The following is a 230,686-nucleotide window of genomic DNA, read 5'->3' on the forward strand; positions in this document are numbered from 1 at the left end:
AAACATTGCCTGTTTGGACACAAAAGAAAACTGGCTGCCCCCATCCGACGCCGCATATGCAATAGAGGCCGAATAAATCATTACCAAGCTGAAGGTCGTCATCAAAACGACCATCCACAAGAGAGAAACATCAAACTTCCGACCATCGCGCGCAATCGGCCGGTCAAGCATTTTGGAAAGACTAATCATGAAAACATCCGTAACGGCTTGAATAAAATATTCAGACGGCCTGCAAATGGGCAAGAGGCCGTCTGAAAAAATGAATTAACGTTATTTTAAAGGTTTATTTCCAAACCAACAATTCAGAATCTTTAAAGATGCCGGATTCCGACGTTCTTTGCGCCCTCCCCTACCCTTTGATACCGGCAAAAGGCCGTCTGAAAACGCTTTTATGTTCTCAGACAGCCTTGTATAAATTTTTTCTTCAGAAAAATAGGCTACTTTTTATCCAATACAAACCCTAAGCCAACTGCGGTATTTCCACCCACGGCTGTATCTGTTCCAACTGCGCTGCAAGGCGGAGCAGCGTGTCTTCGCGTCCGTGTGCGGCGGCAAACTGAGTACCGACGGGCAGCCCGTTATGCCGGTAAAGCGGCACGCTCATGGCGGGGTTGCCGCTCATGTTCAGCGGCGACGTATAACCGACGTATTGCAGCGCGGCGGCGGCTTCTTTTTCTAAAAACGGGTTGTTTTTCAACAGAAAACCCAAGCGCAGCGTGCCAAACAGCAGGCGCATGGCTTTTTGTGCGGCGGGCGGCGGCATCATCTCGCCGATTTTCGGCGTGGTGCGCGGGCAGACGGGCGTCATTAACACGTCGTAGCGTGTGAAAAATGCTTTGGCGGCACGTTCCTGCGCCAGCATCACGTCGCGCGCCCATGCCATTTCGCCCGCACTGATTTGCCGCCCCTGCACAATCATTGCCCACGTTGTCGGCTCAAGCAGGCGGTGCGGCAGTTTTTGCCCGGTTTCGTATTGATATTGGTAGAACAGTTTTGCCGTTTCGCCCATGACGATGATGCGGGCGGCTCGGTTTAATTGTTCGGGCGGCGCGAAATCGGGCGTGGCTTCTTCCAATTCGTGTCCCGCATCTTGCATCAGTTTCAAACTATGGGCAAACGCGGCTTCCGTGCCTTCGTCGTTACCGCCGCCAAACCATGCCTGTTCCCAAAAAGCGATTTTCAGACGACCTGTTTCTAGTTTCAGGCTGTCTGCAAAACCGTTTTCGGGCGGCGGCGGGCAGGCATACAGGGCGCGGGCTTGGGTTTGGGCGGCGATGTCCAGCAAAACCGCGCTGTCGCGCACGCTGCGGGTCAACACATGGTCGCATACCAAACCCTGCCACGCCTCCGATGCGTTTGGCGCGTAACTGCTGCGGCCGCGCGTGGGTTTCAGCCCGAACACGCCGCAGTTGTGCGCGGGTAAGCGGATGGAACCGCCGCCGTCGCTACCGTGCGCTGCGGGGACGACGCCTGAAGCCACTGCCGCAGCCGCGCCGCCGCTACTGCCGCCTGCGGTGTAATCTAAATTCCACGGATTGCGCGTGATGCCGTAAATTTCGGTTTCGGTAACGGGATACGCGCCCCATTCGGGCGTGGTGGTTTTGCCGAACACGCGCAGCCCCGCATCGAGATAGGCTTGGGTCAAATCGCTGTTTTGCTTGGCAATGTAATGCTGCATCATGCGCGAACCCGACCATGTCGGCGCGCCTTCCCAATCCGCCAGCAGGTCTTTGAGCAAAAACGGCACGCCCGCCAGCGGCGTATCGGCATTTTCAGACGACCCCTGCCACGCCGCCGCGCGTTCGCGCAAATCGTGCGCCAACAGATTGAGCTTGGGATTGACTTCATCCAAGCGGTTTAAAGCAGCCTGCAACACTTCATCGGCACACACTTCTTTTTTGCGGATCAGCTCTGCCAAACCGACGGCATCGTAACGGATGTAGTCTTGAAAATTCATGGGTTTTCCTTTCGGATTGATGAACACACGTTTTTTCGGTCAGGCATGGCTGCCCGCCGCCTCGCCGTTTGCCTGCATAGGCAATTTTTAAGAAACAGTAACACCGTATAAAGGAAAGAAACAAGCTTATCGTTGCTGCAAAAAGGTCGTCTGAAACTGCCTTGACGTTTGCAGACGACCTTTTTGCCAATAGTGCTCAAGGTTTACGGTAAAACCAACCCTCTTTTCATGTTTCAGACGACCTTACAAAGCCTTAAACGCCTCGATAAAGACTTCCGAACGGTGCGCATAGCCTTTGAACATATCGAAGCTCGCGCAGGCGGGACTGAGCAACACAATATCGCCCGCTTCGGCTTGGGCGTATGCCGTCTGAACCGCTTCTTCCAAAGTGGCGCAGTCGGTCATATTCAGACCGCAGCCGTCCAAATCGCGGCGGATTTGCGGCGCATCGACGCCGATCAGGAACACGCCTTTTGCCTTGCCGGCAAGCGCATCGCGCAATGGCGTGAAGTCCTGCCCTTTACCCATGCCGCCCAAAATTACGAAGAGCGGATTTTGCAAACCAGCAATCGCGGCGGCGGTCGCGCCGACGTTCGTGCCTTTGCTGTCGTCGATGAATACCACGCCGTTTTTCTTGCCGATTTTTTCCACGCGGTGCGGCAGGCCTTGGAAGGTTTTAACGTGTTCGAACAATGCTTCGCGCGGCAAACCGATGGCCTCACACAAAGCCACGGCAGCCATAACATTGGCGGCATTGTGCAAGCCTTGTAGCGGGATGTCTTGCGTAGAAATCAAATCTTCATCGCCTTGTTTCAGTTGGCCTGTCTCGCGTTCCAACCAAAAATCGGCTTCGTGTTCCAACGAAAACCATTTCACCTCGCGCCCGGCGCGCTTCATCGCGCGGCAGAACACATCGTCCGCATTCAAAACCTGCACGCCATCGCCACGGAAAATCTTGTCCTTGGTATGCGCATAGTCGAGCAAGTCGTCGTAGCGGTCGAGATGGTCTTCGGAAATGTTCAGCACCGTCGCCGCAGTCGGGCGCAGGCTTTCGGTGTTTTCCAGTTGGAAGCTGGAAAGCTCCAACACCCACACGTCTGCCTTTTTGCCTTCGCGCTGCAATTCCGCCTCCAAAACCGGCGTACCTATATTGCCCGCGATAACGGTATCCAGCCCGCACTTGATGCAGAGATAGCCGACCAGGCTCGTTACCGTGGTTTTGCCGTTGCTGCCGGTAATCGCAATCACCTTGTCGCCGCGGCGGTTCACAATGTCCGCCAGCAATTCGATGTCGCCCAACACGCGCCCGCCGTTTTGCTTGAACACCTCGATATCAGGCTGCCGCTCGCTGATGCCGGGGCTAAGCGCCAGAATATCGAAACCGTTATCCAACGCATCTTTCAGACGACCCGTGTAAAACACCAGCCCGTCAAACATCTTACCGATTTGCGACACGCGTTCCGGCTTCAACTCCGCATCATAAGCAGCCACCTCCGCGCCGTTTTTGCGCAGATAGGCAATCATGGAAATACCCGTACCGCCAAGTCCGGCGACGAGGATTTTTTTATTTTGAAAAGTCATTTTGGTTTTATCCTAAGCTTTTTCAGACAGCCTTTGAATAAGGATTCAATATCCTGCCTGATTAAATACACGATAAACATCACAACTTTGTTGTAGTCCGTTATTACAAGCCTTACCAAACCACTCGTTGGCAATCTTATAGTTCTTACGAACACCTTCTCCTTTGGCATACATCACACCCAAATTGTATTGAGCTTCTGCAAACCCTTGTTCTGCCGCCTTGCGATACCACTGCTCTGCCTGTACAAGGTCTTGACGGACTCCTTGCCCATTAGCATACGCCACACCCAAATTATATTGGGCATTAGCCAATCCTTGTTCTGCCGCCTTGCGACACCACTGCACTGCCTGTGCATAGTCCTGGCGGACTCCTTGCCCATTGGCATACATATTACCCAAATTAAATTGGGCTTGAGCATACCCTTGTTCTGCCGCCTTGCGATACCACTGCACTGCCTGTGCATAGTCCTGATGGACTCCTTGCCCATTGGCATACATATTACCCAAATTAAATTGGGCATTGGCCAATCCTTGTTCTGCCGCCTTGCGATACCATTTGACCGCTTCAACATAGTCTTTGCGGACACTTTGTCCTTTTTCATACATCACACCCAAATTAAATTGGGCTTGAGCATGCCCTTGTTCTGCCGCCTTGCCAAACCACTGCACTGCCTGTGCATCGTCTTGACGGACTCCTTGCCCGTTGGCATACATCACACCCAAATTAAATTGGGCTTGAGCAATCCCTTGTTCTGCCGCCTTGCCAAACCACTGCACTGCCTGTGTATAGTCCTGACGAACTCCTCGCCCATCGTCGTACATCACACCCAAATTATATTGGGCTTGAGCATACCCTTGTTCTGCCGCCTTCCGATACCACTGCTCTGCCTGTACAGGGTCTTGACGGACTCCTTGCCCCTTGGTATACGCCACACCCAAATTATTTTGAGCTACAGGATCCCCTTGTTCTGCTGCCTTGAGATACCATCGCGCTGCCTCTGCATAATCTTGACGAACTCCTTGCCCTTCGTAATACATCTTACCCAAACTAAATTGGGCTTCTGCAATCCCTTGTTCTGCTGCCTTGCCAAACCACTGCACTGCCTGTGTATAGTCCTGACGAACTCCTTGCCCATTGTGGTACATCACACCCAAATTATATTGGGCATTGGCCAATCCTTGTTCTGCCGCCTTCCGATACCACTGCTCTGCCTGTACAGGGTCTTGACGGACTCCTTGCCCTTTAGCATACATCGTACCCAAATTATTTTGAGCTACAGGATACCCTTGTTCTGCTGCCTTGAGATACCATCGTGCCGCCTCTACATAATCTTGACGAACTCCTTGCCCTTCGTAATACATCTTACCCAAACTAAATTGGGCTTTAGCATTTCCTTGCTCCGCAAATTGAAGCGTTTCCTTAAAATCCGGCACATTATTAGCCCAAACAGCCTGTGCTAAGCCTAAAGACAGCAGGGCTACCATCATTTTTTTTAATAATTTATTCATTCTAAAATCCATTTCTTTCAAATTATTGTTTCTGTTTTATCCTAGGGTTTCAGATGGCCTTTGATTCAAAATTCTGTACCATCCAAGTGACGATACGCCTCGCAGCCTTGCTGCAATCCATTCTGACATGCCTTACCAAACCACTCCTTGGCAATCTTATAGTTCTGACGAACACCTTCTCCGTTGGTATACATCACACCAAAATTATATTGGGCTTCTGCATATCCTTGCTCTGCCGCCTTACGATACCAATGCACTGCCTGTGCATCATCTTGGCGAACTCCTTTCCCTTGGTCATACATTATACCCAAATTGAATTGCGCTTGAGCGACACCTTGTTCTGCAGCCTTGTGATACCACCTCACCGCCTGTACATCATCTTGACGAATTCCTTGCCCATTGGCATACATTACACCCAAATTATATTGGGCTTTAGCATTTCCTTGCTCTGCTGCTTTACGAAGCCACTGCGCTGCCTGTACATAATCTTGACGAACTCCTTGTCCTTGAAGGTACATCACGCCCAAATTAAATTGAGCTTTAGCATCTCCCTGCTCTGCTGCCTTTCTGTACCACTCAATCGCCTCTAAATAATCTTGACGTACACCTTCTCCACTCGCATACATATCGCCTAAATTATATTGTGCATCTACATTCCCTTGTTCCGCAGCTTTACGATACCATCCTATAGCCTGTATGTAATCCTGATGCACTCCTTCCCCGTTAGCATATGCCACACCTAAATTATACTGACCTATGGCATCTCCATGACCAGCCGCTCTACGAAACCATTTCAACGCCTGCTCATAGTCTTTGCTAACACCTTGCCCATTAGCATACAGCATACCCAAATTTAACTGAGCATCTGTATTTTCCTGATTCGCAGCCCTATAAAACCATTCTGCAGCCTGAGCATAGTCTTGACTAACACCTTGCCCATTTTGATACAGCATACCCAAATTATTTTGGGCTCCAGTATCACCCTGTTCGGCAGCCTTACGATACCATTCTGCCGCCTGTACATAATCTTGACCAACACCCTGCCCTAGCTGATACATTACACCCAAGTTAAATTGAGCTTGAGCATTCTCTTGCTCTGCTGCCTTACGAAACCACTGCACTGCTAGCCTGTTGTCTTGACTAATACCCTGTCCATTCGCATACATTGCTCCAATACTTAATTGAGCTTCTGGATCTCCTTGCTCCGCAGCTCTCAACATATTCTTAAAATCCGGAATACTTTCAGCTAAAGCTGCCTGTCCTAACCCAAAGCAAGCCATCACACCCATTATTATTTTTTTCACCGAAACCTTCATTTTAAAATCCATTACATTCAAATTATTATTTCTGTTTTATCCTAGTTTTTCAGACGGCCCTTAGCAAAATTTAATATCCTGCCTAATCCAATTTTTGATAAGCATCACAACTTTGCTTGTCTCCATTAGCACAAGCCTTCTTAAACCATTCTTTAGCAACTATTTTACTTTGACGTACACCTTGCCCTTTTTCATACATCAAACCCAAATTATATTGAGCATCTGCATACCCCTGCTCTGCTGCCTTGAGATACCATTGCACCGCCTGTGCATAGTCCTGACGAACTCCTTGCCCATTGTCGTACATCACACCCAAATTATTTTGAGCTTGGGCATGTCCTTGTTCAGCCGCCTTGTGATACCACTCCACTGCCTTTGCATAGTTTTGGTGCACGCCTTGCCCTTTTTCATACATCATACCCAAATTAATTTGAGCACCTGCATGTCCCTGTTCCGCAGCCTTGCGATACCACTGCACCGCATTTGTATAGTCTTGACGAACTCCTTTTCCATTATCATACATCACACCCAAATTATTTTGCGCATCTGCATGTCCCTGTTCCGCAGCCTTGCGATACCATCTCACCGCCTGAACATAGTCTTGGCTCACACCTTGTCCTTGTGCATAGGACAGGCCTAGATTATATTGGGCTTTTGCAAGCCCTTGCTCTGCCATTTTGCGAAACCATCGCACTGCCTCTGCATAGTCTTGACGAACTCCTTGCCCATTTGCATACATCATACCCAAATTATATTGGGCATCGGCCAATCCTTGTTCTGCCGCCTTGCGATACCACTGCACTGCCTGTGTATAGTCCTGACGAACTCCTCGCCCATTGTCGTACCTCACACCCAAATTATATTGAGCTTGAGCATACCCTTGTTCTGCCGCCTTGCGATACCACCGCACCGCCTGTGCATCGTCTTGATGGACTCCTTGCCCATTGGCATACATCAGACCCAAATTATATTGGGCAGCTGCAAATCCTTGTTCTGCAGCTTGAAACGTTTCCTTAAAATCCGGCACATTATCAGCCCAAACCGCCTGCGCCAAACCCAAAGATAACAGGGCTACCATCATTTCTTTTAATAATTTATTCATTTTAAAATCCATTTCTTTCAGATTATTGTTTCTGTTTTATCCTAGTTTTTCAGACGGCCTTAACTAGTGAATTCCTTAAAAAAGCTATTCACACCGTAGCTACTCAAAATCTGCTGCAATTCCGGTGCACGTACCCATGGGTCAACCGCCATCGGCGGCATAGGCGGTTCGATACCGTCTTCGTTTTGGTTACGGCACCAATCTGCCATGGCAAAAACTTGGATTAACACCGGTTCGGCAAGTGCTTTGTCGATGTCCAGTTCGCTCATGGCTTGGGCAAAACAAGCCATCCATTCGTTGCGGACTTGTACGTTGACGGCAAAAGGCATATGGCGGGCACGCAGTTGGGGATGGCCGTATTTTTCAACAAAGAGTTGCGGTCCGCCAAGCCAGCCGCTGAAAAATTCGTAGAGCTTTTCGCGTATCAGGGTCATGTCTTCGCCGTGCATTTGGCGCAAGGCTTGGTATTTCGGCTCAAGTTCCATTAAGTCGTAGAAACGGTCGGTCAGGGTGCGGATGCCGGTTGCGCCGCCGAAAGATTGGTACATGTTTGGGGACTTTCTGTGTGGATTATTGCGGGATTTATTTTTGAAATAGAGGATTCAGACAAGCATGCTTATCCTACATAATGGCCGTCTGAAACTTTCAGACGGCCTTTGGAGATTTAGCGGATTTTGAGGGTACTCAAACCGATCAGCACTAAGACGATGGTGATAATCCAAAAACGGACGACGACTTGGGTTTCTTTCCAGCCTTTTTGTTCGTAATGGTGATGAATCGGCGCCATCAGGAAAATGCGTTTTTTGGTGCGTTTGTACCAACCAACCTGCAACATAACGGAAATGGCTTCAACGACAAACAGGCCGCCCATGATGACGAGGACAAATTCTTGGCGGATGATGACGGCAACGGTACCGAGCGCCGCACCGAGCGCGAGTGCACCGACGTCGCCCATAAAGACTTGTGCCGGATAAGCGTTAAACCACAAAAAGCCGAGACACGCGCCACACATGGCGGTACAGAAAATCACCACTTCGTTTGCGCCGGCAACGTAAGGCAATTGCAGGTATTGGGCAAATTGTGAGTGGCCGCTGGCATAAGCAAAAATGGCAAGGCCGGCTGCGACAAGTACAACGGGGAATGCGGCCAAGCCGTCCAAACCGTCGGTCAGGTTAACGGCATTGGATGTGCCGACGATGGTCAGGTAGGACAATACCAAGAAGCCGACTACGCCAAGCGGCAAGGCAACTTGTTTGAAGAAGGGAACAATCAGGATATTGTTGGCGGAATTTGTCGCAAGGTAGAACAACGCCAAGCCGGCAATGATGGCGACGCTCGACTGCCACACCATTTTGAATTTGGCGGAAACACCGTTGGGGTCTTTATAGACGACTTTGCGCCAGTCGTCGTAAAAACCGAGTGCGCCCGTGGCAAGCAATACGCCCAAGAGAATCCAAATATACGGGTTTGCCCAGTTGCCCCACAAGATTGTGGATACGGTAATGGCGGTCAAAATCAACGAGCCGCCCATGGTTGGCGTACCGTTTTTGACGAGGTGGGTTTGCGGGCCGTCGGTGCGCACTGCCTGGCCGACTTTAAGCGCAGTCAGTTTGCGGATGGTCCACGGACCAAGCAATAGGGAAAACGCCAAAGCAGTCAAAGCCGCCATGACGGCGCGGAATGTGGTGTATTGAAAAATATTCAGACCGGTTAACCAGTTACTGAAATGTGCGAGCCATAAAAACATGGAACTTCCTTTTTTGTTTTTGTTGTTACATCGGGCTTATGCCCAATTAAAAATCAATCGGTATGCCGTCTGAAATTGCAGACGGCCTTATTGAGTAAGATTATTTCTCTACCACGCAAATCGGATAGTTTCCGGGATTCTTTCCGCCTCCCAAGTCCAAGCAGGTATCTTCATAGATAAATGCCTGTACTTTCATTCCGGCATAAAACGCGGCAAACAGCAAACCAGCCAATAGAAAAATCTTTTTCATATTTCAGACGGCCTTTTACGCGGTTGTTGCTACCAATGCCTCAACCACTTCTTCCATTTTCATAAAGCGCGAGCCTTTGACCAATACAGTAGCGCGTTCAGGCAAGTCGTGGCTCAACACTTGAATCAGCGGATCTTTGTCAGCAAACCACAAACCTTCCGCGCCAAACGTTTCCGCTGCTTCAACGCTGTTGTCGCCGACAAAATACGCGGCCTCGATGCCTTTATCCCGCGCATACGCGCCAACTTCGGCGTGCATGGCGACGGCTTCATCCTCACCCAATTCACCCATATCACCCATCACAAAAATACGCGGCGCAGGCATAGCGGCGAGCACGTCAATGGCGGCTTTCATGCTGTCAGGGTTGGCATTATAAGTATCGTCAATCAAAGTTGCATCTTTAATGCCTTGCTTGATATTCAGACGACCTTTGATGTTGCTGAAATTTTTCAGGCCGTCTGAAACTTCGGCAAGGCTCAAACCTGCCGCCAAAGCCAGAGCCGCCGCCGCTACGGCATTATGTACATTGTGGCGGCCTGGAACCGGCAAGACCACGGCAACACGTTCATTACCTCGCACCAAATCAAACGCACAAGACAACGGTTTCAATTCAATATTTTCTGCATGGACATCGCCACTGGCAACGCCGAAAGTCTGAGCGTTTAATTGCGCAGTAGCCGCCTCAAATGTAGCGATATTGGCATCTTCGCACGGAATCAGCGCAATGCCGTCTGAAAGCAAACCTTCGTAGATTTCACTTTTGGCTTTGGCAATATCGCCGACACCATCAAAACCGCAACCGACATGCGCGCGCAAGGCGTTATTGACCAGAGCAACATTCGGACCGGCGATTCGGGTCAGCAAAGACAATTCGCCAAAATGGTTCATACCCATTTCAATGACGGCATAGAGGTGTTTTTCATTCAGTTTCAACAAAGTCAGCGGCAGGCCGATATGATTGTTGAAATTGCCGGCAGTCGCCAACACAGCTTCATCACCGAATCGATGACGCAATACGCCGGCCAACATCTCTTTAACCGTCGTTTTACCGGAAGAGCCGGTAATGCCAAAGACAAACGGATTCACATTTTCACGCCACGCCTTCGCCAGTTTTTGCAAAGCCGCAAGCGTATCGTCAACCTTCAACGCGCCTTTCAAAGCCGCACAATCTTCGCGCGAAACCACAACTGCCGTTGCCCCCGTTGCCAACACATCTTCAACAAAGTCATGCGCGTCAAAGCGTTCGCCGGCAAGCGCGAAAAATACATCGCCTTCCTGAATATCACGGCTGTCTGTAACAATACGCGAAACGGGTTGATTTTCAGACGGCATCGGAAGGCCAAGGGTTTGGCAGATGAAATTTAGGTCTAGTGGTTTCATGGTTGTATTACATATTCAAAATATTGCTGATTAAAATTTATAGCTTGCCTGTCAGAGGCTTATTAGGTATCATTAAGCCCGACGTGACCGCTGCCTCTGCACTTTTTGTGTACGCGGCGGTTTTTATTTTCTCCACAAATCCCATTCTCGGTAATTTTCAAACCAGCCAAATCTCGTCAAGCTTACCTTGCTGCTCTTCACATCCGCAGGAAATTCTTGCAAAACGGCATCAAATCTATCTGCCCATTGAGAATTAGGGCAAAGAACCCTCAGCATTTCCTGCATGATGCAAAAATAGAAAAACGGACGTTTGGCATCCAATTGCCTCCAGTAACTGTCCTTTTGTATCGGTGGGGCAGACCGTTCTATGTTCGCATTCCACAATCTGTCGTGATGGGCAGATATATTGCGTATTTCGTTCAATCCGTTAAGCCATCCCAAAAAGACATCTCCATTTACTGCTCCGTACTTTTGGGCAATCAGGTTTTTATCTGGATATTTCATACCTGAAAAAAGCCATGACATTGTACCGAAATCCCACAAACATCCCGCAGCCCAGATTGGCAGGCATCCGTATTTCTGTATATTGTGATGATACAAAGACAAGTTTCTCTTTTTGGCTCTTGCTTCCAATTCGTCAAACCGCTCCGACCAGGCTTGATATTCGGTTTTACCTGTCTTTTGGTTAATCTTCTTCGTAAAATTGCCATGCAAACAGGCAGGTTTTCTATGGGCCATAGGATCAGCCTCACCCAAACAATGGACAATATCGACCCTTACCGCTGTTTCTATTCTTTCCAAAGCATCCAAAGCCGACAACCTCAGCTTTTTATCAAACAGATAAAGCGACAATACACTCTCGAAATTGCTCCCCTCCATAAAACGATCCGATAAAATTTTGTGCGTATCATCCCATTGTCGGAAAGCATGGAAATAACCGCTCAATCGGTAATAGCCGATGCGGCGGAGATATTTTTCAGCCCGAACCGAATCATTCACTTTCATTCCCCTGCTTTGCAGCAGTCTGACTTGATCGGGGAAATCAAGCCATGGCTTCAATGGCTGGAAACTTTGTCCATTCATTTCACAACAATCCAATTCAACATTCAAATGATTTTTTCACACTCAGCTACCGATTTTTCCGTACTCCTGATAATCGGAGAAACACAATACGATGGTTTTACCGTTTTTACGGTAAGGGTGGCAGAGGCTGTAATTGCCGTCTTTTACCTCATAACGTATTTCATTTGTTTGTCCGGCAAATATTCTTTGCAAGTATTCACGCTCGCTCAAATGCGGAGCATAAAGATATTGCGTTTTGCTGATTGTTTCTTTATTGCCATTCCGAGTAACGACAAAACCATTATCATCGCCTACTCCCTGAGCATTGGGTGCCTGCTCATCAATCCCACTTAACTGGGAATCGGCTGAGAAAGCCAAATAAACCTGTTTATTACCTATCGTATCCGGCACAATCACCGTAGCGGCTTTAAAGGCAGAATCTTCCTTCGACATCAGCTCAAGGATTAACGCCGCTTTTTTGATGTACGCCAAGTCAAAACGATAATCTGCCAACGCGTTGATTTGCGATGGGTTATCCTTAACGATACGCTCTAGCGATTGAGTCAAAATCTGACGTTTTTTCTGGACAGTCAGATAATTTCCGCCAAATAGCAAAGCGGCCAAAACGGGAAATACGGCCAACAACAAATATAAGGTTTTCCGACCGCCTTTGCTTTCTTCCTCTTGTCCTCGCTCGGCAATACGGGTCAAATTCAGCATGATATTCAATATCAAGGCACCCGCCATCACGGCAAAAATCCCCAAAATACTCATCAGGAAAATTTCCGTAATGTATTCGCGGAATACCTTAAGCCCGAAAACATTGGATAGAATCAGAACAAATACCCAGTACACCAGCAGCACGACTGCCACCATGCCGACGATATTCGTTGCCTTAACCAATTTCTTTGCGTTCATACTCTCAAATCTTGTTCAGACGGCCTATCTGCTCTGATTAATCAGCGGATACGGATTCACCGCACCGCTCGGCAGATACACGCCGTAATGCAGGTGGGCCGGTGTAGTCCTGGCATTGCCGGTTTTACCGACATAGCCGATGACCTGCCCTTCTTTTACTCGCTCATACAGGCGGATACGGGCAAATTTATTCAGGTGGGCATAGTAATGCCACGCACCCGGCCCTTGGATACCGATAACTTTACCGCCCAATCGGTTGCGCCCGATTTTGGTGACGATACCGGGCGTGGTACTGCGTATCGGCGTATTTTTCTTGGCAAAAATATCCACACCTTCATGCCTGCGCCCCTGACTGCGCGCCGCGCCCCAAGTGTCGTCAAACCGTTTGCCTTTAACGGGATTAGGCAGGCTTTGCTCGGCCGGAGGCTGTTGCGCCCTCAATTGTTCGATTTCGGCACTGGGGCGCGGAAGTTGTTTGGTGGCACAGCCTGCGAATAAAACTACGGCTGCACTGATTAATAAGGTTTTTGTCGGCATTTTCAGCATCAAATCGGTCTCCTTGTTGTTCAGACGGCCTTGTTAAAAAGTCTTCTGGAACAAACAACTGTGATGGGTTTAATGGCTGACGTGCCGTAATGCGTGTGTCGTTTTGCTTTTGTTTTGTATGGTTAAATCTTTTTCAGACGGCCTTAAGGTTTCGGGCCGTCTGAACATTTGTGATATGGTCTATCCGCGCTCTGCCAATGCTTTTTCTGCGATTTCAAAATCGGAGAAATGGTGTTTCACGCCTTGTACATCCTGATAGTTTTCATGCCCTTTACCGGCAATCAGAATGATGTCGTTCGCGGCAGCCTGCTCAACCGCATAACGGATGGCAACGGCACGATCAACTTCGACGCGTTCAGGGTTAGGGACGGCAGGCAAAATATCGTTGATGATGTCTTGTGGATTTTCCAAGCGTGGGTTGTCGCTGGTTACGACAACTCTATCTGCGCCCTGCACGGCTGCTGCGCCCATCAATGGGCGTTTGCCACGGTCTCGGTTGCCGCCACAACCGAATACGCACCACAAAGCCGCACCCTGCGGTTTGATTTCCTGCAAGGTGGAGAGTGCTTTTTCCAATGCGTCAGGTGTGTGGGCGTAATCGACGACGACTAGGGGCTTGCCGCTGTTCATGATGCAGTCCATGCGGCCTGAGGCGGGACGGATTTTTGCCAGCACATCCAATACTTTATCAAGCGGATAACCGTTGGCACACAGCAAGGCGATGCAGGCGGCGAGGTTTTGCGCGTTGAACCGTCCGAGCAGACGGGTGCGGCATTTTCCTTCGCCCCATGGGGTTTGGAATACGGCTTCCATGCCGTCTGAAGAAGCGGTGAAATCGGTAATGCGGATATCGGCGTGTTCACTGAAACCATAGCCGTAAACGGCTAAATCGGGACAGTCTTTTTTCAGACGGCCTGCAAGTTCTGCGCCGTATTCATCATCGACATTGATGATGGCGTGTTGCAGACCATGCCAGTAAAACAGACGCGACTTGATGGCGCCGTAGGCCTCCATCGTGCCGTGGTAATCGAGGTGGTCGCGGGTGAGGTTGGTGAAGATTGCACTGCGGAATGGCACGCCGTTGACACGCGATTGGTCAAGGCCGTGGCTGGAGACTTCCATCGCGGCGGCTGTTGCGCCTTGTTGACGGAAGCGGTAGAGCAGGGTTTGGACATCGACGGGGGCGGGGGTGGTATGTGTGGTCTCTTCCAATGCGCCCCAAAAACCGTTGCCGACCGTACCGATAATGGTGGTTTTTTCGCCCAATAGATCGGCAGCTTGCGCCAGCCATTGTGTGATAGAGGTTTTGCCGTTGGTACCGGTTACACCCCAGACTTTGAGGCCGTCTGAAACGTTGCCGTAAACTTGTGCCGCCAACATACCGGCGCGATGTTTCAGATCTTTGATGCCTTGATTGGGCACTTTCCATTCGGGATTCCATGTGAACTTGCCGTCGTCGTCCCAAAAAACAAAAGCCGCGCCGTTGGCAATGGCAGCGGGGATATAACTGCGGCCGTCTGAATATTCGCCCTGACAGGCAACGAAAATGTCACCTTGCTTAATTTGTCGGCTGTCTGAATGCAACAAACGCCCTGCTGCGTTTTCACACAGCAGAGGCGGAAAGTTGGTTTCAGCCAAGGGGGTTAACTTGCTGAACATAAACAATATCTCTTTGATTGTTTGGATTATGACGGTACTTTGACAGTAGCGGCATTACTTAAAGGCTTGGTTGGAGAAACGCCCAAGATGTTCAAGCTTCCGCTCATGATTTCTTTGAATACAGGACCGGCAACCACGCCGCCGTAATAGCCGTTTGCAGTCGGCTCGTCGATGGTAACGGCCACAATCACGCGTGGATTCTTAGCCGGAGCAAAACCGATGAACGTACCGACGTGTTTGTTATCCACATAGCGGCCATTGACCAGTTTGCGCGCCGTACCGGTTTTCGCACCTACGTCGAAACCATCCACCGCACCTGCAGTACCGGTACCGCCGGCTTCAGTAACGGAAACCATCAACTCGCGCACTTTTTTTGCGGTAGAAGCTTTGATGACGCGCTTGCCTTTAGGGGCAACCGCTTGTTTCTCAAAGCTGACCGGCAACAATTCGCCGTCATGGGTCAAGACAGTATAGGCACGCGCCAATTGCAACAGGCTCAATTGCAGGCCATAACCGAAAGACATGGTTGCCTGTTCGATTTTTTGCCATCTGCGCCAGCTTCTCAACAAACCTGCCGTTTCACCCGGGAAGCCTGAATGCATACGCACGCCCACACCCAAATCATGATAAAAATCGTACATTTCTTTAGGCGTAAACATGGCAGAAAGCTTACTGGTGCCGACGTTGGAAGATTTTTGCATGATGCCGCGTACATCCAAAGTAGGATAAACGTGGGTGTCTTGTACGGTGGCCGGGCCAATTTTGTAAGGCAGGGTATTGAATGTATCGGTCGTATCCACTTTGCCGGAATCCAGCGCTTTGGCAATGGTAAACGGCTTCATGGCAGAACCGGGTTCGATCATATCGGTTACGGCGCGGTTGCGGCGCTGTTCGCTATTGGCTTGACCCGGTTGATTCGGATCGTAAGCCGGGCTGTTGACCAAAGCCAAAATTTCGCCGGTTTGCGCATCCAATACCACAACCGTACCCGCTTTGGCCTTGTGATAAGCCACAGCTTTGTTCAACTCCTCATAAGCCAGCGTCTGAATGCGCTGATCCAAAGACAAAATCATGTCTTGGCCGTTTTTAGGCACGCTGTTGCGCGGAGAGTCGAGGCTGTCTACGATGTTGCCTTTATTGTCGCGCAATACGACTTTCGCACCATCTTCGCCGCGCAGGCTGTCTTCGCGGGAAAGCTCCAAGCCTTCCTGACCTTTGCCGTCGATATTGGTAAAACCGATAACGTGCGCAAACAGATTGCCCATCGGGTAATGGCGTTTCAATTCTTTTTGGAATGCGATGCCTTTAATGCCCAATGCCTTGATTTCTTCAGCTTTTTCGTAGCTGAGTTGACGCTTCAGATAGATAAAGCCTTTGTCTTTTTTAGACAATTTATTTTTTAACACTTCAACAGGCACATCGGCAATGGCCGACAGTTTCTCCAACTGCTCGTCAGTCGGCATTTCCTCCATACCGGAAGGCATGGCATACAATGATTCGGTAGGCGCGCTCAACGCCAATGTAGCACCATTACGGTCGGTAATCATACCGCGTGATGCAGGCAGCGGAAGCGTGCGCACAAAACGTTGGTCGCCCTGATTTTTCAAAAACTCATGCTGACTGGTTTGCAGATAAACCCCGCGCACCAACAGACCGGTAAATGCCAGCGCAACGGCACCCAGCACCAAACCGATACGTCCGTTACTTGTCAACGGTTTTTTTGTTTTTGTGGTTCCAGACAGCATTTGAGGTTTATATTCGTTCTTAATTAACATGTTGGACTTCTCATGACTTAGCTGCTCAGTGAGCTATTAATTCCCGTAAACACCTTGAAAACAAGGCTATATTCTTATTTTTTGCGTTCCAGCATAGCCGTATTATGCGCACCCGGCGGAAGCAGATGTTGCTTTTCGGCCGCCACTTTAATCAGTTTGTGGTTGGCCAATCTTGCCTGCTCCAGCTTCAAGCGCGCGTAATCCTGTTCCAACTGAATTTCCCGCTTTTGCGCCTTATCCAACTCGATAAAGTGCAAGCGCGACTGGTTTTGCTTAAACACTACGGCAAAGGCCGAAACCGTCACCAAAACCAGTAATAAAATATTCAACTTACCCATTTCAAACTTTCAGACGGCCTGTCAACAGAAACATCCCTTGCGACAATGCCGAAACGCTTCCCTAGTCAACAACCGAAAATTCGCCGCTACTGCGCTCCGCCACACGCAAAACCGCACTGCGCGCACGCGGATTGGCTTCAGTCTCTGCCGAACCCGGTTTGATTGCTTTGCCCACAGCCTTCAAAGGCGGCTGAGGCAAATCCGCTTCCTTGACCACTGCCCAACGGGGCAAAGGCGCATGTTGCGAATATTTTTTAATAAACTGCTTCACAATTCTATCTTCCAAAGAATGGAACGCAATGACAGCCAAGCGTCCACCCTCTTTCAGACGGCCTGCAACCTGCGGCAAAACTGCCTCTACCTCTTCGAGCTCGCGGTTAATAAAGATGCGAACTGCTTGGAAGGTGCGCGTTGCAGGGTCTTGTCCGCGCTCACGAGTACGGACGTTTTGCGCCACAAGCTGCGCCAGCTTGCGGGTTGTATCGATGGGACTTTCCTCCCGTTGCGCAACAATGGCACGCGCAATCTGGCGACTAAACCGCTCTTCACCATAATTCTTAATAACCTCGTGTAAATCCTGTTCGGATGCGGTTGCAATCCATTCCGCCGCAGACATCCCGCGGGTCGGATCCATCCGCATATCCAACGGCGCATCAAAGCGGAAACTAAATCCGCGTCTGCCATCGTCAATTTGTGGCGACGAAATCCCCAAATCAAAAAGCGCACCGTCAATCTTATCGATGCCCAATTCATCCAAGGCCGTCTGAAATGTCTCAAAACCATTGTGTATGACACGGACACGTTTATCTTGCGCCGCCAGCTCATTGGCTACCGCAATCGCCTCGGGGTCTTTATCAAAAACAACCAAACGACCCTGCTCGCCCAAACGCGACAAAATCAGCCGGGAATGCCCTCCCCTACCGAACGTACCGTCCACATAAATCCCGTCTTCACGGATTGCCAACGCATCCACCGCCTCATGCAACAAGACAGTAACATGCTGATAATTTTCAACTTTACTCACAATTGCAAATCCGTTTGACTCAATTGGAAAGCCAATTCGTCAGGATCGATATCCAAAGCCTGATTCATTTCCTCTTCCCAATGTTCGCGGCCCCACAACTCCATACGGTTTGCACGGCCAACCAAAGTAACTTCTTTTTCAAAATCCACACGTTTGCGCAGATTGGCCGGGATCAAAACGCGTCCGGCGCTGTCCCACTCCAAAATCTCCGCATTGTGCAGCAGCAGATTTTGATACCGTTGCAAAGATTCATTGCCAGCTACTTTCAACTTCAGAATCTGCTCGGCTTTTTCCTCCCAAACGGGCTCCGGGTACATCAATAATTTTTTTCGGGAATCCAGGGTAACCACAATTGCAGGCGTATAACGGCGCAGCAAAATATCACGGAATTTGGCAGGAATCGCCAACCGCCCTTTACTGTCCATACTCAATTCATGAGCGCCGCCAAACACATCACACCCCAAATTCGATTAAAATAAAACAGAGTGAGATTAAAAATCCCACCTCCCTAAAATATTTCGTTTTCGCTTCAACAGGACACTTTTCAGGAAAAAGTAACCACTTTCACCCACTATACCCCACTAACCGACACTATAAGAAATTTTGGCAATCAGGTCAAATCCGTTTCTTATCTGAAATGAAACACTAAATGCTTAAAATTCAATAGTTTATATACGCAATAATGAATGACATATGGATTTATTAAGCATTTTGTTTAGCATAAAATACTAGATATAGTATGATTTATATTATAGAAATACTACATATAGTATTTTTATACTCAATTACCACCCATTCCGTAAGCAGCTATAATATACAAACAAATTCAAATTTTTTACATTATCTAACAGTCATGAAGCCACAACTCCCCCTCCCCTCCCCTGACGCACAAGCCTCTTCAGCACACCTGACTAAGCTCATCAAAAACGAAATTGAACAACATCGAAACTGGATACCTTTCTCCCGATTTATGGAGCTTGCCCTTTACACACCCAAATACGGCTATTACAGCGGAGGCAGCCATAAAATCGGCACGGACGGCGACTTCATCACTGCACCCACCCTATCTCCCTTATTCGGGCAAACCCTTGCCAGACAACTTACCGAATTACTGCCGCAAACAGCAGGCAATATCTACGAATTTGGTGCAGGCACAGGCCATCTTGCCGCTACTTTGTTACAAAATCTTTCAGACGACCTAAATCATTACTACATTATTGAGCTGTCGGCAGAGCTTGCAGAAAGACAACGTCAACATATTCTTGAGCACACATCTCCCGAAGCAGCCGCAAAAGTCATCCACCTCACCGCATTACCCGAACACTTTGACGGCATCATCATCGGCAACGAAGTATTGGATGCCATGCCGGTGGAACGCTTGATTTATCAAGATGAAGGGTTTCAACAAATTGGCGTCAGCTTAGAGAATGACAAGCTAATCGAAGCCATCAGACCATTGGCCCAAGCCGAACTGATACGAACAGCCGCCTTGTATTTCCCTCCCCTCCCTTCATACACAAGCGAGCTGCATCCGGCACAATATGCCTTTATCCAAACCCTGGCCGCCAAATTGCAGCGCGGCGGCATGATATTTATCGATTACGGCTTCGATGCCGCCCAGTATTACCATCCGCAACGCAAAGAAGGCACATTTATCGGCCACTATCGCCACCACACCATCCACGACCCATTTTTCAACATCGGCCTGACCGATCTGACTGCACATGTCAACTTCACCGATATTGCACGCGCCGGCACAGAATCAGGTTTGGATTTAATCGGCTACCTGCCCCAATCTTATTTCCTGCTCAATCTCGGCATCACTGATCTGCTGGCGCAAATCGGCAGTCCGGATTCAATTGAATACATCCAAGCCGCCGCCGCAGTACAAAAACTGATCCATCAGCACGAAATGGGCGAGCTTTTTAAAGTGATCGCTTTTGGCAAAGACATCGATATCGATTGGACAGGCTTCGTTCACGGCGATATTTGCCATAAACTATAACTCGACCATCTACTTTTTATTTTTTAAAAACAATAAGAAATAAAAAAAACCAAAATTAGCGCTTGCCAAATATTCAAAAAAAACTATAATAGCGACTTCACGAAACGGCGAATTAGCTCAGTCGGTTAGAGCAGAGGAATCATAATCCTTGTGTCCGGGGTTCGAATCCCTGATTCGCCACCAAATTTCGGGGGTATAGCTCAGTTGGTAGAGCGCTTGCATGGCATGCAAGAGGTCAGCGGTTCGATCCCGCTTACCTCCACCACTAAACAAAAAAGCTCTTGTTAAACACAAGAGCTTTTTTGTTTGGCTTAATTAATAACCAGATAAGGCATCAGAGCTTCCCTTCAATACCTAATCAATAAAGGCCGTCTGAAACATTTCAGACGGCCTTTTGTCTTTGATTACTTCACAAGCTTCAATACTTTTTTCGGTTTTTCTTCCGCAGATTCAGCTTTTTTATCTTCCGTTGCAGCAGGACTGGTAGAAGCAGGCTGATATGGTTCCACCTCGAAACCCATACCCTCTCCACTTTCACGGCCAAATATACTGACGATATGACCGACCGGAATCCAAATCTCATGCGCTACGCCGGAAAAACGCGCAGAGAAATTGACCCACTCATTGTCGATATTTAAATTATGGCTGGCTGTAGGGCCAATATTTAAAACAATCTCATTGTCGCGCACATACTGCATCGGAACGCGGGTATGTTCGTTTACCCAAGCGACGATGTGCGGCGTTTGGTTATTATCCAAGCACCATTCATACAAAGCGCGCAACAAATACGGTTTGGTTGAAGTCGCCATAAACCCATCCTTTAGCGGCGCATGGCTTTTTCAGCCGGAGTCAATGCCTCAATGAAGGCTTCGCGTTGGAAAATACGTTCCGCGTACTTCAGCAAAGGCGCGGCAGATTTGCCCAGTTTGATGTCGTAATAGTCCAAACGCCACAGCAGCGGGGACAAGGCAACATCGATCATAGAGAAGTCATCGCCCAAAATATATTTGTTTTTAGCAAAAGACGGTGCCAGCAGGGTCAAGCCATTGCCAATGGCTTCACGCGCTTTAGCCTGTTCTTTATTGGTGGACTCAGGGTTTTCCAACACTTGCACCAAGCTGAACAGTTCTTTTTCCATACGGTACAGCACCAAACGGCCGCGACCGCGCATAACAGGATCACCCGGCATCAATTGAGGATGAGGGAAACGCTCGTCAATGTATTCGTTAATGATGTTTGATTCGTGCAAAATCAGATCACGCTCAACCAAGACCGGTACTTGGTTATACGGATTCATCAAAGCCAAGTCTTCAGGTTTATTGAACACGTCCACATCTTTGATTTCAAAATCCATGCCTTTTTCGTACAGCACAAAACGGCAACGTTGGCTGAATGGACAAGTAATACCCGAATACAAAGTCATCATAATCTTCTACTCCTGATCAATCTTTTCAGACGGCCTTAGGCCTTATAAAAATTCAGAAAGAATTATACATAATTTCAAATACTTAATCCAGAAATTTAAAATAACATACTGTTTACATTAAGCAATTTTTAGATTTTCATTAATTCAACATAAATTAATCAAGCAAACAAAAAAGGCAAACCTGAAACAGGTTTGCCTTTTTGATTCAAAAGAATTAATGAACGTCTTTCCAAAATTCTTTTTTCAGGAAGTACGCCAACGGCAACATTACGGCGAACAGGAATGTCAAAACCATGTAACCGATACGGTGGCGTTGCAATTGAGCAGGCTCACCCATGTATACCAAGTAGTTCACCAAATCGCGCACATAAGCATCGTACTCTTTTTGGATTACTTTACCGTTAGGCAGACGACGGCTGTGCAGACCGGTAGATTCCCAATACAGTTTAGGAGTCAGGTTGCCATGCTCGTCTTTAATCATAACGGGCTGACCTTTGGCATCCAACTCAACGGCTTGAACACCTTGTTGCTCCCACAATGGGTGAGGCATACTCGCGCCGGCCAAAACGGTATTATTCCAACCGGTCGGACGAGTTGGGTCTTTATAGAAGCCGCGCATATAAGCGTACAGGTAGTCTGCACCTTTAGAACGGGCGATCAGGGTCAAATCCGGTGGAGGCGCACCCAACCATTTGGAAGCATCTTTCGGATCCATTGCCGCTACCATGACATCGCCAACATTGTCTGTTGTAAACATCAGGTTTTTCTTGATTTCATCTTCAGTCAAACCGATGTCTTTCAGACGGTTGAAGCGCATACCGCTTGCAGAGTGGCAAGACAAACAGTAGTTTGTAAAGATTTGCGCACCGTGCTGCAGGCTGACTTGGTCACGCAGGTCGATGTCGACTTTTTCATAGTTTGCATGGCCGCCGCTGGCGACGGCTGCACTCATAGGCACTGCCAGCAATAAGGCAGCAAACCAGTTTTTCAGAGTTTGTTTCATTTTCGCTGCCCTCATCAGATATTGGTTGCAAACAAGTAAGCACCAACAACGGTAATACCGACGTAAACAAAGAACATAATTTTTTGTTTAGTAGTGCTCATGGTTACGCGTTCAGGCGTAGCTTTTTCGCTATTAAACGCATTCAGGAATGGAATAGCTGCAAAGAAAACAGTGTAAGCCAGAACGAACGCCTTAACGATGTAATTTGGCAAGACTGCAACTAAATACAGGTTATAAATAATTAAAGCTGCATAAACAAACAGGCTAATTAAATATTTAATACCACCAGCTTTTTCAGCCAACCATTTAGGGTTTGTATGCAAAGGCATACCGATGAAGAACAAGAAATAGAATGCACTGAATGCACGAGCAAAAGCTGTACGAGTATCATCTGCTACCAATGCACCCAGAATGCCTAAGCCGATAAAAGATACAACAAACAACGCCAACATTACTTTGAAAGAGTTGTTGCGGTAACGAACAGATTTTACAGGTGACTTATCCAGCCAAGGCAACAAGGCAATCAATACAACTGCTGCACCCATGCCGATTACACCCCATACCTGAGTACCTGCCATCGAAGGAATCGCACGCAGAATTGCATAGAACGGAGTGAAGTACCATACCGGCGCAATGTGTGGAGGTGTTTTCAGCGCATTCGCTGCATCGAAGTTTGGCGCTTCGAGGAAGTAGCCGCCGCCTTCAGGTGCAAAGAACAACACAGAACAGAAGACAATCAGGAATACAACGACACCCAAGATGTCTTTAACGGTGTAGTAAGGATGGAATGGGATACCATCGCGTGGAATACCGTTTTCGTCTTTGTTTTTCTTGATTTCAACGCCGTCAGGGTTGTTAGAACCCACTTCATGCAAGGCAATGATGTGAGCCACAACCAAGCCGAGCAACACCAGAGGTACAGCGATAACGTGCAGGGCGAAGAAGCGGTTCAGAGTAACGTCGGAAACGTTGAAGTCACCACGAATCCAAGTGGACAAATCAGGACCGATAACAGGGATGGCGGAGAACAGGTTAATAATTACCTGCGCACCCCAGAAGGACATTTGACCCCAAGGCAACAGGTAACCCATAAAGGCTTCTGCCATCAATGCCAAGAAAATCAGGGAGCCGAAAATCCACACCAATTCACGGGGTTTTTTGTACGAACCGTAAATCAGGCCACGGAACATGTGCAGATAAACGACGATAAAGAAGAAAGATGCGCCGGTGGAATGCATATAGCGGATAATCCAACCGCCGGACACGTCGCGCATGATGTACTCTACTGCGGTAAAGGCAGCAGGCAGATGGTAGGCGTTCAGGTTGCCGTCCGGTTTGTAGTTCATGGTCAGGAAAATACCGCTGACAATTTGAATCACAAGGACAAGCAGGGCCAAAGAGCCGAAGTAATACCAGAAGTTGAAGTTCTTTGGCGCATAGTATTGAGCCAAATGCTCATTCCACATTTTAGACAGAGGGAAGCGAGCGTCCATCCAGCCTAACAATGCTTTTGCTTTGCTATTGGTTTGGTTTGCCATAATTATCGTTCCTTATTTTTAGTCTTCGCCCACCAAAACAGTTGTATCGCTCAGATATTTGTAAGGCGGTACAACCAAGTTGGTCGGTGCAGGAACACCTTTGTATACGCGGCCTGCCATGTCGAATTTCGAACCGTGGCACGGGCAGAAGAAGCCGCCTTTCCAGTCTGCGCCCAAATCCGCAGGGGCAACGTCGGGACGGTAAGTCGGAGAGCAACCCAGGTGGGTACAGATACCGATAGCGACGAGGAGGTTCGGCTTGATCGAACGGTGCTCGTTTTTAGCATATTCCGGTTGCTGATCCACTTCGGAATTAGGATCGACAACTGCGCCATCCAAACTTTTCAAGTCTTTGAGCTGTTGATCTGTACGATTGACCAGCCAAATCGGTTTACCCTGCCATTCGGCAGTCAGCATTTGGCCTGCTTCGATTTTGCTGACATCTACTTCGACAGCAGCACCGGCAGCCTTAGCTTTCTCCGATGGGAAGAAGCTGGCCACGAAGGGCGTAGCTACGCCCAGAGCCGCCACACCGCCTGCACCGCAAGTAGCCAGTGTCAGGAAACGGCGGCGGCCGTTGTTGATTTCTTGATTATCCATTATTCAGTCGTCCTAAATTTTTGGGAATACCGAGCCATTAAACAGCGTAATTCTACCTAGTTTGTTGTAATACTCAAAGCATTATTTAAAATAAGGTAAAGTTTTTATGATATTGCTCAATACTCAGGCAGGGTTGTTTTCATCAAAGTGAACCACTTCGATACCGAATTTTTCTGCCACGGCATCGCCTAAGGCGCGGACGCCGTAACGTTCTGTCGCATGGTGTCCGGCGCTGATAAATGCCACACCCGTTTCGTTGGCAAGATGATATTGCGCTTCGGAAATTTCACCGGTCAGATACGCATCAACACCTTCGTCTGCGGCTGTCTGAAAAAATCCCTGCGCACCGCCGCTGCACCAGGCAATGCGTTTGATTTCGCGTTCAACATCGCCGATAACGGTCGGCTTGCGGTCAAATACCGCCTCAATGCGTTCAGACAATTGCGCCAGCGTTTGCGTGGTTTTCAGACGGCCTGTATTCAACAGGTTTTGCTCGCCGAATTGTTTTTCGAGTACCCAATCGAGTTTCTCGGCCAACTGTGCGTTATTGCCTAATTGTGGGTGCGCGTCCAGCGGCAGGTGGTAGCCCGCCATATTGATTTGGTGTTGCAGCAAGGTTTCAATGCGTGCTTTTTTCCAACCGGTAATCGTGACAGGCTCGCTTTTCCAAAACATACCGTGATGAACCAAAAGCAGATCCGCCCCCTGCTCTACGGCAAAATCAATTGCTGCTTTGCTGGCGGTAACCGAAGTGGCGATTTTGGCAATTTCTTCTTTGCCTTCAACCTGCAAACCGTTGGGCGCATAGTCCTTAAACAGCCCGACCTGCAATGTCTCATCGCACCAAGCCAGAATTTCACGGCGTAAAGCCATATTCCGCTCCTTATATCTATCTTCAAAAACAGCTTCGCATTCTAACCGCAAAATCTGTTTATGCCTCAAATTCTTACATTCCGATTTCAGCAATCATTCCCAACATTAATCATTTGCACATCATCATGAATTATTTTAATATACGCCACCTTACCCACAGGCCGTCTGAAAACACATGGACTCTATTATCGAATTGCGTCATCTCAAAACCTTGCTGGCTTTAGAAGAAACCGGCAGCGTTTCCCTTGCCGCCAAACGGGTTTTCCTGACCCAATCCGCCCTGTCGCACCAAATCCGTGCCTTGGAAAATTATTACGAAACGCCTTTGTTTGAACGCAAATCCACGCCTTTGCGCTTCACTCCGGCCGGTATGCGCCTGTTGCAACTGGCGCGCGAGCTGTTACCGCAGGTTGCCGCCGCCGAACGTGATTTGGTGCGGATTATTGAAGGCGAAGCCGGCGAACTCAGGCTTGCCGTCGAATGCCACACCTGCTTTGACTGGCTGATGCCTGCCATGGGCGAGTTCCGTCCCTTATGGCCGCAAGTCGAATTGGACATCGTTTCCGGTTTCCAAGCCGATCCGGTCGGGCTGCTGCTGCAACACCGCGCCGACCTTGCCATCGTTTCCGAAGCTGAGCCGCTCAACGGCATCAGCTACCGCCCTCTGTTTGCCTATGAAATGGTCGGCATCTGCGCAGAAGACCATCCGCTTGCCGAGAAAGACGTTTGGGAAGCGGAAGACTTTATCGACGAAACCCTGATTACTTATCCCGTCCCCGACGAAATGCTGGATTTGCCCAAAAAAGTGCTACTACCCAAAGGCATTAATCCGCCGCGCCGCCACAGCGAGCTGACCATTGCCATTATTCAGCTGGTTGCCAGCAAACGCGGCATCGCCGCCCTGCCCTACTGGACGGTCATGCCGTATTTGGAAAAAGGCTACGTCGTTCATCGCAAAATCACTTCAGACGGCCTGCAAAGCAAACTTTATGCCGCCATTCGCACGGAAGACGCCAACAAAGGCTATCTGGACAACTTCTGCCAAATCACGCATGACCGCTGTTTTGCCGATTTGCCGGGTTTGAGCGAATTGGAAATGTAAACTTGAAACAATCAAAAGGCCGTCTGAACAATTTTCAGACGGCCTTTTTTAATATATACAAAAATTTCACTGCTTCTCTTCGGATTCATCCGAACCCAAACACGCCGGCAAATCGATTTCAGACGGCCATGTCTTATCAGGTGCAACCCGAATATCGAAATGCTCGCCGCGATAGTCGAAAACCAAACGCCAAGCGTGCAGAAACAGATGTTCCGCCTTATCGCCGCCATACAGCGTATCGCCCAAAATCGGACTGCCTATGCTTTTCATGGCCACGCGCAGCTGATGGGTTTTGCCGGTAAACGGTTGCAACACAAACAGGCGCAAACCGGGCTTCAGGCTTTGGCTGCTGAAACGGGTAACGGCAAAATTATCCTCATCACGCGTCAGCTTCCATGTACCGCGCCGCGAACGCGCCATACCGCCTTTCACCCAACCCTGCTTTTTCGCCGGCTTGTGCGTACCGAGTGCCAAATAAGTTTTACGCATGGTTTTCTCGGCAAACTGCGCCGACAAAGCCGCCGCGCTGTCTCGGTTGAGCGCAAGCAGCAACAGGCCGCTGGTGGCTTTGTCCAAACGGTGAACCAGCCACACGCGCTCAACGCCGAGCTGCTGCGCCAGCGATACGGTCAGGCAAACCTCCCCTTCCGATTCGCTGTGCACCGATACGCCACAAGGCTTATTAATGACCACAAAGTCTTTGTGTTCAAAAACAATGTCCCACATTTCAGACGGCCTTCAACACGATACCGTCGCCAAGCAGGGTCAAAATACCCAGCAAGCAGAACAAGATACATGCGGCAATGCGCACTGCTTTGGCCGGAATTTTGCGCATCAGCATTTCGCCCAAATACACGGCAGGCACAGAAGCAATCATCAAACCGGCAATACTGCCGACCACGACGAGCAGGATAGATTGGTATTTGGCCGCCAAAAGAACCGTTGCAATTTGCGTTTTGTCGCCGATTTCCGCCAAGAAAAACAGGACAACCGTCGCCGTAAATGCGCCGTATTTCAGCCATTTGCTGTCAGGGTCTTCATCTTTGTCCGGCAGCAGCAGCCATAATCCGACCGCAATAAAGCTGCCACCGACCACCCATTTCATGACTTCGGGCGAAATAGTGGATGCCAGCCAGACACCGATTGCGGCTGAAACGAGATGGTTCAATAGGGTTGCAACAAAGATACCGGCAACAATCGCGTTTTTGTGGGCAAAACGTGCTGCCAAAAAGAGCGCCAGTAATTGCGTTTTATCGCCGATTTCGGCAATGGCAACGCCCAGCGTCGAGGAGAAAAAAGCTTCCATGATTTAAGATACTCAACCGAAAAGCGGGCAAACAAAAAGCGCTGTGCATACCGCCCGCAAGGGTATGGACAACGCTTACGTCTTGCCTGTCTTCCGATAAAGCAGAGAAGATACCGCTGCCACGGCCGCACAAGCCGATTATGTTGACAACGGTTTCGGCATTGCGCCGAATGGCTACTCCCGTAAGAGTGAAGCGCGGATTTTACGGCAAACCATAGCCTGAAGCAACAAAAAGAAAAACAAAAGGCCGTCTGAAACCTCATTCAAGCAGGTTTCAGACGGCCTTTTTCACAGCGATTAATTATCGGAGAACAAATCGCCTACTTTTTCGCCTACTTTTTCCCAAAACGATTTTTTGCGCGGGGTTTGGCTGAGATTGAGGCCGGAGGAGATTTTTTCAAATTCTTCCAGCAACTCTTTCTGACGGTCGGTCAGGTTAACCGGTGTTTCAACCAAAATGTGGCAGTACAAATCGCCGGTCGAGCTGGAACGCAAAGACTTGATGCCTTTGCCTTTCACGCGCATACGGCGGCCGGTCTGCGTTTCTTTCGGAATGTGCAGTTTGACTTTGCCGTCCAAAGTCGGCACTTCGACTTCACCGCCCAATGCGGCAATGGCAAAGCTGATCGGCAGTTCGCAATGCAGGTCCAAGCCGTTGCGCTCGAAGATTTTGTGCTGTCTCACGCGGACATTGACGTACAAATCGCCTGCCGGCGCGCCGTGTTGACCCGGCTCGCCCTCGCCACTCAAGCGGATGCGTTGACCGTCGTCGATGCCTGCCGGAATATTGACTTCAACCGTTTTGCTGGTTTTGGTGCGGCCTTCGCCACGGCATTTGACGCAAGGATCTTTGATTTCTTTGCCCGTACCGTGACAAGTCGGACAAGTCTGCTGCATTTGGAAAATGGCTTGGCGGACGTGCACCGTGCCTGAGCCGTGACAGGTCGAACAAGTCGATGCGGATGTACCCGGTTTGGCACCTGAGCCGTGGCAGACATCACATTCTTCGTAAGTCGGAATATTGATGCGTTTTTTCACGCCTTTGGCGGCTTCTTCAAGCGAAATTTCTATGCCGACCTGCAAGTCCGCGCCGCTGTAATCCGGCTGGCGGCCGCCGGCACCGCCGCCGAACATTTGGCTGAAAATATCGGAAAAATCGAAGCCTTGCGCGCCGCCGAACCCGCCAAAACCGCCGAATCCGCCCGCGCCGCCGCCCATGCCCTGCTCAAACGCGGCATGGCCGTATTGGTCGTACATGGCGCGTTTTTCCTTGTCTGACAAGGTATCGTAAGCTTTTTGGACTTCTTTAAATTTTTCTTCCGCTTCTTTGTTGTCAGGGTTGCGGTCGGGATGGTATTTCATTGCCAGCTTGCGGTAGGCTTTTTTGATTTCATCGTCGCTAGCGCTGCGGGCAACACCAAGTGTTTCGTAAAAATCTTTATTGCTCATAATTTTGATAGTGTTAAGAATGAATTCAAACTGGGTGGGATATGTGGGCGAGTATCAAAAACTCAAGTCAGTATTTTCAAGGCCGTCTGAAATTGTGCTTTTCCGACATCCAAACATTCAGACGGCCTTTGTCAAACCGACAGGCCCGACAACCTGCTATAATCCCATCTTTATTTTTTCCAACGTTTTCAAGCGAAAAACAGAATGACCATGCAAGAACATTACCAGCCCGCCGCCATCGAGCCTGCGGCGCAGAAAAAATGGGACGACGAGCGTATTTTTAACGTCTCCGAAGACGCCTCCAAACCCAAATACTACTGCCTCTCCATGTTCCCCTACCCCAGCGGCAAGCTGCATATGGGGCATGTGCGCAACTACACCATCGGCGACGTATTGAGCCGCTTCAAACGCTTAAACGGCTTCAACGTCATGCAGCCTATGGGGTGGGACGCGTTCGGCATGCCGGCGGAAAACGCGGCGATGAAAAACAATGTCGCCCCCGCCGCTTGGACGTACGACAACATCGAATACATGAAAACCCAGCTCAAAAGCCTGGGTTTTGCGATTGACTGGGAGCGCGAAGTCGCCACCTGCAAACCCGAATACTACCGCTGGGAACAATGGCTGTTTACCAAGCTGTTTGAAAAAGGCATCGTCTATCGCAAAAACGGCACGGTGAACTGGGACCCGGTCGACCAAACCGTCCTTGCCAACGAGCAAGTTATCGACGGGCGCGGCTGGCGTTCGGGCGCGTTGATCGAAAAACGCGAAATCCCGATGTATTACTTCAAAATCACGGATTACGCCGAAGAGCTGCTCAACGATTTGGACAAGCTGGAACACTGGCCGGAACAAGTCAAAACCATGCAGCGCAACTGGATCGGCAAATCTCGCGGTATGACTGTGCGCTTCGCCGTTTCAGACGACAGCAAACAAGGCTTGGAAGGCGATTACGCGAAATTCCTGCAAGTTTATACCACCCGTCCCGACACGCTGATGGGCGCGACTTATGTTGCCGTTGCCGCCGAGCATCCGCTGGCAACCGCCGCAGCCGCCGACAAACCCGAATTGCAGGCATTTATCGCCGAATGCAAAGCCGGCTCGGTTGCCGAAGCCGATATGGCGACAATGGAGAAAAAAGGCGTGCCGACAGGCCGCTACGTCGTCAACCCGCTCAACGGTGACAAACTGGAAGTGTGGATTGCCAACTATGTATTGTGGGGCTACGGCGACGGCGCGGTGATGGCGGTTCCGGCACACGACGAACGCGATTTCGAGTTCGCCACCAAATACAATCTGCCTAAAAAACAAGTGATTGCCGTCGGCGACAACGCATTCGACGCAAACCAATGGCAAGAATGGTATGGCGACAAAGAAAACGGCGTATTGGTCAACAGCGGCGACTTGGACGGCATGAATTTTCAGACGGCCTTCGACGCCATCGCCGCCAAGCTGCAAAGCCAAGACGCGGGCGAACCGAAAACCCAATACCGCCTGCGCGACTGGGGCATTTCGCGCCAACGCTACTGGGGCTGCCCGATTCCCATCGTCCATTGCGAAAAATGCGGTGACGTCCCCGTCCCCGCCGACCAACTGCCCGTCGTTTTGCCTGAAAACGTCGTACCTGACGGCATGGGTTCGCCACTGGCAAAAATGCCCGAGTTTTACGAAACCACCTGCCCATGCTGCGGTGGCGCGGCGAAACGCGAAACCGACACCATGGACACCTTCATGGAATCAAGCTGGTATTTCTTCCGCTACATGTCGCCCAAGTTCGCAGAAGGCATGGTATCGGCTGAAGCCGCGAAATACTGGGGCTCGGTCGACCAATACATCGGCGGTATCGAACACGCGATTTTGCACCTCCTGTACGCGCGTTTCTTCACCAAACTGATGCGCGACGAAGGTTTGGTCAATGTTGACGAACCGTTTGAACGCCTGCTCACGCAAGGCATGGTCGTCTGCGAAACCTACTACCGCGAAAACGACAAAGGCGGTAAAGACTGGATCAACCCTGCCGATGTCGAGCTGACTTTCGACGATAAAGGCCGCCCCGTTTCCGCCGTCCTCAAAGCCGACGGCCTGCCTGTCGTCATCAGCGGCACGGAAAAAATGTCCAAGTCCAAAAACAACGGCGTCGATCCGCAAGAATTGATTAACGCCTACGGCGCGGACACCGCCCGCCTGTTTATGATGTTCGCCGCACCGCCCGAACAGTCCCTCGAGTGGAGCGACAGCGGCGTCGAAGGTGCGCACCGCTTCCTGCGCCGCCTGTGGCGCACCGTTTACGAATACCTGAAACAAGGCGAAGCAGTCAAAGCGTTCGCAGGCAGCCAAGACGGTTTGTCTAAAGAACTCAAAGACCTGCGCCACAAACTGCATTCCACCATCGCCAAAGTCAGCGACGACTACGGCCGCCGCCAGCAGTTCAACACCGCCATTGCCGCCGTGATGGAACTGCTCAACCAATACGACAAAACCGACACCAACGGCGAACAAGGCCGCGCCGTCGCCCAAGAAGTATTGGAAGCCGTCGTACGCCTGCTGTGGCCGATTGTGCCGCACATCTGCGAAACCCTGTGGAGCGAATTAAACGGCGCGAAACTGTGGGAAGCAGGCTGGCCGACAGTCGATGAAGCCGCCTTGGTTAAATCCGAAATCGAAGTCATGGTTCAAGTCAACGGCAAACTGCGCGGCAAAATCACCGTCGCCGCCGACGCCTCCAAAGCCGACCTCGAAGCCGCCGCCCTCGCCAACGAAGGCGCAGTGAAATTCATGGAAGGCAAGCCTGCGAAGAAAATCATCGTCGTACCAGGCAGACTGGTGAACATCGTGGTGTAAAGCCAGATTCGACATTGATTGCTGTAATTAAAAAAGGTCGTCTGAAAACTTGGAAACAGGGTTTTCAGACGACCTTTTTAAGGTAGATTGAGTTGTCTACATTACAAACCTCAAATAACTTAAATCTCAAAATCCAAAACATGAATTTATTTTTCGATACCGAATTGGGAAAGCAACAAAATAAAGCAACCCACAAAATCCGTGTAATGAGCGAGGCTTGGCTAGAAAAAAACGGCTACTGCCCCTGTTGCGGAAGCAAGCCGATGCAGAGATTTACCAATAACAAACCTGTTGCAGACCTCTTTTGTCCAAACTGTCACGAGCAATATGAATTAAAGAGTAAAAATCAAAAAACTATAGGTAACAGTGTACCTGACGGTGCATATCACACCATGCTGGAGCGCATCCAGTCAGATACCAACCCAAACTTTTTCTTTCTTGCATATAAAAAAGCGGATTACTCCATACAGCAATTGGTGCTTGTACCTAAACATTTCATAACACCGGACATGATTATTCCCAGAAATAAAGGTATTAAAAACCGACCGCACCACATCATGTGTTCCATTAATCTTGTACCTTTACCTGAAAGCGGCAAAATATTCTTAATAGACAATTCCCGCATTATCGAACCCGAAATCGTTCTGAAGAAATGGCAATCCAATCTATTTTTACGCAACCAAAATGCGGAGCGCAAAGGCTGGCTTTTGGCTATTATGAAATGTATCGATCAACTCCCCGAAGAATTCACATTGTCGCAAATGTATGAATTTGAAAACAAACTATCCATCCAATTCCCCCAAAACAACCATATCAAAGACAAAATCCGCCAACAGTTGCAAATTTTGCGTGATCAAAATATGATCGAATTCATTGGTCGCGGACTTTACAAAAAATCAATAAATTGTGCCTAACTCCCAAGGCGTTTTGATTTCAAATCATGATACTGAATTCACAAGGGATATTTATTCTTCTGCCATTCTGAAAACGGTTGAAGTACAACGCAATATTGCCGCAAAGGGCAGCAGTCGTAAAAAAGTCGGAGAATTATTGGCAATTTATGCGTGATTTCGACAAACCCGCTGAAGAAGCCGCCATTTATCAAAGTCGTTTGAAAAAAATCGTTTCAGACGACCTTGTCCTCTACAACGAAAATTCCTTTAACGTTATGCGGAAGATATTGGAAAAATATCCAAACGGCTGTTTGATATGATTTTTGCAGACCCGCCTTACTTTCTTTCCAATAACGGCTTCAAAAGCCAAACATACGTTTCATTCTGAAACCATGAAAACACAAAAGGATGGTAAACAGGTGAAATGTGTTTGGACATTCCCTCCTCCAAATAAAGCTGAAAAAACATTCGGCAAACATCCGACACAAAAACCACTCCCCTTGCTTGAACGCTGCATGCTATCGGCTTCAAACATCGGTGATTGGATTTTTGACCCTTTCATGGGCAGCGGCACAACAGGAGGCGCTGCCTTAAAACATGGTCGGAAATTTTGTGGTTGCGAACTAGCAGAAGATTTTTTTGAACTAGCAAAGAAAAGGCTACAACAAAAGCTGTAGCCCCATCTTATTTTAAATTATTCGAACAATACCAGCTCTACCCTGTCTGGTCATTTCATGAACTTCCGGCATGAATTCTTTTTTAAAATAAAATGCTTGATTCTTATTTGAAGTATTCCGATTATATTGCGCAGAAAATATAGGATGGTATGGCTTAGAATCTTTTGATCTGATTGGTATAGAACTACCGTTTGATGTATGAATGTATCCGTCGCCGGAATTAATATCAGCTAACAGCTTATTTTTAATTTGCGTGAAATCATCAGCTAACTGTCTGAAAAGTTCACCCCTTCATTTATTTGCACATGATAGGCTGACTGTATGTACCATTGGTCAGGATCGTTGCCGACTTTACAAATAGGAACATATAGCAAATTCTTAATTTTTTGGTATATCCAACTATCTTCAAAGCTTATCTGATCGCTGATTAACTGATCAAAGTTACTGGAAATCTGCGAGATAAACATAGTCTCTAGTGGTGCACCATCTGTATCTGCTTTATTGGTTTTCAGCTCGCCATCAGCAAAATCTGTCAAAGCATTTGTATTGTTAAGCCCTATCAATTTTTCGATAAACTGTCCTACCCCGCCTTTATTTATCCTCATTTCAGAGGTAAAACCAGGAAATCTGGTTTGATATTCAAGTTTTAGTTCTCCTAGCGTCTTTCCGGCGTTTTCTTCAAAAAAATCATACGAATCAGTTAAATTCATTATCACAGTTTCCTTCATTAACATAGTCTTTAAAAGTCAAAAGTTCAGGTAAAGAAATATTTAATGCATTAGCCAAACGAACAAGATTTAATAGGGCGGGGTTACGCTCTCCACGTTCTATCATCCCGATATAAGTCCGGTGCATATTCGCTTTTTCAGCCAATGCTTCCTGACTTAAATCCTGCAGTTGTCTTAAATGACGAACATGTTTGCCAAATTGTTTTAAAATTTCTGATTTCATGATGACTATTCTTAATGTTTGCAAATTAAATTCCACATACAATAAGTATCAACTTTAGTTCTAATACAAAAGGCCGTCTGAAACCCTATATTCAGGTTTCAGACGGCCTTTTTATCTCCCCGATTTTATTCGCCGTAATAGGCTTTGGTCAGGATTTCTTCCATGTCGGCGACCAGTGCCAGACGCGGGTTGGCCGGGGTGCATTGGTCTTCAAAAGACATCATGGCCAGCTCTTTTCTGCCGTCGAGGAAGGTTTTCTCATCGATGCCCTGCTCTTTAAACGACATTTTGATGCCGACGTTGACCGCCAGTTCATGACAGGCGCGGGCGAAGGATTCTACGCCTTCTGCCGGTGTGCTGCATGGCAAACCTAAAGTACGGGCGATTTCCTGATATTTCAGGTCGGCTTTGTAGTAGTTGTACTTCGGCCAAGTGGCGGTTTTCTGCGGGCGTGTGCCGTTGTAGCGAATGACGTGTGGCAGCAGGATGGCGTTGGCGCGGCCGTGCGGAACGTGATATTTGCCGCCGATTTTGTGTGCCATCGAGTGGTTGATACCCAAGAACGCATTGGCAAACGCCATGCCTGCGATGGTGGAGGCGTTGTGCATATGCTCGCGCGCTTCCGGATCGGCCGCACCGTGTTTGTAGGAGCGTTCGAGGTATTGGAACACGAGCTTGATAGCTTGCAGGGCGAGGCCGTCTGTAAAGTCGTTCGCCAGTACGGAAACGTACGCTTCTACCGCGTGGGTCAATACGTCCAAACCGGTATCAGCGGTTACGCTTGCCGGTACGGTCATGGTAAACGCAGGGTCGACAATCGAAATGGTCGGTGTCAGTGAGTAGTCGGCAATCGGATATTTTTTATCGCCGTCGCTGATGACGGTAAACGGCGTGACTTCAGAGCCGGTTCCCGATGTGGTAGGGATGCCGATAAATTTGGCTTTGCGGCCCAATTCGGGGAAGCGGAACGCGCGTTTGCGGATGTCCATGAATTTTTGTACCAAGTCTTCAAAATCGACTTGCGGCTGTTCGTAGAAGAGCCACATGGCTTTGGCCGCGTCCATCGGCGAGCCGCCGCCCAGCGCAATGATGGTGTCGGGCTGGAAGCTGCGCATCAAATCCGTGCCTTTATAGACGGTTTGGACGCTCGGATCGGCTTCGACATCGGTAAACAGCTGGATGGTCACTTTGTTTTTGCGTTGGTGCAGTTGGTAGGTGATTTTATCGACAAAGCCCAGATCAACCATCGAACGATCGGTCACAATCATGACTTTTTCGCAGTCTTTCATGTCTTGCAGATATTGGATGGAATCGCGTTCAAAATAGATTTTTGCGGGCACTTTGAACCATTGCATGTTGTTTCTCCGACGGCCTACTTTTTTGATGTTTAACAGATTGACTGCGCTGACGTTGCCGCCGACGGCGTTTTTACCGTAAGAGCCGCAACCGAGGGTCAGAGAAGGCAGGAAAGCGTTGTACACGTCGCCGATGCCGCCGAAGGTGGAAGGCGAATTCCAAATCACGCGCAGGGCTTTGACGCGGGAGCCGAACGTTTTGACCAATTCTTCGTCAGCAGTATGGATGGCGGCGGAGTGTCCCAAGCCGTCAAAGGCGACCATTTCTTCGGCGAACTTCAAGCCTTGTTCGGTCGAATCCGCCTTAATCATGGCCAAAACGGGCGAAAGTTTTTCTCGGGTCAGCGGCTCGTTGGGGCCGACTTCGCGGCATTCGGCGATGATGATATTGGTTTTTTCAGGTACTTTAAACCCGGCCTGTTCGGCAATCCATGTCGCCGGTTTGCCCACAACGGCGGAATTGAGTTTCGCGCCGCCGCAGCTGGCGCAATTCGCCGTTACGCCGAAGATAAACTCTTCGAGCATGGCTTTTTCTTTTTTGTTGGCAAAGTACACGCCGTAGGATTTGAACTCTTCGGCCAACTCTTTGTAAATCTCTTTATCGGCAATCACCGCCTGCTCGCTGGCGCACACCATGCCGTTGTCAAAAGATTTCGACATCACAATATCGTGCGCCACCTGTTTGATGTCCGCCGTTTTTTCAACATAAGCAGGTACGTTGCCCGCCCCAACGCCGAGCGCAGGTTTGCCACAAGAATACGCGGCTTCCACCATCGCATTGCCGCCGGTCGCCAAAATCGTTGCCACGCCCGGATGTTTCATCAGCGCGGAAGTGCCTTCCATAGACGGCTTTTCAATCCACTGGATACAGTTTTCCGGCGCACCGGCCGCAATCGCCGCATCGCGCACGATACGCGCGGCATGGGCGGAACACTGCTGGGCGGACGGGTGGAACGAGAAAATAATCGGATTGCGGGTTTTCAGTGCAATCAGGGATTTGAAAATGGTGGTGGAAGTCGGATTGGTCGTCGGCACGATACCGCAAACCACGCCGACCGGATCGGCAATTTCCGTAATGCCGGTTACATCGTCTTCGCTGATGACGCCCACAGTTTTCAAATCACGCAGGCGGCGCACGACGTTTTCGCAGGCAAACAGGTTTTTCGTCGCCTTATCCTCAAACACGCCGCGTCCCGTTTCTTCAACCGCGTGCATGGCGAGTACACCATGTTTGTCCAGCGCGGCAATAGAGGCTTTGGCAACAATAAAGTCAATCTGCTCCTGATCGAGCTTAAGAAACTCGTCCAATGCCCGTAAACCCTTGTCAACCAGGCTGTTTACCTCGGCTACGGCTGGGCTGACGACGTTGTCGGCTGATGCGTTCATGGTGTATCTCCTTAATAAAAGGTGGCAATAAGGTCAATAAATTTTCACTACGATAACTATAGGTAATTTAGTTACATTTTGCTTTGACCTACATCACAAACCATGATTGAACTTTTCAGACGGCCATTTTATCGTTTATTCATTTTAATTCTTTGAAGTATAATATTTTTATCCACACGAAAACAAAAACGGTCATTCTTCGTCGCTTTCCTCGATAATTAAGATAAAAACAGAAAAACGATGTATTAAAATTACAAGCGTAAATAAACAAAGGCCGTCTGAAAATCTTTTTCAGACGGCCTTTTCATATCTATCTTTTATTGGCTGATGTCTTCCAGCGTACGGCCTTTGGTTTCTTCACCCAATACCAAGATTACCGCCACAATCAGCAGCATGACCAGCGCAAACATCATAAAGATATTGCCGAAGTCGCCGCTGTTGCCCACCATCGCCGCCACCACCATAGGCGCGAGTATGCCGCCGACGCGGCCGATGGCACCTGCCCAGCCGGATGCGAAGGCACGGAAGCGCAAGGGGTAGAGTTCGGGGGTGTAGGTGTACAAAACGCCCCATGCGCCCAAGTTGAAGAAGGACATCAGGCTGCCCCAAATCATGACTTCGGCCGCAGTCGTGCTTTGCCCGAAAAACCATGCGCACGCGGCGCAAGCGGCCAGAAAGCCTGCCAGCGTTGCTTTGCGGCCGATTTTTTCCACCAAGGCCGCGGCGGCTATATAGCCGGGCAGTTGCGCAACAATCATCACCAACACATATTCAAAGGTTTTAACCACGGTATTGCCCTGCTCGACCAGCAGTTTGGGCAACCAAGTGAAAATGCCGTAATACGAAAACACGATGCCGAACCAAACCAGCCACAGCATCAGCGTGCGCCGTGCAAACGGATGTTGCCAAAGTTGGAAGAAGCGGATGCGTTCGCGCGGGGCGGCCGGTGCGGCAACTGCTTGTGTCGGCGGCGTGATGCCCGATTGAATTTCCAGCGCGGATACCAAACGGTGTGCTTCGTTGGTTTTGCCGCGGGAAAGCAGGTAAGGCACGGATTCGGGAACGAATTTCAACACCAACGGCACATAAAACAGGGGCAAGGCGCCGAATAAAAACGCACTGTGCCAGCCGGTTTGCGGAATAAAGAAATAAGACACCAGCGCGGCCGAAAGCCAGCCCAAACCCCAAAAGCTTTCCAGCAACACAATAAAACGGCCGCGTACTTTCGGCGGCGCATATTCGCTGACCAGCGACACGGCAACGGGCAGTTGGCCGCCCAAACCGACGCCGACAAAAAAGCGGCACACCAGCAAAACCGTCAAATCAGGCGCAAGCGCGCACAAACCTGTGGCAATACTGTACACCACCATCGTGCCGGCAAAAACGGTTTTCCGTCCGAACCTGTCCGCCAGCCAGCCGCTGAATACCGCACCTAGAGCCATGCCGACAAAGGCAATGCTGACAATCCAGCCCAACTGCGCCGGAGCCAACGCCCAATCTTTTCCCAAAGCCGGCAATACAAACGACACCAAGCCTGTATCCATGGCATCAAACAGCCAACCTATGCCGACCAAAACCAGAAGTTTGTAATGAAAGCGGGAGGGCGGCAGATTGTGCAGCCGCGTCAGAATATCCATCACTTCTTTCCTTTGTTTGTGTATGATTGAATTGGGTTTTATCAATAAATGTTTTAATTTCAGTGACAAACCTGAAACCGAGACATTGTGTCAATTTTAACATTGGTACCCTATGCAAAGAATAGGAAGCGCGCGTTTTTTGGCTATTATTATCGCCAGAACGCACGCCCTACTAAAACGCTGAATAAGCGTTCACGGCAGGCCGTCTGAAACCGATACTCCGGGTTTCAGACGGCCTGCCGTTTTTTGCAAAGGCTTCATGCTTGGGTTATGATGTTTATTTGTAATATGTAAACAGATGATTGCCTGTTTTTACATAACAGGTCGTCTGAAACAACGGAGAACGATATGAATGCGGTTGTAATTGCGGTCATCATCATGCTGGCGCTGTCTTTATCGCGCGTGCATGTGGTGCTCAGCTTGGCTGTCGGCGCGTTTGTCGGCGGATTGGTGGCCGGTATGCCTTTGGAGAATGTAACCAACGCAGCCGGCGATGTGGTGCAGCAAGGGATTATTCCCGTTTTTAACGAAGGCTTGAAAGGCGGGGCGCAAATCGCGCTGTCTTATGCCATGCTCGGTGCGTTTGCCATGGCCATCACGCATTCCGGCCTGCCGCAACAGCTCGCCGGCGTGATTATCCGCAAGCTCAACGGTGGTGAAGGCAATGCGAAAGGCGAAGGCACGGTCAAATGGCTGCTGCTGGCGATTATTTTGTGCATGGGCGTGATGAGCCAAAACGTTGTGCCGATTCATATTGCGTTTATCCCGATGATTATTCCGCCGCTGCTGTTGGTGTTCAACCGTTTGAAACTCGACCGCCGCCTGGTGGCCTGCGTGATTACGTTTGGCTTGGTAACGACTTATATGTTCCTGCCTTACGGTTTCGGCGCCATCTTCTTGAACGACATCATGTTGGGCAATATCCGCTCGGCAGGCATGGACACCGGTGGCATCAATGTGATGCACGCAATGGCGATTCCGGCTTTGGGCATGGTGTCCGGCTTGCTGCTGGCCTTCTTGCACTACCGCAAGCCGCGCATTTATCAAAACAACGCCGCCGATACGGAAGACAACCGTGAAGCGGTGCAGCAGCAAGAGCCGTCAACCTATCGCAGCTTGGTGGCGGCCGTGGCGATTGCCGTGTGCTTTGTCATTCAGCTTTTGTATGAAAACTCATTGGTATTGGGCGCGATGTTGGGCTTTGCCGTGTTTATGATGCTGGGCGTGATGAACCGTTCCGCCGCCAGCGATGTGTTCGGCGAAGGCATCAAAATGATGGCGATGGTCGGCTTTATTATGATTGCGGCACAAGGTTTTGCGGCAGTCATGACCGCGACAGGCGAAATCAAACCGCTGGTCGAACACAGTATGCAACTTTTCGGCGGCAATAAAGGCATGGCCGCCTTTGCCATGTTGTTTGTCGGATTGTTGGTCACCATGGGTATCGGCTCTTCTTTCTCCACCTTGCCGATTATTACCGCGATTTATGTGCCGTTGTGTATCAGCCTCGGCTTCTCGCCGCTGGCAACCGTCGCCATCGTCGGCACGGCAGGCGCGCTGGGCGATGCCGGCTCCCCCGCTTCCGACTCAACGCTCGGCCCGACCATGGGCTTGAATGCCGACGGTCAACACGACCACATCCGCGATTCGGTTATCCCGACTTTTATCCACTACAATATCCCGCTGATGGTTGCCGGCTGGATTGCCGCGATGGTGCTGTAATATGAGCGATATTCAGGAATTGGAACACCGCGTCACAGAGCTGGAAATTCAGACGGCCTTGCAGGAAGATTTAATCGGCAGCCTGAACGACACCATCGCCAAGATGCAGCAGGCTTTGGATTTGCAGCAAGGCCAGCTGCGGCTGCTGTACCAACGGATGCAGGACAAAGGCGCAAATGGCGAACGCGAACCGTACAGCCTGCGCGACGAGATTCCGCCGCATTATTGATAAACTGAAAAAGGGCGTGTTGGATACATGCCCTTTTCTTTTATAGCAAAGGCCGTCTGAAAGTCAATCAAGCTTTCAGACGGCCTTTTAAACAATCCAGCCTTACAAACAAGCCAATTCGTTGGCCATTTGCTGCTCGACGGTTTCACGTTGGCGGATAAGTTTGTATCCGCTTCCGTCAACCAATACTTCCGCCGCACGGTTGCGCGTGTTGTAGTTGCTCGCCATGCTTGAACCATACGCACCGGCGCTGCGGATAAGCAGTAAATCCCCTTCTTCGCAGGCGATGGTGCGGTCTTTGCCGAGGAAGTCGCCGGTTTCGCAAATCGGGCCGACGATATTGGCCGTCAGAGGCTCAATGTTTTTGGTTTCGACCGCTTCGATGTGATGATAGGCGTCATAAAGCGCCGGACGCATCAAATCGTTCATCGCCGCATCGACCATCACAAAGTTTTTCTCTTCTCCATGTTTGACGAACTCGACGCGCGTCAACAACGCTCCGGCATTACCAACCAAGCTGCGGCCGGGCTCGAGAACCAGTTTCAGACGGCGTGTACCGATCAGTTTTTGAACTTCTTTGGCATACGCGCCCAAATCAGGCACATTTTCGTCTTGGTAAACAATGCCGACACCGCCGCCCAAGTCCAAGTGTTCCAACACAATGCCTTCGTCTGCCAGTTGGTCAACCAAGGCCAAAATACGTTCGCAGGCTTCGATGAGCGGGCTGAGGTCGGTCAGTTGCGAGCCGATATGGCAGTCGATACCGATGATTTTCAAATGGCTTTGTCGGGAAGCATGACGATAGGCCTCAAGCGCATCGGCATAGGCAATACCGAATTTGTTGGCTTTCAAACCGGTGGAGATATAAGGGTGGGTTTTGGCATCGACATCAGGATTGACGCGTAGGGAAACCGGAGCGACTTTACCCAAACGCGCGGCAACTTTCTGAATGCGGTCGATTTCGGGAATGCTTTCCATGTTGAAACATTTCACGCCTGCATTCAGCGCAAATTCAATTTCTGCCTCACTCTTGCCCACACCGGAAAAAATCGTTCTCGCCGCATCGCCGCCGGCCGCCAAAACACGCGCCAACTCTCCGCCGGAAACAATGTCAAAACCGCTCCCCAAAGAAGCAAAGTGTTTGATGATGCTCAGGTTGCCATTGGCTTTAACCGCGTAGCAGACAAGCGGATTTAAAGCGGTAAACGCGGTTTGGTAGTTTTCAAACGCCTCGGTCAGCGCAGATTTGCTGTACACATAAAGCGGCGTGCCGAATTCCTCGGCAAGGTGGGAATAAGGGATTTGTTCGCAGGATAAGGTCATATTTGTGAAGTCTTTTTTAATCGTTGGTTTGAGTGGTCGGCTCTTTGGCCGTATCGAATTTCAAGCCGGTTTGAATCACGCCGAAGCGCGCCTTGTCGCCTTCTTTGGGCAGGTAGAGGTCGCCTTTGTAGCCGCAGGCAGAGAGCAGCAGAGCCGTTGCCGCTGCAAAAAATACGCCGTATTTCATCAGTAAAACTTTCTTCATCATTACGAATGTGGCAAGATTCGGTATCTTAAACAAAAAACACACAAAAAGCCATGATGACCGAAAGCGAATTCATCCGCCTGAGCGAAGAATTGTTTGAACACATTGAAGACCAAATCGATGAAAACGGCTGGGATTTCGACTGCCAGTTTGCCGGAAACGTGCTGACCATCGAAGCCGAGGACGGCACGCAAATCATCGTCAACCGCCACACGCCCAACCAAGAATTGTGGATTGCCGCCAAAAGCGGCGGCTACCATTTCGCCGAGCAAAACGGTAAATGGCTGGCAACACGCGACGGACGGGATTTCTACGATGTTTTGAACGAAGCACTGAGTGCGGCTTCGGGCGAAGCAGTCAATATTGCCGAATTGTGATTGAATCTTTAAATCTCACCCGCTAAAAATCTATTTACCTCAAAGGATACCCAAATGCCCCTACTAGACAGTTTCAAAGTCGACCACACCCGTATGCACGCCCCTGCCGTACGCGTGGCCAAAACCATGACCACGCCCAAAGGCGACACCATTACCGTATTTGACCTGCGTTTTTGCATTCCCAACAAAGAAATCCTGCCCGAAAAAGGCATTCACACGCTGGAGCATTTGTTCGCCGGCTTTATGCGTGACCACTTAAACGGCAACGGCGTTGAAATCATCGACATTTCCCCGATGGGCTGCCGCACCGGTTTCTACATGAGCCTCATCGGTACGCCCGACGAGCAAAAAGTAGCCGACGCATGGCTCGCTTCAATGCAGGATGTTTTGACCGTTCAAGACCAAAGCAAAATCCCCGAGTTGAACGAATACCAATGCGGTACTTACCTGATGCACTCGCTTGCCGAAGCGCACAAAATCGCCCAAAACGTTTTGGCACGCAAAGTAGCCGTCAATAAAAACGAAGAGCTGACATTGGACGAAAGCCTGTTGAACGTTTAATACGCGATGACAACGAAGGCCATCTGAAACTTTAAGAGAAAGAAAATTTCAGACGGCCTAAGACCTTTTATTTCGATTTTCAACCTTTCAGCCGCAGTTTTACACCGCCTAAAAATAAGTTGGCGGTTGCTGACAATGTACATAGTATAATTGCACTTTAAACAAACAACCTGATTCTATTGCTTTTATGAAACCGTTTTTCTGCAAAACCGCTATTGCCCTCAGCCTGACCCTCCCCGCCGCCGCCAACGCTGCCGAGTATGTCTGCAATGTTGAAGGCATCTCTGTTTATGCTTCATACCCACTCAACAATACCTGCCGCGCAGTTGACACAAACAACACCGTGGAAAGCAGCGTTGCTGCAGAACCAAACGTATTCACCGAATCTGAAACAGCAAGCGGTAAAACCGTTACAATTCCAAGCGACACGCCGGTTTTAAAAACAGTACAGACAACGGAATTCAAAGCCACCGCCGCTGACTACATCAATACCCCCCGTGCAACACCTGCCGTACAAACCCCTGTTATAGCTGTTCGAAATAAAAACGGTATTCCTGCACCTATTTCCATTCCGATGGCACAAGCACGTCTAACTTCTCAAATTGATAAAAATGTTGCTGATGGCCTTGCCATTCTCGGTGATACAACCCCATCTACAATAAAACCTGAAATTGACACTACTGACGTTCTCAACGTCATACCTGATACCACACAACCTCAAACTGTGGCTGATCAAACTCCAAACAATATACCCGACTCCATTACCATTCCTATTACGCAAACCCACCCGACAGCATCTGCGATTCAAGCCCCCCAAACAATTATTCAGAATCCTGTTGTTTTACCGAAAACACCTGATCGCACTACGGCCAAACAAAATAACCAAACCGTAACTGCCTCAGATGAAATACTTGACAAAACACCTATCAAAGTTGAAACCAAGCGTAAAGGCAAAGCCCAAACTCCGACCCGACGTAATGCAAAAAACACCAAAACTGTAAAAACAGCCGTCACAAACACGGCTAACGAACAAACGATTAAAACCGTTGTTACGCCAACAGTAGAATCAAATGTACCAAATAAACCGGCTGCAACGGTTTCCCCGGTAGATCAAAGCAAAACCTCTGCGCAAACGCCTTTCCCTAAGGCATATAAGCCGGCTGCCGATATTCCGTTCGATCCGAGCAATGTTTACAACGATATCAAAATTCTGCCCCATATTCCGATTACCAGCGTAACCAACACAGCCGAAGCCGCCAATCCGCGTCTGAATATTATCTTGCGCAACCGTCCGGGCAAATCACGCGCTTCTTCATACAGCAAATACAAAGCCCCTGTTATCCGTACTGCACCTGTGGTTACGCCGGCTCCTAAGCCAAGCCCTAAAGAAACCCGCAAACAGATATTGCAGACTGAAGTACGCAATGAACAGGCCGCTATTACCCGCCTTCAAACACAGCTGAATGCAGCCAAACAAAAAGGCGATCAAATTAAAATCCAACAACTGACCCGTACCATCAACGCCCGTAAAGCGAATATCCGCGCTATTCAAGGCGAGATGTCTCGTTGATTGGTTTTTGATACAAAAAGGCCGTCTGAAAATATTTTCAGACGGCCTTTTTAATGGTGCAAACCTTATTTATTCAACAGACAAATACTTTCTCTAAAATCATTTGTCGATCACACCAAAGTACATTTTTTTACATCCCTACCCTCGTGCGCCATTACTGCTTCTATCCAATCAGCGATACTTTGCCAATAATATCGCGGCTTTTCAGACGGCCTATCAGCCTGCATCACTTCATCATTCAACACAACGGGAACACCCTGCTCTGTACCGGCTTCAAGCACAATCCAAATACTGCCTTCATGAGTATCGGCATGAGCTGCTTGATGCTCATATGCCCAACCAACCGCAGCTTGTCCGCCATTTTGCAAAGATTGCATCGCCAGCAACAATGGATGAAAGCAAGTATCTATATTGTTGTCGACAGCTACGACCAAAGTTGCACCATGCGTTCCTAACGCTTGCGCAGCATGAAAAACGGGAGCGTTGTGCAGGTTGGCAATAAAGTCAAACGGCATTGCGGCGTGATGGTTCAGCACATTGTCTGCCATTTTTTCAAACACGGATGGCGAAGAAAACGGCGTACCGAGAAAAACAGCGCAATCAGAGCGGATTTCGCTTTGTTCATTCAGTTGCCCTGCACCAAGCGCGGCAATCAAACTCAAACGGCTGAGGCGGCGGGTATCTATACCGCTTTGCTGCTTTAAGGTTTGTTTGAGGATTTTACTGCCGGTGCCGGCGTCCGTATCAAAACGCACGGCGGCGATAATGCGGATATTAGGATTTACAGTTGCCATTGCCATACCAAAGATGTGTTGCTGCCGCCAAAACCAAACTGATTGGCCAAACAGAAAAAGCCGCCTTTTTGTGAAGCCGCGCATTCGGAAAAACGAATTTTCCGCCCCTGATAATCGCTGCTTCCACCTTGTTTTAAAGCAGATAAAAGCAGAGCTGTTTCAAGGGCTGCCGTTGCGCCAAGCGTGTGTCCGATTTGCGGTTTGAACGCCATTAAAGGCGGCAGTGTACCGAATATATTTTCCAGTGCGGCCAATTCGGCGGCATCGCTGTCAGTCGTGCCGATGCCGTGTGTTTTAACGGCTGCAATGCTTTCAGGAGCGATGCCTGCAATATCTAACGCACGGCGCATAACCTGCTCTTGCGCTTGGCCATCGCTTTGAATCAGGTCATTGCCTGTATTGGCGGCGTGTCCGATAAGTTTCAGACGGCCTGAAGAAGATTCGGGAGCAGCGGAAGATAAGGCAAGCGCGGCAACACCTTCGCCTAAAATCAAACCGTTTCCGCCAAAAGGCTGATACTGTTCGGACAGCAAACCCAAGCTGTGAAAATGCAGCAAAGTCAACCGGTTGAGGTTTTCAATACCAAGCACAAAGGCGCGCTCCGCCCCGCCGCGCAAACAGTTATCTGCCTGAATCAGCGCATGGGCGGATGAAGTGCAGGCAGTAGCGAAACTGAAAATCTGCCGATTGCCGCTGCGACGGCGCAAATCTTCGGCAAGATAAAGCAGACTGTGTTCTTCTGCCGCCCTATTGCCCGCAAGATAGTCATTTTCATATTCGGAGATGGAATAGGAACTGGAACCGATAAACACCGGCGCATCATGCCAACTTTCAGACGGCCAGCCTGCATGTTCGGCGGCTCGACGCAAATGTTGTTCGGCAATATCCGCAAGTTCCTTCCGCCCCAAGTGATTGCCGGCAAATGCACGGAAATAAGCAGCCTGCTGCGGTTGGTTTAAAAACGTATAAGACACCGCATCAGGCCGTCTGAAATCCGTTTGCGGATTCAAGGCAGACGTGGCCGCCGTACCGCAAACCCAACTCACGCGCCATGCTCCGCGCGGATAAACGCTGCCAAATCGCGTACGCACATCATATGTTTGCGCACCATACGGTCGCCCTGCAGGCGCACTTGGAAATACTGTTGCAAAGCAACGCTGATTTGCAGCGCATCAAGCGAATCCAAACCGACCGGACTGTCATCGCCAAACAAAAGCGCATCGTCGGTGAAATCATCCATATCCACATCGTCGGCCTTATCGGCTTCTTGCACGATTAACTTTTTCAATTCCGCTTCCAGCTCGTGCTCGGCCAGCGTAAAGGTGTAAGACATTTTTTAAACTCCCATTTTTATCTCATGAAGCAACAGCTTGTTTTAGCGAAACTCGCTACGCTCGTTTTCAGACGGCCCGAACTTTATGCAAAATCGCCCCAAAGCGTCTGCATGGCGACAATGGCCGCAAGTGAGGCGGTTTCGGTACGCAACACCCGTTTGCCGAGCGTAACGGATTGAAAACCGGCATCAAACGCCTGTTGCTCTTCCTTCTCCGTCCAGCCGCCTTCCGGGCCGACCATAAACACGACTTTGCCGGATTGCGGCCGAACATCGCTCAGTTTGTGAGCGCGGTTCAAGCTCATTAACAGTTTGGCCGTTTCCTGCGGCAACTGCCGCAATGCCTGTGCATAAGTCGTCAGCGGCAAAACCTTCGGCACAATATTGCGGCCGCTTTGTTCACACGCCGAAACGACGATTTCCTGCCAACGCGCCACCCGCTTTTCAGCGCGTTCACCGCTTAAGCGCACGACACAGCGTTCACTGATGACCGGGCGAATTTCCGCCACGCCCAATTCCACGCTTTTTTGCAAAGTGAAATCCATACGTTCGGCGGCGGATACCGCCTGCACCAAAGTAATGTTCAGCGGCGATTCGTTGTCCGTTGACTCTTCACGCAAAATCCGCACGCTGGCGCGGCGTTTTTCCAAAACTTCGGGCAAAGCCGGATATGACTTGCCATTGCCGTTGAACAACACGATTTCTTCCGTATTTTTCACGCGCAATACATTCAGATGGCGCACCACATTATCGGGCAATTCGACCACGCTGTCGGGGCTTAAGGCAAAATCAACATAAAATCGGGGCATGGTTTCCTGCTTTATTCATGTATATAATTTAAATTTAAAATTTCATGAATGAAGTAGAAACGCGGCGACATGCTCCTGCCTGCTTTCGCTTTCATCCACTATAATTTGAAAACTTCCCGAATTTTAATCCACTGTCGCGCAAAACTGCAAAAAACAAGGATATGCCGTGCTATACCGTTTACAGAAAGTCGTCCGCCACATCGCCCAAACCGAAGTCATGCCGCGTTTTCTGAATACGCCGTCACGACGCAAGGAAGACGGCTCGGTTTTGAGTGAAGCAGATTTGGCCGCACAAACCGCTTTTGCCGCCGCCCTGCCCTTATTGGAAGATTGTCCGATGTTGGGCGAGGAGATGAGCGTTCAGGAGCAAACCCGATTGTGGAACGAACATTCAGACGGCCTGTGGATTGTCGACCCCATCGACGGCACAAACAACTTCGTCAACGGTTTGCCGCATTTTGCCGTATCCGTCGCACTGGTTAAAAACGGGCGCACCGAGTTGGGCGTGATTTACAATCCGGTCAGCGGCGAATGTTTCTATGCCGAACACGGCAAAGGCGCATTTCTCAACGGTACGCCGCTGCCGCTGCGTTCGGTAGAAAAAAAACTCAGCGAATCCATTGCCGGCGTGGAAATCAAATACCTGCGCTCGGGCAAACTCGCCAGCCGCATGAACACCCTCGCCCCATTCGGCACAATCCGCAGCATGGGCAGCAGCACGCTCGACTGGTGCTATCTTGCCAGTGGCCGCTACGATATTTACATCCACGGCGGACAAAAACTGTGGGACTACGCTGCCGGCGCATTGATTTTTGAAGAAGCCGGCGGCTGCCTGACCACTTTGGAAGGCGATGATTTCTGGAGCGGCGAGCATGTTTTCAAGCGTTCCGTCATCGCCGCTTTGCAACCCGAGCTGTTCAAACAATGGGTGAAATGGATTCGCGAAAATCAGTGAAAATACCGTTTATCTTCAAAATATCACGATTATCTTGCAATTTATTGAAATAATTTCACTTCTTAACAGCATTTAATACTAAAAACGGTAGAATACCAATTGCTGACACAACACCGCTCTTTCATCCCTTTTGGGCGGTGCAGCAAGTAAGACGTTTTCCCGCAATGTATTGGCCATTCATACTTCTCCCTTAGTATGAATGGTTTTTTTTATCTGCAAAAACAGCTCAGGCCGTCTGAATGTTCAGACGGCCTGTTCACATCACTACTTGAAAAACTGTCCGCAACACGCCTTAAACTTTTTGCCCGAACCGCACAAACAAGGCTGTTTCATCGTCGGCAAAGCAACGGTCGGATCAATAAAATACCAACGTCCGTCTATTTTCACGAACGCCGACAACTCATGATGGCACTCGGTTTGCCCGTTCTCTTCAAAATACGCCTCAAACTCGACCAAAGCATGCAGTTTGCCAAACGGCACATGACGGATAACCTTCAATCCCGACCACTGCGTCTGCTGACTCCATGCCGCTAAATCCTGCTTGTCCAACAAATTCTGCTGTGCAGGGACGGTCGTGTCTACGATATAGTCGATTTCCTGCAAAACATACGCACTGTAACGCGAGCGCATCAACTCTTCCGCCGTCGAAGCCGCCGCCTCACGCGCATGAAACGGTGCGCAACATTCCGCATAAACGCGCCCCGACTGACAAGGGCAAAGTGTAGCCGTCATTCCTAATTACCCAAATAAATCTATTTCAAAATTATAACGCAAACCCGACTCAGGCCGTCTGAAAACGAGCGCAGCGAGTTTCGCTAAAACGAGCGTGGTAAATTTCACTAAAATAAGCGTAGAGAGTTTCGCCAAAATAAACGCAACAATCTGATATAATGCGCCTTTTCGATTTTGATTATCCATATGACCATTCCCATCCAAAGCATCAGCCGCCTGTTGCCGCAAACCCAATGCCGCGAGTGCGGCTATGAAGGCTGCTTACCCTATGCACGCGCCCTGTCGGCAGGAGAAGCACCGGTAAACCTGTGCGCGCCGGGTGGAGAAACCGTCATGAAAGATCTGGCCGACCTGTTGGGCAAACCCTACCTCGCGCCGGCAAAAACACAAATCAAAGCCGTGGCTCTGATTGACGAATCCGCCTGCATCGGCTGTACCGCCTGCATCCGCGCCTGCCCTGTCGATGCCATTATGGGCGCGTCCAAACTGATGCACACCGTCATCAGCGACGAATGCACCGGCTGCGGCTTGTGCGTTACCCCCTGCCCCGTCGACTGCATCGACATGGTTCCCGTATCGCAGCCCTTCCTGCCGTCCGCACGCCGTTTCAGTACCTCTGCCGAACCGCGCTTTGCCGCCGCCGAACACGCGCAAAGCCGTTTTGAACGCCATACCGCGCGCAAACAGCGCGACGATGCCGAACGCAAAGCCCTGTTGGCGCAACGCGAAGCCGCCGTCAAAGCCAAACAGGCCGCACAGGCACAAACCCAAACAGCCGCACCAAGCGTCGCATTCAACCCCATGGATTTGATTGCCAAAGCCATGGCCAAAGCGCAATCGCAACAAGACAAGCTCGTATCCTCCGACAACCGCGAAGACTTCAAAGCGCGCCAAATCGAAGAAGCCAAAGAACGCGCCGAACTGCGCCGCGCCCAACGCGATGCCAAATACGGCAACGAAGCCGAAAAAGCCGCAGCCATCGAATTTCTGCGCCGCTATAAAGCCGAACAGGAAGCGGCCAAAGAAGCGCGCTGATTTCCAAAACAACAAACCTATTCCGACCACTTCAGGCCGTCTGAAAACATTGTACGAAAACCAATAACTTTATGACCACACAAGAATTTCCACACCAGCATACCGCCCATTGCGAAAGCGGTGTGATGTCCACCCTGCTCAAATACCATGGCCACAATTTAGACGAAGCCATGATTTTCGGCATTGCCCACGCACTGACATTTGTCTGGATGCCGCTGATCAAATTAAACGGTATGCCGCTGGTTTCCTACCGTACCGCGCCGCGCAGCATCATCAAAGATACCTGCAAAGCATTGGGGCTGAAATTATCCGTCCGCAAATTTTCCGACGCACAAAGCGGACAAGCCGCATTGGATGCCGCGCTGTCTTCAGGCAAACTGGCCGGTTTGCAAACCTCCGTCTTCTGGCTGCCCTACTTCCCGCCGCAAATGCGCTTTCATTTCAACGCACACAACCTTTTGGTGTACGGCAAAGACGGCAACGACTACCTCATCAGCGACCCCGTATTTGAAACCGTACAACGCTGCGCCGCCGAAGATTTGCAGCGGGCGCGATTTGCCAAAGGCGTATTGGCGGCAAAAGGCTTGATGTACACCTTAGAAGACAACAGGCCGTCTGAACAAATCATGGCAGACTTGCCCGCCATTATCCGCAAAGCCATACGCAAAAACGCCAAACATATGCTCGCGCCGGTCTTTTTCATCGGCGTCAAAGGCATCCGCACGCTGGCCAAAAAAATCGAGTCCCTGCCTGCCAAACAAAACGACAAATACCAAAAACTGTTTCTCGGCCATTTGGTGCGGATGCAGGAAGAAATCGGTACCGGCGGCGCAGGTTTCCGCTACATCTACGCCTACTTCCTCGAACAAGCCGCCCATATCTGCAACGAACCTGCGTTTCAGACGGCCTCAGAACAAATGACCGCCATCGGCGACCAATGGCGTCAATTCGCAGCCATGTGCGTGAAGCAATGCAAAAAACCGTCTGAAAACGGCTGCCGCAACATTGCCGCGTTTTTGCGCAAGATTGCGGATGATGAAGAAGCGTTGTGGCGGGGATTGTTGAAATAATCAGGATTTATTCGATCCCGATTAATCTACCGTGAATTATTTTGACATTCAGGCCGTCTGAAAACTAAAAGAAATAAAAAATGCGTTACCTAGCTACTGTCTTATTCTTGTGTTCCGCCTTAACCCATACCGCGCCGCAGAACGGCTTTGCCTTGGTTCATGATGCCGACGGACACACCAACTTACGTAAAAGCCCTAATTTACGTTCCAAACCACTGGCGAAAATCCCTAACGGCACACCGTTGGAATGTATAGAAGAACTCAGCGAAAACAAATCGGACTTCTGTTTTGTTCAGCTACAACAGGCAAACGCCGATGATTTCGGCTTTATCCATTACAGCCGTCTGATATTTCCCGCCTCCGACAAAAACTTCGTCCGTCTGCACGAACAATCCGGTCATGACGATACACTGACTTTGTCCGGCAATGGACAAAAGGTACACATCGTAGCTCGCCGCATTCACCCAAAACGCAGCAACTTCTCGGGCATCAGCAAAGACAAATACACCGCGCGTCTCTATCAAGGCAAACCGTATTATGGTATCGACTCTATGATTCCCCAAAGCGTGTTCGCGCTTGAACGCATCACGCTAAACGGTCAAGCGGTTCCCGCTGCCGAACTGCAAGGACTGTTCTCGCCTGATTTTGCTGCTACTGCACGCGGCAGCAATGTATATCAAGGCTGGGAAGCTTATTACCGCGGCAATGATAAGACGCTTTACCTGTTCGGCAGACAAGGTTCGGACGGCGATCCTTTTGGCGTCTGCTTTATATTTAAGGACGGCAAATTCCAGCGCCGTTATTTATGGGGTGCTGCGATTTAAATATCGCTCGAAAGGCCGTCTGAAACCATGATTCAAATCCAATCCCTCTCCCACCGTTATCCCAAAGCCGAAACCGCTGCGCTGGATAATGTGTCGTTCGATATTGCCGACGGCGAATGTTTGGGGCTGCTCGGCCACAACGGTGCGGGGAAAACGACGCTGATGTCGCTTTTGGCCGGCTTGCAGGAAGTACGGCAGGGCGAAATTTTGTTTGACGGCAAGCCGTTGCACCTGTTGAGCCGCAGCGAGCGGCAGAAAATCGGTTTGGTGCCGCAGGATTTCGCGTTTTATCCGCAGCTTTCGGTGTGGGACAACCTGCTATTTTTCGCCTCGCTTTACAAAGTGCGCGACAAAAGCCGTCTGAATGCGCTTCTAGAACAGACCGACCTGACCGCCCACAAAAACAAGGCGGCAAAGCATCTTTCGGGCGGGCTTAAACGTCGTCTGAATTTTGCCATCGGCCTGATTAACACGCCGCAATTGGTGTTTCTTGACGAAATCACGGTCGGCATCGACCCGCAGTCGCGCCGCTTTATCCTCGACAGCGTGGCGGATTTGACGCGGCAGGGGGTAACGGTGGTTTACACCTCGCACTATCTGTCGGAAATCGAACAGCTTTGCGGCAAAATTGCACTGCTGCAACACGGCAAGCTGGTGTACCACGGCAGTTTGAACGAGCTTTTAAGCATGCAAACCGGTGTCGTGCGCTTTACCGTCGAACCGCCGCTACCACCTCAAACGCTGGCCGCTTTGGGTGCAAAGCAAGTGGACAGCCGCGGCATGATGGAAACGGCGCACGATGCCGCCGCCGTTTACGCTGCCCTGCAACAAAGCGGTGCGCAAATCCGCTACTTCCAGCAGGGACACGGTTCGCTGGAAACGTTTTACCTTGATTTCCTGCGCAAAGACGAGCCAGCAACAGACAAGCAAAATCCACAATGACGACTTCCTCCCTCCTCAAAGAACTCAAACTGCTCTGCCGCGACCTGCACGGTTTGGCCGTGTTGTTTGTGATGCCCATCGCCTTCATGCTGATTATGTCGTTGGCGCTGAGCCGCGACCAAGACCCGCACACCGACAGCCGCATCGCGTTGGTCGGCGCGACAGACGACAGCGTCAATACCGCGCTGGCCGCTGCGCTGGAAAAGGAGCAAATCCATGTCACACTGATGCCATCTGAAAAACTGACCGACGCACAAAACGGCCTGCACGACAAGCGTTTCCAACTAGTGCTGTACAACCCGAACCCCGCTTCCGGCAAAATCGCCGACGACAAAGCCCTGCAAATCTATGTACCGCCCGATACCGAGCCTTCATGGCTGGCGGCGGTTAAAGGCATTTTGCAGCAGCACTACACCCAAACGCGGCTGGACGCTTATTTCGACAACAACGACGGCATCAAAATCGACAATAAAAAACTGCCCCATTCCATCCGCAAAGACATCCAGAAAAAAGTCGATGAAAAAAACGACGAACAATTCACCGCCGTGCGCAGCTTTTTAGATAAAAAAATGCTGGAAGAACACTATCTGAGCGCAGGCAGCGGCACGGTGGAAAAACCCAACGCCGTACAGCACAGCGTACCCGCATGGCTGATTTTCGGTATGTTTTTCATCATGATACCGCTGTCGAACGTCATGGCGCTGGAACGCCAGACCAACACCATCACCCGCCTTCGTCTCGCCCGCGCCTCCGCGTCCGGCCTGATTGCCGCCAAACTCGTCCCCTATTTCCTGATTAACCAGCTCCAATTTGTCGGAATGCTGCTGCTCGGCCGCTACCTGCTGCCCGAAATCGGCGTGCCCGCCCTCATACTCAACGGCAGCCTTGTTCCCTACGCGCTGTTGTCCGCCGCCGTCAGCGCCGCCGCACTCGGCTACGCGCTATTAATCAGCGTCTGCGCCAAATCCACCGAACACGCCGTCGTCCTCGGCGGCGGCGGCATTATCCTGATGGCGGCAATCGGCGGCATTATGGTGCCTGCACACGTCATGCCCGAAACCATGCAACAACTCACTTGGATTTCCCCAATGGCTTGGGGCTTGAAAGCTTTTCAAGAACTGCTGCTCAACCGCAGCGGACTGGACGGAATCGGCCGCTACCTCATCCTGCTGTCAGCGTTCTCTTTTGCCACACTGACTGCTGCCGTATTGGTTTATCGTAGGCAGTTGCAAACGCAGGTTAGGTTTTAAACGTTTGTCTGCCCTAAGTAGAAAACTTATTTCTCAAAACCATTCCTATAAAACTTCAGGCCGTCTGAAAATATCTTTCAGACGGCCTGATGCTTGATGTGCTATGGATTGTTTCAATAACAAAATATCCTCAACAAAATACTAAAACCCAAACGCAAAAAAACCTACTTTTTTCAAAGTAGGTTTTTTTATATTTGGTGGGTCGTGAGCGATTCGAACGCTCGACCAACGGATTAAAAGTCCGCTGCTCTACCGACTGAGCTAACGACCCGATGAGCTGTGCATTATAGAGACGGGGCGCACAGCTGTCAACACCTTTTTTAAACTTTTTTATTCGACGACGATTTTCGGGAAGCGGCTGCTGAAGTCTTTGCCTTTATCGGTAATGGCCAGAGCGATTTGGAAGGCGGCTTCGGTGTAGATGTCGGCGATGGTTTGGTTGTTTTCAAACAAAGCCGAAGACGTGCCGCTGTCCATGGCTTCGCGCACAGGCAGGCTCAAGGGAAGTTGGCCGAGCAACGGTACATTCAAACGCTCTGCCAAGTTTTTGCCGCCTTCTGCGCCGAAGATTGCTTCGGCATGGCCGCAGTTGGTGCAAATATGGACAGACATGTTTTCCAAAACGCCCAAAATTGGAATATTGACTTTGTTGAACATATCCACGGCTTTGCGTGCATCAATCAGGGCGATGTCTTGCGGCGTGGTGACGACAACGGAGCCGGTTACGGGGATTTTTTGCGACAGGGTCAATTGGATATCGCCGGTACCGGGCGGCAGGTCGATGAAGAGATAATCGACATTGTCCCATTCGCTTTGGAACATAAGTTGTTGCAAGGCTTGGCTGACCATCGGGCCGCGCCAAACGACGGCTTGGTCGGTATCGACCAGGAAACCGATGGACATCACTTGAATGCCGCTTTCGGCTTCAACGGGAATGAGTTTTTTGTTTTGTTGGTCGGGTTTTCGGTCTTGTACGCCGAGCATGGTGGGCTGGCTTGGGCCGTACAGGTCGGCATCGAGTACGCCGACGCGCGCGCCCATTCTGGCCATTGCGGTGGCAAGGTTGGCAGTGGTCGTTGATTTGCCGACACCGCCTTTGCCCGATGCTACGGCGATGATGTTTTTCACGCCTTTGATGGTTGCTACGCCGGGTTGGACTTTATGCGTACCGATTTCGGTATCGATACTCAAGTGAATGTGGGTCTCGCCGGTATGCGAAATGACGGCTTCTTGAACGGCGTTGGCAATGTCTGCGGCAATATGGGCAACCGGGAACGCGAATTTCAGGCCGATATGCAGGCCGTCTGAACGCTCTTCCAGAAGCGAAACGGCTTTTTCGCTGCCCAAAGTGCGTATTGTGGTGGGAATCAACACGGCATCGAGTGCGGTTCGGATGGCTGGAATATTCATAATCTGCCTCTTGAATGTGGGAAATTGTTTGATGTGCGCGATTTGCCTGCCTGACAAATCTGCTGAATTATACCCTTGAACGCCATGTAAGGGATACGCCAGAAAAACTTCAGGCTGCCTGAATCATCGGGCAGCCTGAAAAGCGGGTCAACTGAAACGCAGCCTTATTCGCTCAAGAGCGCAATGTCGGCAACTGCGTTCATTTGTTCTGCCAAGCGGTTCAGCAGGTTCAAGCGGTTTTGTTTCACGGCGGAGTCTTCCGCCATCACCATCACGCCGTCAAAGAAGGCATCGACTTGCGGTTTGACGGAAGCCAGCTCAGACAAAGCAGTTTGGAAATTGCCTTCGGCAACGGCGGCGGAGATTTTCGGCTGCAAGCCTTGCGCGGCGGCATACAGGGCTTTTTCTTCGTCTTGTTGCAACAGGCTTTCGTTAACCGCGCCCAACTCGGCATCGGCTTTTTTCAGCAGGTTTTGCACGCGTTTGTTGGCGGCGGCGAGCGCTGCGGCTTCGGGAAGCTGTTTGAACGCGGCAACGGCTTGCAGTTTGGCGGTCAAATCATCCAAACGGCGCGGCTGTTTGGCGAGTACGGCGGCAACGATGTCTTGCGGATAATCGTTTTGCAGCAACACGGCCAAACGTGCCTGCATGAAGTCGGCGGTTTCAGACGGCGTTTTTTCGTTGAGCAAACCTTTGGGGAAGCTGTCGAAGGCCGTCTGAATCAGTTCGTTTACATCTAAACCGTACTGCATCAGCATACGCAAAATACCCAAGGCGGCGCGGCGCAGGGCGTAGGGGTCTTTGTCGCCGGTCGGAATCAGGCCGATGCCCCAAATGCCGACCAAGGTTTCCAGTTTGTCGGCCAGCGCAACGGCAGTGGCCACTTTGCCGTTCGGCAGGTTGTCGCCGGCAAAACGCGGTTGGTAGTGTTGCTCGACGGCTTCGGCGATTTCTTCGGTTTCACCGTCCAAGCGGGCGTAGTATTTGCCCATCGTGCCTTGCAATTCGGGGAACTCGCCGACCATTTCGGTGACCAAGTCGGCTTTGGCCAAACGTGCGGCGCGCTCGGCCGCGGCGGCATCCGCGCCCAATGCTTTGGCGATGTGGGCGGCAATGCTTTGCAGACGCTCGATGCGTTCGGCCTGAGAACCGATTTTGTTGTGGTAAACCACGTTTGCCAGCTTGGGCAGGCGGCTTTCCAAGGTCGCTTTTTGGTCTTGTTTGTAGAAGAACTCGGCATCAGACAGGCGCGCGCGCAATACGCGTTCGTTGCCTTGGATGATGTGTGACGGATCTTCGGTTTGCAGGTTGGAAACCAGCAGGAAGCGGTTCATCAATTTGCCGTTTTGGTCGAGCAGCGGGAAGTATTTTTGGTTTTGCTGCATGGTCAGAATCAGGCATTCCTGCGGCACGGCGAGGAAGTGTTCTTCAAAACCGGCTTCCAATACCACAGGCCATTCGACCAATGCAGTCACTTCGTCCAACAATGCTTCATCGGCGGCAACGGTGGCTTTCAGACGGCCTGCCTGCTCGTTCAAGGCCGTCTGAATGGCGGCTTTGCGCTCGGCAAACGAAGCGACGACTTTGCCTTGCTCGCGCATTTGTGCGGCGTAGCTGTCGGCGTTTTCAATGGCGATTTCGCCGCTGGAGAGGAAGCGGTGACCCAGTGTTTTGTTGCCGCTTTGCAGACCCAAAACGCTGACGTTGACGATGTCGCCGCCGTGCAGCACGATCAGGCTATGTACGGGGCGCACGAAGGTGAATGTGCTGCTGCCCCAACGCATGACTTTCGGAATCGGCAATTTTTTCACTGCGGCATTGATGATGTCTTCCAAAAGCTCGCCCAGCGGTTTGCCGGTTTGGACGTATTCGTAGGCGTACACGTCTTGCTTGCCGTCGTTGATGATGGTCAAGTCTTCGATTTTCGCACCCGCACCGCGCGCAAAACCTTCCAAAGCCTTAGTCGGCGCACCGTCTTTCATGGCATTGGCCACGGCCGGGCCTTTTTTCACGATTTTTTGGTCGGCTTGTACGGCCTTCACGTTTTTTACTTGAACGGCCAAGCGGCGCGGAGAAGCGTAGGCAGTGTATTCGGCTGCGCCGTCAATCAGTTGCGCTTTTTCCAAGCCTTCGGCAACGGAAGCGGCAAAATGGTTGCCCAAATTATTGAGGGCCTTTGGCGGGAGCTCTTCAGTGAGAAGTTCGATTAAGAGGGTTTGGGTTGTCATGTGCTTATCGTTAAATAGGAAATTGGTTTGGCGTCTGAAAACGGTATCATGCGGTTTTCAGACGCAAGGTTGATTGAATTGACGGCGATTTTATCATTTTCAGACGGCCTGTGGCTGTCTTTCACAAACAATTTGCCCGATTTTCAAGCAACTTCGTCCGCAAAGGCTTCAATTCGCAGCGCGGATATACGGCAAACCGCTGGTTTCGTCGCTTTCGGGAATGTCGCTTTCGGCAAACAGCGCGCCGGCCAAACGCACGGCTGCGCCGGTCACGGCCGGCGAAATCATAAAGCCGTGGCGGAACAGGCCGTTGACTTCAATCAGGCGGCGTTCGCGGTTGAAGCGGATTTCGGGATTGTGGTGGTTTAACGTCGGGCGCAGGCCGGTGGCCAGTTCCAAAAGGTTCGCCTCGCCAAATGCCGGATGCACGGCATACAGCGCGGACAAAAGTTCCAAACCGGAACGCACGCTGGCCGGAGCTTGGCTTTCGCTTTCGATTTGGGTCGCACCAATCACAAAAATATGGTTTTCCTTCGGCGCGATATACAAAGGATAGCGCGGATGCAGCAGGCGCACTGGGCGGGACAACTCGACTTCGGGTGCGTAAACGCGCGCCACTTCGCCGCGTATACCGCGCAATTGGCTTTCAGACGGCCTGTTCCACGCTGCTTTTGCACCATAACCGCGGCAGTCGATGACCCAATCGTATTGCGCCGCCAAATCTTCGACTTCGCGTTCGCACAACCAATGGCAAGGCACATTCATTGATTCCAAAGCATCGGCAAGCGCATTCAATACCTGCCGTCCGTCCAACTGCCCTTCCGCCGGCAGATACAGGCCGTCTGAAAACCGTCCTGCCAGTTGCGGCTCGTTGGCCGCGATTTCGCCCGCGTTCCAGCGTATGGTTTCGTGTTCCGGCACGCCGCCGCGCTTCAAATGCCGGGCGAACTCGGCAGAAAGCGGCTTGTCCTGCGTATGCCAAACAATCAGGCTGCCTTTTTCCTGCATCATCACCGGCGTGTTCAAACGGCCTAAAATACCGCGCCACAGCGCGAAACTCTGCCGGCCCAAACGGATGACTTCAGGCGTTGCCTCCACCGCCTCGGAAGAAGGCGCCAGCATGGCGGCGGCAACATAGGCTGCGGCTTGTGCGCCATTACGTTCGCCTTTCTCAAACAACTCTACCGCCACACCCTGCTCTGCCAATTGGAATGCAATAAGGCGACCGGAAAGGCCGCCGCCGAGTACCGCAATCTTAGACATTAGTTTCTCCTTGTTTTTAATATGAAAATGAACTGCATATTTTAGAACTTGTTTTGCTTTATCACAATATCGACACAAAATGAGAACAGTTTTTGCATATTATGACTGCCCAGGCCAAGCCGATAACTTATAAACAAACAGACGGAATCCCTCTCTCTGCAAGCAGTTCCCCATCGCCTCAGACTGCCAATCAGCTTTGATAAAAATATCTTCTTTACATAAAACCGAATATAATGGCATTTCTTGACACATTCATTCACTCGGCATCACTGCATTTATTGAATTGTTTTGATGCATATATTTGATTTTATAAGGAATAACAATGAAAAACTTGGGCAGTACTTTATTTATCCTCGGCGTATTGGCATTCGGTTTGAATTATATGAAGCCGTACCCAAAGTCTTGGCCTGGATTTACGAATGGGGCGAAGATACCGCCATGTGGATTAAAGCAGGCATTACAGGCGGCGGCGCTTTACTGTGGTTGGCAGGCAATTTCCTTGAAAAACCTGCAGAGGCAGAAGCAGAACCGGAAGAGGAAGAAGAATAAATACCATAAAAGGCCATCTGAAAAGTTTCAGACGGCCTTTTTTATATCTTCGCAAAACAGTACCTACTTTAATGTCCGAAAGTATGCCTTTTAAAGCGCGTTTGTTGTGGCGGTAAATTGTGTTGCCGTGCAGGCTTTGACGCTGAATACGCCCGCCTGCTTATCCGAATTTCACTTCTGCCCCGAATACTTCCTGCCACAGTTTTCGCACATTGCCGTAGTGGGTCAGCAATTCGTCCGTCACTTCGGTTTTTTTGGCATCGCGCAGTTTGGTGTTGTGTTGCTGCTGGCGGTAGAAGCGGTAGGCGGTGCGGCTTTGTTCGGCGAGGGTTTTGTCAATGAGGCCGCAATCGGCGGCGATGTTTAAGAGGGCAATGTTGCCGTAGTTGTCGAGGAGTTGCGGATATTTTCGGGCATGGGCAAGGATGAGGTATTGGACGATAAATTCGACGTCGACCACGCCGCCGCGCGCGTATTTGACGTTGCTGTCAACCGGCGGATGGGTGGGGAACATTTTTTCGCGCATTTCGATGATTTCGCCTGCCAAGGCGGTTTGGTCGCGTTCGGCGGTGAGGATTTCGGTGCGGATGCGGTCGAAGGCCGTCTGAATTTCGGGTGTGCCGCAGATGAAGCGGGCGCGGGTGAGGGACTGGTGTTCCCACGTCCATGCGTTTTCACGCTGGTATTTTTCGAAGGCGGCGATGCTGTGGGCGAGGAAGCCGGCGTCGCCGTTGGGGCGCAGGCGCAGGTCGGTTTCGTAGAGGCTGCCTGCGCCGGTGGCGGCGGAAAGCCAGTTGGTCAGGCGGCGGGCGAGGCGGCTGTACACGTCGCCTGCATCGGGATGCGGGTCGTCATAAAGATAGACCAAGTCGAGGTCGGAGGAATAGCTGAGCTCTTTGCCGCCCAGTTTGCCGTAGCCGATGATGGCAAATTGCGGCGTATCGCGGTGTTTTTTGGGCATATCCGCCCACGCGCATGACATGGCGGCGGCGAGGATGGTGTCGGCGAGGGCGGAGAGTTGGTCGGAGAGGGATTCTACCGTCCACAGTCCGGCGAGGTCTTGGACGGCGAGGCGGAAGACTTGGGCGTGCTGGAAGCGGCGCAGGGTGTCCATTTGCGCTTCGGTGTCGCCGCCGCAGGCTTTGAGGTCGTCTGAAAGGGCGGCGGCGAGGGCTTGCCAGTCGAACGCGGTATCCAAAAGCTGCGCGCTGATGAGTTCGTCCAGCAGAATCGGATATTTGCTCAGATACGCCGCCACCCATGAGCTTTGGCTCATAATCTGCGCCAGCTGCGCCAGGGTTTGCGGATGTTCGTTAAGGAAGGCGAGATAGGCGGAGCGGCGGCTGATGTTTTCGAGGAAATCAAACAGCCGCATTAATGTATCGGTCGGGTTGTTCTGCTCTGCCGCCGCCTGTACGAACAGCGGCACGATGGCGTCAAAACGCGGCTGGGCGTGTGCGGAGAGGTGGCGGTATTTATGGCCGTGCCGGATTTGGTCGAGCCTTGCGGCGACGGTTTCGGCATCAAACCCGTATTCTTTCAGACGGCCTTGCCGCTCTTCTTCGTCGGGCTTTTCCTGCCATACCCACTGCCATTCGCTGTTGCTTTGCGTTTGTTCTTCGGGTTCGCTCAAAATTTCGTTGAACAACTGATTGACCTTGGCTCGGTGGGCGTTGAGGTCGTCTGAAAAGGCGGCGTAGCTGTCGAAACCCATGCTTTCGGCGAGCAGTTGCTGCTGTTCGGGCGAGGAGGGCAGGGTTTGGGTTTGTTGGTCGTCCCAGTATTGCAGGCGGTGTTCGACGTCGCGCAGGAAGCGGTAGGCGGCAAGCAGGGTTTCGACGTTTTCAGACGGCATGATGCCCAGCTCGGCAAGTTTCTTCAGCGTTTCCTGCGTGCCTTTCAGTTGCAGCGCGCGCATTTGTCCGCCGCGTATCATTTGGAAAATCTGGGCGATAAATTCGACTTCACGGATGCCGCCCGCGCCGAGTTTGATGTTGTCCGCCATGCCTTTTTTGCTGACTTCGCTGCGGATTTGGCGGTGCAGGTTGCGCATTGCCTCATACGCGCTGTAATCCAGATATTTGCGGAACACGAAGGGGCGCACCAGCGATTTGATGTCGTTCGGATACGGCGTAACCACGCGGCCTTTGCACCACGCATAGCGTTCCCATTCGCGCCCCTGCGTAATCAGGTATTGCTCCAGCGCGGTTTCGCTCAATACCAGCGCGCCCGAATCGCCGTCCGGCCGCAGCCGCATATCGACGCGGAACACTTGCCCGTCGGCAGTAATGTCGTTCAACAATGCAATCAGTTTCTGCCCGACTTTGGTGAAAAACTCTTGATTGCCGCGTTCGCGCCTGCCGTCGGTATCGCCCGATTCGGGGTAGATAAAAATCAAATCGATGTCGGAAGACACGTTCAGCTCATAGCCGCCCGCCTTGCCCATCGCCACCACGCTCAAATGCTGCGGCGATTTGGTATAACGCCCGATCGGCGTGCCGTACATGTCCTGATAATAGGCGTAGGCGAAATCCAGCGCGGTATTGACGGCAAAATCGGCAAACAGCGTAATCGTGCGGGTAACTTCGTTCAAATCGCTGATGCGGTTGATATCGCGCACGATAATCTGCGACACCACATAACGGCGCAACTCACGCAACTGCCGCGCCAATTCTTCCTCGTTTTCTTCCGCGCGGATTTTGTCCCAGTCGGCAAAGGCTTGGAAATCCGCTTCGGTCAACACCTTGTCCAGCATAGGCAGGAAAATTTCGGGCTTGAGTTTGCCTGAATCAAGGTTGCGGGCGAGAAAAAGGGAATAACGGCGGGCAGTATCGAGGCGGTTCATAATCTTTGCCTGAATAAACAGAAAAGACCATCATAGCAAGGTTTCAGGCCGTCTGAAAGCCACGCTTTCCCCTATCCGTGCAATCGGCTAAAATACCAACTTTGCAACCCATCATAAGGAAACCGCCATGACCCGTATGGTTCACTGCGTCAAACTCGGCAAAGAAGCCGAAGGCATGAAATTTCCGCCGCTGCCCAACGAATTGGGCAAACGCATCTTCGAAAACGTTTCCCAAGAAGCATGGATGGCATGGACCCGCCACCAAACCATGCTCATCAACGAAAACCGCTTAAGCCTTGCCGATCCACGCGCGCGCGAATACCTCGCCCAGCAGATGGAACAATACTTCTTCGGCGACGGCGCAGATGCCGTACAAGGCTACGTTCCGCAAGAGCCTAAATAAGCATTAAACGCCGAGGCCGTCTGAAACCCGATTTTCAGACGGCCTTTAAAATTCCCGATTGCCCCGCATATTAGACAAATAGAACGGATAAATCATACAAACCCATGATTCTCTGTTAAAATCCAAATTTCATTCATTTCAATCCACACTGGAGCAAACGCCATGCAAAACGACGTTTACGACTATACCTCGCAAGGCTCGGTTGCCAAAAATACCGTCCTGCAAAAAACCTACCGCCTGCTCGGCCTGTCTTTCATTCCTGCCATTGCCGGCGCGTTCTTTTCCGCCAAAACAGGCTTTAACATTTTCGCCATATTCGGTTCATACTATGTTGCCCTGGCCGCCTTCTTCGGCTTCTTCTACGGCATGACCTTCCTGATCGAGAAAAACCGTTACAGCAACGTCGGCGTCGCCCTGTTGATGATCTTCACTTTCGGCATGGGCCTTGCCATCAGCCCTATGCTGCAATACTCCCTGGCGATTAACAACGGCGCACAAATCGTCGGTACGGCCGCCGCCATGACCGCCGGTGTATTCTTCACCATGTCCGCCATGGCACGCCGCACCACAATGAACATGAACAAACTTGGCAGTTTCCTCGGTGCCGGTGCCATCGTGCTCATGATTGCCGTTGTAGCCAACATCTTCCTCAACATCCCTGCCCTGAGCCTGACCATCGCGGCCGGCTTCGTTGTCTTCAGTTCCCTGATGATTATGTGGCAGGTGCGTACCGTTATCGACGGCGGCGAAGACAGCCACATCAGCGCAGCGCTGACCATCTTCATCTCCATCTACAACATTTTCAGCAGCCTCTTGAGAATCCTCATCTCTCTCAGCGGTGACGACTGATCAAGCCGCAAAGGCCGTCTGAAATTTCAGACGGCCTTTTTGATTTTTGACATCACCGGCAAACTCCCCTATCCTGAACGCACACAAACCCCATTCCCAACCCAAAATGACCACGACCACTCCGCGCCGTGCCGTGTACGCAGGCAGCTTCGACCCACCCACCCTCGGCCACCTGTGGATGATACAGGAAGCCCAGTCCCTCTTTGACGAACTCATCGTCGCCATCGGCACCAATCCCGAAAAGCGCAGCACCTACAGCATAGAAGAACGCCGCGCCATGCTCGATGCCATTACCCACTCCTTCCCCAACGTCCGCATCAGCGTGTTTGAAAACCGCTTTTTGGTCGATTACGCCCGCGAAGCTAACGCCAATTTCATCGTCCGCGGCATCCGTTCCGCCGCCGACTACGAATACGAACGCTCGATGCGCTACATCAACAGCGACATCGCCCCCGAAATCTCCACCGTCTTCCTGATGCCGCCGCGCGAAATCGCCGAAGTATCCTCCACCATGGTCAAAGGCCTGGTCGGCCCCCAAGGCTGGCGCGACATGATAGGCCGCTACCTCCCCGACCCCGTCTATCAAAAAATCCTGCAAGACCACGAAACAAACACATAAAACAAAGGCCGTCCGAACATTTCAGACGGCCTTCCAAATTTCATTGATTATTGACGGGCAGACATCACCGCCTGCAGGTTTTGTTTTAACGTTTCCATATCCAACCAACCGGCGTTAATAAACAACATCAAAATCACCGTACCCACGCACAACATGCCGATACCATACAACACATAACCCACTAAAACACGGCCTACCGTCGCATTCCCCATCCACATCAAACCGCGTACCTGCACCACAAACACCCAAGCCTGCCACAACAGCGCAAACACAGCCAACGCCGGCACATACAACACCAGCAACAGCGGCAAGAGCAAAGCCTCGGACACCAAAATAAAGCCCCACAAAGGCAGCCGGGGCGCACCGTAATAATGCAGCACCTTGCGCATCGAGCGGCTCAACACCAACCATTTCACCATCACCAAAATCACTGACAGGCACACCGCCGCCGCACCGCTGCCAAACAAAGGCGACATGTTGGCCGCGTTCACCACGCCCAACAACAGCAGCACCGCCGCCATTACCAAAGGCGAATACAAATACGTCTCCGGCGAACGATAGCGCAAACGCAAAACATCCCACATATCACGAACAAACACATACAGCATGGCATAAATCCAAAGCAAAAAAGCCGATTGTATCTTAGGCCGTCTGAAAATCAAACCGGCAAACTTAAAAACCGCTAATTAAAACGAAAAAATAATTCAATACAAAACAAAATCTTAATTTACCGCCTCAAAAATAAAGCCTGCAAACGCTTGCACAAGGCAACGAAATTTGGTTTAATTCACATCTCGCAACGAAACACGCGAAGGCCAGATAGCTCAGTTGGTAGAGCAACGGATTGAAAATCCGTGTGTCGGCGGTTCGATTCCGCCTCTGGCCACCACCAACCGCCTTGAAGCGGTTATTTTTTTATCTATACGATTTGCACGCCATACTTAGCGCAAATCCCATTCCAGACCATGCGTCCCGATTTCCACACAAGGCCGTCTGAAAATTTTCAGACGGCCGTTGTTCATGTTGGCATGGCATAAAAATCCGCTTTACCGCCCCATTCCGACAGAATACGGCGCTTCCATCCAAATCGGATGAAACCTTCGCGAACATACTGAATATGAATAAAGTTCAAGGCCGGTCGGTTTACTATATAATACCGTCCAAACCAACCATAACTTACTCATTGCAGGGAAGATAATGAAAAAAGTGCTGATCGTGCATTACTCGCAAACGGGGCAGCTCTCCAGCCTGGCGCGAAATTTTGCCGCGCCGTTGCAAACAGCCGGCATACAGGTCGATTGCGTCAATATCGTACCGGAGCAGGCGTTTCCGTTTCCGTGGCCGTTTTGGCGTTTTTTCGATACCTTTCCGGAAACCGTCCATTTAAAACCCGCCCCGATTCTGCCGCCGCACATTCCATCTGAAGATTACGATGTGGTGGTTATTGCCTACACTGTTTGGTTCCTCTCCCCTTCGCAACCGATGACCGCCTTTTTACAACGCGAAGAAACGCGCCGGCTGCTGGACGGCAAACCGGTCATCACGCTTATCGGCTGCCGCAATATGTGGCTGGGCGCGCAGGAAAAAATGAAATCTTTGCTGAAACAAAACGGCGCAAAACTCATTGGCAACATCGTAAAAATCGATGCCTGCAACAGCGCGGCCAGTTTCATTACCACTCCTGCCTGGATGCTGACCGGTGACAAACGCTATTTCCGCTCCCTGCCCTCCGCCGGCATTGCGGAAGAAGAATTGGCGGATGCGGCGCGGTTTGGTGCGAAATTGCGCGATGCACTGTTAAACCAACAGCCTTTGGACGAAACCCTGTTTCAAAATATGGGCGCGGTGACAGTCAATGAAAAACTGATTTTCAGCGAACGCGCCGCCGGCCGCAGCTTCTTCGTCTGGGGCAGGCTTTTGATGGCGGCAGGCCATATTTCTCCGCTTTTGCGCCGTGCCTTGCTGTGCTTTTACATCGTCTTTTTATTGACGATGATTTTGGTAGTTTTACCCGTCAGCGTAATTTTGAAAAAGCTGCTGCATCCGCTGCTCAAAGGCCGTCTGAAAAAGCTGGCGAACTATTATGCGCAACCGTCAGGCAGATAATCCGTTTCAGACGGCCTCAAACCAGGAATCCATCATGCCCGAAGTGATCCACTACCCCGAACGCCATCGCTTTCAAATCGATATTGACGGTTTGGAAGCAGGCTATATCAGCTATACCGAACACAACGGCGGCTGGGACGTAAACCATACCGAGGTTTCGCCCAACTTCCGTCATCGCGGCATTGCCAAACTGCTGGTGGACGCGCTGATGGAATACGCCGAAACACACCATATCCCGTTGACTGCAAGCTGCGACTACGCGGCGCGGTTTATCGGTTGATTATTTTGACAAACACATCATGACATCGAATAACACACTCAAAGACGTTTATCTCAACCGCGTTTCTGCCTTCTTGCCCAATGCTCCCGTCGGCAATGACGAAATGGAAGCCGTCCTCGGCATGGCAGGCGATGTGCCGTCACGCGTGCGCCGTATGATTTTGCGTTCCAACGGCATTTTGTCGCGCCATTACGCCATCGATCCCGAAAGCCGCCGCACGACGCACACCAATGCCGAATTGGCCGCCGAAGCAGTCAACGGCCTGTTTGCCCAAGGCGTTCCTTCAAAAGCCATCGGCAGCCTGGCTTGCGCCACTTCCTATCCCGACCAAACCATGCCCGGACACGGCGTGATGGTGCATGGCTTGCTGGATATGCCGCCTTGCGAAGTGTTCAGCATGGCAGGCGTATGCGCGGCTGGTATGGCGGCGATGAAACACGCCTACAACGCCGTGCGCACCGGTGAACACGCACATGCGGTTTCCGTTGCTTCCGAAAACGCCTCGGCAGTCATGCGCGGCGAAGTGTTCCAGAGTGAAACCGATCATAAAAAACTGGAAAACGCTTCCCCCGAAATCGGGTTTGAAAAAGACTTTTTGCGCTGGATGCTGTCTGACGGCGCAGGCGCGGTGTATCTGTCCGACCGTCCCAATTCAGACGGCCTCAGCCTGAAAATCCATTGGATAGACCTGCTTTCCTACGCCAACGAAATGCCGCCCTGCATGTATGCCGGCGCAGAATTCCGCGACGGCGTATTTGAAGGCTGGAAACACGCCGATGCCGATTACGGCCGCCGCCACAGCCTGATGGCGGTCAAGCAGGACGTCAAACTGCTGAACGAAAACATCGTCCGCTATACGGTGGAAAAACCCCTCTCCCAAATCGCCACCAAACACGGCATCCGCGCCGAAGAAATCGATTGGTTCCTGCCCCACTACTCTTCCGGCTTTTTCCGCGACCGCCTTTCAGACGGCCTGAAAAATATCGGCTTCGATATTCCGCAGGAAAAATGGTTTACCAATCTGCACAGCAAGGGCAACACGGGTTCGGCCTCGATTTACATCATCCTTGAAGAATTTATGCGCACCTTCCCCATCGAACACGGCCAAAAAATCCTGTGTTATGTTCCGGAAAGCGGACGCTTTTCAACATGTTTCATGCTTTTGGAAGCAGTAAAGGCCGTCTGAATGAAGATTGACGACATCCCTCAAGACAACAGCGCCAGCTACCACGGCCACCGCAAAGTCATCTACGGCACCCGCAACGGCCACTACGAAGCGGCTACCAGCAACGGTTGGCAGGACGAAGCCTACGCCACCGAAATGGCGGTGTGCGAACTCGATGCCCAAACTCAGGCCGCGCGCGAAGCCGTCGAAAAAGGCGAATATTCGCCGCTGTACTACCATATGTTCCGCTGCCGTTATGATGAAACCGGCTTGGCCATGGCGGCAGGCGTATGGAAATGGCAGCTTCGTCGGCATTTCCGCCCCGAAGTATTCGCCAAACTACCGGCCAAAACCCTGCAAAAATACGCCGATGCCTGCCAAACCGACATCGAAGGCCTGAAAAAGCCCGAATAAAAATAGGCCGTCTGAATGTTCAGACGGCCTGAACACTTTGTTCCCCCCTCGCCGTTCCACTATAATGGCAACCCATATCCTTCTAAAAAAATAACACCATGCCAACCGACAACCGCCCGACTCTTGCCATCGACACCAGCACATCCTTTCTGTCCATCGCATTGGAACATCAAGGCGAAATCCGCCTGTTTCACGAAAACGTCGGCACCAAGCAATCCGAACAAATCCTGCCGCAAATCGAACGCCTCTTTAAAGAAGCAGGCATCACGGCCGCCGATTTGGGCTGCATCGTTTATGCACAAGGTCCCGGCGCATTTACCGGCCTGCGTATCGGCGCGGCGGTTGCACAAGGTTTGGCCACGCCGTTTGACACGCCCATGATCGGTATTCCCTGCCTCGATGCCGCCGCTTCGCTGCCGCCGCCATCAAGCTGTGTACTGGCGGCCACCGATGCGCGTATGGGCGAAGTGTTCTACGCATGGTTTGATACGCAAAACCACGTCCGCTTGAGCGATTACACGGTTGGCAAAGCCGCCGCCATTACTGCGCCCGAAGGCAAAACGCCTACCGGCGGCATCGGCAATGCCTTTGCCCTCGCCGACAAACCGCCTTTTGACGGTCAATCCGATATGCCGACCGCCGCCGACTATCTCAAACTTGCCCGCAGCGGCCGCTATCTTGCTACTGACGCGGCGCACGCCGAGCTGCTCTACGTCCGCAACAAAATTGCCCTGACCGCGCAAGAGCAAGCCCAACAAAAGGCCAAACCGTGAACCTGCGCCCAGCCGTACTTGCCGACTGTCCCACCCTTGCCGCCATCGACGCACAAGGCAATCCTTCGTCGTGGACGGCGCAGCAGTTTGAATCGGCGGTTCAACACCATCCCGACAGCGTTTGGCTCAGTCAGGCCGACCACCAAATTACCGGCTTTATCGTGTGGCAAACCGTGTTTGACGAATCCGAACTGCACCTGATTGCCGTCGCGCCCGAATACCGCCGCCAAGGCATTGCATCCGCCCTACTGCAACACTGGCAAAACACAGTTCAACAGCAAGGCGCAACCCGATTGCTGCTGGAAGTCCGCGCAAGCAATGAAACCGCGCAACAGCTCTACCGCAAACACGGCTTCCAAACCTGCGGCCGCCGCAAAAACTACTACGCCCTGCCCGACGGTGGCAGCGAAGATGCCGTATTGATGGAGAAATCATGTTAAGCAGCCGCTACCTGCACCTGCACGAAGCCTTAGGCCTGGGCCCGATGTGGCTGAACCGAAACGCCAAAATCATCCATGCCGCGCCTCAAGCCGTAGCCGCACCCGTCCGCCCCAAAACCATTGCCGCCGATACCGCGCAAGCCGTGCGCACTTTATCCGCAGGCGCCCATCAGGCACGCACTGCCGCCATTGCCACTGCGCAAACGGCCAAACCGGCTGTCCGCGTCCCCGAAGCGGCACCCAAAACCATTACCGAAACACCGGCAAAAACAGAAAAAGCCGCGCATTCAGACAATCTGCCCCGTCTTGACGTAACCATCAGGCCGTCTGAAATCATGGTGGTCAGCATTTGCCCGTCCACCGAAGACAGCCTGCACGGTACGCTGTTTAGCGGCGACGTCGGCACGCTTCTCGACAACATCCTCGCCGCCATCGGCCTCAAGCCCGAGCAGGCGCACAAAACCGCATGGGTCAAAACCGCGCCAGTATTCACCGCCCTCCCCGATGCCGAACACATCCGCACCGAGCTTGCCGAAATGCAAAACGAGCTGACCGCTTCGCAAGCGCGCGCAGTCTTGTTTCTCGGCAAAATCTTCGACAGCCCCGACATGATCGGACTGATGAACGAATTGTGCGGGAAGCGGCCGCATTTCGTCATTCCCCACCCCGCCCGCCTGCTGATGCAGCCGCAACTCAAAACGCAGGCATGGCAAATCTTAAAGCCATTGAAACAGCTTTTGGCCAAGGCCGTCTGAACATTCTGTTCAATCTGAAATCAGGTTTTCCACCAATAAAAAAGGGCGTGTTCGACACGCCCTGATGTTTTTCAATATTCCGCCGAATGCCAGAAAGGCTGGCCCACCGTCGGCGTACTGGCGCGCGCTTTCTCACGCGCCTCCACAGGTTCCGCCTCATAAGCCAGACGGCCTGACTCGACCGCAAGCGCAAAAGCGCGTGCCATATTGACCGGATCGCCGCTGCGGGAAACGGCGGTATTCAGCAGCACGCCGTCAAAACCCCATTCCATCACTTGTGCCGCCTGCGAAGGCAAACCCAAACCCGCGTCGATAATCAACGGCGTATCGGGCAGGCGTTCGCGCAAGACTTTCAGCGCATAAGCATGAACCGCACCCAAACCTGTGCCAATCGGCGCTGCCCACGGCATCAACGCCTGACAGCCTGCGTCGAACAGTCGGCGGCAGGCAATCAAATCCTCGGTGCAATAAGGCAGCACTTTAAATCCATCTTTAATCAGGATTTCCGCCGCTTCGACAAGCTGGAACACATCGGGCTGCAACGTGTCATCATCGCCGATAAGTTCGAGCTTGATCCAATCGGTATCAAACACTTCGCGCGCCATTTGCGCAGTAGTTACAGCTTCCTGAACGCTTTGACAGCCTGCGGTATTGGGCAACACAGACACGCCCATTTCTTCCAGCAACGACCAAAAACCCTGCCCGTGCGCTTCGCCGCCGCTGCCGGCACGGCGCAACGAAACGGTAATCATTGCCGGTTGCGCGATTTGGACAGACTGCTTGAGGATTTCCGGCGTCGGATAAGCAGCCGTACCAAGCAGCAGCCGTGAAGGGAAAGTTTCTCCATATAGGGTAAACATGATGGATTCCTTTGTAATATTATTTTTGGGGCAATAGCCTTCTGAAAAATCGGTTCAGATAGTTTCCAAATAGTTTTCAAGTCCTTCCGCGACCTTAGTCGGAATAAACTCGGTAATTGTGTATTTCGCTACGCCTTCTCGGTGAAATGGGTCTTCTGCAATTAACTTTTCCACCTGTTCCCTGCCTGATGCTTTCATCAGGATAACGCCGCCTGTCCGCGGCTGTTTGCGTCCAGACATCACAAATACACCTGCTTGATAATACCGTTCAAGATACGCAATATGCTCGGACAGATAGGTTTCAACCGCAGCCAAGTCTTTAATATATTCCAACGATACGATAAACATCTCTTTTCCTTTTCTCAGCATTAAACCAATAGCGCAGATATACGCACAGTAAAACCGCTTATCCGCCGACTACGGGGCGTACAATGTCCACTTTGTCGTTTTCGTTCAACAGCGTTTCCGCATACGCACCTTTGGCGACAAACTGGGTATTGACGGCAACGGCAAACGGTTTCTGCGGCGCGGTTTGGGCGATAAGGTCGGCAACGGTTGTGCCGTTTAATGTGATGGCTTCATTGTTTAATATAATCTTCATGATGTTTGCTCCTCTTGTCAGACTTCTTATTTTCAGACGGCCTTATTCATCCCACAAAGCCTGAAACGCTTTAACCACGGCTTCGGGATTTTCCGCTTCGGTAACGGCGCGGACGACGGCGAGTGAGGAAACGCCGGTGGCGAGTACGGCTTCGGCGTTGTTCAAATCGATGCCTCCGATGGCGACGACGGGCGTGCCGCGTGCCTGTCTGACATATTCGCGCAGTTTGTCCAAACCTTGCGGGGCGGTGGGCATTTGCTTGGTCGTGGTCGGGAAAATCGCGCCGCTAGCAACGTAGCTGGGGTGTACGGACAAAGCGCGGTCGAGTTCGGCAACGGAGTGCGTACTCAAGCCCAAGCGCAAACCGGCAGCTTTAATCGCGGCTAGGTCGGCAGTGTCCATGTCTTCCTGCCCGAGATGCACGCCGTATGCACCTGCGGCAATCGCTTCGCGCCAGTGGTCGTTGATGAAAAGCTGGGTTGCGCTGTTTTGGCAGGCTGCGACGCAACGTTCGATTTCGCGTTTCAACTCGTCGCCGTGCAGGGTTTTGCAGCGTAGTTGCACCGTGTCGGCACCTGCTTCGACCATGCGCTCGACCCAATCGGCAGTGGGAACAACAGCGTAAAATTTTAGCGGGGATTTGAGTGGCGGAAAGGTCATGACAGCTCCGAAAGGAATAATTCGTTGTTATATTATCAGAAAAGGCCGTCTGAATAATATTTGTTTTCAGACGGCCTGATTGAAAAAATGAATATTGCCCTATTCGGCTTTGGCTTTATAAAAATATGAACATACTGATGGGTTATCAAAATGAGTGCCATATTGGCGCCCCACATTCGGAGACCCAACCCATGAAAAAAATTTCTCTTGTTAGCCGCCCTTCCCTTACTGTTTACCACTTATTCAAATGCCGCCACGCCTAAAGCGGAAGCTTCAAAACCAGCTTCGGCACACAAACAAACCAAGCAGCGTTTTTCCGGCAAAATCACCGGCTATCAAACCGCCGAGCATTTGTTCTCCGTACGCAAGGGCGACCGCCTGCGCATCAGTAAAACCGGCAGCCCTAACGCCTATTTCAACGTATGGGCACCCAAAGACGATGAAGCCGTATTTAACGGTTCGGCACAAGGCGATAAATTTGACGGTATCGCTACCCAATCGGGCAAATATAAAGTGCAGGTCTATATGATGCGCGCCCAAGCCCGCCGTAACACTACTGCCCATTACGCCGTAAACGTCATCAAAAACTAAGGGGCTGACGTAGATTAGCCCTAAATTCCACACCAATCTCGCAGGATTTTAAGCTGTTGAGACGGTGTGCCGAAGTTAAATCGAAATTCGCATTCTTTCAAGAACAGCGGGAAAGATTTGCGATCGATTCCGTTGTATTTTCGCAAGAAACGTTTTGCCTGATTCCAAAAATTCTCAATGCCGTTAATGTGGTTCTGACGGTCGACAAATTCCTTGGAATGGTTGATGCGGTAATGGATAAAACCGCTCACGTCCAACTTATCATAGCTGCTCAGGCTATCCGTGTAAACAATGCTGTCCGGCATGATTTTCTTTTTGATGACAGGGAATAACGTTTCAGACTTGGCATTATCCACCACAACGGTATAGACCCGTCCGTTGCGTTTCAGAATGCCGAAGACAACCACTTTTCCTGCCGCACCTCGACCACGTCTGCCTTTACGCTGTCCGCCGAAATAGCTTTCGTCCAGCTCGACAGAGCCCTCGAAAACCTCATCGGCAGCCAAGGCCAAATGATGGATGATGACATACATATTTTGCGGTAGAATAGAGTTATTTATCCTGCGACTAGGTAGAAGGCGCGGAAAGTCCGGCAGAACTGGTCAGCCTGATTGAAAGCGGCGACTACGAAGCCCTGCTTGCCGAAGATTCGGACGAACATGGCCAAGGCCACGAACATCATTGCGGCTGCGGCTGTTCCCTCGGCTGAGTCAGCCTGCCCATATTATCTACCGCCTCGATTTTCATATTAAAAGGAGACTTACCAGCATGATAAGCAAAGCAAAATTCAATACCGTTGTCGGCAGCATAGGAGCGGCAATAGGTATTTTCGTATTTGTCGCCTATATCCCCCAAATTATCGCCAATATGCAAGGGGCAAAGGCGCAGCCGTGGCAACCCCTGTTTGCAGCAGTATCCTGTCTGATTTGGGTTTTGTACGGTTGGAGCAAAGAACCCCGGAAAGACTGGATTCTGATTATACCCAACGCAGTCGGCGTGATATTGGGATTTCTGACTTTTCTGACTTCGCTTTAAACAAGGGGCTAATCTACGTCAGCCCCAAAACTAAACGCCCTCATGATGTAAAGCTTTAAAAAACAGCAAAGGCCGTCTGAAAATTGAAATTTCAGACGGCCTTTTAAACGGTTTGAAAAGGACGTATCGAACACGTCCTTTTTTTCCTATTACAACAGGAACATGGTTGCTAATCCCAAGAAAATCAGGAAGCCGCCGGAGTCGGTAACCGCGGTAATCAGCACCGAGCTGCCCAATGCCGGGTCGCGTCCGGCTTTGTCCATCATGACGGGAATGAGGACGCCGACAGTCGCGGCAAGCAAAAGGTTCAAGGTCATTGCGGCCACCATGACCAAACCGATGCCGATGTTGCCGTAGAGCAGCCATGAAATCACGCCCATTACCGTGCCCCAAATAATGCCGTTGACGAGGGCGACGCCGACTTCTTTTTTCAGCAGGCGGCCTGCCTGCGTGCTGGTCATTTGTCCCATTGCCATGGCGCGGACAATCATGGTGATGGTTTGATTGCCGGAGTTGCCGCCGATGCCGGCGACGATGGGCATCAACGCGGCCAGTGCGACGATTTTCTCGATACTGCCTTCAAATGCGCCAATTACGCGGCTGGCGATAAAGGCGGTACACAGGTTGATGGCAAGCCACATCCAGCGGTTTTTCACCGAGTCCCAAATCGGGGCGAACAAGTCCTCTTCTTCTTGCAAACCGGCCATGTTAAACATGTCGGCTTCGGATTCTTCACGGATCACGTCCACCATTTCGTCAATGGTGATCCTGCCGATCAACTTTTTGTTTTCATCGACAACCGGCGCGGTCACCAAGTCATAACGTTCAAACGCCTGCGCCGCTTCTTCCACGTCGTCTTCGGGACGGAAGCGCACGACATCGGTGGCCATCACGTCCGCCACCATGTCTTCGGGGTCGGCGACCAAGAGTTTGCGGATGGGCAGAACGCCTTGCAACACGTCGTTTTCATCGACCACGAAAATCTTGTCGGTATGGTCGGGCAGGCTGTCGAAACGGCGCAAGTAGCGCAATACGACTTCACACGCCACATCGGCGCGGATGCTGACCAATTCAAAGTCCATAATCGCGCCGACTTGGTTGTCTTCGTAAGACATCGCCGCTTTGACCTGCTCGCGTTCTTCTTCATCACGCGTTTGCAGCGCTTCGTACACCACTTGGTGCGGCAGGTCGTCTGCCAGCTCTGCCAATTCGTCTGCGTCCAAATCATCGACGGCGGCCAACAGCTCGTCTTTGTCCATGGACTCGATCAGCGTTTCGCGTACGGCGTCGGATACTTCCAGCAACACTTCGCCGTCGTCTTCCGGGGCAACCAAAAGCCAGACGATGTTACGCTCGCGCGGCGGCAGGGATTCCAAGACGGCGGCCACGTCGGCAGGGTGCAGCTCGGCCAAGAGGACGGTCAGCTCGGTGAACTTGTCGCGCAGGCTTTCGTCTTCAATCGGCACGCCTGCTTCGATTTGTTCAAAGGACGGCTCGAGAATTTCGCATAAGGCGTGGATGCGGTCGATATCGTCAGAGATGCGATCGTCAGAAATGCGGTCTTCCACCGCTTCATTGTCGGGGGTATGGTCGAGATTCGGAGGGGTTTGTTCGATGCTCATAAATGCTCCGCCCGCCGGACGCGGGAAGGCATTTCGGCGGGATGATTATGGTTGTTGTGTATCAGATGGGAAGTTCAAAGGCGAACTGGGAAGGTCCATAATTCTAGCCTGCTGAGAGGCGCAGAGTTGTAAACGGTGCATATTCTACTCTTTTTTAGGCTGTTTTACCATTTTTAACGGGAAAGGCCGTCTGAAACCGGGTGATAACGACACCCTTTTTTTCAGACGGCCTGATGATTTGATTTTATTTGTTTCGCCTGCCGAACGCTTCCCTGACCACGTCCAACCAAGCCCTTAAGGCCGGCGTCGGGCGCTGGTGTTTTTTCCATGCCATGGTGAGCTGCCAGCGGATTTCGGGTTCGACCAAAGGAATGGCGGCAAAGACATCGGGATTGATTTTTCGGGCATAGTATTCGGGCAGCAGGGCAATGCCCATATTGTGCGCCACCATGTCGGCAACCAAATTCCATTGCCCGGTACGGCAGACAACGTTGGGCGTAAAACCTTGATTGCGGCAGGCCGTCTGAATGGTTTCGTTGAGGGAAAAGCCGGCGCCGAACAGAATGAAGGGCTCGTGTTGCAGGCTTTTTAGAGTCAGCGCATCGTGTCTCGCCCGATTTTTCGGCATCAAGACCACCAGCGGATAGTCGCACAACGTGATGCTGTCGAAGTCTTCGTGAACCGGCGCGAGCAGCTGTCCGGCATCGAGTTCGTTGTTGCGCAAGGATTGCTCGATGGCGAGCGAGCCTTGTTCCAAAAACGACAATTCAATGTCCGGCCATTTTTGGTGGAAATCAAACAGCGCATGACTGAGCAAATCGCTGCCAAACAAAGCCAAGCCCAAACGCAGCGTCCCGCTTTTGACATGGCGGTAATCGTCAATGCGGGCCAGCAGCAAATCGCGTTCGTGTAAAAGGTTTAACGCGTGGCGATAGACTTCTTCGCCGATTGAGGTCGGCTGCACCTGCCGCTTTTTGCGTCCGTTTTCTTTGCACAAAAGCGGCACGCCCAATTCTTCTTCCAAAGCCTGAATGATTTTGCTGACCGTCGGCTGCGTCAAATTCAACGCGGAAGCCGTGGCCGAAAAACTTTGCAGGCGGATGAGTTCGGTAAAACAATACAGGCTTTTGAAGTCCATTATTCCTCTAAGGCATGATTATTCGTTTAATAATTCATATTATGCAGAAACCAGGTTTCTATAATCAAGCCTTTCATTCAACACACACCCATATCATGGATTCCCTCACCAGATTTTTTCAGACGGCCTTGCAGCTTGCCATCATCGGCGCAGTATGGGGCATCTCCGACCTTATCGTCCGCTTCACGCATCTGCCTATTTCTTCAGGCGTATTGGGCTTGTTCCTCATGCTCGCCCTTTTGGGGCTCGGCATCATCCGCCCGGGCATGGTTGACCGCGGCGCAAAATGGGCATTGGGCGAACTCGTCTTTTTCTTCATCCCCATCATGGTTTCCGTCTTGCAATATCAAGACCTGCTGATGTCCGAAGGTTGGCAGCTGATTTTGACCATCGCCGTCGGCACCGCGCTCGTGATGATCAGCACCGCCCTGACCCTCGATTTCTGCTACCGCTGGAAACGCCGCCTCTACAAAAAACTCCACTCCTAAAAATAGAGAATAAAAATGGACTACACCGCCCTTGCCTGCTTCATCTGGACTTGCTTTGCCTATGTCGTTGCCAAAAAAATCCACCGCAAAAAACCCTTAATGATTTTCTCCCCCGTCGTTACCGTCTCCGTCAGCACCATCCTTCTGCTGCTGGCATTCGGCGTCAATTACGACACCTACCACAAATATACCCAAGGCATCGTCTTCCTGCTCACTCCGGTTACCGTTGCCTTTGCCGTCCCCATTTATGAAAACCGCGAAGTCATCCGCCGCCAGCTGCCCATCCTCTCCATTGCCATTATGGTGGGTATGTTTGTCGGCGTAGTCAGCGCATTCCTCATGAGCCATATGTTCCACTTCAACAACGAAGTGACCAACAGCCTGATGGCGCGTTCCATCTCCACGCCGTTTGCCGTCGTCCTCGCCAGCGAAATCCACGGTTCCGCCTCGCTCGTTTCCCTGTTCACCATCATCACCGGCTTTGTCGGCATGATATTCGGCGACCTGTTTTTGGCCTTTACCCGCATCCGTTTCCACACCGCCAACGGCGTGGCATTCGGCAATGCCGCCCACGGCTTCGGCACATCGCGCGCCGGACAACGCCACGAAACCGAAGGCGTGATGGCCAGCCTGACCATGATTTTGGCCGGACTGTTTATGGTATTGTTTGGCCCGACCATGGTACATTTGGTAATTTGGATGATGAGTTAGGTCCCGTCCTGATGACCATACACAAAAAGGCCGTCTGAAACACATATCGGTTTCAGACGGCCTTTTATATTATGGAACGATTACAGTTTGAAAATAGAAGCTTCTGCTAAATCATGAATGGTATCCAACGCAGATGAACCTGTACCATTGCTTGAATAGGTCGCATTGTCTGAGGAAAGACCGGCAGAAGAATCAAGAGGATCAGCCTCACCAAACGCACGGCTCAAAAGTTCATCGCCATCGAAAGCTTTGGATTCCAATATCGGCTTCGCGGCCGGCTGCGCAGGCTCGAAACCTTCCCACTCACGCGGATCAAGGCGGATGATATGGTCATCATCATAACCGTCATTAGGACCTTTGCCTTCTCCTGAAAAAGTACCGTCCCATTCGCGCGGATCGAGGCGGATGGTATGGTCATCATCATAGCCGTCATTAGGACCTTTGCCTTCTCCTGAAAAAGTACCGTCCCATTCACGCGGATCGAGGCGGATAACAAAATCTTCAGAATCACCTTCTTTACTTGGTTGATGTACTTTAGCCATGAAATTCTCCTTAACAAATAAACGGATACTGTACCTAATGCCTCATAAAAGGCATTGCGGACTCTATTCTAGAACAAAGAAAACAGCGGGCAAAGATAGAAGGGAACAACGGTTTATTAACACGATAATTGGATTTAAATCTTTTTAAAACAAATAGATATGATTTATACACCATACCCGGTCATCCATAATTAAAAATCTCACCCATGCCGTCCACCAAGATGATTTCCCCTCTTCCGTCCCCTTGCTATGTAACAAAAAGGCCGTCTGAAAAATGACTTTCAGACGGCCCTTTCATTTGCTCAAACCTTATTCTTTAGGCAGGCGCAGGACGGAGACGATGAATCCGCCCCAAATGACGATCAATGCGACAAGCATCATAATAATGGCTGAAGTACTCATTATTCGTCTCCTTCACGTTCGTGTTCATGTTCGTCTTTGACATTGAAGCCCTGACCGTGTTTCCACGGCAAGAATGACAGCAAGACCGACAATACGAGGATGGCGCCCACCATGCCCCAACCAAAGATATTGAGGAAGCTGTCAGGATAGCCGCTGTAATTCTCTTTTAGGAGGCCGGCAGTATCCTGATAAAGCATATAGCCGAGCATGGCGACGGTAACCACCACGCTGGCTGTCCACACTTTGCCGACACGGATGGAAGACAGCGCGTTCAAGTGGTTACGCAGTTCCGGCAGCTTGTTCAACAAGACAATCGCCAAAACGTAAACAAAACCGGAAGCCACAATGCCATAAGTATTGATGAATTTGTCCAATACGTCCAACACAGGCAGGCCGGTGGTCGTACCGAACAGCAAGGTGGAAATAATCGCCATGGGAACGCCAGCAATCAACGTTGCGCTGACACGGCCGATGTTCATTTTGTCTTGAATTGCGGCCACAATTACTTCAACGATGGAAATCATAGAAGTTACACCGGCAAACACCAGCGAGCCGAAGAACAACACGCCGATCAATGCGCCCATAGGGGCTTGGTTGATGATGGTCGGGAACGCGATAAACGCCAAACCGATACCGTTGGATGCCACTTCGCTGACTTCTTTACCTGCGGCTTGAGCCATAAAGCCCAATGCGGCAAATACGCCGATACCGGCGAGCAACTCAAAGCTGCTGTTGGCAAAGCCGACAACCAAGCCTGTGCCGCCCAAGTCGGTTTTTTTCTTCAGGTAAGAAGAATAAGTAATCATGATGCCGAAGCAGATGGAGAGCGAGAAGAAAATTTGACCATATGCGGCTACCCAGACTTTCGGATCGGACAATCGGCTCCAATCAGGCGTAAACAAAGCGTCCAAACCTTTTGCCGCGCCCGGCAAGGTCAGTGCGATGCCCACCATGATGACAAACATCACCACCAACAACGGCATGAAGAATGTGGACGCACCGGCCACGCCTTTTTGCACGCCCAAAGCCATAATCGCCAGCGTAAACACCCAAACGGCAATCAGCGGACCGGCCACTTTGCCGACAAAATCCAAGCCCAAGTCTTTGGCATCGGCCATTTGCAGGAAGTCTTTGAAGAAGAATGCCTGCGGATCCGTACCCCATGCCGAAGTAAACGAATAATAGGCATAGCTTGCCGCCCAGCCGACAATCACGGCGTAGTAGATACAGATGATGACGTTGGTCAGGAAGTTCCACCAACCCACCGGCTCAAACCAACGGCCGAGGCGGCGGAAGGCCAAAGGAGGCGAACCGCGGTAACGGTGGCCGATGGCATAGTCGAGCAGCAACAGCGGAATACCTGCCGTCAACAGCGCAACCAAATAAGGGAGGACGAAAGCACCGCCGCCGTTGTCGAAGGCGATGTAAGGGAAACGCCAAATGTTGCCTAAGCCCACGGCCGAGCCGATGGCGGCAAACATAAAGGCACGGCGACTGCTAAACGTCGCGCGTTCGCTGGATTGAGAATTTGACACAATGAACCTCTTAAAAATCGAGTGTCGTCAAGGCCTCCCGGCCTTGCGCGTATATATTTAGAAATCAGGCCGGACAAACCGGCCGGTTAAAATAGATATTCGGACAAGGATAATATCCGGTATTTAAAGAATGCACCGCTTATGGCCATGCAAACATAATCTGACCTTATCGTAAAAAAATTTAACACTGTTGGCAAGTCAGTATTGCATTAAAATCGCAAGGAAAATCTTCATGCACTACGACTAAAATCTTCATACACTTCTTTATATACAAGCCAAACGCAACACCCAAGCCCCGTTTTTCCCTCCCCTTCCCACTGACAGCCGCCCTCGCCGCAAACCGCCTTTTCCTTATCCAGTAAGGAAAAGCGGCAACCCAACGCATTCAAATCCCCCGTCATCAAAATGTTTCAGACGGCCTGTTTTCCTTCCGTCCAATCCGGGCCGTCTGAAAATTACACTGTTGTATGTTGTAATCAAAAGCCACACTCACATTCCGTTTAATATAAACAAAAACAATCCACCTTTTCCCGTTTCCTTCATTACCGTGATTTAAAACGGACACAAAACATCAAAAAATGGAATTAATAAAAATAAAATTTCAAAAAATATTAAATAACATTAAATTTAAACCTGCATTTCTACTCTAATCATCTACAATTAAAAATAATCAAACCAAAAAATTTCAATAAAACATTAATTACACAGCACTACATTTTTGCTATAATTGCCGCCATTCACTCCACAACCCAAACCCAAAAGAAGAGGAAAAGCCATGGGTATCAAAGTTGCCATCAACGGTTACGGCCGCATCGGCCGCCAAGTAGTGCGCGCTATTTTTGACTACAAACTGCAAGACCAACTCGACATCGTTGCCATCAATGCCAGCGGCAGCATCGAGACCAATGCTCACCTGACCAAATTCGACACTGTTCACGGCCGCTTCAACTCTGAAGTTTCCCACGATGAGAAACACCTCATCATCGACGGTAAAAAAATCCCTTACTTCTCTACTCGCAACCCAGCCGAATTGCCATGGGGCGAATTGGGCGTTGACCTGGTCATGGAATGTACCGGCGCGTTCACCAGTAAAGAGAAAGCCAAAATCCACTTGGAAAGCGGCGCGAAAAAAGTGCTGATTTCCGCTCCCGGCGGCGATGACGTTGACGCAACCATCGTTTACGGCGTAAACGACGACGTGATTACCAACAACATGACCGTTATCTCCAACGCATCTTGTACCACCAACTGCCTGGCGCCTGTTGCCAAAGTATTGAACGAAAACATCGGTATCGTAAACGGCGTAATGACCACCATCCACGCGCTGACCAACGACCAGACCGTAACCGACGTACGCCACAAAGACCTGCGCCGTGCGCGTAGCGGCGTGGAAAACATGATTCCGACCAAAACCGGCGCAGCAAAAGCCGTCGGTTTGGTATTGCCAGACCTGAAAGGCAAACTCGACGGCCTCGCCATCCGCGTACCGACCGTCAACGTTTCCCTGGTTGACCTGAGCTTCCAAGCAGGCCGCGACACTTCCGCCGAAGAAATCAACGCGCTGATGAAAGCCGCTTCCGAAGAAGGCCGTCTGAAAGGCGTATTGGCCTACAATACCCTACCGCTGGTTTCCATGGACTTCAACCACACTACCCAAGCCAGCACATTTGACTCTACGCTGACCAAAGTCACCGCAGGCAAAATGGTTAAAGTGTTCGCATGGTACGACAACGAGTGGGGCTTCAGCTGCCAAATGCTGAACACCGCGCGCCGTATGTTCGGTTTGGAAGTACGTCCGTTCTAATCGGCTTCCAACACAAAGGCCGTCTGAAACATCTTTTCAGACGGCCTTTTGTATTTCCTTTAAAATATCGCATTCCCATTTCTTTTCAGACGGCCTCTTCATGTTTCCCAACGAATCTGCCCCCAATCTGCTGCAAGGCTTAAACCCCGAACAACTCTCCGCCGTAACCTGGCCGCCGCAATCCGCCCTCGTTCTGGCAGGCGCAGGCAGCGGCAAAACGCGCGTGCTGACCACGCGCATCGCCTGGCTTTTGCAAAGCGGACAAGCCAGCGTGCACAGCATTATGGCGGTAACGTTTACCAACAAAGCCGCCAAAGAAATGCAGACCCGTTTGGACGCGATGATTCCCGTCAACGTCCGCGCCATGTGGCTCGGCACGTTCCACGGCCTCTGCCACCGCTTTTTGCGCCTGCACCACCGCGACGCCAGCCTGCCCTCTTCCTTCCAAATCCTCGACAGCGGCGACCAGCTTTCCCTGATCAAACGCCTGCTCAAAAGCCTCAACATCGCCGAAGAAATCATCGCGCCGCGTTCGCTGCAAGGCTTTATCAACGCGCAAAAAGAATCCGGTTTGCGCGCTTCCGTGTTGAGCGCGCCCGACCCGCACACAAGCCGCATGATTGAATGCTACGCCGAATACGACAAAATCTGCCAACGCGAAGGCGTGGTCGATTTTGCCGAACTCATGCTCCGCAGCTACGAAATGCTGCAAAACAACGAAATCCTGCGCCAACACTACCAAAACCGCTTCAACCATATTTTGGTCGACGAGTTTCAAGACACCAACAAGCTGCAATACGCCTGGCTGAAACTGATTGCCGGCAACCACGCCGCCGTCTTTGCCGTCGGCGACGACGACCAAAGTATTTACCGATTCCGCGGCGCAAACGTCGGCAACATGACCGCGCTGATGGAAGAATTCCACATCGACGCGCCCGTCAAACTCGAACAAAACTACCGCTCCGTCGGCAACATCCTCGCCGCCGCCAACGCCGTCATCGAAAACAACGACGAACGCCTCGGCAAAAACCTGCGCACCGATGCCGAAGCAGGCGACAAAATCCGCTACTACTCCGCCTTTACCGATCTCGAAGAAGCCCAATTCATCGTAGACGAAACCAAAGCCCTCGAACGCGAAGGCTGGGATTTGGACGAAATCGCCGTCCTCTACCGCAGCAACGCCCAATCGCGCGTCATCGAACAAAGCCTGTTCCGCAGCGGCATCCCCTACAAAATCTACGGCGGCCTGCGCTTTTACGAACGCCAAGAAATCAAACACGCACTCGCCTACCTGCGCCTCGCCGTCAATCCCGACGACGACAACGCCCTATTGCGCGTGATTAACTTCCCACCGCGCGGCATTGGCGCACGCACCATCGAAAACCTTCAGACGGCCTCAAACGAACAAGGCATCACCCTCTGGCAGGCAGCCTGCAATGCCGGCGCAAAAGCCACCAAAATCGCCGCCTTCGTCCGCCTCATTGAAGCCCTGCGCAATCAAGTCGGACAAATGCCCCTGTCCGAAATTATCGTCGGCATCCTCAAAGACAGCGGCCTGACCGAACACTACCGAACCCAAAAAGGCGACAACCAAGACCGCCTCGACAACCTCGACGAACTCGTCAACGCCGCCATCGAGTTCAAACCCGAAGACAGCAACTTTGAAACCCTGCCTGAAAACATTTCAGACGACCCCGCCTTCCCCATCCTCGCCTTCCTCAGCAACGCCGCCCTCGAATCCGGCGAAAACCAAGCAGGCGCAGGCGAAAAAGCCGTCCAACTCATGACCGTCCACGCCTCCAAAGGCTTGGAATTTAACGCCGTCTTCCTCACCGGCATGGAAGAAGGCCGCTTCCCCAGCGAAATGAGCCTCGCCGAACGCGGCGGCCTCGAAGAAGAACGCCGCCTCATGTACGTCGCCATCACCCGCGCCCGCAAACGCCTCTACATCACCATGGCGCAGCAAAGAATGCTGCACGGACAAACCCAATTCGGCATCGTCTCCCGCTTCGTCGAAGAAATCCCGCCCGAAGTATTGCACTACCTGTCCGTCAAAAAACCCGCCTACGACAGCTACGGCAACACACGCCAAACCGCCACGTTCAAAGACAAAATCATCGAAGACTTCAAACAGCCGCAAACCTACGCAGGCTTCCGCATCGGCCAAAACGTCCGCCACGCCAAATTCGGCACCGGCATCATCATCGATGCCGTGGACAAAGGCGAATCCGCCCGACTGACCATCAACTTCGGCAAACAGGGCGTGAAAGAGTTGGACACCAAGTTTGCGAAATTGGAAGAGATGTAAAAGGGAGATGGCAGGGGTCGTCTGAAACCCACGCTACGATGTACACCGACGGCGCAAAAGGCCGTCTGAAAACGGGAACAACAATTTTTGCCGAAACCTCCGCCGTCATTCCCGCGCAGGCGGGAATGACGGCATTAAAGAATCAGAAGTTTGTAAATTAAGTCATTCAAACAAGTGACTGAATTCTTGTCTTTGAATCTAAAAAGATTAATCAGCAAAAATAGGAAAGGGAAAAAATGGGATTTTTTAGTGAATTGTGCAATGATTTGATCCGTGTAAGAGAAAGTTTGAAACAAGTAGATTCGTCAAGATTGTCAGACTCAAAACGTGAAGAGCATAATTTAATTTTTATGACAATTTTGTCTATGTTGGAACAGCCTGATTTATGGGAGGAGAGCTGTAAGTTCAACATTCAGAGTCAAGGAAAATGGTTTCGAATTTCTTTGAGAAATCAAAATTTTGCTTCAGAGTCAACGCAGGATTCGGGGATATATGCACGCTTTATCGCGTTTCTGGTTGAGCTGGATTTATCATTAGGTTTCAATGGACTTACAGATTCAGTCAAAAACAATGAACTTCGTGAGGCGTGGGAAAAGGTAAAACAGAAGGTTTTTTCTAAAGATGATGGTGTTTATTATGCTTTCTATCAGCAACCAATAAGCATATTAAATTTTTATATGAACAACACCGGTTTCAAAACTTTTTTTGATTTTGAAAAGAAAAGCACTGAATTAAAACATACAATTACGACACAAAAGTTGGATATAAATCAATCTATTAGTTTTTATTGGAAAGAACTTAAGAGCAAAGAAAGTGAAGTAACAAAATTAAAAGATAAATTAGACGAATACAAAACAGCATTCAACTTTGTCGGCTTGTCCCAAGGATTTGAAAATCTATTGAACCAAAAAAAATCGGGCAAAATGGCTGACGTTTGCTGTGTTGATTCTTTTATCGATTATCACGCTTGCTCCATTATGTTTCAGTTTCTATAAAAAATTCATGGTAAACGTAAATGACGTAAATATTTCTTGGCAATCCATGCTGCCTGTCATTGGCTTGGAGTTTGTTTTAATCTATTTCTTCAGAGTGGTTTTAACTCATTACCATTCGATACAGACTCAAATCATGCAGTTAGAACTGCGGCAGTCGTTGTGCCAATTTATCCAAAGCTATGCCGAGTACGCAAAAACAATCAAAAGTGATGACAAAGATGCGTTGGAAAAATTTGAAAATCTGATTTTCAGCAGTATTTTATCTAATCCTGATAAAGTGCCGGGTACATTCGATGGTGTGGAAGGTTTAACGTCTTTACTGAAAGAATTGAAGAAATAAAATTAATTAAAGGCCGTCTGAAAACTAAATGGTTTTTCAGACGGCCTAAAATCTTTATTTTCTCACGTCCCAAATCATGTGTATATGTAAAACTTACAGTCCCATGGATTAGATTCTCAACCGATATATTGGGAACAATCAGTCAAATAAAGATCGTTAACTGCTCAATACATCGCCCTTCTTCGTCAAAACATATTGATAAACTTCTTCTACCGTAGCCTCGTCATAGCTTTTGCCAAAGCGTTTTTTGTAGCCCAGTTCGTATAGTTTCACATGATGCCCTTCCGGGATTTCAACGCCCACATTTTCCAAACACGATTTGGCACAATGCAGATGACAGCCGTCAATAACCAACATCGGCCGTCCGGACTGCGCTTTGCGCACCAACGGCGCGACTTTGCCGCCCACGCCGGAAATGCACGACATTTCAAATTCTCCGGCATGGTCGAGCGCTACGGCAGTGTTGTTGGCCAGCTGCGCCACATCGGAACATCCGGAACAAGAATAAATTAAGGGAAGCTCATTGCGGTTAGGCATTTTCTATTTCCTTCGGTAGCGGTTTTTATCTTTATATGTCCGCCCATAGTCAGTCTGTCGGGCGCATCATGCGTGGTATGCGAATATTCGGGTTGCACCCGTTTTCGTTTTTTCAGACGGCCTACGGCTTATCCATTTATATATTAAAAGGCATCATAACTCAATACGATTAGACATTCTAGAACAAAGCAGATTGCACCTTCTAAAAAATCAAGGCCGTCTGAAACTAAATTGTTTTTCAGACGGCCTTTATTTGAGATTAATGATTAGGCTTTAGGTTCGCCATCATTCTCTGCTTTGGGTGGAACGGGTGCAAACCAGCCGACCAGAAGCAGCAGCAGGCCGACGATGATGAAGGAGGCGATGCGTTCGATGCCGCCGCTGTTGGAAAGCTCGATCAGGAAGAGTTTGACAACCACAATGCCCATCAGCGTCGCGCCTGTCATCCAGTAGGAGCGCTGTTTGCGGCGGTTGCCGAGTACCATCAAGATGATGGCGGTTACTGCCCAAACGACGGAGAGGCTGGCTTGCAGGCCGAAGGATTGGAGCATGATGTCAAGACGCCAAGTGATGCCGTCGTAGAAATGCCATACGCGCATCACGCCCGCGCTGATCAGCATAAATGCCAAGGCGGCGACTGCGGTTGCCGTGGTACGGCGCAGTTCGGGCGGTAAGGCTTCGGGCAGGGATTTCAGTGCAAACCAAAGCATACCGGCGCTGGCAAGTTCCACCGGATTGAGCACGGGAATATACGGCAACGGCGAAGGTTGGAACGGTATGGAGAAGTTGGTCCACAGCATCCAACAGGCAGCGGCAAGGGCGCACAACGGCATAGCAAAATGTTGATAAATGGTTTGATGCCGTCTGAAAAATCCACGTTGGCGCTGCGTATGGAAAACAATCCACATCGCCAAAGGTACAACCAGCCATGAGAGCTGAGTCCAAACGCCGGAGAGGAGGCCGCCGACATACAGCGCCGTCCAAAGCGTCCAAAGTATGCCGAGTATTGTGATATTGAGTTTGTGCAACCAAAGCAGATCAGGGCGCGGATAATTGTTCAGAATGATGAAGTTCAACACGGTAGCGGCGGCAAGCGGCAAGGCTGCGGCGGCTGTCCATGCGTGTTCGGTATGGTAGAAGACAAAATGCAGGGCAAACACGGGCAGGAATGCTAAGTTTGCCTGCAGAAGCTCTTCCCATTTCAAACGTTTGGCAAACAGCAGCAGGCCGGCAAATATCGGCCACATCCACAACTCGATAAACAGGGTTTCCTCGCCTGTCCATTGCATATAGAGGGCGTAGCTGCCTGTCGCCAACGCAGTAAGCAGGATAATCCAGCCTGAAACCTGCGCAAAGTAAACCTCGTTTCCTTCCGGCTTTTCGCTTGCAACCGGCACGCGCGGATATTGCAGCGCGTAGGCAGCCGCAAACAGTAAAGGCGTAGCGGCAATAAGGTACAGATGACTCAGGAAGCCTTGGGATTCATAAATGATGCCGGATTGCAGCAACAGGGCGAACAATACATTGCCCAAGGCAAATGTGATGAACACATTCGGCTCATGTTTGCGCCGGCAGAATGCCCACGCCGCTGCCAAAGCAGAGAGAGCGACAATGCTGCCTTGGTCGGCCAAGAAAAGCAAAGGCAAAATAGAGATGTACAGCAAGGCGGCAGACAACACGGCCGTCTGAACGGATTTTTCCCATTGCGCCGAACCTTCGCGACGCGAGAAATTCCACAATAAATAAATCGCCGCTCCGCCAAGCAACACCACAACCGTCGTAAACCACTGCCCTTCCAGAACAGTATCGGTGCCGAAGCCCTGATAATTGCCCAGCTGAATCAGTGCCGCCAAGAGATAAACCATCAGCGCACCCAAACGGATATGCGGACGCTGTTGGCGCAAACCGAAGAAATAAACCAGTGCAGATTCGGCACTCCACAAGATAACCGTATTGCTCGGTTCAAAATAAAGCGGAACGGCAATCGTGAGGAACAACACCGCCAACGCAAAAAACGCCTGACGCAAAATATACAAACCCTGCTGACGTTTCAGCAGCAGCGCGGCCAATCCGTAAACAGAGGCAAAACCCAATGCGGAAAGCGCATCCGCAGACGGCCAATGCTCCACCATGCGGTATTGCAGTCCGAATGCCGCCGCCATCGTGCCGAACAATAAAGTATGGTCGAGGACATGCACGCGCAGGCCGTGTGTATAAATACTCTTGCCGATTTCTTCCAAAGTCGCATTGTCGGCAAGCGGCGTAACGCTGTCTTCGCTGTTTTCCGTCAGCTTACGGCGTGCGAACAGATACGCGATAAAGGTATAGAGCAGCCAGTGGTAAATCAAGAAAGGCTCGGTAGTGGCGAAATGTTGCGGCGTATAACTTCGCATGCCCCACAGCGCGGCAATGGCAAAAGTAGCGACAAAACCCGTCAGGTTCAGCGGACGCCATGCCTTAAACCAAGCAATCGCGGCCACACCGCCGTTGAGCAGGGCAAGATAAGAAAACAGCACCAAATAATTGCCGCTGCCGTCTGAAGTCAGCAAAGGCGCGGCCATACCGCCGATTAAAGCAACCTGCGCCATAATCTGCGCATTCTGCCTTACCGCCAGCCACGCCATCAGCACAACCATCGCCACCATCAGCCCGAACACGACCGACACAGGCAGCAGCGGATGCAGTTTCAACGCCGCCAAGGCCGTCAAATACATCACCGCCACGCCGAAACCCTGCAACACCAAACCATACTCACGCTTACGGCTTTGCAGTTTCCAACCGCCGACCACCGCCGCCAAACCCGCGCCTGCCACCGTCAGATAACGCAGCTCGACAGGCACATGGACACGCTCGGAGGCATAGCGTAACAAAAACGCCAAACCGAGGAACAACACCACAATGCCGGTTTTCAACAACGGATTGCCGCGCAAGAACCAAGCAATAATCGGATTGTCGGAAAACTTGTACCCACCATCCTCCGCTTGATTTTTATGGATAACGAATTGACGCGATGGCGCTTCTTCGCTTTCAGACGGCATCGAAGCAACAACAGCCTCTTCCTTAGACTGCTCTTCTTGTTCAGCAGCAACAGCAGATACCGCCTCAAGCCCTTCTGATTCCACAACAGGTTCAGATGAAGCAGAAGCCTTAGCAGAAACAGGATCAATAGGTATAGAAAAAGAAGGAGCAAACGCCTCTTCAATCTTCTGCTTAACAGGCGCAGCTTCCGCCCTTGGCTCAACCTTAGCATGAAGCGGCTCAGAGGCCGTCTGAACATCGGCAACAGGCCGAGCCTCAAGCCCCTGCCCTACCTTCACCTCATCACGGACAGCCTCATGCTCCAATATAGACAAACGCTGTTTCAGCAGCTCGATTTCCTGCTCCAGCTTTTGCATCCTGTCACCTGCCGTAGCAGATTCAGCCAGTCGCTCTTCTTGGCGTTGTTTGGCGATTGACCAAGCAACCAGCCAAAACAACGACCCAATAATGACGCCGGTGAACATTTCATCAGCAAAATAGCCGATAATAATAGGAATAAGCAGGCCGAAAAACTGCATAAAACACCTGTTTGATAACAATTAAGAATATGCCGATTGTAACACCGGCAACATTATTCATGAAAAAAAGAGACAAAAGGCCGAGAATAAAAGCATACTGCGAATAGAATGTAGAGAATCGGAATAGAAAAAGGCCGTCTGAAAATATTTAGGGATTTTCAGACGGCCTAATATTATTGTCAGGTTAATTGAGCAACTATTTATTGAACCTTAAGACTCTTCACGAGGATACCCGTTGCTATAAGCCTTCTCAAACCATTCCTGAGCCAGCGTGTCATCCTGTTGAAAACCTTGGCCAAGTTTATACTTAATGCCTAAACAAAACTGAGCTGATGCAACTCCCTGCTCTGCCGCTTTACGATACCAATAAATCGCTAATACATCATTTTGCGTCACGCCTACCCCATCATTGTACATCTGAGCTAATTGAAACTGAGCATCGGCATGTCCTTGTTCCGCCGATTTACGAAACAAAGACAGTGCCCGCTTATAATCAATACCAAAAGAAGGATCCCATTGATCTACACTTCCACCGTATCGATACTGAAAACCCAATTTGTATTGAGCCTCTATATCTCCTTCATTTGCCATATGCTCATACATCGTCAACAGATACCACTGAGCATCGCCATATGGCCCATCTTTAAGAAACCATTCTTCTGCCTGTTTATAGTCTTGCGCAACACCCGTTCCATTCTCATACATCTGACCCAATCGGCACATAGCAGGACCATATCTCTGATTACCAGCCAAACGATACCAGTACAATGCCTGCTCATAATCTGACAATTGAAAATACAGCTCACCCAAATAAAATTTAGCTTGGACAATACCCTCCTCTGCCTTCACATGCAGCCACTGTTTCAACTGCTCATAGTCCCTGTTAGTCAAAAAACTAGAATACTCCTTTATCAAAAGGTATTGCGCATCAAGATGTCCCTGCTCTGCTGCCTTCATATACCAATGCACTGCCTTTCGATAATCTTTAGGCTCTTTATTACAACATAACCCAGCTAATTCATATTGAGCCTGGACATTTCCTTCTTCTGCCAACTGAGTAACAGCTTGAATAGGATCAGGCGCAGTTTTTTTACCTACACTCCATCGCATAAGTTTGGAAAAAACAATAACGACAGCTATTAAAAAACAAGCAAGTAACAATTTCATCTTATATTCCCAGTCTTATTCATTTTTTATTTTCGATACCATAACTATTTTTTAATTACACCCATAAATCAAATTCTTAAAATCTGGTAATGCTGAATATAACATCGTCTGAAAACCTTGAAAGGTTTTCAGACGACCTTGGATAGGTTTTGGGGTTTCAGTAGGTCGAATTCTCGAATCCGACGGCTATTTAAGATGGCAGGCTTTTGTTAGATACAAATATTCAGTCTGTAGATTGCTGTTGATATATTTATTTCAGGTTAGCATTTCTACATTAACAACTTGATTTGCAAATAGTTGGTTTATTAAATTTATGGCTTGTGCATTTAGAACTTGTACAATTTTTAGTCTTAATTTTCTTTCTAGCAGAAACAAAGTGAGCCACACCGTCTATATTATAGGTATCTATAATATTTTTAATTACTCTCTCAACTTCCTTTTTCTCAACATCTGAATAACTATTAAGGATAAAACGGGCATTTCTAATATAAAAACGATTTGCAAGATTTGGAGCTAACTTTCTAAAATAAGGACCATCCTCATCTAAAAGGACAAATTGTTTGAACTTGAGTGTATCCCCACGCCCATTTTTTCCAATTCTGATCGGATTTATACCAATCCAAGTTACCTTACCCGAAATTCCTTTATCTCCTTTCCAAGGATGTATAGATCCTATACCGATAACAGCATCATAGTGCCAGTTTCTTATAGCCCCCATACAATCACTCTCCCCAAATACTCCATTTTCACTAGGATCCCCTGTATGAGTACGTTTATATACCAATACCTTCATTTATTAGTCTCCTTTTAAGACTTGAAACCATCTTAGGAATAGCATAGAGATACTTTATTTATGGGCTCTCAATGCGCCTCTTCCCAATTCATCCCCACGCCCACTTCTGCCACCAGCGGCACGTTCAACATCCCTTCGTCCACTTTCGCCATAATCTGCGGCAGTTTTTCTTTGACTAAATCCAGCTCGGCTTCGGGTACTTCCAGCACCAGTTCGTCATGCACCTGCATAATCAGTTTGCTTTGTAAGAGGTCGTCCCACGGGGAGGTTTCGCACTCTGAAAGCCAGCGGGATACGTCTATCATGGCGCGTTTTATGAGGTCGGACGCGGTACCTTGCATGGGGGCGTTGATGGCGGCGCGTTCGGCTCCGGCGCGGGCGTTAGCGTTTTTGTTGTGGATGTCGGGCAGATAGAGGCGGCGGCCGAACAGGGTTTCGACAAAGCCTTGCGCGGCGGCTTGTTCTTTGGTGCGCTGCATATATTCGGCAACGCCGGGATAGCGGGCAAAGTAGCGATCAATAAAGTTTTTGGCGGAGATGTTGTCGATGCCCAATGATTTGGCAAGGCCGTATTGGCCCATGCCGTAAATGAGGCCGAAGTTGATGGTTTTGGCGTAGCGGCGTTGTTCGGACGAGACATTTTCAGGGGCGATGCCGAACACTTCGGCGGCGGTGCGGCGGTGTACGTCTTCGCCGTTTTGGAACGCGGCGATGAGGGTTTTGTCGCCGGAGAGGTGCGCCATGATGCGCAGCTCGATTTGGGAATAGTCGGCGGAAACGATGACGCTGCCTTGCGGTGCGGTGAAGGCGCGGCGCACGCGGCGGCCTTCTGCGGTGCGGATGGGGATGTTTTGCAGGTTGGGGTTGTTGCTGGCGAGGCGGCCGGTGATGGCGACGGCTTGGGCGTAGGTGGTATGCACGCGGCCGTCTTTGGGGGAAATCATTTCGGGCAGTTTGTCGGTGTAGGTGGATTTGAGTTTCGCTAGGCTGCGGTTTTGCAGGATGATTTTGGGCAGGGGGTAGTCGGGTGCGAGCTGTTCGAGCACGGCTTCGTTGGTGGAAATGCCGCCTTTGGCGGTTTTTTTCAGGCCTTTGGTGGGGATGCCCATTTTGTCGAACAGGATTTCTTGAAGCTGTTTGGGCGAGTTGAGGTTGAACGGCTGGCCTGCGGCGGCGTAGGCTTCTTGTTCGAGCTTCATCAGCTCAGCGCCGAGCTCTGCGCTTTGACGGGCGAGTTCGGCGCGGTCGATTTGTACGCCGTTGCGCTCCATTTCAAACAATACCTGCGCGACGGGCAGCTCCATTTTTTCATACATTTCAAGCTGTTTGGCGTCCATCTGCGCGCGCAGGTGAGCTTCGAGGCGCAGGGCGAAATCGGCGTCTTGGGCGGCGTATTCGGTCGCCTGCCCGATGGCGACATCGGCAAAACTGATTTGCTTCGCGCCTTTACCGCACAGCGATTCGTAGGTAATGGTTTCCAAGCCCAGCCAGCGTTCGGACAACTCGTCCAAGCCGTGTCCGAGATGGCTCTCAATGATGTAGGAAGCGAGCATGGAATCGCCGGCAATGCCGTTCAGGGCGATGTCGTAGTTGGCGAAAACGTGTTGGTCGTATTTGAGGTTTTGCCCGATTTTTTTCAGGGCGGGGGTTTCCAAATGCGGTTTCAGACGGCCTAATACGTCTTGCAAATCAAGCTGTTCTGGTGCAGCGGTCAGGCTGTGTCCTACGGGGATGTAAACCGCTTCGCCTGCTTGGAACGCGATGCTGATACCGACCAGCGCGGCATTCATCGCGTCTAGGGAAGTGGTTTCCGTATCGATGCCGATTGTGTCCGCCTGCGACAGTTTATCTAACAAAGCGGCAAACTGCGCTTCGGTGGTAACGGCTTGATAATCCAGCTTTTCTGGGGCGGGGGCAAGTTCAGGTTGTTTTTCAGGCTGTGTTTCCATCGCCAATGCGGCCTGTTCGCCGATATGCTCGCTACCGAATAAATCTGTGTTTTGCGCTTCGTGCATACGGCTCTCTGCCTCTTTCAACCAAGTGCGGAAGCCCCAGCGTTTGAAATCGACAACCAGCTGCGCCCATTTAGGCGTAGTGCGGCGCAGGCTTTCGAGGCCGTCTGAAAGCTCGGTGTGCAAGTCCACATCGGTTTTAATCGTTACCAAGTCATATGACAGCGGCAGTTGTTCCAAAGCGGCTTGCAGGTTTTCGCCGACCTTACCTTTGACTTCGCCAGCGTGTTCCATCACACCAGCCAGCGAGCCGTAGGCTTCCAGCCATTTCACCGCCGTTTTCGGGCCGCACTTCTCCACGCCCGGCACGTTGTCCACCTTGTCGCCCATCAGCGCGAGATAATCGCGGATTTGGTCGGGGCGCACGCCGAATTTTTCTTTCACGCCTTCAATGTCCAGCGTTTCGCCGCTCATCGTGTTCACCAGCGTCACGCGCTCGTTCACCAACTGAGCCATGTCCTTATCGCCGGTGGACACCACCACGTTCCACCCTGCTTCGCCGGCCATCGCCGCCAACGTGCCGATAACGTCGTCCGCTTCCACCTGCGGAATAACCAACACCGGCCAGCCCATCAGGCGCACCAAATCCGGCAAGGCTTCCGCCTGCGGGCGCAAATCGTCCGGCATCGGCGGACGCGTCGCCTTATAGTCGGGGAACATCTCGTGGCGGAAATTCTTGCCCTTCGCGTCAAACACCACCGCGCAATAGTCGTGCACATAATCCGCACGCAGTCGGCGCAGCATGTTCAATACGCCATACATCGCCCCCGTCGGCGCACCATCGGGCGCAGACAAATTCTGCCCCATAGCATGATAAGCGCGGTAAAGATAAGAAGAGCCGTCAACGAGAAGGAGTGTGGGTTTGTTGGACATGGAGAACCTGCTGTGTGTATGAAAATAATGTACGGATTATAAAGGAAAAGGCCGTCTGAAAACCGAAAATCAAGTTTCAGACGGCCTGATGTTTACATAAATATACGGTTTCAGGTATTGCGCCGCAGAATCCCATCTTGTATATTTGTATTCAAATGAATACAAACTAAAACAAACGAATATGAATGCAACGAACCGTATCCCAATCAGCGTGCGCATCACTCAGGAAGATGCTGATTTTATTGCCGAACTCAAAATCGAAGGTGCGAATACGCCGTCTGAAAAAATCCGCGAACTGCTCAAACTGGCTCGCTTGGCGCATACGCAGACACGCGATTACAGCTCCGCACTGACGGCGCAGGAGCAATTTTTCCAAGCGGCAAAACACGAAATCTTGCACGCTGAAAAACAGGCCGGAGTGCATTCGCATATCGTGGCGAGGTTGTTTGAACAATTGCCCGACTTGGGTGCGACGCTCGCCGCCGACCTGCCCGAAGAAGCCGACCTCGACGATTTGAAAAAATACGAACGCGAACTGATGTGGCGCATCGTCCGCCTCACCGACAGCATCTTGCAACTCGCCGTAACCGGCAAAGGCGCGGCATACGACGACAGCGTGCTGCAACAGCTTGAAAACACTTTGAAACTGGCAAAGATTGTGCAGCAGGCAAATGAAGTTTAAGACTGCCTCCATACCAAATGAAACAAACACATTTTAGTGAAAGGAAATCCAAATGAGCGAAACCCTATCCCGCCGAGTAGGCCGTCTGGTAAGCGGCGGTTTTCATGCCCTGATTGATGCGGCGGAAAACCTTGCACCTGAAGCGGTCATGAGCGAGAGCATCCGCGAAATCGAGCGGGCGGTGGACGAAGTACGCGCCGAGTTGGGCAAAGTGTTGGCGCAGAAACACCTTGCCGCCAAGAAAATGGCGGACGAGAGCAACCGCCACGAAGCCATCGATGCCAACCTGCAAGCCGCCGTGGATGCCGGTCGCGACGACCTTGCCGAGGCAGGCATCGCCGAACAAATGGACATCGAAGCGCGTCTGCCTGTTTTGGAAAACACCATTGCCGATTGTGCCGCACAAGAAAAAGAGCTCGAAGGCTTTATCGCCGCCCTGCAGGCAAAAAAACGCGAGATGCAGCAGCAGTTGCAAGACTGGCGCGCCGCACAGCAGAACGCGGGCGCAGGCAAAGCAGCAGGCGGCAGCGACCTCAACCGCATCGCCCGTGATGCCGAAAAAAGCGGCAACGCTTTCGACCGAGTGATGGGTCGTCAGAACGCGGTACACAGCAGCACCGATGCGGCGCAGTTGGCCAAGCTGAAAGAACTGGAAGACTTAAGCCGCAACAACCGTATTGCCGAACGATTGGCGGCGTTGAAGGCGAAATCATAAGCCATATTGAGAAAATCGCGGTTTCAGACGGCCTTTATCTTCATGGGGCCGTCTGAAAAAAGAAAACCATACACACCTCAATAACAAAAAGATGCCGGATTGGGAAAATCCAGTTGGTTACAACAAATTAATAAAAATATCCATATCCAATCGGCTTAACTTTAAAATAAAATATATGCCGTCTGAAAATTAAAAAGAATAAGGAAATGCAATATGTGGAATTTAATCAACGCCCCCGAAACTGAAATCTTCGGCATTGCCATTGCGCTGATGGTTTTGCTCGGTGTGTTTGAAGTCATTTCCATGCTGGCAGGCGGTATTAGCGACTGGTTGGACAACCTGTTGCCCGACAGCCTGACCGAAACCGCGCACGCCGAGGTCGGATTAGATGTGGCGGATGCAGGCATATTCGTGCGTTTCCTGAGCTGGCTGTATGTCGGACGTATCCCGGTATTGATGTTGATGGTGGTGTTCCTTGCCGTATACGGACTGACGGGTTATCTGTTTCAGACGGCCTTTGCCACTGTATTCGGCAGTTATCTGAATGGCACGCTGGCAGCAGCCATCGTTTGGTTTCTTTCCCTGCCCTTGGTGCGCGTAACGGCTGGCGGTTTGTACAAAATTATGCCGAAAGATGAAACCACTGCCGTTTCGCAGGAAAGTTTAATCGGCCGCGTCGGCACGGTGGTGTTGGGCGAAGCTCGGGTAGGCAATGCGGCGCAGGTGCGCGTGAAAGATGCTTACGGCCAACAGCATTATGTGATGGTAGAGCCTGACTCTAATGATGTATTGAAACAAGGCGATGCGGTATTGCTGGTGTCGTTGGACGGAAATACATTTAAGGCGATTTTAAATCCGAGCGGAAGCTTGGTGGATTGAGGCCGTCTGAAACCGCTGATTCATCGATACGGGAAAAAATAGATACTTTACCGCCCTATCCTTACCATCTAGAAATTTGAAATAACAATTAGAAAAACAACCGCCCTATTATTTCAACCCATATTTTTAACCCTTTCAGACGGCCTCTTTCCCTCAAAGCCTTCTGAATCCACCGCCCTCAAAGGCATATTAACAAGAAGAAAGGAAAAACCATGAACTTGGTCTCCATCGGCACCATCGCCGGCGTCATACTCGTCGCGCTAATTGTACTCGGCCTCATCCTGACCCGTCTGTACCGCCGCGCCAGCAAAGAAGTCTCATTTGTCCGTACCGGTTTCGGTGGCGAAAAAGTCATCATGAACGGCGGCGCGATGGTGCTGCCCGTGCTGCACGAAATCATCCCCGTCAACATGAATACACTGCGCCTCGAAGTACGCCGCGCTGCCCAACAAGCTCTGATTACCCGCGACCGGATGCGCGTCGATGTGATGGCTGAATTTTACGTCCGCGTCAAACCCAGCGCCGAGAGCATTGCGACCGCCGCACAAACGCTGGGTATGAAAACCATGTCCCCCGATGAGCTGAAAGACCTCGTCGAAGGTAAATTCGTTGACGCCCTGCGTGCTGTTGCCGCCGAAATGGCCATGGAAGAACTGCATGAAAAACGTGTTGATTTCGTTCAGAAAGTGCAACAAGTCGTGAGCGAAGACTTGTTTAAAAACGGCCTCGAACTCGAAACCGTCTCCCTGACCGGCCTCGACCAAACCAGCTTTGAGTTCTTCAACCCGCAAAATGCGTTTGACGCGGAAGGTTTGACCAAACTGACTGAAACCATCGAAGGCCGCCGCAAAAAACGTAACGAAATCGAACAAGACACTGACTTGGCGATTAAAACCAAAAACCTCGAAGCCGAGCAGCAACGCCTGAAAATCTCGCGCGAAGAAGAATACGCCAAACTCGAACAAGAGCGTGAGATTGCCGTACGCCGCGCCGAACAAGAGGCCAGCATTGCCGAACAAGAATCTCAGAAAAAACGCGAGGCGGAAGAAGCCAAAATTGCCGCAGAACGCGAAGTGGATTTGAAACGCATTGCCGCCGAACGCGACATTAAAAACGAAGACATCCGAAAAGCCCAAGCCGTTGAACAGGCAGAGGTTGAACGCCGCAAAGCCATCGAGTTGGCCGAGCAAGACCGCGCCATCGCCGTTGCCGAGAAATCGCGTGCCGAATCCGAAGCCAAGGCCGAAGCCGACAAAGCCCGCGCCGCCGCCGTTCGCGAAGAAGAGAGCGTGATTACCGTACGCGAAACCGAACGCGCCGAGCGTGCCAAAGCGGTCGAGTTGATTGCCGCCGAAGAAGCCGCACAAAAAGACGCGATTTCGCTCACCGTCGCCGCTGAAGCCGAAAAACAGGCTGCGCAAGACCGAGCTGAAGCCGTGCGCATCGCCGCCGAAGCCGAAGCCGAGAAACAACGCCTGCAAGCCAAAGGTGAAGCCGATGCCAAAATTCTGTTGGCTCAAGCGCAAGAGCAACAATATAAAGTTGACGCCGAAGGTACCCGCGCCGTCAACGAAGCTGCCAACGTCCTGAGCGTTGAGCAGGTTGAAATGCAAGTCCGCCTTGCCCTCTTGAAACACCTGCCCGACATCATCCGCGAATCCGTCCGCCCAATGGAAAAAATCGAAGACATCAAGATTTTGCAAGTCAATGGTCTGGGTGGCTTTGCCGGTGGTGCAAACGGCGCGGAAGGTGCTTCAGACGGCCAAACCACACAAGCCAACCTTGCCGACCAAATGGTCAACAGCGCCCTGCGCTACCGCAGCCAAGCCCCGCTGGTTGACGGCCTCTTGAAAGAGTTGGGACTGAATGGTGGCGACATCAACGGTCTGACCCAAGGGTTGGATAAAAGCATCGACCAATCATAAACAAATGCCATCATAATGGTTTAAAGGCCGTCTGAAACAGGTTTTCAGACGGCCTTTTGTTTATACAAGAGCTTCCACAAATTCTAATATTTTCAATACTGATCAATTCAGATCTGTTGCGGTTGCAATAAATTAGGAATTATCCAACCTGCTTTTTATGGTTAAAAAAGATTGAGTGGGCTATTCTTAGCCAAATAACAAGACTAACTGCTTTGACAATGATCCACCAACAATTGAGTCATAAAAACTGATTCTAGCGTTTCGATTTCAAACTTGCCATCTACTCGTCTATCGACATTTCAATATCAAGCCGCTTATCTTCAGGCAAATAAAAAAGCACAACATTTCGTTGTGCTTTTTCTTGATGAACCCACATTACTTGTTTTTTTGCGAACGAAGGTAGTCCAAAGTTTTCAGCTGGGCAATGGCTGCTGCCAATGCTTTGTGCGCTTCGGCCAGAGATTTATCATCTTTGGCTGCAGAAACACCTGCCTCGGCTGCTTTCTTAGCTTCTTCAGCACGCGCCTGATCCATTTCGGTACTGCGGACGGCAACGTCTGCCAATACGGTAATCTTGTCAGGCTGTACTTCTAAAACACCGCCGGAAACAGCAACCAACACTTCTTCAGCTTCACCCGGAACAGTCAAACGCAATGCGCCGGGGCGTACCAAACTCATAATCGGCTCGTGTCGTGGATAAATACCAAGCTCACCTTGAACGGTCGGAACCACCACAAAGCTGGCTTCGCCCGAATAGATGTTTTGCTCGCTACTGACCACTTCAACTTGCATGACGCTCATGCCGACCTCCTTAGTTTAAGGTTTTCGCTTTCTCAACTGCTTCTTCGATGCCGCCTACCATGTAGAACGCTTGTTCAGGCAGATGGTCGTATTCGCCGTTCAAGATGGCTTTAAAGCCGGCAATGGTATCGCGCAGGGCGACATATTTGCCTGGAGAACCTGTAAACACTTCTGCAACGTGGAACGGTTGAGACAGGAAGCGTTGGATTTTACGGGCACGCATTACAGTCAGTTTGTCTTCGTCAGACAATTCGTCCATACCCAAAATGGCGATAATGTCGCGCAATTCTTTGTATTTTTGCAGAGTGGACTGTACACCGCGCGCTACGTCGTAGTGCTCTTGACCCAATACCATCGGATCCAATTGGCGTGAAGTAGAATCAAGCGGGTCAACTGCCGGGTAAATACCCAAAGAGGCAATATCACGGCTCAATACGACTGTGGCGTCCAAGTGGGCGAAAGTTGTCGCTGGAGACGGGTCAGTCAAGTCATCCGCAGGTACATATACGGCTTGGATGGAAGTAATGGAACCGGTTTGGGTAGAGGTAATACGCTCTTGCAAACGACCCATTTCTTCAGCCAATGTCGGTTGGTAACCCACTGCAGAAGGCATACGGCCCAACAGTGCGGATACTTCGGTACCGGCCAGAGTGTAACGGTAGATGTTGTCAACGAAGAACAATACGTCGCGGCCTTTACCGTTTTCGTCTTTTTCGTCACGGAAGTATTCGGCCATGGTCAAACCGGTCAAAGCAACACGCAGACGGTTGCCCGGAGGTTCGTTCATCTGGCCATACACCATGGCTACTTTATCCAATACGTTGGAATCTTTCATCTCGTGGTAGAAGTCGTTACCTTCACGGGTACGCTCACCCACACCTGCGAACACGGACAGACCGCTGTGCGCTTTGGCGATGTTGTTGATCAATTCCATCATGTTTACGGTTTTGCCCACACCGGCACCACCGAACAGACCTACTTTACCGCCCTTAGCAAACGGACACAGCAAGTCGATCACTTTAATACCGGTTTCCAGCAATTCGGTAGTTGAAGACAACTCGTCGAATTTCGGAGCAGTTTGGTGAATGGCACGGCTCTTGTCGGTATCGATAGGACCTGCTTCATCAACAGGCGTACCCAATACGTCGACAATACGACCCAATGTACCTTTACCTACCGGTACAGTGATTGGCGCACCAGTATTGCTTACAGACATGCCGCGTTTCAGGCCGTCTGAACTACCCATTGCAATAGTACGGACAACGCCGTCACCCAGAAGCTGTTGAACTTCCAAAGTCAGACCGTTCTCGTCCAATTTCAGGGCATCGTAAACATGCGGGATAGCGTCGCGTGGAAATTCCACGTCAACCACCGCACCAATAACTTGTACGATTTTGCCTTGGCTCATTATCGTATCCTAATTTCCTGTTCAGGCTTCAGACGGCATTAAACTGCCGCTGCACCTGCTACAATTTCTGACAATTCTGTGGTAATCGCGGCTTGACGCGATTTGTTGTACACCAAGCGCAATTCTTTGATGGCATTGCCTGCGTTGTCGGTTGCGGCTTTCATCGCTACCATACGCGCGGCTTGTTCAGATGCCATGTTGTCGCTCAATGCCTGATAAACCACAGACTCTAAATAGCGGCGAACCAAATATTCCAATACGGCGATAGGACTCGGCTCGTAGAGGTATTCCCAAGTAAATGAAGAATGACCTGTTCCGTCGTCAATAACGTTTTCACCGATAGGCAGCAAAACTTCCATACGCGGCTCTTGGCGCATTGTGTTGATAAAACGTGAGTAAACCATATGGATACGGTCTAATTCATGTTTCTCATAACGTTGGAAGATTTCGGTCAAAGGGCCAAGCAACGCTTCCATTTTCGGGGTATCGCCCAAATTAGTTGCACTGGCAATAACGTTCAAACCGATGCTTTGGCATGCAGCCAAACCTTTACTACCCAGGCACACGACTTCGACTTCGATGCCTTGTTCCTGATACTCTTGAACTTGCGCCAAAAACTTTTTCAGTACGTTTGCGTTCAAGCCGCCGCACAAACCTTTATCCGAGGTAATCAAGATGAAACCGGCACGACGCACTTCGCGGTGCGGCTCCAACAATTTGATACCATGATCGGCATTGGTCTGTGCAAGATGGCTCATCACTGTACGCACTTTTTCGGCGTACGGACGCGCTAAGCGCATCCGGTCTTGAGTCTTCCGCATTTTAGAGGTCGACACCATTTGCATCGCTTTAGTGATCTTTTGGGTATTTTGAACACTACGGATTTTGGTGAGAATCTCTTTTCCGACTGCCATTTCAGACTCCTTTCATCTCAATACTTATGCTTGGTAAGCGTAAGAAGATTTGAAAGATTTCATGGCTTCGGTCAATGCTTTTTCGCTTTCTTCAGACATTGCGCCTGATGCATTAATCGCATCCAGAACTTCAGGATGTTGCGTACGTACGAAACTCAGGAATTCTGCTTCGAAAGCCAAGGCTTTGGATACAGGAACATCTGCGTAAGAACCGTTGTTGATCGCCCACAAAGTCAATGCCATTTCGGCAGTGTTCAATGTGCTGAATTGTTTTTGTTTCATCAATTCAGTAACCACTTCACCGTGTTGCAGCTGTTTGCGTGTTGCTTCGTCCAAATCGGAAGCAAATTGTGAGAACGCCGCCAATTCACGGTACTGCGCCAACGCCAAACGGATACCGCCACCCAGTTTTTTGATGACTTTGGTTTGTGCTGCACCACCTACGCGCGATACGGAAATACCGGCATTGATTGCAGGACGGATACCGGCGTTAAACAAGTCGGTTTCCAAGAAGATTTGGCCGTCTGTAATCGAAATTACGTTGGTTGGTACGAATGCTGATACGTCACCGGCTTGGGTTTCAATAATCGGCAACGCAGTCAGAGAACCGGTTTTGCCTTTTACTTCGCCATTGGTCAGTTTTTCAACTTCGTTTTCGCTGACGCGGGCTGCACGTTCCAACAGACGGGAGTGCAGGTAGAATACGTCGCCAGGATAGGCTTCACGGCCAGGAGGACGGCGCAGCAGCAGGGAAATTTGACGGTATGCAACGGCTTGTTTAGACAAGTCATCGTATACGATCAATGCATCTTCACCGCGGTCACGGAAGAATTCACCCATGGTACAACCGGAGTAAGGAGCAATGTATTGCAGCGCAGCGGCTTCAGAAGCAGTCGCAGCAACCACGATGGTATGTTCCATCGCGCCATGCTCTTCCAATTTGCGCACTACGTTGGCAATAGAAGATGCTTTTTGACCGATAGCCACATAGATACAGATAACGCCTGTACCTTTTTGGTTAACGATGGCATCCAGTGCTACGGCAGTTTTACCGGTTTGACGGTCACCAATGATCAGCTCACGTTGGCCACGACCAACCGGAACCATAGAGTCAATGGCTTTCAGGCCGGTTTGCATGGGTTGGTCAACCGATTTACGCGCAATCACACCCGGTGCGATTTTTTCGATTGGAGCAGTCAAAGTTGTATTGATTGGACCTTTACCGTCGATAGGACGACCCAATGCATCAACTACGCGGCCAACCAATTCGCGACCGATCGGCACTTCCAAAATACGGCCGGTACAGGTAACTGTATCGCCTTCTTTAATGTGTTCGTACTCACCCAACACTACGGCACCGACGGAGTCGCGCTCCAAGTTCATGGCCAGACCGAAAGTGTTACCGGGGAATTCGAGCATCTCACCTTGCATCGCGTCTGACAAGCCATGAATGCGCACAATGCCGTCTGTAACAGAAACAACAGTACCACGGGTACGCACTTCTGTATTGACGGACAGATTTTCGATTTTGGCTTTAATCAAATCGCTAATTTCAGCAGGATTAAGCTGCATGAAAACTCTCCTAATTTGTCATAGTCGCATACAAAGCATTCAGTTTGCCTTGTACGGACAAATCCAAGACCTGATCACCCACTTCTACTTTGATGCCGCCGATTAATTCAGGGGCAACTTTAGTTACCACATCCAATTTGCTGTTGAAGCGTTTTGTCAGGATATCGGTAACATCGGCCAGCTGCTGAGAACTGAGCTCATACGCGCTGTAAATTACTGCCGATTTCGTATTGTTGTGTATCAAGGTCAAATCTTGATATTGGGCATAAATTTCCGGCAATACCAGCAAACGCTTTTGCTCGGCCAAAACGGTAATAAAATTTGCCAATTCGACATTTTTGATACCGACAAGACCTTTGAGCGTTTCTGCCTTTTCGGAAGCTCCCGTTTCCGGCTGCTCGATGAAAGCAATGACTTTCTCATCCTGAACAACCGCTGCGAGTTCTTTCAGTTCGCCCAACCAAGACTCGATTTGGTTTTTTTCCTGAGCCAGACTAAACAATGCTTTCGCATAAGGTCTGGCAATCGTTGCGAACTCTGCCATAAGATTACAGCTCCTGTTTTAAGGCACTGAGCAGATCTGCATGTTTGGAAGCATCGACTTCTTTACGCAGGATAGATTCCGCACCTTTAACAGCCAATGAAGCGACCTGTTCGCGCAACACTTCGCGTGCACGGTTAACTTCTTGCTCTACATCAGCTTTTGCTTGGGCTGCAATGCGTGCTGCTTCATGAGAAGCTTGCTCTTTGGCTTCTTCTACAATTTTCGCAGCACGTTTTTCGGCGTTGGCAACCATTTCGGTTACCTGATTACGCCCTTCGGCCATAAGTTCTGCAACTTTTTTCTCTGCCTGCTCAAAATCGCTCTTACCGCGCTCGGCGGCAGCCAAGCCCTCGGCGATTTTTGCGGCACGCTCATCCAATGCTTTGGCAATCGGAGGCCATACGAATTTCATCGTAAACCAAACCAAGCCAAAGAAAACTAGGATTTGCGCAAATAAGGTTGCATTAATATTCACGTTACTTAACCTTCGTATCTGGGTTAATCAAACAGACGGCAAGCCTGTATCTGAACGGATCGCTCCGTCTTGATTACGCACCACCAAACGGGTTAACGAAGGCGAACAACAGGGCAATAGCCACACCGATCAAGAAAGCCGCGTCGATCAGACCAGCGATCAAGAACAGTTTGGTTTGCAGAGGACCGATCAGCTCAGGTTGGCGAGCAGAAGATTCCAAGTATTTAGAACCAACCATTGCGATACCGATAGAGGCACCCAATGCGCCCAAGGCAACGATCAAACCACATGCGATAGCAATCAAACCCATTTTTAAACTCCTTAAAATAGTAAAGGTTAAACTACAAAAAATAAACTACGAAAAAACTACTTGATTAGTGTGCATCATGCGCCTGTCCGATATATACGAACGCCAACGCCATGAAAATAAATGCCTGCAAGGTGATGACCAAAATGTGGAAAATCGCCCAAGCCAAACCGGCAATCAGGTGGAACACAAATAAAATCGGATCCAAAGTTTCGACACTGCCGGTTGACGCCCATGCACCGCCCAACAGAGCGATCAACAGGAACACCAGCTCGCCAGCATACATATTACCAAACAACCGCATACCGTGGGATACGGTTTTGGACAAAAACTCTACCAAGTTCAGCAGGAAGTTGGCCGGAGCAAGCCACGGACCGAAAGGCGCGCAGAACAACTCGTGAATCCAACCGCCAAGGCCTTTGATTTTGACATTGTAGTAAATACAGATCAGCAATACGCCAATCGCCAGAGCCAAAGTCGTATTCAAGTCAGCAGTCGGCACGACGCGCAACAGGGCATGATGATTACCGGTAATGCCTTGCCATGCCATCGGCAGCAAATCAACCGGCAGCATATCCATGGCGTTCATCAAGAGAATCCAGACAAACAAGGTCAGACCCAATGGGGCAACGGCTTTACGCGATTGTTCGTTATGGATAATGCTTTTACACATGTCATCCACGAATTCGAACAGAATTTCAACAGCCGCTTGGAAACGACCGGGAACACCAGCCGTCGCTTTTTTAGCGCCGCGCCACAAAAGGAAGCTGCCGATTACGCCCAACAGAACGGCAAAAAAGATTGCATCAAGGTTAATGAACGAAAAATCAGCAATGTTTTTCAGTCCTTGACCCTGAGTAACATCCGACATACTGGTCAAGCTTTGCAAGTGGTGCTTGATGTAGTCGGCAGCGGTCATAGTTTCACCTGCCATAGTGTTTTACTCTCAACAATACTAAAAAAACCAAATGACTGACGCCAAGAAACGCCAATAAAAATGGGTAAAATACCAGTGATCGATGCCATATCGCGAAAACGACCGACATGGATACCAGCGACAGCACTACTTTTAAAACCTCTCCGCCGACAAACATCGAGCTTTGCAACTCGGGATTTCGTCGGGAAAACTTTAAAAGTAAAACTGCAACCAGGGTAGGCACAATGTACGAAAATCCTCCCGCCAAAGCAGAGAGGAAGCCGGGCAATCCGGAAAATAATGCACAAACAACTGAAATTATTAATAATACAATCACTTGCAATGGGACTATCTGATTCATTGTACTTTGTACCCCAAAAAGCAAGGCAGGCTAATATAATCAAGAAGTTTGTTAACGTCAAGCAATATGTTAATCTTTGTGAACTTTTCACAAATAAATGATTAACACATATAAAACAAATCTTTGCTGGAACGGAGTTTAACACAAATTACATGTTGTTACATAGATTTTACAGAAGATTTTGATTTGTATTGTAAACATTTATACGCTCTACGCTTTTTCAAAAATTGAGGCCGTCTGAAAAGCTTTTTTCAGACGGCCTGTTCTGCTTATAAAGCCGTTAGAACGCTTGATTGATGCCTAACTGCTTCAGCAAATATTCGAATGTTTCCGGTGTATCAAAATGCAGCACGATTTTGCCTTTTTTCTGATTGCTGGTTTTGACTTCGGCATTAACGCCCAAATGCTCGGTCAATGCATCATTGATGCGGCGGATATCCGGGCTGATGGTTTTGGCTGCTTCGGGCTTGGCTTTTTGATGCGCCAATTGGCTGCGGCGTTCTACTTCGCGCACCGACCAGCCGTTTTTGACGGCTTTTTGCGCCAACTCCAATTGATCGACCACATGCAAGGTCAGCAACGCACGGGCATGACCCATTTCCAGACGGCGTTGGTAAAGCATTTCTTGAACCGGCTCAGGCAGACTCAACAGGCGCAGGCTGTTGGAAATGGCGCTGCGGCTTTTACCGACGGCTTTTGCGATGGTTTCATGAGTCAGGCCGAATTCGTCGGCAAGGCGTTTCAAACCTTGCGCTTCTTCAATCGGATTGAGGTTTTCACGTTGCAGGTTTTCAATCAAACCCATGGCCAACGCGGTTTCGTCACTGATGGTTTTGATGACGACGGGAATTTCAGTCAAACCGGCCAACTGGGAAGCGCGCCAACGGCGTTCGCCGGCAATCAATTCATATTGAGACAAACCACGTTCACGTACGATAACCGGCTGGATAATGCCTTGCGCTTTAATGGAGTCGGCCAATTCCTGCAAGGCTTCGTCATCCATTTGCACACGCGCCTGATAGCGGCCGGGCTGAATATCGGCGATGGCAACCGTTGTCAGGCGGTCGCTACTGCTGCTGTCCACTGCATTGGAAATCAGCGAATCCAAACCGCGTCCCAATCCACCTTTTGCTTTTGCCATATTGTTTTCCCTTTCAGACGGCCTCATTGTTGAAATGACGTATTCTATCGGATATTGCCGCTTTACGACAATTTGAATCACGATGATTTGACCCTTGCCATTTATTTACGGAGCGAAACTGCAAACACGCCCCTTAAAGCATTACTTAAGCGGATTTCTTCCGCATTTTCCAACATAGAACGCGTGATGCGGGTTTCTTTGATTGTATCCGCACCTAAAAGCTGAGGCTGCTTCAATACCGCTTGGCGCATCACTCCGTTCAAAATATCCAAATCCAAAGACGGCGTAAGCCATTGTCCCTGATATTTGATAAACACATTGCTTCTTCCGCCCTCCAACAACAGGCCGTCTGAATTGAAAAACAAGGTGTCAAATGCGCCCTGCCCTTCTGCCGTTTTCCACGCCTGGTCAAAAATTTCACGGCGCGTGGTTTTGAAACGGCGCAGATAATCGCGTTGGCTTAATGTGTGCTCACTCAAGATGACGTATTGTTGTTCACTCAATTCAGAAACAGCCGCATGGCTCAATGCAAGGCCATCTGAAAACAAGGCGGCTTTGACTCTAAACAACCCTTTTGGCAACGCATCTATATAATGTTGGATTTGCTCTATTGCATTTTGAGGCCAAGGCAGGTTAAGCGCTTGCGCCGAGCTGTTCAGACGGCCCAAATGCAAATCAAGCAAACGGCATTGTTTGTCTTCCACGCGCATGGTTTCAAAAATACCAAAATCAGGCCGTAATTCATTGAGAAAACGCGCCTTCCAACCGCACTCGCGATATTCGGCCTCCGGATCGCTATCAATCACAATCCCCGAACCCACACCATAAACACCTTGATAAAGGCCGTCTGAAACCGGCTTCAGAGATAAAGTGCGGATCACGACATTAAACACGCCTTCAAACCCCAAACCCGTATCACACGGATGCAAAAAGCCGATGCTGCCTGTGTACAAACCGCGCGGTTCGGATTCAAGGGACTCAATAATCTGCATACTCATGCGTTTGGGTGCGCCGGTGATACTGCCGCACGGGAAGGCTGCGCGGAGAATATCGGCAACCGAAACATCAGCCAGCGCCTGCGCTTCGATGGCACTGGTCATCTGCCAAACACTGCCGAAACGGGAAACTTTAAACGGTTCAGGTACACGTACTTTGCCCGTTTGCGCGATTTTGCCGAGGTCATTGCGCAACAAATCGACAATCATCACATTTTCGGCGCGGTTTTTCGGGTCGTTTTGCAACTCAACCGCACGGCGTTCATCTTGTCCATCGTAAAGAATCGGCGCAGTGCCCTTCATCGGCTCAGTTGTAATCAGGCCGTCTGAATCAATTTTGAGGAAAAGTTCGGGAGAGAAACACAAAGTCCACGCTTCCTGCCCTGCCCCGTCGGGCAGACAAGACAAAACGGCATACGGCACAGGCTGGCGCAAGCGGCTGTAAAGTTGAATCGGATTGCCGTAAGTTTGCAGGTGCAGACGTGCGGTGTAATTGATTTGATAGGTGTCGCCGCGGCGGATGGCTTCGTGGATTTGACGGATATGCTCGAGATAATCGGCTTCGGATACGGAGAATCGGGGAGTGGAAATACCTGCCTCAAGGCCGTCTGAATGATTGGCCAGCCAGTTTTCGGCATCGATTTCGGAATAATCGGCAAACCAATGCAAACGCAGACTGCCACTGCGGCCAGACGGAATATCCATCAGCGGCAACCCGAATTCGTAGTCTGCAAACAACACTGCATGCAAACCCTTTTTCCAGCCGGCTTGCAAAATACTTGTTAACGAATCCAGTTCGTTATGATAAAACCGATGGCTTTCTACATGATTTTGATAGAGTTTTGCTCGGCCGCTCACGGCATCGTCAAACAGGGCGAAATAAGGCATGATTGCTGTACAAATAGGCTGATTATACGCTGCTTTTACATAAGTTAGCAGACAAATTCAAAAAAAGCACTCAAATGTAATTTTATGTAGTCGAACGAGGCATAAAAGGGTAGAATCAAACCATACCACACTATATCATTTAAAACTTAATCGATAAGGAGACTTTATGGCAGACCACCAATTAGAACCATTCGAGAATGTTGAACTGGGCGAGAAACAAGACCAGCTGCAAGTATTCGAAAAGGCTGTTTTGGAACACGAAGGACGCGGCACTGACGAGGATTCCAGCAGCGCACCGCTTCCTGCCAATTACCCGTACAAACAACGTATGCGCCGTTCTGTTTACGAAAAAGAAAAACAGAAGCTGCAAATCGAATTATTGAAAGTACAAAGCTGGGTTAAAGATTCCGGTCAGCGTATCGTCAGCCTGTTTGAAGGCCGCGATGCAGCCGGTAAAGGCGGTACCATCAAACGCTTTATGGAACATTTGAACCCGCGCGGCGCACGCGTTGTCGCACTGGAAAAACCGACCACGACCGAACGCGGCCAATGGTATTTCCAACGCTACATCCAAAACCTGCCGACCGCAGGCGAAATGGTATTCTTCGACCGCTCATGGTACAACCGTGCCGGCGTAGAACGCGTCATGGGCTTCTGCGAACCTAACGAATACCTGCTCTTCATGCGTCAAACCCCTGAATTGGAACGTATGCTTGTTGCCAGCGGCATCCACCTGTTCAAATTCTGGTTCTCCGTATCCCGTGAAGAACAACTCCGCCGCTTCATCTCCCGTCGTGACGACCCCCTGAAACACTGGAAACTGTCCCCTGTGGACATCCAGTCGCTTGACCGCTGGGACGACTACACCGAAGCCAAAAACGCCATGTTCTTCCACACCCACACCGGTGACGCGCCTTGGGTCATCATCCGCTCCGACGACAAAAAACGCGCACGTTTGAACTGTATCCGCTACTTCCTGCACCAGCTGGACTATCCGGGCAAAGACGTGAAAGCCATCGGCAAAGTGGACGATAAAATTGTTTTAATTCCCGACACACGTTACAAAGAAAAAACCGTAGACATCGGACACGATTAATTCTTAAAGCATCAAAGGCCGTCTGAAATTTCATCTTTCAGACGGCCTTTTCTTAATCCTCACGATTCCAATACGTTTTTTGTGCAAATACCAATTTATTGTCAGTGAATTTCACATTGTCCAAATTCAACGCCCAAACATCACTTTTCATCACCCTAGCAGCAGGATGCGCTTTGTAAAATAAAGACTGCGCCGCTTTCAAATCCGCTTCATCTTCAATCAAAGCGGCAGTCGCCGCAAACTGAACACCGCTGATTTTCGTGATACTGTCGGGCTGACCGGCGATGGTGCCGGCTACTTTGGCAGAACGGCTCATCAGTCCGCCATGCTTTGTTTTCAAAGAAGTCAGCACAATCAGGCGGGCATTGGCTTCATCAAACACATAAAAACAACAAGCCGCCCAAACTTCGCCGTCTGCCGCAGTGGCAATACTGACGACATGATGATTGCTCAAGAATTTAACGATATTGGCAGGAATCGCTTGCATGATTTTTATCCTTTTTCTCAGTGTATTAAATTTATTTTCAGGCCGTCTGAAACATCAGCCCTGCCAGCGCGGCGCATCGGTTTGAACAATACCGAACAAGTCCAAAGCATGAGACACGCTGTGCGTAATCATATCATCAATGGATTCAGGCTTCTGATACAGAGCCGGAACGGGAGGAAACACAATACCGCCCATCTCTGTTACACGGCGCATATTGTCGATGTGTGCCAAGTTTAACGGCGCTTCACGCACCATCAACACCAACCTGCGCCGCTCTTTCAACGTTACATCCGCCGCACGGCTGAGCAAATTATCGGCAAACCCGTGAGCAACCGAAGCCAAAGTTTTCATTGAACACGGTGCAATCAACATTCCGTCCGTCAAAAACGAACCGCTGGCAATACTTGCCCCGACATTACGGACAGAATGCACAACATCCGCCAAAGCATAAACGTCTTCTTTGGTGTAATCCGTTTCCAAAGCGCGGGTCATCTCCGCCCCTTGCGAAACCACCAAATGCGTTTCTACCTGATGCTCACGCAAAAGCTGCAAAGCCTTCACGCCATACTGAAAACCGCTGGCACCGCTGATGCCGACAACCAAACGCTTCATTGTATTTCCCTGTCTCGGCCTAAAAATAAAGGAAAAGCAGATTCTCAAGACGAAAAAATAACCGCTAAAAAGCGGTTAGATTTTCTAATGTGGTGCCGACAGCGAGATTTGAACTCGCACAGCCTACGGCCACTACCCCCTCAAGATAGCGTGTCTACCAATTCCACCATGTCGGCATAAATCAAATTGTCTTACTGCTGCTGAGGATTCGGAGCAACAGGAGTTGTATTGTTTTGTGCAGGCGTTGCAGGCTTAGGAGCCTGTTGGGTCTGCTTCACATCGCTGAAGTCTAAACCGTGCTTATTGGAGTGGGTGTGAATATACACCATTGCCATGCAGGTCGCAAAGAAAAATGTTGCAGCAACGGCAGTCGAGCGGCTGAGGAAGTTGGCATTACCGGCAGAACCGAATACGCCTTGCGCACTACCGCTGCCGGAACCGAATGTTGCGCCGGCATCCGCACCTTTACCGTGTTGCAGCAATACTAACACGATTACGAATAGAGCGGAAATAATATTAATAATCCAGATAAGGGTTTTAAAGGCTTCCATATGTTTTCTACGAGGCTTGTGCTGCGTTGATGATGGCGGTAAAGGAGTCATAGGATAATGACGCGCCACCAACCAATGCGCCGTCTACATGAGGTACTGCGAAGATGTCGGCTGCGTTATCCGCTTTCACACTTCCGCCGTAAAGAACGCGGATTTTAACATCGCTTCCGCACAAAGACAAGATTTCTTTGTAGATAAATGCGTGCATGTCGGCGATTTGTTCGACGGTGGCGACTTTGCCTGTACCGATCGCCCAAACCGGCTCGTAGGCAACGGCGATGTTTTTGGTGTTCAAACCTTGCAGGATGGAAAGCTGATGGGCAATGACTTCGTGTTCTTTACCGGCCTCGCGCTCTTCCAGGCTTTCGCCGACGCACAACAATGGAATCAGGCCGACGTTGAGGACGTTTTCCATTTTGCGGCGTTGGATTTCGTTTTTCTCGCCGAAATAAAGGCTGCGCTCGGAGTGGCCGATGAGGACGATGTCTGTACCGATGTCGGCAAGCATTTCGGCGGACACTTCGCCTGTGTACGCGCCGTTATTCGGAAAACGGCTCACGTCTTGCGCACAAGTCAAGATGCGGTTGTTCAAAACGATTTGCATGGCGTTGTGCAGTTGCAACAGATACACGGTCGGGGCGGCCAGGCCGATTAATACGCGTTCGGCGGTTGGCATGACGCGGAAGCGGTGCATAAGTGCATTGTTGTTTTGGAGTCGGCCGTTCATTTTCCAGTTGCCGATAACCCATTTTTGATCCCACATTCCGATTTGGTGATACATCTTTATTGCTCCGTGTGTTGGTTGTTGCTTGTTGTAGCGTGGTGTAATGTGAAAGTTTAGTGGATATATGTGCGCTTGGCAATTATTAACAAGCCTCGAGGCCGTCTGAAAGATGGCACACTCTCCGACAAGGATTTATAATGTATGTTTCGATAAAATTAAGAATTGAACGGAGCACAAATATGGACTTTGAAAAAGCGCGTTTCAATATGGTTGAACAGCAGATTCGTCCGTGGGATGTCTTGGATTTCGACATTTTGGATGCTTTGGAGGAGATCGGGCGCGAGCATTTCGTTGGCGAGGCTTTTCAAGGCTTGGCCTATGCGGATATGGAGCTGCCGCTGGCCAACGGCCATAAGATGTTGGAACCCAAAGTCGTTGCCCGCCTGGCTCAAGGTTTGAAACTGAAAAAAGACGAAACCGTCTTAGAAATCGGTACAGGCTCAGGCTATGCAACCGCCCTGCTGTCCAAACTGGCCGGCAAAGTCATTACCGACGACATCGATGCCGAGCAGCAGCAACGCGCCAAAAAAGTCTTGGACGAATTGGGCTTTGCCAACGTCGATTATGTGCAAAACAACGGCCTGACCGAAGCATCGCAAGGCGCGCCTTTTGATGCGATTTATGTAGGCGGCGCAGTAGACCGAGTGCCTGAAATCTTAAAAGAGCAATTGAAAGACGGCGGCCGCATGGTCATCATTGTCGGCCGCAAACCGGTACAACACGCGCTTTTGCTGACACGCAACGGCAATGAGTTTTCCGAAAAAGTATTGTTCGACACCGTCGTGGCCCACTTGGAAGACAAATCGGCCAATCCGTTCGGCGATTTCGATTTTTAAACAACAGGCCGTCTGAAAGTTCAGACGGCCTCATGCTTTTATCCCCACCTTTATGACCGACATCATCCAACTCCCGCCCACCGAATTGAAGCAATGGCAGGAAGAAGGCCGCGCATTTCATCTGCTCGACGTCCGTACCGATGAAGAACGCGCCATCTGCACCCTGCCCGCTGCCATTCATATTCCGATGAACCTCATCCCCCTGCGCCAAAACGAGCTGCCCGACGATGATTTACCCATTGTTGTCTATTGCCACCACGGCATCCGCAGCCTGCACACGGCAATGTATTTGGAAGACGCCGGATTTGAAAACCTCTACAACCTGCAAGGCGGTATTGATGCTTGGGCGGAGCAAATCGATGCCAAGATGATGCGGTATTAAATTGCTTTTATGAATAAAAGGCCGTCTGAAACTGGATTTCAGACGGCCTTTGCGATTATTTCACAAACCGTGCATCTGCCATAAACGGCCGTGTGGCAGCTGGTTTAGCGGAATAGAAGCGGGAGAAAGTGCTGTCGATTTTAGTCTGTATCGGTTTACCGTCCAATGTTGCCGATGCTTCCAATTTCACACCACCGCCACTGGTCTCGCCCAATTTCATATTTGGCAACGTCAGTTTGGCAATATTGAGTTTCACATTTTCCACTTTGGTATCGGGAGACATCAGCTGTTTGCCGACGGGGCGGATTTTTTCACCCTCATCATGAGGCGCGGCACCACCGTTATCGTCAACCACGCCGATATTAATCAATCGTGCAGACGCCAAATCCATCTTGCCGTTTTTAACCGGAATACCGACAAACAGTTTTACGCCGCGATGAATGAACGTATTGTCCCGCCACTGAGTTTGGCCCTCTTTCGGCGGTTTGGTTTCTGCCGCCACCGAATAAGTGCGGCCCATAATCATCAATTTATAACCTGGAATTTTTTTCGAACCGAATCCATCGGTAATGTCTTCGACCAGTTGTGGCGCAGTCAGGGTTTCGTTTGCCAAAATACGGGCTGAAGTTTCTGCCAGATGGGCAGGCTTGCCGTCTATGGTCAATGCCTGTTCATGGCCGAAATCAGACGCAAATGCAGGCACGGCGGCCAGTGCGGCGGCCAATGCCAGAATACGGATAGTTTTCATTGCAGACTCCTGATAAAAATGTAATTGGGTTGATTACCCGATAAAATCCGGGCGATATTGATAGGAATCGGTATTTTTATACAAATGATACAGATTATCAAGAGTATTTGGCTTTTAAAATAAAAAGGCCGTCTGAAAACCAGTTTCAGACGGCCTTTTCAATTTGGCTTAAAACCTTCTATCAGTCTTTGAAGCGTTTGAATACCAATGTGCCGTTGGTACCGCCAAAGCCAAAGGAATTGGAGATGGCAACGTCGATTTTCGCATCACGCGCTTCGTTGGCACAGTAGTCCAGATCACAACCGGCTTCAACGTCTTGTTCAAAGATGTTGATGGTCGGTGGAGATTTTTGCTCGTGTACCGCCAACACGCTGTACAACGCTTCCACACCGCCAGCCGCACCGAGCAAGTGGCCGGTCATGGATTTGGTGGAGTTAACGATGACTTTGCGCGCATGATCGCCCAAAGCGCGTTTGATGGCTTTGGTTTCGTTGGCATCGCCCAAAGGAGTCGATGTACCGTGTGCGTTGACGTAATCAACGTCTTCAGGATTCAGGCCGGCATCTTTCAGGGCGCGGGTAACGGCCAATGCAGGGCCCTCTTCGTTAGGCGCGGTAATGTGGTAGGCATCGGAGCTCATGCCGAAGCCGACGATTTCGGCGTAAATTTTCGCACCGCGTTTTTTCGCGTGTTCCAATTCTTCCAACACCAGCACGCCAGCGCCTTCGCCGATAACGAAACCGTCGCGGCCTTTGTCCCACGGACGGGAAGCGGTAGCAGGGTCATCGTTGCGGGTGGAAAGTGCCTTCATGGCGGCAAAACCGCCAACGCCCAAAGTGCTGATCGCACCTTCTGCACCACCGGCAATCATAACGTCTGCGTCGCCGTATTTAATCAGTCGTGCAGAGTCGCCTATGGAGTGTGCGCCGGTTGTACAGGCCGAAACCATGCCGTAGCTCGGGCCGCGGTAGCCTTTGAGGATGGTTACGTGGCCGGAAATCAGGTTAATCAGCGAGCCTGGGATAAAGAAAGGATTAATTTTGCGCGCACCGCCTTCGATAACGGCTTTACCGGTCGCTTCAATGCTCGGCAGACCGCCGATACCGGAGCCGATGTTGACACCGACGCGGTCTTTGTCGAGGGTTTCCAAATCGTCCAAGCCTGAATCATTGATGGCTTGCAGGGCAGCGGCGATACCGTAGTGGATGAACACGTCCATACGGCGCGCTTCTTTCGCGCTGATGTATTGGCCAATGTCGAAATCGCGCACTTCGCCGGCGATTTGGCTGTTGATGTCGGATGCGTCAAAGCGGGTAATCCGTCCGATGCCGCTTTTGCCTGCGAGCAGATTGCTCCATGCGGTGGCGACGTCGTTGCCGACCGGTGATACTTGGCCAAGACCTGTGATGACTACTCTTCTCTGACTCATGATAATCTCGCTGTTGGTTGTCGGGATTTTCGCGGCAGACTTGCTCTTTTTCTTCGAGAAAACGGGCAAAACTCATGCCGTCTGAAATTTCAGGGGTTTGATAAATAAGGTAAAAGCCTCTATTGCGATGGCGCAGCAGAGGCTGGGTGTTTGAGGCGACCGATTAGCCTTGGTGGTCGTTGATGTAGTCGATAGCCAATTGTACGGTAGTGATTTTTTCAGCGTCTTCGTCAGGGATTTCGCAGCCGAAAGCTTCTTCCAAAGCCATCACCAGTTCTACGGTGTCCAGAGAGTCAGCACCCAAATCGTCTTGGAAAGAAGATTCGTTTTTCACTTCGGCTTCGTTTACGCCCAGTTGTTCAGCAACAATTTTTTTAACTTGTTGTTCGATGTTTGACATAATTAGTCGTTCCTTTTCGCCTTGCGGCAGGTTGTTTAAGAGAAATAATTCGTCGGTATTGTACCGAATTCGGATAGAGTTTTCCATCTAATCCTGCATTTTAGCACAGATTATTCAGTAAAAACCTGTTGTTGCGCATATTAGCATAGGCTGATTTTAACCTACAAGCAGGAAATTGTTTTCATTTGATATCATAGGGTTAAGTTTGATTATCGTGAATTGCGGCCGTCTGAAAAGCAGGTTTTCGCCGTTTTTTCTTTCCATTTTCGCGCGCCTGCCGGGAGTATAAGACGAATCAAAAATGCCTTAAATAAGGTCTCGCAACGCCATTAAACTCACTTTATTGCCCGCCCTTTCAGACGGCCTGACATAAGCGGGCAAATCAAACAAGGTTCTTTTTACCCCAAAAACTCTTTCAAAAACAGCAACACGCAGGCGAGTTCGTCGGCGGATTCGCGTTGGGTGCCGTTGCCGGTATGGCCGCCGCCGTCAGGCGAGTAGAGCCAAGATTGCGCCGAGGTTTCGCGCAGTTTGGCGTAGAACTTGAGCGCGTGGGCGGGATGGACGCGGTCGTCGCTGAGGCTGGTAGTAATGAGCGCAGGCGGATAATCGATGCCGTCTGAAAGATTGTGATACGGTGACAATTCGCCCAGCCAGCGTTTGCAGACTTCGTATTTTTGCGGATTGCCGTATTCGTCCGTCCAGCTTGAACCGGCGGACAGTAACGGATAACGGATCATGTCGGTCAGCGGCACTTCGCACACCAGCGCACCGATGCTTTGCGGTTCGCGCACGAAGGCGGCGGCGGTAATCAAACCGCCGTTGCTGCCGCCCTGCAAACCGATGTATTTGGGCGAACTCATGCCGCGTTCGGACAAATCGCGCACGACTGCCAGCAAATCGTCAACGCTTTTATGTTTGCTTACGCCTTGCGCCGCCTGATGCCAGCGCGGGCCGAATTCGCCGCCGCCGCGTATGTTCGCCAACACGAAGGCATTGCCCTCTTCCAGCCAATATTTGCCGACGCTGCCCAGATAATGCGGCAATTCGGGAATACCGAAACCGCCGTAGGCATAGACTAAGGTCGGCGTGTCGGGGGCGGCGTTTTTGCCGACGTGGAAATAAGGAATGCGCTCGCCGTCAGCCGAAGTCGTCCAAAACTGCTGCACGTTGATGCCGTCTGAATCGAACTGCTGCGGCTGACGGCGCATGACGGTCAGTTCCATCACGTTCAAATCCAATGCAAACAGCGTCAGCGGCGTGGTGAAATCGCTGGCGGCAAGGTAAACCACGTCGCCGCCCCACGGTTGGTCGGTCATTTCCAACGCACCCGAAGGCAGGCGCGGCAATTCGACTTCCTGCCATTTGCCGTCGCTAAAGCGCCATGCTTTCAGACGGCCTTGTACGTTCTCCAGCAGGCTCGCCACCACAAAACGCTTGGTCGTTTCCACGCTTTCCAATGCCTGTGTTTCATCGGGCGCAAACAAAAGCTGCGCCGCCCCGAGTTCGCCCCGATTCAGCTTCACCGCCACCAGCGCGCCGCTCGGATAGCTTTGGTTCGCACGGTTCCAGTCTTTGCGCAACGTCAGCAAAAGATGCCCCGCCAGATAGCCGACCACATCGCAATCATTGGGCAGGTTCAACGGTTTCGCCTCGCCTTCAGACGACACCTGCAAATAGGTTTTGGTGTAAAAACCGTCCGACGCTTCAATCAAATCAATCGGCGAACCCTGCGGATCGAGGTAACGCCACGCGTTCACCATCATGCCGTCTTCGCCGATTTGGTACACCGGCAGGCTTTCCTCAAAACTTTTGCCGCGCTCCACCAGCCACACCTCGCGTGGATAGCCCGATTCGGTCAACTGCCGCTCGTCCCAGGCCGGACACACCCACACGCTGTTTTCATCGCGCCACGACACATGGTTTTTGCCTGCCGGAAAGTGAAAACCGCCTTCTACCAATTCCCCTGCTTCCAAGTCCACTTCCAGCGTATAAGCCGTATCGCCGCCCGATTTACTCAAGGTCAACAGCGCACGGTTGGGCTTTTCCACCAAGTGCGACACGCCGCCCAAATATACATCGTCGCCGAGCAATTCGTCGAAATCCGCCACTGAAAACAGGATTTTCCACTCAGGATAGCCGGAACGGTACGTCGCCGCTGTACACACGCGGTACACGCCCTTCGGATATTCCGCGTCCTGATGGAAGTGGTACATCCGTGCGCGGTGTTCCTGACAAAACGGAATCTGCCGCGTATCCTGCATCTGCGCCAAAATGCCGTCAGACAATTCGCGTGCTTTGTCGTTTTCTAAAAAACGCGCACGCGTTTCAACATGCGCCGCGGCGGCGAAATTTTGCGTTTCGGGAGATTCGAGGTTTTCAAAATGGAGATAGGAATCGGGGTAGGATTTCATAGAAAAGGCCGTCTGAAAGATTGGGAAATGGGATTATAACGGCAAAATCAAAAAAGGCCGTCTGAAACCTGCGTTTCAGACGGCCTGAACATTCTTCAACTCAACGCCCGTATATTTTCCACAAACCTTCCTGCAAACCAAACGCAGGCTCGCCGTCTTGCGGTTGGGTGCGGACATAGCTGCCGTCAGGCTGCATCAGCCAAGCCTGGGTATTGTCTTCCAAAGCCATTTCCAAGCCTTCTCGGATCACGCGTTCTTTGAGTTCGGGCGTGGTAATCGGCGTGGCGACTTCAATGCGGCGGAAGAAGTTGCGCCCCATCCAGTCGGCGCTGGAGATAAAGGTATCATCTGCGCCGTTGTTATGGAAGCAATACACGCGCGAGTGTTCGAGTTGGCGGCCGATGATGGAGCGGACGCGGATGTTTTCGGACAAGCCTTTGACACCCGGGCGCAAAGTACACATACCGCGCACAATCAGGTCGATTTGCACGCCTGCCGCGCTGGCTTGATACAGCGCATCAATCACGCTCGGCTCGATGAGGGAGTTCATCTTGGCGGTAATCCGCGCCGGTTTGCCTGCTTTGGCGTGTTCGGTTTCCTGCTTGATGCGGTCGATAACCATTTTGTGCAGGGTAAACGGGCTTTGATAGAGCTTGTTCAGACGACCTGGCTTGCCCAAGCCTGTGATTTCCATAAACAAAGTATTCACATCGGCAGTGATTTGTTCGTCGGCGGTGATGATGCCGAAGTCGGTGTAGATGCGCGATGTGCCTTGGTGGTAGTTACCGGTACCGAGGTGGGCATAACGCTTGAGCACGCCGTCTTCGCGACGGATAACCAAAGCCATTTTGGCGTGGACTTTGTAGCCGAATACGCCGTACACGACGTGCGCGCCCGCCTCTTCGAGCTGTTTCGCCCAGTTGACGTTGTTGGCCTCGTCAAAACGCGCCATCAGTTCGACCACGACGGTAACTTGCTTACCCGCCAGCGCGGCCTTCATCAATGCGCGCACAAGCTCGGAATTGCTGCCGGTACGATAAATGGTCATTTTGACGGCCAACACATCCGGATCGGCTGCGGCCTCGCGTATCATTTGGACAACCGGATCAAACGACTGATACGGATGATGCAACAAAATCGGCGACTGTTTAACCAGTTTGAACACGGAACCGTTTTTGCGCAAGGCTTTCAGACGGCCTGCATTGCGCGGCGGAAACTTCAAATCCGGCCTGTCCACCAAATCGGGGACGGCATTGAGGCGCACCAAATTGACCGGCCCTTTGACCTGATACAGCTCGGCAGAGGTCAGCTTGAACTGGGCAAGCAGGAAGTCGTGAATATGCGCCGGACAAGTGTCTGCTACTTCCAAGCGCACACCGTCGCCGTATTCGCGGTCATGCAACTCGTTTTGAATCGCGGCACGCAGGTTTTTCAAATCTTCTTCATCGACCGTCAAATCACTGTCGCGCGTGAGGCGGAACTGATGGCAATCTTTAACCTTCATGCCGGGAAAGAGTTTGCCGACATGGGCGTGCAAAATCGAAGACAAGAACACAAAGCCTGCATCGCCGCCGCAAATTTCAGACGGCATGGGGACGACGCGCGGCAAAATGCGCGGAGCCTGCACAATCGCCATTCCTGACGGACGGCCGAACGCATCCGTGCCTTCAAGTTCGACGGCGAAGTTGAGCGATTTGTTTAACGGGCGCGGAAACGGGTGTGACGGATCAAGTCCAATGGGTGTGAGAATGGGCAACAGCTCGTTGTCGAAATAGTTCTCGATCCATTTTTTCTGCGCGGCCGTCCATTTGTGGCGGCGATAGAAATGAATGCCGGCGCGGCTGAGTGCAGGCTGCAATACTTTGTTAAACAGATCGTACTGCTCGCGGATCAAGGCCTGCGCCTCTTTCGCCACCGCTTCGATGGTTTCGGCCGCGGTTTTGCCGTTGTCGAGCAGCTGATGCGGACGCAATTTGTTTTCGCGTTTCAACCACGCCATGCGCACTTCAAAAAATTCGTCCAAATTGGAAGACACGATGCACAGGAAACGCAAACGTTCCAACAAAGGAACTTTCGTATCCTGCGCCTGAGCCAGTACACGGCGGTTAAACGCCAACAGGCTGAGTTCTCGGCAAAGAATGCGGTTTTGCTCGGGCATGGTTCACTCCTGAAACATCGGTCATTAAGACTATCAAGTATAACGTTTTGCCGCCGTTCCGTCAGGTTTCAGACGGCCTCGGCAGACAACCTCATCCCTATTTGAGGCAAGTCAAAGGGTTATCCGTTATTTTCTATGCCGAAACAGCGGTTTTTGCTATAATGCGCAGTTTAATGCAACCGCAATACCACTGCTAAAGGATAAGAAAATGGGCTTTTTGCAAGGCAAAAAAATTCTGATTACCGGCATGATCTCCGAGCGTTCCATCGCTTACGGCATCGCCAAAGCCTGCCGCGAACAAGGCGCGGAATTGGCATTTACTTATGTTGTCGACAAACTGGAAGAGCGCGTCCGTAAAATGGCGGCCGAACTCGGCTCCGAACTCGTGTTCCGCTGCGACGTTGCCAGCGACGACGAAATCAACCAAGTTTTCATTGACTTGGGCAAACATTGGGACGGCTTGGACGGCCTCGTTCACTCCATCGGTTTCGCCCCTAAAGAAGCTTTGAGCGGCGACTTCCTCGACAGCATCAGCCGCGAAGCGTTCAACACCGCTCACGAAATCTCCGCATACAGCCTGCCTGCGCTGGCCAAAGCCGCCCGTCCGATGATGCAGGGCCGCAACGCTGCCATCGTTGCCCTGAGCTACTTGGGCGCCGTTCGTGCCATTCCTAACTACAACGTTATGGGCATGGCCAAAGCCAGCCTCGAAGCTGGCATCCGCTTCACTGCCGCCTGTCTGGGTAAAGAAGGCATCCGCTGCAACGGCATCTCCGCAGGCCCGATCAAAACCCTGGCCGCTTCCGGCATCGCCGATTTAAGCAAACTCTTGGGCCACGTCGCTTCCCACAACCCATTGGGTCGCAACGTTACCACCGAAGAAGTCGGCAACACAGCCGCCTTCCTGCTGTCCGACCTCGCTTCCGGCATCACCGGCGAGATTACATACGTTGACGGCGGTTACAGCATCAACGCGCTGAACGACGAAGAGAACTAAACAGTTTTCACTCCAAACGCACTTTCATGATGAAAGTGCGTTTTTTATGGCCGTTACATTATGGTTTGAATAACTGCATGACAAAAAAGGCCGTCTGAAAGTCAAATACGAATTCGAAACATTATCTTTACAGGCTTTCAATGATTATGTTTTCAGCATTATTATATTATCATTCTACCTCAATTTGAAATTCCGATAGAGCATTGATTCTAAAGATAACATTCATGTTATCTGATACTTAGCTACTGATAAAAAGTGGTGTAAAAAAGTAACAGAAAAAATTCAGACGGCCTGTTTTTCATACAGAAGGCATAGAAGCAGGGCATTTTTGGCATAAAATACAAAATTTAACATTATTGAATTTTTCTTAACTAATAAAGCGTTAAGATGCCTGCCGATTAATTGAATCACATCTGATTTTGACTCAAACACATACAGGAGATTAATTATGTCAATCGCTTCAGAATTTAAAGAATTTATTATGCGTGGCAACGTTGTCGACCTCGCAGTCGGTATGGTTGTCGGTACAGCATTCAGCGGCATCGTCAAATCATTGGTTGACGATGTAATCATGCCTCCTATCGGTCTACTAATCGGCGGCGTTGATTTCTCCAACCTGTTCATCACCCTGAAAAACGGCGCACAAGCCGCTCCTGCAGAAGGTTACGCCAACCTGGCAGCCGCCCAAGCAGCCGGTGCCGTTACCCTGAACATCGGTCTGTTCATCAACACCGTGATCAGCTTCCTGATCATCGCCGCTGCCATCTTCTGCGTGGTTAAAGCCATCAACTCTGTGAAAAAAGCCGAAGCTCCTGCTGAAGAAGCACCGGCAGAGCCTAGCGAAGAAGTTCTGTTATTGCGCGAAATCCGTGATTCTCTGAACAAAAAATAATCACAATACCCAAACATACACACAAACTAAGGCCGTCTGAAACCATTTCAGACGGCCTTTTTTCATACCGATCTATTTATCGTCAAGCCCTTCCCATTGAAAGAATCACACCCCTCCCTTTCTCAGCAAGCTATCCTGCTTTTTAACCATGAAGCAACCACTCATGGCAAATATAGTGGATTAAATTTAAATCAGGACAAGGCGACAAAGCCGCAGACAGTACAGATAGTACGGCAAGGCGAGGCAACGCCGTACTGGTTTAAAGTTAATCCACTATACAAAAAATAAGTGGCTCACTCCCTCTCAACCAATAAAAAAGCCCGATGCGTTCAACATCGGGCTTTTAACTGGAAAACCAATCTTAGTCTTTGCGTGTTTCCACCAAAATCATTTCGACTGCTATGTCTTCCACTTCTACTTTAGGCACATCCGAACGGCGTGTTTTGGCAACCGGTTCGGGTTGCGGCTGCGCGGCAAAAGCGGCAACGGCTTGCGGATCGGTTTCAACAAAGATCAAATCGCCCAAACCTTCCGGCAAAACAGCGGCAACAGGAGCTGCTTCAGCTACGGCCTCAGTTTGCGTTGCCACAGTTTCAGTTGCCGCTTCAACCGGTTCTGCGACTTCTGCAACGGCTGTTTCATTCGGAGGCAATACTGCGGAAATGGCTTCTTTGACGTTGCTGACCGCAGAAGCCAACAAGGCTTGCTCGGCATCGGCGCTTTCGGTTTTCGCGACGGCAGGCTCGTCTTCGCTTTCAATGGCAAATACGAATGGCTCTGCGCTGGCAACTTCAGGCTCGGATACCACAATCACCAGCGGCTCGGCATGATCATCTTCCTGCGGCAAAGGCACATTTTCAGCTTCAACCGTTTCGTTCAAACCCAAAACATGCGCCACGGCAAAGAGGACTTTGTCGGCGGTGTCGGTAATGTTCAGGTATTGCTCGATTTTTGCTGAAGACGGAATATTGCGTTTTTTGCTGTTAGAACGGCGGTCGTTGCGGTTGTTGCGCTGACGGTTGTTGCGCTGACGGTTGTTGCAGTCGCGTCCTTGACGGCCGTTGTTTTTCACACCCTCTTCGCTGCGGGCGTTGTCGTCCGCTTCGACTTGCGCCTGTTCGCCATCGGCTTGAACGTTCACGTCCTCAACACGGTTTTCCGCAGGTTGATGACGGTTGCGCTCGTTGCGACTGTTGTTGCGGCGGCGTTTATTGCCGTTTTGTTCCGCTTGGTTTTCAGACGGCATCTCAGCCAGTGCAGCCACTTCTTGAACGTTTACGTCCTCAACCACTTCCTCAACACGGTTGCGCTCGTTATTGCGATCATCACGGCGGTTGTTACGGTTGCGGTTGCGGCGGGTGTCTTTACGCTCGTCGTTGCGGCTTTCGTTTGATTTGCTTTCTTCAAACTTGCTGTCGGCAGCTTCGGCATTCACTTCGCGCACTTCGACTTTGCTGCCGTCGTGTTTGTTGTTGCGGCGTGGATTTTGACGGCGGCTGTTTGAACGGCGGTTACTGTTTTGGCTGCGGTTGTTTGTAGTGCGTTTTTCAGCAGACTCTTGAGCAACTGCGGCAGGTGCAGGTGCAGGCTCACCGCCGAAAATGCGTTTCAACCAAGCTTTGAAGCTGTCCCACCAAGAGGCTTTTTTCTCAGGGGCGACAGTCGGTGCAGGCTGGGTATGGCGCACGCCTTTGACAGCTGGCTCAGGACGGGAAGCTTTGGCTTTTTCGCTGCCAAAAGGTTTGGCGGACTCGTCTTCTTCCGGCTCGGCGACGCGTTTGTAGCTCGGTTCGCCGTCTTCTTCTACGTCATCAATGCGGATGCGGTTGATTTCGTAGTGCGGATTTTCCAAGTGGATGTTTGGAATCAGGACGACGTTCACATCCAAGCGCTCTTCCATCGCAAACAGCTCGGCGCGTTTTTCGTTCAACAGGAAGGTAGCAACATCGACAGGCACTTGTGCGTGTACTTCACCGGTGTTGTCTTTCATTGCTTCTTCTTGAATGATGCGCAAAACGTGCAGGGCGGTGGATTCGATGCCGCGGATGACGCCGGTACCGGCACAGCGCGGACACGCAACATGGCTGCTTTCGCCCAAAGCCGGTTTCAAACGTTGACGGCTCAATTCCAAAAGGCCGAAACGCGAAAGTTTGCCCATTTGCACGCGGGCGCGGTCTTTTTTGAGCGCGTCGCGCAGGACGTTTTCAACATCGCGCTGGTGCTTGGGGTTTTCCATGTCGATGAAATCGATGACGACCAAACCGCCCAAGTCGCGCAGGCGCATTTGGCGGGCAACCTCTTCGGCGGCTTCCATATTGGTTTTGAACGCGGTGTCTTCGATGTCCGAGCCGCGTGTGGCGCGCGCAGAGTTGACGTCGATGGAAACCAGGGCTTCGGTGTGATCGATCACAATCGCGCCACCGGAAGGCAGGCTGACGCTGCGTGAGAACGCGCTTTCGATTTGGTGTTCAATTTGGAAGCGGGAGAACAGCGGCGTGTGGTCTTGATAGAGTTTCAGACGGCCTACATTGCTCGGCATGACATAGCTCATGAACTCGGCAACTTGGTCGTAAACTTCTTGATTGTCCACCAGAATTTCGCCGATGTCGGGACGGAAATAGTCGCGAATCGCACGAATCAGCAGCGAGCTTTCCATAAAGAGCAGGTAAGGGTCATGATGCGCTTTGCCTGCTTCTTCAATGGCTTGCCAGAGTTGCTTGAGGTAGTTCAAATCCCATTCCAACTCTTCCGCGCTGCGGCCGATGCCGGCAGTACGGGCAATGATGCTCATGCCGTTTGGAATATCGAGTTCGGCCATGGCGGCTTTCAACTCTTGACGCTCTTCGCCTTCGATACGGCGGGATACGCCGCCGCCGCGCGGGTTGTTCGGCATCAATACCAAATAGCGGCCGGCCAGGCTGATGAAGGTGGTCAGCGCCGCGCCTTTGTTGCCGCGTTCGTCTTTTTCGACTTGGACGATAACTTCCATGCCTTCTTTGAGCACGTCCTGAATACGCGCCCTGCCGCCTTCGTAGTCGCGGAAATATGAACGCGATACTTCCTTAAACGGCAAAAAGCCGTGGCGGTCGGTTCCGTAATCGACGAAACACGCTTCCAGCGACGGCTCGATGCGGGTAATGATACCTTTGTAGATATTGCCTTTACGCTGTTCTTTGCCCAGCGTTTCGATGTCCAAGTCCAAAAGGTTTTGGCCATCGACAATGGCAACGCGCAGCTCTTCGGCCTGCGTTGCGTTGAATAACATTCTTTTCATAGTCACCTCGTGAACAGCGGCCGTTTGATTTGTGAATATCTTTTTCAGACGGCCTGTCTGTCCGGTTGGCACTCTTCAAAGGCAAGATGGGAAAATCCCCGTGTAACCAGTATTTGATTTGAAATCCGCAAGGTTGCATGCTTGAACTCAAGCCATGTGCGGACGGATTCGGATAAAGAAGGAAATAAAGAACAATGCGGCGGAAAGGTTGATGGTTCCGCTGCCGTCCGAATGCTGATGCTTCGGACAAAATTAAGGCAGCCTACATCTTCTTATTATCGTAGCGCCGGTAATTTCGGACGGTGCTGCGCGGACTGCGTCTTACGCCCGGCCGGACGGCAGGTTCAATTCAAACTTAATTACGGGATTGCGTTTGCCGGCTTTGAACAAACACAAGGAAATGCTTTGCGGAGTGCGTTTTTAATATAAAATCTCGTTTTAACAATAAATCCGTTTCAGACGGCCTGCGACGGCAGGTTCGAGTCCCGAAACGGACGTTTGGGATTATAGAGAAAATGCACGCAATACGCAAAGATTCAGTCAGCCTGATTGCCGTTGCCGAACACGAGGAAGGCCAACGCCTTGATAACTATCTGATAAAAATCCTCAAAGGCGTCCCGAAAAGCCATATCCACCGCATTATCCGCGCCGGCGAAGTGCGGCTGAACAAAAAACGCTGCAAACCCGACAACCGTATTCAGGCAGGCGATACCGTCCGCATTCCGCCGATACGCATCGCCGAAAAACAAAGGCCGTCTGAAAGCCAGGCCGCGCCTGCGCGCGAATTTGACATCGTTTATGAAGACGATGCGCTTTTGGTCATCAACAAACCGTCCGGCGTTGCCGTCCACGGCGGCAGCGGCGTGAGCTTCGGCGTCATCGAACAAATTCGCCGCGCCCGTCCCGAAGCACGTTATCTCGAACTCGTCCACCGCCTCGACAAAGACACCAGCGGCCTCTTGATGATTGCCAAAAAACGCAGCGCCTTGGTGAAACTGCACGAAGCCATCCGCAACGACCATCCGAAAAAAATCTATCTCGCGCTGGGTGTCGGCAGGCTGCCGAACGACCGCTTCCACGTCAAGCTCCCCCTGTTCAAATACACCGGCGCACAAGGCGAAAAAATGGTACGCGTCAGCGAAGACGGCCAATCCGCCCACACCATCTTCCGCGTGTTAAACCGTTTTTCAGACGGCCTTTTGCACCAAGTCGGCCTATCCGACCTGACCTTTGTCGAAGCCACCCTGAAAACCGGCCGCACCCACCAAATCCGCGTCCACCTGCAATCGCAAGACTGCCCCATTGCCGGCGACGAACGCTACGGCGACTATCAAGCCAACAAACGCCTGCAGAAACTCGGTTTGAAAAGAATGTTCCTGCACGCCTCCGAGCTGCACCTCGCCCATCCACTGACTGGCGAAAAACTGATTCTGAAAGCCCCCCTGCCGCAAGAATTGGCGCAATTTGTTTTAATGTTGGAAAATCAGGAAAAGGCCGTCTGAAAGGAAACCCATGAAACCCAAACTCATCATTTTCGACTGGGACGGCACGCTTGCCGACACCACCAACCCCATCATCCACACCTTTCAACAAAGCTTTGCCGATTGCGGCCTGCCTGTTCCCGAAGCCGACCAAATCCGCCCACTCATCGGATACAGCCTCTCCGGCATCATCCGCCGCCTTGCCCACAACGTCAGCGAACACGTTCAGGAAACCCTGATTGAGACCTATGCCGCGCACTACCTCAATCCCAACAATCACAACATGACCCTGTTCCCCGAAGCCCTGCCCTGCCTGCACCGCTTGGAGCAACAAGGCTATTGGCTTGCAGTAGCGACCGGCAAGGGTCGGAGCGGCTTGGACAAAGCCATCGCACAAACCGACACCCAAGCCTTTTGGCTAGAAACCGCCTGCGCTAGCGAATATCCGTCCAAACCCGCGCCCGACATGGTACTTGCCCTCTGCGACCGACTGGGTGTTGAGCCGGAAGAGGCCGTCGTCGTCGGCGACACCACCCACGACCTAGAAATGGCCGCCAATGCCAAAATCCGCGCCATCGCCGTCACTACCGGTGCACATACCTCCAAACAGCTTTCCTCCATGCCCCATGTCGCCATGCTCAACAGCTTGGCCGAATTGCCTGATGTATTGGAAACCTTATAAAAGGCTATGCAACATCTATATTAAAGGCCGTCTGAAACCTACTTTCAGACGGCCTTTAATTTGTTTTATCGATCTGAGCGCACCCTGACAAATGTTGCAAATTTCGGCGTTCCCTTTTGCGTAAAACCACGATAACGGTAAGTAATCAGCGCACCGATTTTCGGGGGATGGTCGCGGTCCTTATCCTTAAAACCGCTGCCGATACGAAACTCGCCATATTGGTTTTTACACCCGACCGCACCCAAACGCCCGACATTGCGCCCTTTGCCCTCATAATGACGCGTTACCGTACATTCATCATCATATTCACTTTTCAGCTTCAACAGCTGCCCATTTCTACCGCTTGCATAACGGGCTTCAGGTTGACGCAGCATCACCCCTTCCCCACCCAGCGCTTCAACTTGTTTCAAAAAATCCAAAGCATGCTGTTTGTCGCGCACCTTGACTTGCGGAATAACCGTAAACCGTGCCGACGGGTGTGATTTCAGCCATTTCGAAGCCATTTCCAGCCGCTGATACAGATTACCCTGCGCCTGCGGCACATCAAAAACATGCAAACGGATACCGTCCCAATTTCCCGAGGCAGAACGCACCGTCGCGGAAATTTGCTCAAACCGCCCTCGTCCGCTGTACAACTCGCCATCCATCGGAAACGGCGGAAAACCTGCTGTAAAACCTTTGGGCGGTGTAAACGCATAGCCCTGACGACTGACCAGCTGCCTGCCGTCCCAATACGCGCGCACGCCATCCAACTTTTCACTCATGGCCCAACCGGCAATATCTTGATTTTTATATTCCTGCGCCAACAACAAATCTGCACCAAACGCCGCAGAGATGAAAGAAGCCGCAAAAATCGGTATCTCTGTAAACCTTTATACCCATTCATAGCTCGTATTTAAGATATAAAGGTGTTATACGGTATTCTATAGAACTGTGTCAACAGGATGGACATGTGAGTTTTGTGAAAACACAGTTTTATCGTTACAATTTGACATCCCCCATGATTTCATGAATACTGTAAATAAGCAGTACCAAAGATTGGAGGAATTATTATGAGTGGTTCAAGCAAATTTTTCTTTATTTTATCGGGTATTTTAAGCATTATCCTGGGGATATTCTTACTCTTAAATCCCGTTATTAATCTCATGGCTTTTGCCTGGCTATTTTCTATTATCTTTTTTGTCAGTGCAGTCAGCTCCATTATAAATTATTTTATGTTACCCCCTGAATTGCGTAGCGGCTGGTATCTCATCAGCGGTATTATCAATGCTCTATTCGGTATCTTTCTCGTATGCGGCGGATTTGCATTCCTACCGTTAGTATTCCCGATCACAATCGGCATCTGGATGGTAATCGATGCTATCATCATTTTCATTAAATCAAGAAAGTCCGACAGCATGGTATCACTCATGGGACGTAATGCAAAATGGCTTGCACTAATTCTTTTACTATTAGGCCTATTACTCATATTCCAGCCGATTGCTTCCGGTGAGGTATTTATCTACTTTATCGCTTTCGGTTTCTTATTTGACGGAATTTATTCCATCGGTGAGGCTTTTAAAAAATAGAATATAACTAAATAATTACACTATAAGATCGACCAGGTACTGCCAAATAGCTGTCATAAATTACGATGTCTATTTCGTATTTGTGGCAGCTATTTTATTTGTTTTGGCTAGCCGTCATGGTAAATGTATTCGCCTACTACATTTGCAAGCGGTTAGACGCTTTTCTAGCTCTTTTATTTAGCAACTAGCCCAAAACGCTCTAACATTAGCGTAATATGGTTCGCATTACATTATTCATAAGACACTTTTCCAGACTTGCTTTTTTATTATATATGCATAATAACAAAAGGCCGTCTGAAATGTAAACAACATTAAATAAGCATTCCCTAGGAACACCCATGGCACTCCAATTTGAAATCAATGCCGTTACCCCCTTCCGTCAAAACTGCACGTTGATTTGGGATGATGAAACCAAAGAAGCCGTGTTGGCCGATGTCGGCGGCGACGTCCCTTATTTATTGCAACAAATCCAAAGCAAAGGCCTCAAGCTGACCGCCATTTGGCTGACCCACGGCCATCTTGACCACGCAGGCGGCGTGGTTGAACTTTTGAAAACCTGCGACGTACCCGTTCTCGGTCCGCACAAAGACGACGAATTCCTGCTCCAAGCCCTTCCGCAAACAACGGCGCAATACGGCTTCCCTGTTTCTCCGTCATTCACGCCGACACGCTGGCTGGAAGAAGGGGAAACGCTCAAAGTCGGCAACCATAGCTTCCAAGTCCTCCACATTCCCGGCCACACCCCCGGCCAAGTCGTTTTTTATAATGCTGAAAACGGACTTTTAGTCGCAGGCGATGTTTTATTTTATGAGACCGTTGGTCGCACAGATTTTCCGCGCGGCAATCATGATGACCTCATAAACAATATCTGCGCTAAACTATTAACCCTGCCCGAAACCACGCAAGTTATCGCCGGACACGGCCGCATGACCACTATCGGGCATGAGAAAAGGTACAATCCGTTTCTGGTTCGTTAATATGAATGTTGTATAAAGCCAACATTCTGACATACTCAAATTATGCGTATAAAGGAAAACTGGCATACAATTTGCAGGGATAACACCCGAAAGATTAAGTACCTAATCTCCGGCAAATGCCAAAAAGAACTAAAGCACAAAGATAACAAGGTATTACGCAATACAACCTGATTTATCGAAAACCGGACATCTCTAAACCCCAAGCCTGACTCGCAGTGAAATTGTTACAAAGTGACAATAAATGTCAGTCAGGCCGTCTGAACGGTTCTGCCGACTCAGGCGGATACAACGGAGATGAGGCGCAATGCCCTGCCGGAATGTGCCGATGTTCTGTTTGTCAAACCGTCGGGTACATCTTTAAGAAGCACAACATTATTTGGGTAAACCGGCAAACTCGCTGCCGGCACTAACAGGCCGTCTGAAAAGTTCGGCTGGTAAAATCAATAAAAGGATTATCAAATGAAAAAAATCGCAAAAGTGGGCTTCGTCCTGCTGGCTACCGGCCTGCTGGCCGCCTGTGCTACTAAGAGCAAAATCACTCCTGAAGGCACTACCGACGAGCCACGCTTCCCTAAACCTTACTCTCTGACCTTCAACAAAGACCGTGGTACATTCCCGACTTTTGACGAGTTGGATCAAATGCGTCCTGGTCTGACCAAAGACGACATCTACAAAATCCTCGGCCGTCCTCACTACGACGAAGGCATGGTTGGCGTGCGTGAATGGGACTACCTGTTCCACTTCTACACCCCAGGCGTAGGAGTTGACCCTGAAAACACTTCCGGCGTTGAAGGCATCACTACTTGTCAATACAAAGTGATCTTCGACAAAGACAAATTTGCACGCAGCTTCTTCTGGAATCCAGTATTCCCTAAAGATGCCGTATGTCCTCCTCCAGCACCTAAACAAGAGCCTCAAGTGATCATCCGCGAGATCATTAAAGAAGCTCCTAAACGCATCCGTCAATAAGGACAAATTTGAAACGGATCCTATTGGGTATAGCCTTGGCAGCAGGTCTGAATTCTTTGGCCGCTGCCGATGCTGTCAGCGACTATATCCAACGCAAAAAAGTTGTGGTCAATACAGCCAAGGCGGAGCTTTGCTTTGCCGATGACGGTCAGTGCCATCCGGTATTGATCGGCAAGACCACGCCGAAAGGCAAATTCAATATGACGCCGATGATGACCAGCAAACCGGGTTACGGTGGCGAGGTTATCGGCTTCAAAGAAGAAAATGACTTTTTGTTTGCGTTACACCGGGTATGGACGCTCAAGCCGCAGGAAAGGCGCATGGAACGCATCGCCTCTCCCAATGTGGCCGACCGCATCATAACCAATGGTTGTATCAACGTACAAAATAATGTGTACGAAAAACTGCGTCAGTATTTCATTCTGGAAATCATCTGATGTAAGTCAGTCAAACAAAGGCCGTCTGAAACTTTTCAGACGGCCTTTCTTCTCAAACGAAAACTCAACAGCATTTGCTTGCTCCGTCAGTACCAAACGAAGAATATTTGACCGCTTCCTCCTCAATTCATCCTCAAGCCATATCACTTTTTACCATATCCAAAGAACCAACGGTTATTTATGCCGTTTTCCGCCCAATGCTAGAATCGCGCGTTTATATATCGGCCCGCCGAGAAATCAAATAAATAATATAGCGGCAGAAATAGCTTTTATTCCCTGCCCCTTACACACACAAACATCATGACCGATTCTTCTGCCAAATTACCCAATTTGTGGCTGCTGATTGCCGCTGCCGCCTCCATCCTGCTGATTACCATCGGCATGAGGATGACTTTAGGGCTTTTTGTCCTGCCCGTTGTCAACTCGACCGAATTGAGCATGACCCAGTTCAGCCTGATTATTGCCGTTTTCCAATTGATGTGGGGCATATCGCAACCCTTGTCCGGCGCGTTGGCCGACCGTTTCGGCGCGTTTAAAGTTTTAGCCGGCGGTACGGTTCTATTGATTGCCGCGTGTCTGATGGTGCCGCAAATGCCGACTTATTGGGGACTGATGCTGGGTATCGGTTTATTGTTGGCATTCGGTACGGGTTCGGGCGGATTTTCCATCATTATGGGACAGGTCGCCGCCAAAACGCCGCCTCATCGGCGCGGCTTGGCTTCCGGCCTGGTCAATGCAGGCGGGTCCGCAGGGCAATTTTTGTTCGCGCCGCTGGTTCAAGGTTTGATTGCCCTGCCCCACGTCGGCTGGACGGGGACATTTTATGTCTGGGCAGTCATTGCCATCTTGATTTTGCCGATTTCTTGGTGGTTGGCCGGCGGCAAACATGCTGCTCATACCGTCCATACCGATGACGGCAGCCAAACCCTGAAGCAGGCCGTCTGCAAGGCTTTCGCCAACCGCAGCTATATCTTGCTGCATTTGGGTTTCTTTACCTGCGGTTTCCACATCGCCTTTTTGGTTACCCACCTGCCGACCGAAATTTCACTTTGCGGCCTCCCTGCTACGGTCGCTTCGACCTCCATTGCCATTATTGGTTTGGCAAACATCGCCGGCTGTATTTTTTCAGGCTGGTGTACCGGCAGATTTTTGGGCAAATACGTCCTCTTCGGTTTATATGCTTCGCGTGTCGCCATGATATTGATTTATCTGGCCGCACCTAAAACCGATTTGAACTTCTATCTTTTCGCCGCCGGACTCGGTTTCACTTGGCTGGCAACCGTCGCCCCCACCGCCGCCATTACCGGCAAACTTTTCGGCACGCGCTACTTGGCCACCCTCTTCGGGTTGACCATGTTGAGCCACCAAATCGGCGGCTTTTTAGGTTCGTACATCGGCGGCATCGTCATCACGCGTTTCAACGATTACGGCTGGATGTGGTACGCCGACGCAGTCTTGGCCGGTGCGGCCGCCCTGTTGAATTTACTGATTCATGAACGGAAAGTGGCTGCCGCCTGACACGGAAACTTTGATATTTTAAGGCCGTCTGAAACGTTTCAGACGGCCTTTGCCTTATTCCATTTTTTGTGTTTTATCCACAATCGATATTCCTATCCATTATTTAACACTCCCTTACAAACCCGTTAAAATACTGCCTTTATTATGCTGATTGTCTGACTCTGATGAACTGGTCTTATCTGATCGATGCCATCCCCAAATTCGTCGATGCGGCAAAGCTGACGCTGGAATTGTCGGTATATGGCGTCGTTTTGTCGTTGCTGTTCGGCCTGCCCGTTGCCGTGGTTACGGCATACCGCATCCGCCCCTTCTACGCATTGGCACGCGCCTATATCGAGCTGTCGCGCAATACGCCCCTGCTGATCCAATTGTTTTTCCTGTATTACGGCCTGCCGAAAATGGGCATTAAATGGGACGGTTTCACCTGCGGCGTAATCGCACTGGTTTTCTTGGGCGCAAGCTACATGGCGGAAGCCATCCGTGCCGGTATTCTGGCCGTCCCCAAAGGGCAGATCGAAGCGGGCAAGGCCATCGGTTTGAGCCGCTTTCAAGTGTTCCGCTATGTCGAATTGCCCCAGGCATGGGCGGTCGCCGTTCCCGCCATTGGCGCAAACGTATTGTTTTTGATGAAAGAAACATCTATCGTCAGCGCGGTCGGCATTGCGGAATTGTTGTTCGTTACCAAAGACATCATCGGCATGGACTACAAAACCAACGAAGCCTTGTTCCTGCTGTTTGCCAGCTACCTGATCATCCTTCTGCCCGTTTCGCTTCTGGCGCGCTGGGCCGAAAACCGCGTACGGAGTGCAAAATATGGTGTTTGACTGGCTGTTTGAAGGACAAAACGCGGCACGCTTGGGCGAAGGCCTGTTGCTGACGGCGCAGATTTCCCTGGCCTCCGTTGCCGCCTCCTGCGTATTGGGTACGCTGTTCGGCTTGGTTTTGCGTTCGCGCAACCGGCTCATCCGCTTTATCGGACGGTTTTATCTCGAAACCATCCGAATCGTGCCGATTTTGGTGTGGCTGTTCGGCCTGTATTTCGGCCTATCTGTCTGGACAGGCATCCACATCGACGGATTTTGGGTTTGTGTCTGGGTATTTACCATGTGGGGCATCGCCGAAATGGGCGATTTGGTCCGCGGCGCATTGGAATCGATTGAAAAACACCAGGTCGAATCAGGCCTGGCACTCGGCTTGAGCCGCGGGCAGGTATTCCGCTACATCGAGCTGCCGCAAAGCATCCGCCGCGTATTGCCCGGCGCCGTCAATCTGTTTACGCGCATGATCAAAACCAGCTCGCTCGCCTCCCTTATCGGCGTCATCGAAGTCGTCAAAGTCGGCCAGCAAATCATCGAAAACTCGCTGCTGACGCAACCCAATGCTTCATTTTGGGTTTACGGCCTGATTTTTATGCTGTATTTCTTCTGTTGCTGGCCGCTGTCGCTGCTGGCGGCAAAACTTGAACAAAAATGGGAACACTGACATGGCTTTACTGAGCATCCGCAACCTGCACAAACAATACGGCAACGTAACCGCCATTCAATCCTTAGACTTGGACTTGGAAAAAGGCGAAGTCATCGTACTGCTGGGCCCGTCCGGCTGCGGCAAATCCACCCTCCTGCGCTGCGTCAACGGTTTGGAACCGCACAAAGGCGGCAGCATCGTGATGGACGGTATCGGTGAATTCGGCAAAGACGTTTCCTGGCAAACCGCCCGGCAAAAAGTCGGCATGGTCTTTCAAAGCTATGAACTGTTTGCCCACATGACCGTCATCGAAAACATCCTCTTAGGCCCGGTGAAAGTACAAAACCGCAACCGTGCCGAAGCAGAGGCACAAGCCGACAAACTGTTGGAACGCGTCGGCCTGCTCGACCGCAAAAACGCCTATCCGCGCGAACTCTCCGGCGGCCAGAAACAACGCATCGCCATTGTCCGCGCCCTGTGCCTGAATCCGGAAGTCATCCTGCTGGACGAAATCACCGCCGCACTCGACCCCGAAATGGTGCGCGAAGTCTTGGAAGTGGTTTTAGAACTCGCCCGCGAAGGCATGAGCATGCTCATCGTAACCCATGAAATGGGGTTTGCCCACAAAGTTGCCGACCGCATCGTCTTCATGGACAAAGGCGGCATCGTCGAATCGACCGACCCCGAAACCTTCTTCTCCGCCCCCAAAAGCGAACGCGCCCGCCAATTCTTGGCAGGCATGGACTACTGATTTTATTTTCAGGTCGTCCGAACCCTTTTTCAGACAGCCTCCACTTTCAACCAAACATTTGAAAAGGAAACACTCATGCAATTGAATGCCAAATTCAAAACCCTCCTCGCCTCCGCCGCCATCGCCGTCGGCCTGACTGCTTGCGGAGGTGGCTCCGGTGATGCCCAATCTTCACAAAGCAGCGGCGCGGCAACCGTTGCTGCCATCAAAGAAAAAGGCGTTATCCGTATCGGCGTATTCGGCGACAAACCTCCGTTCGGCTATGTTGACGCCAACGGCAAAAACCAAGGCTTTGACGTTGAAATCGCCAAAGACCTGGCCAAAGACCTGCTCGGCAGCCCCGACAAAGTCGAATTCGTCCTGACCGAGGCCGCAAACCGTGTCGAATACGTCCGTTCCGGCAAAGTCGACCTCATCCTCGCCAACTTCACCAAAACACCCGAACGCGCCGAAGCCGTCGATTTCGCCGATCCTTACATGAAAGTGGCCTTGGGCGTGGTTTCCCCCAAAGACAAACCGATTACCGACGTTGCGCAATTGAAAGACCAAACCCTGCTGGTCAACAAAGGCACCACCGCCGACGCCTTCTTCACCAAAAGCCATCCTGAAGTCAAACTGCTGAAATTCGACCAAAATACCGAAACCTTCGACGCACTGAAAGACGGCCGCGGCGTAGCACTCGCCCACGACAACGCCCTGCTGTGGGCATGGGCAAAAGAAAACCCGAATTTTGAAGTCGCCATCGGCAACCTCGGCCCTGCCGAATTCATCGCCCCAGCTGTTCAAAAAGGCAACACCGACCTCCTGAACTGGGTCAACGGCGAAATCGCCGCCATGAAAAAAGACGGCCGTCTGAAAGCCGCCTATGAAAAAACCCTCTTGCCCGTGTATGGCGAGAAAGTCAAACCGGAAGAATTGTTGGCGGAATAAACTGACTATTTTCTCGGCAAAAAGTCACTTTGCCGTATTTCAGCCATCCGATTTGTGATTGATTTAAACAAATATCATATCCAACGACAGGCCATCTGAACGTGCTATCGATACCTTCAGACGGCCCGTTGTTTAAAAACGAATAACATGATAACCTTTTAATAACGGATGAAATAATTCGTCCGATATTTCTACAAAGCAAAAAGGACTCTATCTTATGAACCGTCGTCAATTTATCGGCAGCGCTGCTGCTGTTTCCCTCACCGCCGCCGCTTCTTTCGCCCGTGCACACGACCACGCAGGCCATGCGCACCATGCCGGCCACGGCGAACACGCACATTCCGCACCACGCGCCTACGAAGCCGCGCGTAAAGCCGCCGCACATTGCGTTGACGCCGGCCAAATCTGCCTGGCGCACTGCATCGCCCTGTTGAGCGCAGGCGATACCTCCATGAAAGACTGCGCAGCCGGCGTCAATCAAATGTTGGCACTGTGCGGCACATTGCAAAACCTCGCCGCCCAAAATTCACGCCTGACTCCGTCTTTGGCAAAAGTGTGCATCGAAGCCTGCAAACAATGTTCCGCCGCCTGCAAAGAACACGCCGGCCACCACGCCGAGTGCAAAGCCTGCTACGAATCTTGCTTGGCCTGCATTAAAGAATGCGAAAAAATTGCCGTTTAAGCACTATTGAAAAAGGCCGTCTGAAATCTTTCAGACGGCCTTTTGTTTATGGTTTCGTTCACGCTATTCAGCTGCAAGCTCTTGCTCATCCAACAGCTTTTTCTTCACAACCGCAGGATTACCCGCGGCCACGCAATAAGGCGGCACATCTTTGGTAACCACCGAACCTGCGCCGATTACCGCGCCCTTGCCGATGGTAACGCCACCCATAATAATCACACGCCGGCCGATCCAAACATCGTCTTCAATCACAATCGGGCGAATGTCCGTATAGCCTTCAAAGCGGCGGGTTTCAGGGTTGAATTTGTGGTTGGTCGAATAAAACAGGCATTCCGGCCCCATCATCACGTTCTTGCCGAGGGTCAGGCCGTGGCAGATTTCGCAATTGACGCCGATACCCGAATTGTCGCCGATTACCGTATCCGGAAAAACATATCCGCCTTTTTCGATATTGACGTTTTTGCCGATGTTTGGGGAAATGCACGCAGCCAAAGCGGCGCGGAATTTTTGCGCAATCCGGCCGAAGGGTTTGCAATAAGACGGAGGCAACATTCCTCCCCAGACACGCAAAATACGCGTCAATATCCTTTTTTGCATGGATTCCGTCTCCTGTTCGTAAAAGCGTAATTATTAATCAGACTATTATTTTTCTTAAAGTTTCACATCTAGAAGAGGTTTTACATCCTCTTTTCAGTTGAATTACAGCCCGATTACACAATATTTGGTTTGAAACTCTATTCTAAACTGTTCTCGCCTGTTGCGAAACTGCCCGCTACGCAAAATATCCGCTTGACGAAACAGCCAAAAATAGCGAAAATCCCACGCTTAACTGAAGTACAGGCAAAACCCCTGTGCCCGCTTAATCGAAAGGAAATCAAATGAAACAAGGTATTCACCCGAACTACCACGAAATCAACGTTACCTGCTCTTGCGGCAACAAATTCGTAACCAAATCCGCAATGGAAAAAGACAGCTTCAACGTTGAGGTTTGCTCTCTGTGCCACCCTTTCTACACCGGTACTCAAAAAATCGTCGACACTACCGGTCGCGTGGACAAATTCAACAACAAATTCGGCAACCTGTTCAAACGCTAATTGCCGCTTTGTCAAAAAGACTGCTTCGTGCAGTCTTTTTTGCATTCAGGCCGTCTGAAACCTTTCTTTCAGACGGCCTCGCCATATCGGATAAACATCCTTTCCAATACCCGAAAAAAACCAGCGGTAAACATGATTTTTACAAAGCGCCCCGGTCCGGCATATCGCGCAAACCCGTCAAACCCTGTACCATTGCCATTCAAACCAACCGTTTTTTGACCTTCCATGCTGACTTACACACCGCCCGATCCGCGCCGCCCCCAAAAAACCCATGAAAAACCGTGGCTCTTACTGCTGATGGCCTTTGCCTGGCTGTGGCCGGGCGTGTTCTCGCATGACTTGTGGAACCCTGCCGAACCCTCCCTCTTTACCGCCTCCGAATCCATGAAAAACGGCGGCAGCCTGCTGGTTGCACAAATCTTCGGCCAACCCGACTTCACCATCTCCCCGGCTTTTTTGTGGGCGGCAACCGCATTCCAAACCCTGTTTTCGCCTTGGGCGGCCGATGCCTATGATGCCGCACGTTTTGCCGGCGTGGTATTCACCGCCATCGGACTGACCGCCTGCGGTTTTGCCGGTTTCAACTTTCTCGGCAGACACCACGGCCGCAGCGTTGTCTTAATCCTCATCGGCAGCATCGGTTTGCTGCCCATCGCCCACTTCCTCAATCCCATGTCGGCTGCTTTTGCCACATTTGGATTGATTCTGTGCGGCTTTTCACTGGCACGCCGCCGCGTCATTATTGCCATTTTGCTGTTGTGCGGCGGCTGGGTTTTACTCTCCCTTTCTTCAGGCTATCTGCTGACCGTGGCCATGATATTTTTAGCATTTGCCCTGTCGTTCCATCCCACTTGGCAGAGCAAACGCTATCTGCTGACCCTGATTGGCGCCATCGTCGTTTCCCTGCCCCTGCTGATTCTGTATCCGCTGGTTTTATCCAGAACCCATCCCGAATGGTTTGATATTTGGTTCAACCATTATTCCTTGGGCGTATTCGGCGGTTTCCATCATATTCAGACGGCCTTCAACCTGCCTTATTATCTGAAAAACCTGCTGTGGTTTACCCTGCCTGCTTGGCCGCTGGCAGCATGGACGCTCAGCCGCACGCGTATCCACGATAAAAACTGGGGCATTCTGAGCCTGTCGTGGCTGGTTATCATGACAGCCCTGCTCGCCATCAATCCGCAACGCCTGCAAGACAACCTCGTTTGGCTGCTGCCGCCGCTTGCCCTGCTCGGCGCGGCACAACTGGACGGCCTGCGTCGCGGCGCAGCGGCATTTATCAACTGGTTCGGCATCATGGCATTCGGTCTGATTGCCGTCTTCCTGTGGCTGGGCTTCTTCGCCATGAACTACGGCTGGCCCGCCAAACTGGCCGAACGCGCTGCCTATTTCAGCCCGTATTACATCCCCGACATCGACCCGATTCCGATGGCCGTCGCCCTGCTGTTTACCCCGTTATGGCTTTGGGCGATTACGCGTAAAAACATCCGTGGCCGCCAAGCCGTGACCAACTGGGCAGCCGGCGTTACCTTGGCCTGGGCTTTGCTGATGACCCTGTTTTTACCGTGGCTCAACGCCGCCAAAAGCCATGCGCCGGTAGTACACCAAATGGAAGCCGCGCTTTCTTCCGAATTGAAACAGAAACTTTCAGACGGCCTCGAATGTATCAGCATCGACGGTCAAGACCAGCGCACACGCATTGCGTGGACACAATACAGCCATATTAAAACCACGACCGACAACCCGTCCTGCCGCTACCGCCTCATCCGCCAAGCCGCCAACATCGGCGCACCTTCGGGCTGGCAAACCTTGTGGCAAGGCGCAAGACCGCGCAACAAAGCCGAGACTTTCCTATTGCTGGAAAAAACTGCGGCGCAGTAAATCACACCAGCCTCAAAACCGGAAATTCTCCGTTTAACAAAGGCCGTCTGAAAGAACTTTTATCCTTTCAGACGGCCTTTGACTTACTTTAACACCGCTTCCCGTACAATGGCCCTTTTCCCTTATCTGCCTAAAAACATGAAACCCAACCGCCTTTTGCCCCTCGTCCTCTTATTGGCCGCCCTCTCCGCCCATGCCAAAGATTTCATCATCTACGACCGCATGGACTACGTTGGCAAACCCGACCTGACCGCCGACAAACTCTCTAAAGTGTTCTTGGTTTACGAAAGCGAGCTGGTCAAACCCGATCCGACAGGCAAACGCAAACACGGCGTACTCAACGAAGCGCGTATCCGCGAATTGGCCAAACAATCGCGCCGCGAAGGCTACCGCATCATTTCCACCGACATCGAAAGCTGGTTTGCCGAAAAAGACGGCCAGCTGCTGACACCCGACGAATTGAGAACCGACTTCGCCCGGATGTACCAAATCTTCAGAGAAGAAAACCCGCGCGCCGTCATCAGCAACTACGGCATGCCTTCCGAACACCTGCACGGCATCCGCCACTACCGCCCCAACGTTGACAACGAAGCCATCTTGGCCAAATGGCGGCAAGTCAGCAAACGCCGTGCGCCCACCGCCGCCATCAGCGACTATGCCAATCCTGTGTTCTACATCACTTCCCCCGATTTGGTACAATGGGAAAAAGACGTGAAAACCGCCGTTGACGACATCCATCAACGCTTTCCCAACAAAAAAATCATCGGCTACATCTGGCCGCAATATTATTCGGCCACCAACAGCCCTTATTTCAAGCAGTTCATCGACCCCGTCCGCTGGCGCAAAATGCTCGAAATCAGCAAAAAATACACCGACGGCGTGATTATCTGGTCGGACAAACGCGATGAAAACAACCAAATCGTGCGTTGGAACGATCCGCGCATTCAAGCCACAATGAAAGCGACTCAAGCCTTCATCCATGCCAATGCCAAAGAAATCAAGGTAGAAGGTTTGCAGAAATATTAACAACAAGGCGGGCATGTTTGCCCGCCTCTTTATTTACCTACACAGCTGTCTGTATGTTTGACACAACATACAACAAACGACCGTGGCACCAACGCTTCTGCGTTCTTTCACACGTTTTTACCCGTTATTCCTAAGCGCAGGCCGTCTGAAAATTGCCCGAATATCCAATACCCTTTACAATACCCGTAATTAAAATACATTTTTCGACACTCCCCTCCTGCATGAGTTCCACACCCTTCATCGAAATGAAAGACGTTGCCTTCGCATATGGCGACCGTCCGATTCTGAACAACATCAACTTCAGCATTCCACAAGGCAATTTCGCCGCCGTAATGGGTGGTTCGGGCAGCGGTAAAACCACGCTGATGCGCCTGATTACGGGTCAAATCCGCCCGCAATCGGGTAAAGTGCTGATTGAAGGGCGTGACTTGGCCGCATTTTCGGCGCAGGAGCTGTACGAACACCGCCGCCGCATGGGCGTTTTGTTCCAACACGGTGCATTGTTTACCGACTTATCCGTCTTCGACAACATCGCCTTCCCCATGCGCGAGCTGACGGACTTACCCGAAGCGGTCATTCGCGATTTAGTATTGCTGAAACTGAATGCAGTCGGTTTGCGCGGCATTGAAAACCTGATGCCTTCCGAGCTTTCCGGCGGTATGTCGCGCCGCGTCGCCCTCGCGCGTACGATTGCGCTCGACCCTGAAATCATGTTGTATGACGAGCCTTTCACCGGCCTCGACCCGATTTCGCTGGGCGTTATCGCCCACCTCATCAGCCGCGCCAACAAAGCCCTGCGCTCCACCAGCGTGATGGTAACGCATGATATTGAAAAATCATTGGAAATCGTCGATCAAGTCATTTTCTTGGCACACGGCGAAATCATGTTCTCCGGCTCGTCCAAAGAAATGCGCGAACTCGACTCGCCTTGGGTGCGCCAGTTTGTCGGCGGTTTGGCAGACGGCCCCGTCGCCTACCGCTATCCGGCGCAAACGACTTTAAAACAAGACTTGCTGGGCTGATGTTCAGACGGCCTGAATTTTAAACAAGGCCGTCTGAAAACCATTTAACCAATCAACTGAAACCTATGAATTTTATCCGTTCCGTCGGGGCAAAAACCCTCGGCTTCATCCAATCGCTGGGCAGCATTACGCTGTTTTTCCTGCAGATCCTGGCCAAATCAGGCACGGCGTTTGCCCGCCCGCGCCTGAGCATCCGCCAGATTTACTTTGCAGGTGTGTTGTCTGTCCTGATTGTCGCCGTCTCCGGCCTGTTTGTCGGCATGGTATTGGGCTTGCAAGGCTATACGCAACTGGCAAAATTCAAATCCGCCGATATTTTGGGCTATATGGTTGCCGCTTCCCTGTTGCGCGAATTGGGTCCCGTATTGGCGGCCATTCTGTTTGCCAGCAGCGCGGGCGGTGCCATGACCAGCGAAATCGGTCTGATGAAAACCACCGAGCAGCTTGAAGCGATGAACGTGATGGCGGTCGACCCCGTGGCGCGCGTGGTTGCGCCGCGCTTTTGGGCGGGCGTGTTTTCCATGCCTTTGCTGGCGTCGATTTTCAACGTTGCCGGTATTTACGGCGCGTATTTGGTCGGCGTCGAATGGCTGGGTCTGGACGGCGGTATTTTCTGGTCGCAAATGCAAAACAACATTACCTTCCATTACGACGTCCTCAACGGCTTAATCAAATCCGCCGCTTTCGGCGTAGCCGTTACGTTAATCGCCGTACATCAGGGGTTTCACTGCGTACCGACTTCCGAAGGTATTTTGCGCGCCAGTACACGCACCGTAGTGTCTTCCGCCCTGACCATCCTCGCCGTCGACTTCATCTTGACCGCATGGATGTTTACCGACTAAAGGCCGTCTGAAACGACACTTAAAAAGAATGAAACAAGGACAATAGCACATGAAGAAAAATGCTTTGGAATTTTGGGTAGGACTGTTTGTCTTACTGGGCGCGGCCGCTATCGGCTTTCTCGCCTTCCGCGCCGCCGGCGGACAATCGTTCGGCAAATCATCACAAACCTACACCGTCTATGCCGATTTCAGCGACATCGGCGGCTTGAAAACCAACGCCCCGGTCAAATCCGCAGGCGTACTGGTGGGCCGCGTTGCCTCTATTCAGCTCGACCCTAAATCCTATCAGGCAAAAGTTGCCCTCAATCTGGACAGTCAATATCAGTTCAGCAGCGACGTTTCCGCACAAATCCTGACTTCAGGCTTGTTGGGCGAACAATACATCGGCCTGCAACAAGGCGGCGATACTGATTCTTTGGCGGCAGGCGACACCATTACCGTCACCAGCTCCGCCATGGTTTTGGAAAACCTTATCGGCAAATTCATGACCAGCTTTGCCGAAAAAAACGCAGACAGTGAATCTGCCGGTCAAAACAAACAATAAACACATATCAACCCAATATTCAGGACACTCCCATGAAAAAAACTTCCTTCATCAGCGCATTGAGCATCGGCGTATTGAGCATCAGCATGGCATTTGCCTCTCCTGCCGACGCAGTCAACCAAGTCCGTGAAAACTCCGTTCAAGTGCTGAAAATCCTCAACAGCGGCGATGCCAACACTGCACGCCAAAAAGCTGAAGCCTACGCCATCCCTTACTTCGACTTCCAACGCATGACAGCTTTGGCCGTCGGCAACCCATGGCGTACTGCAACTGACGCACAAAAACAAGCGTTGACTAAAGAGTTCCAAACCCTGCTGATCCGCACCTACTCCGGCACCATGCTGAAATTCAAAAACGCCAAGGTCAACATCAAAGACAACCCGGTCGTAAACAAAGGCGGTAAAGAAATCATCGTCCGCGCCGAAATCAACGTTTCCGGCCAAAAACCGGTCAACATGGACTTCACCACCTACCAAAGCGGCAGCAAATACCGCGCATATAATGTCGCAGTAGAAGGCGCAAGCTTGGTTACCGTATACCGCAACCAATTCGGCGAAACCATCAAAGCCAAAGGCATCGACGGCCTGATTGCCGACTTGAAAGCCAAAAACGGCGGTAAATAATCCACCCCCGCACCATGCCGCCTGATGTTCAGACGGCATGGTGCCTTACATCATAAAGACACCATGCAAACAGAAATCCGCAACGGCACGCTCTACATCAGCGGCGACGTTACCGTCAAAACCCTGACTGCCTCCGCCTTTGCGCGCTACGAACAACAATGCCGTCTGAAAGAAACAGACAGTATAGACTTCAGCCAAGTAGGCAAAGCAGATTCAGCCTGCGTTTCCCTGCTGCTCAACGCTCTGCGCCGGACAGACAAAAAACCGACCATTCAAAACATTCCCGATTCCGTCCGCGCACTGGCCGAACTTTACGAAATCAAAGACTGGTTGCAATCATGAAAAAAACCACCGCTTCACTCTGCCTCCTCATCAGCATAGCCTCCGCTCCCGCACTTGCCGAACGCAATCCAGCCGACCCTTACGAAGGCTACAACCGTACCGTTTCCAAGTTCAACGACAAAGCAGACAAATACGTCCTTTCCCCTGTCGCACGCGGTTATCGCAAAATAACGCCCAAACCGGTGCGTACCGGCGTGATCAACTTCTTCAACAACCTGCGCGATGTCGTCAGCTTCGGCAGCAATGTACTGCGCCTTGACGTCAAACGCGCCAGCGAAGACCTCGTCCGCGTCGGCATCAACACCACCTTCGGCCTTGGCGGTTTAATCGACGTAGCCGGTGCAGGCGGTGTGCCCAGCAATAAAAACACCCTCGGCGATACCTTCGCCTCATGGGGCTGGAAAAACAGCAACTACTTCGTTGTCCCCCTACTCGGCCCGTCTACCGTACGCGATACCGTCGGCAACGCCGTCACCACCGTCTATCCGGTTAAAAATGCCGTCTTCCACACCAGAGCAGGACGCTGGGGCACAATCGGCCTGCAAGCCATCAACACCCGTGAAGAACTGCTCGACCTGACCGACAGCCTCGAAGGTGCAGCCATCGACAAATACAGCTACACACGCGACCTTTACATGAAAGTCCGCACCCAACAAACCGGCGGCACGCTCCCTCAAAGCGAAGACGACAACATCGACATTGATGACTTAGTGGACAGCAATGCCACTTCCGAACCGGTAACAGCCCCTCAAACCGCTCCGGCAGAAATTCCCGATACAGCCAATCCCCAAACCCTGTATCAAACACCATCAGAAAACCTCTGATTGTTCCCAAAAATAAAGGCCGTCTGAAATTCAGACGGCCTTTATCCCCCAAAAGATAGCCAGTCCCCCACCTTTGCTATATCATTCAACTATACAGAAACCAAGGAAAACACCATGTACGAAGTCAACCGCAGCGTCTTCCTGCTTATCCCCCTCGATCCATTTTGGAACTGGCTGAAATCCCTGCCCGGCAATCACCTTGACGGCCTGACGCTTGAAGATATCCAAGCCGATGCAAACTCCTACCTCGTTCGCCCGTGCGAAACTGCCGACGAAGTATGGGACGAGATCGAAGCGCGTTTTGAAGACATTTTTGCTGCCGAATTGGCCGACTGGTGCGAAGACGAAAGCGAATGGCCGGATTTGGACGCCGACATTTTCAATGAATGGTTCGACATCCAACTCTCCACTGTGATTACCGACCTTGAACACGAACCAATCGCACGCGAAGAGTTCCAACCCATCAATCTCAACTGATGAAACTGACCGTCCGCAACTACCACCTCGACGGCTACGGCCACGTCAACAATGCGCGCTATCTCGAATTTCTCGAAGAAGCGCGCTGGACGTTTTTCCAAGAGCATGACCTTCTTTCCGAACTCAAAGGCATCATGCTCGTTGTTGCACGCGTTGACATCCGCTATCGCCGTCCGTCGCTCGAAGGCGATGTTTTAACCTTTACAGGCCGTCTGAAAGACATCGGCACACGCCACATCATCCTCAGCCAAACCGCGACCCTGCCCAACGGCAAAGCCGCCATCGAAGCCGAAGTGACCCTTATGCCCGTCAGCAGCGAAAGCGGCCGTAGCATCAGCATTCCCAAAACCTTAGCACACGCCATTCAAAACCTCGAATCATGAAAAAAATACTCACACTCCTTGCCATTGCCACGATTGGTGCGCTCCTTGCCTTCGTCCTTATCCCCAGCAACAAAGCCGCCCCTGATTTCGCCCTGCCCGACCTGCAAGGCAAAACCATTACCAATGCCGATTTGAAAGACAAAGTTACCCTCATTAACTTCTGGTTTCCCTCCTGCCCCGGCTGCGTGAGCGAAATGCCTAAAATCATCAAAACCGCCCAAGACTATCAAGGCAAAAACTTCCAAGTCCTCGGCATTGCCCAGCCCATCGACCCTATCGAAAGCGTCCATCAGTACGTCAAAGAATACGGCCTTCCCTTCACCGTCATGTACGATACCGACAAAACTGCCGCAAAAGCCTTTGGCACACAGGTTTACCCGACTTCCGTTCTGATCGACAAAAACGGAAACATCCTCAAAACCTACGTTGGCGAACCCAATTTCACCCAACTCTATCAAGAAATCGACCAAGCCCTCGCCCAATAAATCCAAGGCCGTCTGAAACCATATTTCAGACGGCCTAAAACCGAAATATCCTTTATAATAAGCAACATTTTATCCGTTCAGACACCAAGCTCCTCTATTAACAAAGGCCGTCTGAAACAACCGAATACCCATAAGAGAACATCATGAAATTCATCGACGAAGCAAAAATCGAAGTCGCCGCAGGCAAAGGCGGTAATGGCGCAACCAGTTTCCGCCGCGAAAAATTCGTACCGCGCGGCGGCCCTGACGGTGGCGACGGCGGCAAAGGCGGCAGCGTTTGGGCAGAAGCCGACGAAAACACCAACACCCTCGTCGAATACCGCTTCGTCAAACGCTACCAAGCCAAAAACGGCGAAAAAGGCCACGGCTCCGACCGCTACGGCGCAGGGGCGGACGACATCGTCCTCAAAATGCCCGTCGGCACCCTTATCCGCGACCTCGACACTGACGAAATCGTCGCCGACCTGACTTATCACGGCCAGCGCGTCTGCCTCGCCAAAGGCGGCAAAGGCGGCTTGGGCAATATCCACTTCAAATCGTCTGTCAACCGCGCCCCAAAACAATCCACGCCCGGCGAAGAAGGCGAAACCCGTTCCCTGCAACTCGAACTCAAAGTCCTCGCCGATGTCGGCTTATTAGGCATGCCCAACGCCGGCAAATCCACCCTGATTACCGCCGTCTCCGCCGCACGCCCCAAAATCGCCAACTACCCCTTCACCACCCTGCATCCGAATTTAGGCGTCGTGCGCATCGACGAAAACCACAGCTTCGTCATGGCCGACATCCCCGGCCTGATTGAAGGCGCAGCAGAAGGCGCAGGCCTCGGCCACCGCTTCCTCAAACACCTATCGCGCACCGGCCTGCTGTTGCACGTTGTCGATTTGGCGCCCTTCGACGAAACCGTCAATCCCGCCGAAGAAGCACTCGCCATCATCAACGAATTGCGCAAATACGATGAAGAACTTTACGGCAAACCGCGCTGGCTGGTTCTGAACAAACTCGACATGCTTGACGAAGAAGAAGCCCAAGCGCGAACAACCGCCTTCCTCGAAGCCATCGGCTGGAATTACCCCAAACCAGACGACCGCTTCCAATTCGACATGGAAACCCCGCGCCTCTTCCAAATCAGCGCCCTGACCCATCAAGGCACGCAGGAGTTGGTACACCAAATCAACCAATACCTAACCGAGAAAAAACGCATCGAAGCCGAAAAAACAGAAGCAGAACAGGCAGCGGCAAAAGCCGAAATTGCCGAGCAGCAGCCTAAAACGGATACTGGCGTGTTTAAGCCGGAGTAAAAAAATTTCAGACGGCCTTTTTTATCCACAGGCCGTCTGAAAATACAAAACATAGGGCGGGTTTTATACCTGCCCTTTCGGTAAGCAGCATTCTCCTTTTTTCAAAAATCAAACGATAAAGTAACAACGGACACAGCCATAAATTTGTTTTAGAATTCTATAACCGTATTCAATTTATAAACGCCGTTAAAGCATGATTAAGACGGCCTCTACACCAAACGACAACCTTTAGCGAAACCTCATGACCACCATCTACAACACCCTTACCCGTCAAAAAGAACCCTTCACCCCCATCGACCCTAAAAACGTGCGTATGTACGTTTGCGGTATGACTGTTTACGACTACTGCCACTTAGGCCATGCCCGTGTGATGGTTGTGTTCGACATGATTGCCCGTTGGTTGCGTGAGTGTGGCTATCCGCTTACTTATGTACGCAACATCACCGACATCGACGACAAAATCATTGCCCGCGCGGCTGAAAACAGCGAAACCATTGGCGAGCTGACCGCGCGTTTCATTCAGGCTATGCACGAAGATGCCGATGCTTTGGGCGTGTTGCGTCCGGATATTGAGCCGAAGGCAACGGAAAACATCCCGCAAATGATTGCCATGATTGAAACCCTGATTCAAAACGGCAAGGCATATTCTGCCTCAAACGGCGACGTTTACTACGCCGTGCGCGAGTTTTCGGCTTACGGACAATTATCGGGCAAATCGTTGGACGACCTGCGCGCAGGCGAGCGTGTGGAAGTGGACGGTTTCAAACGCGATCCGCTTGATTTTGTGTTGTGGAAAGCCGCCAAAGCAGGCGAGCCGGCATGGGAAAGCCCGTGGGGTAACGGCCGTCCGGGCTGGCACATCGAATGCTCTGCCATGAGTGAAAACCTGTTCGGCGATACCTTCGACATCCACGGCGGTGGCGCGGATTTGCAATTCCCGCACCATGAAAACGAAATTGCTCAAAGCGTCGGCGCCAGCGGCCATACCTGCGGTCACGACCACGCGCAAACCCATCACGGACAAAGCATTGCCAGCCACGTCAAATACTGGCTGCACAACGGCTTCATCCGTGTGGACGGCGAAAAAATGTCCAAATCGTTGGGCAACTTCTTCACCATCCGCGAAGTGTTGAAACAATACGACCCTGAAGTCGTGCGCTTCTTCATCCTACGCGCCCACTACCGCAGCCCACTGAACTACTCCGACGCGCATTTGGACGACGCAAAAGGTGCGTTGACCCGCCTGTACACCACGTTGAAAAACACTCCTGCGGCTGAGTTTGATTTGTCTGAAAACGCCAACGACTACACCCGCCGCTTCTACGCCGCCATGAACGACGATTTCGGTACGGTCGAAGCAGTTGCCGTGTTGTTTGAGCTGGCAGGCGAAGTGAACAAAACCAATGATGCACACCTCGCCGGCTGCCTGAAAGCTTTGGGCGGCATCATCGGCCTGCTGCAACGCGATCCGATTGAGTTTCTGCAAGGCGGTGCCGTTTCAGACGGCCTGTCCAACGAGGAAATCGACGATTTGATCGCCCGACGCAAACAGGCACGCGCGGATAAAAACTGGGCGGAATCCGACCGTATCCGCGACCTTCTGAACGAACACAAAATCATTCTGGAAGACAACGCCGGCGGTACGACTTGGCGCCGCGGTTGATTTCATGGCATAGATAAAAGGCCGTCTGAAACTGTTTTTCAGACGGCCTTTTTAATTTTGGTATTTCAAAAAGTGCGCAAACATCGCGCCCTTTGTTTAAAACATTACTTCATTTATGCGCCAAATACTTTCAGACGGCCTTCGATTGGTTGGAAGGCTTTTTCACCGGCTGGAGCCGCGATACCGCCAATCACCATTTGCGCACGCAACAACCAGCTTTCCGGCAAGTTCCATTCTTTGGCAATGGCCGCATCAGGCAGCGGATTGTAGTGTTGCAGATTGGCGCCGATACCGGCAGCCGCCAATGTTGTCCACACGGCATATTGCACCATGGCATTTGCCTGATCCGCCCAGATCGGGAAGTTGGCCGCATAAGATGGGAACTTCTCTTGCAAGCCTTTGACAACATCTTGATCTTCAAAGAACAAAACTGTCGCCGCGCCTGCTTTAAACAAGTTCAGTTTTTGCGCAGTGGCTTCAAACTGCTCGGCAGGGACAATTGCACGCAAAGCTTCTTCGACAAAATGCCACACTTTGGCATGTTCTTCGCCAAATAATACGACCACTCGGGCAGATTGCGAATTAAAAGAAGACGGCGTATGCAAAACGGCGTGTTCGATGATTTTGGTTACTTCCTCATTGGACAGAGGCAGGGTGTTGTTCAATGCATAGATAGAACGACGGGTTTCAGCAGCTTGTTGCAAAACAGAATAAGTCATGATCTTTTCCTTAAATTAATCTTTATCTTTACCAAAAACGTTATCCAAAGCCCACGCTCCGCCGCCGGCTACTGCCAGGTACAAAAATACGAAGCAGAACAAAACGGCAGATTCCCCCTGGTTGGCCAATGGAAACAAAACATTACCAGAAGACGCGTGCGCCATAAAGTAGGCGACTGCCATCTGACCGGACAAAACAAACGCGGCCGGACGGGTGAACAGGCCCAATATCAATAAGATACCGCCGACAATTTCCAAAATACCGGCCACCAGCATCAAGCCTTCGGGCGCGCCGCCCATGGACATCGGAAAACTGAAAAACTTGGCCGTGCCATGCAGCAAAAACAGATACGCCGTCACAATGCGCAAGACAGACAATACAACAGGTTGGAATGATTTGAGGGCTGACATCTTAATAATCCTTATCTTAAATGGCTACCTGAAAGAGGTAGGGAGCAATTTCAATAAGTGCAGTATAGATAATTCCCAGTAAGAGATATATACTCGAATTATTGATACAACGTTTCCTAATAAGAAATCATGGACACCCTATTCAGCCTAAAAGTTTTCCGCCAAGTTGTTCAAAGCGGCAGTTTTACCCGTGCCGCCGATCAGCTCGAAATCTCCACCGCCATGGCCAGCAAACACGTCAGCCATCTGGAAAACACCATACAAGCCAAGCTCTTACACCGCAACAACCGCAACCTTCATCTAACCGAAGCAGGCGAAGAATACTACCGCCAATGCAGCTACGCACTGGATACCTTGGACACCGCCGCCCAAAAAGTGGCAGGCGGTGCCGACACGCCGCAAGGTATGTTGCGCGTTACCATGCCCCTGTGGTTTGCAGGCGGCAACATGAGCGCATGGTTGGCCGAATACCGCCAACGTTATCCCAAAGTCACGCTCGACCTCGTCCTCGACAACCGCCATATCGACCTCATCGCCGAAGGTTTCGACCTTGCCTTGCGTGTTTCCAAAACCCCCTCCCCTTCGCTGATCGTCAAACCGCTGGCCAAAATTGAGTTCGTCCTACTTGCCGCCCCCGACTACCTTGCCCAACACGGCACACCCGATACACCCGAAGCCGTCATGCAGCATCAAGCCATCCTGCCTTCCTATACCAGTCAACAAGACTGGGAAATTACCCACCGCCACACCGGAGAAAAAGCCATTCTCCACCTCTCCCCCGTTATCCGCAGCGACAACACGCTGATGATACGCGAGCTGATTAAAGCAGGCGCAGGCATAGGCTATCAGCCCCTTTGGGCGGTCCAGCAGGAATTAAAGGACGGCACATTGGTCCAACTCCTGCCCGATTACACCATCTGGACAGACCAGCTTAACGCCACCTATGTCGACAGGGCCTTTCTCAGCGCGAAAGTGCGCAGCTTTATCGACTTCTTCAATGAAAAAATATCGGAAGGATAAACATCAAGGCCGTCTGAAACACTTTTCAGACGGCCTTTAATCAAAGCAACAATCCAATCAATAATTGGTCGAGCAGAACTGTTCACGTTTGTCCGCATCGGCGGCATAGCATGTCAAACCCATGCCTGACGCATTGCTGTTGTTCGCTTTCGCACCCGGTTTCTTGTTCACCAAAACCTTACCGTTTTTACCGATTTCAATGGTTACGCCTTTGCCGTTTTTCAGCTTCCATTTCAACACTTGCGCATCGGCACTTTGGCACTTGCTGACCGTACAGCCGCCTTCTGTCGCAACATTACCGTTTTTATAAATCACGCACTGCTGCTGGCTGTCGGTACAAGCCGCATAAGCAGCAACGGAGAAACAGGAAATCAGCGCGGCAAACAAAACAGGTTTCATGGTTTGAACTCCTAAGGTTGTGATGATGGGTTTGTAATATTTGGAACTATACGCTTGTTTATATCGGTAAGCCATCAAGTATGATGGCAAACAATATATTTACAGCAACTACTCCTCCCCCTCTTTTCTTTATACAGGAATCTACCTTCTGTTAGCTCATCTGAATATTCGATAATACTAGGGTGGATTTCAGGTTGCTATACGGTTTCAGCCTTTCCATCAAGTACAATTCCTTTTTCCACCAAATAGTCTGCCATTTCAGCATCATCTTTTACTGGATCAAACTCTTTCACATAGCGGTCATGATTTTGATGATCATATTCGGCAATGGTTCGCAAAAATTGTGCAAAACCAGAGTTTTTATATGCCAGTTCGTCCATCACCGAATAATCCATTTGCTCTTTATACCGTGCAGGCGAAAGGATTTCACTTTGGCTGACGTTGGTCGCGTCTAACAGGATGATGCCAATTCCAAAACTCTGGCTCAGTTTCTGCAGGGCTTCACGGAAGTCTACATCCTGCTGCACATCTAATGCCACCAAATAACCTTCATTCGCCCAACTAGAATTACTCACCGCCTGAAAGAAAGATTCTTTGTAATTGCCAAAATCCAAACGGATTTTTATCTCGAACGAGAAAATTTTAATCGGTAAACGGTCAAATTTCTTCATTAATGTTAGCAGGTTATCGTGATCATAATTGGCATATTCAAACTGAACACCAACCATATCGGGATAAAGCCATTTGTCTGCACCTTTTTGGTTTTTGCCGCTTTTTTCATGGAATATGGTACGTGACTTCGCGTCAAAAGCAGGGTGTTTATCCAAAAACTTACATAGTAGAGGATGCAGGTCACGTTCGTGGAATTTGACCTTTTGTGTCTGAGAGATAGGCTTGAGCTGCTCATTAATGGTATTTTCAGGTAGCTTCAACTCTTTTAAGCTACCTGAAACTTCCCTTCGCAGAGAAAATAGCTTAGGACGACTGCCCTGTGCCGTGATTTTGCCGTCAGTCTTTTTTGCTTCCACATACAACTGTGCACCTATAGTTGCCCAGGGCGTTTTACCTATTGAAGGCAAGCCCATTTCAGGGTTGTAACCGTCCAAATCAGTATAAAGTCGGTTCTGTTCGATAAAATCCCAAATTTCCGATGCACCGGCGGGACGTGCCAACTGCTGTAATGCATACAGTGCAAGTTCGTGGTAAGTCATATTTTTATCCTTTAAATAGATTTCTATGTATTAGGCGTCTGGATACCTTTATGTCTACAGCCATCCTCAATTTGGCAAGTAGAAAAGTATTCCACCTTACCGCTTCAACTTCGCAAACGCATCCGCCATTGCCGAATTGGTCGGGGCGCGGTCGTTGCGTTGGGGTTTGCGGTCGCGGCGTTCCTGATGTCGGGTTTCAGACGACCTGTTGCCTTTGGTTGCGCCGGCTTCGTCATCCAGCCGCATGGTCAGCGCGATGCGTTTTCTGGCGGCATCGACTTCCAGCACTTTCACTTTCACCACGTCGCCGGCTTTCACCACTTCGTGCGGGTCTTGGACGAATTTATTGGACAGGGCGGAGATGTGCACTAGGCCGTCTTGATGGACGCCGATGTCCACGAACGCGCCAAAGTTGGCGACGTTGGAGACCACGCCCTCAAGTATCATGCCGACTTGCAAGTCGCTGATTTCGTGGATGCCTTCGGCAAAGGAGGCCGTCTGAAACTCGCCGCGCGGGTCGCGGCCGGGTTTTTCCAGTTCGGACAGGATGTCCAGAATGGTCGGCAGACCGAAGCGTTCGTCAATGAAGTCGGACGCTTTGATTTGCTTCACGCGCTCGCGGTTGCCGATGAGTTCGGTGGCGGTAATACCTTGTTGCGCCAGCATTTTGGCGACGACGGGATAGGCTTCGGGGTGGACGGCGCTCGCGTCCAGCGGCTCTTTGCCGCCGTTAATCCGCAAAAAGCCCGCCGCCTGCTCGAAGGTTTTTTCGCCCAAACGCGGTACTTTCAGCAATTTTTTGCGGCTGTCGAACGCGCCGTTTTCATCGCGGTAGGCGACGATGTTTTGGGCAAGGGTTTGATTCAAACCGGAAATTCGCGCCAAGAGTGGGGCGGAGGCGGTGTTCACGTCCACGCCGACGGCGTTCACGCAGTCTTCGACCACCGCGTCCAGCGATTTGGCGAGCTGGCTTTGGTTCACGTCGTGCTGATACTGACCCACGCCGATGGATTTGGGGTCGATTTTGACCAGCTCGGCGAGCGGGTCTTGCAGCCTGCGGGCAATGGACACTGCGCCGCGCAGGGAAACGTCCAAGTTGGGGAACTCGCGTGCCGCCAGTTCGGACGCGGAATAAATCGATGCGCCAGCTTCGGAAACGACGATTTTGTGCAGCCCCATTCCCGGCATTCCGCGCACCAGTTCGCCCGCGATTTTGTCGGTTTCACGGCTGGCGGTGCCGTTGCCGATGGCGATGAGTTTCACGTCATGCTGCTTAATCAGGCGCGACAGCGTTGCCAACATATTGTTTTCTTGGTGCAAATAGACGATGACCGTATCCAGCAGCTTGCCCGTGTCGTCCACCACGGCGCATTTCACGCCGTTCTTGTAGCCGGGGTCGAGGCCCAAAGTCGTCAGTCGTCCGGCAGGCGCAGCAAGCAACAAGTCTTTGAGATTACGGGCGAACACGGTAATCGCGTCGGTGTCGGCGGCTTCTTTCAAACGATTTAGGGCTTCAAGTTCCAACGATAAAAAGATTTTCGCGCGCCAAGTCAGACGCACGGTGTCGCGTAGCCATTTGTGGCCGTCTGAAACCTTGAAACGGCGGGCGATGATTTGCTCGTATTCGCTTTGCTGGGTAATCGGCGTGTCGTCGGGCTGGTATTTGAGCGCGATGTTCAACACGCCTTCGTTGCGGCCGCGCAAAACCGCCAGCGCGCGGTGGCTGGGCATGGCGCGGACGGGTTCGCGGTGGTCGAAATAATCGCTGAATTTTTCGCCTTCGGTTTCTTTGCCTTCACCGACTTGCGCGTGGATTTCGGCTTCGTTCCACAGCTTGTCGCGCAGCGTGCCGATGAGTTCCGCGTCTTCGGCAAACTGCTCCATCAGAATCGCGCGCGCGCCGTCCAGCGCGGCTTTGGTGTCGGGGACGTTTTCGTTCAGGTAGCCTTGCGCGGCGGCTTCCACGTCTTGCGGCTGCTCGGCAAGCAACACATCCGCCAGCGGCTGCAAACCGTGTTCGCGCGCAATTTGTGCTTTGGTGCGGCGTTTGGGTTTGTAGGGCAGATACAGGTCTTCCAGCGCGGTTTTGTTGTCGGCGGCTTCGATTTGCGCTTTGAGGTCGTCTGAAAGTTTGCCTTGCTCTTCAATGCTTTTTAAAACAACTGCTTTGCGCTCTTCCAACTCGCGCAGGTATTGCAGCCGCTCGGCAAGCTGGCGCAACTGCGTATCGTCCAGCCCGCCCGTGGCTTCCTTGCGGTAACGCGCGATAAACGGCACAGTCGCACCGTCGTCTAAAAGCTCGATAGCGGCATTAATTTGCGCAGTGGTGGCGGAGAGTTCTTGGGAGAGGATTTGAGTAATGTTCATCAATAGAATTCCAACGGACAGGCCGTCTGAAATTTCAGACGGCCTGATTTAAAAACAATCGCTTTAAGGCAGCGAATTATAATATTCGTAGGCTTTGTCCATGTCTTCAAACTGGTACATATGTCCTTTTTCCAGCACCATCGCATTATCGCAATATTGCTTCATGGCGCTGTGGCTGTGCGACACCAAAATGATGGAACGGTCTTTGCGCTTTTCAAACAACTCGTACTTACATTTATCGGCAAAGCGCGAGTCGCCAACCGCAATCACTTCGTCAATCAGATAGCAGTCAAATTCTACCGCCAACGACAAAGCAAATGCCAAACGCGCCTTCATACCCGAAGAATAACGCTTGACCGGCTCGTAAAGATATTGACCCAGCTCGGAAAACTCTTCGGTAAAGTTTTTCACATAATCGATGTCGACGTTGTAAATCCGGCAGATGAAACGCAAATTGTCCATACCGGTCAAACTGCCTTGAAATGCACCGGAGAATGCCAAAGGCCAAGAAATACTCATTGTCCGCTTGATTTCGCCCGTGGTTGGCGGCTCAACGCCGCTAATCAAACGAATAAGCGTTGATTTACCTGCACCGTTACGGCCGAGAATACCGATTTTCTCGCCCTTTTCCATTTTGAAGTTGATATCGTGCAAGACTGTCCGCCAACCTTGGCGGGTCAGATAGCGTTTGGAAACGTGTTCAACTGAAATCATTGCGGCTCAACCCCTTTGCTGAATCTCGCCACCATCGCCAAACCAAGCAGCAGCAAAACCAAGTTACACAACAAAATATACCAAGGATTTTCGTAAGTCGTAACGCTGTCGCCAAAATATCCGGCACGGAACATTTCTGTACCATGCACCATCGGAAGCATTAATACATAATGTTGCAACTGCTGAGGCAGGTTGTGTACGAAGAAAAACACGCCGGACAAAGGCATCATCACAAAACTGATGGTACTCCAAACCTTACCAAACGGCTCAAAGTGAAACGCGACCGAACAGATGACCAGCCCCAATCCAACGGCAAACATTGCCATCAGCAGCCAAGCCAACAACATATAGAAAATATCTGCCGGTACATCAATCCAGCCGATGAGGACCAATGCGAACATAATCACGACCTGCGCAATGGTGGCACCGGCAATCTCTAACAACATACGCGCAAAAATGGTATCTAAAACGCGTACATTTCGGTGATACAGCAGGCTTGTGTTGGCCGCAATCGAACCGATGGCACGATTGGAAGCATTACGCCACATCATCATCATCGGATAGCCTGTCAGCGTGAAAGCCACGATATTCAAAGCTGACACGTTGTTCATGCGGAAAAATTTCCACATCAACACCATAACCAAAGTCAGCAGCAATGGTTCGACAAACAACCACAAAAAACCAATGTTATTACGACCGTAGCGAGTAATAATTTCACGCATTAAGAGTGCGCCGATTACCCTTTTTTGGATAAGCAGCGACTCCCAAAACGATGTTTTATGTAACTCTTTCATCAGTTTTTATGCTCACGGATACTTGCAGACAGCAACACGGCAATGCCATAGACAATCAAACCGATGACAAACGTTGCCACGATGTTGTAAAGACGGTTTGGCTCATGCGCCAAGTCAGGTTTGTTCGGTTGGGAAATCACTTCCAAATACAGCTGCTGACGATCTGCTTCCGCTTTCGCACTTTCCAAAGAAGTCATCGCCGCAGCCAATTGTTTCTCTGCCAATTCGTTTTCCAAATACACGCGTTGATATTCCGCCGCCTGATTGGACAACGAACCCTCGCCGCCGCCGGAAATCGCTTTCATTTGTTGCGAGATTTCTTTACGCAAGCTCTTCTCACGCGCAATCAAACCTGGAATTTGCGGGTTTTCAGGAGTAACGGCTTTTACCTGGTCAAGCTGGGTTTGAATGACAATCAACTCGTCCTGCAATTTGGATACCAAACCCATTTGCACATCAGATTGCGCCTTCAAGTCGAAAATACCGTTGGACACACGGAATTTCGTCAATTGAGCCGAAGCTTCTTTAACTTTCTCTTCAGCAGAATTGACCACTTCCTGAGCATAACGAATCGTATCTTGACGCGCACGCTCGTTCAGCTGGTTAATCAATACCTCACCCTGTTTGAGCAAAGCATCATTGATCTTTTGAGATTCACCGGCATTGAACGATGTAACGCTCAAATTGGAAATGCCTGAGACAGAGTCAAAATGGATGGATACCTTATCGCGGTAGTATTGATAAAAGGCCTCATCCTCGCCACGCAGGCCAAAACCATTAAAACGGCTGAAAATGTCGCCTTCTTTTTCATAAAAATCACGAACGGGCATTTTCTTACGCAACGCATCCAAAGCCGAACGCGACTGCATATATTCCTGCACGGTATAAATATCGTCTTGAGAACGAGAAAAACCGGACCCCTGCAAAATGGCACCCAAGCCGTTTAAAGACGACTGACTCTTAGGAGAACGCACCACAAAGCTAGACTGGGATGTGAACTGATCAGAAGCAAATAGTCCGTAATACACACCAGAACACAAAGTCGGCACGATAACCGTTACCCAAAGCAACGGATTAATCTTACGCAACCAAGACTTTTTGGCCTTTTTCTTTTCGGGAGCCGGTTGTTCCGGTTTCACATCCACATTTGCAGAAACTTGCTCAGACATTATTTTCCCCATTAGTTCACTAAATTATTAATACTGTTCGCACCGCTAACCACAGGCGAGAACACAAATGACAAGAACTTGCGTACTTCAGCCATCGGCGCATTCGATACGTACACCACGTCCTTATCCTTCACAGGGAAACGCTGCATCCAAAACATAGAATTCGCATCCGCCAGGTTCAAACGGTAGACCACAGGAATCTCCGCACGATCGCCATAACCTTTTTCAGCCCATTTGGATTGCTTCTCAGGAGGCAACTCGGACAAAGGCGCATAACGGAATACAAATACTCCGCGCGCATCTGCACGATAATCCTGCAAACCGCCCATACGTCCCACAGCCTCAGCCAAAGACAAGCCCTTCACAGAGAAACCAATCTGCTGCGTATGACCGACCGCACCCATAGATGTAAATGTGCTCGGATTAGTAATCATTGTGACAACATCACCACGGCGTAACAAAATATTTTGACGCGGATGAGCCACCAAATCTTCCAAAGCAATCGTTCTCACAACATTACCACGTGTCAGCTGTACGTTCGTATCCTGAACATTCGCAGTCGAACCGCCCACGGCAGCCACTGCATCCAACACGCGCTCGCCTGCAGCCGTCAAAGGCATACGTACACTGTTACCCGCGCGGATAACCGATACATTCGCCGCATTATTTTGCACCATGCGCACCATTACCTGCGGCTGGTTCGCCATTTTTTTCAGACGGCCTTTGATAATATTTTGCACCTGAACCGGTGTTTTACCGAGGACAGACACATCGCCGATAAACGGCACAGAAATCGTACCTGAAGAGCTGACCATCTGTTCAGGCAGCTTAGTTTGCTGCGCATTACCCGAACCGGTAGACGACAAAGCCCCGCCGAACAACACAGCCGGAGGAGCTTCCCAAATCGTAATATCCAGTACATCACCTATATTGATAGCCCCTATTGATGATGTACCATCGCCCAACTGAGCAAATGACTGATTAACTTGCGCTTGATATAGTGACTGAGCCACCGCGCCATTCACATCAATCAATTCCACCTCCGGCACTTCGGCTGTAGCCGACTGTTGCCCTAAAGCAACAACATTTCGTGTACTTGGACCGGAATTAGGAAGAGAAGAGCATGCGGCCAACAGGCTGACACACAACAATAACATGCCCCTGCGGGTAAGACATTCTGCTTTCAACATTGATTAAATCTCACTATACTTTTAATTAAGCGCAGTCATTATAACACCTGATGAAATATTAGGCCGTCTGAAAACCTGACATAAACATCAAAAACATCACATTACAGCGAATACCGTCATGAGGAAACTTAAAAAACTGATTCGACAACCAGGTGTATTCTTCCGCGACTATCTCAATAAAAGATACCCTGTCCGCAATGCCGAACAGCGTACAACAGAGTCTGACGAACCGGTCATTATCGACAACACCCTGTATTTAGCCGAACTTGAAAATAGTATCAATCTTCCCCCTATTAAAGTTGATGTCGTTTTCACATGGGTAAATAACCAAGATCCCAAATGGCAGCAACGCCGCCGCCAACATAGCCCTACTGCCGAACAAAACGCACTCCACAATAATGACGAAGCCCGTTTCAGCAACCACAACGAACTTTACTATTCACTTCACAGCGTGCGTACCTTCCTGCCGTGGGTCAACCATATCTACATCATTACCGACAACCAACGCCCCGACTGGCTCAATCCTGCCGACTATCCCAACGTCAGCATAATAGATCACAGTCAAATCATTGACCCGCAATACCTGCCCACCTTCAATTCGCATGTAATCGAAGCACACCTGCACAACATTCCCAATCTAAATGAACACTTCATCTATTTTAACGATGATGTATTTGTTGCCCGACCATTACCGAAGGAACATTTTTTTCACGCCAACGGCATTGCTTCACTTTTTATTGCAGACAAAAGCCTAAAACAAATGTCCGAAAGAGGAACTGACACACCAACTCTTTCCGCCTCAAAAAACTGTATCGCACTATTACAACAACACTACGACTGCCAAATCGACCGTCCGTTGGTACACACCTATATCCCTCTGCATAAAAGCAGCTTTCAATTTGCTTGGCAGCACTACCGTACTGAGATTGAAGTCTTTTTATCCAACCGTTTCCGTTCTAACCACGATCTCAACCTTGCCACCTTCCTCGTACCTTGGCTGATGTTTTTAAACAGGAAATCTACAGTAGGTAATGAAATATGTTATTATTTTAATATCCGCTCCAACAAAGCGCCTGCCCAATATATCAAGCTCTTGGAAAATAAAAAAAATGGGCGGCAGCCACACTCTTTTTGTGCCAACGATTTTCACAGCCAGCAACAGATTGAAAACTACCAGGACAAACTGATTCAAATGCTGGAAAATTACTTCAAAACCAAATAAAAATAAAAGGTCAAAAAAATGAACAATAAAAAATTTCGGAAGCTCTTACGAGACCCTAAACTCTTTTTCCGCGATATGTACGCCAAACGCATAATGAAACTCAAAAAATACCTTCCTTTAAAATACGAAGGTAATAATCAATTTACAATCGTTTCAGCCGTTTATAACGTCGAAAAATACCTTGATGAATACTTTGACAGTATCGTCAAACAAAGCTTGAATTTCAAAAAACACATTCAAATCATTCTAGTAGATGATGGATCAACCGACCATTCGGCAGAAATCATCAAACGATGGCAAACCAAGTTTCCAAAAAATATCCATTATTTTTACAAAGAAAATGGCGGCCAGGCCTCGGCACGCAATCTGGGTTTGCAACATACACAAACTGAATGGGTAGTATTTACTGACCCTGACGATTATCTTCACCCTGACTACTTCAAATCAGTAGATACTCAAATTAGCCAACATCCGTCGGCGGTAACTGTAGCTACTAACATGAAGTTTTTCTTTGAAAATCAAAATATCATTAAAGACAGTCATCCTCTAAGATTCCGTTTTAACAAAACCCACGTTATTGATGTTGCTAAGCTCGATAAATTTATCAATATGTCTGCTGCCTCAACCTTTTTCAGAGTCAGCCATATTAAAAAACAGAATTTGGTGTTTAACCACAATGTTAAGCCAAACTTTGAAGATGGCAAATTTATTGCAGACTATTTATTAGATTTGCAGGACGCAAAAGCTGTGTTTGACAGAGATGCCGTCTATTTCTATCGCAAACGTGAAAGTGGCACATCCACTTTAGATACTTCTTGGCAAAAAGTAGAAAAATTTTCTAATGTTTTTGAGTATGGCTTCTTGCCTATGCTTCAAAACTATAAAAACCGCTTAGGGCATGTACCCTCCTCAATACAGAAAACCGCATTATATGATATGGCTTGGTATATCCAACAATTGCTTAATAGACCTGAACGTCTAGATTTGTTGAATACTAAACAAAAATCACATTTTTATGATCTAATGCAGCAGGTTTTTAATTATATTGATCAAAAAAATATTATGGAATTTGGCTTAGCGGGAGTATGGCTATTCCATAAAGTTGGTATGCTTGGAATGTTCAAACAGAGTGAGCCACCATTCCAAATCGCCTATGTTGAAAATATCGATCGTGAACGCAAACAGTTCCTTATTAGCTATTTTACCTATTTCGACCAGCCATATTCTGTGCAGGCCGATGGGCATGATCTTATTCCTGTCTATGCAAAAAGCGTGGTCAATAAGCTAAATGAACAATTATTTGTTTACGAAAAACGTTTGTGGGTTCCCTATGGTGATGTTGCAGACAACGCCAAAATTAATATTCTACTTAACAAAAAAGCAATGCGAATTTCAATTAAAGGTAAAACCTTTATGCACGGCATCGCATTAAATGAACTTATCGGTTTATTTACGCCATCTGAAAAATACCTTTCAGACGGCAGCTGGCTCTTAATGGATAGGGAAACTAAAGCTGACGACAACGCTGAGCATTTTTATCGTTATATGATGCAGAACCACCCTGAACAAACTTGCTATTTCGTACTCAACAAAACTGCCCCAGACTGGAACCGTCTCGAACAAGAAGGCTTCAAACTTGTAGAATTCGGCGGTAGTGAATATGAACGACATTTGCGTAAAGCTGAAAAAATCATTTCCAGTCATTTGGAAAAACACATCAACAATTATTTTGGGGATTTATACGAACACAGCAAAAAATTTGTCTTTCTTCAGCACGGAGTAACCAAAGACAATCTTTCTGCATGGACAAATAGCAAACAAAACCTACACTGTTTCATTACCACTACTGAGCCAGAAAGTCGCTCGATTAAGGCTGACTTCAATACCTACAAGCTGACCGAAAAAGAAGTAGCACTAACTGGATTTCCACGCTACGACTCCTTACTATCAAAAAATAAGCCCGACAGTCGCAAGATCCTGATTATGCCAACTTGGCGCAATAACATTGTCGGTCAAAATATCGGTACAGGTAGCAATACTCGTACGCTCAACAGTGCTTTTATGGAAACTGACTATGCCCGTTACTGGCAGGCTCTGCTTCACGACCAGCGCCTGAAGGAAATGGCAGAAACCTACGGCTACGAAGTAATTTTTGCACCACACCCAAATATCGAGCCCTATTTGGAAGTAATGAATGTCCCTACCTATATAAAAATCTGGAGTGGACTGCGTGAAACTGAAAGTATTCAGTATCTTTTCGGACGTTGCGCCGTATTGATTACCGACTACTCATCAGTAGCATTTGACATGGCCTATCTGAATAAAGCAATTATTTACTATCAATTTGATAAAGAAGCCTTCTTTTCAGGTACGCACACCTATCAAAAAGGCTATTTCTCTTACGAAACTGACGGATTTGGCCCTATTACCATCAATCAGCATGAAACGCTGGGTGAATTAGAAAGCATTTTAAAATCAGGACATGCCAAACCCGAATATCTTGCTCGCATCCGCAATACTTTCCCCTTCCAAGAAGGTGGCAACTGCGAACGTGTGTATCAAGCTATTACTGCTCTTGACCATGCCGAAACCGCTGATAATATGCCGATTTTAATCAATATGATTGAGCAAGCAGAGAATCATCGAGTATGGGACTTGGCTGCAAGCCGTATCCAAACTCTGCTTGATACAGGCCGTCTGAATGCGGAAGAAACAGCTGATTATCGCCATCGTTATCTGAACGCTTTATTTGAGAGCAAACAGTTTGATACTTTGCAAAACCTGTTACCTGATTATCCCGATACCGCAGGTTACTGGTATGCGAAAATGGATTTATATATCGGTAATGCCGTTAAAGGGGCGGAATTTTTTGCTGAAAACGAGCATATAGGAACGCAAAATGATTTACTTGTCGCATTACTTGCAGCCTCGTTTCACCAAGCAAAAAGGCCGTCTGAAAAACTGTTTGCCCGGATAGGTACAGACTTACCCGATTCATATCAACCTTTGTTGACCGTAGCACAAAAGCTATCGGAGCAGAATTATTTTGTAGCATTGGCTTTACTGAAAACGTATATTGATAGCTTGGACGATCGCCAAAAAGGCTATCTCAAACCCGAGCTGTTGGCTTCTTACCTCTGCATGAAACTTGGTAACTTACAAGGCGCGCATCAGTATTTGGTTGCTTTTGAAAAACATACTCAAAATGATCCAAGTTGCCGTATCGCCATTGCAAGACTGGCAAAATTACGCGGTGATTCTGAAAAACTATTTACCCAGCTTAACCGTGCCTTTGAAGAAAATCTGCTCTTAATTCCTGAAGATTTAACAGTCGATTATCTGAAAAAAATGTACGCTGCCGGTAACACTGACGGCGAAAGATATCTATTGGCTCAACTGCGCCAAAAATATCCTGAGAGTCCGTCTTTGGCCTTGTATGAAGCTGAAAAACTTGCCCAAAACCAAGATTGGGAGTCTGTCACCAAAATATTGGCTGATTTTGCACAAGCCTCACCGGAAACGATGTATCTTTATACAACCGCTTTATGTCGTCTGAAAAACCATCAGGCAGCACAACGTTATTTTGACAGTCTCTCTCTACAAGACACAGCAGCATATTGGAAACTGGCAGCTGAAATAGCCGAAGCTAAAGGTGACAAGGCATTACAGGCTGAGTGTCTGAAAAAACAATTGGCTTGTTTAGAATAACCTTTGTCTTATCTTAAAAAAGGCCGTCTGAAAACTTTTATGTTTTCAGACGGCCTTTACTATTAGATGCACTAATCAAGTTCTACTGTTGAATTGATATAGGTGACATGATTCATTTCTGCCAAATCCTTACCTTCATCTATATCTGTATATAAAACATTATTGCGTTCCCAAAATACATCTTTGCGTATGACTTTAGCCGGCACGCCTGCAATAACGCAGTTATTAGGAAAATGTTTTTTCACTACCGAAAATGCACCAACAATACTACCGCTACCAATCTTTGTACCACCCCAAATTGTTGCGCCATAGGCTACCCACACTCTGTCTCCAATAGTAACGTCTTTAGAAACATTTAAACGTTTTCCAGTATGAACATCATAAATCGGGTGTGCATCATCAGTACGGATTTGATTATTAGTGGCAAACATACAATCTTCACCAATGGACAAGGTTGTATGTTCGGCAACAGTAATATAAACCGGATTGGTACTGGTAGTTTTACTACCGATGTTAATCGTACAGCCTACTCCCAAACACCATTGGCCTTGCATAGAAACATTTTCTCCAATATAGACTTTGCTGTCCTTGCCTAAAAATTCTAAAAATACATTACGCAAGTTTGCATTAGGGTGGATAACAACTTCATTCCCACCTCCTCCTAGAAATTGGAAATGACAGTTTCGCAGATTATCAGGTGCAGTAATTTTATTTCCAGAGGTGTCGATATAATTACCTGACATCACTTCTTTTTTGCGGCTGTTAACTACTGGCCGTTCAGAAAAATATTGTTCCGCACGTTCGGCCAATTTGATAAAGACCGCACAGGTTTGGGCAAAATCCAAAGTACTGACATCATAAATGTATACATTATCCCCATCCTGCTTAGATAAACTGAAGTTTGGAAACATTTCTCCGATATTATCTATCTCACTTTTATTACGATAAAACAGGAAAATCTTCTGCCAATCTAAGTTTAAGCTGACAGAAAATGGTGTTTCACGGTCAGATTTGAAATTGCAGTACACATTCTGCTGATAATAAATATCAACAGACGTATTTTTTAACTTGATATTTTTAAGAATTTCTTGCTGAAATTCTTCAGTCGTTTTACCTACCATTACATTCCCCAAACATGATAAATATGGTTCAAATCTTAAAAAAATAGACAGTAAATTTAAAACTTACTGTCTATTTACTTCGCATTTAGTTCAGATTAATGTCCGAATCAGTGATATGGATATCCAACAGCAAATTATTGATAATGGTATTGGACAAGAATACTGTGTTGCCTGAAAAATCTATGTGCTTTTGAATCTTTTCAAAGTCAAATTCACATAATACAACTGTAGGCAATGCTTCTTTCAACTCTTTAATATCCGGATAAAACTCTGATACCTTAGCCGATGAAATGACCACTTGATTTTCAAGGTTATGATCAATTACATCTGGTAGCTTTTTGAAAGTCTCCAAAATCGGCGTACGGATAGAATGCAGATACAATGGATCTTTGCCACCATAGTATTTATGGTTGCCCAAAAATGGGTCGATTGCAAAGGTTTTGTACCCACCAATTAAGCCGTGATATACCGCCCCTGTACCGCCTGATGATGCACCGCAAATGACTACGTTTTTCTTATCTACGCCATAAATACTCATCAGGCTCTTAATGAAACGCTGGATATTGTCTTCGATATTTTCATCAAACTTTGTATTCAAACCGTGACTACCAAACGCGTCTGATACATCAGCCATACGGATGATATAAGTATTTGGCATAATACTGTTGCTAATAAATGGAAATGGGTGGCTATAATAACGGTCAACCATATTCTCATTGCTCTTATTTGTATAAGAGAACAACACCAATAAGTTTTTCTTGTTGGCACTCAATACTTTCGGTGCTTCAACAGTATAAATGACATTTTCCAACTCATGGAAAGAGTCTGGGAAATAAGCCAAAAGATCTTTATAACTGTGCTTGTTCACACGGCGGAACACACTTACACCCATTTTGTGTTCAACAGCTAAAAAGCCTCTATTATTTAGCTCATAAACATAATCACTTAGACCATGATTCCGAGCATAGCTTAGGAAAAACTCATTACTGTCGCCTTTAACACCAATGTATTCAACTTCCGGCTTATCCAAGTACTCGGTTAAATTAATGCCTTTATTTTTTTCAACATTCAGGATATAGCACAGTTCGCTGCCAAGATAAATGGAAGTAACTTCTAAAATCTCACTAAATTTATCCTCGATTTTTGCCCAATCGGCTTCAGCAAATTTAAAAGACAATACTGTCTTTTCTTGATTAACCGATTGTGGGTAACTTCCATAAACTTCTGAAATATATTTCAGAAATTTATGGAAGCCGGAAATCTTAGAAACTTTGCTCTTATTACGCTCAATAAAGTTAAAAGTTTGCCCTGATGTTGAATAGCTGACGCTGACAAAATAGTCGTTCAACAGAAAATCGAACACTATACTTTGATTGTTATAAATCCAGGCGTTAACCTTTTGAGGATCAATCTTGGCTTTTCGTAAAATGTTTTGCTGAATTTTATATAAATCCATTTTATAAACCCTGTTGATATTTTTCCAACAATGCTTTTTTGTCGGTTTTGTGGTTGGTGCTGACTGGAATTTCATCAATGTGAATAAATTCAGACGGCATCATGTAAGACGGTAAATTTTGTACTAATGCGTCTTTGATTGCCTGAGTATCTGCACTTTGCTTGGCTGTATAGAAACACACCAAACGCAATACTGCGCCTGTGTTGCGCTTCAAAGCCACTACTGCCACATTATCAAAGGCAAATTCCTTAAGGTTAAGGATTTTTTCTTCAATTTCTGAAAGTTCGATACGGTAGCCATTGAGCTTAATCTGCTCGTCTTTACGGCCTTGTACATAGAACAATCCATTTTTTTCAAAACCGTAGTCACCTGTTTTATAAGTTCGGTTATCTGCACTGTGCACTACCAAACGTTTGGCATTTTCAGTTTCGTTGTTCAGATAGCCACGCATCACATGGTTACCGCTAATCCAAATCTCTTCATCAACAATCTCTAATTTGGAATTAAGTACGGCAACGCCTACAGGCAACTCTTCTTCTGCCGCCAGCATATCAGGTGTAATATCAACGTAAGTTGTTGCTACAGTAGCCTCAGTCGGACCATAGGTATTGATAACACGGACACCGGGAAATTTTTGAAAAATCATATTTACTACCGGTTTGCCAAGTTTTTCGCCACAGAACAAAAATTCTTTCAAACTCGGTAAAGTAGCCTGACTACATTTAGGGTTAAGCAGCTGCTGCATGGCAAAAGAAGGCGTGGACACCCAAGTAGTAATTTGTTGTTTGGCCAAAAAATCAATCCAGGTGGCAGGGTTAGAAATAGCATCACGACTGTTCATGACAATACAGCCACCGTAAGCCAAGTTGCCAAAGATTTCGTACATTGACAAATCAAACGCAAACGGAGCCTGATTCATAAACACATTAGATGCGGCTAAATTAAGCTGCTCTTTCATCCATTTTATCAGGTTGAATACAGCTTCACGACCGATTTGCACACCCTTAGGTGCGCCGGTTGTTCCTGAAGTAAACATAATGTAAGCCAAATCTTTTTCAGCCAGCTCTACTTCTTCATCAGTCTGCTTTTCAAAAGTTTGCGTTGCCGAACGGTACACAAAGCGTGCTTTCGACAGTTGGCAGATATTGTTCAGACGGCTTTCAGGATAAATACTATCCACCGGAATAAAAGGGATTTTGTTTAATAAGCAGGCATAAATTGCCACTGCAAAATCAATTTCTTTATGGCCGTGCAACACCAAAGGAATGTTTTTGGTAATATCTGCTATGCTTTTGTAAGCCTCGATAAATGTGGCTATTTTTACGCGCAACTCTTCCCAAGAACATTCCTGAGTATCATTAACTAACGCTTTTCCCGAAGTTTGGTTGAAACGGTATTCCAAAAAATCATCAAGATTTTGGAATTCATTTAATTGTTTCATGATTTAGCCTTTGTAATTATTTTCAACATATTGAATGATATTGGCTGAGTTTGCCAAAATATCAACCAGTTGCTCAAACGGCAAATCAACATCAAATTTTTGTTTGATGGCCATAACCAAATCCATTGCGCTCACGGAATCAATAAGTCCTGTAGACAACAATTCTTCATTTGCTGACACTTGTTTTTGTGCAACTTGTGAAATCAACGCCAAAACTTCGTTAGATACTGACATGGTAAGATCCTTTTATTAAAATTGAAATGATAACGCTTTGCACCCTGTGCATAACACTGTGATTATCCCATATTTTTTTACTTTTCAGGTAACTAAATATACAATATCCAAATAAAGCAATCCCTCTTTGACAACACTTACACCAGGCCATCTGAAAGCGTGTTTGTATTTTCAGCCAACCGATTTCACGACTTCCAAACACAATTTTAATTAAGGAAAACCAATGACTATTCTTATTACCGGCGGTACCGGTTTTATCGGTTCTCATACCGTTGTTTCCCTGTTGAAATCAGGCTTTAATGCCGTGATTTTGGACAATTTGTGCAATTCGTCTGCCAACATCCTCCCGCGCTTGGAAAAGATTACCGGCAAGTCTGTGCCTTTTTACCAAGGGGATATCCGTGATCGTGAAGTGTTGCGTCAAATCTTTGCAGAACACGATATTGATGCCGTCATTCATTTTGCCGGTTTGAAGGCAGTCGGCGAAAGCGTGGCCGAACCAATGAAATATTATGACAACAATGTGTCGGGCAGCTTGGTTTTGGCTGAAGAAATGGCGCGTGCCGGTGTATTCAAGATTGTGTTCAGCTCATCGGCTACGGTTTACGGAGATCCGGGCAAAGTGCCTTATACGGAAGATATGCAACCGGGGGATACGACCAGCCCTTACGGTACGTCTAAGTCTATGGTGGAGCGCATTTTGACGGATATCCAAAAGGCTGATCCGCGTTGGAGCGTGATTTTGTTGCGCTATTTCAACCCTATCGGTGCGCATGAAAGCGGTTTGATCGGCGAGCAGCCAAACGGTATCCCGAACAATCTGCTGCCTTATATCTGCCAAGTGGCTTCAGGCAAGCTGCCGCAATTGTCGGTTTTCGGCGATGACTACCCTACTCCTGATGGTACGGGTATGCGCGACTATATCCATGTGATGGATTTGGCGGAAGGTCATGTAGCGGCGATGCAGGCAAAAAGTGATGTTTCGGGCGTACACTTGTTTAATTTGGGTTCGGGACGTGCTTATTCGGTATTGGAAATCATCCGTGCCTTTGAGGCGGCCTCCGGCTTGACCATTCCGTTCCAAATCAAACCGCGTCGCGATGGCGATTTGGCCTGTTTCTACGCCGACCCTGCTTACACCAAAGCGCAGACTGGTTGGGAAACCAAGCGCGATTTGGCGCAGATGATGGAAGACTCATGGCGTTGGGTCAGCAACAACCCAAATGGCTACGACGATTAAGTTGACATGATACAGGCCGTCTGAAAGAGATGTTTTCAGACGGCCTCTTTATCTGAAAAACACACATTCTGTCTGCTATAATCCGTTTATATTATTTTGACTATCCTCTGAAACTTATGAAAAAAATCCTTGTTACCGGCGGCGCAGGCTTTATCGGTTCTGCCGTTGTCCGTCATATTATCCAAAACACCCAAGACTCTGTCGTCAATGTCGATAAGCTGACTTATGCCGGCAATTTGGAATCTTTGACCGAGGTAGCCAATAATCCTCGCTATGCTTTTGAGCAAGTGGATATTTGCAACCGCGCCGAACTCGACCGCGTATTCGCACAACACCAGCCTGATGCCGTGATGCACTTGGCAGCGGAAAGTCATGTCGACCGCTCAATCGATTCGGCAGGCGAATTTATCCAAACCAATATCGTCGGCACATTCAATCTGCTTGAAGCGGCACGCGCCTACTGGCAACAAATGCCGTCTGAAAAGCGCGAAGCCTTCCGCTTCCACCATATTTCCACCGATGAAGTCTATGGCGATTTGCACGGCACAGACGATTTGTTCACCGAAACCACGCCATACGCGCCGTCCAGCCCCTACTCTGCCTCTAAAGCGTCCAGCGACCATCTCGTCCGCGCATGGCTACGTACTTACGGTTTGCCGACCATTGTAACCAACTGCTCCAACAACTACGGTCCGTACCACTTCCCTGAAAAACTCATTCCTTTGATGATTCTGAACGCGCTCGACGGCAAACCGCTGCCCGTTTACGGCGACGGAATGCAAATTCGCGACTGGCTGTTTGTCGAAGACCACGCGCGCGCGCTGTATCAGGTTGTTACCGAAGGCATCGTTGGTGAAACCTACAATATCGGCGGCCACAATGAAAAAGCCAATATCGAAGTCGTCAAAACCATCTGCGCCCTGCTGGAAGAGCTTGTTCCTGAAAAACCGGCCGGTGTGGCGCGTTATGAAGATTTAATTACTTTCGTACAAGACCGTCCCGGCCATGACGTGCGCTACGCCATCGACGCTGCCAAAATCGGCAGGGAGCTGGGCTGGAAACCGCAGGAAACATTCGAATCCGGCATCCGCAAAACAGTGCAATGGTATTTGGACAACAAAACCTGGTGGCAAAACGTATTGAACGGCAGCTACCGTTTGGAACGTTTAGGCACTGGAAAATAAGTTTTCAGACGGCCTGTTCACATATTAGGCCGTCTGAAAATCACGCAAACACACACTACTCAGGAGAAAACCCATGAAAGGCATTATCCTCGCCGGCGGCAGCGGCACACGCCTCTACCCCATCACGCGCGGCGTATCCAAACAACTGCTGCCCGTGTACGACAAGCCCATGATTTACTATCCCCTGTCCGTATTGATGCTGGCAGGAATCCGCGATATTTTGGTGATTACCACGCCCGAAGACAACGCCTCTTTCAAACGCCTGCTCGGCGACGGCAGCGATTTCGGCATTTCCATCAGTTATGCCGTACAACCCAGTCCGGACGGTCTGGCACAGGCATTTATCATCGGCGAAGAATTTATCGGCGACGACAATGTCTGCTTGGTTTTGGGTGACAATATTTTCTACGGCCAATCATTTACGCAAACATTGAAACAGGCCGCCGCCAAGACCCACGGCGCAACCGTATTCGGTTATCAGGTCAAAGACCCCGAGCGTTTCGGCGTGGTTGAATTTGACGAAAACTTCAACGCCCTGTCTATCGAAGAGAAACCGCAACAGCCCAAATCCGATTGGGCGGTAACCGGCTTGTACTTCTACGACCAACGCGTCGTCGAATTCGCCAAACAAATCAAACCGTCCGCCCGCGGCGAATTGGAAATTTCCGACCTCAACCAAATGTATTTGGAAGACGGTTCATTATCGGTACAACTTTTGGGACGCGGTTTCGCATGGCTGGACACTGGCACCCACGAGAGCCTGCACGAAGCCGCTTCATTCGTCCAAACCGTGCAAAACATCCAAGACCTGCAAATCGCCTGCCTGGAAGAAATCGCTTGGCGCAACGCTTGGCTTTCCGATGAAAAACTGGAAGAACTGGCGCGCCCGATGGCGAAAAACCAATACGGCCAATATTTGCTGCGCCTGTTAAAAAAATAATGTTTGAGGCCGTCTGAAACTTTTCAGACGGCCTTTAGATGAAAGATAAAACGATGAACATCATTGATACCGCCATTCCTGACGTAAAACTGCTTGAGCCGCAAGTCTTCGGCGATGCGCGCGGCTTTTTTATGGAAACCTTCCGCGACGAGTGGTTCAAAACCCAAGTCTGCGACCGCACCTTCGTGCAGGGAAACCACTCCAAATCCAGCAAAGGCGTATTGCGCGGCCTGCACTATCAAACTGAGAACACACAAGGCAAACTCGTGCGCGTGGTTGTCGGCGAAGTATTCGACGTAGCCGTCGATATGCGTAAAGACTCCCCCACATTCGGCAAATGGGTAGGCGAGATCTTATCCGCAGAAAACAAACGCCAACTGTGGGTACCCGAAGGTTTCGCTCACGGCTTCTATGTACTGAGCGACGAAGCCGAGTTCGTCTATAAATGCACGGATTATTACAACCCCAAAGCCGAACACTCGCTGATTTGGAATGATCCGACCGTCGGCATCGACTGGCCGCTACAAGGTGAGCCGAACCTGTCGCCTAAAGACTTGGCAGGCAAAGTATTGGCCGAAGCCGTCACGTTTTAAAAAGTTTTAAAAAATAATTCAGGCCGTCTGAAAGAATGTTCCTCTTTTCAGACGGCCTACAATCCATTAATAACAATAATCGACGAAAACGCATTGTGAAAAACGCCTACATCCCCTCTCGCGGCATCCGCAAAATCCCCCATCTCTCCACCCTATTGCCTGAATTTCATATCTGCAAAGACGGAAAAGGAGCGGAGGCTGTTGTCGGCTGGGGTTTGCGCCCGACAACACACAAAGCGCGTGCTTTTGCCGCTGAACATCAGCTTCCCTTTATTGCTTTGGAAGACGGTTTTTTACGCTCGCTCGGACTGGGTGTCGTCGGTTATCCGCCCTACTCCATCGTCTATGACGATATCGGCATCTACTACGACACCACGCGTCCTTCGCGTTTGGAACAACTGATTCTTGCCGCCGATACCATGCCGTCTGAAACCTTGGCTCAGGCTCAGCAGGCGATGGATTTCATCCTGAGACATCATCTATCCAAATACAACCACGCGCCCGAACTTTCAGACGATCATCCTTTACGTTCCCCATCCAAGCCTGAAACTGTCCTCATCATCGACCAAACCTTCGGCGATATGGCTATCCAGTATGGCAGCGCAGACGCCTCTGCGTTTGAACTGATGTTTCAGACGGCCTTGAATGAAAACCCGCAAGCCGATATCTGGGTCAAAACCCATCCCGATGTTTTGTGCGGCAAAAAACAAGGCTATCTGACCCGGCTGGCGCAGCAACACCGCGTCCATCTTTTGGCAGAAGACATCAATCCGATTTCTTTGTTGCAAAACGTCGATAAAGTTTATTGCGTTACCTCGCAAATGGGTTTTGAGGCGCTTTTGTGCGGCAAACCGCTGACCACCTTCGGCCTGCCGTGGTATGCCGGATGGGGCGTAAGCGACGACCGCCATCCTGAAATCAACCGCCTTGTCCAAACCCAGCGCCGTGCCCCCCGCAACTTACTACAGCTCTTCGCCGCGGCCTATCTGCAATACAGTCGCTACCTCAACCCCAATACCGGCGAAGCAGGCAGCCTCTTTGATGTCATCAACTATCTGGCAACGGTCAAACGCAAAAACGACAAATTGCGTGGTGAGTTATATTGCGTCGGCATGTCTTTGTGGAAACGCGCGGTTGCCAAACCATTCTTTAACGTCCCCTCATGCCGTCTGAAATTTATCTCTTCCACCCAAAAACTGGCCGGGGTCAAACTGTCCGACGATGCACGCATCCTTGCCTGGGGCAACGGCAAAGAGGCCATCGTCCGTTTTGCCGAACAACACCACATCCCCCTGCTGCGCATGGAAGACGGCTTTATCCGCTCGGTCGGGCTTGGTTCTAATTTAGTACCGCCGCTGTCGCTCGTTACCGACGATATGGGCATTTATTTCAATGCCGAAACCCCGTCCCGTCTTGAACATATCCTGCAAAACCAAGACTTCGACAATCAAGACTTCCAGACGGCCTTGAAGCTGCAAAAAATGCTGACCGAAAACCGCATCAGCAAATACAATGTCGGCAGCTCGGACTTTACCGCCCCTTCAACCGACAAAACCGTGATCCTCGTTCCCGGTCAGGTTGAAGACGATGCGTCTATCCGCTACGGTTCGCCCCAAATCTACCGCAATCTGGATTTGCTCCGTACCGTACGCGAACGAAACCCCGATGCCTATATCATCTACAAACCGCATCCCGATGTAGTCAGCGGTAACCGCATCGGCCATATCTCCCCTGAAGATGCTGCACGATATGCCGACCAAACCGCCGAACAAGCTGACATCCTGACTTGTCTCCAACACGCAGACGAAATTCACACCATGACTTCGCTGACCGGTTTTGAAGCCCTGTTGCGCGGCAAAAAAGTCAGCTGCTACGGCCTGCCTTTTTACGCAGGTTGGGGACTTACCCAAGATCTGCTTCCCATTCCGCGCCGCAGCCGCAGGCTTGAGCTTTGGCAGCTGATCGCCGGCACGCTCATCCACTATCCCGACTACATCCACCCCGAAACCCATCAGGCCATCAATGCGGAAACCGCTGCCCAAATCCTGATACGGCAAAAAAATATGCAAAAAAACAACAACGGATTACATCGTGGGTACTTTGCCAAAAAATTAGGTAAAATCAAACAACTATATCGATCTTTTAAATAAATGCCATCAAAATTAACAATACGTCATGAACCGGCTTCAATTGCGGCATCATTGCTTTTGCATCGTTAATACGCTTGGCGTATGCTTAAAAGTTCAACCCAAAACTATTACATAAAAAACAAAATCACATTGCGACATGAAACAGCCCGTCCTCCAAAACAACCTGCAAAGCCTGCTTGAAAGCGCAGAAAACATCCTGCTGCTTCAAGGCCCTGTCGGCGATTTTTTTCAGCGCCTCGCCGGCTGGCTGACCGCAAACGGCAAAACCGTGCATAAATTCAACTTTAATGCAGGCGACGACTATTTTTATCCGCCCACTCAAGCGCATACCGTTGCTTTTAACGACAGCTACGATGTCTTTCCTGAATTTTTACAAAAATACATCATTCAACATCACATCCAAGCCGTTGTCTGCTTTGGCGACACACGTCCCTATCATCTCCTGGCCAAACGCATTGCAAACGAAAACCAAGCCAGTTTCTGGGCATTTGAAGAAGGCTATTTCCGCCCCTACTACATCACCTTAGAAAAAGACGGCGTCAACGCATTTTCCCCGTTGCCGCGCCGTGCCGACTTTTTTCTGGAACAATTCCCCAAGCTGGCCCAGCAAGAATACAAAGCGCCGACACCGGTACGCGGCGGGTTTACGCCCATGGCCAAAAACGCCGTCCGTTACTATATCGAATTGTTCCGCAACCCGAACAAGTACCCGAACTACATCCACCACCGCGCATCCAATGCCGGCCATTACCTCAAACTGTGGTCGATCTCCATCCTCAAGCGTTTGAACTACTATATCGAAGACATCCAAATCGCCAAACGCGTGGAGGCGGGCAAATACGGCAAATTTTTTATTGTTCCCTTGCAGGTATTCAACGACAGCCAAGTCCGTATCCATTGCGACTTTTCCAGCGTCCGCAGCTTCCTGCTCCATGTTTTGGCCTCCTTTGCCGCGCATGCGCCTGCCGATACCAACCTCATCATCAAGCATCATCCGATGGACCGTGGCTTTATCGACTACTCGCGCGACATCAAACGCTTTATCAAAAAACACCCCAAACTCAAAGGACGTATCACTTACGTCCATGATGTTCCCCTGCCCGTTTTCCTGCGCCACGGCCTCGGCATGGTTACCATCAACAGCACCAGCGGCCTGTCCGGCTTGATCCACAACATGCCTGTCAAAGTACTCGGCCGCGCCCATTACGACATTCCCGGCATAACCGACCAAAATACCTTGGCAGAGTTTTGGAATCATCCGACGCCGCCTGACAGCGACCTGTTCCATGCCTACCGTATGTACCACCTCAACGTAACCCAAATTAACGGCAACTTCTACAGCCAGGTGTTTTTCCCCGACAAAAAAACCTCTGCCCCTTTCACTCCGACAAACTGACTTAGCAAAAATAATTCAGGCCGTCTGAAAAACATTTCAGACGGCCTGAAACAATCAATACCCTAGCCGCCGTCATGTAAACAAACCATAAAAAACCGCATTTATCATTAACAATAAATTACAAAAACAGTATAATGACCAAGCTGTCATGAACGCATGCCGACTCAAGCCGAAAGCTTTGTAACGCACTGAATAGAGATGTTTTCCCAGGAAAATAATACAACAAGCCAAACATCTTTAAAGGCAGGCCGCTAAGGCAACTGCAAAACTGTGCCGAACCCTATTTTTTACAAAGCCATCGACCGGCATTGCCGCCTATATGCCGCAGCACCCGTCTTCCACTTTATCCGCCCGCAAACCATGACCGCCGCTCCTGAAATCCTTTACCGGCAAGCCGCCGCCCTTTTGGAACAATCCCATACCGCCCAAGCCCTGCCCCTGTTGCAACAGGCGGCAGAGCAAGGTTATGCGGAAGCTGCTTTCGTATTGGGCAACCATCTGCTACAAAACGGCCAACCGGAACAGGCACTTTCATGGTTGGAAGCCGCCGCGGCCCAACGCCATCCCAAAGCGCTCTTCTCCCTGCTGCAACAGCGCGAACACAACGGCACCCCGACCGGACAGCTTCTTAACGACTATGCCTGGCTGGGTGAGCAGGGGCACTCAGAAGCCCAATTAATCCTCATGCGTTACCACGCGCAACGCAACGACCCACAATCGCTCTACTGGGCGGAGCTTGCCGCCGTCCGATATGCCGCGCCCGCGTATTACCATCTGGCACGCCATCATCAACGCCAAGGCGACGTTGCGACAGCCGTCGAACAATACGAAAAAGCGGCCGCCCTCGGCATGACTGCCGCCTGTTGGCAACTCGGTCAAATCTACTTCTACGGCACAGGCATCAGCCCCGACCACGCACAAGCCGAACAATATCTCGAACAAGCCGCGCAAGCCGGCCACATCGCCGCACAAACCCTGCTGGCCGACCTTCTTGCCGCCCAACGCAAACCCGAAGCCTTAGAATGGTATCGTCGTGCCGCCGATAAGGAACAAGCGGAAGCACAGGCCAAGCTGGCCCAATACGCCCTGACCGGCGAACTTTCCGAACGAGACCCGTTCCAAGCGGCACGCTACGCCAAAGCCGCTGCCGAAAAAAACCATCCCGAAGCCCTGAAAATCATGGGCGACCTCTACCGCTACGGCCTCGGCATCAAAGCCGACAACCATATCGCGCACGATTACTACCACCGTGCCGCCACGTTAGGTTCTGCCTCCGCGGCACAAAAACTCATCAGCGACGCCGCACTGTACCATCCGCAACAATACGAACAAATCAAAACAGCCGCCCTGCAACAGCAACAAATCGGAACCATCTACCGTTTGGCGGAAGCACAAGCCCACGCCATCGGTCGCTACGCAGACTACAATGCCGCGCGCAAGAATTACATGGAAGCAGCCGAATTCCACCATAAAAACGCGGCGGCAGCCTTAGGCCGCATCTACCATTACGGCCTCGGTACGGCGCAAGACCCTCGGGCGGCCGCCCACTGGTACGCAATCGCAGCCGAACAAAACCACCCTTCCGCCCAATACCACCTCGCCTGTTTTTACTATCACGGGCAAGGTGTCGGCTGTCATGTTCCGACCGCCTGCTACTGGCTGCAGGCCGCCATCAGCAACGGCCACACTTCGGCCGAATCATTAACATCCCTATTAGAACAATGGCGCCGCGAAGTGCACCATGCCATCGGTCAAAAGGCCGTCTGAAAATATTTACACTCGCATTTTTTGACAATCTTTAACTATTCCCCTAATATTTGCCAGTTATTTTTCACGGACACGTCATTGTTTTCATTTCTTTCTGAAAACACCTTGCCCGCGCATCAATACCATGACACTCGGCGGATAACGCCAAGCGTTGAAACACACTACATCCGGAACAAAAACGGATGCTCGGAAAAACATTTCTAGGAGGTGAAACAACATGGAATGGGAATTCAACAGTTATTACACACTGATTGCCGCCACACTCGTGTTGCTGGTTGGTAAATTTCTGGTTCAAAAAATCAAATTCTTACGAGACTTCAATATTCCCGAGCCGGTCGCCGGCGGTTTGGTTGCCGCTATCGTCCTGTTCGCCCTGCACGAAGCCTACGGCGTCAGCTTCAAATTTGAAAAACCGCTGCAAGATGCGTTCATGCTCATCTTCTTTACATCCATCGGTTTGAGCGCCGACTTCTCCCGTTTGAAAGCGGGCGGTTTGCCTTTGGTTATCTTTACCGCCGTGGTGGGCGCATTTATCATCGTCCAAAACTTTGTCGGTGTCGGCTTGGCGAGCGCATTGGGCTTGGATCCGCTGATTGGCCTGATTACCGGTTCGATTACCCTGACCGGTGGTCACGGTACCGCCGGTGCATGGGGTCCTGACTTTGAAAGCAAATTCGGCCTGACCGGCGCAACCGGCTTAGGTATGGCTTCTGCAACATTCGGCCTGGTATTCGGCGGTTTGATCGGTGGTCCTGTTGCACGCCGTCTGATCAACAAAATGGGCCGTAAACCTATCGTCAAAACTGCCAAATCCGACGACAACGATGCTACTGATGACATCTTCGAACAAGCACAGCGCACTCGCCTGATTACGGCTGACTCCGCTGTCGAAACGCTCGCGATGTTTGCCGCATGTTTGGCTTTTGCCGAAATCGTGGACAGCTACGACAAAGCCTTCTTCGACTTGCCTAAATTCGTATGGTGTCTGTTTGCAGGCGTGGTCATCCGCAACGTCCTGACTGCCGCCTTCAAAGTCAATATGTTTGACCGTGCCATCGACGTATTCGGTAACGCCTCCCTGTCACTCTTCCTGTCTATGGCTCTTCTGAACCTGAAACTGTGGGAATTGACCGGTCTGGCAGGCCCTGTAACCATCATCTTGGCCGTACAAACCGTCGTGATGATTCTGTACGCCACTTTCGTTACCTACGTCTTCATGGGTCGCGATTACGACTCTGCCGTATTGGCAGCCGGTCACTGCGGCTTCGGTTTGGGTGCCACCCCGACTGCCGTTGCCAATATGCAGTCCATTACCCAAACTTTTGGCCCGTCTCACAAAGCCTTCTTGATTGTACCTATGGTGGGTGCGTTCTTCGTTGACTTGCTCAACGCCGCCATCCTCTCCGGCTTCATCAGCGTCATCAAAGGCTGATACGTCTGACATAGAAAAGCACTTGCCGCATTTACTTGCTGCAAGTGCTTTTGTTATGATAAGCACGTCAGGCCGTCTGAAAGGCCGTCATCTTCAGGAGTACCCATGTACAAAAAAACCGCTTCCGTATTGATTTTAAGCACGATTCTTCTTGCCGCATGCAGCAAAGAAGAGCCCAAAGCCGCACTTGATTGCGCCCAACCGGCCACACTGCAAAACATCCGTACCACCATCGAAGACACCCTCAAACAACAAGCGCGCTCCTTTGCCCGCAATGACAACCGCCAATTTGTCGATGCCGACAAAATCATCGCCGCCGGCCTCGAATTAGAAACCCTGCTTGAAGACCCCAAAGAAACCGAAGACGACGGCAAAGCCATCTGCCGCGCCAACCTCAAAATCCGCATTCCCGACACCATCCTCAAGACGGCCATAGACAACAGCCCGCTGATTTACGGCAACACCCCGTTGTCCGACATGCTCGAACAAAAACTGATGGGCAGCAACCTGACCTTTGAAAACAACACGTTCAGCACCACCCTGCTCTACACCCCCGACAAAGACGGCAAACCGGTTTTCGAAGACAACACCCTGAGCACCACCGCCCAAACCCTTTCCGCCACCCTGCTGCCCTACGGCGTGAAAAGCATTGTTATGATAGACGGCAAGCCTGTATCCAAAGAGCAGGCCATCAAGCTGCTGCAAAACCAAAACACGGAAGAGCCGCCGACTGTCAATCCGCAAGACATCCTTGAAAACAACGCCGCCAGCCAAGCTGCCGGCCTGACCGATGACGGCGACGATTCAGATTACGAAGTCCTGCGCCCCGACCATGAAACCCAACGCAACGAGCCGCCCGGCCTCAGCCAAAGCGAACTCGACAACGCGCGCGCGCAAAACCGTCAGGCGGACGGCGAAATCAACGACCTCTGGGGCGGCTTAGACAGCGATGTCAAACAACAAATCCTCGGCGAACAACGCGCCTGGATTCAAAGCAAAAAACTCAACTGCCAACAAGCAGCCGCGTCCGCAGACAACTCCGCACAAGCAGAATACCTGCGCCTGCAGTGTGAGACCCGCATGACCCGCGAACGTACGCAATACCTGCGCGGCTATTCCATCAACTAAAACCGATAAGGCCGTCTGAACATTCAGACGGCCTACAAGAAAGCACATCACATCATGCAATACCGAATCCACCGTGAAGGCAATGCCCAAAACACACCCTCTTCAGCCTCCACACCCGTCGACAACTGGGAGCGCAACACCCTGCGTGAAGTCCTCCTCGCCGCCTACCAAGAACAGCGCCGCGCCCGCATTTGGCGCAATATCTGGCGCGGTGTCGCCGTCCTCATCTTCCTCAGCCTGATCTTCGGCTTCGCAGAAGAAGAAGGAAAAACCACGAGCATCCAAGCCCGCAGCGAACACACCGCCGTTATCGACCTGACCGGCGAAATCGGCAACGACATCGACGACCAAGTCCAAATCCTGCGCGACAGCATGGAAGCCGCCTACAACAACGGCAACGCCAAAGCCATCATCATCCGTGCCAACAGCCCCGGCGGTTCGCCTGTCGTGTCCAACACGGCCTTTAACGAAGTCCGCCGCCTCAAAGCCGAACACAAAGACATCCCTGTCTACCTCGTTGCCGAAGACATGTGCGCTTCCGGCTGCTACTACATTGCCGCCGCAGCCGACAAAATTTACGCCGACCCTTCCAGCATTGTCGGCAGCATCGGCGTGATCGGCGGCGGTTTCGACTTTACCGGCCTGATGGACAAAGCCGGTGTCAAACGCCGTCTGAAAACCGCCGGCAGCAACAAAGGTATGGGCGACCCTTTCACGCCTGAAACGCCGGCGCAAACCCAAATTTGGGAAACCATGTTGGGCGATATTCACCAAGAATTTATCAAAGCCGTCAAACTCGGCCGCGGCGCAAGGTTGAAAGACAAACAGTATCCCGATATTTTCAGCGGCCGCATCTATACCGGCAAAGAAGCCAAACAGGTCGGCCTGATCGACGACTTCGGCAGCATTTACAGCGTTGCCCGCGATGTCGTCAAAGCTCCTGAACTGGTCAACTACACGCCGCAAGACGATTTCAGCAAAATGCTCAGCCGCCGCTTCGGTGCGGAAGTGAAGGCTAAAGTCAAAGAAACTTTGTCTGAAATTTGGTAAACCAAAAGGCCGTCTGAAACCCAAATCATTGGGCTTCAGACGGCCTTTTTTATATGGTTTTTAAAATAAAACGCTGATTATTGTCCAAACATTTATCGGCTTCATAAACCGACAGGCAAATATCCCCTGATGATGCTGTTACAGGAACAGATTACGCCTGCAAACGATTAAACCTCCACGCTTCAGACGGCCTGTTTCTGCATATTATGCGCCATATCGAGCGCGGCGCGGACGGCAGTCATCAGGCTGCCGGAATCGGCTTTGCCCGTACCGGCCAAGCTCAAGGCCGTGCCATGATCGACGGAGGTGCGGATAAAGGGCAGGCCGAGGGTAATATTTACGCCTTCGCCAAAACCGGCGTATTTGAGTACCGGCAGCCCTTGGTCGTGATACATGGCAAGGACGGCATCGGCATCTTTGAGCAGAAAAGGTTGGAACACGGTATCGGCCGGATAAGGGCCGCGTGCGTCTATGCCTTCGGCCTGCAAGGCATGAAGCGCCGGAATAATGGTGTCGATTTCTTCGTGTCCCAAATGGCCGCCTTCGCCGGAGTGAGGATTGAGACCAGTAACGAGGATGACCGGATTGGCTATGCCGAACTTATGGCGCAGGTCGTGTTCAAGAATGCGGACAACCGACTCGATTAAAGGCTTCGTGATGGCGGCGGAAATGTCTTTCAGCGGCAGATGGGTGGTCACCAATGCCACGCGCAGGCCGCCGCCGGTCAGCATCATGACAACTTGTTCGGTATGGCTTTTTTCGGCTAGGTATTCGGTGTGGCCGCTGAAAAAGCCGTTGCCTGCGTGGGCATCGTTGATGATGCCTTTATGCAGCGGCGCGGTCACCATACCGGCAAACAGGTCGTCTGAAATGCCTTGATACGCCGTATCCAGCAGCCGGAGGACATACGCGGCATTGGCAGGATTGAGTTCGCCCGCCCGACACTCGGCATCTAAAGCAATATGCAGGACTTCGAGTTCGCCCTTGGGCAACGGATCGGCCGCTTGGGCTTGAAAGTCACGCAAGATGACGGATTTGCCGAGCTGTTCGGACCTTTGCGCCAACAGGTTTTTGTCACACAAAACAACGGGGCGGCAAGGAAGGTCGGAGAAAGCCAAATCGAGGCAGATGTCGGGGCCGATGCCGGCCGGTTCGCCGGAAGTGATGGCGAGAATGGGAGCAGTCATGGTGTTTCTCGGTATGGTTTACAGTATTTAGACAACGTCAGGCAAAATGCCTGCCCTACTTTTGCAGATTAACACAAATACAAAAAGGCCGTCTGAAAACAGTTTTTGCTTGGTCAAACTGTTTTCAGACGGCCTTAGCTGTTTACCGTTTTACACTTAAGAACGACGGCCGATCATGCGGTACAAAACGTCGTGGCCTTGAATGCGGTGGACGACAACCATGGCGATGTGGCCAGCGACAAGCGCAAAAAGCAGCCAGCCGAGTTTGTCGTGCGCCATATTGCCGAGGTTGGACATCCATTCGATTTTTTCAGGCGAACCCTGCATCACTTGGACGCCGAATACTTTCAACGGGCCGCGGCCGCCGCCGTATTGGCGGATCATGCCGATAACGGGGACGGCGAGCATGAAGACGTAAAGGGCAAGGTGGCCTGCTTTGGCGGCAAAGCTGTCGGCGGCAGGACGTTTGGACGCATTGAGCAAAGCCCAAACAATGCGCACGGCAATCACCAGTAGCGTGATGAAACCGATGGATTTATGCACGCCGAAGAGCGATTTGACCCATTCTTCGCCATCGTAGATGGTCCAAACGGTAATGGTGGAGAGGATGCCGATGAAACCGAGTACGGTCAGCCAGTGCAACGCGCGCGCGACGGCATCGTAGGTTTGTGGACGTGTAGTGGTCATAATGTTTCCTTGTTTTTGATTTGTTTGGTTTTTTGAATCGGCGGCATTGTAACAAAAATGTCCAACCAATTATGTTGCCTTTTTGAAGAGACTTCGTAACTGTTTGGAAAATTTGAAGAAACGGCGGTTTTATCCGTCAGGCTGCACAGGCCGTCTGAAAACAAGGGCAGGAATACCACCTTCTATGCCGAACTCGGGCTAAAATAGGCGTTTTTATTCTCGGGTACGCATCGATGCAGGTTTGGATTCGGCGGTTTGCGCTGTTGCTTCTGCCTTTGGGTTTCTTGGCGGTCATGGTGACCGCGCCTTTGCTGTCGCTGGCGTTTTACGACGGCGAAGGCGCTTGGGCGGAAGTGGTGGCTGATGACTATATGCGCCTGCGCTTGGGCTGGACGGTGGCGCAGGCGGTTTTGACTTGCGTCTTGGTCACGGCTTTGGGCATACCTGCGGCGTGGGTGCTGGCGCGGATGGACTTTGCCGGACGGCGCACGGTTTTGCGCCTGCTGATGCTGCCTTTTGTGATGCCGACCTTGGTGGCGGGCATGGGCGTACTGGCTTTATTTGGCGCACACGGTATGCTGGCGGCAGGTTGGCAGGACACGCCGTGGCTGCTGATTTACGGCAACGTGTTTTTCAACCTGCCGGTTTTGGTGCGCTCGGCGTATCAGGGATTTATGCGTGTGCCGCAGGCGCGGTTGCTGTCGGCACAATCTTTGGGCGCGGACGCGTGGCGGCGGTTTGTCTGGGTCGAATGGCCGGTGGTGCGCGCGTGGGTTGCCGGTGGCGCGTGTCTGGTGTTTTTATATTGTTTTTCAGGCTTCGGACTGGCCTTACTGCTCGGCGGCGAACGTTTTGCAACGGTGGAAGTGGAAATCTACCGGCTGGTGGCGTACGAGTTGGATATGGCGCGTGCGTCGGTGCTGGTGTGGCTGGTGCTGGCGGTTACGGCGGCGGCAGGAGGTTTGTATGCGTATTGGAGCAAGCGCGTGGCGGTGGATAAGTCGGTCTCGCCTTTGCCTCCGCGTGCGCCGATATGGGCTTGGGAAAAATGGCTGACAGCAACGGTATTGGCCATGTTGGCAGTATGCTGCCTGCTGCCTTTGGCGGCGGTGTGGCTCAAGGCGGCAGCGGCAGGCTCTTCGTGGGCGGTTTTGCTGGAAGCGCAAACGTGGGCAGCGGTGTGGAACACCATCCGTTTCTCTGTGGCAGCGGTGGCGGCGGCGATGGTTTTGGGCGTGCTGTATGCGGCGGCAGCACGGCAAATGGCGTGGTTGCGCGCGCTGATGTTTTTGCCGTTTATGGTGTCGCCCGTGTGCATCGCCTTCGGCGTTTTGCTGCTCTATCCGCAGTGGACGGCTTCGCTGTGGCTGCTGACGGCGACTTACGCGCTGTTGGCGTATCCGTTTGTGGCCAAAGACGTACTGGCCGCGTGGGACGGTTTGCCCAAAGATTACGCGGCGGCGGCGCGCACCATGGGCGCAAACTGTTTTCAGACGGCCTGTTATGTAACCGCGCCTTTATTGAAACCGGCCTTGCGGCGCGGTCTGACTTTGGCTTCAGCAACGTGTATCGGCGAATTTGCGGCCACATTATTCCTGTCGCGTCCCGAATGGCAGACGCTGACCACTTTGATTTACGATTATCTCGGACGCGCCGGTGCGGACAATTACGGACGGGCGATGGTGTTGACGGCGGTATTGACCGCTTTGGCTTTGACGGCATTTTTGCTGGTGGACGAAGCGGAAGGGCAAAAGGCCGTCTGAACGTAGTCTGCTCAAATTCCCTTCGCTTTCACTACACTATTGCCGCGCCTTGTATCGAAAATTGATTGAATCCGCTATATAATTTGTTTTTAACCGCACTCAACACGACCTATCATGACCGACTTAGAAACCAAACGCCTTGAAACCCAAGCCATGCTGGACAATGCCGACTTGCTGTTTGGCCAAGAACAATGCCGCGCGGCCTTGCAAAAAGTTGCCGACGACATTACCCGCGACTTGGGCGACAAATACCCCCTGCTCCTGCCTGTAATGGGTGGCGCGGTGGTGTTTACAGGACAGTTATTGCCGCTGTTGCGCTTTCCTTTGGACTTTGACTACGTCCACGTTTCCCGCTACGGCGACAAACTCGCAGGCGGCGCGTTCAACTGGAAACGCATGCCCGACCCCGAGCAAATCAAAGGCCGTCATGTCGTCGTTTTGGACGATATTTTAGACGAAGGCCACACCATGGCCGCCATTCAGGAAAAACTGTTGGAAATGGGTGCGGCAAGCTGCCGTGCGGCCGTATTTGCCAACAAACTGATCGACAAAGAAAAACCAACCAAAGCCGATTATGTCGGTTTGGACGTGCCCAACCGCTACGTCTTCGGCTACGGCATGGATGCCGCCGGCTGTTGGCGCAACCTCGGCGAAATCTACGCCTTAAACAATAAATAAAACAAAGGCCGTCTGAAAAATCTTCAGACGGCCTCAACCCCAATGCTAGGAACACATCATGATAGGTTTGTTAATCATTACACATGAAACCATAGGTGAAGCCTATCGCGGTTTGGCCGACCATTTCTTTCCCAACGGCTTCCCCGAAAATCTCCACATCCTCGGCGTACAGCCCGACGAGGATCAAAACGACATCATCAACAACGCCATCGCCGCATTGCAGGAATTTCCCAACAACCGCGGCGTGCTGATCATGACCGACATCTTCGGCGCAACCCCATGCAACGCCGCACGTCGGCTGGTGCGCGAAAACAAATCCGCCATCCTGACCGGCCTCAACGCCCCGATGATGATTAAAGCCATCCAATACTCATCACAAGCCGAAAACCTCTCCGACTTCACCGAAACCGTCAAAGAAGCCGCCATCCGGGGCATTTTCGCCATTACATCCGCACCTGAAGACCTGATGTGCAAAGAACACGGCTAAGGCCGTCTGAAAACATTCACTTTACGAACATTACATTTAGGGGACATCCATGCTCAAACAAGAAATTGAAATCATCAACAAACTCGGCCTGCACGCGCGCGCTTCCAGCAAATTCACCCAAACCGCCTCCCAATTCCAAAGCGAAGTCTGGGTCACCAAAAACGGTAACCGCGTCAACGGCAAAAGTATCATGGGCCTGATGATGCTGGCCGCCGCCAAAGGCACCGTGATTGAGCTGGAAGCAGAAGGCGCAGACGAAGCCGCCGCCATGCAGGCGTTGACCGACCTCATCAACGACTACTTCGGCGAGGGCGAATAATGAGCATCGTCCTACACGGTGTAGCCGCGGGCAAAGGCATCGCCATCGGCCACGCCCACCTCATCACGCGCGGCGCGGCGGAAGTTCCCCAATACGACATCGATCCCGACAAACTCGAGGCCGAAGTCGCCCGTTTCGACAACGCCATCAAAGCCACGCGCAAAGAATTGGAACAATTGCGCAGCGCGATTCCCGAAAACGCTCCGACCGAATTGGGCGCGTTCATCTCCCTGCACCTGATGCTGCTGACCGACGTTACCCTCTCGCGCGAACCCATCGACATTTTGCACGAACAGAAAATCAACGCCGAATGGGCATTGAAACTGCAAAGCGACAAGCTCGCCGCCCAGTTCGACAGCATCGACGACGACTACCTGCGCGAACGCAAACAGGACATGCTCCAAGTCGTCCGCCGTATCCACAACAACCTTGTCGGCCAAAGCAACGAAATCAACCTCGCCGGCAACCTGTTTGACGACACCGTCCTCATCGCGCACGACCTCTCGCCTGCCGATACCGTATTGTTCAAAGAGCAACACATTACCGCCTTCGTGACCGATGCCGGCGGCCCGACCAGCCATACCGCCATCTTGGGCCGCAGCCTCGACATCCCATCCGTCATCGGCCTGCACAACGCCCGCAAACTCATCACCGAAAACGAAATCGTCATCGTCGACGGCATCAACGGCGTCCTCATCATCGATCCCGACGAAGTCGTCCTCAACGAATACCGCCGCCTCGCCCGCGAATACCGCAGCCACAAGCGCGAACTCAACAAAATTAAAAAAACCGCCGCCACCACGGCCGACGGCATCAACATTGAGTTGCTCGCCAACATCGAATCCGCCGAAGACATCAAAGCCCTGCACAACTTCGGCGCAGACGGCGTCGGCCTGTTCCGCAGCGAATTCCTCTACCTCAACCGCGACAACATGCCGTCTGAAGACGAACAATACGAAGTCTATGCCGGCATCGTCAAAAAACTCAAAGGCAAAAACATCACCATCCGCACCGTCGATTTAGGCGTCGACAAAAATCCGCGCTGGTTCGGCCAAAACAGCACGCCCAACGGCAGCCTCAACCCCGCACTCGGCCTGACCGGCATCCGTTTGTGTCTCGCCGAGCCGGTCATGTTCCGCACCCAAATGCGTGCCATCCTCCGCGCCGCCGCCCACGGCCCCGTGCGCATGATGTGGCCGATGATTACATCCATTTCCGAAGTGCGCCAATGCCTTATCCATCTGGACACGGCCCAACGCCAGCTGACCGAACGCGGCGAAACCTTCGGCCCGGTCAGCATCGGCTGCATGATCGAAATCCCGTCTGCCGCCATGACCGTCGGCAGCATCCTCAAGCTCGTCGACTTCGTTTCCATCGGCACCAACGACCTGATTCAATACCTCCTGTCGGTCGACCGCGGCGACGACAGCGTCAGCCACCTCTACCAACCCGGCCACCCTGCCGTCCTCAAAACGCTGCAGCACATCATCCGCACCGCCAACCGTATGGAAAAAGGCGTCTCCATCTGCGGCGAAATGGCCGGCGATACCGTCTTCACCCGCCTATTGCTCGGCATGGGCTTGCGCCGATTCTCCATGAACCCCAACAACCTGCTTTCGGTTAAAAACATCATCCTGCACAGCCACACCGGCCATCTTGAAAACGATGCCGCCAAAATCCTGCGCTGCGAAGACCCGGAAAAAGCCGAGAAACTGATTAAAATCCTCAACCAAAACGAGCAGAACGAAGACAAGGCCGTCTGAAATTCGCAAAATATCCGAAACCGACACAAGGGCGTATTGAACACGCCCTTTTTATTTTTCCCCATTTTGGGTTGACACCCGATTCCCCTCAAGCCTTTCCTATTTCGCCATTTCAAAAACCAACCTTTTTCACTTTTCCCAAACACCGCTTAGGCCGTCTGAAAAAATATACGGAACAAGTGAAACAACGGCCTTTATGTTCGCATCAAAGGCCGTCTGAACCCCGAATCGCAAAGTTTCAGACGGCCTGCTGTATTCAACCGGATACCTTTTATTTTTTGCAATAAAAAACCCTTTGCCTATCCATTTCAGCTACTGCCCACTATGGATTTAGGCACACCATACTCGTCCTTTTAACTAGGTCTTCCGTACACTCAATCCTTATATCAACACTATTCCTTCGTTTAATGATGCAACTTTTTATTCCGAAACATGTCTATCCTTTCGTTTAACTTGAAAAAATACCCAATACCTTGTAAATTTACTAAAAGATAGTAATTATCATCATATTCTAAAGGAATGATTCATGAGATTTACGCAACTTTCTGCTTTGATTGCCGCCGTAGCTTTATCAGTCGGCTCCGTATCCGCTTTTGCCAAACCCGTTCAGCTGACCGATACCGTCGGCCGTAAGGTAACCGTCGACCTGCCTGCCAAACGCGTGGTTTTGGGCTTCTACTACCAAGACTACATGGCCATCGGCGGTAAAACCGCGCTGGACAACGTTGTCGGTTTTTCCAAAGCAGTTTGGGCCGACTGGGCGCCGCCAAGCTGGGCGGCATTCAGCAAAGCCGTGCCTAAGTTGAACCAGCTTGCCGACGTGGGCGAAGTGGAAGTCGGCACATTCTCGATTGAGAAAGTATTGGCATTGAAACCCGATTTGCTGGTTTTGGCTGAATGGCAATACAAGGCTTTGGGTTCCGATCTCGACCGCATCAACAAAGCCGGCATCCCCATCGTCGTGTTGGACTACAACGCGCAAACGGTCGCCAAACACGTTCAATCGACCAAACTCATCGGCACGCTGACCGGCCAACAGCAAAAGGCCGACAAGCTGGCGGCGGATTACAAACGCGTTGCCGACACCATCCAAGCGCGCGTGCAAAAAGCCAACCTGCCCAAGCCTAAAGTGTATGTCGAGTTCGGCAACAAAGGCCCTGCCGAACACAGCGTTACCTTCGGCAAGAGCATGTGGGGTTCGATGGCGACACTGGTCGGCGGTAACAATATCGCCGCTTCTTCGGTCGAATTCTACGGCCCGATCAACCCCGAAAAAGTCCTCGCTGCCAAACCCGACGTCATCGTGATTACCGGCCGCGAAACCGAATTGAAGAAAAACCCTGCCGCCATGGTGATGGGCTGGGGCATTCCGAAAGCCGAAGCGGAAAAACGCTTGGCCGGTTTTGCCAAACGCGCCGGCTGGGCCAACCTGCCTGCGATTAAAAACAACCGCCTCTACGCCGCCTACCACGCCAACTCGCGCACGCTGTCCGACAGCGCGTCGATTCAGTTTATGGCCAAAGCGATTTATCCGCAGTTGTTTAAAGATTTCAACCCTGAGAAGACCTATCTGGACTTCTACCGCCAAAACCTGCCCGTCATTCCGAGCGGCACGTTCTACCTCTATCCGAAAGGACAATAAGGTAGTTTAGATTTTCAGACGGCCTTTTAAATCGGAAGGCCGTCTGAAATTTTTGCGGAAGAAAAAGGCAAACCCGTTCTCCCCTTTATCAACATTCTTTTTTAAAGGTTTGAAACATGAATGATTCGGTTGTCGCCGAGATTGTGAGAAACCAGCGCAAGTTGGAAGGCAAGCGTTGGTTGATTGTGTTGATGTTTTTAATCATCGCGGCGGTCAGTTTTTTATTCGACATCGCCACCGGCCCGGCGATGACGGACACGCTGCCTGTCGGCGAAGTGGTCAATGTTTTGCTGGGCAAACCCGAAGTCGATGAAATGAACCGCCTGATTGTGATGGATTTGCGCCTGCCGATTGCGGTGATGGCGCTGGTGGTCGGTGCGGCTTTGGGTGTCGGCGGTGCGGAAATTCAAACACTGTTGAACAACCCGATGGCCAGCCCTTATACGCTGGGCTTGGCGGCGGCGGCAGGTTTGGGCGCGTCGGTGGTGATTGCGTTCGGCGGTTTCGGGCTGCCTGAAACGGTCGCTGTCCCCATCGGCGCGTTTGTGATGACCATGCTGGCTTCGGGCATCTTGTTTCTGTTTGCCTCGGCACGCCGCTTCAACTCGGCGATGCTGGTGTTGGTGGGGATTGCGCTTTTGTTCCTGTTTCAGTCGATTTTGTCGCTGATTCAGTTTATCGCCGCGCCTGAAATTTCGCAGCAGATTCTGTTTTGGCTGTTCGGTAGTTTGACCAAAGCGACTTGGGAGACGGTCATCGTTACGGCGGCGGTTACGGCGGTATGCGTGTTTCTGCTTTCGCGCGACGTGTGGAAGCTGACCGCGCTGCGTTTGGGCGAAGAGCGCGCCGTCGGGCTGGGTATCAATCTGCAATTTTTGCGCCTGAAAACGCTGGTGTTGGTGGCGGTGATGACGGCGACGGCGATCAGTTTTGTCGGCGTCATCGGCTTTATCGGCTTGGTCGCGCCGCATGTGGCGCGGATTCTTTTAGGCGAAGACCAACGTTTCTTCCTGCCCGGCGCGATGCTGGCAGGGGCGGCGTTTTTATCGGTCGCCAGCGTGTTGTCCAAGGTGATTATCCCCGGCGCGCTGTTTCCGGTGGGCATCGTTACGTCGTTTGTCGGCGTGCCGTTCTTCTTCTGGATTGTATTAACGAAACGATAGGCCGTCTGAAATGTTGAAACTTGAAAACGTACACATCCGGCGCGGCGATTATGTCGTCGCCGACAATATCGATTTGACACTGGAACAAGGCAAAGTCTATTCCGTGCTCGGCCCGAACGGCACGGGCAAATCCTCGCTGATGAAAACGATTTTCGGCGAAGTGGCGCACAAAGGCACCATCCGCTACGGCGACGAAATGTTGAGCAAAATCCACCTGCAAAGCTGGCGCAAACGCATAGGCTATATGCCGCAGGACACCGCCGCCGAAGCCTCGCTGACCGCGCTGGAAGTCGTGCTGCTCGGCCGCATGGACGCGCTGCACATGCACGTCGGCGACGAACTGCTGCACGAAGCCGCAAGTATCATGGCGGAGCTGGGCATCGGCCACTTGGCGCACCGCGACGTCATGCGGCTTTCCGGCGGACAGCGGCAGCTTGTGATGTTTGCCCAAGTCATGCTGCGCCGCCCCGAAATCCTGATGCTGGACGAACCGGTCAGCGCGCTGGATATGCACCACCAGTTGAACCTCTTGGAGCGCGTGGTGCAATACACGCACGAACACAATCTGGTTACGCTGATGGTCTTGCACGATTTGAGCCTCGCCGCGCAGTTTTCAGACGGCGTGATTCTACTCGGCGAAGGCAAAGTACAGGCGCAGGGCGCGCCGCAGGACGTGTTGCAGGCGGACATGATAGGCAGGCTGTATAAAGTGGACATCGAACTTTTATACGACAGCAAAGGCCTGCCCGTTATCCGCCCGATGCGGCAATCCTAGCTGAGAAATCTGCCACCAAGAAACCAGCCCCGCAACCATTTTATACTCTTCACAAAAAGGACTCCCCCATGAAAAAATCCCTCTTCCTCCTGATGCTGACCGCTTCCCTCGGCGCATACGCCGCCAACCACGAAGTCAAAATGCTCGACAACGGCAAAGACGGCAGTATGGTGTTCGAACCCGGCTACGTCAACGCCAAAGTCGGCGACACCGTAACCTTCAAAGCCACCAACAGCGGCCACTGGGTACAAAGCAAAGCCCTGCCCGAGGGCGTTGCCGACTTCCTCTCTGAAGACGGTAAAGACTTCACCCTCAAACTCGACAAAGAAGGCGTGTACATCTACACCTGCCCGCCGCACCGCATGATGAACATGAGCGGCGTGATTCAGGTCGGCAAACCGGTGAACAAAGCCAAAGCGCAAGCCGTTGTCGATGAAATGGAAAATCGCGCCATGCAAAGCAAAGGCCGTCTGAAAAAATACATGGCGCAAGTGAAGTAAACGCGTTTATGCCTGCATTAAAGGCCGTCTGAAACCTTTCAGACGGCCTGTTTCCTTTGCGTAAAACACGCATCAAAGCTATATCTTCCGTTTCAGTTTCCGATAAAATAGGCCTATTCCGACACAAGACCCGTAAGCATGATACGCCGCCTTTACGCCACGCTGTGGCACCTCGCCCCCTTCCTGATCCGCCGCCACCTGCGCCGCCGCGCCCTCAAATCCCCAGCCTATCTCGAGCATTGGGACGAGCGTTTCGGGCAGGCGTATCCCAATCCCGTGCAACGCCCGATTTGGATACACGCTGTATCCGTCGGCGAAACGCGTGCGGCCGAGCCTTTGGTGCAGGCATTGCGCCGCCATTTTCCCGACTCGCCGTTTCTGATTACCCAAATGACGCCGACCGGACGCGCCACCGCGCAATCCCTGTTCCCCGATGCGCAATGCCGTTACCTGCCCTACGACAAATCCGAATGGGTCGCCCGATTTTTAGCCGAACACCGCCCCATCTGCGGCATTTTGATGGAAACCGAAATCTGGCCCAACCTGATGCACGGCTGCCAAAAAGCAGGCATTCCCCTCTTTTTGGCCAACGCGCGCCTCTCCGAAAAATCCCAACGCGGCTATCTTAAAATCCGCAAGTTGGTCGAGCCTGCCATGCAGACCCTCTCCGGCTGCTTTGCCCAAACCGCCGCCGATGCCGAACGCCTGCACCTCATCGGCGCATCCAACGTCCACGTCTGCGGCAACACCAAATACGACATCGCACCCCCCGACGACTCGCGCCCGCTTGCCGTCGCCTTTAAAGAACGCATCGGCGCACGAGCCGTCGTCGTCTGCGCCAGCACGCGCGTGTACAAAGGCACAGACGAAGCCGAGCTGCTCCTCAAAGCATGGCAGGGCTATCGCGGCAATGCCTTGCTGGTCATCGTCCCGCGCCACCCTGAAAACTTTCAGACGGCCTACGATACCGCCAAATCGCTTGGTTATACCGTGCAAAAACGCAGCGACGGACAACCCGTTTCCCCCGACACACAGGTTTGGATAGGCGACAGCATGGGCGAACTTGCCGCCTACTATCTCAGCGCAGACATTGCCTTCGTCGGCGGCAGCCTCGTCGATGCCGGCTGCCAAAACATCATCGAACCCATCTCCTGCCGCGTCCCCACCCTCTTCGGCTACTCCAACTACAACTTCGCCCAAGCCTGCAAAGGCGCAGTCGAAGCCAAAGCCGCCGTCCGCGTCGAAACCGCCGAAGCCTGGTACAGAACCACGCGCCAATACCTCGACGACGAAACGCTGCGCCAACAGCTGATCAGCCACACCGAGCAATTCATTTCGCAACATCAAGGTGCCAGTGCCAAAATTGCCAAAGCGATTGCCGATTGTTTGAACCAGCGTTAAACAATAAAAAACCGCCCGTTCATGACAAACAGGCGGAAACTGAAAAACAGTTTTTTGTTTTCAGCCGTTTAATTGACTAAGAGCAGGAACAGGGTTAAGATAATCCTAACGACTGTCCGCAGTCTCAGCCATGAACGACCTTTCGGCTTGGTTCGTTTCATGTTGAAACTCTCCTTTCTAGGGAGGTTCAAATAAAACAGCCCCACTGCCATGGGGCTGTTTCACTACCTAGCCCCGCGATAATTATACCCAAACTTCCTAAAATCATTCCAAACAAATTTCCACTGAAAAGGCCGTCTGAAACCCCAATGTTTTGGGTTTCAGACGGCCTTTTCTCAACCTACAAACTTAACGTCCTGCTTTCAACACGCGGCGTGCAAACACGAACATACCGAAAACAAAAAACGCCAAGCCCAGCCATTTGGCGGCCGTATCCCAGTTTTCCAGGTTCAGGGCCAAAGGTGCATCCGAACCGCCGTTGGTTACGGAGAAGGCGATGATAAACGCCATAATCACACCGATCAGGCTCTCGCCGACAATCAAACCGGCGGAAAACAGCGTACCGATACGTTCCGCATTTTTCAGACGGCCTTCACGGTTTTCTTGACGGCGGGCAATGACGGATTTCAACACCGCCGCCAATACCGCGCCGATTACAATCGGCATATTCACAGACGGCGGCAGGTAAATGCCCATGCCCACGGCCAATACCGGCAAAGCGCGCTTGCCGCCGGAAGATTTGCGCAATGTGAAATCGACCGCGATCAACGCCACGCCGATGCCCACGCCGGTGAAAATATAATCCCATTGCAAATTGTGCGAGAAAATACCTTGGGCGATGGTGGTCATCAAAGTTGCCTGAGGCGCGGCAAGGGCTTGGGCCGCATCCATACCTTCACGCGGCATCGCGCCGGTAAAGCCGTAGGCTTCATACAAAAGCTCCAACACAGGCGAAATCACCAATGCACCGACAACGCAGCCGACAATCAACGCAACCTGCTGTTTCCAAGGCGTTGCCTTTACCAGATAACCCGTTTTCAAATCCTGCAGGTTGTCATTGGAAATCGAAGCCACACAAATCACAGACGCGCCGCAAAACAGCGTTAACGCCAGCAGGAATTTGCGGTTTGCCTCGTCCGCCATCAAGCCGCCGGATTCGCCGACCAACAGCAACACCAGCGAAATAATAACGATAGAGACGATGCCCACACCCGAAATCGGGCTGGAAGACGAACCGACCAAACCGGCCATATAACCGCAAGCCGCGGCCACCAAAAAGCCGATAATCGAAGCCAGCAGCGTACATACAACCACCAACAGCCAAGCCAAACCGCCGGAAATATGCGAGTCGCCGATAAAGTGGAAGAAAGACACGCCCAACACCAGCATCATCGCCAACACCCAGGCAATCATCGCCTTAGGCGACAAATCCTGTTCCGTGCGCTCGGTCATCTGCGCGCCGCCGAAATTGCGGAAAGACAGGCGCATGCCCTCGACCATCGGTTTCATCAAAGTCAACAGCGTCCAAATAGCCGCGATACCGATCGTACCTGCGCCGATAAAACGGACTTTTTCCTTCCACAAAGACATCGCAAAAGGAATCATCTCCACATCGGCAGGTTGCGGAATATGCGCCGACAGATACGGCACGGCCACACCCCAGGCAATCGAAATACCCAGCAAAATCGCGATACCGCCGGTCAGGCCGACCAAATAACCCGCGCCCAGCAAAGCCAGCGAAAAGCCCATCGGCACTTGAAACACCGACGCGCCGCCTTTAAACCAAAAGCTCGCGCTGTCCGCCACCACGCGCAAACCGCTTGCGCAGAAGCTCATCAAACCGGCCAGAGCGCCGCCCGACATCAACTCCTTGATACCGCTGCCGCCTTCCTGTTTGTCCGCATCATGGTCGCCGACCTTCAAAATCTCGGCCGCCGCCACGCCTTCCGGATAAGGCAAATCGCTCTTCACCACCATCGCATAACGCAAAGGCACAGTGAAAATCACGCCCAAAATACCGCCGGACATACACAGCAGCGTTGTCTGCCAAAACGGAAAGCCCGCCCAATAACCGGCCATCAGCAAACCCGGCAAGATAAAAATAATACTGGAGAGCGTACCCGCGGCCGAAGCCTGAGTCTGCACCATATTATTTTCCAGAATATTGCTGCCTTTAAAAAACTTCAAAACCGCCATCGAAATCACCGCAGCCGGAATCGAAGACGCAAAAGTCAAGCCCACCTTCAAGCCCAAATACACATTGGATGCCGTAAAAATCACCGTAATCAACGCGCCGAGTATCATCCCCCGCAACGTCAGCTCACGGAAACTCGCATAAGGATCAACCGCCTGTTTCATAAAAATATTCCTTTTCAGGTAAACAATCGAACCGGAAACTTTTCAGACGGCCTTGTGCCACACAAAGGCCGTCTGAAAAACAACCGTCTTATTGCCATTGTAATGAACTATCCGAATACACGCAAAAGCCCTATTTATTTTCATTTGCCGCCAAACCATAAAATCATATCGATACAGACGTTTGGGGCAGTTTGACGGTTTCAGGTAAAATAACGCCAAATTCATCAACCGTTCAGAAAGCCGCCACCATGTATTCACTCGTCCGCCCCATCCTGTTCCGTTTCGATGCTGAAAAGGCCCATCATTTCACGCTCAACAGTTTGCGTACCGCCGAAAAACTCGGCCTGCTGCCCAAGGTGGACAGCCACACCCGGCCAACCGAGCTGATGGGTTTGCAGCTGCCCAATCCGGTGGGCTTGGCAGCGGGTTTGGACAAAAACGGCGAGTGCATCGATGCGTTTGCCGCTTTGGGTTTCGGCTTTGTCGAAATCGGCACGGTAACGCCCAAGCCGCAGCCGGGCAATCCGCAGCCGCGCCTTTTCCGCGTTCCCGAACACCAAGGTATCATCAACCGCATGGGTTTCAATAACCACGGCATCGATGCGATGATCCGTAACATTGAAAACAGCCGCTTTAAAGGCATTTTGGGCATCAACATCGGAAAAAATGCCGTTACGCCGATTGAAAACGCGGCCGACGATTATCTGATTTGCCTGGAAAAAGCCTACGCCCACGCGAGCTACATCACGGTCAATATTTCCTCTCCCAATACGAAAAACCTGCGCGCCTTGCAGGGCGGCGACGAGTTGAGCGCATTGTTGGAAGCCTTGAAAAACAAACAGGCGCAACTGGCGGCCGCGCATGGCAAATATGTACCGCTGGCGGTTAAAATCGCGCCGGATTTGGACGAGGCGCAAATCGACGACATCGCCCATGTGGTCAAATCCGTGGAAATGGACGGCATCATCGCCACCAACACGACCATCGACAAATCAAGCTTGGGCAGCCATCCGCTCGCAGGCGAACAGGGCGGCTTGAGCGGCTTGCCTGTACGCGAGAAAAGCAATCAGGTGTTGAAACTTTTGGCAGAACGCATTGACGGCAAGCTGCCGATTATCGGCGTCGGCGGCATTATGAACGGCGCGGACGCGGCAGAAAAAATCCGCTTGGGCGCCAGTGCGGTGCAGGTGTACAGCGGTTTGATTTATCGCGGCCCTGAGTTGATTAAAGAGTGTTTGGCTGCGTTGAAATAATACTTTTCCAAAAATAAGGCCGTCTGAAATCTTTCAGACGGCCTTTTGCTATGCTTTCATTCTTCAAACAGATTGCCTTGTGCCAATAAGGTTTTGACCGGTGCGAAATCGCGGCGGTGTTCCGGCAATACGCCGTATTGTTTCAACGCGGCCAAATGTTGCGCCGTGCCGTAGCCTTTGTGGCGGTCAAACCCGTATTGCGGATAGCGTTTCGCCAATTCATACATTTCCGCATCACGCGCGGTTTTGGCCAAAACCGAAGCGGCGGAGATTTCAATAATTTTGCTGTCGCCTTTGACCACGGTTTCGGCAGGGACATTCAAATCTTTCGGCACGCGGTTGCCGTCTATCCACACTTTGTCGGGAGCGACCGACAACCCCTCGACCGCTCGCTTCATTGCGGCCATGGTTGCGTGCAGGATGTTCAGTTGCAGGATTTCGTCTGGATCGGCAAAGGCAATGCTCCACGCAACCGCCTGTTCCTTAATCAGCTGCGCCAATATATCGCGCTTTTTTTCGCTCAGCTTTTTTGAGTCGGTCAAACCCGGCAAATCAAAATGTTCCGGCAAAATCACTGCCGCCGCAAATACGCTGCCGACCAAAGGGCCGCGTCCCGCCTCGTCCACGCCTGCGCTTAAAACCGTCGCCATTTCTTCACCGCCTGTCTGATTCAAAGCCGCCATTATATCCGCTTGCGGCAGATAAAATCTGCAATAGGACAAACCGTTGGGGAGCAGTTCAAATTTCATCTGCTTTACCAATCAGTTATAATTTACATCCCCACATACCCATACGTCTTACAACATGCCTGCCCAATCCGAACGCCTCCATTTTTCCGAACGCTGGCTCAACGCCTACGAACGCTACCGCTATCGCCGCCATATCCACGCCTTCCGCCTCGGCTTGGCGATCGTGTTCTCCACCCTGTTGGCCAAAATCTTTCACCTGCAACACGGCGAGTGGATCGGCATGACCGTCTTTGTCGTCCTCGGCATGCTGCAATTCCAAGGCGCGATTTACTCCAAAGCGGTCGAACGCATGCTCGGCACGGCCATCGGTTTGGGCGTCGGTTTGGCCGTTTTATGGTTGAACCAGCATTATTTGCAAGACGGCATTTTCTTCTATCTGATTATCGGTGCCGCCAGCGCAGTGGCCGGTTGGTCTGCGGTCGGCAAAAACGGCTATGTCGCCATGCTTGCCGGCTTGACCATGTGCATGCTCATCGGCGACAGCAGCCACCACTGGCTCGACAGCGGCCTGATGCGTGCCATGAACGTTTTGATTGGTGCCGTCATCGCCATTGCCGCCGCCAAACTCCTGCCCCTGCGCTCCACGCTCATGTGGCGCTTCATGCTTGCCGACAACCTCACCGACTGCGCCAAAATGATTGCCGAAATCAGCAACGGCAAGCGCATGACGCGCGAGCGTTTGGAACAAAACATGATTAAAATGCGCCAAATCAACGCCCGCATGGTCAAAAGCCGCAGCCATCTGGCCGCCACATCCGGCGAAAGCCACATCAGCAACAATATGATGGAAGCCATGCAGCATGCCCACCGCAAAATCGTTACCACCACCGAGCTGCTCCTGACCACAGCCGCCAAACTGCGCGCACCCACGCTCAACGAAAGCGAAATCCGCCTGCTCGACCGCCACTTCAACCAACTCCAACGCGAACTGCGCCTGACCGTCCGCCTCATCAAAGGCCACTACGCCCGCCGCATCCGCATCGATACTTCGCTCAATGCCGAACTAAGCAAACCGGCCGCCCGCCTGCATTACGACTGGCAAGGCTTCCTCTGGCTCAGCACCAATATGCGTAACGAAATCGCCGCATTGGTGATTCTGTTGCAACGTTCGCGCAATAAATGGTTGGACAAAAAAGAGTTACAACGCCTGAAAGAACACCTGCGCAACGACAATAAGCCCAAATCGGAAGAGGCCGTCTGAAAAAAGGCCTGTCGTATTTTTACCCAAACCCCGCCGCAAAACAGTAAGTAAAAGGCCGTCTGAAACCCAATGGTTCAGACGGCCTTTCCATCAATTCATCCGCAATTCGCAACACATGCCGCATAAAGCAAAATCCCCTGCGATTGCAGGGGATTTTTATATTTGGTTGCGGGAGCAGGATTCGAACCTACGACCTTCGGGTTATGAGCCCGACGAGCTACCATGCTGCTCCATCCCGCGTCAGAAGTTGTAACTATACAGAAAGGCGGAATTGCTGTCAAGCGTTTTTGACAGAAAATATCCAAACGTTGCTTTACAAAAAACCGGCCGCGTGGTTTAATTTTCGTTAATAAAGAAACAGGGGTGCTGCTTTCAAACCGAGCGGCTGAGAAATACCCTTTACACCCGAACAGGATAATACCTGCGTGGGGAGTTTCGGCAAATGTGATTTTAGACGGTCGATTGAAGATATCCGCAAGGCCGTCTGAAAAAAAGCAATGCTCCTGTTTCCATTTCATAACCGAGAAACAGGAGCAATTTTTATGACTACCGCTAAAAAAACCGGCGATGAGGCGCGCCGTCTTTCCGACTTGAGCAAAGACATCGGCATCCGCTTCCAATATCCCAACTCCGACCGCGTCTATATCCCGGGCAGCCGCGCCGACATCCGCGTGCCTTTGCGCGAAATCCGTCAGGACGACACCTACACGGCGCAAGGTACGGAAGCCAATCCGCCGATTCCGGTGTACGACACCAGCGGCGCATACGGCGATCCGGCGGCACACATCGACTTGAAACAGGGTTTGCCGCACGTCCGCACTGCATGGCTGGACGAACGCGGCGACACCGAAATCCTGCCCAAGCTCTCCAGCGAATACGGCACCGAACGCGCACACGATCCGAAGACCGCCCATCTGCGCTTCAACCAAATCACCCGCCCGCGCCGCGCCAAAGCAGGCCGAAACGTAACCCAGCTTCACTACGCCCGACAAGGCATCATCACACCCGAAATGGAGTTTGTCGCCATACGCGAACGCATGAAGTTGGACGAGCTTTTCAGACGGCCTGAATACGCCAAACTCTTGAAACAACACGCAGGGCAAAGTTTCGGCGCGAATATCCCGACCCACCCCGACCAAATCACGCCCGAATTTGTGCGCCAAGAAATCGCCGCCGGACGCGCGATTATCCCTGCCAACATCAACCACCCCGAACTCGAACCGATGATTATCGGCCGCAACTTCCGTGTCAAAATCAACGGCAACTTGGGCAACTCCGCCGTAACCTCAAGCCTGACCGAAGAAGTCGAAAAAATGGTATGGTCGCTGCGTTGGGGCGCGGATACGATTATGGACTTATCCACAGGCGCGCACATCCACGAAACGCGCGAATGGATTATCCGCAACGCGCCCGTCCCCATCGGGACGGTGCCTATTTACCAGGCTTTGGAAAAAACCGGCGGCATCGCCGAAGATTTGACTTGGGATTTGGTGCGCGACACCTTAATCGAGCAGGCAGAACAAGGCGTGGACTATTTCACCCTACACGCAGGCGTGTTGCTGCGTTATGTACCGATGACGGCCGACCGCCTCACCGGCATCGTATCGCGCGGCGGCTCCATCATGGCGAAATGGTGTCTCGCCCACCATCGGGAAAACTTCCTCTACACGCATTTCGACGAAATCTGCGAAATCATGAAAGCCTACGACGTATCGTTCAGCCTCGGCGACGGCCTGCGCCCCGGCTGCATTGCCGATGCCAACGACGAATCCCAATTCGCCGAATTGCACACCTTGGGCGAATTGACCGCCAAAGCGTGGGAACACGACGTCCAAGTCATGATCGAAGGCCCCGGCCATGTGCCGTTGCAACGCGTCAAAGAAAACATGACCGAAGAGTTGCAACACTGCTTTGAAGCGCCTTTCTACACCCTCGGCCCGCTCGTTACCGACATCGCCCCCGGCTACGACCACATCACCTCGGGCATAGGCGCGACCAATATCGGCTGGTACGGCACAGCCATGCTCTGCTACGTTACTCCGAAAGAGCATCTCGGCCTACCCGACAAAGAAGATGTGCGCACCGGCATCATCACCTACAAACTCGCCGCCCACGCCGCCGACCTCGCCAAAGGCTGGCCGGGCGCGCAGTTGCGCGACAACGCCCTGAGCAAGGCGCGTTTCGAGTTCCGCTGGCGCGACCAATTCCGCCTCAGCCTAGACCCCGAACGCGCCGAAAGCTTCCACGACGAAACCCTGCCCGCCGAAGGCGCGAAAATCGCCCACTTCTGCTCAATGTGCGGCCCCAAATTCTGCTCGATGAAAATCACGCAGGAAGTACGCGACTACGCCGACAAGCAAAAAGCCCAGCAGCAAGGCATGGAAGAAAAAGCGATTGAGTTCGTCAAAAAAGGAGCGAAGCTTTACAGTTAAAACATAAAACAAGAAAAGGCCGTCTGAAAATGTTTCAGACGGCCTTTTTTGGGGAGTTGTTTTCTTATTGCACTACGCTCATTTCATCTGTAGGCCTTATTTCATCAGGACTGGATACGTTAGTCTCAGGTAATTGTACAGGATTCATCTCATCGAAGGACTGTTGTTGCCATTCTGACCTATGGTAAGCCGCCTCCTGATTCTCAATTTCTTCCTTAGCACGTTTTTCTTCTAAATTCTGGTTGATAATTATGTTTTTTGACAAAGCATAATTCAACATTGAACTAATACCAGCAACAGCATTGGTACTATCTTCTATTTCAGAATAAATCTGTTTCCCATCATCGGTCGGCTGAAGATTATAAACAAGATCAATTTGATATTTATTGGCAGCGGTTGCTGATTTCTTATAATTAAAGCTCGTCAGAAATTTTTCTATGTTATCGTTCTGTCCACTTTCCTCTAATGCAACCTGTATATCGCTAAGAAGGTCAGTAGGTATGCTAAGCGTGAGCTTACTTTCACAAAAAACTTTATTGCTGTTAGGATCATTTTTAGATGTGCGGATATCTTCAAAAGACATTCCGATTTTTGCAATTGTTGCACGGATTGAAGACAAAGTTAAGTTACTATTCTCTGAACGTAACTGCTTTTCTGTAGCTTCGGTAACTACATTTTTCAAGACAAGTAGTCCATTCTCATCACTACAAGCAATTTTATTTTTAGAGCCACAGCCTGATAGCAAGAACAGACCTACTGTACTGATATATAACAAACCTTTAATCATCAACGGGTGCTCACACTGACACGATTACGGTAAATATCAACGTAAATTACGGGATTGCCATCAACAATGCGACGGATAGTAGCCTGTCCAATACTACCCGAAGCTAACCAACGTTCTAAGCGCGAACGATTTTCGGCTGACGCAAATACGCAATCGCCTTCATCTTCGTTATCTCGCACACCAAATTTGTGGAAATTGGCACGTTCTTGGCGGATGATAGCAGCAACAACATCTTTACTGTATTGCGTGGCGATATAATTACCGCTGCTGTTAAATTTATCGTTCTGAGATATCCGCGCACGATAAGAACATAGATAATCTGATGAGAAAGCTTGTGTTGATAATAAAATACTTCCTAAAATTAACCATTTTTTCATAAGTTTTCCTTTAAAGTGAACGACATTGTTTGATTAATAATTCCGGCCTATATTCAAAATGCACGGAATCATAGTGATACCATTTCCCTCCCCAAATGAAGCCATGCTTTTCAAAGACTGCAACCATTCTCTTTAAGATAGCATCTTGGCGCAGAGCTTGTGGATAGGTACAGGCTTTACCCTCTTTACAGCCTGACCACTGCCAATATGTACCTAGGCCTTTAGGCAATGAGAAGTCAATGGCAATACCGAAAGCATGGGCACTACGCCGCTTAGTTCCACTAATGAAGCGATAGTTAAATGTCCCTGCGGTTTTGGCAGCATAACTTTTTAAGTTAAAATCAGCCGCCAACTCTCTACCAACTGTCTCCAGTTTTTCAGCTGCTCCGTTTACTTTGTTAAACATAACTGTTCTTCCTGACGGAGCCCAATAGATAGGGACCAAATTTTTTCTTACCTCTGCCTCATTTTCGCCATACATTTCAGCAAAGAAAGCATCATCACGCAAACGCCCTGCATCTTCATTAGCTTTAGGAGTTGAAAAATCCAAAGGATAAATCTGTTCCAGTTGATCTAATAAACCTGCGCTATTCAATTTTTTAAAATAATCTGAATATTTCGATTTTGCCAATACAAATGTTTGTCCGTTAACCGAAACTGTTGCGCCGGTAGCTTTGACAGTTTGCGGATAGGCAGCCTGAAAACATTGAGCAGCGGCTTGTTGCACAATTTCCCGAGCATGGCTTTGCATGGTAATAGTTAAGAAAAACACAGAGGAAATAAAAGTTCTCCAACCCATCATTATGCATAAGGTATCTATTTATAATGGCATAATTTTATGTAACCAACTGCTGGTAAGCCAGCAACCAAAAGTGATAAAATCCTACTGAAGTTTGGGTTGAAATTAATCAAAAGTGGTAACTATGAAGACATATGAAAAAATCCGGTTAATGCGAGAAATGAACCAATGGTCACAGGAAGAGGTTGCGGATAAATTAAATCTTTCCACCAACGGTTATGCAAAAATTGAACGCGGTGAAACTAGATTGAACTTACCACGCCTGGAGCAAATTGCTGAAATTTTTCATATTGACTTACTCGATTTGCTTCAATCCGAAAATAAAGGTTTTGTATGCCAAATTAATGAAGGCGACAACAACAGTGATATTTCTTTCTATGCAACACCTTCACAAGAGTTAACTGCAGAAATTGAAAAATTAAAGCTGACTATTAAATATCAACAAGAATTAATGTTGCACAAAGATCAACTGCTACAGCAAAAAATGGATGAAAATCTATTACTGAAAGAATTGATTGAAAATCTGCGTTCGAAATAAAACAAAAGGCCGTCTGAAAATGTTTCAGACGGCCTTTTTAGCGAATAGCCTTTAAGCCAAAGCAATACGCCCTCTGGCTGCTTATTTTTCTACCCTGCGGAAATGGTGCGGACGGAAGCCGAGCGCGGCGAGGGAAACGAAGTAGAGGCCGCCGCCCAAGGCAATCAGGACGCAGAGTTGTCCTGCTTTTTTAAAGCCGCCGACGTGCACCCATTCAAACGGCAGATAAGATTGTGCCAGCCACAAACCGCCGCCCATGACGACCAAAGAGATGGCCATTTTGACCAAAAACGCAGCCCAACCTTTGCCGGGGCGGTAGATGCCGTGTTTGCGCAAAAGGAAAAACAGCAAACCTGCATTCAGACACGCGCCCAAACCGATAGCGAGGGACAGGCCGACGTGTTTGAGCGGCGAAATAAAGGCGAGGTTCATCAACTGCGTGCAAATCAGCGTAAAAATAGCGACTTTAACGGGGGTTTTGATGTTTTGGCGGGCGTAGAAACCGGGAGCCAACACTTTAATCATAATCAGACCGATCAAGCCGAAGGAATAGGCAATCAGCGCATATTGGGTCATTTGCGCATCGTGCAACGTAAATTCACGGTACATGAACAAGGTCGTAACCAGAGGGAAAGACAACACGGCAAGGCCGACGGCGGCAGGCAGGGTCAGCAGCATGCACAGGCGCAAACCCCAGTCAAGTAGGCCGGAAAACTGCTCAGTATCCTGACTGGCTGCGTGTTTGGACAAGGTAGGCAGCAAAATCGTACCGAGTGCCACGCCCAAAACGCCGGTCGGCAATTCCATCAGTCGGTCGGCATAATACATCCACGACACGCTGCCGGACTGCAAAAACGAGGCAAAAATGGTGTTGATGACCAAGGAAATCTGCGCCACGCTCACGCCCAAAATAGCCGGCCCCATCTGTTTCATTACGCGGTTGACCGCTGCGTCTTTAAAGCTGAGTTTGGGCATTTTCAAGAAGCCCAGTTTCGCCAACCAAGGCAGTTGGAACACCAGCTGCAACACGCCGCCGACAAACACCGCCCACGCCAACGCCATAACAGGCGGATCAAAATACGGTATGAAAAACAGGGAAAAGACGATAAAGGAGATGTTTAAAAATGTCGGCGTAAAGGCGGGAATGCCGAATTTATGATAGGAATTGAGTATCGAACCGACAAAAGAGGATAGTGAAATCAATAAAATATAAGGAAACGTTACCCGCAGCAGGTCGATGGAGAGCTGGAACTTATCGGCGTCTTTGGCAAAACCGGGCGCGGAAACATAAATCACCCACGGCGCAGCGAGGATGCCCAGCGCGGTAACGATGACCAACACAAACGACAACATACCGGCTACATGACGCACAAACGCCTGCGTGGCTTCAGGAGAGCGGGTTTCTTTGTATTCCGCCAAAATCGGCACGAAGGCTTGGGCAAATGCGCCCTCTGCAAACACGCGCCGCAACAGGTTGGGCAGTTTGAACGCGACAAAAAACGCATCCGTCGCCATGCCTGCACCAAACGCACGGGCGATAATCGTATCGCGCACAAAACCTAAAATGCGCGACACCATTGTCAGGCTACCAACCTTGGCCAAAGCTCCCAATAAATTCATGTATTTTCCTTACTTGTCTTTCAGGCCGTCTGAAAATCCGGCTTCTTCCAATACTGCCGCCGCCGCCAATGCCACCGTATCTTTTTTCAACAGCAGATGCAAGGCGTGGAAATCCTGTTCCAACGCAGCCACGGCTTCAGGGTGGTCATACCAGTCTGCCACGGCCTGCGCCAGTTTTTCAGGGACGGCATCGTGTTGCAGCAGCTCGGGAACAGCGGCTTTACCCAACAAAATATTAGGCAAACCGACATGCGGCACTTTGATTTTGTTTTTCACATACGCATAAGTCAGCGGCGAAATCTTGTAGCTGATGACCATAGGCCGTTTACACAAGGCCACTTCCAAAGTCGCCGTACCGCTGGTGACCAATACCACATCAGCAGCGGTGCAAACCGTATCCGACTGCTTGTCGGTCAACGTGATGGGAAGGGTGGCGAACTCAGGCTGCGCCAAAATTTCGGTAATGCGTTTGCGCGTTGCGACCGTCGCCACAGGCAGCAAAAACTGTGCCTGCGGATAACGTTTCAGCAGCAATAAGGCCGTCTGAAAAAACACTGCCGCCATGTAATCGATTTCGCTCACGCGGCTGCCGGGCAAGATGGCAAACACGGGCACGTCCGCAGGCACGCCCAGCTTCTGCCGTGCCGCCGCCCTATCCGCTTCCACGGGCATGGTTTGCGCCATCGGATGGCCGACAAACTCAGCCTTGCCGCCAGCATCGATATAAAGCTGTGGCTCCATCGGAAACAGGCACAACACGCGGTTGACCTGATGCACGATTTTATTGACCCGTTCGCGCCGCCACGCCCAAACCGACGGGCTGACGTAATGAATGGTATGAATGCCTGCCTGCTTGAGTTTTTCCGCCACGCCGAGATTAAAGTCCGGCGCATCGATGCCGATAAACACATCCGGCTTGAGGCGGATTAAATCGTTTACCAGCCCTTTGCGGATTTTTAAAATCTGCGGCAGGCGTTTGATGACCTCAACAAAACCGCGTACCGCCAGCTTTTCCTGATCGTACAAACTCTCGAAACCCTCCGCCTTCATGCGCTCGCCGCCGATGCCGGTAAACCGCGCATTCGGACAGCGCGCCTTAATGGCACGGATTAAGTGTGCGCCGAGCAAGTCGCCGGAAGCTTCGCCGACGCTGATGGCGATAAGGGGGGAAGGATTGGAATTCATGTATTGAGGTTTAAACGCTAAAAGATTTTGTGGCGGTCATTTGCCCGCCCGTTTTCAGACGGCATCAGCGGCAAACGGACAGGAAACCTGCCCTACTACGCGGATTTTTGCAATCCAAAGGCCGTCTGAAAAGGTTTCAGACGGCCTTCAATCCATCCATCAACGGATAATGCCGCGTGTGGATTGTGCAAAAAAGTCTTTAAATACCGCCAATTCGCTTTGGGTTTCGGCGCGTTTCAGAATCTCTGCCTTGGCTTCTTCAAACGGAATGCCGCGATGGTAAATGGTTTTATACGCATCTTTGACAGAGGCAATCTGTTCGGCGGTGAAACCGTTGCGGCGCATACCTTCGCTGTTAAGGCCGGCCGGTTCGGCGCGGTATCCTGCAGCCATGAAGTACGGCGGTACGTCTTTGTGTACGCCGGCGGCAAACGCGGTCATGGCGTAATCGCCGATTTGGCAGAATTGGAACACCAGCGTGTAGCCGCCCAAAACGACGTAGTCGCCGATGGTAACGTGGCCTGCGAGTGAGGCGTTGTTGGCGAAGATGGTATGGTTGCCGACCACGCAGTCATGGGCGAGGTGGCAGTAGGCCATAATCCAGTTGTTGTCGCCGATACGGGTTTCGCCGATGCCGGTAACCGTACCAAGGTTGAACGTCGTAAATTCGCGGATGGTGTTGCCGTTGCCGATAATCAGCTTGGTCGGCTCGTCGCGGTATTTTTTGTCCTGCGGAATTTCGCCGAGGCTGGCAAATTGGAAAATGCGGTTGTTTTCACCGATGGTCGTATGGCCATTGATGACGACGTGCGGGCCGATTTCGGTATTCGCACCGATTTGCACATTGGGACCGATGATGCTGTACGGGCCGACTTTGACACTGGAGTCGAGTTCGGCTTTGGGGTCGATGACGGCGGTCGGATGGATAAGGGTCATGCTGTTTCCTTGCTGTCTGATACAGGTACTACTTGCAAGATGCCGTCTGAACGTTCAGACGGCCTGTCCCATTCTTACACCACGCGTTTGGCGCACATAATCACGGCTTCAACGGCAACTTGGCCGTCGACTTTGGCAACGGCGTTGAATTTGCCGATACCGCGTTTGTTGGTCAACAGCTCGACTTCAAAAACCAGTTGGTCGCCGGGGATGACTTGGCGTTTGAAACGGGCATCGTCGATACCGGCGAAGAAGAAGAATTCGTTTTCTTTGCGGCCGCCTTCGCTGAGGATGGCCAGTGTGCCGCACGCTTGCGCCATTGCTTCGATAATCAGCACGCCGGGCATCACGGGCAGGTCGGGAAAGTGGCCTTGGAACTGCGGCTCGTTCATAGTCACGTTTTTAATCGCAGTCAGGGTTTTCATCGGTTCGAACGCGGTAATGCGGTCGAGTTGCAAAAACGGATAACGGTGTGGGATAAGTTTTTGAATGTCTTTGGCTTCGATCGGGAGTTGTACGTCCATGATGTTCGTCTTTCCTTGTTTGTATTGGGTTTAAACGTATTCAGATGCGGGAGTGCGGACTGTTTGCGCCGCCTTTAGGCTTCGTCGCTGTCGTCAAGCTGTTTTTCCAGCGTTTTGAGGCGTTTGTTCATTTCGCTCAAACGGTGGATATAAACGGCATTGCGCGCCCAGTCTTTGTAACCCGACATCGGGAAAATACCGGCCAGATGCTGGCCGCTTTCGGTAATGCTGTGGGTAACGGATGTGCCGCCGCCGATGGTGGTTTTATCGGCGATTTCGATGTGTCCGACCGTGCCGACGCCGCCGCCGATAATACAATAATTGCCAATGGTGACGCTGCCGGAAATGCCGGTTTTGGCGGCGATAACGGTGTGCGAACCGATTTTGCAGTTGTGGCCGATTTGGACTTGGTTGTCGATTTTAGTACCGTTGCCGACGGTTGTGTCACTCATCGCGCCGCGGTCGATGTTAGTGTTCGAACCGATTTCCACATCATCGCCCAGCGTGACTGCGCCGGTTTGCGGAATTTTAAACCATGAATCGCCGGCAAAGGCCAAGCCGAAACCGTCTGCGCCGATGACGGCGCCGCTGTGGATTTCGACACGATTGCCCAACGTGCAGCCGTAATAGATGACAGCGTTGGGATGCAGCACGACTTCATCGCCCAACGTGCAATCGTGTTGGACAACGGCATTGGCCAAAATACGGCAGCCTTCGCCCAATACGGCATTCGCGCCGATATAGGCATTTGCGCCGATTTCGCAGCTTGCCGGCACTTTGGCGCTTGCCTCGACAACGGCGGTCGGATGTACGCCGCCCTGAGCTTTGACAATCGGCGAGAATAATCGTGCCACTTTGGCAAAATAAAGATAAGGGTCGGCAGCCACAATCAGGTTGCGGCCTGCAAATTCGTCTGCGGCTTTCGGCGACACAATCACTGCGCCTGCCTTGCTGTCGTGTACTTCGGCTTTGTATTTCGGGTTGGCCAAAAAGCTGATGTGTTCCGCCTGCGCCTGATCCAACGGACGGACGGCGGTAATGGCGATGTCTTCGCCTTTCCATTCGCCGCCGAGTTGGGAAACGATTTGGGACAGGGTGTATGCTTGTGAAGTCATGATAATCTGCCGTCAAGATGTCAGGCCGTCTGAAAGTTGCCGGTTTGGGTTTCAGACGGCCTTAGGTTTGTCTGTATGGTTACATTCGCTGCCGAGCAGGGTCAGTGTGCGTTTAAGGCTTTGATAACGCTGTCGGTAATGTCGTAGCGGCCGTTGACGTAAATCACGTCCTGCAAGATGAAGTCGTAACCTTCGCGTTTGGCCAAATCGACGATGACGCGGTTGGCATTTTGCTGGAGCGCGGCGAATTCTTCATTGCGGCGCAGATTGTAGTCTTCAGCCAACTCGGCCTGCTCCTTGCGGAATTTTTGTACCAGATTGCGCCACTTTTGGGTTTCCGCTTCCCTTTGGCTGTCGCTGAGCTTGTCGCCGCTCAGTTTTCGCTCCAGAGCCTCGCCTTCCTGCTGCAGCTTTTGCAAGGCGGTTTGACGGCTTTTGAACTCTTTTTCCAAAGTCGTCTGAATGCTTTGTGCCTGCTTGGATTCCTGATAAACGCGCTCGGTATTGATAAAACCGATTTTCTGTACGCCATCCGCCGCCGCTTGCGGCAACAGCACGAAACCCGGCAGGGCTACGGCGAGGACACGGAGGGTGTCGGCTATTTTACTCATGATAAAAATCCTTGCTTGAAAACAGACGGGCGGTTGGCAATAAGCTTGCCGCCAATCTGCCATGAGGCCGTCTGAAACGGACAAACCCGGTTTCAGACGGCCTAAACATCATCAGAATGTCGTACCGAGTTGGAATTGGAAGCGTTGGATTTCGTCGCCTTCTTTTTTCTTAATCGGATAAGCATAACTGAACTTCATCGGACCCAGCGGAGAGAGCCAGGTCACGGCTGCACCGGCAGAGTAACGCAATTCGTTTTTGAATGTCGATTTGTGCGTTTTGCCTACGCCGTACACGTTTTGGAGCGCGCCATTGGTGTAATAAGTATTGCTGCTGCTGTCGTTGTAAGTTTTGTCGTCCCACACGCTGCCTGCATCGGCAAACAAGCTCAGACGGACGGTACGCGAGTCTTTAATGCCCGGCATCGGGAAGAGCAACTCTGCGGAAACGTTAGCTTTTTTGTTACCGCCGTAGCTGATTTTCTCGCCGTATTCGTCATAGACTTTCGGGCCCAGCGTACCGCTTTCAAAGCCGCGGACGGAGCCTAAGCCGCCGCCGTAGAAGTTTTCAAAGAACGGCATGGTTTTGGTTTTGCCGTAGCCGTTGCCATAACCGACTTCGCCACCCAGCATCAATGTGAAATCTTTGCTCAACGGGAAGAACCAAGTTTGGTTATGGGTCAGGGTATAGTATTGCAGGTCGCTGCCCGGCAGTGCGATTTCACCGTTTACGCCGGTCAGGTAACCGCGGGTCGGCCACAAGGCATTGTCGGTTTTGTTACGGCCCCAGCCGATGGTGCCTTTGTACAACCAACCTTTGAAGTTACCCACGCCGTTGCCGTTGCCTTTACCGTATTGGTTGATAAAGTCGGCATAGCGTTTAGGCGCGCCTTTATAGGTGTTCACGGTCAGACGCTCTGCGGCTAGGCCGAAGTTCACACGGTCATATTCGGTAACCGGAATACCGATACGCAAACCACCGCCGAAAGTCGTGGTTTTATATTGTTTCGCGCTGGAAGAAGCTTTACGCGGGTCGTAAGTCTTGCCGTAAATATCGTAACCCAAGCTTACGCCGTCCGGTGTGAAGTATGGGTCGGTAAACGACAACGAGCCGTTTACTGTGGTTTTACTGCGGGACGCGCGCAGGGCAACGGATTTACCCGTACCAAACAGGTTGTCCTGAGCCACGCCGGCAGACATTACCAAACCGGTATCCTGAACCCAACCTGCGCTCAAGTCGAGCGAGCCGGTCGAACGTTCGGTCAGGCTCATGTTCAGGTCAACTTGGTCGGGGGTATTGGCCACAGGAACGGCATCAAATTGAACGTTGTCGAAGTAGCCCAACAACTCAACGCGCTCTTTGGAACGTTGCAGTTTGGCAGAATCGTAAGGCGCCGATTCCATTTGGCGCAACTCGCGGCGGATAACTTCGTCGCGGGTTTTGTTGTTGCCGGTAATGTTGATTTCGTTTACATAGATTTTGCGGCCCGGTTGAACGGTCAGCACAAAATCAACGGTATGCGTTTCTGCATTTGGAATCGGTTGGACATTGATTTCGCTGAATGCGTAACCTGCCTGACCCATGCGGTTTTGAATGGCTTCGAGCGAATTGGACATTTGCGCGCGCTCGTACCATTTACCCGGCTTCATGGTCAGCAGTTTTTCCAAATCTTCTTTCGGCACTTCCAGCGTATCGCCTTCGATGCGTACATTGCCCCAGCGGAAGCGGTCGCCTTCGCTGACGGTTACTTTAATGGTCTGCTTGGTTTTGTCTTCGTTGGTTTGGATGTCGGTATCCAAAATACGGAAGTTGAAGTAGCCGTTGTTTTGGTAGTAATTGGTGATTTTTTCCATGTCCTGAGCAAATTTTTGCTCATTGAACTGGTTGCTCTTGGTCACCCAAGTCCACATGCCGCCTTCGCTCAGGGACATTTGTTTCAGCAGGCGGCGGTCGGAATAAACTTCGTTGCCTTCAAAGGAAATATCGGTAATCTTGGTAGATTTGCCCTCTTCGATGGCAATGTCGATAGACACGCGGTTGCGGGCGAGTTTGGTGACGGTCGGCGTGATTTTGACCGACTGTTTGCCACGGCTCAAATACTCTTCTTTCAAACCGGCGACGGCTTGGTTCAGTGTTGCTTGGTTGAAGTATTGGGATTGCGCCAAACCGAAGGCTTCAAGGTTTTTCTTGATGGCATCGTTTTGCAGCATTTTCGCGCCGGTAATATTGAGCGAGCTGATGGTCGGACGCTCAATTACGGTCAGCAGGACTTGATTGTCCATGGTCTCGACGCGTACGTCGTCAAAGAAACCGGTTGCGTAGAGTTTTTTGATGATTTCTTCACTGCGCGCATCATTGAAATTATCACCGACTTTAACGGGCAGGTAGTTGAAGACGGTACTCGGCTCGGTGCGTTGCAGGCCTTCGACGCGGATGTCCTGAATGGTAAAGTCAGCCAATGCCAAGGGAGACAGGCTCAATACCATTAAAGCGGAAGCAATCTGGTTCAGTTTCATAAATTATCCAAACAAACGGTTGATGTCATTAAAGAAAGCCACAGCCATCATCAAAAGCATGGCTGCCAGTCCGAAGCGCAGGCCGACTGCCTGTATGCGCTCGCTCAAAGGCTTTCCGCGTATCCATTCGGCGGTATAGAAAACCAAATGTCCGCCGTCTAAAACGGGTACGGGCAAAAGGTTCAACACGCCTAAGCTGATGCTGACCAAGGCCAGAAATTCGAGGTAGCTCTGCAATCCGAGTTTGGCGGACTGTCCGGCGACATCGGCAATGGTCAGGGGGCCGGAAATATGGTTCAAAGAGGCATTGCCCGTAACCAGTTTTCCGAAAAATTTGAGGGTCGTCCACGAATAGTTGACGGTTTTGTTCCAAGCCAATTCAAAGGCTTGGGCAACGGAAGGCGTATAACGGTAGCGGATGGTTTTATCCCACTCTTTATCCGCCTGGGCGGCAAGCCCTGCCCTACCCACCAGCACGCCTGCCGACTGCTCGACGCTGTCCGGCCGGATAGCGGTCGCCAGTATTTTACCGTCGCGCTCGTAAGTCAGTTCGATTCGTTGGCCGGGGCTGGCGCGGAAGAGTTCCATCCATGCCTGCCAGCTCTCGATGGGCTTCCCATCGGCGGTCAGCAGTTTGTCGTTTTCCTTCAAACCTGCTTTTTCGGCCGGACTGTCAGCCAAGACTTTACCGATGCGGTTAGTAATTCTAAAAGGCAAAAGGCCGATGTTGCCTTGGTTTTTCGCAACTTTACCTGCTTCAGGCGTACCGGCGGCATCAATTATACGGACGGCTTGGGCATTTGAGGCCGTCTGAACAGCGACTTTTACAGGACCGGCTTCAAGGTTCAACACCATCTCGGTTTGCGCATCGCTCCAGTCTTTTACGGCAATTCCGTTGACCGATACAATTTTATCGCCTGCCTGAAAACCTGCTTTAGCGGCAATACTGGCAGGCTCGACCATGCCGACATAGGGGCGCAACTCGGTTACGCCGAAGGAAAAGCTCAAACCGTAAAGCAAAACGGCCAAAATCAAATTGGTCAAAGGGCCGGCGGCGACAATGGCGATGCGCTTGGCCGGATGCTGCTTGTCAAAGGCATACGGCAAATCTGCCTCCGCCACCTCGCCTTCGCGCGTATCGACCATTTTAACGTAACCGCCCAGCGGAATCGGGGCGAGACACCACTCGGTATCGCCGCGTTTTCGGGTGAAAAAGGGCTTACCGAAGCCGACGGAAAAGCGCACAACTTTAACGCCGCACCAGCGGGCAACAATATAGTGTCCGAACTCATGCAGGCTGACCAAAATCAGAATGGCGACAATAAAGGCTAAAAAGGTTTGCAAAAAAATCCCCTGGGTGGAATGTGACAATCAACGGATAAGGCCGTCTGAAAACCGATTATAAAGGCAGTTGTTCTATTTTGTCTGCCTAAATGCCAAGCGGTTGGCGTTTCAGACGGCCTGTCATTGAAGCTTTATTGTTTGCCGATAAAGGCTTCTGCCTGTCTGCGTGTTTGCGCGTCTTGCGCCAGCAGGCTTTCGATATCATGACGGCCGTCTGAAAAATCTTGGGCAAGGCAGTGGGCAACGACTTGGGCAATATCGGTAAACTTGATGCGTTTATCTAAAAAAGCGGCCACGGCCACTTCGTTGGCGGCGTTCAACACGCAAGGCGCGACACCGCCTGCATTCATGGCCTGATAGGCAAGTTTCAAACATGGGAAACGGTCAAAGTCAGGCTTTTGAAAGGTCAACGCGGACAATGCGCCGAAATCCAACTCGCCCACGCCGGAATCGATGCGTTCGGGCAGACCCAAACAATAAGCAATCGGCGTACGCATATCGGGATTGCCCAACTGCGCCAATACCGAACCATCGCGATAACGCACCATGCTGTGTATCACGGATTGCGGATGGATGACGACTTCCAGTTTTTCCGGCGGACAGTTAAACAGCCAATGCGCCTCAATCAATTCCAAGCCCTTATTCATCATTGACGCGGAATCGACGGAAATTTTTCGCCCCATGCTCCAATTCGGATGCTTGACCGCCTGCTCGGGCGTAATGCTGTCAAATGTACTTAAATCGGTGTTAAGGAAGGGCCCGCCCGATGCAGTCAGGATAATCGAATTGATACCGTGCTCATTCAGACGGCCTGTGTAATCCCTTGGCAATACTTGGAAGATGGCGTTGTGTTCGCTGTCAATCGGCAAGACGGTGGCGCCGTTTTGACGGGCGGTTTCCATGAACAATGCGCCGGAAACCACCAGCGTTTCTTTGTTGGCCAGATAAATGGTTTTACCCTTTTGAGCGGCGGCCAAAGCCGAGGGCAAACCGGCCGCGCCGACAATGGCACACATCACGCCGCTGACTTCATCGGCCGAAGCCACATCAATCAGGGCTTGAGCACCATATAAAACCTGCGTATCGATGCTTTCTTGTTTGAGTTTCTTTTCCAGTTCGGCGGCATGGCAGGCATCACCGACAACGGCATATTCCGGGCGGAACTGCTTGCATTGCGCCGCCAGCTTGTCCACCTGCCTATGCCCTGCCAACGCGAACACGCGGAATTTCTCGGGATGACGGGAGACAACGTCTAAGGTGCTTTCGCCTATGCTGCCGGTACTGCCTAATATGGTCAGAACTTGTTGTGTCATGGTGTGTTCTTTATGTGCTGTGCAAACGGTATTCATTGTGTTTGAAATAAATTTCTTTGCCGTTTCCAATTTTCAGACGGCCTTTTGCCTCCCAGCTGAAAAGGCCGCCTGAAAAAATTACTTAATGCCGTATTCGATGGTAACAACCAGTCGGACTTGTTTGCCGACGGTGCTTTTATCGTAAGAACCGCCGTACTCGTCGTCCTCGCTGCTACCGGTGTCGGCATAGATGTTGAACGAGCCTTGCGAAGCAGAACGCATGGCGCCCACTTTGCCGCCGCCGGTTTTGGCAAATTCAGCCGCGCGCTTCTGCGCATCCTCCGTCGCCTGCGTGATCAAATCACGTTTGATGGTTTCCAAATTGCCCAACAAATATTGCGGATTGTCGAAGCGGATAAATTCGTTTTGCGCACGGAAGTTCAAAATGGCGCGCTGAGCAGCTTGGATTTTGTCCAGTTTTTTGGTGTTGACCACAATATTGAGGTCGCCATCGTAGCCATTGGGCGTGCGGGTTACGTTGCCCAGTTCGTCTCGGGTTTCATTGAAAACGCGCGACACTTCGGGCAGGCCCACTTTCATTTCAGCCGCCGTAAAGCCTTGCTCACCCAAAAACTTAGACAGCTTCTTGCGTCTTGCCGTCAGTAAATCCAAAACTTCCTGATAGCTCTCGCCGTGCGCGTTCACACCCGTATTCCACGTCGCGCTGTCGGATTGGAAGTTTTTCTCCGCCAGACCTTTTACAGTAATCGTCCCCGGCTGGCGCAGATTCTTAAACTGCACGCCCAAAATAAACGCCGCAGCCATCAATCCCAGTGCCAACAATACGCCCAAGATCGATAAAGATGAAATCTGTTTTTGTTCGGACATCATCAGCTCCCTCAACCACGTCAGACAGGCGGTTTAAAACAAATATACAAAGGCGGCATAAATGCTGATAACGGCAATCAGGCTGTCCACACGGTCGAACACGCCGCCGTGTCCCGGCAACAGATTGCTGCTGTCTTTGATACCGGCCGCACGTTTGAGCCAGCTTTCCAGCAAATCGCCGCACACGCTGACAACGGTCAGAATCAAGCCGATCAAAATCGTTTTGAACCACCCGGCTTCAAAAGCCAGCCAACCGGCTTTCCATACGATGGTCATGTACACGACAACGCACAATGCACCGCCGATCGCACCTTCCCAGCTTTTACCCGGGCTGATGGTCGGCGCAATTTTGCGCTTGCCAAACGATTTGCCGCAGAAATACGCGCCAATATCGGCCACCCACACCAAACCCATAATCGCCAATAAAGACAACGCGTCTTCAGGCTGAGGGCGCAGGTAAACCAGTGCGAACCAAAACGGCATCACCAACAACCAACCGACCGTGTAAGCCTGCCAGCCGCCGTTTAACTTCCATTTCGCCTTCAGCCACCAAGGCATGACAATCAGCCAAAACGCCAATACGACACACCAAACCAAATCAGGCAACTGCCAACCGCCGGCATAGGCAATCACGCCAAACACCAGCGTTGAAGCCAAATAATGGTTGATTTTCAACTTATCCAAGCCGCTCATGCGGGCATATTCCCACAAAGTCAGCATGGCAATCAGGCCGCAAAACGCCGCCCACAGCCACATAGGTGCATAAAACAGCATACCCAGCATCAGCGGCAAGAGCCACAGCGCCGTCAAAATCCGTTGTTTCAACATAGTTCTCAACCCCGTTGCTGCTCAACCGGCAGCTGTTCGGAAGTCCGCCCGAAGCGGCGTTCCCGTTTTTGGAACGAAACAATCGCTTCATTCAGCGATTTCTCATTAAAATCAGGCCACAGCGTATCCGTAAAATACAATTCTGCGTACGCCATCTGCCACAGCAGGAAATTACTGATGCGCGTCTCGCCGCCGGTTCGGATAAACAAATCCGGCTCGGGTGCATCGCCCAACATCAAATAGCGCGACAACGCCTCTTCCGTAATCTCAGTGACTCCCTCAGCAATCAACTGATTTGCCGCCTGCAAAATATCCCAGCGGCCGCCATAATCGGCGGCAATGCTCAAAGTCAAACCGGTATTATTTGCCGTCAACGCCTCGGCCGCCTCAATCCCCTTCAGGATTTCAGCATTAAACCGCTCGCGGCTGCCGATGACCCTCAAGCGCATATTGTTATCGTGCAAACGGCGCACCTGCTTTTGCAAAGCCTGCAAAAACAGCCCCATCAGAAAAGAAACTTCTTCCTCGGGGCGTCGCCAGTTTTCAGTCGAAAAAGCAAACACGGTCAAATACTGCACACCCAGTTCAGCACAATGCTTCACCATGTTCTCCAGCGCATCCAAGCCGCGCTTATGCCCCATCACACGGGGAAGAAAACGCTTCTTTGCCCAACGTCCGTTGCCGTCCATAATCACAGCAATATGTCGGGGGATGGCAGAGTGTTCCAAAATCGTCTGCGTACTGCTTTTCATGTCTGCCTTTCAAGGAGCAAACCGTCCAAAGGCCGTCTGAACGGTTTGCACACAGGATTAAATCGCCATCAAATCTTCTTCTTTGGCAGCCAAGAGCTTGTCTGCCTCAGCAATGTATTTGTCGGTCAACTTCTGAACCGCTTCCTCGCCGCGGCGGGCTTCATCTTCAGAAATCTCTTTGTCTTTCAACAATTTCTTGATGTGGTCGTTTGCATCACGGCGCACATTGCGGATAGACACACGGCCTTCTTCCGCCTCGCCGCGTACCACTTTGATCAAATCTTTACGGCGTTCCTCAGTCAGCATAGGCATAGGGACACGGATCAAATCACCGACAGAAGCAGGGTTCAGGCCCAAGTTGGAATCACGGATCGCTTTCTCGACTTTTGCAGCCATATTGCTCTCAAAAGGTTTCACACCAATCGTACGCGCATCCAAAAGCGTCACGTTCGCTACTTGGCTCACAGGCACCATGCTGCCCCAGTATTCCACTTCCACTTGGTCGAGCAGGCCGGTATGCGCACGGCCGGTACGCACTTTAGCCAAATTGTCTTTCAATACTTCCAGAGAACGCTGCATTTTGCCTTCAGCTGTCTTTTGAATATCATTAATCATCTTATACTTTCAATTTCATAGGAATAAAACAGGATTAACCGAGAATAGTACCGTTAAACCGCCCTCACGACAAGGCTTTACGCCCCAACAGCCTTGTTTTCTAACCGATATTTAACATCAAACAAAATAAAGGCCGTCTGAAAATCTTTCAGACGGCCTTTTCCTTATTCAAATCTAATTCCTACTCTCTATTTCGCTCATTCCAAAAGTAACGCCATACAAAGCATGGGAAGGCAAAAATCAGGTAGAGGCAGACAACGGTCGCGTAAAACTCCCAATCTTGGGCATGCACGGCACCGGCGCGTGATTCGAGGATATAGGCGAGGATCGCGGTAAGAAGGAAACCTGCCAGCAATTCGATCAAGTGATGGCCGATATGTTTGCGTTTCAGGGCGACGATGCCGAAGAATTTGGTGGTAATAAAGGGTGCGTTGGCAAAGATAAGTGCCAACAGCAAAAGAATGTACATGGATGCGGTCATGGTGGTCTTTCTGTTTTCAGACGGCCTGTGTGTGATTTTAACATGTTGAACGGGCATTCTTGCCCATCATTATCCGTAGGATATTCAATCTCTTGATAATACCCGCTTAATGTTTGTCCGAAAGCTTGAGGCCGTCTGAACTTTGGGTATATTTCACCCGGATGCGAATCCTAACAAAAACGGCGGCTTTGGAACAGCCGCCGTCGGTTTTGTTTAAAGCTTACAAGGTATTTTCCAATGCTTTGGCACACCAGTCGATAACGGTTTGCGGCATGATACCCCACAGGAGCAGCAGGAAGGCATTGACCGTCAGTACAAATTTGGCGGCATAATTGCTGCCGACCGGCTGGTCATGGTCAGGCGCATCGAAGTAGATGACTTTGACCACGCGCAGGTAGTAGAACGCACCAATCAGCGACATGATGACGGCAAATACAGACAACCAAACATGGCCTTGTTTCAAGAGTGCCATAATCACGCCGAATTTGGCGTAAAAACCCATCAGCGGCGGAATACCCGCCATGGAGAACATAGACAGCAACATCAGGAAAGCAAACCATGCATGGCGTTGGTTAAGGCCTGCAAGGTCTTTGATGTTTTCACACTCAATGTCTTTGGTAGACAATACCATCAAAACACCGAAGCTGACTGCCGCCATCACAGCATAGGTAATGGCGTAATACAAACCTGCGGTAAAGCCGACCGCGCCTGCCATAAACGCCAACAGGATAAAGCCCATGTGCGATACGGTGGAATAGGCAAGCATACGTTTGATATTGGTTTGCATAATGGCAGCAAGGTTACCGACCACCAAAGAAGCAACGGCAAGAATGGCCAACATCGGCGCCCAGTCTGAATGTACTGTACCCATGCCGGTAACAAGGATACGGAACGCAAAGACAACGGCGGCGATTTTCGGAGCAGTACCCACAAAGGCGGTAACAGAGGTCGGCGCACCATCGTACACATCGGGCACCCACATATGGAATGGAACCGCACCCAATTTAAATGCAATGGCGACCACAATAAACACCATACCCAATTTCAACAACCATTCATTGGCCTGCTCATTGAAAGCAGAAGCCAAGACGGAAGCAAAATCAAGGGAACCGGTGGCGCCGTAAACCATAGAAATACCATAGAGCAGCAAACCGGAGGCCAACGCGCCCAATACGAAGTATTTCAGCGCAGCCTCGGCAGAGCGGCCGGAATCGCGGCGCAGGGCAATCATGGCGTACAGCGACAAAGACAACAATTCCAAACCGATATACGCAGTCAGGAAATGTGCCGAGCTGACCATAACGCTCATACCCAGCAGGGCAAACAGCGACAGGGTGTAAAACTCGCCTTTAAAGATTTGGCGGTCTTGGTTGTACGGTTTACTGTAAATAAACAGACCAAACGTCAGCGCATACAGCACCAGTTTAGCCAAACGGGACATGCCGTCTGCAATATACATACCGTGAAAGGCATCGACACTGCCCTGTTCCCATACTGCCAATTGGGTAACGGCCACGATGATGACCGTTCCCAAACTCATCAGATGGGTCAGATAGCGGTTTTTATCGCAAATCCACAAGTCTGCCAGCAATACGACACCCAATAGCGCAAGCAGCACGATTTCGGGCATGGCAGGCATTAAATTCAAATCAGACCAGTTCATTTACACACCTCAAATCTTGCTTTGTGCCACATGGGCAATCAAATCGTTTGCCGCTTGATGCACCACTTCGATAAACGCTTGCGGATACAGACCCATGCCCAAAACAGCAACCGCCAAAATCGCCAAAATCGCAAATTCGCGGCAATTGATGTCTTTCATTTCGGCAACGTGCGGATTGTGGATTGCACCAAAAATAACGCGTTTGTACATCCACAGGGTATAAGATGCACCGTAAATCAAGGTCATGGCAGCCAACGCGCCTACCCAGAAATTCACTTTAACCGCGCCCATAATCACCATAAACTCGCCCACGAAACCGGAAGTCGCAGGCAGACCGGCATTGGCCATACCGAACAACATCATAAACGCCGCAAACTTAGGCATCACATTGACCACGCCGCCATAGTCGGCAATATTGCGGGTATGCAGGCGGTCGTACATCACGCCGATACACATAAACATCGCGGCAGACACAAAACCGTGGGAAATCATTTGAACGATTGCGCCTTTCAATGCCCAGTCATTCAGTTGGCCGTTCACGAACAGGAACATGCCCAAAGTGACAAAACCCATGTGGCTGATGGAAGAGTATGCCACCAGTTTTTTCATATCGGTTTGCACCAAAGCCACCATACCAATGTAAATCACGGCAATCAGGCTCAATACGATGATCACAGGGGCAAAATAGCGTGCCGCATCCGGCATAATCGGCAGGATAAAGCGCAAGAAACCATACGCACCCAGCTTCAGCGTAATGGCCGCCAACACCATCGAACCGCCGGTCGGCGCTTCAACGTGGGCATCCGGCAACCAAGTGTGCACAGGGAACATCGGCACTTTTACGGCAAATGACAGGAAGAATGCCGCAAACAAAAGCTGTTGTACGCCCAACGGAATCTGTTTGATGTTTTGGAAATCGACAATAGAGAAGCTGCCTGTTTGATAGTACAGGTAAACCATGGCAACCAGCATCAAGAGCGAACCCATCAGCGTATAGAGGAAGAGCTTGACCGACGCATAGACGCGGCGCGGACCGCCCCATACACCGATAATCAGGTACAGCGGAATCAGCATACCCTCGAAGAACACATAAAACAGAATCGCATCCTGCGCGGCAAACGCGCCGTTAATCAAGCCCGACATGATCAGGAAAGCGGCCATATACTGCGCCGGACGTTTCTGAATGACTTCCCAACCGGCCAATACCACCAAAAGCGTAATAAACGCATTTAAGATGATAAAGAGCACTGAAATACCGTCCACGCCCAATGCGTAGTTGATTTTCAGCAGCGGAATCCACTCGTGGAACTCGGTAAACTGATAGCCGCCGCTCAAACGGTCGAAACCGGTAAACAGGGGCAGCGTTACCAAGAAACCGGCAAGCGCACCCATGAAGGCAAGCACACGCGCCAGCGGCGCACGGCTGTCCTTACCGGTCGCCAAAACCAGCACACCTGCGGCGATGGGTATCCATATTGCCAAGCTGAGTAGGTAGTTGGAAAACATAGTGGTTAACCTGTGGTTAAAATAAAAAATATAGTTGTATGGGTTGGTTTCCAGACGACATTTCAGGAGGCCGTCTGAAAAAGATTGTGTATTTTGTGTACGGCAAAATCAAGAAAAATGTATATCTGCCGTCATTCTCTTATTCTGTATTGCTGTCTCAAACCTTCTTTTCAGACGGCCTCAAACGCTGTCCTCTTTCTCAATCACCAGAATCCGCGCCTCGCCGCACGGATGGGCGACGTGTTCCGTGCCGATTCCTGCATAGAAGATATCTCCGCTTTTTAAACGAACGATGTGTTCTTCGCCGTTTTCTCGGTAGTGCATCTCAACTTCGCCATCCATCACAGCAAACACTTCCTCGCCGTCGTTGATGTGCCATGTGTAGGGCTGGTTCGTCCAGTGCAGGCGCACGGTGATGCCGTTCATATTGGCGATGTCGAGTGCGCCCCATGCGCGGGAAGCGGTAAATTCGGCGGAACAGATGGTTCGTGTGTCCGACATAGTTTTTTCTCGCCTCTATATTTCAGACGGCCTCTTCCCTATTTTTCTTGTCAAAACCGTTATCCGAAGATTTTGACTACGCTCCGTCGGTACGGTTGGTGTCCATCTCAAGTTTAATGAACGCATCAATCATGCTGCGCCAAACTGCTTCTGCTACTTCGGGCGACAAACCGGCCTTTTCGGCATAAGCGCGGCGAGAGGCAATCACTTGAGCCACCCGTTCGGGCGCGGAAACCGCCTGCACATCGTTTTTAGGTTTCAGACGACCAGCCTGCCGTACCAATTTCTGCCGGCGGGCGAGTAATTCGATTAATCCCTTATCCAAACCATCGATGGCTTCACGGACTTCGTCCAGGGTTTGCGGTAATTTGTCTTCAATCATTGTTGCTCAAATTTTCTTTTTCAGACGGCCCTATACACAAACTATAGACAGGCCGTCTGAAATCCCGCTTTTATCGGAACAATCCCCAGAAGGTCATGCCGAGCAGTACCAATACGCCGAATACCATAGCGGCGGCATAGGTATAGATGAAGCCGGTTTGGACTTTGCGTACCTGTGCGGCAATCGCGCCGACCAGTTTGGCAGAGCCGTTGACGATGCCGTTGTCGATAATGGCGGTATCGCCGACTTTCCAGAAGAAAGTACCCAATGCACGCGTGCCTTTGGCAAAGACGTTGAAATACAGGGCGTCGAGGTAGTATTTGTTTTCAAACAAAACGTAAATCGGACGGAACGCCTGTGCAATTTTGGCTGGCAGGTGCGGCAGTTTGACGTACAAGAGCCATGCACTCAATACGCCTGCGATAGCAAGGTAAAGTACGGGCGAATGCAGGCTGTGCGACACCATTGCCAATGCGCCGTGGAACTCTTCCTTCATGATGTGCATGGTCGGATGCGCGTCGGCATTAACGAAAATCACGTCTTTGAAGAAATCGCCGTAAAGCATAGGCTCGATGGCAACATAGCCGATGATGACGGACGGAATGGCAAGCAAAATCAAAGGCAGGGTAACGACCAGCGGGCTTTCGTGCGGATTGTCGTTTTTGCCCAAGCCGTGATGCTCTTCACCATGATGATCGTCATGATGTTCAGGCAGACTGCGCCATTTTTCTTCGCCGTGGAACACCATAAAGTATTGGCGGAACGCGTAAAATGCGGTAACGAACACGCTGGCGAGGACGGCAAAATAGGCAAAACCGCTGCCCGGCAGGGTGCTGTATTTCGCTGCTTCGATAATCGAATCTTTGGAATAGAAGCCGGAGAAGAACGGCGTACCGATCAGCGACAAGTTACCGATCAGCATGGTCAGCCAAGTAATCGGCATGTATTTTTTCAGGTTGCCCATATGGCGCATATCTTGGTCATGGTGCATACCGATAATCGCGCTACCTGCGGCCAAGAACAACAAGGCTTTAAAGAAAGCGTGGGTCATGACGTGGAACATCGCCACGGAATAGGCAGACGCACCCAGAGCCACGGTCATATAGCCCAGTTGAGACAAGGTGGAATACGCAACCACACGTTTGATGTCGTTTTGAATCACGCCCAAGAAGCCCATAAACAGGGCAGTAATCGCACCGATTACCATGATGACAGACAGCGCAGTGCTGCTCATCTCATAAATCGGCGACATACGCGATACCATGAACAGACCGGCGGTAACCATGGTTGCGGCGTGAATCAACGCGGAAATCGGGGTCGGGCCTTCCATCGAATCAGGCAGCCAAACGTGCAGCGGGAACTGCGCCGATTTACCCATCGCACCCACGAACAGGAGCAAACAGGTTACGGTAATCAAAGACCATTCCACACCGGGGAACAATTGGATAGTGGCCGTCTGAACATTAGGCAGATAAGCGAATACATCTTGATAGCGCAGGCTGCCACCGAAATAGGCAAGCACTAAGCCGATACCGAGCAAAAAGCCGAAGTCGCCGACACGGTTGATCAAAAAGGCTTTCAGGTTGGCAAATGTTGCGCTCGGACGTTTGAAATAGAAACCGATCAAAAGGTACGACACCAAGCCCACAGCCTCCCAGCCGAAGAAGAGCTGGATGAAGTTGTTGCTCATAATCAGCATCAACATGCTGAAAGTAAACAAAGAAATATAGCTGAAGAAGCGTTGGTAGCCGACTTTTTCATCGTGCATATAACCGATGGTATAGATATGCACCATCAACGACACGCCCGTTACAACAACCATCATCATCGCCGTCATCGTATCGACCAAGAAGCCGACGGAGAAATCCAAGCCGCCCATTGTCAGCCAGGTATAAACGTTCTCGTCAAACTTGGTACGGCTGCCATTGAGGAATCCCCACAGCACATAAGCCGACAGCAAGGCGGACACCGCCACACCGAGTATTGTTACGGTATGCGCACCGGCACGTCCGATTTTGTTGCCGAACAAACCCGCAATCAGCGAGCCTGCCAAAGGCACAAGGGCAATTACCAAATATAAAGTCATGTCGTTCATGATTACCCTTTCAACTCATCCAAATCGGCAACGTTGATTGTTTTTCTGTTACGGTACACCAATACCATAATCGCCAAACCGATGGCGGATTCGGCAGCGGCAACGGTCAGTACGAAGAATACGAAAATCTGTCCGGCAGTATCGCCCAAATATTGGGAGAAAGCGATAAAGTTGAAGTTCACCGCCAAGAGCATCAGCTCGATGGACATCAGCAATACCAGCACGTTTTTGCGGTTCATAAAGATACCCATTGCGCTGATACCGAACAGGAGCGCACCCAATACCAGATAATGCGTCAAGGTAATCATGCTTTGCCCTCCCCTTCCGGCTTGAGGCCGTCTGAAACTTCGCTTTCTTCGGCAGATTCGACTTGCGGTTTGACCGCTTCCATTTTTACCAAGCGCATACGGCCTTGATCAGCGCGTACTTTAACTTGGTCTGCAGGGTCCATACGTTTCGGATTGAAAGTTTTGCGGTGAACCAACGCAATCGCGGCCACCATACCCAACAGCAGCAATACCGCCGCCAACTCAAACGGCAACAGGTAGTCAGTATAAATACGGCTGCCCAAATCGCGGATATTGTTGTAATCGGCCGGAATGTCTTTCATCAGACCAAATGCGGCCAGGTCGGTTTTCGGGTTGACCAAAATCAGGATCAGGGCAACCGCCAACAATGTGCCGACCACACCGGCAACCGGCGCATGACGCCAGAAACCGGCGCGCATGGCTTCGATGTCGATATTCAGCATCATCACGACGAACAGGAACAACACCATCACGGCGCCGACGTAAACCACCACCAGCGTCACACCCAAGAATTCGGCCTGCATCAGCATCCAAATCATCGCGCTCACGCAGAAGGTCAGCACCAAATGCAAAGCGGCGTGCACAGGGTTTTTAGCGGTAACGGTACGAACCGCACCGTACAAAACGATGGCGGCAAGGATATAGAACAGAATCGCGGAAAAAGTCATTCGTCTGCTCCTTAACGATACGGCGCGTCAGCGGCTTTGCGTTTGGCGATTTCGGGTTCGTATTTGTCGCCAATGGCCAAAAGAATCGGCTTGGTCATGTGCAAGTCACCTTTTTTCTCGCCGTGGTATTCAAAAATATGGGTTTCTACAATCGCATCGGTCGGACAGGCCTCTTCGCAGAAACCGCAGAAGATGCACTTGGTCAGGTCGATGTCGTAACGCTTGGTGCGGCGGGTGCCGTCTTCGCGTTCTTCCGATTCGATGTTAATCGCCATTGCCGGACAAACTGCCTCACACAATTTACACGCAATACAGCGCTCTTCGCCGTTCGGATAACGGCGTTGCGCGTGCAGGCCGCGGAAACGCACGGATTGCGGCGTTTTCTCTTCGGGGAAATAAATTGTGTCTTTGCGGGCAAAAAAGTTTTTGAGCGTTACGCCCAAGCCTTTTACCAATTCGCCAAGCAGAAAGGTTTTTACTAAGTTAGCCATTTTCGGATGCTCTTTTCGGATTGTTCTGTTTACAGGCCGTCTGAAAGCGGTTTTTTTAACCTGCCGCGCCCACCATTTCTAAAAACTCGGCTTCGGTCAGCTTCGGGGTATCGTTGGCCAAGTCATAATACGGAGCTTTGCAATCAATAAAGATTTGTGAGGTAGTTTCAAAGTCCGCGTTGTCGGCAAACAGCCCGGCGTTGATGTAATAATCGTTGCCAACCTGCACAAACAGGTGTGTGCCGCAGTGTTTGCAAAAACAGCGTTGCGCCCATTCGGACGACTGATAATGCGCGATGTGCTCGCTGCCTGTGATTTCGGGCGACCGAGCGGCCAAAGTAAAAGACGCGCCGCTGCCCCATGTGCGGCATTTCCCGCAATGGCAGGCGTGGAGTTCGCGGTTTTCGGCGGTTTCCAGTGATACTGCGCCGCACAGGCATTGAGCTTTCATCGGTTTCTCTCGGTTTGAAACGGTTAAAAATTTGGGGTTCAGGCTACCTGAAAACTTTCAGACGGCCTCCCTGCCCTATTTCCACAGATTCAGCGGTGAAATCATCCACACGCCCAAAATCACGATGTAGGCGAAGCCGATCGGAATCAGCACTTTCCAGCCCAAACGCATGATTTGGTCGTAACGGTAGCGCGGGAAGGTTGCGCGTATCCACAGATACCAGTACAGAACCGCTGCCATTTTCACGAACATCCAGAATGCGGAAGGCGTGCCGACAATGCCCCAGCTTTGCGGGAACGGAGACAACCAGCCGCCGAGGAACATCAGCGATGTCAGCGCGGCAATCAGAATCATGAAAATGTATTCGGCAAGGAAGAACAGCGCGAACGCAAAGCCGGAGTATTCAACGTGGTGACCGGCAACGATTTCAGATTCACCCTCTGCCACGTCAAACGGCGCGCGGTTGGTTTCGGCAACGGCGGAAATCAGATAAACGATGAAGATGGGGAAGAGCGGCAGCCAGTTCCACGAGAACACAGACCCGCCAGCAATACCTTTGGCTTGTGCGGCAACGATGTCGGAGAAGTTCATACTGCCCGATACCATCACGACACACACCAGCGCGGCACTCATGGCAATCTCGTAGGAAATGCTTTGCGCGGAAGCACGCATTGCGCCCAGGAACGAATATTTGGAGTTGGAAGCCCAGCCCGCGATGATCACGCCGTAAACCGACAACGAGGTAATCATCAGGATGTACAAAAGGCCGATATTGATATTGGTCAGCACCCATTCTTCGTTGAACGGAATCACTGCCCACGCCGCAAAAGACGGGGCGAGCGACATAATCGGGCCGATGTAGAACAAGGCTTTGTTTGACAACTTCGGACGGGTTACCTCTTTAAACAAGAGTTTGAACACGTCGGCAAACGGCTGAATCAGACCCCACGGGCCGGTTACGTTCGGGCCGACACGAAGTTGCATAAAGCCGATGACTTTACGTTCGAAATACGTCAGGTAGGCAACGGTCAGAATCAGCGGAATCAGGATAATCACGATTTTGACGATGACGGATACCACCAAGCCTACGGTGATACCCAAATCGCCCAGACCGAGCGTTGCGGCAAAGAGGTTTTGGAACCATTCTTGCATGATCAAGCTCCCGCCAGTTCAATAGTGTCCATCAACGCACCCAGCGCGGCATTTTCGGTATGCAGCGGCAGATGCACCACGTTTTCAGGCAAACCGGCATCGGCTTTGACAGCAACCGATACGCTTGCGCCGTTTTGTTTGGCGACAGCGGTTTGTCCGTCTTGCAGGCCCAAGCGTGCCAATGTGTTCGGATTTACACGCGCGGCAGGCACGGCGGCATGGCTGGTTTCCTGCAACGGTGCGGAACGGCGCACGATAGGATCAGTGTGATAAATACCGACGCCGCCGACACGGACGAGGCGGTCTGAGGCCGTCTGAACGCCTTCCCCTGCCCATGTGCTGCAGTTATCCAGTTTGGACGGCAGACTTTCTGCATCCAGCGCATCTTTCAGAATCGCAGCGGTATCGTGGTATTCAAAACCTTTCAAGTCAAACAGGTTGCCCAATACGCGCAATACTTTCCACATCGGACGCGAATCGCCGAAGCCCTGAACGACACCGTGGAAGGATTGCAGACGGCCTTCCATATTGATGAAGCTGCCCGAGGTTTCGGTAAACGGCGCAATCGGCAGCAATACGTCGCACACGTCCAGTAGCGTTTCGCTGACAAACGGCGTAAACGCCATCACGCTTTTCGCCTGTTTCAACGCGGCTACGGCTTTTGCGCCGTCTGCCGTATCGATTTCCGGCTCG

221 protein-coding genes, 6 tRNA genes, 5 pseudogenes and 1 riboswitch (2 of these 233 only partly in view) are annotated in these 230,686 nt (G+C 50.7%); of the genes and pseudogenes, 102 read left to right on the forward strand and 130 right to left on the reverse strand.

All coding sequences use genetic code 11. The annotated features are described in order from the left end of the window. The 18 genes from ACTHUF_RS04260 to mraZ all read right to left on the reverse strand — a co-directional run. Positions 1–189 carry the 5' portion of an FtsW/RodA/SpoVE family cell cycle protein gene (locus tag ACTHUF_RS04260; protein WP_003748295.1) on the reverse strand. It extends 1,074 nt beyond the left edge of the window, so only the first 189 of its 1,263 coding nucleotides appear in the window; it begins with the start codon at positions 187–189; the stop codon falls past the left edge of the window. A gap of 271 nt (positions 190–460) precedes the next feature. Continuing rightward, complete coding sequence (locus ACTHUF_RS04265; protein WP_440407212.1) at positions 461–1,957, reverse strand: amidase; 1,497 nt, start codon at positions 1,955–1,957, stop codon at positions 461–463. Between the two features lie 243 nt (positions 1,958–2,200). Continuing rightward, positions 2,201–3,538, reverse strand: coding sequence for a UDP-N-acetylmuramoyl-L-alanine--D-glutamate ligase (murD, locus tag ACTHUF_RS04270; protein ID WP_440407214.1), 1,338 nt, complete (start codon positions 3,536–3,538; stop codon positions 2,201–2,203). Between the two features lie 45 nt (positions 3,539–3,583). Continuing rightward, positions 3,584–5,047 (reverse strand): SEL1-like repeat protein, encoded by a 1,464-nt coding sequence (locus ACTHUF_RS04275; RefSeq protein WP_440407216.1) that lies wholly within the window; start codon positions 5,045–5,047, stop codon positions 3,584–3,586. 65 nt (positions 5,048–5,112) lie between these two features. Next, on the reverse strand, positions 5,113–6,375 hold the full coding sequence (locus ACTHUF_RS04280; protein WP_440407218.1) for a tetratricopeptide repeat protein: 1,263 nt from the start codon (positions 6,373–6,375) through the stop codon (positions 5,113–5,115). A gap of 70 nt (positions 6,376–6,445) precedes the next feature. Next, positions 6,446–7,444, reverse strand: coding sequence for an SEL1-like repeat protein (locus tag ACTHUF_RS04285; RefSeq protein WP_440407220.1), 999 nt, complete (start codon positions 7,442–7,444; stop codon positions 6,446–6,448). 80 nt (positions 7,445–7,524) lie between these two features. After that, positions 7,525–8,013, reverse strand: a complete 489-nt coding sequence (locus tag ACTHUF_RS04290; RefSeq protein ID WP_440407222.1) for a group II truncated hemoglobin — start codon at positions 8,011–8,013, stop codon at positions 7,525–7,527. A gap of 116 nt (positions 8,014–8,129) precedes the next feature. Next, on the reverse strand, positions 8,130–9,212 hold the full coding sequence (mraY, locus tag ACTHUF_RS04295; RefSeq protein WP_036493428.1) for a phospho-N-acetylmuramoyl-pentapeptide-transferase: 1,083 nt from the start codon (positions 9,210–9,212) through the stop codon (positions 8,130–8,132). A gap of 100 nt (positions 9,213–9,312) precedes the next feature. Further along, positions 9,313–9,462, reverse strand: a complete 150-nt coding sequence (locus tag ACTHUF_RS04300; RefSeq protein ID WP_049322572.1) for a hypothetical protein — start codon at positions 9,460–9,462, stop codon at positions 9,313–9,315. A gap of 15 nt (positions 9,463–9,477) precedes the next feature. After that, positions 9,478–10,842, reverse strand: a complete 1,365-nt coding sequence (locus ACTHUF_RS04305) for a UDP-N-acetylmuramoyl-tripeptide--D-alanyl-D-alanine ligase (protein ID WP_070850830.1) — start codon at positions 10,840–10,842, stop codon at positions 9,478–9,480. Positions 10,843–10,965: 123 nt separating this feature from the next. Then, positions 10,966–11,925 carry an Abi family protein gene (locus tag ACTHUF_RS04310; protein WP_070850831.1) on the reverse strand — a complete coding sequence of 320 codons (960 nt, stop codon included), beginning with the start codon at positions 11,923–11,925 and terminating at the stop codon, positions 10,966–10,968. A gap of 42 nt (positions 11,926–11,967) precedes the next feature. Continuing rightward, the gene (locus ACTHUF_RS04315) at positions 11,968–12,822 is read right to left on the reverse strand and encodes a peptidase (protein ID WP_070850832.1); all 855 of its coding nucleotides are present in this window, start codon (positions 12,820–12,822) and stop codon (positions 11,968–11,970) included. Between the two features lie 24 nt (positions 12,823–12,846). Then, a complete protein-coding gene (locus ACTHUF_RS04320) occupies positions 12,847–13,368 on the reverse strand; it encodes a M23 family metallopeptidase (RefSeq protein WP_070850833.1) in 522 nt (173 codons plus the stop codon). 180 nt (positions 13,369–13,548) lie between these two features. Beyond that, a complete protein-coding gene (locus ACTHUF_RS04325; RefSeq protein ID WP_440407225.1) occupies positions 13,549–15,027 on the reverse strand; it encodes a UDP-N-acetylmuramoyl-L-alanyl-D-glutamate--2,6-diaminopimelate ligase in 1,479 nt (492 codons plus the stop codon). A 26-nt stretch (positions 15,028–15,053) separates the two neighbouring features. Then, positions 15,054–16,802 (reverse strand): peptidoglycan D,D-transpeptidase FtsI family protein, encoded by a 1,749-nt coding sequence (locus tag ACTHUF_RS04330; RefSeq protein ID WP_440407227.1) that lies wholly within the window; start codon positions 16,800–16,802, stop codon positions 15,054–15,056. A gap of 74 nt (positions 16,803–16,876) precedes the next feature. After that, complete coding sequence (gene ftsL, locus ACTHUF_RS04335) at positions 16,877–17,140, reverse strand: cell division protein FtsL (RefSeq protein ID WP_003681879.1); 264 nt, start codon at positions 17,138–17,140, stop codon at positions 16,877–16,879. 61 nt (positions 17,141–17,201) lie between these two features. Next, complete coding sequence (gene rsmH, locus ACTHUF_RS04340; protein WP_440407229.1) at positions 17,202–18,164, reverse strand: 16S rRNA (cytosine(1402)-N(4))-methyltransferase RsmH; 963 nt, start codon at positions 18,162–18,164, stop codon at positions 17,202–17,204. Next, on the reverse strand, positions 18,161–18,616 hold the full coding sequence (mraZ, locus tag ACTHUF_RS04345) for a division/cell wall cluster transcriptional repressor MraZ (RefSeq protein WP_003748265.1): 456 nt from the start codon (positions 18,614–18,616) through the stop codon (positions 18,161–18,163). The genes rsmH and mraZ overlap by 4 nt, the downstream gene beginning before the upstream one ends. Before the next feature lie 401 nt (positions 18,617–19,017). On the opposite strand from mraZ, the gene ACTHUF_RS04350 reads away from it, so the two are divergent. The 3 genes from ACTHUF_RS04350 to ACTHUF_RS04360 all read left to right on the forward strand — a co-directional run bounded on the left by ACTHUF_RS04350 (position 19,018) and on the right by ACTHUF_RS04360 (position 20,434). Further along, positions 19,018–20,169, forward strand: a complete 1,152-nt coding sequence (locus tag ACTHUF_RS04350) for a class I SAM-dependent methyltransferase (RefSeq protein ID WP_440407231.1) — start codon at positions 19,018–19,020, stop codon at positions 20,167–20,169. Between the two features lie 106 nt (positions 20,170–20,275). Continuing rightward, positions 20,276–20,352: transfer RNA gene (locus ACTHUF_RS04355), tRNA-Met, on the forward strand. A gap of 6 nt (positions 20,353–20,358) precedes the next feature. Then, positions 20,359–20,434 (forward strand) — tRNA-Ala (locus tag ACTHUF_RS04360). A gap of 139 nt (positions 20,435–20,573) precedes the next feature. Here ACTHUF_RS04360 and ACTHUF_RS04365 read toward each other — a convergent pair. From ACTHUF_RS04365 to ACTHUF_RS04390, 6 genes are all read right to left on the reverse strand, one after another. Then, the gene (locus ACTHUF_RS04365; protein WP_070850837.1) at positions 20,574–20,978 is read right to left on the reverse strand and encodes a ClpXP protease specificity-enhancing factor; all 405 of its coding nucleotides are present in this window, start codon (positions 20,976–20,978) and stop codon (positions 20,574–20,576) included. An 11-nt stretch (positions 20,979–20,989) separates the two neighbouring features. Then, complete coding sequence (locus tag ACTHUF_RS04370) at positions 20,990–21,595, reverse strand: glutathione S-transferase N-terminal domain-containing protein (protein WP_003685910.1); 606 nt, start codon at positions 21,593–21,595, stop codon at positions 20,990–20,992. Positions 21,596–21,809: 214 nt separating this feature from the next. Continuing rightward, entirely contained in the window at positions 21,810–22,598 is a 789-nt protein-coding gene (locus ACTHUF_RS04375; protein WP_003748257.1) for a cytochrome c1, read from the reverse strand. Positions 22,599–22,612: 14 nt separating this feature from the next. After that, the gene (locus tag ACTHUF_RS04380) at positions 22,613–24,136 is read right to left on the reverse strand and encodes a cytochrome b (protein WP_168163289.1); all 1,524 of its coding nucleotides are present in this window, start codon (positions 24,134–24,136) and stop codon (positions 22,613–22,615) included. An 18-nt stretch (positions 24,137–24,154) separates the two neighbouring features. Next, entirely contained in the window at positions 24,155–24,736 is a 582-nt protein-coding gene (gene petA / locus ACTHUF_RS04385; protein WP_440407234.1) for a ubiquinol-cytochrome c reductase iron-sulfur subunit, read from the reverse strand. Between the two features lie 123 nt (positions 24,737–24,859). Continuing rightward, positions 24,860–25,609: a Nif3-like dinuclear metal center hexameric protein gene (locus tag ACTHUF_RS04390; protein WP_440407236.1), complete on the reverse strand. Its 750-nt coding sequence runs from the start codon at positions 25,607–25,609 to the stop codon at positions 24,860–24,862. Positions 25,610–25,784: 175 nt separating this feature from the next. On the opposite strand from ACTHUF_RS04390, the gene ACTHUF_RS04395 reads away from it, so the two are divergent. Then, entirely contained in the window at positions 25,785–26,711 is a 927-nt protein-coding gene (locus tag ACTHUF_RS04395) for a LysR family transcriptional regulator (RefSeq protein WP_440407238.1), read from the forward strand. 66 nt (positions 26,712–26,777) lie between these two features. Here the strand turns inward: ACTHUF_RS04395 and ACTHUF_RS04400 are convergent, their stop codons facing one another. The 3 genes from ACTHUF_RS04400 to dnaJ all read right to left on the reverse strand — a co-directional run bounded on the left by ACTHUF_RS04400 (position 26,778) and on the right by dnaJ (position 29,466). After that, positions 26,778–27,437 (reverse strand): TIGR01621 family pseudouridine synthase, encoded by a 660-nt coding sequence (locus ACTHUF_RS04400; protein ID WP_440407240.1) that lies wholly within the window; start codon positions 27,435–27,437, stop codon positions 26,778–26,780. 1 nt (position 27,438) lies between these two features. Next, positions 27,439–28,017, reverse strand: coding sequence for a TMEM165/GDT1 family protein (locus tag ACTHUF_RS04405; RefSeq protein WP_440407242.1), 579 nt, complete (start codon positions 28,015–28,017; stop codon positions 27,439–27,441). A 297-nt stretch (positions 28,018–28,314) separates the two neighbouring features. Continuing rightward, positions 28,315–29,466: a molecular chaperone DnaJ gene (gene dnaJ / locus ACTHUF_RS04410; protein WP_049322586.1), complete on the reverse strand. Its 1,152-nt coding sequence runs from the start codon at positions 29,464–29,466 to the stop codon at positions 28,315–28,317. A 210-nt stretch (positions 29,467–29,676) separates the two neighbouring features. On the opposite strand from dnaJ, the gene leuS reads away from it, so the two are divergent. The 4 genes and pseudogenes from leuS (at position 29,677) to ACTHUF_RS04430 (ending at position 33,877) form a co-directional block, all read left to right on the forward strand. After that, entirely contained in the window at positions 29,677–32,307 is a 2,631-nt protein-coding gene (leuS, locus tag ACTHUF_RS04415; RefSeq protein WP_204788681.1) for a leucine--tRNA ligase, read from the forward strand. 140 nt (positions 32,308–32,447) lie between these two features. Continuing rightward, a pseudogene (locus ACTHUF_RS04420) lies at positions 32,448–33,238 on the forward strand (DpnI domain-containing protein). Next, positions 33,211–33,375: pseudogene (locus ACTHUF_RS04425) on the forward strand (DNA adenine methylase); the annotation flags it as partial. The pseudogenes ACTHUF_RS04420 and ACTHUF_RS04425, both read left to right, overlap by 28 nt. Further along, positions 33,368–33,877: pseudogene (locus ACTHUF_RS04430) on the forward strand (DNA-methyltransferase). The pseudogenes ACTHUF_RS04425 and ACTHUF_RS04430, both read left to right, overlap by 8 nt. A 266-nt stretch (positions 33,878–34,143) precedes the next feature. Here ACTHUF_RS04430 and ACTHUF_RS04435 read toward each other — a convergent pair. From ACTHUF_RS04435 to ACTHUF_RS04450, 4 genes are all read right to left on the reverse strand, one after another. Continuing rightward, entirely contained in the window at positions 34,144–34,587 is a 444-nt protein-coding gene (locus ACTHUF_RS04435) for a MutH/Sau3AI family endonuclease (protein ID WP_440407244.1), read from the reverse strand. Then, positions 34,574–34,828 (reverse strand): helix-turn-helix transcriptional regulator, encoded by a 255-nt coding sequence (locus ACTHUF_RS04440; RefSeq protein WP_315094078.1) that lies wholly within the window; start codon positions 34,826–34,828, stop codon positions 34,574–34,576. Before ACTHUF_RS04440 ends, ACTHUF_RS04435 begins: the two co-directional genes overlap by 14 nt. Positions 34,829–34,953: 125 nt before the next feature. Beyond that, positions 34,954–37,569 (reverse strand): bifunctional acetaldehyde-CoA/alcohol dehydrogenase, encoded by a 2,616-nt coding sequence (gene adhE / locus ACTHUF_RS04445; protein ID WP_440407246.1) that lies wholly within the window; start codon positions 37,567–37,569, stop codon positions 34,954–34,956. Positions 37,570–37,886: 317 nt separating this feature from the next. Continuing rightward, on the reverse strand, positions 37,887–39,206 hold the full coding sequence (locus tag ACTHUF_RS04450) for an MFS transporter (RefSeq protein WP_440407248.1): 1,320 nt from the start codon (positions 39,204–39,206) through the stop codon (positions 37,887–37,889). A 348-nt stretch (positions 39,207–39,554) separates the two neighbouring features. Here ACTHUF_RS04450 and ACTHUF_RS04455 point away from each other — a divergent pair, with 348 nt between their 5' ends. Further along, positions 39,555–40,928 (forward strand): Na+/H+ antiporter family protein, encoded by a 1,374-nt coding sequence (locus tag ACTHUF_RS04455; RefSeq protein ID WP_315094071.1) that lies wholly within the window; start codon positions 39,555–39,557, stop codon positions 40,926–40,928. 1 nt (position 40,929) lies between these two features. Continuing rightward, on the forward strand, positions 40,930–41,157 hold the full coding sequence (locus tag ACTHUF_RS04460) for a SlyX family protein (RefSeq protein ID WP_004518924.1): 228 nt from the start codon (positions 40,930–40,932) through the stop codon (positions 41,155–41,157). Positions 41,158–41,259: 102 nt separating this feature from the next. Here ACTHUF_RS04460 and lysA read toward each other — a convergent pair whose 3' ends face one another. Beyond that, a complete protein-coding gene (gene lysA / locus ACTHUF_RS04465) occupies positions 41,260–42,480 on the reverse strand; it encodes a diaminopimelate decarboxylase (protein WP_440407250.1) in 1,221 nt (406 codons plus the stop codon). A 16-nt stretch (positions 42,481–42,496) separates the two neighbouring features. Beyond that, the gene (gene lptM, locus ACTHUF_RS04470; RefSeq protein WP_003684659.1) at positions 42,497–42,688 is read right to left on the reverse strand and encodes an LPS translocon maturation chaperone LptM; all 192 of its coding nucleotides are present in this window, start codon (positions 42,686–42,688) and stop codon (positions 42,497–42,499) included. A gap of 50 nt (positions 42,689–42,738) precedes the next feature. Here lptM and cyaY point away from each other — a divergent pair, with 50 nt between their 5' ends. The 3 genes from cyaY to ACTHUF_RS04485 all read left to right on the forward strand — a co-directional run bounded on the left by cyaY (position 42,739) and on the right by ACTHUF_RS04485 (position 45,193). After that, complete coding sequence (cyaY, locus tag ACTHUF_RS04475; RefSeq protein WP_049323082.1) at positions 42,739–43,062, forward strand: iron donor protein CyaY; 324 nt, start codon at positions 42,739–42,741, stop codon at positions 43,060–43,062. Positions 43,063–43,116: 54 nt separating this feature from the next. Next, a complete protein-coding gene (gene luxS, locus ACTHUF_RS04480) occupies positions 43,117–43,623 on the forward strand; it encodes an S-ribosylhomocysteine lyase (protein WP_070822938.1) in 507 nt (168 codons plus the stop codon). 187 nt (positions 43,624–43,810) lie between these two features. Continuing rightward, the gene (locus ACTHUF_RS04485) at positions 43,811–45,193 is read left to right on the forward strand and encodes a hypothetical protein (protein ID WP_440407253.1); all 1,383 of its coding nucleotides are present in this window, start codon (positions 43,811–43,813) and stop codon (positions 45,191–45,193) included. A 110-nt stretch (positions 45,194–45,303) separates the two neighbouring features. Here ACTHUF_RS04485 and ACTHUF_RS04490 read toward each other — a convergent pair whose 3' ends face one another. The 4 genes from ACTHUF_RS04490 to ACTHUF_RS04505 form a co-directional block, all read right to left on the reverse strand. Then, complete coding sequence (locus ACTHUF_RS04490) at positions 45,304–45,993, reverse strand: hypothetical protein (RefSeq protein ID WP_440407254.1); 690 nt, start codon at positions 45,991–45,993, stop codon at positions 45,304–45,306. Next, positions 45,975–47,033 (reverse strand): beta-ketoacyl synthase N-terminal-like domain-containing protein, encoded by a 1,059-nt coding sequence (locus ACTHUF_RS04495; protein WP_440407336.1) that lies wholly within the window; start codon positions 47,031–47,033, stop codon positions 45,975–45,977. Before ACTHUF_RS04495 ends, ACTHUF_RS04490 begins: the two co-directional genes overlap by 19 nt. Beyond that, on the reverse strand, positions 47,030–47,320 hold the full coding sequence (locus tag ACTHUF_RS04500; protein WP_003748215.1) for an acyl carrier protein: 291 nt from the start codon (positions 47,318–47,320) through the stop codon (positions 47,030–47,032). The genes ACTHUF_RS04495 and ACTHUF_RS04500 overlap by 4 nt, the downstream gene beginning before the upstream one ends. Before the next feature lie 83 nt (positions 47,321–47,403). After that, positions 47,404–48,129, reverse strand: coding sequence for a 16S rRNA (uracil(1498)-N(3))-methyltransferase (locus tag ACTHUF_RS04505; protein ID WP_440407255.1), 726 nt, complete (start codon positions 48,127–48,129; stop codon positions 47,404–47,406). A gap of 166 nt (positions 48,130–48,295) precedes the next feature. Between ACTHUF_RS04505 and ACTHUF_RS04510 the strand changes: the two genes are divergently transcribed. Further along, positions 48,296–49,084 carry an inositol monophosphatase family protein gene (locus ACTHUF_RS04510; protein WP_003748211.1) on the forward strand — a complete coding sequence of 263 codons (789 nt, stop codon included), beginning with the start codon at positions 48,296–48,298 and terminating at the stop codon, positions 49,082–49,084. Positions 49,085–49,348: 264 nt separating this feature from the next. Here the strand turns inward: ACTHUF_RS04510 and ACTHUF_RS04515 are convergent, their stop codons facing one another. Both ACTHUF_RS04515 and ACTHUF_RS04520 read right to left on the reverse strand, forming a co-directional pair. Then, positions 49,349–49,816, reverse strand: coding sequence for a YchJ family protein (locus ACTHUF_RS04515; RefSeq protein WP_003748207.1), 468 nt, complete (start codon positions 49,814–49,816; stop codon positions 49,349–49,351). A gap of 6 nt (positions 49,817–49,822) precedes the next feature. Continuing rightward, a complete protein-coding gene (locus tag ACTHUF_RS04520) occupies positions 49,823–50,002 on the reverse strand; it encodes a hypothetical protein (RefSeq protein ID WP_036493988.1) in 180 nt (59 codons plus the stop codon). Between ACTHUF_RS04520 and ACTHUF_RS04525 the strand changes: the two genes are divergently transcribed. The 5 genes from ACTHUF_RS04525 (at position 50,003) to ACTHUF_RS04545 (ending at position 54,937) form a co-directional block, all read left to right on the forward strand. Beyond that, a complete protein-coding gene (locus ACTHUF_RS04525; protein ID WP_440407256.1) occupies positions 50,003–50,851 on the forward strand; it encodes an RnfABCDGE type electron transport complex subunit B in 849 nt (282 codons plus the stop codon). Positions 50,852–50,922: 71 nt separating this feature from the next. Beyond that, entirely contained in the window at positions 50,923–51,921 is a 999-nt protein-coding gene (locus tag ACTHUF_RS04530) for a BtrH N-terminal domain-containing protein (protein WP_315094056.1), read from the forward strand. An 80-nt stretch (positions 51,922–52,001) separates the two neighbouring features. Then, entirely contained in the window at positions 52,002–52,745 is a 744-nt protein-coding gene (locus ACTHUF_RS04535; RefSeq protein WP_315094054.1) for an SH3 domain-containing protein, read from the forward strand. 27 nt (positions 52,746–52,772) lie between these two features. Next, positions 52,773–53,687 carry an ABC transporter ATP-binding protein gene (locus tag ACTHUF_RS04540; protein WP_315094052.1) on the forward strand — a complete coding sequence of 305 codons (915 nt, stop codon included), beginning with the start codon at positions 52,773–52,775 and terminating at the stop codon, positions 53,685–53,687. Next, positions 53,684–54,937: an ABC transporter permease gene (locus ACTHUF_RS04545; protein WP_315094050.1), complete on the forward strand. Its 1,254-nt coding sequence runs from the start codon at positions 53,684–53,686 to the stop codon at positions 54,935–54,937. The genes ACTHUF_RS04540 and ACTHUF_RS04545 overlap by 4 nt, the downstream gene beginning before the upstream one ends. A 195-nt stretch (positions 54,938–55,132) precedes the next feature. Here ACTHUF_RS04545 and ACTHUF_RS04550 read toward each other — a convergent pair. The 4 genes from ACTHUF_RS04550 to ACTHUF_RS04565 all read right to left on the reverse strand — a co-directional run bounded on the left by ACTHUF_RS04550 (position 55,133) and on the right by ACTHUF_RS04565 (position 59,838). Beyond that, positions 55,133–55,208, reverse strand: a tRNA-Lys gene (locus tag ACTHUF_RS04550). Positions 55,209–55,267: 59 nt separating this feature from the next. After that, on the reverse strand, positions 55,268–56,347 hold the full coding sequence (apbC, locus tag ACTHUF_RS04555) for an iron-sulfur cluster carrier protein ApbC (RefSeq protein WP_315094048.1): 1,080 nt from the start codon (positions 56,345–56,347) through the stop codon (positions 55,268–55,270). Positions 56,348–56,511: 164 nt separating this feature from the next. After that, entirely contained in the window at positions 56,512–58,575 is a 2,064-nt protein-coding gene (gene glyS / locus ACTHUF_RS04560) for a glycine--tRNA ligase subunit beta (protein ID WP_315094046.1), read from the reverse strand. Between the two features lie 168 nt (positions 58,576–58,743). Continuing rightward, positions 58,744–59,838, reverse strand: coding sequence for an FAD-dependent oxidoreductase (locus ACTHUF_RS04565; RefSeq protein ID WP_315094044.1), 1,095 nt, complete (start codon positions 59,836–59,838; stop codon positions 58,744–58,746). 291 nt (positions 59,839–60,129) lie between these two features. Here ACTHUF_RS04565 and ACTHUF_RS04570 point away from each other — a divergent pair, with 291 nt between their 5' ends. Then, positions 60,130–60,387 carry a hypothetical protein gene (locus ACTHUF_RS04570; RefSeq protein WP_440407257.1) on the forward strand — a complete coding sequence of 86 codons (258 nt, stop codon included), beginning with the start codon at positions 60,130–60,132 and terminating at the stop codon, positions 60,385–60,387. Between the two features lie 160 nt (positions 60,388–60,547). Here the strand turns inward: ACTHUF_RS04570 and glnE are convergent, their stop codons facing one another. Continuing rightward, a complete protein-coding gene (gene glnE, locus ACTHUF_RS04575) occupies positions 60,548–63,232 on the reverse strand; it encodes a bifunctional [glutamate--ammonia ligase]-adenylyl-L-tyrosine phosphorylase/[glutamate--ammonia-ligase] adenylyltransferase (protein WP_315094040.1) in 2,685 nt (894 codons plus the stop codon). Positions 63,233–63,359: 127 nt separating this feature from the next. Between glnE and ACTHUF_RS04580 the strand changes: the two genes are divergently transcribed. From ACTHUF_RS04580 to coaD, 3 genes are all read left to right on the forward strand, one after another. Further along, positions 63,360–63,635, forward strand: coding sequence for an oxidative damage protection protein (locus ACTHUF_RS04580; protein ID WP_003682648.1), 276 nt, complete (start codon positions 63,360–63,362; stop codon positions 63,633–63,635). Positions 63,636–63,797: 162 nt separating this feature from the next. Continuing rightward, entirely contained in the window at positions 63,798–64,484 is a 687-nt protein-coding gene (locus tag ACTHUF_RS04585; RefSeq protein WP_311476395.1) for a Bax inhibitor-1 family protein, read from the forward strand. A gap of 106 nt (positions 64,485–64,590) precedes the next feature. After that, a complete protein-coding gene (gene coaD, locus ACTHUF_RS04590; RefSeq protein WP_315094037.1) occupies positions 64,591–65,103 on the forward strand; it encodes a pantetheine-phosphate adenylyltransferase in 513 nt (170 codons plus the stop codon). 47 nt (positions 65,104–65,150) lie between these two features. On the opposite strand, the gene ACTHUF_RS04595 is transcribed toward coaD, so the two are convergent. Next, positions 65,151–65,711 carry a hypothetical protein gene (locus ACTHUF_RS04595; protein ID WP_315094261.1) on the reverse strand — a complete coding sequence of 187 codons (561 nt, stop codon included), beginning with the start codon at positions 65,709–65,711 and terminating at the stop codon, positions 65,151–65,153. Positions 65,712–65,916: 205 nt separating this feature from the next. On the opposite strand from ACTHUF_RS04595, the gene ACTHUF_RS04600 reads away from it, so the two are divergent. From ACTHUF_RS04600 to ACTHUF_RS04635, 8 genes are all read left to right on the forward strand, one after another. After that, positions 65,917–65,992, forward strand: a tRNA-Phe gene (locus ACTHUF_RS04600). Between the two features lie 308 nt (positions 65,993–66,300). After that, positions 66,301–67,209: a dialkylrecorsinol condensing enzyme gene (locus ACTHUF_RS04605; RefSeq protein WP_440407258.1), complete on the forward strand. Its 909-nt coding sequence runs from the start codon at positions 66,301–66,303 to the stop codon at positions 67,207–67,209. A 34-nt stretch (positions 67,210–67,243) separates the two neighbouring features. Then, a complete protein-coding gene (locus ACTHUF_RS04610) occupies positions 67,244–67,489 on the forward strand; it encodes a GNAT family N-acetyltransferase (protein WP_440407259.1) in 246 nt (81 codons plus the stop codon). Positions 67,490–67,508: 19 nt separating this feature from the next. After that, positions 67,509–68,675, forward strand: coding sequence for a beta-ketoacyl-ACP synthase III (locus ACTHUF_RS04615; RefSeq protein WP_440407260.1), 1,167 nt, complete (start codon positions 67,509–67,511; stop codon positions 68,673–68,675). Beyond that, a complete protein-coding gene (locus ACTHUF_RS04620; RefSeq protein ID WP_204788027.1) occupies positions 68,676–69,068 on the forward strand; it encodes a hypothetical protein in 393 nt (130 codons plus the stop codon). 98 nt (positions 69,069–69,166) lie between these two features. After that, entirely contained in the window at positions 69,167–69,841 is a 675-nt protein-coding gene (gene tsaB / locus ACTHUF_RS04625; RefSeq protein WP_440407261.1) for a tRNA (adenosine(37)-N6)-threonylcarbamoyltransferase complex dimerization subunit type 1 TsaB, read from the forward strand. Next, the gene (rimI, locus tag ACTHUF_RS04630; protein WP_440407262.1) at positions 69,838–70,281 is read left to right on the forward strand and encodes a ribosomal protein S18-alanine N-acetyltransferase; all 444 of its coding nucleotides are present in this window, start codon (positions 69,838–69,840) and stop codon (positions 70,279–70,281) included. Before tsaB ends, rimI begins: the two co-directional genes overlap by 4 nt. Then, positions 70,275–71,036 (forward strand): uracil-DNA glycosylase family protein, encoded by a 762-nt coding sequence (locus ACTHUF_RS04635; RefSeq protein ID WP_440407263.1) that lies wholly within the window; start codon positions 70,275–70,277, stop codon positions 71,034–71,036. Before rimI ends, ACTHUF_RS04635 begins: the two co-directional genes overlap by 7 nt. A 71-nt stretch (positions 71,037–71,107) precedes the next feature. On the opposite strand, the gene ACTHUF_RS04640 is transcribed toward ACTHUF_RS04635, so the two are convergent. The 4 genes from ACTHUF_RS04640 to thiE are packed head-to-tail and all read right to left on the reverse strand — an operon-like array spanning position 71,108 to position 73,157. Further along, positions 71,108–71,896, reverse strand: coding sequence for a thiazole synthase (locus tag ACTHUF_RS04640; protein WP_440407264.1), 789 nt, complete (start codon positions 71,894–71,896; stop codon positions 71,108–71,110). A 54-nt stretch (positions 71,897–71,950) separates the two neighbouring features. Further along, positions 71,951–72,244, reverse strand: a complete 294-nt coding sequence (locus ACTHUF_RS04645; RefSeq protein WP_063068398.1) for a YciI family protein — start codon at positions 72,242–72,244, stop codon at positions 71,951–71,953. 58 nt (positions 72,245–72,302) lie between these two features. Beyond that, positions 72,303–72,497, reverse strand: coding sequence for a sulfur carrier protein ThiS (gene thiS, locus ACTHUF_RS04650; protein ID WP_128580186.1), 195 nt, complete (start codon positions 72,495–72,497; stop codon positions 72,303–72,305). A gap of 42 nt (positions 72,498–72,539) precedes the next feature. Continuing rightward, positions 72,540–73,157, reverse strand: a complete 618-nt coding sequence (thiE, locus tag ACTHUF_RS04655; protein WP_440407265.1) for a thiamine phosphate synthase — start codon at positions 73,155–73,157, stop codon at positions 72,540–72,542. A gap of 207 nt (positions 73,158–73,364) precedes the next feature. Between thiE and ACTHUF_RS04660 the strand changes: the two genes are divergently transcribed. Next, positions 73,365–73,748 carry a hypothetical protein gene (locus tag ACTHUF_RS04660; RefSeq protein WP_004518967.1) on the forward strand — a complete coding sequence of 128 codons (384 nt, stop codon included), beginning with the start codon at positions 73,365–73,367 and terminating at the stop codon, positions 73,746–73,748. Positions 73,749–73,768: 20 nt separating this feature from the next. Here ACTHUF_RS04660 and ACTHUF_RS04665 read toward each other — a convergent pair. Next, a pseudogene (locus ACTHUF_RS04665) lies at positions 73,769–74,298 on the reverse strand (IS1595 family transposase); the annotation flags it as partial. A gap of 218 nt (positions 74,299–74,516) precedes the next feature. On the opposite strand from ACTHUF_RS04665, the gene ACTHUF_RS04670 reads away from it, so the two are divergent. Next, positions 74,517–74,783 carry a SemiSWEET family transporter gene (locus ACTHUF_RS04670; RefSeq protein WP_004518970.1) on the forward strand — a complete coding sequence of 89 codons (267 nt, stop codon included), beginning with the start codon at positions 74,517–74,519 and terminating at the stop codon, positions 74,781–74,783. A gap of 149 nt (positions 74,784–74,932) precedes the next feature. Here ACTHUF_RS04670 and mgtE read toward each other — a convergent pair whose 3' ends face one another. Beyond that, positions 74,933–76,405 (reverse strand): magnesium transporter, encoded by a 1,473-nt coding sequence (mgtE, locus tag ACTHUF_RS04675; protein ID WP_004518972.1) that lies wholly within the window; start codon positions 76,403–76,405, stop codon positions 74,933–74,935. Positions 76,406–76,649: 244 nt separating this feature from the next. Beyond that, the gene (locus tag ACTHUF_RS04680; RefSeq protein ID WP_440407266.1) at positions 76,650–77,543 is read right to left on the reverse strand and encodes a LysR family transcriptional regulator; all 894 of its coding nucleotides are present in this window, start codon (positions 77,541–77,543) and stop codon (positions 76,650–76,652) included. Between the two features lie 14 nt (positions 77,544–77,557). Between ACTHUF_RS04680 and ACTHUF_RS04685 the strand changes: the two genes are divergently transcribed. Both ACTHUF_RS04685 and ACTHUF_RS04690 read left to right on the forward strand, forming a co-directional pair. Then, positions 77,558–78,031 (forward strand): CidA/LrgA family protein, encoded by a 474-nt coding sequence (locus ACTHUF_RS04685; RefSeq protein WP_049331645.1) that lies wholly within the window; start codon positions 77,558–77,560, stop codon positions 78,029–78,031. A gap of 15 nt (positions 78,032–78,046) precedes the next feature. Beyond that, on the forward strand, positions 78,047–78,742 hold the full coding sequence (locus ACTHUF_RS04690; RefSeq protein ID WP_003748143.1) for an LrgB family protein: 696 nt from the start codon (positions 78,047–78,049) through the stop codon (positions 78,740–78,742). Positions 78,743–78,822: 80 nt separating this feature from the next. Here ACTHUF_RS04690 and ACTHUF_RS04695 read toward each other — a convergent pair whose 3' ends face one another. The 3 genes from ACTHUF_RS04695 to ACTHUF_RS04705 form a co-directional block, all read right to left on the reverse strand. Then, complete coding sequence (locus ACTHUF_RS04695; RefSeq protein ID WP_440407267.1) at positions 78,823–79,284, reverse strand: hypothetical protein; 462 nt, start codon at positions 79,282–79,284, stop codon at positions 78,823–78,825. Positions 79,285–79,593: 309 nt separating this feature from the next. Next, positions 79,594–79,686 (reverse strand): methionine/alanine import family NSS transporter small subunit, encoded by a 93-nt coding sequence (locus ACTHUF_RS04700; protein WP_036472778.1) that lies wholly within the window; start codon positions 79,684–79,686, stop codon positions 79,594–79,596. Next, entirely contained in the window at positions 79,686–81,221 is a 1,536-nt protein-coding gene (locus ACTHUF_RS04705; RefSeq protein WP_440407268.1) for a sodium-dependent transporter, read from the reverse strand. The genes ACTHUF_RS04700 and ACTHUF_RS04705 overlap by 1 nt, the downstream gene beginning before the upstream one ends. 775 nt (positions 81,222–81,996) lie before the next feature. Here ACTHUF_RS04705 and gap point away from each other — a divergent pair. The 4 genes from gap (at position 81,997) to ACTHUF_RS04725 (ending at position 86,668) form a co-directional block, all read left to right on the forward strand. Then, complete coding sequence (gene gap, locus ACTHUF_RS04710; RefSeq protein WP_440407269.1) at positions 81,997–83,025, forward strand: type I glyceraldehyde-3-phosphate dehydrogenase; 1,029 nt, start codon at positions 81,997–81,999, stop codon at positions 83,023–83,025. A 100-nt stretch (positions 83,026–83,125) separates the two neighbouring features. Continuing rightward, positions 83,126–85,333, forward strand: coding sequence for a DNA helicase II (gene uvrD, locus ACTHUF_RS04715; RefSeq protein ID WP_440407270.1), 2,208 nt, complete (start codon positions 83,126–83,128; stop codon positions 85,331–85,333). Between the two features lie 236 nt (positions 85,334–85,569). After that, positions 85,570–86,328 carry a hypothetical protein gene (locus ACTHUF_RS04720; RefSeq protein ID WP_440407271.1) on the forward strand — a complete coding sequence of 253 codons (759 nt, stop codon included), beginning with the start codon at positions 85,570–85,572 and terminating at the stop codon, positions 86,326–86,328. A 133-nt stretch (positions 86,329–86,461) separates the two neighbouring features. Next, the gene (locus tag ACTHUF_RS04725; protein ID WP_440407272.1) at positions 86,462–86,668 is read left to right on the forward strand and encodes a hypothetical protein; all 207 of its coding nucleotides are present in this window, start codon (positions 86,462–86,464) and stop codon (positions 86,666–86,668) included. A gap of 156 nt (positions 86,669–86,824) precedes the next feature. Here the strand turns inward: ACTHUF_RS04725 and ACTHUF_RS04730 are convergent, their stop codons facing one another. From ACTHUF_RS04730 to polA, 5 genes are all read right to left on the reverse strand, one after another. Beyond that, the gene (locus ACTHUF_RS04730; RefSeq protein WP_003748129.1) at positions 86,825–87,205 is read right to left on the reverse strand and encodes a putative zinc-binding protein; all 381 of its coding nucleotides are present in this window, start codon (positions 87,203–87,205) and stop codon (positions 86,825–86,827) included. A gap of 266 nt (positions 87,206–87,471) precedes the next feature. Continuing rightward, a complete protein-coding gene (locus ACTHUF_RS04735; protein WP_440407273.1) occupies positions 87,472–90,762 on the reverse strand; it encodes a DUF2339 domain-containing protein in 3,291 nt (1,096 codons plus the stop codon). Positions 90,763–90,972: 210 nt separating this feature from the next. Further along, positions 90,973–91,929, reverse strand: a complete 957-nt coding sequence (locus ACTHUF_RS04740) for a tetratricopeptide repeat protein (protein WP_315093439.1) — start codon at positions 91,927–91,929, stop codon at positions 90,973–90,975. Between the two features lie 274 nt (positions 91,930–92,203). Continuing rightward, the gene (locus ACTHUF_RS04745) at positions 92,204–92,722 is read right to left on the reverse strand and encodes a hypothetical protein (protein ID WP_315093437.1); all 519 of its coding nucleotides are present in this window, start codon (positions 92,720–92,722) and stop codon (positions 92,204–92,206) included. Between the two features lie 68 nt (positions 92,723–92,790). Further along, complete coding sequence (gene polA, locus ACTHUF_RS04750) at positions 92,791–95,607, reverse strand: DNA polymerase I (protein WP_315093435.1); 2,817 nt, start codon at positions 95,605–95,607, stop codon at positions 92,791–92,793. A 181-nt stretch (positions 95,608–95,788) separates the two neighbouring features. Between polA and ACTHUF_RS04755 the strand changes: the two genes are divergently transcribed. The 4 genes from ACTHUF_RS04755 to ACTHUF_RS04770 all read left to right on the forward strand — a co-directional run bounded on the left by ACTHUF_RS04755 (position 95,789) and on the right by ACTHUF_RS04770 (position 99,808). Next, the gene (locus tag ACTHUF_RS04755) at positions 95,789–96,289 is read left to right on the forward strand and encodes a hypothetical protein (RefSeq protein WP_004518995.1); all 501 of its coding nucleotides are present in this window, start codon (positions 95,789–95,791) and stop codon (positions 96,287–96,289) included. 52 nt (positions 96,290–96,341) lie between these two features. After that, complete coding sequence (locus ACTHUF_RS04760; RefSeq protein ID WP_315093432.1) at positions 96,342–97,004, forward strand: PspA/IM30 family protein; 663 nt, start codon at positions 96,342–96,344, stop codon at positions 97,002–97,004. Between the two features lie 213 nt (positions 97,005–97,217). After that, positions 97,218–97,883 (forward strand): YqiJ family protein, encoded by a 666-nt coding sequence (locus ACTHUF_RS04765; protein ID WP_315093431.1) that lies wholly within the window; start codon positions 97,218–97,220, stop codon positions 97,881–97,883. Positions 97,884–98,095: 212 nt separating this feature from the next. Further along, positions 98,096–99,808, forward strand: coding sequence for a flotillin family protein (locus tag ACTHUF_RS04770; protein ID WP_315093429.1), 1,713 nt, complete (start codon positions 98,096–98,098; stop codon positions 99,806–99,808). Positions 99,809–100,183: 375 nt separating this feature from the next. On the opposite strand, the gene ACTHUF_RS04775 is transcribed toward ACTHUF_RS04770, so the two are convergent. The 11 genes from ACTHUF_RS04775 to ACTHUF_RS04825 form a co-directional block, all read right to left on the reverse strand. Beyond that, on the reverse strand, positions 100,184–100,609 hold the full coding sequence (locus tag ACTHUF_RS04775; RefSeq protein ID WP_036492070.1) for a F0F1 ATP synthase subunit epsilon: 426 nt from the start codon (positions 100,607–100,609) through the stop codon (positions 100,184–100,186). A 10-nt stretch (positions 100,610–100,619) separates the two neighbouring features. After that, complete coding sequence (gene atpD / locus ACTHUF_RS04780) at positions 100,620–102,017, reverse strand: F0F1 ATP synthase subunit beta (RefSeq protein ID WP_003748111.1); 1,398 nt, start codon at positions 102,015–102,017, stop codon at positions 100,620–100,622. A gap of 38 nt (positions 102,018–102,055) precedes the next feature. Then, on the reverse strand, positions 102,056–102,931 hold the full coding sequence (gene atpG, locus ACTHUF_RS04785; RefSeq protein WP_003748108.1) for a F0F1 ATP synthase subunit gamma: 876 nt from the start codon (positions 102,929–102,931) through the stop codon (positions 102,056–102,058). A gap of 24 nt (positions 102,932–102,955) precedes the next feature. Then, a complete protein-coding gene (gene atpA / locus ACTHUF_RS04790; protein ID WP_049349421.1) occupies positions 102,956–104,503 on the reverse strand; it encodes a F0F1 ATP synthase subunit alpha in 1,548 nt (515 codons plus the stop codon). A 10-nt stretch (positions 104,504–104,513) separates the two neighbouring features. After that, complete coding sequence (locus ACTHUF_RS04795) at positions 104,514–105,047, reverse strand: F0F1 ATP synthase subunit delta (RefSeq protein WP_003683778.1); 534 nt, start codon at positions 105,045–105,047, stop codon at positions 104,514–104,516. Between the two features lie 4 nt (positions 105,048–105,051). Next, entirely contained in the window at positions 105,052–105,522 is a 471-nt protein-coding gene (locus ACTHUF_RS04800; protein ID WP_003708446.1) for a F0F1 ATP synthase subunit B, read from the reverse strand. 73 nt (positions 105,523–105,595) lie between these two features. Further along, positions 105,596–105,832 (reverse strand): F0F1 ATP synthase subunit C, encoded by a 237-nt coding sequence (gene atpE / locus ACTHUF_RS04805; protein ID WP_003748101.1) that lies wholly within the window; start codon positions 105,830–105,832, stop codon positions 105,596–105,598. A gap of 64 nt (positions 105,833–105,896) precedes the next feature. Beyond that, complete coding sequence (gene atpB, locus ACTHUF_RS04810; protein ID WP_003748099.1) at positions 105,897–106,763, reverse strand: F0F1 ATP synthase subunit A; 867 nt, start codon at positions 106,761–106,763, stop codon at positions 105,897–105,899. Further along, the gene (locus ACTHUF_RS04815; RefSeq protein ID WP_049344986.1) at positions 106,753–107,106 is read right to left on the reverse strand and encodes an ATP synthase subunit I; all 354 of its coding nucleotides are present in this window, start codon (positions 107,104–107,106) and stop codon (positions 106,753–106,755) included. Before ACTHUF_RS04815 ends, atpB begins: the two co-directional genes overlap by 11 nt. A gap of 280 nt (positions 107,107–107,386) precedes the next feature. Beyond that, complete coding sequence (locus ACTHUF_RS04820; RefSeq protein WP_049323106.1) at positions 107,387–108,247, reverse strand: ParB/RepB/Spo0J family partition protein; 861 nt, start codon at positions 108,245–108,247, stop codon at positions 107,387–107,389. A gap of 101 nt (positions 108,248–108,348) precedes the next feature. Next, positions 108,349–110,130 (reverse strand): bifunctional chorismate-binding protein/class IV aminotransferase, encoded by a 1,782-nt coding sequence (locus tag ACTHUF_RS04825; protein WP_049344985.1) that lies wholly within the window; start codon positions 110,128–110,130, stop codon positions 108,349–108,351. A gap of 166 nt (positions 110,131–110,296) precedes the next feature. Here ACTHUF_RS04825 and ppk2 point away from each other — a divergent pair, with 166 nt between their 5' ends. Next, positions 110,297–111,226 (forward strand): polyphosphate kinase 2, encoded by a 930-nt coding sequence (gene ppk2 / locus ACTHUF_RS04830; RefSeq protein ID WP_036492084.1) that lies wholly within the window; start codon positions 110,297–110,299, stop codon positions 111,224–111,226. A gap of 52 nt (positions 111,227–111,278) precedes the next feature. Here ppk2 and ACTHUF_RS04835 read toward each other — a convergent pair whose 3' ends face one another. The 5 genes from ACTHUF_RS04835 to tpiA all read right to left on the reverse strand — a co-directional run bounded on the left by ACTHUF_RS04835 (position 111,279) and on the right by tpiA (position 113,657). Next, positions 111,279–111,713 carry a pyridoxamine 5'-phosphate oxidase family protein gene (locus tag ACTHUF_RS04835; protein ID WP_315093421.1) on the reverse strand — a complete coding sequence of 145 codons (435 nt, stop codon included), beginning with the start codon at positions 111,711–111,713 and terminating at the stop codon, positions 111,279–111,281. A gap of 54 nt (positions 111,714–111,767) precedes the next feature. After that, positions 111,768–112,325, reverse strand: a complete 558-nt coding sequence (locus tag ACTHUF_RS04840; protein WP_049323108.1) for a UbiX family flavin prenyltransferase — start codon at positions 112,323–112,325, stop codon at positions 111,768–111,770. 90 nt (positions 112,326–112,415) lie between these two features. After that, positions 112,416–112,501, reverse strand: a tRNA-Leu gene (locus ACTHUF_RS04845). 15 nt (positions 112,502–112,516) lie between these two features. Next, positions 112,517–112,876 (reverse strand): preprotein translocase subunit SecG, encoded by a 360-nt coding sequence (secG, locus tag ACTHUF_RS04850; protein ID WP_036492092.1) that lies wholly within the window; start codon positions 112,874–112,876, stop codon positions 112,517–112,519. A gap of 7 nt (positions 112,877–112,883) precedes the next feature. Then, positions 112,884–113,657: a triose-phosphate isomerase gene (gene tpiA, locus ACTHUF_RS04855; protein WP_004519014.1), complete on the reverse strand. Its 774-nt coding sequence runs from the start codon at positions 113,655–113,657 to the stop codon at positions 112,884–112,886. A 182-nt stretch (positions 113,658–113,839) separates the two neighbouring features. Between tpiA and ACTHUF_RS04860 the strand changes: the two genes are divergently transcribed. After that, complete coding sequence (locus ACTHUF_RS04860; RefSeq protein ID WP_188212221.1) at positions 113,840–114,496, forward strand: protein-L-isoaspartate O-methyltransferase family protein; 657 nt, start codon at positions 113,840–113,842, stop codon at positions 114,494–114,496. Positions 114,497–114,548: 52 nt separating this feature from the next. Continuing rightward, positions 114,549–114,878, forward strand: coding sequence for a rhodanese-like domain-containing protein (locus ACTHUF_RS04865; RefSeq protein WP_070814620.1), 330 nt, complete (start codon positions 114,549–114,551; stop codon positions 114,876–114,878). Positions 114,879–114,933: 55 nt separating this feature from the next. On the opposite strand, the gene ACTHUF_RS04870 is transcribed toward ACTHUF_RS04865, so the two are convergent. The 5 genes from ACTHUF_RS04870 to ppk1 all read right to left on the reverse strand — a co-directional run bounded on the left by ACTHUF_RS04870 (position 114,934) and on the right by ppk1 (position 122,027). After that, on the reverse strand, positions 114,934–115,626 hold the full coding sequence (locus ACTHUF_RS04870) for a hypothetical protein (protein WP_049351302.1): 693 nt from the start codon (positions 115,624–115,626) through the stop codon (positions 114,934–114,936). A 181-nt stretch (positions 115,627–115,807) separates the two neighbouring features. Further along, entirely contained in the window at positions 115,808–117,055 is a 1,248-nt protein-coding gene (gene fabF / locus ACTHUF_RS04875; RefSeq protein WP_039861923.1) for a beta-ketoacyl-ACP synthase II, read from the reverse strand. 163 nt (positions 117,056–117,218) lie between these two features. Continuing rightward, on the reverse strand, positions 117,219–117,455 hold the full coding sequence (acpP, locus tag ACTHUF_RS04880) for an acyl carrier protein (RefSeq protein ID WP_315093413.1): 237 nt from the start codon (positions 117,453–117,455) through the stop codon (positions 117,219–117,221). Between the two features lie 398 nt (positions 117,456–117,853). After that, positions 117,854–119,869 (reverse strand): prolyl oligopeptidase family serine peptidase, encoded by a 2,016-nt coding sequence (locus ACTHUF_RS04885; RefSeq protein WP_440407274.1) that lies wholly within the window; start codon positions 119,867–119,869, stop codon positions 117,854–117,856. Between the two features lie 100 nt (positions 119,870–119,969). After that, positions 119,970–122,027, reverse strand: coding sequence for a polyphosphate kinase 1 (gene ppk1 / locus ACTHUF_RS04890; RefSeq protein ID WP_101755779.1), 2,058 nt, complete (start codon positions 122,025–122,027; stop codon positions 119,970–119,972). A 208-nt stretch (positions 122,028–122,235) separates the two neighbouring features. On the opposite strand from ppk1, the gene fabI reads away from it, so the two are divergent. The 3 genes and pseudogenes from fabI to ACTHUF_RS04905 form a co-directional block, all read left to right on the forward strand. Continuing rightward, positions 122,236–123,024, forward strand: coding sequence for an enoyl-ACP reductase FabI (gene fabI / locus ACTHUF_RS04895; protein ID WP_049332846.1), 789 nt, complete (start codon positions 122,236–122,238; stop codon positions 123,022–123,024). A 448-nt stretch (positions 123,025–123,472) separates the two neighbouring features. Beyond that, positions 123,473–123,916, forward strand: a complete 444-nt coding sequence (gene mscL, locus ACTHUF_RS04900; protein WP_440407275.1) for a large conductance mechanosensitive channel protein MscL — start codon at positions 123,473–123,475, stop codon at positions 123,914–123,916. A gap of 168 nt (positions 123,917–124,084) precedes the next feature. Continuing rightward, a pseudogene (locus tag ACTHUF_RS04905) lies at positions 124,085–124,195 on the forward strand (IS5/IS1182 family transposase); the annotation flags it as partial. An 82-nt stretch (positions 124,196–124,277) separates the two neighbouring features. Here the strand turns inward: ACTHUF_RS04905 and ACTHUF_RS04910 are convergent. Beyond that, positions 124,278–127,190: an Rne/Rng family ribonuclease gene (locus ACTHUF_RS04910; RefSeq protein WP_440407276.1), complete on the reverse strand. Its 2,913-nt coding sequence runs from the start codon at positions 127,188–127,190 to the stop codon at positions 124,278–124,280. Positions 127,191–127,705: 515 nt separating this feature from the next. Between ACTHUF_RS04910 and ACTHUF_RS04915 the strand changes: the two genes are divergently transcribed. Next, complete coding sequence (locus tag ACTHUF_RS04915; RefSeq protein WP_049335826.1) at positions 127,706–128,692, forward strand: RluA family pseudouridine synthase; 987 nt, start codon at positions 127,706–127,708, stop codon at positions 128,690–128,692. Positions 128,693–128,702: 10 nt separating this feature from the next. Beyond that, positions 128,703–129,353, forward strand: a complete 651-nt coding sequence (locus ACTHUF_RS04920; protein WP_440407277.1) for an HAD-IA family hydrolase — start codon at positions 128,703–128,705, stop codon at positions 129,351–129,353. A gap of 65 nt (positions 129,354–129,418) precedes the next feature. On the opposite strand, the gene ACTHUF_RS04925 is transcribed toward ACTHUF_RS04920, so the two are convergent. After that, positions 129,419–130,213: a DNA ligase gene (locus ACTHUF_RS04925; protein ID WP_049344975.1), complete on the reverse strand. Its 795-nt coding sequence runs from the start codon at positions 130,211–130,213 to the stop codon at positions 129,419–129,421. A 192-nt stretch (positions 130,214–130,405) separates the two neighbouring features. Between ACTHUF_RS04925 and ACTHUF_RS04930 the strand changes: the two genes are divergently transcribed. The 10 genes from ACTHUF_RS04930 (at position 130,406) to ACTHUF_RS04975 (ending at position 138,649) form a co-directional block, all read left to right on the forward strand. After that, positions 130,406–130,921, forward strand: coding sequence for a DUF308 domain-containing protein (locus ACTHUF_RS04930; protein ID WP_049344974.1), 516 nt, complete (start codon positions 130,406–130,408; stop codon positions 130,919–130,921). A gap of 338 nt (positions 130,922–131,259) precedes the next feature. Further along, the gene (locus ACTHUF_RS04935) at positions 131,260–131,898 is read left to right on the forward strand and encodes an MBL fold metallo-hydrolase (RefSeq protein WP_049344973.1); all 639 of its coding nucleotides are present in this window, start codon (positions 131,260–131,262) and stop codon (positions 131,896–131,898) included. A gap of 459 nt (positions 131,899–132,357) precedes the next feature. Continuing rightward, entirely contained in the window at positions 132,358–132,867 is a 510-nt protein-coding gene (locus ACTHUF_RS04940; RefSeq protein WP_004519039.1) for an outer membrane protein assembly factor BamE, read from the forward strand. 8 nt (positions 132,868–132,875) lie between these two features. Then, on the forward strand, positions 132,876–133,304 hold the full coding sequence (locus ACTHUF_RS04945; RefSeq protein ID WP_036492127.1) for a hypothetical protein: 429 nt from the start codon (positions 132,876–132,878) through the stop codon (positions 133,302–133,304). A gap of 300 nt (positions 133,305–133,604) precedes the next feature. After that, positions 133,605–134,822 (forward strand): MFS transporter, encoded by a 1,218-nt coding sequence (locus ACTHUF_RS04950; protein WP_440407278.1) that lies wholly within the window; start codon positions 133,605–133,607, stop codon positions 134,820–134,822. 164 nt (positions 134,823–134,986) lie between these two features. Then, positions 134,987–135,646 (forward strand): amino acid ABC transporter permease, encoded by a 660-nt coding sequence (locus tag ACTHUF_RS04955; protein WP_003748035.1) that lies wholly within the window; start codon positions 134,987–134,989, stop codon positions 135,644–135,646. Further along, the gene (locus ACTHUF_RS04960; protein WP_049344971.1) at positions 135,636–136,304 is read left to right on the forward strand and encodes an amino acid ABC transporter permease; all 669 of its coding nucleotides are present in this window, start codon (positions 135,636–135,638) and stop codon (positions 136,302–136,304) included. Before ACTHUF_RS04955 ends, ACTHUF_RS04960 begins: the two co-directional genes overlap by 11 nt. Position 136,305: 1 nt before the next feature. Beyond that, a complete protein-coding gene (locus ACTHUF_RS04965) occupies positions 136,306–137,037 on the forward strand; it encodes an amino acid ABC transporter ATP-binding protein (RefSeq protein ID WP_440407279.1) in 732 nt (243 codons plus the stop codon). A 75-nt stretch (positions 137,038–137,112) separates the two neighbouring features. Continuing rightward, positions 137,113–137,967, forward strand: coding sequence for an amino acid ABC transporter substrate-binding protein (locus tag ACTHUF_RS04970; RefSeq protein WP_440407280.1), 855 nt, complete (start codon positions 137,113–137,115; stop codon positions 137,965–137,967). 217 nt (positions 137,968–138,184) lie between these two features. After that, positions 138,185–138,649 (forward strand): four-helix bundle copper-binding protein, encoded by a 465-nt coding sequence (locus tag ACTHUF_RS04975; RefSeq protein ID WP_440407281.1) that lies wholly within the window; start codon positions 138,185–138,187, stop codon positions 138,647–138,649. Positions 138,650–138,712: 63 nt separating this feature from the next. Here the strand turns inward: ACTHUF_RS04975 and ACTHUF_RS04980 are convergent, their stop codons facing one another. Beyond that, positions 138,713–139,246, reverse strand: coding sequence for an acyltransferase (locus ACTHUF_RS04980; protein ID WP_440407282.1), 534 nt, complete (start codon positions 139,244–139,246; stop codon positions 138,713–138,715). Positions 139,247–139,527: 281 nt separating this feature from the next. On the opposite strand from ACTHUF_RS04980, the gene rpmE reads away from it, so the two are divergent. The 14 genes from rpmE (at position 139,528) to cysS (ending at position 151,156) form a co-directional block, all read left to right on the forward strand. Then, a complete protein-coding gene (gene rpmE / locus ACTHUF_RS04985) occupies positions 139,528–139,743 on the forward strand; it encodes a 50S ribosomal protein L31 (protein WP_003681847.1) in 216 nt (71 codons plus the stop codon). A gap of 225 nt (positions 139,744–139,968) precedes the next feature. Next, on the forward strand, positions 139,969–141,627 hold the full coding sequence (locus ACTHUF_RS04990; protein ID WP_440407283.1) for an ArnT family glycosyltransferase: 1,659 nt from the start codon (positions 139,969–139,971) through the stop codon (positions 141,625–141,627). A 108-nt stretch (positions 141,628–141,735) separates the two neighbouring features. Then, complete coding sequence (locus ACTHUF_RS04995; RefSeq protein WP_440407337.1) at positions 141,736–142,653, forward strand: hypothetical protein; 918 nt, start codon at positions 141,736–141,738, stop codon at positions 142,651–142,653. A 221-nt stretch (positions 142,654–142,874) separates the two neighbouring features. Beyond that, the gene (locus ACTHUF_RS05000; RefSeq protein WP_440407284.1) at positions 142,875–143,675 is read left to right on the forward strand and encodes an ABC transporter ATP-binding protein; all 801 of its coding nucleotides are present in this window, start codon (positions 142,875–142,877) and stop codon (positions 143,673–143,675) included. Positions 143,676–143,740: 65 nt separating this feature from the next. Further along, entirely contained in the window at positions 143,741–144,517 is a 777-nt protein-coding gene (gene mlaE / locus ACTHUF_RS05005) for a lipid asymmetry maintenance ABC transporter permease subunit MlaE (RefSeq protein ID WP_003748013.1), read from the forward strand. A gap of 49 nt (positions 144,518–144,566) precedes the next feature. Continuing rightward, complete coding sequence (gene mlaD, locus ACTHUF_RS05010; RefSeq protein WP_049329454.1) at positions 144,567–145,061, forward strand: outer membrane lipid asymmetry maintenance protein MlaD; 495 nt, start codon at positions 144,567–144,569, stop codon at positions 145,059–145,061. Between the two features lie 32 nt (positions 145,062–145,093). Beyond that, positions 145,094–145,684, forward strand: a complete 591-nt coding sequence (locus tag ACTHUF_RS05015; protein WP_440407285.1) for an MlaC/ttg2D family ABC transporter substrate-binding protein — start codon at positions 145,094–145,096, stop codon at positions 145,682–145,684. A gap of 63 nt (positions 145,685–145,747) precedes the next feature. After that, positions 145,748–146,026, forward strand: a complete 279-nt coding sequence (locus tag ACTHUF_RS05020) for an STAS domain-containing protein (RefSeq protein ID WP_036493932.1) — start codon at positions 145,748–145,750, stop codon at positions 146,024–146,026. Continuing rightward, complete coding sequence (locus tag ACTHUF_RS05025; RefSeq protein ID WP_049335811.1) at positions 146,023–146,850, forward strand: MlaA family lipoprotein; 828 nt, start codon at positions 146,023–146,025, stop codon at positions 146,848–146,850. Before ACTHUF_RS05020 ends, ACTHUF_RS05025 begins: the two co-directional genes overlap by 4 nt. A gap of 114 nt (positions 146,851–146,964) precedes the next feature. Beyond that, positions 146,965–147,327 carry a hypothetical protein gene (locus tag ACTHUF_RS05030; protein ID WP_003681812.1) on the forward strand — a complete coding sequence of 121 codons (363 nt, stop codon included), beginning with the start codon at positions 146,965–146,967 and terminating at the stop codon, positions 147,325–147,327. Continuing rightward, entirely contained in the window at positions 147,327–147,710 is a 384-nt protein-coding gene (locus tag ACTHUF_RS05035; RefSeq protein WP_440364047.1) for an acyl-CoA thioesterase, read from the forward strand. Before ACTHUF_RS05030 ends, ACTHUF_RS05035 begins: the two co-directional genes overlap by 1 nt. Next, positions 147,707–148,195, forward strand: coding sequence for a peroxiredoxin family protein (locus ACTHUF_RS05040; protein WP_440364048.1), 489 nt, complete (start codon positions 147,707–147,709; stop codon positions 148,193–148,195). Before ACTHUF_RS05035 ends, ACTHUF_RS05040 begins: the two co-directional genes overlap by 4 nt. 143 nt (positions 148,196–148,338) lie before the next feature. Continuing rightward, entirely contained in the window at positions 148,339–149,493 is a 1,155-nt protein-coding gene (gene obgE, locus ACTHUF_RS05045) for a GTPase ObgE (RefSeq protein WP_440407286.1), read from the forward strand. A gap of 241 nt (positions 149,494–149,734) precedes the next feature. Next, positions 149,735–151,156, forward strand: a complete 1,422-nt coding sequence (gene cysS, locus ACTHUF_RS05050) for a cysteine--tRNA ligase (RefSeq protein WP_440407287.1) — start codon at positions 149,735–149,737, stop codon at positions 151,154–151,156. A gap of 113 nt (positions 151,157–151,269) precedes the next feature. On the opposite strand, the gene ACTHUF_RS05055 is transcribed toward cysS, so the two are convergent. Further along, a complete protein-coding gene (locus tag ACTHUF_RS05055; RefSeq protein WP_440407288.1) occupies positions 151,270–151,875 on the reverse strand; it encodes a nitroreductase family protein in 606 nt (201 codons plus the stop codon). 15 nt (positions 151,876–151,890) lie between these two features. Continuing rightward, positions 151,891–152,286 carry a DoxX family protein gene (locus tag ACTHUF_RS05060; protein ID WP_036492177.1) on the reverse strand — a complete coding sequence of 132 codons (396 nt, stop codon included), beginning with the start codon at positions 152,284–152,286 and terminating at the stop codon, positions 151,891–151,893. Positions 152,287–152,415: 129 nt separating this feature from the next. Between ACTHUF_RS05060 and ACTHUF_RS05065 the strand changes: the two genes are divergently transcribed. Then, a complete protein-coding gene (locus ACTHUF_RS05065) occupies positions 152,416–153,306 on the forward strand; it encodes a LysR family transcriptional regulator (RefSeq protein WP_315093365.1) in 891 nt (296 codons plus the stop codon). A gap of 57 nt (positions 153,307–153,363) precedes the next feature. Here ACTHUF_RS05065 and ACTHUF_RS05070 read toward each other — a convergent pair whose 3' ends face one another. The 7 genes from ACTHUF_RS05070 to ACTHUF_RS05100 all read right to left on the reverse strand — a co-directional run bounded on the left by ACTHUF_RS05070 (position 153,364) and on the right by ACTHUF_RS05100 (position 161,150). After that, a complete protein-coding gene (locus ACTHUF_RS05070; RefSeq protein ID WP_315093363.1) occupies positions 153,364–153,705 on the reverse strand; it encodes a hypothetical protein in 342 nt (113 codons plus the stop codon). Positions 153,706–153,902: 197 nt separating this feature from the next. Next, on the reverse strand, positions 153,903–154,916 hold the full coding sequence (locus tag ACTHUF_RS05075; protein WP_314597713.1) for a hypothetical protein: 1,014 nt from the start codon (positions 154,914–154,916) through the stop codon (positions 153,903–153,905). A 96-nt stretch (positions 154,917–155,012) separates the two neighbouring features. After that, positions 155,013–157,283 carry a Tex family protein gene (locus tag ACTHUF_RS05080; RefSeq protein ID WP_440407289.1) on the reverse strand — a complete coding sequence of 757 codons (2,271 nt, stop codon included), beginning with the start codon at positions 157,281–157,283 and terminating at the stop codon, positions 155,013–155,015. 63 nt (positions 157,284–157,346) lie between these two features. Continuing rightward, positions 157,347–157,997, reverse strand: coding sequence for an ABC transporter ATP-binding protein (locus ACTHUF_RS05085; protein WP_003747991.1), 651 nt, complete (start codon positions 157,995–157,997; stop codon positions 157,347–157,349). Then, positions 157,994–158,791, reverse strand: a complete 798-nt coding sequence (locus ACTHUF_RS05090) for an ABC transporter permease (RefSeq protein ID WP_315093358.1) — start codon at positions 158,789–158,791, stop codon at positions 157,994–157,996. Before ACTHUF_RS05090 ends, ACTHUF_RS05085 begins: the two co-directional genes overlap by 4 nt. Further along, complete coding sequence (locus ACTHUF_RS05095) at positions 158,791–159,960, reverse strand: capsule biosynthesis protein (protein WP_049349334.1); 1,170 nt, start codon at positions 159,958–159,960, stop codon at positions 158,791–158,793. The genes ACTHUF_RS05090 and ACTHUF_RS05095 overlap by 1 nt, the downstream gene beginning before the upstream one ends. 11 nt (positions 159,961–159,971) lie before the next feature. After that, positions 159,972–161,150, reverse strand: a complete 1,179-nt coding sequence (locus tag ACTHUF_RS05100) for a polysaccharide biosynthesis/export family protein (RefSeq protein ID WP_315093355.1) — start codon at positions 161,148–161,150, stop codon at positions 159,972–159,974. 118 nt (positions 161,151–161,268) lie between these two features. Between ACTHUF_RS05100 and ACTHUF_RS05105 the strand changes: the two genes are divergently transcribed. Beyond that, complete coding sequence (locus ACTHUF_RS05105) at positions 161,269–162,372, forward strand: stealth family protein (protein ID WP_315093353.1); 1,104 nt, start codon at positions 161,269–161,271, stop codon at positions 162,370–162,372. Positions 162,373–162,390: 18 nt separating this feature from the next. After that, positions 162,391–166,080: a CDP-glycerol glycerophosphotransferase family protein gene (locus ACTHUF_RS05110; protein WP_315093349.1), complete on the forward strand. Its 3,690-nt coding sequence runs from the start codon at positions 162,391–162,393 to the stop codon at positions 166,078–166,080. A 71-nt stretch (positions 166,081–166,151) separates the two neighbouring features. On the opposite strand, the gene ACTHUF_RS05115 is transcribed toward ACTHUF_RS05110, so the two are convergent. The 4 genes from ACTHUF_RS05115 to ACTHUF_RS05130 form a co-directional block, all read right to left on the reverse strand. Further along, a complete protein-coding gene (locus tag ACTHUF_RS05115) occupies positions 166,152–167,201 on the reverse strand; it encodes an acyltransferase (protein WP_315093347.1) in 1,050 nt (349 codons plus the stop codon). 85 nt (positions 167,202–167,286) lie between these two features. Then, positions 167,287–168,657 (reverse strand): XcbB/CpsF family capsular polysaccharide biosynthesis protein, encoded by a 1,371-nt coding sequence (locus ACTHUF_RS05120; protein ID WP_315093345.1) that lies wholly within the window; start codon positions 168,655–168,657, stop codon positions 167,287–167,289. Between the two features lies 1 nt (position 168,658). Next, complete coding sequence (locus ACTHUF_RS05125) at positions 168,659–170,098, reverse strand: AMP-binding protein (protein WP_315093343.1); 1,440 nt, start codon at positions 170,096–170,098, stop codon at positions 168,659–168,661. A gap of 3 nt (positions 170,099–170,101) precedes the next feature. Further along, positions 170,102–170,332, reverse strand: coding sequence for an acyl carrier protein (locus tag ACTHUF_RS05130; RefSeq protein ID WP_003747973.1), 231 nt, complete (start codon positions 170,330–170,332; stop codon positions 170,102–170,104). A gap of 223 nt (positions 170,333–170,555) precedes the next feature. On the opposite strand from ACTHUF_RS05130, the gene galE reads away from it, so the two are divergent. The 10 genes from galE to ACTHUF_RS05180 all read left to right on the forward strand — a co-directional run bounded on the left by galE (position 170,556) and on the right by ACTHUF_RS05180 (position 183,212). Continuing rightward, positions 170,556–171,572 carry a UDP-glucose 4-epimerase GalE gene (galE, locus tag ACTHUF_RS05135; protein WP_003747972.1) on the forward strand — a complete coding sequence of 339 codons (1,017 nt, stop codon included), beginning with the start codon at positions 170,556–170,558 and terminating at the stop codon, positions 171,570–171,572. Between the two features lie 116 nt (positions 171,573–171,688). Continuing rightward, positions 171,689–172,756, forward strand: coding sequence for a dTDP-glucose 4,6-dehydratase (rffG, locus tag ACTHUF_RS05140; RefSeq protein WP_315093339.1), 1,068 nt, complete (start codon positions 171,689–171,691; stop codon positions 172,754–172,756). Positions 172,757–172,829: 73 nt separating this feature from the next. Further along, entirely contained in the window at positions 172,830–173,696 is an 867-nt protein-coding gene (rfbA, locus tag ACTHUF_RS05145; protein ID WP_148077852.1) for a glucose-1-phosphate thymidylyltransferase RfbA, read from the forward strand. A gap of 53 nt (positions 173,697–173,749) precedes the next feature. Next, a complete protein-coding gene (gene rfbC / locus ACTHUF_RS05150; RefSeq protein ID WP_185079641.1) occupies positions 173,750–174,289 on the forward strand; it encodes a dTDP-4-dehydrorhamnose 3,5-epimerase in 540 nt (179 codons plus the stop codon). Positions 174,290–174,324: 35 nt separating this feature from the next. After that, on the forward strand, positions 174,325–176,439 hold the full coding sequence (locus ACTHUF_RS05155; protein ID WP_440407290.1) for a capsular polysaccharide biosynthesis protein: 2,115 nt from the start codon (positions 174,325–174,327) through the stop codon (positions 176,437–176,439). Between the two features lie 136 nt (positions 176,440–176,575). After that, positions 176,576–177,835, forward strand: a complete 1,260-nt coding sequence (locus ACTHUF_RS05160) for a capsule biosynthesis protein (protein ID WP_440407291.1) — start codon at positions 176,576–176,578, stop codon at positions 177,833–177,835. 360 nt (positions 177,836–178,195) lie between these two features. Then, positions 178,196–179,602 carry a tetratricopeptide repeat protein gene (locus tag ACTHUF_RS05165; RefSeq protein ID WP_440407338.1) on the forward strand — a complete coding sequence of 469 codons (1,407 nt, stop codon included), beginning with the start codon at positions 178,196–178,198 and terminating at the stop codon, positions 179,600–179,602. Between the two features lie 217 nt (positions 179,603–179,819). Beyond that, positions 179,820–181,034: a sodium/glutamate symporter gene (gltS, locus tag ACTHUF_RS05170; protein ID WP_004519089.1), complete on the forward strand. Its 1,215-nt coding sequence runs from the start codon at positions 179,820–179,822 to the stop codon at positions 181,032–181,034. Between the two features lie 105 nt (positions 181,035–181,139). Further along, complete coding sequence (locus ACTHUF_RS05175; protein WP_308538563.1) at positions 181,140–182,162, forward strand: lysozyme inhibitor LprI family protein; 1,023 nt, start codon at positions 181,140–181,142, stop codon at positions 182,160–182,162. A gap of 54 nt (positions 182,163–182,216) precedes the next feature. Next, a complete protein-coding gene (locus ACTHUF_RS05180; RefSeq protein WP_308538564.1) occupies positions 182,217–183,212 on the forward strand; it encodes a S49 family peptidase in 996 nt (331 codons plus the stop codon). Positions 183,213–183,394: 182 nt separating this feature from the next. Here ACTHUF_RS05180 and pdxA read toward each other — a convergent pair whose 3' ends face one another. Together pdxA and ACTHUF_RS05190 are read right to left on the reverse strand one after the other, a co-directional pair. Next, entirely contained in the window at positions 183,395–184,399 is a 1,005-nt protein-coding gene (gene pdxA / locus ACTHUF_RS05185; protein ID WP_308538565.1) for a 4-hydroxythreonine-4-phosphate dehydrogenase PdxA, read from the reverse strand. Positions 184,400–184,555: 156 nt separating this feature from the next. Continuing rightward, positions 184,556–185,086 carry a cytochrome b gene (locus ACTHUF_RS05190; RefSeq protein WP_308538566.1) on the reverse strand — a complete coding sequence of 177 codons (531 nt, stop codon included), beginning with the start codon at positions 185,084–185,086 and terminating at the stop codon, positions 184,556–184,558. Positions 185,087–185,319: 233 nt separating this feature from the next. On the opposite strand from ACTHUF_RS05190, the gene ACTHUF_RS05195 reads away from it, so the two are divergent. From ACTHUF_RS05195 to waaA, 10 genes are all read left to right on the forward strand, one after another. After that, on the forward strand, positions 185,320–186,849 hold the full coding sequence (locus tag ACTHUF_RS05195) for an ABC transporter permease (RefSeq protein WP_308538567.1): 1,530 nt from the start codon (positions 185,320–185,322) through the stop codon (positions 186,847–186,849). A gap of 114 nt (positions 186,850–186,963) precedes the next feature. Beyond that, positions 186,964–187,527, forward strand: a complete 564-nt coding sequence (locus ACTHUF_RS05200; protein ID WP_070646501.1) for a hypoxanthine-guanine phosphoribosyltransferase — start codon at positions 186,964–186,966, stop codon at positions 187,525–187,527. Positions 187,528–187,585: 58 nt separating this feature from the next. Beyond that, the gene (locus tag ACTHUF_RS05205) at positions 187,586–188,014 is read left to right on the forward strand and encodes a PTS sugar transporter subunit IIA (RefSeq protein ID WP_004519097.1); all 429 of its coding nucleotides are present in this window, start codon (positions 187,586–187,588) and stop codon (positions 188,012–188,014) included. A gap of 49 nt (positions 188,015–188,063) precedes the next feature. Continuing rightward, positions 188,064–188,333, forward strand: coding sequence for an HPr family phosphocarrier protein (locus ACTHUF_RS05210; protein WP_004519098.1), 270 nt, complete (start codon positions 188,064–188,066; stop codon positions 188,331–188,333). Continuing rightward, complete coding sequence (ptsP, locus tag ACTHUF_RS05215; RefSeq protein ID WP_440407292.1) at positions 188,333–190,096, forward strand: phosphoenolpyruvate--protein phosphotransferase; 1,764 nt, start codon at positions 188,333–188,335, stop codon at positions 190,094–190,096. The genes ACTHUF_RS05210 and ptsP overlap by 1 nt, the downstream gene beginning before the upstream one ends. Before the next feature lie 526 nt (positions 190,097–190,622). Then, entirely contained in the window at positions 190,623–191,738 is a 1,116-nt protein-coding gene (locus tag ACTHUF_RS05220; RefSeq protein WP_315093314.1) for an ABC transporter substrate-binding protein, read from the forward strand. 116 nt (positions 191,739–191,854) lie between these two features. Then, positions 191,855–192,901 (forward strand): iron ABC transporter permease, encoded by a 1,047-nt coding sequence (locus tag ACTHUF_RS05225; protein ID WP_315093312.1) that lies wholly within the window; start codon positions 191,855–191,857, stop codon positions 192,899–192,901. A gap of 10 nt (positions 192,902–192,911) precedes the next feature. Then, positions 192,912–193,676, forward strand: coding sequence for an ABC transporter ATP-binding protein (locus ACTHUF_RS05230; protein ID WP_049323636.1), 765 nt, complete (start codon positions 192,912–192,914; stop codon positions 193,674–193,676). 68 nt (positions 193,677–193,744) lie between these two features. After that, positions 193,745–194,176: a plastocyanin/azurin family copper-binding protein gene (locus ACTHUF_RS05235; protein WP_440407293.1), complete on the forward strand. Its 432-nt coding sequence runs from the start codon at positions 193,745–193,747 to the stop codon at positions 194,174–194,176. A gap of 138 nt (positions 194,177–194,314) precedes the next feature. Continuing rightward, positions 194,315–195,577, forward strand: a complete 1,263-nt coding sequence (waaA, locus tag ACTHUF_RS05240) for a lipid IV(A) 3-deoxy-D-manno-octulosonic acid transferase (protein ID WP_440407294.1) — start codon at positions 194,315–194,317, stop codon at positions 195,575–195,577. Between the two features lie 348 nt (positions 195,578–195,925). Here the strand turns inward: waaA and ACTHUF_RS05245 are convergent, their stop codons facing one another. Continuing rightward, positions 195,926–197,935 carry an OPT family oligopeptide transporter gene (locus ACTHUF_RS05245; RefSeq protein WP_036492261.1) on the reverse strand — a complete coding sequence of 670 codons (2,010 nt, stop codon included), beginning with the start codon at positions 197,933–197,935 and terminating at the stop codon, positions 195,926–195,928. A 248-nt stretch (positions 197,936–198,183) separates the two neighbouring features. Between ACTHUF_RS05245 and ACTHUF_RS05250 the strand changes: the two genes are divergently transcribed. Beyond that, positions 198,184–199,188 (forward strand): quinone-dependent dihydroorotate dehydrogenase, encoded by a 1,005-nt coding sequence (locus tag ACTHUF_RS05250; protein WP_049349287.1) that lies wholly within the window; start codon positions 198,184–198,186, stop codon positions 199,186–199,188. Between the two features lie 56 nt (positions 199,189–199,244). Here ACTHUF_RS05250 and rnhB read toward each other — a convergent pair whose 3' ends face one another. Beyond that, positions 199,245–199,838 carry a ribonuclease HII gene (gene rnhB, locus ACTHUF_RS05255; RefSeq protein ID WP_440407339.1) on the reverse strand — a complete coding sequence of 198 codons (594 nt, stop codon included), beginning with the start codon at positions 199,836–199,838 and terminating at the stop codon, positions 199,245–199,247. A 154-nt stretch (positions 199,839–199,992) separates the two neighbouring features. On the opposite strand from rnhB, the gene ACTHUF_RS05260 reads away from it, so the two are divergent. Next, positions 199,993–201,138 (forward strand): FUSC family protein, encoded by a 1,146-nt coding sequence (locus ACTHUF_RS05260; RefSeq protein ID WP_440407295.1) that lies wholly within the window; start codon positions 199,993–199,995, stop codon positions 201,136–201,138. A 163-nt stretch (positions 201,139–201,301) separates the two neighbouring features. On the opposite strand, the gene ACTHUF_RS05265 is transcribed toward ACTHUF_RS05260, so the two are convergent. Then, positions 201,302–201,378: transfer RNA gene (locus ACTHUF_RS05265), tRNA-Met, on the reverse strand. Positions 201,379–201,487: 109 nt separating this feature from the next. Further along, positions 201,488–201,587: riboswitch (TPP riboswitch) on the forward strand. A 93-nt stretch (positions 201,588–201,680) separates the two neighbouring features. Between ACTHUF_RS05265 and thiC the strand changes: the two genes are divergently transcribed. Beyond that, a complete protein-coding gene (gene thiC / locus ACTHUF_RS05270; RefSeq protein ID WP_440407296.1) occupies positions 201,681–203,570 on the forward strand; it encodes a phosphomethylpyrimidine synthase ThiC in 1,890 nt (629 codons plus the stop codon). Between the two features lie 64 nt (positions 203,571–203,634). Here thiC and ACTHUF_RS05275 read toward each other — a convergent pair whose 3' ends face one another. Genes ACTHUF_RS05275 through ACTHUF_RS05285 form a run of 3 tightly spaced genes read right to left on the reverse strand, consistent with a single transcriptional unit; the run spans position 203,635 to position 205,536 of the window. Further along, positions 203,635–204,357 carry a hypothetical protein gene (locus ACTHUF_RS05275; RefSeq protein ID WP_254342664.1) on the reverse strand — a complete coding sequence of 241 codons (723 nt, stop codon included), beginning with the start codon at positions 204,355–204,357 and terminating at the stop codon, positions 203,635–203,637. Continuing rightward, positions 204,357–204,734 carry a hypothetical protein gene (locus ACTHUF_RS05280; protein ID WP_101755719.1) on the reverse strand — a complete coding sequence of 126 codons (378 nt, stop codon included), beginning with the start codon at positions 204,732–204,734 and terminating at the stop codon, positions 204,357–204,359. Before ACTHUF_RS05280 ends, ACTHUF_RS05275 begins: the two co-directional genes overlap by 1 nt. Before the next feature lie 10 nt (positions 204,735–204,744). Beyond that, positions 204,745–205,536, reverse strand: coding sequence for a M15 family metallopeptidase (locus ACTHUF_RS05285; protein WP_315093298.1), 792 nt, complete (start codon positions 205,534–205,536; stop codon positions 204,745–204,747). Positions 205,537–205,657: 121 nt separating this feature from the next. Here ACTHUF_RS05285 and ACTHUF_RS05290 point away from each other — a divergent pair, with 121 nt between their 5' ends. Further along, on the forward strand, positions 205,658–206,071 hold the full coding sequence (locus tag ACTHUF_RS05290; RefSeq protein WP_254342660.1) for a helix-turn-helix domain-containing protein: 414 nt from the start codon (positions 205,658–205,660) through the stop codon (positions 206,069–206,071). Between the two features lie 81 nt (positions 206,072–206,152). Here ACTHUF_RS05290 and murJ read toward each other — a convergent pair whose 3' ends face one another. From murJ to nuoG, 25 genes are all read right to left on the reverse strand, one after another. Then, a complete protein-coding gene (gene murJ / locus ACTHUF_RS05295) occupies positions 206,153–207,691 on the reverse strand; it encodes a murein biosynthesis integral membrane protein MurJ (RefSeq protein ID WP_036492272.1) in 1,539 nt (512 codons plus the stop codon). 9 nt (positions 207,692–207,700) lie between these two features. Then, entirely contained in the window at positions 207,701–208,876 is a 1,176-nt protein-coding gene (gene lpxB, locus ACTHUF_RS05300) for a lipid-A-disaccharide synthase (protein ID WP_440407297.1), read from the reverse strand. A 159-nt stretch (positions 208,877–209,035) separates the two neighbouring features. Then, positions 209,036–209,812, reverse strand: coding sequence for an acyl-ACP--UDP-N-acetylglucosamine O-acyltransferase (gene lpxA, locus ACTHUF_RS05305; RefSeq protein ID WP_315093292.1), 777 nt, complete (start codon positions 209,810–209,812; stop codon positions 209,036–209,038). Between the two features lie 74 nt (positions 209,813–209,886). Beyond that, a complete protein-coding gene (gene fabZ / locus ACTHUF_RS05310) occupies positions 209,887–210,336 on the reverse strand; it encodes a 3-hydroxyacyl-ACP dehydratase FabZ (protein ID WP_003681704.1) in 450 nt (149 codons plus the stop codon). Between the two features lie 74 nt (positions 210,337–210,410). Beyond that, a complete protein-coding gene (lpxD, locus tag ACTHUF_RS05315) occupies positions 210,411–211,451 on the reverse strand; it encodes a UDP-3-O-(3-hydroxymyristoyl)glucosamine N-acyltransferase (RefSeq protein WP_315093290.1) in 1,041 nt (346 codons plus the stop codon). Positions 211,452–211,552: 101 nt separating this feature from the next. Further along, positions 211,553–212,062 carry an OmpH family outer membrane protein gene (locus tag ACTHUF_RS05320; protein ID WP_049349275.1) on the reverse strand — a complete coding sequence of 170 codons (510 nt, stop codon included), beginning with the start codon at positions 212,060–212,062 and terminating at the stop codon, positions 211,553–211,555. 111 nt (positions 212,063–212,173) lie between these two features. Further along, positions 212,174–214,576 (reverse strand): outer membrane protein assembly factor BamA, encoded by a 2,403-nt coding sequence (bamA, locus tag ACTHUF_RS05325; protein WP_049349273.1) that lies wholly within the window; start codon positions 214,574–214,576, stop codon positions 212,174–212,176. A 3-nt stretch (positions 214,577–214,579) separates the two neighbouring features. Further along, on the reverse strand, positions 214,580–215,920 hold the full coding sequence (gene rseP, locus ACTHUF_RS05330) for an RIP metalloprotease RseP (protein ID WP_315093287.1): 1,341 nt from the start codon (positions 215,918–215,920) through the stop codon (positions 214,580–214,582). Positions 215,921–216,051: 131 nt separating this feature from the next. Continuing rightward, positions 216,052–217,233: a 1-deoxy-D-xylulose-5-phosphate reductoisomerase gene (gene ispC, locus ACTHUF_RS05335; protein WP_440407298.1), complete on the reverse strand. Its 1,182-nt coding sequence runs from the start codon at positions 217,231–217,233 to the stop codon at positions 216,052–216,054. Between the two features lie 117 nt (positions 217,234–217,350). Next, the gene (locus tag ACTHUF_RS05340; RefSeq protein WP_440407299.1) at positions 217,351–218,100 is read right to left on the reverse strand and encodes an SIMPL domain-containing protein; all 750 of its coding nucleotides are present in this window, start codon (positions 218,098–218,100) and stop codon (positions 217,351–217,353) included. Positions 218,101–218,133: 33 nt separating this feature from the next. Continuing rightward, entirely contained in the window at positions 218,134–218,928 is a 795-nt protein-coding gene (locus ACTHUF_RS05345) for a phosphatidate cytidylyltransferase (protein WP_440407300.1), read from the reverse strand. A gap of 5 nt (positions 218,929–218,933) precedes the next feature. Then, complete coding sequence (locus tag ACTHUF_RS05350) at positions 218,934–219,680, reverse strand: isoprenyl transferase (protein ID WP_070584408.1); 747 nt, start codon at positions 219,678–219,680, stop codon at positions 218,934–218,936. A 57-nt stretch (positions 219,681–219,737) separates the two neighbouring features. Then, complete coding sequence (gene frr / locus ACTHUF_RS05355; protein ID WP_003686718.1) at positions 219,738–220,295, reverse strand: ribosome recycling factor; 558 nt, start codon at positions 220,293–220,295, stop codon at positions 219,738–219,740. 181 nt (positions 220,296–220,476) lie between these two features. Continuing rightward, entirely contained in the window at positions 220,477–220,776 is a 300-nt protein-coding gene (locus ACTHUF_RS05360) for a DUF2818 family protein (protein ID WP_039861891.1), read from the reverse strand. Positions 220,777–220,996: 220 nt separating this feature from the next. Continuing rightward, complete coding sequence (gene nuoN / locus ACTHUF_RS05365) at positions 220,997–222,439, reverse strand: NADH-quinone oxidoreductase subunit NuoN (protein WP_440407301.1); 1,443 nt, start codon at positions 222,437–222,439, stop codon at positions 220,997–220,999. 9 nt (positions 222,440–222,448) lie between these two features. Next, positions 222,449–223,945, reverse strand: coding sequence for an NADH-quinone oxidoreductase subunit M (locus ACTHUF_RS05370; protein ID WP_003747888.1), 1,497 nt, complete (start codon positions 223,943–223,945; stop codon positions 222,449–222,451). Positions 223,946–224,125: 180 nt separating this feature from the next. Further along, complete coding sequence (locus tag ACTHUF_RS05375) at positions 224,126–224,446, reverse strand: cupin (RefSeq protein ID WP_070504151.1); 321 nt, start codon at positions 224,444–224,446, stop codon at positions 224,126–224,128. Positions 224,447–224,522: 76 nt separating this feature from the next. After that, a complete protein-coding gene (locus ACTHUF_RS05380; RefSeq protein WP_003747884.1) occupies positions 224,523–224,828 on the reverse strand; it encodes a chorismate mutase in 306 nt (101 codons plus the stop codon). 70 nt (positions 224,829–224,898) lie between these two features. After that, a complete protein-coding gene (nuoL, locus tag ACTHUF_RS05385; protein WP_314060368.1) occupies positions 224,899–226,923 on the reverse strand; it encodes an NADH-quinone oxidoreductase subunit L in 2,025 nt (674 codons plus the stop codon). Positions 226,924–226,925: 2 nt separating this feature from the next. Further along, the gene (gene nuoK / locus ACTHUF_RS05390; protein WP_003747881.1) at positions 226,926–227,231 is read right to left on the reverse strand and encodes an NADH-quinone oxidoreductase subunit NuoK; all 306 of its coding nucleotides are present in this window, start codon (positions 227,229–227,231) and stop codon (positions 226,926–226,928) included. Continuing rightward, on the reverse strand, positions 227,228–227,899 hold the full coding sequence (locus tag ACTHUF_RS05395; protein ID WP_003747879.1) for an NADH-quinone oxidoreductase subunit J: 672 nt from the start codon (positions 227,897–227,899) through the stop codon (positions 227,228–227,230). Before ACTHUF_RS05395 ends, nuoK begins: the two co-directional genes overlap by 4 nt. 11 nt (positions 227,900–227,910) lie before the next feature. Next, positions 227,911–228,390: an NADH-quinone oxidoreductase subunit NuoI gene (nuoI, locus tag ACTHUF_RS05400; protein ID WP_070837200.1), complete on the reverse strand. Its 480-nt coding sequence runs from the start codon at positions 228,388–228,390 to the stop codon at positions 227,911–227,913. Positions 228,391–228,445: 55 nt separating this feature from the next. After that, the gene (locus ACTHUF_RS05405; protein ID WP_315093271.1) at positions 228,446–228,841 is read right to left on the reverse strand and encodes a GFA family protein; all 396 of its coding nucleotides are present in this window, start codon (positions 228,839–228,841) and stop codon (positions 228,446–228,448) included. A 75-nt stretch (positions 228,842–228,916) separates the two neighbouring features. Beyond that, entirely contained in the window at positions 228,917–229,993 is a 1,077-nt protein-coding gene (gene nuoH / locus ACTHUF_RS05410; protein WP_002218648.1) for an NADH-quinone oxidoreductase subunit NuoH, read from the reverse strand. A gap of 2 nt (positions 229,994–229,995) precedes the next feature. Continuing rightward, positions 229,996–230,686, reverse strand: the end of a protein-coding gene (gene nuoG, locus ACTHUF_RS05415) for an NADH-quinone oxidoreductase subunit NuoG (RefSeq protein WP_315093268.1). 1,571 nt of this gene lie beyond the right edge of the window; the window shows 691 of its 2,262 coding nt (coding positions 1,572–2,262); its start codon lies off the right edge, out of view; the stop codon is at positions 229,996–229,998.

Origin of the sequence: Neisseria sp. P0024.S006 (assembly GCF_051956595.1) — a bacterium.
In the GTDB taxonomy this organism is placed as follows: Bacteria; Pseudomonadota; Gammaproteobacteria; order Burkholderiales; family Neisseriaceae; genus Neisseria.

What these genes read in the sequence shown, in the direction of transcription:
- ACTHUF_RS04265 (WP_440407212.1), bottom strand. Translation starts at nt 1,957, where the DNA reads ATGAATTTTCAAGACTACATCCGTTACGATGCCGTCGGTTTGGCAGAG.
- murD (WP_440407214.1), bottom strand. Translation starts at nt 3,538, where the DNA reads ATGACTTTTCAAAATAAAAAAATCCTCGTCGCCGGACTTGGCGGTACG.
- ACTHUF_RS04275 (WP_440407216.1), bottom strand. Translation starts at nt 5,047, where the DNA reads ATGAATAAATTATTAAAAAAAATGATGGTAGCCCTGCTGTCTTTAGGC.
- ACTHUF_RS04280 (WP_440407218.1), bottom strand. Translation starts at nt 6,375, where the DNA reads ATGGATTTTAAAATGAAGGTTTCGGTGAAAAAAATAATAATGGGTGTG.
- ACTHUF_RS04285 (WP_440407220.1), bottom strand. Translation starts at nt 7,444, where the DNA reads ATGATGGTAGCCCTGTTATCTTTGGGTTTGGCGCAGGCGGTTTGGGCT.
- ACTHUF_RS04290 (WP_440407222.1), bottom strand. Translation starts at nt 8,013, where the DNA reads ATGTACCAATCTTTCGGCGGCGCAACCGGCATCCGCACCCTGACCGAC.
- mraY (WP_036493428.1), bottom strand. Translation starts at nt 9,212, where the DNA reads ATGTTTTTATGGCTCGCACATTTCAGTAACTGGTTAACCGGTCTGAAT.
- ACTHUF_RS04300 (WP_049322572.1), bottom strand. Translation starts at nt 9,462, where the DNA reads ATGAAAAAGATTTTTCTATTGGCTGGTTTGCTGTTTGCCGCGTTTTAT.
- ACTHUF_RS04305 (WP_070850830.1), bottom strand. Translation starts at nt 10,842, where the DNA reads ATGAAACCACTAGACCTAAATTTCATCTGCCAAACCCTTGGCCTTCCG.
- ACTHUF_RS04310 (WP_070850831.1), bottom strand. Translation starts at nt 11,925, where the DNA reads ATGAATGGACAAAGTTTCCAGCCATTGAAGCCATGGCTTGATTTCCCC.
- ACTHUF_RS04315 (WP_070850832.1), bottom strand. Translation starts at nt 12,822, where the DNA reads ATGAACGCAAAGAAATTGGTTAAGGCAACGAATATCGTCGGCATGGTG.
- ACTHUF_RS04320 (WP_070850833.1), bottom strand. Translation starts at nt 13,368, where the DNA reads ATGCTGAAAATGCCGACAAAAACCTTATTAATCAGTGCAGCCGTAGTT.
- ACTHUF_RS04325 (WP_440407225.1), bottom strand. Translation starts at nt 15,027, where the DNA reads ATGTTCAGCAAGTTAACCCCCTTGGCTGAAACCAACTTTCCGCCTCTG.
- ACTHUF_RS04330 (WP_440407227.1), bottom strand. Translation starts at nt 16,802, where the DNA reads ATGTTAATTAAGAACGAATATAAACCTCAAATGCTGTCTGGAACCACA.
- ftsL (WP_003681879.1), bottom strand. Translation starts at nt 17,140, where the DNA reads ATGGGTAAGTTGAATATTTTATTACTGGTTTTGGTGACGGTTTCGGCC.
- ACTHUF_RS04350 (WP_440407231.1), top strand. Translation starts at nt 19,018, where the DNA reads ATGAAGCCACAACTCCCCCTCCCCTCCCCTGACGCACAAGCCTCTTCA.
- ACTHUF_RS04365 (WP_070850837.1), bottom strand. Translation starts at nt 20,978, where the DNA reads ATGGCGACTTCAACCAAACCGTATTTGTTGCGCGCTTTGTATGAATGG.
- ACTHUF_RS04370 (WP_003685910.1), bottom strand. Translation starts at nt 21,595, where the DNA reads ATGATGACTTTGTATTCGGGTATTACTTGTCCATTCAGCCAACGTTGC.
- ACTHUF_RS04375 (WP_003748257.1), bottom strand. Translation starts at nt 22,598, where the DNA reads ATGAAACAAACTCTGAAAAACTGGTTTGCTGCCTTATTGCTGGCAGTG.
- ACTHUF_RS04380 (WP_168163289.1), bottom strand. Translation starts at nt 24,136, where the DNA reads ATGGCAAACCAAACCAATAGCAAAGCAAAAGCATTGTTAGGCTGGATG.
- petA (WP_440407234.1), bottom strand. Translation starts at nt 24,736, where the DNA reads ATGGATAATCAAGAAATCAACAACGGCCGCCGCCGTTTCCTGACACTG.
- ACTHUF_RS04390 (WP_440407236.1), bottom strand. Translation starts at nt 25,609, where the DNA reads ATGGCTTTACGCCGTGAAATTCTGGCTTGGTGCGATGAGACATTGCAG.
- ACTHUF_RS04395 (WP_440407238.1), top strand. Translation starts at nt 25,785, where the DNA reads ATGGACTCTATTATCGAATTGCGTCATCTCAAAACCTTGCTGGCTTTA.
- ACTHUF_RS04400 (WP_440407240.1), bottom strand. Translation starts at nt 27,437, where the DNA reads ATGTGGGACATTGTTTTTGAACACAAAGACTTTGTGGTCATTAATAAG.
- ACTHUF_RS04405 (WP_440407242.1), bottom strand. Translation starts at nt 28,017, where the DNA reads ATGGAAGCTTTTTTCTCCTCGACGCTGGGCGTTGCCATTGCCGAAATC.
- dnaJ (WP_049322586.1), bottom strand. Translation starts at nt 29,466, where the DNA reads ATGAGCAATAAAGATTTTTACGAAACACTTGGTGTTGCCCGCAGCGCT.
- leuS (WP_204788681.1), top strand. Translation starts at nt 29,677, where the DNA reads ATGCAAGAACATTACCAGCCCGCCGCCATCGAGCCTGCGGCGCAGAAA.
- ACTHUF_RS04435 (WP_440407244.1), bottom strand. Translation starts at nt 34,587, where the DNA reads ATGAATTTAACTGATTCGTATGATTTTTTTGAAGAAAACGCCGGAAAG.
- ACTHUF_RS04440 (WP_315094078.1), bottom strand. Translation starts at nt 34,828, where the DNA reads ATGAAATCAGAAATTTTAAAACAATTTGGCAAACATGTTCGTCATTTA.
- adhE (WP_440407246.1), bottom strand. Translation starts at nt 37,569, where the DNA reads ATGAACGCATCAGCCGACAACGTCGTCAGCCCAGCCGTAGCCGAGGTA.
- ACTHUF_RS04450 (WP_440407248.1), bottom strand. Translation starts at nt 39,206, where the DNA reads ATGGATATTCTGACGCGGCTGCACAATCTGCCGCCCTCCCGCTTTCAT.
- ACTHUF_RS04455 (WP_315094071.1), top strand. Translation starts at nt 39,555, where the DNA reads ATGAATGCGGTTGTAATTGCGGTCATCATCATGCTGGCGCTGTCTTTA.
- ACTHUF_RS04460 (WP_004518924.1), top strand. Translation starts at nt 40,930, where the DNA reads ATGAGCGATATTCAGGAATTGGAACACCGCGTCACAGAGCTGGAAATT.
- lysA (WP_440407250.1), bottom strand. Translation starts at nt 42,480, where the DNA reads ATGACCTTATCCTGCGAACAAATCCCTTATTCCCACCTTGCCGAGGAA.
- lptM (WP_003684659.1), bottom strand. Translation starts at nt 42,688, where the DNA reads ATGATGAAGAAAGTTTTACTGATGAAATACGGCGTATTTTTTGCAGCG.
- cyaY (WP_049323082.1), top strand. Translation starts at nt 42,739, where the DNA reads ATGATGACCGAAAGCGAATTCATCCGCCTGAGCGAAGAATTGTTTGAA.
- luxS (WP_070822938.1), top strand. Translation starts at nt 43,117, where the DNA reads ATGCCCCTACTAGACAGTTTCAAAGTCGACCACACCCGTATGCACGCC.
- ACTHUF_RS04485 (WP_440407253.1), top strand. Translation starts at nt 43,811, where the DNA reads ATGAAACCGTTTTTCTGCAAAACCGCTATTGCCCTCAGCCTGACCCTC.
- ACTHUF_RS04490 (WP_440407254.1), bottom strand. Translation starts at nt 45,993, where the DNA reads ATGGCAATGGCAACTGTAAATCCTAATATCCGCATTATCGCCGCCGTG.
- ACTHUF_RS04500 (WP_003748215.1), bottom strand. Translation starts at nt 47,320, where the DNA reads ATGTCTTACACCTTTACGCTGGCCGAGCACGAGCTGGAAGCGGAATTG.
- ACTHUF_RS04505 (WP_440407255.1), bottom strand. Translation starts at nt 48,129, where the DNA reads ATGCCCCGATTTTATGTTGATTTTGCCTTAAGCCCCGACAGCGTGGTC.
- ACTHUF_RS04515 (WP_003748207.1), bottom strand. Translation starts at nt 49,816, where the DNA reads ATGACGGCTACACTTTGCCCTTGTCAGTCGGGGCGCGTTTATGCGGAA.
- ACTHUF_RS04520 (WP_036493988.1), bottom strand. Translation starts at nt 50,002, where the DNA reads ATGGATAATCAAAATCGAAAAGGCGCATTATATCAGATTGTTGCGTTT.
- ACTHUF_RS04525 (WP_440407256.1), top strand. Translation starts at nt 50,003, where the DNA reads ATGACCATTCCCATCCAAAGCATCAGCCGCCTGTTGCCGCAAACCCAA.
- ACTHUF_RS04530 (WP_315094056.1), top strand. Translation starts at nt 50,923, where the DNA reads ATGACCACACAAGAATTTCCACACCAGCATACCGCCCATTGCGAAAGC.
- ACTHUF_RS04535 (WP_315094054.1), top strand. Translation starts at nt 52,002, where the DNA reads ATGCGTTACCTAGCTACTGTCTTATTCTTGTGTTCCGCCTTAACCCAT.
- ACTHUF_RS04540 (WP_315094052.1), top strand. Translation starts at nt 52,773, where the DNA reads ATGATTCAAATCCAATCCCTCTCCCACCGTTATCCCAAAGCCGAAACC.
- ACTHUF_RS04545 (WP_315094050.1), top strand. Translation starts at nt 53,684, where the DNA reads ATGACGACTTCCTCCCTCCTCAAAGAACTCAAACTGCTCTGCCGCGAC.
- apbC (WP_315094048.1), bottom strand. Translation starts at nt 56,347, where the DNA reads ATGAATATTCCAGCCATCCGAACCGCACTCGATGCCGTGTTGATTCCC.
- glyS (WP_315094046.1), bottom strand. Translation starts at nt 58,575, where the DNA reads ATGACAACCCAAACCCTCTTAATCGAACTTCTCACTGAAGAGCTCCCG.
- ACTHUF_RS04565 (WP_315094044.1), bottom strand. Translation starts at nt 59,838, where the DNA reads ATGTCTAAGATTGCGGTACTCGGCGGCGGCCTTTCCGGTCGCCTTATT.
- ACTHUF_RS04570 (WP_440407257.1), top strand. Translation starts at nt 60,130, where the DNA reads ATGCATATATTTGATTTTATAAGGAATAACAATGAAAAACTTGGGCAG.
- glnE (WP_315094040.1), bottom strand. Translation starts at nt 63,232, where the DNA reads ATGAACCGCCTCGATACTGCCCGCCGTTATTCCCTTTTTCTCGCCCGC.
- ACTHUF_RS04580 (WP_003682648.1), top strand. Translation starts at nt 63,360, where the DNA reads ATGACCCGTATGGTTCACTGCGTCAAACTCGGCAAAGAAGCCGAAGGC.
- ACTHUF_RS04585 (WP_311476395.1), top strand. Translation starts at nt 63,798, where the DNA reads ATGCAAAACGACGTTTACGACTATACCTCGCAAGGCTCGGTTGCCAAA.
- coaD (WP_315094037.1), top strand. Translation starts at nt 64,591, where the DNA reads ATGACCACGACCACTCCGCGCCGTGCCGTGTACGCAGGCAGCTTCGAC.
- ACTHUF_RS04595 (WP_315094261.1), bottom strand. Translation starts at nt 65,711, where the DNA reads ATGCTGTATGTGTTTGTTCGTGATATGTGGGATGTTTTGCGTTTGCGC.
- ACTHUF_RS04605 (WP_440407258.1), top strand. Translation starts at nt 66,301, where the DNA reads ATGAAAAAAGTGCTGATCGTGCATTACTCGCAAACGGGGCAGCTCTCC.
- ACTHUF_RS04610 (WP_440407259.1), top strand. Translation starts at nt 67,244, where the DNA reads ATGCCCGAAGTGATCCACTACCCCGAACGCCATCGCTTTCAAATCGAT.
- ACTHUF_RS04615 (WP_440407260.1), top strand. Translation starts at nt 67,509, where the DNA reads ATGACATCGAATAACACACTCAAAGACGTTTATCTCAACCGCGTTTCT.
- ACTHUF_RS04620 (WP_204788027.1), top strand. Translation starts at nt 68,676, where the DNA reads ATGAAGATTGACGACATCCCTCAAGACAACAGCGCCAGCTACCACGGC.
- tsaB (WP_440407261.1), top strand. Translation starts at nt 69,167, where the DNA reads ATGCCAACCGACAACCGCCCGACTCTTGCCATCGACACCAGCACATCC.
- ACTHUF_RS04635 (WP_440407263.1), top strand. Translation starts at nt 70,275, where the DNA reads ATGTTAAGCAGCCGCTACCTGCACCTGCACGAAGCCTTAGGCCTGGGC.
- ACTHUF_RS04640 (WP_440407264.1), bottom strand. Translation starts at nt 71,896, where the DNA reads ATGTTTACCCTATATGGAGAAACTTTCCCTTCACGGCTGCTGCTTGGT.
- ACTHUF_RS04645 (WP_063068398.1), bottom strand. Translation starts at nt 72,244, where the DNA reads ATGTTTATCGTATCGTTGGAATATATTAAAGACTTGGCTGCGGTTGAA.
- thiS (WP_128580186.1), bottom strand. Translation starts at nt 72,497, where the DNA reads ATGAAGATTATATTAAACAATGAAGCCATCACATTAAACGGCACAACC.
- thiE (WP_440407265.1), bottom strand. Translation starts at nt 73,157, where the DNA reads ATGACCTTTCCGCCACTCAAATCCCCGCTAAAATTTTACGCTGTTGTT.
- ACTHUF_RS04670 (WP_004518970.1), top strand. Translation starts at nt 74,517, where the DNA reads ATGATAAGCAAAGCAAAATTCAATACCGTTGTCGGCAGCATAGGAGCG.
- mgtE (WP_004518972.1), bottom strand. Translation starts at nt 76,405, where the DNA reads ATGAGCATCGAACAAACCCCTCCGAATCTCGACCATACCCCCGACAAT.
- ACTHUF_RS04680 (WP_440407266.1), bottom strand. Translation starts at nt 77,543, where the DNA reads ATGGACTTCAAAAGCCTGTATTGTTTTACCGAACTCATCCGCCTGCAA.
- ACTHUF_RS04685 (WP_049331645.1), top strand. Translation starts at nt 77,558, where the DNA reads ATGATTATTCGTTTAATAATTCATATTATGCAGAAACCAGGTTTCTAT.
- ACTHUF_RS04690 (WP_003748143.1), top strand. Translation starts at nt 78,047, where the DNA reads ATGGACTACACCGCCCTTGCCTGCTTCATCTGGACTTGCTTTGCCTAT.
- ACTHUF_RS04695 (WP_440407267.1), bottom strand. Translation starts at nt 79,284, where the DNA reads ATGGCTAAAGTACATCAACCAAGTAAAGAAGGTGATTCTGAAGATTTT.
- ACTHUF_RS04700 (WP_036472778.1), bottom strand. Translation starts at nt 79,686, where the DNA reads ATGAGTACTTCAGCCATTATTATGATGCTTGTCGCATTGATCGTCATT.
- gap (WP_440407269.1), top strand. Translation starts at nt 81,997, where the DNA reads ATGGGTATCAAAGTTGCCATCAACGGTTACGGCCGCATCGGCCGCCAA.
- uvrD (WP_440407270.1), top strand. Translation starts at nt 83,126, where the DNA reads ATGTTTCCCAACGAATCTGCCCCCAATCTGCTGCAAGGCTTAAACCCC.
- ACTHUF_RS04720 (WP_440407271.1), top strand. Translation starts at nt 85,570, where the DNA reads ATGGGATTTTTTAGTGAATTGTGCAATGATTTGATCCGTGTAAGAGAA.
- ACTHUF_RS04725 (WP_440407272.1), top strand. Translation starts at nt 86,462, where the DNA reads ATGCAGTTAGAACTGCGGCAGTCGTTGTGCCAATTTATCCAAAGCTAT.
- ACTHUF_RS04730 (WP_003748129.1), bottom strand. Translation starts at nt 87,205, where the DNA reads ATGCCTAACCGCAATGAGCTTCCCTTAATTTATTCTTGTTCCGGATGT.
- ACTHUF_RS04735 (WP_440407273.1), bottom strand. Translation starts at nt 90,762, where the DNA reads ATGCAGTTTTTCGGCCTGCTTATTCCTATTATTATCGGCTATTTTGCT.
- ACTHUF_RS04740 (WP_315093439.1), bottom strand. Translation starts at nt 91,929, where the DNA reads ATGAAATTGTTACTTGCTTGTTTTTTAATAGCTGTCGTTATTGTTTTT.
- ACTHUF_RS04745 (WP_315093437.1), bottom strand. Translation starts at nt 92,722, where the DNA reads ATGAAGGTATTGGTATATAAACGTACTCATACAGGGGATCCTAGTGAA.
- polA (WP_315093435.1), bottom strand. Translation starts at nt 95,607, where the DNA reads ATGTCCAACAAACCCACACTCCTTCTCGTTGACGGCTCTTCTTATCTT.
- ACTHUF_RS04755 (WP_004518995.1), top strand. Translation starts at nt 95,789, where the DNA reads ATGAATGCAACGAACCGTATCCCAATCAGCGTGCGCATCACTCAGGAA.
- ACTHUF_RS04760 (WP_315093432.1), top strand. Translation starts at nt 96,342, where the DNA reads ATGAGCGAAACCCTATCCCGCCGAGTAGGCCGTCTGGTAAGCGGCGGT.
- ACTHUF_RS04765 (WP_315093431.1), top strand. Translation starts at nt 97,218, where the DNA reads ATGTGGAATTTAATCAACGCCCCCGAAACTGAAATCTTCGGCATTGCC.
- ACTHUF_RS04770 (WP_315093429.1), top strand. Translation starts at nt 98,096, where the DNA reads ATGAACTTGGTCTCCATCGGCACCATCGCCGGCGTCATACTCGTCGCG.
- ACTHUF_RS04775 (WP_036492070.1), bottom strand. Translation starts at nt 100,609, where the DNA reads ATGAGCGTCATGCAAGTTGAAGTGGTCAGTAGCGAGCAAAACATCTAT.
- atpD (WP_003748111.1), bottom strand. Translation starts at nt 102,017, where the DNA reads ATGAGCCAAGGCAAAATCGTACAAGTTATTGGTGCGGTGGTTGACGTG.
- atpG (WP_003748108.1), bottom strand. Translation starts at nt 102,931, where the DNA reads ATGGCAGTCGGAAAAGAGATTCTCACCAAAATCCGTAGTGTTCAAAAT.
- atpA (WP_049349421.1), bottom strand. Translation starts at nt 104,503, where the DNA reads ATGCAGCTTAATCCTGCTGAAATTAGCGATTTGATTAAAGCCAAAATC.
- ACTHUF_RS04795 (WP_003683778.1), bottom strand. Translation starts at nt 105,047, where the DNA reads ATGGCAGAGTTCGCAACGATTGCCAGACCTTATGCGAAAGCATTGTTT.
- atpE (WP_003748101.1), bottom strand. Translation starts at nt 105,832, where the DNA reads ATGGGTTTGATTGCTATCGCATGTGGTTTGATCGTTGCCTTGGGCGCA.
- atpB (WP_003748099.1), bottom strand. Translation starts at nt 106,763, where the DNA reads ATGGCAGGTGAAACTATGACCGCTGCCGACTACATCAAGCACCACTTG.
- ACTHUF_RS04815 (WP_049344986.1), bottom strand. Translation starts at nt 107,106, where the DNA reads ATGAATCAGATAGTCCCATTGCAAGTGATTGTATTATTAATAATTTCA.
- ACTHUF_RS04820 (WP_049323106.1), bottom strand. Translation starts at nt 108,247, where the DNA reads ATGGCAAAAGCAAAAGGTGGATTGGGACGCGGTTTGGATTCGCTGATT.
- ACTHUF_RS04825 (WP_049344985.1), bottom strand. Translation starts at nt 110,130, where the DNA reads ATGCCTTATTTCGCCCTGTTTGACGATGCCGTGAGCGGCCGAGCAAAA.
- ppk2 (WP_036492084.1), top strand. Translation starts at nt 110,297, where the DNA reads ATGGCAGACCACCAATTAGAACCATTCGAGAATGTTGAACTGGGCGAG.
- ACTHUF_RS04835 (WP_315093421.1), bottom strand. Translation starts at nt 111,713, where the DNA reads ATGCAAGCGATTCCTGCCAATATCGTTAAATTCTTGAGCAATCATCAT.
- ACTHUF_RS04840 (WP_049323108.1), bottom strand. Translation starts at nt 112,325, where the DNA reads ATGAAGCGTTTGGTTGTCGGCATCAGCGGTGCCAGCGGTTTTCAGTAT.
- secG (WP_036492092.1), bottom strand. Translation starts at nt 112,876, where the DNA reads ATGGAAGCCTTTAAAACCCTTATCTGGATTATTAATATTATTTCCGCT.
- tpiA (WP_004519014.1), bottom strand. Translation starts at nt 113,657, where the DNA reads ATGTATCACCAAATCGGAATGTGGGATCAAAAATGGGTTATCGGCAAC.
- ACTHUF_RS04860 (WP_188212221.1), top strand. Translation starts at nt 113,840, where the DNA reads ATGGACTTTGAAAAAGCGCGTTTCAATATGGTTGAACAGCAGATTCGT.
- ACTHUF_RS04865 (WP_070814620.1), top strand. Translation starts at nt 114,549, where the DNA reads ATGACCGACATCATCCAACTCCCGCCCACCGAATTGAAGCAATGGCAG.
- ACTHUF_RS04870 (WP_049351302.1), bottom strand. Translation starts at nt 115,626, where the DNA reads ATGAAAACTATCCGTATTCTGGCATTGGCCGCCGCACTGGCCGCCGTG.
- fabF (WP_039861923.1), bottom strand. Translation starts at nt 117,055, where the DNA reads ATGAGTCAGAGAAGAGTAGTCATCACAGGTCTTGGCCAAGTATCACCG.
- acpP (WP_315093413.1), bottom strand. Translation starts at nt 117,455, where the DNA reads ATGTCAAACATCGAACAACAAGTTAAAAAAATTGTTGCTGAACAACTG.
- ACTHUF_RS04885 (WP_440407274.1), bottom strand. Translation starts at nt 119,869, where the DNA reads ATGAAATCCTACCCCGATTCCTATCTCCATTTTGAAAACCTCGAATCT.
- ppk1 (WP_101755779.1), bottom strand. Translation starts at nt 122,027, where the DNA reads ATGCCCGAGCAAAACCGCATTCTTTGCCGAGAACTCAGCCTGTTGGCG.
- fabI (WP_049332846.1), top strand. Translation starts at nt 122,236, where the DNA reads ATGGGCTTTTTGCAAGGCAAAAAAATTCTGATTACCGGCATGATCTCC.
- mscL (WP_440407275.1), top strand. Translation starts at nt 123,473, where the DNA reads ATGTCAATCGCTTCAGAATTTAAAGAATTTATTATGCGTGGCAACGTT.
- ACTHUF_RS04910 (WP_440407276.1), bottom strand. Translation starts at nt 127,190, where the DNA reads ATGAAAAGAATGTTATTCAACGCAACGCAGGCCGAAGAGCTGCGCGTT.
- ACTHUF_RS04915 (WP_049335826.1), top strand. Translation starts at nt 127,706, where the DNA reads ATGCACGCAATACGCAAAGATTCAGTCAGCCTGATTGCCGTTGCCGAA.
- ACTHUF_RS04920 (WP_440407277.1), top strand. Translation starts at nt 128,703, where the DNA reads ATGAAACCCAAACTCATCATTTTCGACTGGGACGGCACGCTTGCCGAC.
- ACTHUF_RS04930 (WP_049344974.1), top strand. Translation starts at nt 130,406, where the DNA reads ATGAGTGGTTCAAGCAAATTTTTCTTTATTTTATCGGGTATTTTAAGC.
- ACTHUF_RS04935 (WP_049344973.1), top strand. Translation starts at nt 131,260, where the DNA reads ATGGCACTCCAATTTGAAATCAATGCCGTTACCCCCTTCCGTCAAAAC.
- ACTHUF_RS04940 (WP_004519039.1), top strand. Translation starts at nt 132,358, where the DNA reads ATGAAAAAAATCGCAAAAGTGGGCTTCGTCCTGCTGGCTACCGGCCTG.
- ACTHUF_RS04950 (WP_440407278.1), top strand. Translation starts at nt 133,605, where the DNA reads ATGACCGATTCTTCTGCCAAATTACCCAATTTGTGGCTGCTGATTGCC.
- ACTHUF_RS04955 (WP_003748035.1), top strand. Translation starts at nt 134,987, where the DNA reads ATGAACTGGTCTTATCTGATCGATGCCATCCCCAAATTCGTCGATGCG.
- ACTHUF_RS04960 (WP_049344971.1), top strand. Translation starts at nt 135,636, where the DNA reads ATGGTGTTTGACTGGCTGTTTGAAGGACAAAACGCGGCACGCTTGGGC.
- ACTHUF_RS04965 (WP_440407279.1), top strand. Translation starts at nt 136,306, where the DNA reads ATGGCTTTACTGAGCATCCGCAACCTGCACAAACAATACGGCAACGTA.
- ACTHUF_RS04970 (WP_440407280.1), top strand. Translation starts at nt 137,113, where the DNA reads ATGCAATTGAATGCCAAATTCAAAACCCTCCTCGCCTCCGCCGCCATC.
- ACTHUF_RS04975 (WP_440407281.1), top strand. Translation starts at nt 138,185, where the DNA reads ATGAACCGTCGTCAATTTATCGGCAGCGCTGCTGCTGTTTCCCTCACC.
- ACTHUF_RS04980 (WP_440407282.1), bottom strand. Translation starts at nt 139,246, where the DNA reads ATGCAAAAAAGGATATTGACGCGTATTTTGCGTGTCTGGGGAGGAATG.
- rpmE (WP_003681847.1), top strand. Translation starts at nt 139,528, where the DNA reads ATGAAACAAGGTATTCACCCGAACTACCACGAAATCAACGTTACCTGC.
- ACTHUF_RS04990 (WP_440407283.1), top strand. Translation starts at nt 139,969, where the DNA reads ATGCTGACTTACACACCGCCCGATCCGCGCCGCCCCCAAAAAACCCAT.
- ACTHUF_RS04995 (WP_440407337.1), top strand. Translation starts at nt 141,736, where the DNA reads ATGGCCCTTTTCCCTTATCTGCCTAAAAACATGAAACCCAACCGCCTT.
- ACTHUF_RS05000 (WP_440407284.1), top strand. Translation starts at nt 142,875, where the DNA reads ATGAGTTCCACACCCTTCATCGAAATGAAAGACGTTGCCTTCGCATAT.
- mlaE (WP_003748013.1), top strand. Translation starts at nt 143,741, where the DNA reads ATGAATTTTATCCGTTCCGTCGGGGCAAAAACCCTCGGCTTCATCCAA.
- mlaD (WP_049329454.1), top strand. Translation starts at nt 144,567, where the DNA reads ATGAAGAAAAATGCTTTGGAATTTTGGGTAGGACTGTTTGTCTTACTG.
- ACTHUF_RS05015 (WP_440407285.1), top strand. Translation starts at nt 145,094, where the DNA reads ATGAAAAAAACTTCCTTCATCAGCGCATTGAGCATCGGCGTATTGAGC.
- ACTHUF_RS05020 (WP_036493932.1), top strand. Translation starts at nt 145,748, where the DNA reads ATGCAAACAGAAATCCGCAACGGCACGCTCTACATCAGCGGCGACGTT.
- ACTHUF_RS05025 (WP_049335811.1), top strand. Translation starts at nt 146,023, where the DNA reads ATGAAAAAAACCACCGCTTCACTCTGCCTCCTCATCAGCATAGCCTCC.
- ACTHUF_RS05030 (WP_003681812.1), top strand. Translation starts at nt 146,965, where the DNA reads ATGTACGAAGTCAACCGCAGCGTCTTCCTGCTTATCCCCCTCGATCCA.
- ACTHUF_RS05035 (WP_440364047.1), top strand. Translation starts at nt 147,327, where the DNA reads ATGAAACTGACCGTCCGCAACTACCACCTCGACGGCTACGGCCACGTC.
- ACTHUF_RS05040 (WP_440364048.1), top strand. Translation starts at nt 147,707, where the DNA reads ATGAAAAAAATACTCACACTCCTTGCCATTGCCACGATTGGTGCGCTC.
- obgE (WP_440407286.1), top strand. Translation starts at nt 148,339, where the DNA reads ATGAAATTCATCGACGAAGCAAAAATCGAAGTCGCCGCAGGCAAAGGC.
- cysS (WP_440407287.1), top strand. Translation starts at nt 149,735, where the DNA reads ATGACCACCATCTACAACACCCTTACCCGTCAAAAAGAACCCTTCACC.
- ACTHUF_RS05055 (WP_440407288.1), bottom strand. Translation starts at nt 151,875, where the DNA reads ATGACTTATTCTGTTTTGCAACAAGCTGCTGAAACCCGTCGTTCTATC.
- ACTHUF_RS05060 (WP_036492177.1), bottom strand. Translation starts at nt 152,286, where the DNA reads ATGTCAGCCCTCAAATCATTCCAACCTGTTGTATTGTCTGTCTTGCGC.
- ACTHUF_RS05065 (WP_315093365.1), top strand. Translation starts at nt 152,416, where the DNA reads ATGGACACCCTATTCAGCCTAAAAGTTTTCCGCCAAGTTGTTCAAAGC.
- ACTHUF_RS05070 (WP_315093363.1), bottom strand. Translation starts at nt 153,705, where the DNA reads ATGAAACCTGTTTTGTTTGCCGCGCTGATTTCCTGTTTCTCCGTTGCT.
- ACTHUF_RS05075 (WP_314597713.1), bottom strand. Translation starts at nt 154,916, where the DNA reads ATGACTTACCACGAACTTGCACTGTATGCATTACAGCAGTTGGCACGT.
- ACTHUF_RS05080 (WP_440407289.1), bottom strand. Translation starts at nt 157,283, where the DNA reads ATGAACATTACTCAAATCCTCTCCCAAGAACTCTCCGCCACCACTGCG.
- ACTHUF_RS05085 (WP_003747991.1), bottom strand. Translation starts at nt 157,997, where the DNA reads ATGATTTCAGTTGAACACGTTTCCAAACGCTATCTGACCCGCCAAGGT.
- ACTHUF_RS05090 (WP_315093358.1), bottom strand. Translation starts at nt 158,791, where the DNA reads ATGAAAGAGTTACATAAAACATCGTTTTGGGAGTCGCTGCTTATCCAA.
- ACTHUF_RS05095 (WP_049349334.1), bottom strand. Translation starts at nt 159,960, where the DNA reads ATGTCTGAGCAAGTTTCTGCAAATGTGGATGTGAAACCGGAACAACCG.
- ACTHUF_RS05100 (WP_315093355.1), bottom strand. Translation starts at nt 161,150, where the DNA reads ATGTTGAAAGCAGAATGTCTTACCCGCAGGGGCATGTTATTGTTGTGT.
- ACTHUF_RS05105 (WP_315093353.1), top strand. Translation starts at nt 161,269, where the DNA reads ATGAGGAAACTTAAAAAACTGATTCGACAACCAGGTGTATTCTTCCGC.
- ACTHUF_RS05110 (WP_315093349.1), top strand. Translation starts at nt 162,391, where the DNA reads ATGAACAATAAAAAATTTCGGAAGCTCTTACGAGACCCTAAACTCTTT.
- ACTHUF_RS05115 (WP_315093347.1), bottom strand. Translation starts at nt 167,201, where the DNA reads ATGGTAGGTAAAACGACTGAAGAATTTCAGCAAGAAATTCTTAAAAAT.
- ACTHUF_RS05120 (WP_315093345.1), bottom strand. Translation starts at nt 168,657, where the DNA reads ATGGATTTATATAAAATTCAGCAAAACATTTTACGAAAAGCCAAGATT.
- ACTHUF_RS05125 (WP_315093343.1), bottom strand. Translation starts at nt 170,098, where the DNA reads ATGAAACAATTAAATGAATTCCAAAATCTTGATGATTTTTTGGAATAC.
- ACTHUF_RS05130 (WP_003747973.1), bottom strand. Translation starts at nt 170,332, where the DNA reads ATGTCAGTATCTAACGAAGTTTTGGCGTTGATTTCACAAGTTGCACAA.
- galE (WP_003747972.1), top strand. Translation starts at nt 170,556, where the DNA reads ATGACTATTCTTATTACCGGCGGTACCGGTTTTATCGGTTCTCATACC.
- rffG (WP_315093339.1), top strand. Translation starts at nt 171,689, where the DNA reads ATGAAAAAAATCCTTGTTACCGGCGGCGCAGGCTTTATCGGTTCTGCC.
- rfbA (WP_148077852.1), top strand. Translation starts at nt 172,830, where the DNA reads ATGAAAGGCATTATCCTCGCCGGCGGCAGCGGCACACGCCTCTACCCC.
- rfbC (WP_185079641.1), top strand. Translation starts at nt 173,750, where the DNA reads ATGAACATCATTGATACCGCCATTCCTGACGTAAAACTGCTTGAGCCG.
- ACTHUF_RS05155 (WP_440407290.1), top strand. Translation starts at nt 174,325, where the DNA reads ATGTTCCTCTTTTCAGACGGCCTACAATCCATTAATAACAATAATCGA.
- ACTHUF_RS05160 (WP_440407291.1), top strand. Translation starts at nt 176,576, where the DNA reads ATGAAACAGCCCGTCCTCCAAAACAACCTGCAAAGCCTGCTTGAAAGC.
- ACTHUF_RS05165 (WP_440407338.1), top strand. Translation starts at nt 178,196, where the DNA reads ATGACCGCCGCTCCTGAAATCCTTTACCGGCAAGCCGCCGCCCTTTTG.
- gltS (WP_004519089.1), top strand. Translation starts at nt 179,820, where the DNA reads ATGGAATGGGAATTCAACAGTTATTACACACTGATTGCCGCCACACTC.
- ACTHUF_RS05175 (WP_308538563.1), top strand. Translation starts at nt 181,140, where the DNA reads ATGTACAAAAAAACCGCTTCCGTATTGATTTTAAGCACGATTCTTCTT.
- ACTHUF_RS05180 (WP_308538564.1), top strand. Translation starts at nt 182,217, where the DNA reads ATGCAATACCGAATCCACCGTGAAGGCAATGCCCAAAACACACCCTCT.
- pdxA (WP_308538565.1), bottom strand. Translation starts at nt 184,399, where the DNA reads ATGACTGCTCCCATTCTCGCCATCACTTCCGGCGAACCGGCCGGCATC.
- ACTHUF_RS05190 (WP_308538566.1), bottom strand. Translation starts at nt 185,086, where the DNA reads ATGACCACTACACGTCCACAAACCTACGATGCCGTCGCGCGCGCGTTG.
- ACTHUF_RS05195 (WP_308538567.1), top strand. Translation starts at nt 185,320, where the DNA reads ATGCAGGTTTGGATTCGGCGGTTTGCGCTGTTGCTTCTGCCTTTGGGT.
- ACTHUF_RS05200 (WP_070646501.1), top strand. Translation starts at nt 186,964, where the DNA reads ATGACCGACTTAGAAACCAAACGCCTTGAAACCCAAGCCATGCTGGAC.
- ACTHUF_RS05205 (WP_004519097.1), top strand. Translation starts at nt 187,586, where the DNA reads ATGATAGGTTTGTTAATCATTACACATGAAACCATAGGTGAAGCCTAT.
- ACTHUF_RS05210 (WP_004519098.1), top strand. Translation starts at nt 188,064, where the DNA reads ATGCTCAAACAAGAAATTGAAATCATCAACAAACTCGGCCTGCACGCG.
- ptsP (WP_440407292.1), top strand. Translation starts at nt 188,333, where the DNA reads ATGAGCATCGTCCTACACGGTGTAGCCGCGGGCAAAGGCATCGCCATC.
- ACTHUF_RS05220 (WP_315093314.1), top strand. Translation starts at nt 190,623, where the DNA reads ATGAGATTTACGCAACTTTCTGCTTTGATTGCCGCCGTAGCTTTATCA.
- ACTHUF_RS05225 (WP_315093312.1), top strand. Translation starts at nt 191,855, where the DNA reads ATGAATGATTCGGTTGTCGCCGAGATTGTGAGAAACCAGCGCAAGTTG.
- ACTHUF_RS05230 (WP_049323636.1), top strand. Translation starts at nt 192,912, where the DNA reads ATGTTGAAACTTGAAAACGTACACATCCGGCGCGGCGATTATGTCGTC.
- ACTHUF_RS05235 (WP_440407293.1), top strand. Translation starts at nt 193,745, where the DNA reads ATGAAAAAATCCCTCTTCCTCCTGATGCTGACCGCTTCCCTCGGCGCA.
- waaA (WP_440407294.1), top strand. Translation starts at nt 194,315, where the DNA reads ATGATACGCCGCCTTTACGCCACGCTGTGGCACCTCGCCCCCTTCCTG.
- ACTHUF_RS05245 (WP_036492261.1), bottom strand. Translation starts at nt 197,935, where the DNA reads ATGAAACAGGCGGTTGATCCTTATGCGAGTTTCCGTGAGCTGACGTTG.
- ACTHUF_RS05250 (WP_049349287.1), top strand. Translation starts at nt 198,184, where the DNA reads ATGTATTCACTCGTCCGCCCCATCCTGTTCCGTTTCGATGCTGAAAAG.
- rnhB (WP_440407339.1), bottom strand. Translation starts at nt 199,838, where the DNA reads ATGGCGACGGTTTTAAGCGCAGGCGTGGACGAGGCGGGACGCGGCCCT.
- ACTHUF_RS05260 (WP_440407295.1), top strand. Translation starts at nt 199,993, where the DNA reads ATGCCTGCCCAATCCGAACGCCTCCATTTTTCCGAACGCTGGCTCAAC.
- thiC (WP_440407296.1), top strand. Translation starts at nt 201,681, where the DNA reads ATGACTACCGCTAAAAAAACCGGCGATGAGGCGCGCCGTCTTTCCGAC.
- ACTHUF_RS05275 (WP_254342664.1), bottom strand. Translation starts at nt 204,357, where the DNA reads ATGATTAAAGGTTTGTTATATATCAGTACAGTAGGTCTGTTCTTGCTA.
- ACTHUF_RS05280 (WP_101755719.1), bottom strand. Translation starts at nt 204,734, where the DNA reads ATGAAAAAATGGTTAATTTTAGGAAGTATTTTATTATCAACACAAGCT.
- ACTHUF_RS05285 (WP_315093298.1), bottom strand. Translation starts at nt 205,536, where the DNA reads ATGATGGGTTGGAGAACTTTTATTTCCTCTGTGTTTTTCTTAACTATT.
- ACTHUF_RS05290 (WP_254342660.1), top strand. Translation starts at nt 205,658, where the DNA reads ATGAAGACATATGAAAAAATCCGGTTAATGCGAGAAATGAACCAATGG.
- murJ (WP_036492272.1), bottom strand. Translation starts at nt 207,691, where the DNA reads ATGAATTTATTGGGAGCTTTGGCCAAGGTTGGTAGCCTGACAATGGTG.
- lpxB (WP_440407297.1), bottom strand. Translation starts at nt 208,876, where the DNA reads ATGAATTCCAATCCTTCCCCCCTTATCGCCATCAGCGTCGGCGAAGCT.
- lpxA (WP_315093292.1), bottom strand. Translation starts at nt 209,812, where the DNA reads ATGACCCTTATCCATCCGACCGCCGTCATCGACCCCAAAGCCGAACTC.
- fabZ (WP_003681704.1), bottom strand. Translation starts at nt 210,336, where the DNA reads ATGGACGTACAACTCCCGATCGAAGCCAAAGACATTCAAAAACTTATC.
- lpxD (WP_315093290.1), bottom strand. Translation starts at nt 211,451, where the DNA reads ATGACTTCACAAGCATACACCCTGTCCCAAATCGTTTCCCAACTCGGC.
- ACTHUF_RS05320 (WP_049349275.1), bottom strand. Translation starts at nt 212,062, where the DNA reads ATGAGTAAAATAGCCGACACCCTCCGTGTCCTCGCCGTAGCCCTGCCG.
- bamA (WP_049349273.1), bottom strand. Translation starts at nt 214,576, where the DNA reads ATGAAACTGAACCAGATTGCTTCCGCTTTAATGGTATTGAGCCTGTCT.
- ispC (WP_440407298.1), bottom strand. Translation starts at nt 217,233, where the DNA reads ATGACACAACAAGTTCTGACCATATTAGGCAGTACCGGCAGCATAGGC.
- ACTHUF_RS05340 (WP_440407299.1), bottom strand. Translation starts at nt 218,100, where the DNA reads ATGTCCGAACAAAAACAGATTTCATCTTTATCGATCTTGGGCGTATTG.
- ACTHUF_RS05345 (WP_440407300.1), bottom strand. Translation starts at nt 218,928, where the DNA reads ATGTTGAAACAACGGATTTTGACGGCGCTGTGGCTCTTGCCGCTGATG.
- ACTHUF_RS05350 (WP_070584408.1), bottom strand. Translation starts at nt 219,680, where the DNA reads ATGAAAAGCAGTACGCAGACGATTTTGGAACACTCTGCCATCCCCCGA.
- frr (WP_003686718.1), bottom strand. Translation starts at nt 220,295, where the DNA reads ATGATTAATGATATTCAAAAGACAGCTGAAGGCAAAATGCAGCGTTCT.
- ACTHUF_RS05360 (WP_039861891.1), bottom strand. Translation starts at nt 220,776, where the DNA reads ATGACCGCATCCATGTACATTCTTTTGCTGTTGGCACTTATCTTTGCC.
- nuoN (WP_440407301.1), bottom strand. Translation starts at nt 222,439, where the DNA reads ATGAACTGGTCTGATTTGAATTTAATGCCTGCCATGCCCGAAATCGTG.
- ACTHUF_RS05370 (WP_003747888.1), bottom strand. Translation starts at nt 223,945, where the DNA reads ATGTTTTCCAACTACCTACTCAGCTTGGCAATATGGATACCCATCGCC.
- ACTHUF_RS05375 (WP_070504151.1), bottom strand. Translation starts at nt 224,446, where the DNA reads ATGTCGGACACACGAACCATCTGTTCCGCCGAATTTACCGCTTCCCGC.
- ACTHUF_RS05380 (WP_003747884.1), bottom strand. Translation starts at nt 224,828, where the DNA reads ATGATTGAAGACAAATTACCGCAAACCCTGGACGAAGTCCGTGAAGCC.
- nuoL (WP_314060368.1), bottom strand. Translation starts at nt 226,923, where the DNA reads ATGAACGACATGACTTTATATTTGGTAATTGCCCTTGTGCCTTTGGCA.
- nuoK (WP_003747881.1), bottom strand. Translation starts at nt 227,231, where the DNA reads ATGATTACCTTGACGCATTATCTGGTATTGGGTGCGCTCCTGTTCGGT.
- ACTHUF_RS05395 (WP_003747879.1), bottom strand. Translation starts at nt 227,899, where the DNA reads ATGACTTTTTCCGCGATTCTGTTCTATATCCTTGCCGCCATCGTTTTG.
- nuoI (WP_070837200.1), bottom strand. Translation starts at nt 228,390, where the DNA reads ATGGCTAACTTAGTAAAAACCTTTCTGCTTGGCGAATTGGTAAAAGGC.
- ACTHUF_RS05405 (WP_315093271.1), bottom strand. Translation starts at nt 228,841, where the DNA reads ATGAAAGCTCAATGCCTGTGCGGCGCAGTATCACTGGAAACCGCCGAA.
- nuoH (WP_002218648.1), bottom strand. Translation starts at nt 229,993, where the DNA reads ATGCAAGAATGGTTCCAAAACCTCTTTGCCGCAACGCTCGGTCTGGGC.